At 71.2% G+C, this 182279-nt stretch carries 184 protein-coding genes, 1 tRNA gene, 1 rRNA gene, 2 pseudogenes and 1 riboswitch; of the genes and pseudogenes, 99 read left to right on the top strand and 89 right to left on the bottom strand.

The window, feature by feature from the left end; all coding sequences use genetic code 11:
• The first annotated feature begins 122 nt into the window (after positions 1 to 122).
• Positions 123 to 239: ribosomal RNA gene (gene rrf, locus ACZ63F_RS09790) — 5S ribosomal RNA — on the top strand.
• Positions 240 to 308: 69 nt separating this feature from the next.
• Here the strand turns inward: rrf and ACZ63F_RS09785 are convergent.
• Positions 309 to 857, bottom strand: coding sequence for a cysteine hydrolase family protein (locus ACZ63F_RS09785; RefSeq protein WP_469709940.1), 549 nt, complete (start codon positions 855 to 857; stop codon positions 309 to 311).
• Between the two features lie 95 nt (positions 858 to 952).
• On the opposite strand from ACZ63F_RS09785, the gene ACZ63F_RS09780 reads away from it, so the two are divergent.
• Complete coding sequence (locus ACZ63F_RS09780) at positions 953 to 1519, top strand: GNAT family N-acetyltransferase (RefSeq protein ID WP_469709939.1); 567 nt, start codon at positions 953 to 955, stop codon at positions 1517 to 1519.
• Here ACZ63F_RS09780 and ACZ63F_RS09775 read toward each other — a convergent pair.
• From ACZ63F_RS09775 to ACZ63F_RS09735, 9 genes are all read right to left on the bottom strand, one after another.
• A complete protein-coding gene (locus tag ACZ63F_RS09775) occupies positions 1516 to 3009 on the bottom strand; it encodes a P-loop NTPase family protein (protein WP_469709938.1) in 1494 nt (497 codons plus the stop codon). The two genes, ACZ63F_RS09780 and ACZ63F_RS09775, sit on opposite strands and share 4 nt — an antisense overlap.
• 11 nt (positions 3010 to 3020) lie before the next feature.
• Complete coding sequence (locus tag ACZ63F_RS09770; RefSeq protein ID WP_469709937.1) at positions 3021 to 4436, bottom strand: ATP-binding protein; 1416 nt, start codon at positions 4434 to 4436, stop codon at positions 3021 to 3023.
• A gap of 14 nt (positions 4437 to 4450) precedes the next feature.
• Positions 4451 to 6010: an SCO6880 family protein gene (locus tag ACZ63F_RS09765; protein ID WP_469709936.1), complete on the bottom strand. Its 1560-nt coding sequence runs from the start codon at positions 6008 to 6010 to the stop codon at positions 4451 to 4453.
• Positions 6007 to 7356 (bottom strand): hypothetical protein, encoded by a 1350-nt coding sequence (locus tag ACZ63F_RS09760; RefSeq protein WP_469709935.1) that lies wholly within the window; start codon positions 7354 to 7356, stop codon positions 6007 to 6009. Before ACZ63F_RS09760 ends, ACZ63F_RS09765 begins: the two co-directional genes overlap by 4 nt.
• The gene (locus tag ACZ63F_RS09755; protein WP_469709934.1) at positions 7346 to 8176 is read right to left on the bottom strand and encodes a DUF8175 domain-containg protein; all 831 of its coding nucleotides are present in this window, start codon (positions 8174 to 8176) and stop codon (positions 7346 to 7348) included. Before ACZ63F_RS09755 ends, ACZ63F_RS09760 begins: the two co-directional genes overlap by 11 nt.
• Before the next feature lie 140 nt (positions 8177 to 8316).
• A complete protein-coding gene (locus tag ACZ63F_RS09750; protein ID WP_089101683.1) occupies positions 8317 to 8625 on the bottom strand; it encodes a hypothetical protein in 309 nt (102 codons plus the stop codon).
• 342 nt (positions 8626 to 8967) lie between these two features.
• Positions 8968 to 10275 (bottom strand): S53 family peptidase, encoded by a 1308-nt coding sequence (locus tag ACZ63F_RS09745; protein WP_469709933.1) that lies wholly within the window; start codon positions 10273 to 10275, stop codon positions 8968 to 8970.
• A 426-nt stretch (positions 10276 to 10701) separates the two neighbouring features.
• Positions 10702 to 12075: a S53 family peptidase gene (locus tag ACZ63F_RS09740; protein WP_469709932.1), complete on the bottom strand. Its 1374-nt coding sequence runs from the start codon at positions 12073 to 12075 to the stop codon at positions 10702 to 10704.
• Between the two features lie 295 nt (positions 12076 to 12370).
• Complete coding sequence (locus ACZ63F_RS09735) at positions 12371 to 12973, bottom strand: TetR/AcrR family transcriptional regulator (protein ID WP_469709931.1); 603 nt, start codon at positions 12971 to 12973, stop codon at positions 12371 to 12373.
• 108 nt (positions 12974 to 13081) lie between these two features.
• On the opposite strand from ACZ63F_RS09735, the gene ACZ63F_RS09730 reads away from it, so the two are divergent.
• The 5 genes from ACZ63F_RS09730 (at position 13082) to ACZ63F_RS09710 (ending at position 17746) form a co-directional block, all read left to right on the top strand.
• Positions 13082 to 13990: an oxidoreductase gene (locus ACZ63F_RS09730; protein WP_469709930.1), complete on the top strand. Its 909-nt coding sequence runs from the start codon at positions 13082 to 13084 to the stop codon at positions 13988 to 13990.
• A 123-nt stretch (positions 13991 to 14113) separates the two neighbouring features.
• Entirely contained in the window at positions 14114 to 14881 is a 768-nt protein-coding gene (locus ACZ63F_RS09725; RefSeq protein ID WP_469709929.1) for an SDR family oxidoreductase, read from the top strand.
• A gap of 99 nt (positions 14882 to 14980) precedes the next feature.
• Positions 14981 to 15754 carry a trypsin-like serine peptidase gene (locus ACZ63F_RS09720; protein ID WP_469709928.1) on the top strand — a complete coding sequence of 258 codons (774 nt, stop codon included), beginning with the start codon at positions 14981 to 14983 and terminating at the stop codon, positions 15752 to 15754.
• An 86-nt stretch (positions 15755 to 15840) separates the two neighbouring features.
• Positions 15841 to 16860 (top strand): C40 family peptidase, encoded by a 1020-nt coding sequence (locus tag ACZ63F_RS09715; RefSeq protein WP_469709927.1) that lies wholly within the window; start codon positions 15841 to 15843, stop codon positions 16858 to 16860.
• A 193-nt stretch (positions 16861 to 17053) separates the two neighbouring features.
• Positions 17054 to 17746: a phosphatase PAP2 family protein gene (locus ACZ63F_RS09710; protein WP_469709926.1), complete on the top strand. Its 693-nt coding sequence runs from the start codon at positions 17054 to 17056 to the stop codon at positions 17744 to 17746.
• A gap of 171 nt (positions 17747 to 17917) precedes the next feature.
• Here ACZ63F_RS09710 and ACZ63F_RS09705 read toward each other — a convergent pair whose 3' ends face one another.
• Entirely contained in the window at positions 17918 to 19480 is a 1563-nt protein-coding gene (locus ACZ63F_RS09705; protein ID WP_469709925.1) for an FAD-binding oxidoreductase, read from the bottom strand.
• A 364-nt stretch (positions 19481 to 19844) separates the two neighbouring features.
• Here ACZ63F_RS09705 and pstS point away from each other — a divergent pair, with 364 nt between their 5' ends.
• The 4 genes from pstS to pstB all read left to right on the top strand — a co-directional run bounded on the left by pstS (position 19845) and on the right by pstB (position 24004).
• Positions 19845 to 20975, top strand: coding sequence for a phosphate ABC transporter substrate-binding protein PstS (gene pstS, locus ACZ63F_RS09700; RefSeq protein WP_469709924.1), 1131 nt, complete (start codon positions 19845 to 19847; stop codon positions 20973 to 20975).
• A gap of 145 nt (positions 20976 to 21120) precedes the next feature.
• Entirely contained in the window at positions 21121 to 22131 is a 1011-nt protein-coding gene (pstC, locus tag ACZ63F_RS09695) for a phosphate ABC transporter permease subunit PstC (protein ID WP_469709923.1), read from the top strand.
• Complete coding sequence (gene pstA / locus ACZ63F_RS09690) at positions 22128 to 23186, top strand: phosphate ABC transporter permease PstA (protein ID WP_352360939.1); 1059 nt, start codon at positions 22128 to 22130, stop codon at positions 23184 to 23186. The genes pstC and pstA overlap by 4 nt, the downstream gene beginning before the upstream one ends.
• Positions 23187 to 23227: 41 nt before the next feature.
• Positions 23228 to 24004 carry a phosphate ABC transporter ATP-binding protein PstB gene (gene pstB, locus ACZ63F_RS09685; RefSeq protein WP_390640496.1) on the top strand — a complete coding sequence of 259 codons (777 nt, stop codon included), beginning with the start codon at positions 23228 to 23230 and terminating at the stop codon, positions 24002 to 24004.
• A 300-nt stretch (positions 24005 to 24304) separates the two neighbouring features.
• Here pstB and ACZ63F_RS09680 read toward each other — a convergent pair whose 3' ends face one another.
• Together ACZ63F_RS09680 and ACZ63F_RS09675 are read right to left on the bottom strand one after the other, a co-directional pair.
• Complete coding sequence (locus tag ACZ63F_RS09680) at positions 24305 to 25303, bottom strand: inorganic phosphate transporter (RefSeq protein WP_469709922.1); 999 nt, start codon at positions 25301 to 25303, stop codon at positions 24305 to 24307.
• A gap of 7 nt (positions 25304 to 25310) precedes the next feature.
• The gene (locus ACZ63F_RS09675; protein ID WP_351961572.1) at positions 25311 to 25931 is read right to left on the bottom strand and encodes a DUF47 domain-containing protein; all 621 of its coding nucleotides are present in this window, start codon (positions 25929 to 25931) and stop codon (positions 25311 to 25313) included.
• A 197-nt stretch (positions 25932 to 26128) separates the two neighbouring features.
• Between ACZ63F_RS09675 and ACZ63F_RS09670 the strand changes: the two genes are divergently transcribed.
• Complete coding sequence (locus ACZ63F_RS09670) at positions 26129 to 26491, top strand: metal-sensitive transcriptional regulator (protein ID WP_469709921.1); 363 nt, start codon at positions 26129 to 26131, stop codon at positions 26489 to 26491.
• 37 nt (positions 26492 to 26528) lie between these two features.
• Here the strand turns inward: ACZ63F_RS09670 and ACZ63F_RS09665 are convergent, their stop codons facing one another.
• The 9 genes from ACZ63F_RS09665 to ACZ63F_RS09625 form a co-directional block, all read right to left on the bottom strand.
• Complete coding sequence (locus tag ACZ63F_RS09665; protein ID WP_352360932.1) at positions 26529 to 26696, bottom strand: hypothetical protein; 168 nt, start codon at positions 26694 to 26696, stop codon at positions 26529 to 26531.
• Between the two features lie 104 nt (positions 26697 to 26800).
• The gene (locus ACZ63F_RS09660; protein ID WP_469709920.1) at positions 26801 to 27655 is read right to left on the bottom strand and encodes an SCO4651 family lipoprotein; all 855 of its coding nucleotides are present in this window, start codon (positions 27653 to 27655) and stop codon (positions 26801 to 26803) included.
• Positions 27656 to 28113: 458 nt separating this feature from the next.
• Positions 28114 to 28530, bottom strand: coding sequence for an NUDIX hydrolase (locus tag ACZ63F_RS09655; RefSeq protein WP_469709919.1), 417 nt, complete (start codon positions 28528 to 28530; stop codon positions 28114 to 28116).
• Positions 28527 to 29549, bottom strand: coding sequence for a CHAD domain-containing protein (locus ACZ63F_RS09650; protein WP_469709918.1), 1023 nt, complete (start codon positions 29547 to 29549; stop codon positions 28527 to 28529). Before ACZ63F_RS09650 ends, ACZ63F_RS09655 begins: the two co-directional genes overlap by 4 nt.
• The gene (locus ACZ63F_RS09645; protein ID WP_469709917.1) at positions 29530 to 31818 is read right to left on the bottom strand and encodes an RNA degradosome polyphosphate kinase; all 2289 of its coding nucleotides are present in this window, start codon (positions 31816 to 31818) and stop codon (positions 29530 to 29532) included. The genes ACZ63F_RS09650 and ACZ63F_RS09645 overlap by 20 nt, the downstream gene beginning before the upstream one ends.
• 333 nt (positions 31819 to 32151) lie before the next feature.
• Positions 32152 to 32964 carry a hypothetical protein gene (locus tag ACZ63F_RS09640; RefSeq protein WP_469709916.1) on the bottom strand — a complete coding sequence of 271 codons (813 nt, stop codon included), beginning with the start codon at positions 32962 to 32964 and terminating at the stop codon, positions 32152 to 32154.
• Positions 32961 to 33866, bottom strand: coding sequence for an ABC transporter permease (locus tag ACZ63F_RS09635; RefSeq protein WP_469709915.1), 906 nt, complete (start codon positions 33864 to 33866; stop codon positions 32961 to 32963). The genes ACZ63F_RS09640 and ACZ63F_RS09635 overlap by 4 nt, the downstream gene beginning before the upstream one ends.
• Entirely contained in the window at positions 33863 to 34741 is an 879-nt protein-coding gene (locus ACZ63F_RS09630; protein WP_469709914.1) for an ATP-binding cassette domain-containing protein, read from the bottom strand. Before ACZ63F_RS09630 ends, ACZ63F_RS09635 begins: the two co-directional genes overlap by 4 nt.
• On the bottom strand, positions 34738 to 35139 hold the full coding sequence (locus ACZ63F_RS09625; protein ID WP_351961596.1) for a GntR family transcriptional regulator: 402 nt from the start codon (positions 35137 to 35139) through the stop codon (positions 34738 to 34740). The genes ACZ63F_RS09630 and ACZ63F_RS09625 overlap by 4 nt, the downstream gene beginning before the upstream one ends.
• A gap of 111 nt (positions 35140 to 35250) precedes the next feature.
• Here ACZ63F_RS09625 and ACZ63F_RS09620 point away from each other — a divergent pair, with 111 nt between their 5' ends.
• Genes ACZ63F_RS09620 through ACZ63F_RS09600 form a run of 5 tightly spaced genes read left to right on the top strand, consistent with a single transcriptional unit; the run spans position 35251 to position 39294 of the window.
• A complete protein-coding gene (locus ACZ63F_RS09620) occupies positions 35251 to 35793 on the top strand; it encodes an RNA polymerase sigma factor (RefSeq protein WP_351708875.1) in 543 nt (180 codons plus the stop codon).
• Entirely contained in the window at positions 35790 to 36599 is an 810-nt protein-coding gene (locus ACZ63F_RS09615) for a cupin domain-containing protein (protein ID WP_469709913.1), read from the top strand. The genes ACZ63F_RS09620 and ACZ63F_RS09615 overlap by 4 nt, the downstream gene beginning before the upstream one ends.
• A gap of 16 nt (positions 36600 to 36615) precedes the next feature.
• The gene (locus ACZ63F_RS09610) at positions 36616 to 37488 is read left to right on the top strand and encodes an ABC transporter ATP-binding protein (protein WP_469709912.1); all 873 of its coding nucleotides are present in this window, start codon (positions 36616 to 36618) and stop codon (positions 37486 to 37488) included.
• The gene (locus tag ACZ63F_RS09605) at positions 37485 to 39032 is read left to right on the top strand and encodes an ABC transporter permease (protein WP_469709911.1); all 1548 of its coding nucleotides are present in this window, start codon (positions 37485 to 37487) and stop codon (positions 39030 to 39032) included. Before ACZ63F_RS09610 ends, ACZ63F_RS09605 begins: the two co-directional genes overlap by 4 nt.
• A gap of 10 nt (positions 39033 to 39042) precedes the next feature.
• On the top strand, positions 39043 to 39294 hold the full coding sequence (locus ACZ63F_RS09600) for a hypothetical protein (RefSeq protein ID WP_469709910.1): 252 nt from the start codon (positions 39043 to 39045) through the stop codon (positions 39292 to 39294).
• 7 nt (positions 39295 to 39301) lie between these two features.
• On the opposite strand, the gene mshD is transcribed toward ACZ63F_RS09600, so the two are convergent.
• Complete coding sequence (gene mshD, locus ACZ63F_RS09595) at positions 39302 to 40231, bottom strand: mycothiol synthase (RefSeq protein WP_352360906.1); 930 nt, start codon at positions 40229 to 40231, stop codon at positions 39302 to 39304.
• Positions 40232 to 40410: 179 nt separating this feature from the next.
• Between mshD and ACZ63F_RS09590 the strand changes: the two genes are divergently transcribed.
• The 3 genes from ACZ63F_RS09590 to ACZ63F_RS09580 all read left to right on the top strand — a co-directional run bounded on the left by ACZ63F_RS09590 (position 40411) and on the right by ACZ63F_RS09580 (position 44823).
• Entirely contained in the window at positions 40411 to 42216 is a 1806-nt protein-coding gene (locus ACZ63F_RS09590; RefSeq protein ID WP_469709909.1) for a bifunctional metallophosphatase/5'-nucleotidase, read from the top strand.
• A gap of 196 nt (positions 42217 to 42412) precedes the next feature.
• Positions 42413 to 42562 (top strand): hypothetical protein, encoded by a 150-nt coding sequence (locus ACZ63F_RS09585; RefSeq protein WP_469709908.1) that lies wholly within the window; start codon positions 42413 to 42415, stop codon positions 42560 to 42562.
• A 470-nt stretch (positions 42563 to 43032) separates the two neighbouring features.
• Positions 43033 to 44823 (top strand): ABC transporter ATP-binding protein, encoded by a 1791-nt coding sequence (locus ACZ63F_RS09580; RefSeq protein WP_469709907.1) that lies wholly within the window; start codon positions 43033 to 43035, stop codon positions 44821 to 44823.
• Here ACZ63F_RS09580 and ACZ63F_RS09575 read toward each other — a convergent pair.
• Both ACZ63F_RS09575 and ACZ63F_RS09570 read right to left on the bottom strand, forming a co-directional pair.
• Positions 44813 to 45547: a response regulator transcription factor gene (locus ACZ63F_RS09575; protein ID WP_469709906.1), complete on the bottom strand. Its 735-nt coding sequence runs from the start codon at positions 45545 to 45547 to the stop codon at positions 44813 to 44815. The genes ACZ63F_RS09580 and ACZ63F_RS09575 overlap by 11 nt on opposite strands.
• A gap of 55 nt (positions 45548 to 45602) precedes the next feature.
• A complete protein-coding gene (locus ACZ63F_RS09570) occupies positions 45603 to 46337 on the bottom strand; it encodes a PH domain-containing protein (RefSeq protein ID WP_469709905.1) in 735 nt (244 codons plus the stop codon).
• 234 nt (positions 46338 to 46571) lie between these two features.
• Between ACZ63F_RS09570 and ACZ63F_RS09565 the strand changes: the two genes are divergently transcribed.
• The 3 genes from ACZ63F_RS09565 (at position 46572) to ACZ63F_RS09555 (ending at position 48002) form a co-directional block, all read left to right on the top strand.
• A complete protein-coding gene (locus ACZ63F_RS09565; RefSeq protein ID WP_469709904.1) occupies positions 46572 to 47219 on the top strand; it encodes a Uma2 family endonuclease in 648 nt (215 codons plus the stop codon).
• Positions 47220 to 47319: 100 nt separating this feature from the next.
• Positions 47320 to 47607, top strand: a complete 288-nt coding sequence (locus ACZ63F_RS09560; protein ID WP_469709903.1) for a hypothetical protein — start codon at positions 47320 to 47322, stop codon at positions 47605 to 47607.
• Positions 47604 to 48002, top strand: a complete 399-nt coding sequence (locus tag ACZ63F_RS09555) for a PIN domain-containing protein (protein WP_469709902.1) — start codon at positions 47604 to 47606, stop codon at positions 48000 to 48002. The genes ACZ63F_RS09560 and ACZ63F_RS09555 overlap by 4 nt, the downstream gene beginning before the upstream one ends.
• Before the next feature lie 15 nt (positions 48003 to 48017).
• Here the strand turns inward: ACZ63F_RS09555 and ACZ63F_RS09550 are convergent, their stop codons facing one another.
• The 6 genes from ACZ63F_RS09550 to ACZ63F_RS09525 form a co-directional block, all read right to left on the bottom strand.
• Complete coding sequence (locus ACZ63F_RS09550; RefSeq protein WP_469709901.1) at positions 48018 to 49442, bottom strand: HAMP domain-containing sensor histidine kinase; 1425 nt, start codon at positions 49440 to 49442, stop codon at positions 48018 to 48020.
• Entirely contained in the window at positions 49439 to 50173 is a 735-nt protein-coding gene (locus ACZ63F_RS09545) for a response regulator transcription factor (protein ID WP_351961546.1), read from the bottom strand. The genes ACZ63F_RS09550 and ACZ63F_RS09545 overlap by 4 nt, the downstream gene beginning before the upstream one ends.
• 102 nt (positions 50174 to 50275) lie before the next feature.
• The gene (locus tag ACZ63F_RS09540) at positions 50276 to 50560 is read right to left on the bottom strand and encodes a hypothetical protein (protein ID WP_469709900.1); all 285 of its coding nucleotides are present in this window, start codon (positions 50558 to 50560) and stop codon (positions 50276 to 50278) included.
• A 31-nt stretch (positions 50561 to 50591) separates the two neighbouring features.
• Positions 50592 to 51737 (bottom strand): S1C family serine protease, encoded by a 1146-nt coding sequence (locus ACZ63F_RS09535; RefSeq protein WP_469709899.1) that lies wholly within the window; start codon positions 51735 to 51737, stop codon positions 50592 to 50594.
• Positions 51738 to 52098: 361 nt separating this feature from the next.
• Positions 52099 to 53121 (bottom strand): LacI family DNA-binding transcriptional regulator, encoded by a 1023-nt coding sequence (locus tag ACZ63F_RS09530; protein ID WP_351961543.1) that lies wholly within the window; start codon positions 53119 to 53121, stop codon positions 52099 to 52101.
• 107 nt (positions 53122 to 53228) lie between these two features.
• Positions 53229 to 54017, bottom strand: a complete 789-nt coding sequence (locus ACZ63F_RS09525) for a response regulator transcription factor (protein WP_351703435.1) — start codon at positions 54015 to 54017, stop codon at positions 53229 to 53231.
• Between the two features lie 179 nt (positions 54018 to 54196).
• Here ACZ63F_RS09525 and ACZ63F_RS09520 point away from each other — a divergent pair, with 179 nt between their 5' ends.
• The 8 genes from ACZ63F_RS09520 to ACZ63F_RS09485 all read left to right on the top strand — a co-directional run bounded on the left by ACZ63F_RS09520 (position 54197) and on the right by ACZ63F_RS09485 (position 59608).
• Positions 54197 to 55033, top strand: coding sequence for an alpha/beta hydrolase (locus ACZ63F_RS09520; RefSeq protein WP_469709898.1), 837 nt, complete (start codon positions 54197 to 54199; stop codon positions 55031 to 55033).
• Positions 55034 to 55086: 53 nt separating this feature from the next.
• Positions 55087 to 55341 (top strand): MoaD/ThiS family protein, encoded by a 255-nt coding sequence (locus tag ACZ63F_RS09515; RefSeq protein WP_294005132.1) that lies wholly within the window; start codon positions 55087 to 55089, stop codon positions 55339 to 55341.
• Between the two features lie 9 nt (positions 55342 to 55350).
• Positions 55351 to 56499 carry a hypothetical protein gene (locus tag ACZ63F_RS09510; protein WP_469709897.1) on the top strand — a complete coding sequence of 383 codons (1149 nt, stop codon included), beginning with the start codon at positions 55351 to 55353 and terminating at the stop codon, positions 56497 to 56499.
• 420 nt (positions 56500 to 56919) lie between these two features.
• Positions 56920 to 57657, top strand: coding sequence for an LmeA family phospholipid-binding protein (locus ACZ63F_RS09505; protein WP_469709896.1), 738 nt, complete (start codon positions 56920 to 56922; stop codon positions 57655 to 57657).
• A 202-nt stretch (positions 57658 to 57859) separates the two neighbouring features.
• A complete protein-coding gene (locus tag ACZ63F_RS09500) occupies positions 57860 to 57940 on the top strand; it encodes an Ms5788A family Cys-rich leader peptide (RefSeq protein ID WP_350751515.1) in 81 nt (26 codons plus the stop codon).
• A gap of 122 nt (positions 57941 to 58062) precedes the next feature.
• The gene (locus ACZ63F_RS09495) at positions 58063 to 58902 is read left to right on the top strand and encodes a sulfurtransferase (RefSeq protein WP_469709895.1); all 840 of its coding nucleotides are present in this window, start codon (positions 58063 to 58065) and stop codon (positions 58900 to 58902) included.
• 50 nt (positions 58903 to 58952) lie between these two features.
• The gene (locus tag ACZ63F_RS09490) at positions 58953 to 59240 is read left to right on the top strand and encodes a DUF1416 domain-containing protein (protein ID WP_003991226.1); all 288 of its coding nucleotides are present in this window, start codon (positions 58953 to 58955) and stop codon (positions 59238 to 59240) included.
• A 104-nt stretch (positions 59241 to 59344) separates the two neighbouring features.
• The gene (locus tag ACZ63F_RS09485) at positions 59345 to 59608 is read left to right on the top strand and encodes a DUF3099 domain-containing protein (protein ID WP_093501299.1); all 264 of its coding nucleotides are present in this window, start codon (positions 59345 to 59347) and stop codon (positions 59606 to 59608) included.
• 22 nt (positions 59609 to 59630) lie between these two features.
• On the opposite strand, the gene ACZ63F_RS09480 is transcribed toward ACZ63F_RS09485, so the two are convergent.
• Together ACZ63F_RS09480 and ACZ63F_RS09475 are read right to left on the bottom strand one after the other, a co-directional pair.
• Positions 59631 to 59993, bottom strand: coding sequence for a DsrE family protein (locus ACZ63F_RS09480; protein WP_362324857.1), 363 nt, complete (start codon positions 59991 to 59993; stop codon positions 59631 to 59633).
• 22 nt (positions 59994 to 60015) lie between these two features.
• Positions 60016 to 60675: an LUD domain-containing protein gene (locus ACZ63F_RS09475; protein WP_469709894.1), complete on the bottom strand. Its 660-nt coding sequence runs from the start codon at positions 60673 to 60675 to the stop codon at positions 60016 to 60018.
• A 159-nt stretch (positions 60676 to 60834) separates the two neighbouring features.
• On the opposite strand from ACZ63F_RS09475, the gene sigJ reads away from it, so the two are divergent.
• Positions 60835 to 61821, top strand: coding sequence for an RNA polymerase sigma factor SigJ (gene sigJ / locus ACZ63F_RS09470; protein ID WP_469709893.1), 987 nt, complete (start codon positions 60835 to 60837; stop codon positions 61819 to 61821).
• Here sigJ and ACZ63F_RS09465 read toward each other — a convergent pair.
• The gene (locus ACZ63F_RS09465) at positions 61811 to 62599 is read right to left on the bottom strand and encodes a TIM barrel protein (protein ID WP_469709892.1); all 789 of its coding nucleotides are present in this window, start codon (positions 62597 to 62599) and stop codon (positions 61811 to 61813) included. The two genes, sigJ and ACZ63F_RS09465, sit on opposite strands and share 11 nt — an antisense overlap.
• A gap of 246 nt (positions 62600 to 62845) precedes the next feature.
• Between ACZ63F_RS09465 and ACZ63F_RS09460 the strand changes: the two genes are divergently transcribed.
• Positions 62846 to 63877, top strand: a complete 1032-nt coding sequence (locus ACZ63F_RS09460) for a LacI family DNA-binding transcriptional regulator (RefSeq protein WP_469709891.1) — start codon at positions 62846 to 62848, stop codon at positions 63875 to 63877.
• A gap of 21 nt (positions 63878 to 63898) precedes the next feature.
• Here the strand turns inward: ACZ63F_RS09460 and ACZ63F_RS09455 are convergent, their stop codons facing one another.
• On the bottom strand, positions 63899 to 64318 hold the full coding sequence (locus ACZ63F_RS09455) for a VOC family protein (RefSeq protein WP_469709890.1): 420 nt from the start codon (positions 64316 to 64318) through the stop codon (positions 63899 to 63901).
• Between the two features lie 94 nt (positions 64319 to 64412).
• On the opposite strand from ACZ63F_RS09455, the gene ACZ63F_RS09450 reads away from it, so the two are divergent.
• A complete protein-coding gene (locus ACZ63F_RS09450) occupies positions 64413 to 65012 on the top strand; it encodes a TetR/AcrR family transcriptional regulator (RefSeq protein ID WP_469709889.1) in 600 nt (199 codons plus the stop codon).
• Here ACZ63F_RS09450 and ACZ63F_RS09445 read toward each other — a convergent pair.
• Together ACZ63F_RS09445 and ACZ63F_RS09440 are read right to left on the bottom strand one after the other, a co-directional pair.
• Positions 64999 to 65232 (bottom strand): DUF7848 domain-containing protein, encoded by a 234-nt coding sequence (locus tag ACZ63F_RS09445; RefSeq protein WP_469709888.1) that lies wholly within the window; start codon positions 65230 to 65232, stop codon positions 64999 to 65001. The genes ACZ63F_RS09450 and ACZ63F_RS09445 overlap by 14 nt on opposite strands.
• The gene (locus ACZ63F_RS09440; protein ID WP_351961534.1) at positions 65229 to 65597 is read right to left on the bottom strand and encodes a hypothetical protein; all 369 of its coding nucleotides are present in this window, start codon (positions 65595 to 65597) and stop codon (positions 65229 to 65231) included. The genes ACZ63F_RS09445 and ACZ63F_RS09440 overlap by 4 nt, the downstream gene beginning before the upstream one ends.
• Positions 65598 to 65773: 176 nt before the next feature.
• On the opposite strand from ACZ63F_RS09440, the gene ACZ63F_RS09435 reads away from it, so the two are divergent.
• Together ACZ63F_RS09435 and ACZ63F_RS09430 are read left to right on the top strand one after the other, a co-directional pair.
• On the top strand, positions 65774 to 66616 hold the full coding sequence (locus tag ACZ63F_RS09435; RefSeq protein ID WP_469709887.1) for a helix-turn-helix domain-containing protein: 843 nt from the start codon (positions 65774 to 65776) through the stop codon (positions 66614 to 66616).
• Positions 66598 to 66870 (top strand): DUF397 domain-containing protein, encoded by a 273-nt coding sequence (locus ACZ63F_RS09430; RefSeq protein ID WP_469709886.1) that lies wholly within the window; start codon positions 66598 to 66600, stop codon positions 66868 to 66870. Before ACZ63F_RS09435 ends, ACZ63F_RS09430 begins: the two co-directional genes overlap by 19 nt.
• Here the strand turns inward: ACZ63F_RS09430 and ACZ63F_RS09425 are convergent.
• Positions 66860 to 67408: a TetR/AcrR family transcriptional regulator gene (locus tag ACZ63F_RS09425; RefSeq protein ID WP_469709885.1), complete on the bottom strand. Its 549-nt coding sequence runs from the start codon at positions 67406 to 67408 to the stop codon at positions 66860 to 66862. The two genes, ACZ63F_RS09430 and ACZ63F_RS09425, sit on opposite strands and share 11 nt — an antisense overlap.
• 127 nt (positions 67409 to 67535) lie before the next feature.
• Between ACZ63F_RS09425 and ACZ63F_RS09420 the strand changes: the two genes are divergently transcribed.
• Entirely contained in the window at positions 67536 to 68276 is a 741-nt protein-coding gene (locus ACZ63F_RS09420; protein WP_469709884.1) for an SDR family oxidoreductase, read from the top strand.
• Positions 68277 to 68388: 112 nt separating this feature from the next.
• Here the strand turns inward: ACZ63F_RS09420 and ACZ63F_RS09415 are convergent, their stop codons facing one another.
• Entirely contained in the window at positions 68389 to 69246 is an 858-nt protein-coding gene (locus ACZ63F_RS09415; RefSeq protein ID WP_469709960.1) for a LysR family transcriptional regulator, read from the bottom strand.
• 107 nt (positions 69247 to 69353) lie between these two features.
• Here ACZ63F_RS09415 and ACZ63F_RS09410 point away from each other — a divergent pair, with 107 nt between their 5' ends.
• The 8 genes from ACZ63F_RS09410 (at position 69354) to ygfZ (ending at position 75303) form a co-directional block, all read left to right on the top strand.
• Positions 69354 to 69842, top strand: coding sequence for a cupin domain-containing protein (locus ACZ63F_RS09410; RefSeq protein WP_469709883.1), 489 nt, complete (start codon positions 69354 to 69356; stop codon positions 69840 to 69842).
• The gene (locus ACZ63F_RS09405) at positions 69839 to 70198 is read left to right on the top strand and encodes a DoxX family protein (RefSeq protein WP_469709882.1); all 360 of its coding nucleotides are present in this window, start codon (positions 69839 to 69841) and stop codon (positions 70196 to 70198) included. The genes ACZ63F_RS09410 and ACZ63F_RS09405 overlap by 4 nt, the downstream gene beginning before the upstream one ends.
• A gap of 99 nt (positions 70199 to 70297) precedes the next feature.
• A complete protein-coding gene (locus ACZ63F_RS09400; protein ID WP_469709881.1) occupies positions 70298 to 71107 on the top strand; it encodes a hypothetical protein in 810 nt (269 codons plus the stop codon).
• Positions 71104 to 72030 (top strand): hypothetical protein, encoded by a 927-nt coding sequence (locus tag ACZ63F_RS09395; protein ID WP_469709880.1) that lies wholly within the window; start codon positions 71104 to 71106, stop codon positions 72028 to 72030. The genes ACZ63F_RS09400 and ACZ63F_RS09395 overlap by 4 nt, the downstream gene beginning before the upstream one ends.
• Positions 72027 to 73010, top strand: a complete 984-nt coding sequence (locus tag ACZ63F_RS09390; protein WP_469709879.1) for a hypothetical protein — start codon at positions 72027 to 72029, stop codon at positions 73008 to 73010. The genes ACZ63F_RS09395 and ACZ63F_RS09390 overlap by 4 nt, the downstream gene beginning before the upstream one ends.
• Positions 73011 to 73240: 230 nt before the next feature.
• Positions 73241 to 73816 (top strand): heme-binding beta-barrel domain-containing protein, encoded by a 576-nt coding sequence (locus ACZ63F_RS09385; RefSeq protein ID WP_351703368.1) that lies wholly within the window; start codon positions 73241 to 73243, stop codon positions 73814 to 73816.
• Positions 73817 to 73850: 34 nt separating this feature from the next.
• Positions 73851 to 74327 (top strand): Fur family transcriptional regulator, encoded by a 477-nt coding sequence (locus ACZ63F_RS09380; RefSeq protein ID WP_351703365.1) that lies wholly within the window; start codon positions 73851 to 73853, stop codon positions 74325 to 74327.
• 10 nt (positions 74328 to 74337) lie between these two features.
• Complete coding sequence (gene ygfZ / locus ACZ63F_RS09375) at positions 74338 to 75303, top strand: CAF17-like 4Fe-4S cluster assembly/insertion protein YgfZ (protein WP_469709878.1); 966 nt, start codon at positions 74338 to 74340, stop codon at positions 75301 to 75303.
• Positions 75304 to 75316: 13 nt separating this feature from the next.
• Here ygfZ and dtd read toward each other — a convergent pair whose 3' ends face one another.
• On the bottom strand, positions 75317 to 75742 hold the full coding sequence (dtd, locus tag ACZ63F_RS09370) for a D-aminoacyl-tRNA deacylase (protein ID WP_351961524.1): 426 nt from the start codon (positions 75740 to 75742) through the stop codon (positions 75317 to 75319).
• Between the two features lie 157 nt (positions 75743 to 75899).
• Here dtd and ACZ63F_RS09365 point away from each other — a divergent pair, with 157 nt between their 5' ends.
• The 3 genes from ACZ63F_RS09365 (at position 75900) to ACZ63F_RS09355 (ending at position 79207) form a co-directional block, all read left to right on the top strand.
• Positions 75900 to 76493, top strand: a complete 594-nt coding sequence (locus ACZ63F_RS09365) for an RsiG family protein (protein ID WP_352360860.1) — start codon at positions 75900 to 75902, stop codon at positions 76491 to 76493.
• A 181-nt stretch (positions 76494 to 76674) separates the two neighbouring features.
• Positions 76675 to 77919, top strand: coding sequence for a GNAT family N-acetyltransferase (locus ACZ63F_RS09360; protein WP_469709877.1), 1245 nt, complete (start codon positions 76675 to 76677; stop codon positions 77917 to 77919).
• Positions 77920 to 78286: 367 nt separating this feature from the next.
• Positions 78287 to 79207 (top strand): winged helix-turn-helix domain-containing protein, encoded by a 921-nt coding sequence (locus ACZ63F_RS09355; protein ID WP_469709876.1) that lies wholly within the window; start codon positions 78287 to 78289, stop codon positions 79205 to 79207.
• A gap of 14 nt (positions 79208 to 79221) precedes the next feature.
• Here ACZ63F_RS09355 and ACZ63F_RS09350 read toward each other — a convergent pair whose 3' ends face one another.
• Positions 79222 to 79413, bottom strand: a complete 192-nt coding sequence (locus ACZ63F_RS09350) for a hypothetical protein (RefSeq protein WP_294005205.1) — start codon at positions 79411 to 79413, stop codon at positions 79222 to 79224.
• 146 nt (positions 79414 to 79559) lie between these two features.
• Between ACZ63F_RS09350 and ACZ63F_RS09345 the strand changes: the two genes are divergently transcribed.
• The 6 genes from ACZ63F_RS09345 to ACZ63F_RS09320 all read left to right on the top strand — a co-directional run bounded on the left by ACZ63F_RS09345 (position 79560) and on the right by ACZ63F_RS09320 (position 87720).
• Complete coding sequence (locus tag ACZ63F_RS09345) at positions 79560 to 80432, top strand: FadR/GntR family transcriptional regulator (protein WP_469709875.1); 873 nt, start codon at positions 79560 to 79562, stop codon at positions 80430 to 80432.
• Positions 80433 to 80461: 29 nt separating this feature from the next.
• Complete coding sequence (locus tag ACZ63F_RS09340) at positions 80462 to 81175, top strand: HAD family hydrolase (protein WP_469709874.1); 714 nt, start codon at positions 80462 to 80464, stop codon at positions 81173 to 81175.
• A gap of 301 nt (positions 81176 to 81476) precedes the next feature.
• A complete protein-coding gene (locus tag ACZ63F_RS09335) occupies positions 81477 to 82349 on the top strand; it encodes a winged helix-turn-helix domain-containing protein (RefSeq protein ID WP_469709873.1) in 873 nt (290 codons plus the stop codon).
• A 257-nt stretch (positions 82350 to 82606) separates the two neighbouring features.
• Positions 82607 to 84826 (top strand): phosphotransferase family protein, encoded by a 2220-nt coding sequence (locus ACZ63F_RS09330; RefSeq protein ID WP_469709872.1) that lies wholly within the window; start codon positions 82607 to 82609, stop codon positions 84824 to 84826.
• 204 nt (positions 84827 to 85030) lie between these two features.
• Complete coding sequence (locus tag ACZ63F_RS09325; RefSeq protein WP_469709871.1) at positions 85031 to 85657, top strand: TetR/AcrR family transcriptional regulator; 627 nt, start codon at positions 85031 to 85033, stop codon at positions 85655 to 85657.
• Positions 85658 to 85698: 41 nt separating this feature from the next.
• Entirely contained in the window at positions 85699 to 87720 is a 2022-nt protein-coding gene (locus tag ACZ63F_RS09320) for a HelD family protein (RefSeq protein WP_469709870.1), read from the top strand.
• A 184-nt stretch (positions 87721 to 87904) separates the two neighbouring features.
• Here the strand turns inward: ACZ63F_RS09320 and ACZ63F_RS09315 are convergent, their stop codons facing one another.
• Entirely contained in the window at positions 87905 to 88813 is a 909-nt protein-coding gene (locus tag ACZ63F_RS09315; protein WP_469709869.1) for a LysR family transcriptional regulator, read from the bottom strand.
• Positions 88814 to 88990: 177 nt separating this feature from the next.
• Between ACZ63F_RS09315 and ACZ63F_RS09310 the strand changes: the two genes are divergently transcribed.
• Entirely contained in the window at positions 88991 to 89557 is a 567-nt protein-coding gene (locus ACZ63F_RS09310; RefSeq protein WP_469709868.1) for a DUF6817 domain-containing protein, read from the top strand.
• 88 nt (positions 89558 to 89645) lie between these two features.
• Here the strand turns inward: ACZ63F_RS09310 and ACZ63F_RS09305 are convergent, their stop codons facing one another.
• Positions 89646 to 90314, bottom strand: a complete 669-nt coding sequence (locus ACZ63F_RS09305) for a class I SAM-dependent methyltransferase (RefSeq protein WP_469709867.1) — start codon at positions 90312 to 90314, stop codon at positions 89646 to 89648.
• Between the two features lie 145 nt (positions 90315 to 90459).
• On the opposite strand from ACZ63F_RS09305, the gene ACZ63F_RS09300 reads away from it, so the two are divergent.
• The 3 genes from ACZ63F_RS09300 (at position 90460) to ACZ63F_RS09290 (ending at position 92115) form a co-directional block, all read left to right on the top strand.
• A complete protein-coding gene (locus ACZ63F_RS09300) occupies positions 90460 to 90948 on the top strand; it encodes a helix-turn-helix domain-containing protein (RefSeq protein ID WP_352360837.1) in 489 nt (162 codons plus the stop codon).
• Between the two features lie 77 nt (positions 90949 to 91025).
• On the top strand, positions 91026 to 91658 hold the full coding sequence (locus tag ACZ63F_RS09295) for a hypothetical protein (protein ID WP_469709866.1): 633 nt from the start codon (positions 91026 to 91028) through the stop codon (positions 91656 to 91658).
• Positions 91659 to 91767: 109 nt separating this feature from the next.
• Entirely contained in the window at positions 91768 to 92115 is a 348-nt protein-coding gene (locus ACZ63F_RS09290; RefSeq protein WP_469709865.1) for a DUF2516 family protein, read from the top strand.
• A 73-nt stretch (positions 92116 to 92188) separates the two neighbouring features.
• Here the strand turns inward: ACZ63F_RS09290 and ACZ63F_RS09285 are convergent, their stop codons facing one another.
• The 3 genes from ACZ63F_RS09285 to ACZ63F_RS09275 all read right to left on the bottom strand — a co-directional run bounded on the left by ACZ63F_RS09285 (position 92189) and on the right by ACZ63F_RS09275 (position 95914).
• Positions 92189 to 93517 (bottom strand): PP2C family protein-serine/threonine phosphatase, encoded by a 1329-nt coding sequence (locus ACZ63F_RS09285; RefSeq protein ID WP_469709864.1) that lies wholly within the window; start codon positions 93515 to 93517, stop codon positions 92189 to 92191.
• Positions 93518 to 93807: 290 nt separating this feature from the next.
• On the bottom strand, positions 93808 to 94932 hold the full coding sequence (locus tag ACZ63F_RS09280; RefSeq protein ID WP_469709863.1) for a C40 family peptidase: 1125 nt from the start codon (positions 94930 to 94932) through the stop codon (positions 93808 to 93810).
• 187 nt (positions 94933 to 95119) lie between these two features.
• Entirely contained in the window at positions 95120 to 95914 is a 795-nt protein-coding gene (locus ACZ63F_RS09275) for a class I SAM-dependent methyltransferase (RefSeq protein WP_469709862.1), read from the bottom strand.
• Between the two features lie 297 nt (positions 95915 to 96211).
• On the opposite strand from ACZ63F_RS09275, the gene mshA reads away from it, so the two are divergent.
• From mshA to ACZ63F_RS09260, 3 genes are all read left to right on the top strand, one after another.
• Positions 96212 to 97549, top strand: coding sequence for a D-inositol-3-phosphate glycosyltransferase (gene mshA, locus ACZ63F_RS09270; RefSeq protein WP_469709861.1), 1338 nt, complete (start codon positions 96212 to 96214; stop codon positions 97547 to 97549).
• Complete coding sequence (locus ACZ63F_RS09265; protein ID WP_469709860.1) at positions 97542 to 98051, top strand: type III secretion system chaperone family protein; 510 nt, start codon at positions 97542 to 97544, stop codon at positions 98049 to 98051. Before mshA ends, ACZ63F_RS09265 begins: the two co-directional genes overlap by 8 nt.
• A gap of 131 nt (positions 98052 to 98182) precedes the next feature.
• A complete protein-coding gene (locus ACZ63F_RS09260; RefSeq protein WP_469709859.1) occupies positions 98183 to 99850 on the top strand; it encodes a glycosyl hydrolase family 28-related protein in 1668 nt (555 codons plus the stop codon).
• On the opposite strand, the gene ACZ63F_RS09255 is transcribed toward ACZ63F_RS09260, so the two are convergent.
• Positions 99829 to 100635, bottom strand: coding sequence for a helix-turn-helix domain-containing protein (locus tag ACZ63F_RS09255; protein WP_469709858.1), 807 nt, complete (start codon positions 100633 to 100635; stop codon positions 99829 to 99831). The genes ACZ63F_RS09260 and ACZ63F_RS09255 overlap by 22 nt on opposite strands.
• On the opposite strand from ACZ63F_RS09255, the gene ACZ63F_RS09250 reads away from it, so the two are divergent.
• The gene (locus ACZ63F_RS09250) at positions 100634 to 101119 is read left to right on the top strand and encodes a DUF2000 family protein (RefSeq protein WP_469709857.1); all 486 of its coding nucleotides are present in this window, start codon (positions 100634 to 100636) and stop codon (positions 101117 to 101119) included. The genes ACZ63F_RS09255 and ACZ63F_RS09250 overlap by 2 nt on opposite strands.
• Positions 101120 to 101217: 98 nt before the next feature.
• A complete protein-coding gene (locus tag ACZ63F_RS09245; RefSeq protein WP_469709856.1) occupies positions 101218 to 102348 on the top strand; it encodes a right-handed parallel beta-helix repeat-containing protein in 1131 nt (376 codons plus the stop codon).
• Positions 102349 to 102418: 70 nt separating this feature from the next.
• On the opposite strand, the gene ACZ63F_RS09240 is transcribed toward ACZ63F_RS09245, so the two are convergent.
• Positions 102419 to 103690, bottom strand: a complete 1272-nt coding sequence (locus ACZ63F_RS09240; RefSeq protein WP_469709855.1) for an MDR family MFS transporter — start codon at positions 103688 to 103690, stop codon at positions 102419 to 102421.
• 189 nt (positions 103691 to 103879) lie between these two features.
• Between ACZ63F_RS09240 and ACZ63F_RS09235 the strand changes: the two genes are divergently transcribed.
• Positions 103880 to 104641, top strand: a complete 762-nt coding sequence (locus ACZ63F_RS09235; protein WP_469709854.1) for a phosphoglyceromutase — start codon at positions 103880 to 103882, stop codon at positions 104639 to 104641.
• Positions 104642 to 104741: 100 nt separating this feature from the next.
• Here the strand turns inward: ACZ63F_RS09235 and ACZ63F_RS09230 are convergent, their stop codons facing one another.
• Both ACZ63F_RS09230 and ACZ63F_RS09225 read right to left on the bottom strand, forming a co-directional pair.
• A complete protein-coding gene (locus tag ACZ63F_RS09230) occupies positions 104742 to 105131 on the bottom strand; it encodes a hypothetical protein (protein WP_469709853.1) in 390 nt (129 codons plus the stop codon).
• A 249-nt stretch (positions 105132 to 105380) separates the two neighbouring features.
• Positions 105381 to 105758: pseudogene (locus ACZ63F_RS09225) on the bottom strand (tyrosine-type recombinase/integrase); the annotation flags it as partial.
• Positions 105759 to 106081: 323 nt separating this feature from the next.
• Here ACZ63F_RS09225 and ACZ63F_RS09220 point away from each other — a divergent pair.
• Positions 106082 to 107842, top strand: a complete 1761-nt coding sequence (locus ACZ63F_RS09220) for a hypothetical protein (RefSeq protein WP_469709852.1) — start codon at positions 106082 to 106084, stop codon at positions 107840 to 107842.
• A 205-nt stretch (positions 107843 to 108047) separates the two neighbouring features.
• Entirely contained in the window at positions 108048 to 109208 is a 1161-nt protein-coding gene (locus ACZ63F_RS09215) for a CapA family protein (RefSeq protein ID WP_469709851.1), read from the top strand.
• A gap of 219 nt (positions 109209 to 109427) precedes the next feature.
• Here the strand turns inward: ACZ63F_RS09215 and snpA are convergent.
• Positions 109428 to 110078 (bottom strand): annotated as a pseudogene (snpA, locus tag ACZ63F_RS09210) (snapalysin); the annotation flags it as partial.
• A gap of 661 nt (positions 110079 to 110739) precedes the next feature.
• Between snpA and ACZ63F_RS09205 the strand changes: the two are divergent.
• The gene (locus tag ACZ63F_RS09205; RefSeq protein WP_469709850.1) at positions 110740 to 111711 is read left to right on the top strand and encodes an alpha/beta fold hydrolase; all 972 of its coding nucleotides are present in this window, start codon (positions 110740 to 110742) and stop codon (positions 111709 to 111711) included.
• Positions 111712 to 111841: 130 nt separating this feature from the next.
• Here ACZ63F_RS09205 and ACZ63F_RS09200 read toward each other — a convergent pair whose 3' ends face one another.
• The 3 genes from ACZ63F_RS09200 to phoU all read right to left on the bottom strand — a co-directional run bounded on the left by ACZ63F_RS09200 (position 111842) and on the right by phoU (position 113211).
• On the bottom strand, positions 111842 to 112090 hold the full coding sequence (locus ACZ63F_RS09200; protein WP_352360807.1) for an SCO4226 family nickel-binding protein: 249 nt from the start codon (positions 112088 to 112090) through the stop codon (positions 111842 to 111844).
• A 135-nt stretch (positions 112091 to 112225) separates the two neighbouring features.
• Positions 112226 to 112381 (bottom strand): hypothetical protein, encoded by a 156-nt coding sequence (locus ACZ63F_RS09195; protein ID WP_361300005.1) that lies wholly within the window; start codon positions 112379 to 112381, stop codon positions 112226 to 112228.
• Between the two features lie 140 nt (positions 112382 to 112521).
• Positions 112522 to 113211 carry a phosphate signaling complex protein PhoU gene (gene phoU / locus ACZ63F_RS09190; RefSeq protein WP_469709849.1) on the bottom strand — a complete coding sequence of 230 codons (690 nt, stop codon included), beginning with the start codon at positions 113209 to 113211 and terminating at the stop codon, positions 112522 to 112524.
• Positions 113212 to 113433: 222 nt separating this feature from the next.
• Here phoU and phoR point away from each other — a divergent pair, with 222 nt between their 5' ends.
• Both phoR and phoP read left to right on the top strand, forming a co-directional pair.
• Complete coding sequence (gene phoR / locus ACZ63F_RS09185; RefSeq protein WP_382720882.1) at positions 113434 to 114690, top strand: two-component system sensor histidine kinase PhoR; 1257 nt, start codon at positions 113434 to 113436, stop codon at positions 114688 to 114690.
• Positions 114691 to 114695: 5 nt separating this feature from the next.
• Positions 114696 to 115367, top strand: a complete 672-nt coding sequence (phoP, locus tag ACZ63F_RS09180) for a two-component system response regulator PhoP (RefSeq protein WP_018568744.1) — start codon at positions 114696 to 114698, stop codon at positions 115365 to 115367.
• Between the two features lie 347 nt (positions 115368 to 115714).
• Here the strand turns inward: phoP and ACZ63F_RS09175 are convergent, their stop codons facing one another.
• Positions 115715 to 116398 carry a copper chaperone PCu(A)C gene (locus ACZ63F_RS09175; RefSeq protein ID WP_469709848.1) on the bottom strand — a complete coding sequence of 228 codons (684 nt, stop codon included), beginning with the start codon at positions 116396 to 116398 and terminating at the stop codon, positions 115715 to 115717.
• A 638-nt stretch (positions 116399 to 117036) separates the two neighbouring features.
• Here ACZ63F_RS09175 and ACZ63F_RS09170 point away from each other — a divergent pair.
• From ACZ63F_RS09170 to ACZ63F_RS09145, 6 genes are all read left to right on the top strand, one after another.
• Positions 117037 to 117519: a CarD family transcriptional regulator gene (locus ACZ63F_RS09170; protein ID WP_003953493.1), complete on the top strand. Its 483-nt coding sequence runs from the start codon at positions 117037 to 117039 to the stop codon at positions 117517 to 117519.
• Between the two features lie 250 nt (positions 117520 to 117769).
• The gene (ispD, locus tag ACZ63F_RS09165) at positions 117770 to 118534 is read left to right on the top strand and encodes a 2-C-methyl-D-erythritol 4-phosphate cytidylyltransferase (protein ID WP_469709847.1); all 765 of its coding nucleotides are present in this window, start codon (positions 117770 to 117772) and stop codon (positions 118532 to 118534) included.
• Complete coding sequence (ispF, locus tag ACZ63F_RS09160) at positions 118524 to 119015, top strand: 2-C-methyl-D-erythritol 2,4-cyclodiphosphate synthase (RefSeq protein ID WP_469709846.1); 492 nt, start codon at positions 118524 to 118526, stop codon at positions 119013 to 119015. The genes ispD and ispF overlap by 11 nt, the downstream gene beginning before the upstream one ends.
• 89 nt (positions 119016 to 119104) lie before the next feature.
• Positions 119105 to 120502 carry a cysteine--tRNA ligase gene (gene cysS, locus ACZ63F_RS09155; protein WP_469709845.1) on the top strand — a complete coding sequence of 466 codons (1398 nt, stop codon included), beginning with the start codon at positions 119105 to 119107 and terminating at the stop codon, positions 120500 to 120502.
• A 99-nt stretch (positions 120503 to 120601) separates the two neighbouring features.
• A complete protein-coding gene (gene rlmB / locus ACZ63F_RS09150; RefSeq protein ID WP_469709844.1) occupies positions 120602 to 121543 on the top strand; it encodes a 23S rRNA (guanosine(2251)-2'-O)-methyltransferase RlmB in 942 nt (313 codons plus the stop codon).
• 117 nt (positions 121544 to 121660) lie between these two features.
• Positions 121661 to 123346, top strand: coding sequence for a DoxX family protein (locus tag ACZ63F_RS09145; RefSeq protein WP_469709843.1), 1686 nt, complete (start codon positions 121661 to 121663; stop codon positions 123344 to 123346).
• A gap of 311 nt (positions 123347 to 123657) precedes the next feature.
• Here the strand turns inward: ACZ63F_RS09145 and ACZ63F_RS09140 are convergent, their stop codons facing one another.
• The 3 genes from ACZ63F_RS09140 to ACZ63F_RS09130 form a co-directional block, all read right to left on the bottom strand.
• Positions 123658 to 124389, bottom strand: a complete 732-nt coding sequence (locus ACZ63F_RS09140) for a nucleotidyltransferase family protein (RefSeq protein ID WP_352360791.1) — start codon at positions 124387 to 124389, stop codon at positions 123658 to 123660.
• An 86-nt stretch (positions 124390 to 124475) separates the two neighbouring features.
• Positions 124476 to 124937 carry a hypothetical protein gene (locus ACZ63F_RS09135; RefSeq protein ID WP_469709842.1) on the bottom strand — a complete coding sequence of 154 codons (462 nt, stop codon included), beginning with the start codon at positions 124935 to 124937 and terminating at the stop codon, positions 124476 to 124478.
• A gap of 275 nt (positions 124938 to 125212) precedes the next feature.
• Positions 125213 to 126349 (bottom strand): ABC transporter ATP-binding protein, encoded by a 1137-nt coding sequence (locus tag ACZ63F_RS09130; RefSeq protein WP_352360787.1) that lies wholly within the window; start codon positions 126347 to 126349, stop codon positions 125213 to 125215.
• Positions 126350 to 126579: 230 nt separating this feature from the next.
• Between ACZ63F_RS09130 and ACZ63F_RS09125 the strand changes: the two genes are divergently transcribed.
• A tRNA-Thr gene (locus ACZ63F_RS09125) sits at positions 126580 to 126653 on the top strand.
• 21 nt (positions 126654 to 126674) lie between these two features.
• Here ACZ63F_RS09125 and ACZ63F_RS09120 read toward each other — a convergent pair.
• Both ACZ63F_RS09120 and ACZ63F_RS09115 read right to left on the bottom strand, forming a co-directional pair.
• Positions 126675 to 128081 (bottom strand): NAD(P)/FAD-dependent oxidoreductase, encoded by a 1407-nt coding sequence (locus tag ACZ63F_RS09120; RefSeq protein WP_469709841.1) that lies wholly within the window; start codon positions 128079 to 128081, stop codon positions 126675 to 126677.
• A gap of 10 nt (positions 128082 to 128091) precedes the next feature.
• A complete protein-coding gene (locus ACZ63F_RS09115; RefSeq protein WP_469709840.1) occupies positions 128092 to 128748 on the bottom strand; it encodes a rhomboid-like protein in 657 nt (218 codons plus the stop codon).
• 119 nt (positions 128749 to 128867) lie between these two features.
• Between ACZ63F_RS09115 and ACZ63F_RS09110 the strand changes: the two genes are divergently transcribed.
• Entirely contained in the window at positions 128868 to 129554 is a 687-nt protein-coding gene (locus tag ACZ63F_RS09110; RefSeq protein ID WP_469709839.1) for a pentapeptide repeat-containing protein, read from the top strand.
• A gap of 119 nt (positions 129555 to 129673) precedes the next feature.
• Here ACZ63F_RS09110 and ACZ63F_RS09105 read toward each other — a convergent pair whose 3' ends face one another.
• The 6 genes from ACZ63F_RS09105 to ACZ63F_RS09080 form a co-directional block, all read right to left on the bottom strand.
• Positions 129674 to 134896 (bottom strand): hypothetical protein, encoded by a 5223-nt coding sequence (locus tag ACZ63F_RS09105; protein WP_469709838.1) that lies wholly within the window; start codon positions 134894 to 134896, stop codon positions 129674 to 129676.
• A gap of 116 nt (positions 134897 to 135012) precedes the next feature.
• Entirely contained in the window at positions 135013 to 135513 is a 501-nt protein-coding gene (locus tag ACZ63F_RS09100; protein ID WP_469709837.1) for a hypothetical protein, read from the bottom strand.
• Between the two features lie 284 nt (positions 135514 to 135797).
• A complete protein-coding gene (locus ACZ63F_RS09095) occupies positions 135798 to 136322 on the bottom strand; it encodes a GNAT family N-acetyltransferase (RefSeq protein WP_469709836.1) in 525 nt (174 codons plus the stop codon).
• 19 nt (positions 136323 to 136341) lie between these two features.
• Positions 136342 to 136944: a Uma2 family endonuclease gene (locus tag ACZ63F_RS09090; protein ID WP_469709835.1), complete on the bottom strand. Its 603-nt coding sequence runs from the start codon at positions 136942 to 136944 to the stop codon at positions 136342 to 136344.
• A gap of 52 nt (positions 136945 to 136996) precedes the next feature.
• Positions 136997 to 137851 (bottom strand): helix-turn-helix domain-containing protein, encoded by an 855-nt coding sequence (locus ACZ63F_RS09085; RefSeq protein ID WP_469709834.1) that lies wholly within the window; start codon positions 137849 to 137851, stop codon positions 136997 to 136999.
• 658 nt (positions 137852 to 138509) lie between these two features.
• The gene (locus ACZ63F_RS09080) at positions 138510 to 139085 is read right to left on the bottom strand and encodes a TerD family protein (protein ID WP_093501429.1); all 576 of its coding nucleotides are present in this window, start codon (positions 139083 to 139085) and stop codon (positions 138510 to 138512) included.
• Between the two features lie 182 nt (positions 139086 to 139267).
• On the opposite strand from ACZ63F_RS09080, the gene arfB reads away from it, so the two are divergent.
• Complete coding sequence (arfB, locus tag ACZ63F_RS09075) at positions 139268 to 139696, top strand: alternative ribosome rescue aminoacyl-tRNA hydrolase ArfB (RefSeq protein WP_469709833.1); 429 nt, start codon at positions 139268 to 139270, stop codon at positions 139694 to 139696.
• 51 nt (positions 139697 to 139747) lie between these two features.
• On the opposite strand, the gene ACZ63F_RS09070 is transcribed toward arfB, so the two are convergent.
• Both ACZ63F_RS09070 and ACZ63F_RS09065 read right to left on the bottom strand, forming a co-directional pair.
• Positions 139748 to 140212, bottom strand: coding sequence for a GNAT family N-acetyltransferase (locus ACZ63F_RS09070; RefSeq protein WP_469709832.1), 465 nt, complete (start codon positions 140210 to 140212; stop codon positions 139748 to 139750).
• A gap of 65 nt (positions 140213 to 140277) precedes the next feature.
• Complete coding sequence (locus tag ACZ63F_RS09065; RefSeq protein WP_457695868.1) at positions 140278 to 140850, bottom strand: flavin reductase family protein; 573 nt, start codon at positions 140848 to 140850, stop codon at positions 140278 to 140280.
• Between the two features lie 327 nt (positions 140851 to 141177).
• Here ACZ63F_RS09065 and cdgB point away from each other — a divergent pair, with 327 nt between their 5' ends.
• Together cdgB and ACZ63F_RS09055 are read left to right on the top strand one after the other, a co-directional pair.
• Positions 141178 to 142833, top strand: a complete 1656-nt coding sequence (gene cdgB, locus ACZ63F_RS09060; RefSeq protein ID WP_469709831.1) for a diguanylate cyclase CdgB — start codon at positions 141178 to 141180, stop codon at positions 142831 to 142833.
• Positions 142834 to 142951: 118 nt separating this feature from the next.
• The gene (locus ACZ63F_RS09055; RefSeq protein ID WP_469709830.1) at positions 142952 to 143899 is read left to right on the top strand and encodes a carbohydrate-binding protein; all 948 of its coding nucleotides are present in this window, start codon (positions 142952 to 142954) and stop codon (positions 143897 to 143899) included.
• On the opposite strand, the gene ACZ63F_RS09050 is transcribed toward ACZ63F_RS09055, so the two are convergent.
• From ACZ63F_RS09050 to ACZ63F_RS09040, 3 genes are all read right to left on the bottom strand, one after another.
• Entirely contained in the window at positions 143896 to 144825 is a 930-nt protein-coding gene (locus ACZ63F_RS09050) for a 1-phosphofructokinase family hexose kinase (RefSeq protein WP_469709829.1), read from the bottom strand. The two genes, ACZ63F_RS09055 and ACZ63F_RS09050, sit on opposite strands and share 4 nt — an antisense overlap.
• Positions 144826 to 144928: 103 nt before the next feature.
• Positions 144929 to 146155, bottom strand: a complete 1227-nt coding sequence (gene nagA / locus ACZ63F_RS09045) for an N-acetylglucosamine-6-phosphate deacetylase (protein ID WP_469709828.1) — start codon at positions 146153 to 146155, stop codon at positions 144929 to 144931.
• Entirely contained in the window at positions 146155 to 147096 is a 942-nt protein-coding gene (locus ACZ63F_RS09040; RefSeq protein WP_469709827.1) for an ROK family protein, read from the bottom strand. The genes nagA and ACZ63F_RS09040 overlap by 1 nt, the downstream gene beginning before the upstream one ends.
• Positions 147097 to 147205: 109 nt before the next feature.
• Between ACZ63F_RS09040 and ACZ63F_RS09035 the strand changes: the two genes are divergently transcribed.
• The 3 genes from ACZ63F_RS09035 (at position 147206) to otsB (ending at position 149758) form a co-directional block, all read left to right on the top strand.
• Positions 147206 to 148495, top strand: coding sequence for an extracellular solute-binding protein (locus ACZ63F_RS09035; RefSeq protein ID WP_469709826.1), 1290 nt, complete (start codon positions 147206 to 147208; stop codon positions 148493 to 148495).
• 17 nt (positions 148496 to 148512) lie between these two features.
• Positions 148513 to 148746: a DUF3263 domain-containing protein gene (locus ACZ63F_RS09030; RefSeq protein ID WP_093501446.1), complete on the top strand. Its 234-nt coding sequence runs from the start codon at positions 148513 to 148515 to the stop codon at positions 148744 to 148746.
• Between the two features lie 160 nt (positions 148747 to 148906).
• On the top strand, positions 148907 to 149758 hold the full coding sequence (gene otsB, locus ACZ63F_RS09025; protein WP_469709825.1) for a trehalose-phosphatase: 852 nt from the start codon (positions 148907 to 148909) through the stop codon (positions 149756 to 149758).
• Positions 149759 to 149867: 109 nt separating this feature from the next.
• On the opposite strand, the gene ACZ63F_RS09020 is transcribed toward otsB, so the two are convergent.
• Both ACZ63F_RS09020 and ACZ63F_RS09015 read right to left on the bottom strand, forming a co-directional pair.
• Complete coding sequence (locus tag ACZ63F_RS09020) at positions 149868 to 151301, bottom strand: alpha,alpha-trehalose-phosphate synthase (UDP-forming) (protein ID WP_469709824.1); 1434 nt, start codon at positions 151299 to 151301, stop codon at positions 149868 to 149870.
• A gap of 160 nt (positions 151302 to 151461) precedes the next feature.
• A complete protein-coding gene (locus ACZ63F_RS09015) occupies positions 151462 to 152406 on the bottom strand; it encodes a glucosyl-3-phosphoglycerate synthase (RefSeq protein WP_352355926.1) in 945 nt (314 codons plus the stop codon).
• A gap of 157 nt (positions 152407 to 152563) precedes the next feature.
• Positions 152564 to 152717, top strand: a riboswitch (SAM riboswitch).
• A gap of 18 nt (positions 152718 to 152735) precedes the next feature.
• Between ACZ63F_RS09015 and thrC the strand changes: the two genes are divergently transcribed.
• From thrC to ACZ63F_RS08990, 5 genes are all read left to right on the top strand, one after another.
• The gene (gene thrC, locus ACZ63F_RS09010) at positions 152736 to 154019 is read left to right on the top strand and encodes a threonine synthase (RefSeq protein WP_469709823.1); all 1284 of its coding nucleotides are present in this window, start codon (positions 152736 to 152738) and stop codon (positions 154017 to 154019) included.
• 57 nt (positions 154020 to 154076) lie between these two features.
• Positions 154077 to 154352 carry a MoaD/ThiS family protein gene (locus tag ACZ63F_RS09005; protein ID WP_093501456.1) on the top strand — a complete coding sequence of 92 codons (276 nt, stop codon included), beginning with the start codon at positions 154077 to 154079 and terminating at the stop codon, positions 154350 to 154352.
• Positions 154353 to 154820: 468 nt separating this feature from the next.
• Positions 154821 to 155027 carry a cold-shock protein gene (locus ACZ63F_RS09000; protein ID WP_019057200.1) on the top strand — a complete coding sequence of 69 codons (207 nt, stop codon included), beginning with the start codon at positions 154821 to 154823 and terminating at the stop codon, positions 155025 to 155027.
• Between the two features lie 369 nt (positions 155028 to 155396).
• Positions 155397 to 157019: a chaperonin GroEL gene (gene groL, locus ACZ63F_RS08995; RefSeq protein ID WP_093501458.1), complete on the top strand. Its 1623-nt coding sequence runs from the start codon at positions 155397 to 155399 to the stop codon at positions 157017 to 157019.
• A gap of 266 nt (positions 157020 to 157285) precedes the next feature.
• Positions 157286 to 158413 (top strand): NADH:flavin oxidoreductase, encoded by a 1128-nt coding sequence (locus tag ACZ63F_RS08990; protein ID WP_469709822.1) that lies wholly within the window; start codon positions 157286 to 157288, stop codon positions 158411 to 158413.
• Between the two features lie 20 nt (positions 158414 to 158433).
• Here the strand turns inward: ACZ63F_RS08990 and ACZ63F_RS08985 are convergent, their stop codons facing one another.
• Together ACZ63F_RS08985 and ACZ63F_RS08980 are read right to left on the bottom strand one after the other, a co-directional pair.
• Positions 158434 to 158850 (bottom strand): hypothetical protein, encoded by a 417-nt coding sequence (locus ACZ63F_RS08985; protein WP_469709821.1) that lies wholly within the window; start codon positions 158848 to 158850, stop codon positions 158434 to 158436.
• Between the two features lie 14 nt (positions 158851 to 158864).
• Complete coding sequence (locus tag ACZ63F_RS08980) at positions 158865 to 159362, bottom strand: hypothetical protein (RefSeq protein WP_469709820.1); 498 nt, start codon at positions 159360 to 159362, stop codon at positions 158865 to 158867.
• A 441-nt stretch (positions 159363 to 159803) separates the two neighbouring features.
• Between ACZ63F_RS08980 and ACZ63F_RS08975 the strand changes: the two genes are divergently transcribed.
• Positions 159804 to 161366, top strand: coding sequence for a carboxylesterase/lipase family protein (locus ACZ63F_RS08975; RefSeq protein ID WP_469709819.1), 1563 nt, complete (start codon positions 159804 to 159806; stop codon positions 161364 to 161366).
• A 60-nt stretch (positions 161367 to 161426) separates the two neighbouring features.
• Here the strand turns inward: ACZ63F_RS08975 and ACZ63F_RS08970 are convergent, their stop codons facing one another.
• From ACZ63F_RS08970 to ACZ63F_RS08940, 7 genes are all read right to left on the bottom strand, one after another.
• Entirely contained in the window at positions 161427 to 162221 is a 795-nt protein-coding gene (locus tag ACZ63F_RS08970; protein WP_469709818.1) for an SDR family NAD(P)-dependent oxidoreductase, read from the bottom strand.
• 76 nt (positions 162222 to 162297) lie between these two features.
• Positions 162298 to 163218, bottom strand: a complete 921-nt coding sequence (locus tag ACZ63F_RS08965; RefSeq protein ID WP_469709817.1) for a bifunctional helix-turn-helix transcriptional regulator/GNAT family N-acetyltransferase — start codon at positions 163216 to 163218, stop codon at positions 162298 to 162300.
• A 123-nt stretch (positions 163219 to 163341) separates the two neighbouring features.
• Positions 163342 to 163917 (bottom strand): hypothetical protein, encoded by a 576-nt coding sequence (locus ACZ63F_RS08960; protein ID WP_469709816.1) that lies wholly within the window; start codon positions 163915 to 163917, stop codon positions 163342 to 163344.
• Between the two features lie 118 nt (positions 163918 to 164035).
• A complete protein-coding gene (locus ACZ63F_RS08955; RefSeq protein WP_469709815.1) occupies positions 164036 to 164923 on the bottom strand; it encodes a hypothetical protein in 888 nt (295 codons plus the stop codon).
• A gap of 223 nt (positions 164924 to 165146) precedes the next feature.
• Positions 165147 to 165275: a hypothetical protein gene (locus tag ACZ63F_RS08950; protein ID WP_469709814.1), complete on the bottom strand. Its 129-nt coding sequence runs from the start codon at positions 165273 to 165275 to the stop codon at positions 165147 to 165149.
• A 92-nt stretch (positions 165276 to 165367) separates the two neighbouring features.
• On the bottom strand, positions 165368 to 165577 hold the full coding sequence (locus tag ACZ63F_RS08945; protein ID WP_469709813.1) for a DUF397 domain-containing protein: 210 nt from the start codon (positions 165575 to 165577) through the stop codon (positions 165368 to 165370).
• Positions 165561 to 166403: a helix-turn-helix domain-containing protein gene (locus ACZ63F_RS08940; protein WP_469709812.1), complete on the bottom strand. Its 843-nt coding sequence runs from the start codon at positions 166401 to 166403 to the stop codon at positions 165561 to 165563. Before ACZ63F_RS08940 ends, ACZ63F_RS08945 begins: the two co-directional genes overlap by 17 nt.
• Positions 166404 to 166508: 105 nt before the next feature.
• Between ACZ63F_RS08940 and ACZ63F_RS08935 the strand changes: the two genes are divergently transcribed.
• Both ACZ63F_RS08935 and ACZ63F_RS08930 read left to right on the top strand, forming a co-directional pair.
• Complete coding sequence (locus tag ACZ63F_RS08935; RefSeq protein ID WP_469709959.1) at positions 166509 to 166901, top strand: hypothetical protein; 393 nt, start codon at positions 166509 to 166511, stop codon at positions 166899 to 166901.
• A gap of 48 nt (positions 166902 to 166949) precedes the next feature.
• Positions 166950 to 167891, top strand: coding sequence for an aminoglycoside phosphotransferase family protein (locus tag ACZ63F_RS08930; RefSeq protein ID WP_469709811.1), 942 nt, complete (start codon positions 166950 to 166952; stop codon positions 167889 to 167891).
• Here the strand turns inward: ACZ63F_RS08930 and ACZ63F_RS08925 are convergent.
• The 3 genes from ACZ63F_RS08925 to ACZ63F_RS08915 form a co-directional block, all read right to left on the bottom strand.
• A complete protein-coding gene (locus ACZ63F_RS08925; protein WP_469709810.1) occupies positions 167871 to 169481 on the bottom strand; it encodes a PTS transporter subunit EIIC in 1611 nt (536 codons plus the stop codon). The genes ACZ63F_RS08930 and ACZ63F_RS08925 overlap by 21 nt on opposite strands.
• Positions 169482 to 169497: 16 nt before the next feature.
• Complete coding sequence (gene murQ / locus ACZ63F_RS08920; protein WP_469709809.1) at positions 169498 to 170427, bottom strand: N-acetylmuramic acid 6-phosphate etherase; 930 nt, start codon at positions 170425 to 170427, stop codon at positions 169498 to 169500.
• A 136-nt stretch (positions 170428 to 170563) separates the two neighbouring features.
• On the bottom strand, positions 170564 to 171541 hold the full coding sequence (locus ACZ63F_RS08915) for a MurR/RpiR family transcriptional regulator (RefSeq protein ID WP_469709808.1): 978 nt from the start codon (positions 171539 to 171541) through the stop codon (positions 170564 to 170566).
• Positions 171542 to 171596: 55 nt separating this feature from the next.
• Between ACZ63F_RS08915 and ACZ63F_RS08910 the strand changes: the two genes are divergently transcribed.
• Positions 171597 to 171983 carry a hypothetical protein gene (locus tag ACZ63F_RS08910; RefSeq protein ID WP_352355968.1) on the top strand — a complete coding sequence of 129 codons (387 nt, stop codon included), beginning with the start codon at positions 171597 to 171599 and terminating at the stop codon, positions 171981 to 171983.
• 52 nt (positions 171984 to 172035) lie between these two features.
• Complete coding sequence (locus ACZ63F_RS08905; protein WP_294001256.1) at positions 172036 to 172308, top strand: DUF4031 domain-containing protein; 273 nt, start codon at positions 172036 to 172038, stop codon at positions 172306 to 172308.
• Between the two features lie 15 nt (positions 172309 to 172323).
• On the opposite strand, the gene ACZ63F_RS08900 is transcribed toward ACZ63F_RS08905, so the two are convergent.
• Both ACZ63F_RS08900 and ACZ63F_RS08895 read right to left on the bottom strand, forming a co-directional pair.
• Positions 172324 to 173394, bottom strand: coding sequence for a GNAT family N-acetyltransferase (locus ACZ63F_RS08900; RefSeq protein ID WP_469709807.1), 1071 nt, complete (start codon positions 173392 to 173394; stop codon positions 172324 to 172326).
• A 10-nt stretch (positions 173395 to 173404) separates the two neighbouring features.
• Positions 173405 to 174076, bottom strand: a complete 672-nt coding sequence (locus ACZ63F_RS08895; protein WP_469709806.1) for an HD domain-containing protein — start codon at positions 174074 to 174076, stop codon at positions 173405 to 173407.
• Positions 174077 to 174123: 47 nt separating this feature from the next.
• On the opposite strand from ACZ63F_RS08895, the gene ACZ63F_RS08890 reads away from it, so the two are divergent.
• From ACZ63F_RS08890 to ACZ63F_RS08880, 3 genes are all read left to right on the top strand, one after another.
• The gene (locus tag ACZ63F_RS08890) at positions 174124 to 174795 is read left to right on the top strand and encodes a maleylpyruvate isomerase family mycothiol-dependent enzyme (RefSeq protein WP_469709805.1); all 672 of its coding nucleotides are present in this window, start codon (positions 174124 to 174126) and stop codon (positions 174793 to 174795) included.
• A gap of 178 nt (positions 174796 to 174973) precedes the next feature.
• Positions 174974 to 175726 (top strand): copper homeostasis protein CutC, encoded by a 753-nt coding sequence (locus ACZ63F_RS08885; protein ID WP_469709804.1) that lies wholly within the window; start codon positions 174974 to 174976, stop codon positions 175724 to 175726.
• Entirely contained in the window at positions 175698 to 175937 is a 240-nt protein-coding gene (locus ACZ63F_RS08880; protein WP_469709803.1) for an ArsR/SmtB family transcription factor, read from the top strand. The genes ACZ63F_RS08885 and ACZ63F_RS08880 overlap by 29 nt, the downstream gene beginning before the upstream one ends.
• Before the next feature lie 34 nt (positions 175938 to 175971).
• On the opposite strand, the gene ACZ63F_RS08875 is transcribed toward ACZ63F_RS08880, so the two are convergent.
• Positions 175972 to 178047: a HelD family protein gene (locus tag ACZ63F_RS08875; protein WP_469709802.1), complete on the bottom strand. Its 2076-nt coding sequence runs from the start codon at positions 178045 to 178047 to the stop codon at positions 175972 to 175974.
• 333 nt (positions 178048 to 178380) lie between these two features.
• Between ACZ63F_RS08875 and ACZ63F_RS08870 the strand changes: the two genes are divergently transcribed.
• Together ACZ63F_RS08870 and ACZ63F_RS08865 are read left to right on the top strand one after the other, a co-directional pair.
• Complete coding sequence (locus tag ACZ63F_RS08870) at positions 178381 to 178566, top strand: hypothetical protein (RefSeq protein WP_351957006.1); 186 nt, start codon at positions 178381 to 178383, stop codon at positions 178564 to 178566.
• A gap of 18 nt (positions 178567 to 178584) precedes the next feature.
• A complete protein-coding gene (locus ACZ63F_RS08865; protein ID WP_469709801.1) occupies positions 178585 to 179832 on the top strand; it encodes a glycosyltransferase 87 family protein in 1248 nt (415 codons plus the stop codon).
• Here ACZ63F_RS08865 and ACZ63F_RS08860 read toward each other — a convergent pair.
• Positions 179790 to 181433, bottom strand: a complete 1644-nt coding sequence (locus ACZ63F_RS08860) for a DNA repair helicase XPB (RefSeq protein WP_352355984.1) — start codon at positions 181431 to 181433, stop codon at positions 179790 to 179792. The genes ACZ63F_RS08865 and ACZ63F_RS08860 overlap by 43 nt on opposite strands.
• A 196-nt stretch (positions 181434 to 181629) precedes the next feature.
• On the opposite strand from ACZ63F_RS08860, the gene ACZ63F_RS08855 reads away from it, so the two are divergent.
• A complete protein-coding gene (locus ACZ63F_RS08855) occupies positions 181630 to 182172 on the top strand; it encodes a hypothetical protein (RefSeq protein WP_469709800.1) in 543 nt (180 codons plus the stop codon).
• Positions 182173 to 182279: the final 107 nt, after the last annotated feature.

Genomic DNA, 182279 nt, shown 5'->3' with positions numbered 1-182279 from the left:
AGCCAGGTAACTGGTGGAGGTGACCGGTACTAATAGGCCGAGGGCTTGTCCTCAGTTGCTCGCGTCCACTGTGTTAGTTCTGAGGCAACGACCGTGTTTTTTCCGGTCTAACTTCATAGTGTTTCGGTGGTCATAGCGTGAGGGAAACGCCCGGTTACATTCCGAACCCGGAAGCTAAGCCTTACAGCGCCGATGGTACTGCAGGGGGGACCCTGTGGGAGAGTAGGACACCGCCGAACAAATATTGGGAAAGGCCCACGCCACTGGCGTGGGCCTTTCTGCGTTTACCAGGAAGTTCAGCAGGAGGTTCAGAAAGTGACGTCCGCGGTCTCGACCGTGCCGCCCTTTCGGCCCGGGGCCTCCTGCCAGCTCCAGTAGAGGTTCGTGTGCGAGATGACCTGCTCCGGGGCCGGCGCGCCGTACGCGGTCAGGTCCTCCGTGGTGTGGGCGTCGGCGACCAGCGTCGCGTCGTAGCCGCGGACCATCGCGCCGTGCAGGGTGGAGCGGATGCAGGCGTCGGTCTGGGCTCCGGTGACGACCAGGCGGCCAATTCCTCGCTCGGCGAGTACGGACTCCAGCTCGGTGTCCTCGAAGGAGTCTCCGTAGCGCTTGTGGACGAGGGGCTCCGACGCGTCGCGGACGAGTTCCGGGACGTACTGCCACGGGGCGCTGTCCGGCTTGAGTTCGTCGCTGGCGTGCTGGATCCAGACGACGGGGACCGCCTCGGAACGTGCCCTGGCCAGCAGGGCGTTGATGTTGGCGATGACCTCGTCGCGGTTGTGGGAGCTGTCCACCACCCCGTTCTGCACGTCCACGATCAGCAGGGCGGTGTTCGGACGGTTCGGGAGAGTCGTCATGGCGGCCACCGTAGCCCCCGGCACTGACAGGCGGGTTGGCAAGCCGACCGAGAAACCAGGTGAGTGCGGTGGGCGGTGGGCGTTAGCGTGGCCGTATGAGTCCTATGACCAGCGGTGATTACGTGATTCGCGCGATACGGGCCGACGAGTGGGAGGCCGTCAAGCGGCTGCGGCTCGTCGCGTTGCGGGATCCGGTTGCGGACGTCGCGTTTCTCGAGACCTATGACGACGCCCTGGGGCGGCCGGACTCCTTCTACCGGGAGCGGGCGGCGCGTTCGGCGGAGGAGGCGAGTGGCGCGCGGCAGTTCATCGCCGAGACGGCGGACGGGGAGTGGGCCGGGACCGTGACCGTACTGATCGAGGAGGCCGGGTCCACGGACTGGGCCGGGTTCCCGGTCGAGCGGCGGCAGGGGCATGTGGTGGGGGTGTTCGTCCGGCCCGAGCACCGGGGGAGCGGGCTGGTGAAGGCGTTGTTCGACGCCGGTGTGGCGTGGGCGAGGGAGCGTGGCGCCCAGCGGGTGCGGCTGCTGGTGCACGAGGACAACCCCCGGGCCCAAGGGGCCTACCGGAAGGCCGGGTTCGTGCCGAGCGGCGTGACCGTGCGGCTGGAGGCGGACGCGGGGAAGCGGGAGTTCGAGTTCGTGCTGGAGTGGCCGGCCTAGACCGGCAGTTCCCGGTGCGGCCAGCGGGAGCGGGCCTGTTCGTGGGAGCGGAGCAGGGCGAGGGACGGCAGGCCCTGGTCGGTGCCGGTGGCCAGCAGGTCGGGGAGCTGGGGCAGCGGGGCGACGGCCGCCACGTCGTCCAGGACCAGCGTCAGTGGTGGGTCGAGCCGACCGGAGGATGACCGTTCGGCCATGCGCCGGCCGTGCTCGACCACGCTGGAGACGAGGGCCGTCAGGAGGGGCATCGCGCCGGGGTTGGTCCTGGGGTCCTCGATGGATTCACCGACCACATAAAGCGTGCCCCCTTCGGCGACGAAGGAATCCAGGGCGAGGGCATCGGTTCGGTTGGGTGTGCACGCCTCGCGGATGTTGACCGTGAAGAGGGCCGCGAGTGCCCTGGCCGTCAACTCCTGGGCGATGTCCCGGCGCTCGGGATGGGACGTGAGGGCGGCCTCCAGCTCGCCCGCGGCGCCGGGGGCGGCCTTCGGGTGGGTGCGGAGGGTCCGTACGGCGTCCTGGACGCCGGTGCCCTGGGCCCAGCGGTGGACGTGCCGCACCGTGCGGTTCTCCAGGGCGGCGGCGTGGAGGTAGCTGCGCAGGAGGGTCTCGGCCGTGTCGGTGACGGTCTGGTCGATCTTCGCGGTGGGCCGGACCGGGGCGAGGAGGGCCTGTGCGCGCCGGGTCGCGGTGGGCTTGTCCTCGCAGTGGGCCGTGGGGGACCAGTGGAAGCGGGCGGGGGTGTCGCAGAGGTGGTTGGGGTCGTAGAGGAGGACGGGGCCGAGTTTGGCTCTGGCGTCCTTCGTCTCCGACCACAGGGCGGGGTTCGAGGTGACGACGAGGGCGGGGCCGAGCGCGTCCTGGATCGCCTGGGTCGCGGTCGTCTGCCGGCTCTCCCGCGGTGCGACGTGGATCCTGGTCCAGGTGCCCGGCCGGTCACTGTGGGCCGGGAGGGGGGCGGGAGGGATGTCCTCCAGGGGGCGTTCCGGCTCTGTGGTGGGTGCCGGGACCGCCGGCGTCAGGAGGGCCTCCTGGAAGGCCGGCTGATAGGTCTCCTGGGCTCTTTCCGGTTCGGTGCGGGGCTCCGGGACCGGGGTGGCGCGTCCGGTCTTCGCCGTCGCCGCCCGTCTTCTCCTGCCGGCCCGCCACCGGGCGATCGTCCCTAGTACGAACACGGTGAGGACGATCAGGACCATCAGCTGGCCGATGAACAGGCCCCAGAACAGTCCCCAGCCGGCCAGCCGGTCCGCCGGTGTGTCCGGCCAGGCGCCCGTGATGTCGTGCGGGGAACCGACGAGATGGCGCATCGCGAGCGGGGTGTGGGAGAGGTCGACGGTCGACGGCCAGCTGCCGTGGGCGAACCACGCCGCCAGTCCCGTCGCCGTCCACACCAGGATCGTGATGCCGAGCAGGAACCCGAGTATGCCGACCAGCAGGCCGTCGGGGATCCCGCCGCCCTGCTGGTCGCGTTCCTGCCGAGGGTCCGGTCTCACGAACGGCCTCCCTACGCCACCGTCGATTCGGAGTCGCCGAGGTGCTGCTCCACGAAGGCCGCCGCCCTCTGCTCCGCTTCCAGTTCGGCGGCGATGAGGGCGTCGTCCGGGTTCAGTACGTCACTGGAGGACTCGGTCATCGCGCGGTCCGTGAAGACGAGCGGGCGTTCCGTCTCGGTGACCAGGTGTTTGACCACCTGGACGTTGCCGTTGACGTCCCAGACGGCGATGCCTGGGGTCAGGGTCGGGATGATCTCGACCGCCCAGCGGGGGAGTCCGAGGACGCGGCCGGTCGCTCGTGCCTCGTCCGCCTTCTGGGCGTAGACCGTCCTTGTCGACGCCATCTTCAGGATCGCGGCCGCCTCCTTGGCCGCCGCGCCGTCCACGACGTCGGAGAGGTGGTGGACCACCGCGACGAAGGAGAGACCCAGGCGGCGGCCGAACTTCAGCAGCCGCTGGAACAGCTGGGCCACGAACGGGCTGGCGATGATGTGCCAGGCCTCCTCGACCAGGAAGATGCGCTTCTTGCGGTCGGGGCGGATCCAGGTGTGCTCCAGCCACACGCCGACGATCGCCATCAGGATGGGCATGGCGATGGAGTTGCGGTCGATGTGGGAGAGGTCGAAGACGATCAGCGGGGCGTCCAGGTCGATGCCGACCGTGGTCGGGCCGTCGAACATGCCGCGCAGGTCGCCGTCGACCAGGCGGTCCAGGACCAGAGCGACGTCAAGGCCCCAGGCCCGTACGTCGTCTATGGCGACGTTCATCGCCTCGGCCGACTCCGGCTCGGGGTGCCGTAGCTGCTCGACGATGTCCGTCAGGACGGGCTGGCGGTCGAGGATCGACTCGTTGACGTAGGAGTGGGCGACCTTGAGGGCGAAGCCGGAGCGTTCGTCGAGGCCGTGGCCCATCGCGACCTCGATGATGGTGCGCAGCAGCGCCAGCTGGCCGGTGGTGGTGATCGCCGGGTCCAGCGGGTTGAGGCGGATGCCGTGGTCGAGGGCGGCCATCGGGTCGAGCCGGATCGGCGTTATCCCCAGCTCTTCCGCGATGAGGTTCCACTCGCCGACGCCGTCCTCGCCCTGGGCGTCCAGGACGACGACCTGGCGGTCGCGGAAGCGGAGCTGGCGAAGGACGTAGGTCTTCTCCAGGGCCGACTTGCCGTTGCCGGACTCGCCGAGCACCAGCCAGTGCGGGGCGGGGAGTTGCTGGCCGTAGAGCTGGAAGGGGTCGTAGATGTAGCCCTTGCCGGAGTACACCTCGCGGCCGATGATCACGCCGGAGTCGCCGAGGCCGGGGGCGGCCGTGGGGAGGTAGACCGCCTGGGCCTGGCCGGTGGAGGTGCGGACCGGGGAGCGGGTCGTCTCGACCTTCCCGAACAGGAAGGACGTGAAGGCTTCGGTGAGGACGGACAGCGGGTCCCTCATCAGCGCATCAGCCTCTACCTTCGGATTCCGGTGGCGAAGGGCAGTGTGTTCACGAAGGCGCGGTGGTGCTCGCGGTCGCACCACTCCAGTTTCAGGTACGACTTTCCGGCGGACGCCCTTATCGTGCGCTTGTCGCGGTTGAGGGCTTCCGGGGAGCGGGAGGAGACGGTGATGTAGCCGACCAGGTTGACGCCGGCCGCACCGCTGGCCAGGTCCTCGCCGCGCTGGTCGAGGCGGTTGTGGGCGGCGATGTCGCGGGGGTCGACGGTCCGGTTCATCTTGGCGGCGCGGGACGCCTCCGCCTCGTCGTTGGTCTTCTCGGTGAGCATGCGCTCGATGGCGACCTCGGTGGGTTCGAGGTCCATGGTGACGGCGACCGTGCGGATGACGTCCGGGGTGTGGACCAGGAGCGGGGCCAGGAAGTTGACGCCGACCGGTGTCATCGGCCACTCCTTCACCCAGGCCGTGGCGTGGCACCAGGGCTCGCGGGTGCTGGACTCGCGGGTCTTGGCCTGCAGGAACGTGGGTTCCATGGCGTCCAGTTCGGCCGGCCAGGCGTTGCGCTGGGTCATGGCCTGGATGTGGTCGATGGGGTGGTCCGGGTCGTACATGGAGTGGATCAACGACGCCAGGCGGCCCTGGCCCAGGGGCTGGCGGACGCGGATGTCCGCCTCCTGGAGGCGCGAGCAGATGTCCGTCAGTTCGCGGGCCATGACGACCGCGAGACCGGCGTCGCGGTCCAGCTTGCGGCCCGACTGGGGGCGGGACGCGCGGGCCATCGCCTGGGCCTCGGCGGCCAGTTCGCGGGAGTAGTGCATGCAGGCGACGAGGTAGGCGCGGTGTTGCTCGCTGCTGGTGGAGACCATGGACTGGAGCTGGTCGTAGGAGCGGGACAGCCAGTCCGGGGCCTTGTCGTCGCCGCGCTGGGCGACGTCCTTGGCGTGCGCGTCGGGGTCGGCGGGGAGGGTGCGGGCGAGCATCTGGAGGCGGGTGACGAAGCCGTCGCCGTTCGCCACGTGCTTGAGAAGGGTGCCGAACCGGTCGACGAGGGCTTCCTGGTCCTCGGAGTCGCGCAGGCCGACGCCGGGGCCCTCGATCTCGATGGCGGCGGTGACCGTCTTGCGGTCCGCGTGCAGGAGGACGGCGATCTCGTCGGGGCCGAAGGGCGCGGCGAGCCAGGTGATGCGGCCGATGCCGGGCGGCGGGCCGATCTCGACCTCACGGCCGTCGAGGCGGGTGCCGGCCTCGGAGGCGGTGGAGCGGTAGACGGTGCCGTTGCGCAGCGTCCGCTTGAAACTGCGGTTGATCTCGAACCACTTGTAGAAGGTGCGGCGCTTGTACGGCACGTAGACCGCGGCCAGTGCGATCAGCGGGAACCCCATCAGGAGCACGATCCGCAGGGAGAGCACCGGGACGAGGAGCCCGCACATCATGCCGAGGAACGCGCCCGCGATGATGAGCACGATCTCGCCGGATTCACGGTTCCTGCCGATGATCGCGTTCGGCCGGGCGCGGCCGATGAGATACGTACGGCGGGGCGTGATCGGATGGGACAGGTGGGACTCTGTCGTCAACGCCCTTCACCTCCCGAGCTGTTGTTGCGGGTGTTGCTGGCGTGCGGGGTGTTCACCGGGCTGGGCGCCCGGGGTGCGGGTGCGGCGGAGGGGACAGTTCCGCCGCCACCACCGTTCGGGGTGCGCGTGCTGTGCGCGGCGACGCCGCCCGAGGCGGGGTTGGCCGGACGGGCTCCGGAGGCGCCGCCCCCGCCGCCGTTGTTGTCGGTGCGGGCGCTGTGGGTTCTGATGCCCTGGGCGACCAGGTTGGCGGGGCTGCTGATGACGGCGGCGGCCTTGCCCTCGGCGCCCTGCATGATGCGGTTGCTGCGGCCGTTCGCGATCTCGTCGCCGAAGCCGGGCACGAAGCGGTAGATCATCGCGCTGGCGAAGATGGCGAGCAGGATGATGGCGAGGCCGGAGACGACCGCGGAGAAGGAGTCCGGGCCGGCGTCGGAGGACAGGGCGCCGGCGAGGCCGAGCACTATCACGATGACCGGCTTGACGAGGATGACGGCGATCATGATGCCGGCCCAGCGGCGGACGTGACCCCAGAGGTTCTTGTCGACGAGGCCGGCGTAGACGACGGTGCCGAGGAGGGCGCCGACGTAGAGCAGGGCGGCCCTGATGACGAGCTCCAGCCAGAGGACGCCGGCGGCGAGGATGCTCACGAGGGAGACGACGATCAGCATGATCGGGCCGCCCCCTATGTCGGTGCCCTTGCTGAGGGCGCCGGAGAAGGTGCCGAAGAACGTGTCGGTCTGGTCGCCGGTGGTCTTGGCGAGGACGTCGGTGACGCCGTCGGTGGCCGAGACGACCGTGTAGAGGATCAGGGGGGTGAAGGCGGAGGCCAGGACGGTGAGCCAGAGGAAGCCGATGGCCTCGGAGATGGCGGTGGAGAGGGGGACGCCCCGTACCGCGCGCTTGGCCACGGCCAGCAGCCACAGGAGCAGGGTGAGGATCGTCGACGCGGCGAAGACGACGGCGTACTGCTGGAGGAACTTCTCGTTGGTGAAGTCGACGTTCGCGGTCTCCTTGACGGCGCCGCTGAGCTTGTCGATGGTCCAGGAGGCGGCCTTGGCGCAGCCCTGCCCGAGTGAGGTGAGGGGGTCGAGGGTGGAGGTGAGGGGGTCGGTGGTGGAGCCGCTGCTGCCGGACCCGCTGTCGCTCTCGCAGTACTGCTTGGCGGGGCCGATCAGCAGGTTGCAGGAGTTGCTGCTGGCAGATGCGCTGGGAGAAGGCGACGGAGAAAGAGAAGCGGACGGTGTGGGGTCTGCCACGGCACGTGTGGCCAGCAGTACGGCGCTGGTCTGTACGGCGGTCAACACGCCGGCGAACCTCAGGGCATGACGCGGGTTACCGGGCATAAGTGAACCCTCCGTACTGCTCGACGGCCTTGCTGATGGCATCGGAGGTGGCGGCCTGGTCGTCGCCGGGAACCGGCGCCGGTCCGTCCGTCTGTGAGTCTGTACTGATCTTCCAGTCGCTGCCGGACCACTGGAGGTCGAAGGTCCAGGTCTTCCAGGTGGTGGTCACGGGGTTGGTCGAGGAGGTGCCCGACATGCCGATGAGTCCCATGTACCAGACGGAGACCTTGGCGTCGGCGTCGCTGTACTGTTCGGCTTTGGTGCCAACAGGGACGGTGCGGGACACGAAGGTGCTGCCCTGTGGCGCGTTGCCGCTGGCGTCGAGGCCCAGTTTGCCGAGAAAGCTCGACGAGTAGGCGGTGTCCAGGGCGTTCTGCAGTTTGGCCGCCGCGGTCGATGTGTAGAGGCCGTCGACGATCCAGTGTCGGCTCTCCTTGTTGAACATGCCCGTCGAGCCCAGCAGAACCGCGTAGTTGGCCGCCGCGCTCTGCGCTCCTTGTGCGCTGTGCGCGTATCCCGTCGGGATTCCGTCGCTCTTCGTCTCCACCGGCTTGGTCCCGCTGGCCGCCGTCGAGGAGGTGGCCGGTCCCTTGCCGGCGTTGCCGGCGTTGCCGGTGGTGTCCGAGGAGCCGTCGTTGCCGCCTCTGTTCGCGAAGGCGATCGCCGCGATGAGGAGGACGACCACGCCGACGACCGTGACCAGGCTCCGGGAGGAGGACCGGCCGCCGCGCCGGGAGGCGCCGCCGTACGGGTCGCCCTCGGGCAGCCGGGTGCGGGTGTGGCCGGTCTCCGGGTAGCCGGGCTCGTCTCCGAGGCTCATACCGGGTACTCCCCCTCCACGTCGTACCGGAACGCGTAGCAGTACGACGGTAGCCGTGCTGGTTCCCGCGCGGGCGCGGTGTGGTGACTCGACATCAGGGAGACGCAACCTCGGAGCGGGGGATACGGAGGTCCAGGCAGCTAGACGGCCATGCCGTACACGATGGTGAACAGGGTGCCGAGGGAGCCGATGATGAAGACCCCGGTCAGTCCGGCGATGATGAGGCCCTTGCCCTGTTCGGCGCTGAAGGTGTCACGGAGGGCCGTGGCGCCGATGCGCTGTTTGGCGGCACCCCAGACGGCGATGCCGAGGCAGAGCAGGATGGCGACGGCCATGACCACCTGGATCATCGTCTTCGCTTCGTTGCCGAGGCTGCCGAAGGGGCCCCAGTCCGGAGCGATTCCGCCGATGATGGTGTTGATGTCACCCTTGTCGGCTGCAAGGAACATGTAAGTCACCGCCCCTGGTGGGTAGTTCTGTCCGCCCCTGCCCGGTGCAGAGGTCACGCATCATTCTCGCCGACAACGCCGCCGGAGTATGTCGACTTGACGTCATTGATTGGCGGGTTTCGTACGAAGGGACCGTACGGTCACTCTGTGTATCACGGCAGGTCACGCCGGGCAATGAGGCCTGGGCGGAACCTGTGGTGTAGTTCCGTCGTTGTGCCCTTTTACGACCTGGCGGGGTTTTTGACGGCCAGTCGGGTGAATGCCACCGTCCCGATGTTCTCATGACGAACGGGCCGCGGCTGGTTGCCGCGACCCGTCGGGGAGTAGCCGTTACTGGTCGGACTAGTTGGCGAAGGCGGTGATGCCCTCGGGGGTGCCCCAGCCGGTCGGGCCGTCGTAGCCGGTGGTGGCGGTGCAGTAGTACGAGACGGAGCAGGAGCCGTTGTTGCCGCTCGTCACGTCGTTGAGCGACGAGGTGCCCGCGTAGTCGTACGGGTACTGGGCGGGGTAGGTGCCGCTGGCCGGGGTGCCGGCGAGGGCGTAGACGCCGGCGATGATCGGCGCGGAGACGCTGGTGCCGCCGAAGGTGTACCAGCCGGCGGTGACGCCGTAGGAGTCGTAGACGGAGACGCCGGTCGCCGGGTCGGCCACCGCGGAGACGTCGGAGATCATGCGCTTGGTGCAGCTGGTGTCGGTCTGCCAGCTGGGCTTGGCGTCGTAGGAGGAGCAGCCGGAGCCGGTGCCCTCGGTGCTGGACGTCTTCCAGACGGTCTCGGTCCAGCCGCGGGTGGTGGAGGAGGTGGACAGCTTGGTGCCGCCGACCGAGGTGACGTAGCGGGAGGCGGCCGGGTACTCGGCGCCGTAGGCGCTGTCACCGGCGGAGACGGTGATGGCGACACCGGTGTGGTTGAAGTACGAGGAGTCGTACGAGGTGTCGGAGGAGGACTCGCTGCCGCCGTAGCTGTTGGACACGAACTTCGCGCCCAGGGTGACCGCCTCGTTCACGGCCTTGCCCAGGTTGGCCATGGTGGCGCTGGTGGCCTCGACGAGCAGGATGTTGCAGTTCGGGCAGATGGCGGAGGCCATGTCGAGGTCGAGGGAGATCTCCTCGGACCAGCCGGCGTCGGAGGAGGGCAGCGAGGTGGTGGAGCCGGTCTGGCTGACCTTCTTGAAGCAGCCGTTGGCCGTGGTGCAGGCGGAGAGGCCGTAGTACGAGCGGTAGGTCGCGAGGTCGGACTCGGCGTTCGGGTCGTTGTACGCGTCGACGATCGCGATGGTCTCGCCCGAGCCGTTGGAGGCCGCGGCGGAGGTGAGGCCGTAGGCCGACCGGAGGTTGGTCGGGCTGTAGCCGGAGGGGGTGGACGCGTCGGCGGCCTTGGGGGTGATGCCGGTCTTCGCGGCCTGCTGCTTCTGGTAGGCGGTGAGGCCGCCGGTGACACGGTAGGAGTTGCAGGCGAGTTCGCCCTTGTGCTTGGGGGTGGCGCAGGGGGTGGCGGTGTAGGTCACCTTGGACGACGCCGAGGGTGTCGCGTCGGCCTGGACGGCGGTGCCGAAGCCGGCGAACACCAGTGCGGCCGTGGCCGCTGCGGCGGCGCCGATCCGGCGCCAGCTACCGCGGGTGGACGGTCTGTCGGCGGGAGTGGAACGCATGCGTGCAGCCTCCTGAGTTCCGGTACTTGGGGGTTGGAACAGGGGCGGTGCGGGTGCGATCTGGTGCTTTCGCCGTCGGTATGGGGGTTCGGCGGCGAGGGCGGCGGCCCGCGAAGAGAATCCTTTGTTGAGTACGCGACAACAAGAGGCTGCTGGAATCCTGACTTCCGCATTGCCGAACGGGGCCTTCGCGTGACCCTTCGATGACGGACCGTTGGATCGCGGGTGACGGGTACTTGACGTAACTCACAGCAGATGCACGGGAGTTGCCAAGGGACAACAAACCGCAGCCGTCGGGCACGGGAAAGACGGGCCACGGCCGGATGCCGTGGCCCGTCTCTCTTTCCCTGCCGCCGAGGGGACCCCACGTCCCCCTCACGGTGGCGGCTCCCCGTGACCCGACGGGGAGGTCAATCGGTGACGGGCTCAGCCGGTGAAGGCGTCGAGCCCCTCGGGGGTGCCCCAGCCGGTCGGGCCGTCGTAGCCCGACTTGGCGGTGCAGAAGTACGAGGTGGAGCAGGTGCCGTTGTTGCCGCTCGTCACGTCGTTGAGGGCGGAGGTGCCGGCCGCGGCGTACGGGTACTCGGCCGGGTAGTCGCTGCTGCCCGGGGTGCCGGCCAGGGCGTAGACCGAGGCGATCAGCGGCGAGGAGGCGCTGGTGCCGCCGTAGGTGTTCCAGCCGGTGCCGTCGGAGCCGTAGGAGTCGTAGACCGAGACGCCGGTGGCCGGGTCGGCGACCGCGGAGACGTCGGCGATCATGCGCTTGGAGCAGCTGGCGTCCGTCTGCCAGGTGGGCTTGGCGTCGTAGGCGGAGCAGCCGGAACCGGTGCCCTCGGTGCTCGACGTCTTCCAGACCGACTCGGTCCAGCCGCGGCTGTTGGAGGAGGTCTTCAGGGCGGTGCCGCCCACGGCGGTCACGTAGCGGGAGGCGGCCGGGTACTCGGCGCCGTAGCCCTCGTCACCGGCGCTCGCGGTGATGGCCACGCCCGCGTGCTTGTAGTACGAGGTGTCGTACGACGTGTCCGAGGACGACTCGGAGCCGCCGTAGCTGTTGGACACGAACTTGGCGCCCAGCTTGACGGCCTCGTTCACCGCGGTGCCCAGGTTGGCGTCGGAGGCCGACTTCGCCTCGACGAGCAGGATGTTGCAGTTCGGGCAGGTCGCGCTGACCATGTCGAGGTCGAGCGACTCCTCGCCGGCCCAGCCGCTGTCGGCGGAGGGGAGCGAGGTGGTGGAGCCGGTCTGGGAGACCTTCTTGAAGCAGCCGTTGGCGGTCGTGCAGTCCGACAGGCCGTAGTACGAGCGGTAGGTCGCGAGGTCTGCCTCGGCGTTCGGGTCGTCGTACGCGTCGACGATGGCGACCGTCTCGCCCGAGCCGTTGGAGGCGGCGGCGTCCGTCAGGCCGTAGGCGGACTGGATGTCGCTCGGGCCGTATCCGGTGGGGGAGTCGGAGGCGGCGTTCGGCTTGACGGTCTTCGGCGTGACGCCCTCGAGGGCGGCCTGCTTCTCCATGAAGGCGGTGGTGCCGCCGGTGACCCTGAGGGCGTTGCAGGCGGCGTAGCCCGCCTTCGGGGTGGCGCCGCAGCCGGCCTTCGCGTACTGGACGTGGGCCTTGGCGACCTGGGCCGCGATGGCCTTGGCGCTGACCTTGTGGGTCGCGGTGGCGGTCGCGGCGGCCGCGTCGGCGTGCGCCGCGGTGCCGAAGCCGGCCACGAGGAGCGCGGCGGTGGCGGCGGCTGCCGAACCGAGCTGGCGCCATCTACCGCGTATGTGGGGGGAGTTGGGGGTGGGCGTACGCAACGTACAGCCTCCTGGGAGAGGTGGGGCAGAGGCCTGCGGGTGGGGGACCACCGGCGTGGTTGCCGGTGGGGGCGGCGGCCCGCGACGAACCATCCCCTTGTTGAGTACGCGACAACAAGGCGGGTTTCGGAATCCTGACTTCCGCGTTACTGAAGCGCGGGAAGGGCTTACTGATCATTGGGGCCCGGATGGCCGGAAGTTGGGGTTCGGTTGACCCGGAGCCCCTTCGGGGCGGGGCTCAATGCGCGTTGATCGGGGCGTACCGAGCCGTTGCGTGACCTGAACCGAGCCTGGATCAGCGGGGCTTGAGGCCGTGCAGGACGAGATGGACGTGCTGGTCCAGGCCGGCGAGGACCGCGTCCGGCGCGAGGGTGCCGTTGGTGGCGAGCGCGGCCAGGCCGTGGATGCAGGCCGCGGCCGTGAGGGTGACGGCCTCCGGGTCGCCCTGGACGATCTCGCCGCGCCGCTGGGCGTCGGCCACCAGCACGACGAAGGAGCCCAGGGAGAGCTCGGCGGCGGTGGCCAGGTCGGTGCCGACGTCCGGGGCGTGCTTGCGGGAGTACATCAACTCCAGCAGCTCGGGGTTGCCCACGGCGAAGCCGACGTAGGCGCGGGCGAGTGCGGTCAGGCGCGGTTCGAGGGCGGCGTCCGGGAGGTCCGCGGCGGCCAGGGCCTGGTTCAGCCGCTCGTACCCGCTGAGCGCGAGCGCGTCCAGGAGGGCCTGCTTGTCCCTGAAGTGCCGGCCGGGGGCGGCGTGGCTCACCCCGGTCTCGCGGGCCAGTTCGCGCAGGGACAGCGCTGCGGGGCCCTTCTCGCGCAGGGTGCGCTCGGCGCTCGTGAGCAGGGCGGCGCGCAGGTCTCCGTGGTGGTAGGGGCGGCTTTGCGGCATGGGGGCCATCGTAACCCGATGTAGTCGCTGCCAGCTTTGTAGGCGACGTCAGCTTTGTTGTCGCTGTCAGCTTTGTTGTCGTTGACAGCATTGTTGTCGACGCCTACATTGGCGGGTATGGCTGAGAAGAATCGCACATGGAACGCGTCCGACCTTCCCGCACTCGCCGGCCGTACGGCCGTGGTCACCGGTGCCAACAGCGGCCTCGGCTTCACGGCCGCGGACGCGCTGGCCCGGGCGGGTGCGCACGTGGTGCTGGCGGTACGGGACCCGGAGCGCGGGCGGGCGGCCGCGGCGCGGGTGAACGGCAGCACCGAGGTGCGCCGCCTGGACCTGGCCGACCTCTCCTCGGTACGCGAGTTCGCCGCGGGCTGGGACCGGCCGCTGGACCTCCTGGTCAACAACGCGGGCGTGATGATGCTCCCGGAGCTGCGCACCAAGGACGGCTTCGAGATGCAGTTCGGCACCAATCACCTGGGCCACTTCGCGCTGACGAACCTGCTGCTGCCGTACGTCACGGACCGCGTGGTCACCGTCTCCTCGGGTTTGCACCGGGGCGGCGACGGAGTGATCCGCTTCGAGAACGTGAACCTCGAGGGCGCCTACACCCCGACCCGCGCCTACGCCCAGTCCAAGCTGGCCAACCTGTTGTTCGTGCTGGAACTCCAGCGCCGGCTGACCGAGGCCGGCTCCCGGGTCCGCGCCCTCGCCGCCCACCCCGGCTACGCGGCCACCAACCTGCAGAGCCACACCGCCAACCCGCTGGCCCGCCTGGGCATGCGGCTCGGCAACCGCCTCTTCGCCCAGGACGACCGCGCGGGCACCCTTCCCACGCTGTACGCGGCGACCCAGGACCTGCCGGGCGCGAGCTATGTCGGCCCGGACGGCCTGGGCGAGATGCGGGGAGCGCCGGCCCTGGTCGCCCGCAGCGCGGCGGCGAGCGACCCGGCGGCGGCCCGCAGGCTGTGGACGCTGTCGGAGGAGCTGACGGGGGTGCGGTGGCCGCTGGGTGTCGAGGCCGCGTGAACGCCGGTCCGTCCCGGTGACCGCCCAGTTGCTGGACGCCCGGCCGGCCCGTCACGGCACCCGGATACGGTGAGCGGACACGACGGGTACGACGGGTACGACGGTTCTGCGGGAGGTGGCCGGATGAGCGGCGGCGCCGTGGACTTCTCGCTCGGCGGGCGGACGGCCCTGGTGACCGGCTCCGTGCGGGGGCTGGGCCTGGAGATGGCGCGGGGCCTGGCGGGCGCCGGTGCGCACGTGGTCCTCAACGGCCGGGACGCCGTGACGCTGGAGGAGGTGGCGGCGGGCCTGCGCGAGGACGACGGCCTGGACGTCACGGGCGTCGCCTTCGACGTCACCGACCGCGAGGCGGCCGAGGAGGCGGTGACCGCCCTCGGCGCGATCGACATCCTTGTCAACAACGTGGGCCACCGGGACCGCAGGGGCGTCGAGGAGATGGCGCCGGACGAGCTGTCCGCGCTGCTCGACGTCCACCTGACGTCGGCGTACGCGCTGAGCCAGACGGTCGCCCGTGGCCTGGCCGAGCGGGGCACCCCGGGCCGCATCATCAACGTCTCGTCCGTCGTCGGCCAGCTCGGCCGCATCGGCGACATCGCCTACGCCACGGCGAAGGCGGGCCTCGACGGCCTGACCCGGGCCCTCGCCGCCGACCTCGGCCCCAGCGGCACCACGGTCAACTCGGTGGCCCCGGGCACCTTCGCCACCGACGTCAACGCGGAGCTGGCCGAGGACCCGGAGTGGAACAGATGGCTCCGCACCCGCACCGCCCTCGGCCGCTGGGGCCGCCCGGCCGAGATCGCGGGCATCGTCGTCTTCCTGGCGAGCGACGCGGCGTCCTTCATCACGGGGCAGACGATCGCGGTGGACGGCGGGATGACGACGACGTTCTGAGCCGACCGGCGGGGTTGAACCGGCCGCAAGGGCGGTTCCCAGAAAAATCTCAGTGAAGTCGGGAACCGTTTCTCACCTTTGTGGGAGACAGTAGGCGCGATGAAGCGCACCTCACGCATCTCCGCCACCTTGCGACGCGTCGCCCTCTGTGCCGTCGTCGTGCTGGCCGCCACCTCGGCCTCCGTCGCGGCCGCCGACGAGGCGGCGGGGCCGTTCGGGGTGACCGCCGTGGTCGGGGCCTCGCCGGCGAGCGCGCGGGTCGGGGCGCTGTTCGGTGCCGACAAGGCCGGGGACCTGTCCGGCAACCACTTCTGCACCGCCTCCGTGGTGCACAGCCCGCAGCGCGACCTGATCGTCACCGCCGCGCACTGCCTCGACGGGGTGGGGGAGGCCACCGGCCTGGTGTTCGTGCCCGGGTACCGGGACGGGCAGGCGCCGTACGGGGTGTGGAGGCTCGGGAAGCGGTACCTGCCCGACGGGTGGGCCCACGGGCAGAGCGAGGACAGTGACGTCGCCTTCGCGGTCGTGGCGGAGCGGGACGGCAAGCGGGTCGAGGACGTGACCGGGAGCAACCGGTTCGCCGCGGGTGTGGCCACCGGCGCCACCGCCGTCACCGTCACCGGCTACCCCGACTCCCGTGAGGTGCCCGTCAGCTGCACCAACAAGCCCGTTCCGCGCAGCGCCACCCAACAGCGCATCGACTGCCCCGAGTTCACCGGCGGCACCAGCGGTAGCCCCTGGGTGAACGGGGACCACGAGGTGGTCGGGATCCTCGGCGGGCACGAGCAGGGCGGGACGACCCCCGACGTCTCCTACAGCGTGGTGCTCGGCCGGGAGGCCGCCGAGCTGTACAAGGACGCCAAGGGTGACTGAGCGGGTCGGCTGAGGGCGCGTCATGTGCGCCGTCTTCCTGTGAAATAGCGCCACTCTCGGCCGAAATGGCGTTGAACAGCCCTGACATGGGGGAGGGTTGGGGCGTGCGGAAAGTATGGGTGATCGGTGGCGCGGTGACGGCGCTCGGCGTGAGCTTCGTCATGCTGCTCGTCATCGGTGTGTACGTCGTCGCCGGGAACCTCCTCAACGGGGTCGGCGGCGCCGGCAAGACCCTGGCCAAGGGAGCGGTGCCTGCCGCGTACTCCACGCTCGTGCAGAGGTGGGGCAACCTCTGCTCCGCCATCAACCCCGCCCTGCTCGCCGCACAGCTCTACCAGGAGAGCGGGTTCAACCCGAAGGCGCAGAGCGCGGCGGCCGCGCAGGGGATAGCTCAGTTCATCCCGGGGACCTGGGCCACCCACGGCATCGACGGGAACGGCGACGGGGTCCGCGACGTCTGGGACCCGAACGACGCGATCCCGTCGGCCGCCTCCTACGACTGCGAGCTCGCCTCGTACGTCAAGGACGTGCCCGGCAACATCTCCGAGAACATGCTCGCCGCCTACAACGCGGGGGCGTACGCGGTCATCAAGTACAAGGGTGTGCCGCCGTACAAGGAGACCCAGAACTACGTCAGGACCATCACCACCCTGGAGGAGAGCTTCGCCGCGCCGGTCAGCCGGCTCTCCCCGACCAAGCAGGCCGCCGGGGCCATCAACTACGCCCAGGAGAAGCTCGGCACGCCCTACCTCTGGGGCGGCAACGGCACCGCGGCGGACAACGGCCGCTTCGACTGCTCCGGGCTGACCAAGGCGGCGTACGCCAGTGTCGGGATCACGCTGCCCCGGGTCGCCAACGACCAGTACAACGCGGGACCGCATCCCTCCCGGGGCGAGCTGCTCCCCGGCGACCTCGTCTTCTTCTCCACCGACCTCTCGAACTCCCGCGCCATCCACCACGTGGGGATCTACGTCGGCGGCGGATACATGATCGACGCGCCCTACACGGGGGCCGTGATCCGGTTCGACCCCATCGACTCGGCCGACTACTTCGGGGCCACCCGGGTCACCGAGGATGGCGCGAAAGCACTCCCCACCACGGTGTGAACGGAGCGTATAACCCACCCCCTGAGCTGGGGGTTCGTGTCTCTCTTCGATAACGTCTGCGTGATCATTCGGTGGAACCTGGAACGTAGTGGTGGGGGCCATGCGTTCCTGTTGACGTAGCCGACCACGGGGGTGGCAGCGAGCGACGCACACCAGGTGCGTCCCGGAACGACGACGAAGGGGCCGCAGCGCGATGGCTGTAATCGCCGAATCCGGGTCGAACCCCGACGTCGACCTGCTCTACGACATCAACGGCCTGGCCAAGGACGCGCCGCACTGGTTCGACCGGGCCATGGAGTTCGTCGGGGAGTACGGGCTGCTGGTCGCGATGGTGCTGCTGGTGGTGTGGTGCTGGTGGTCCGTGCGGCGCCGGGGGGCCGAGGACGCGCCGTCCGCCATGGCCGCGCTGGTGTGGGCACCGCTGGCCGCCGCGATCGCCGTCCTTGTGAACGTCCCCATCCGCGGCTTCGTCGAGCGGCCCCGGCCGTTCCTCACCCACCAGGGCATCGACGTCCTCGTCTCCGGCAAGACCGACTACTCCTTCGTGAGCGACCACGCCACGATCACCATGGCGCTGGGGGTCGGCCTGTTCGTCGCGAACCGGAGGTTCGGGGCGGCGGGGATAGGGCTGGCGCTGCTGGAGGGCTTCTGCCGGGTGTACATGGGGGTGCACTACCCGACGGACGTGGTCGGGGGGTTCGCCCTCGGCACGGCGGTCGTCCTGCTGCTGTCCCCGCTTGCCACCGCGCTGCTGACGCCGGTGATGAAGGCGGTGGAGGCGTCGGCGCGGGTGGGGTGGATCGTGCGGCGGCGGTCGACGGGGGTGGGACTGGTGCCGGGGGGCCGGACACCGGTCGAAGCCGAGGAGCGTGACCTGGCAGCTTAGGCGGGGGCCGGGGGGTGGGGACGCTTACCGGCGCTTGCAGGGTGCCCCCGCGCCCACCCGTGCCGCCCCAGCGGCACGACTGCCCGCGGCTGTGTCTTTTGAGGGGCGCGGGGAACTGCGCGATCAGCCCCCGCGCGCCCGCGGATGCACGATCCGCCGAGCCACCCCTCTCTACAGCCCCTGCGGCGAAGAGAAGAACCGATTCGGGTCGTACTGCTGCTTCACCTTGCCCAGCTTCGTCACGGCGTCGCCGAAGTACGCCTTCTTCCAGTCCGTGAGCGTCGGGTCCGTGTAGTTCTGGTAGGCCGCGCCGGAGGCGTACGGCTTCATGGCGGTGTGCGCCGCGTTCAGCCAGGACTGCCCGGTGCTGCCGGAGGCCCCGGCCCCCCAGGACACGATGTACTGCGCCAGCATCCGCGACCGGCGGTGCACGAACGCCGTCGCGGTCGGCGCGACCCTGTTCACCGCTCCGCCCAGCGCCGTGAACGCGATGCTGCCCGCGCCGCCCCGGACGGCGGCGATCTGCCGCAGGGCCGTCTGGATGCCGGCCGCGGACAGGGAGCGGTCGAAGAAGTCGGAGCGGGCCGTGTACGTCTCGCGGCCGAGCTTGCCCTGGGGGGAGCGGCCGGGGGTGGAGCCGGGCAGGTGGCACTGGGGCTCGGTGGCGAAGGAGGAGCAGCCGGCGTAGATCTCCATCACCTCCTCGTAGGCGTGGCGCCGCAGGGAGACGGAGGAGGCGTTGGCGCCGGCCTTGTGGGCGAGGGCGTCCACCGCGTTCTGGAGTTCGCCGTACGTGCCCATCGAGAAGCAGGCGACCGAGACGCGGGGCCCGCTGCCCGAGTTCTCCAGGTGGAGGGAGGACCAGATCTCGTCCGGCTGGGACGGACCCCACTCCTGCCAGGCCTTGAACACCTGCGCCGCCTTCGCCCACGGCCAGGTCAGGTACGCCGTCACCCCCTGCGGGGTCGGGTGGGTCCTGAACTGCAGCTCCGTGACGACGCCGAAGTTGCCGTTGCCGGCGCCGCGCAGCGCCCAGAAGAGGTCCTTGTTCGTCGAGGCGTTGGCCACCACCTGCGTGCCGTCCGCGGTGATCAGCGTCGCCTGGGTGAGGCTGTCGCAGGTCAGGCCGTACGCGCGGGACGCGACACCGTGGCCGCCGCCGAGCACCAGGCCGGAGACGCCGACCGTGGGGCAGGAGCCCGCCGGTATGGTCACGCCCTTGGCCGCGAAGGCCCGGTAGACGTCGATCAGCTTGGAACCGGCGCCGACGACCGCCGTACCGCCGCTGACGCGGATGCGGTTCAGCCTGGAGACGTCGAGGATCAGGCGGCCGTCGCCGGAGGAGTAGCCCGCGTAGGAGTGGCCGCCGTTGCGGATCGAGACCTTCAGCGCGTGGGCCCGGGCGTACGACAGGGTGGTGCGGATGTCGTCGGCGTGGGCCACGTAGGCGACCGCCGACGGCTTCAGGCCGTCGAAGCGGGTGTTGTAGAGCTGGTGGGCGGTGGTCCAGGTGGCGTCGCCGGGGCGGACCAGGGTGCCGTCCAGGGCGTGCGCGAGGGCCGTCCAGTTGGCCGCGGCCACTGCGCTGGTGGTCTTCAGTGCCGTACGAGAGGATGTGGTCGCAAGTGGCGCCCCGGTCGTGTGGGTCGCGGTGGCGCTGCCGGAGCTGCACCCCGTCAGTGCGGTCGCCGCGAGGGCGGCCGCCCCGCCCGATATGAAGGTACGCCGTTCCATGCCCGTGCCTTTCGCTTCGGCTGTCGTGGGACGAGACGGCGTCCGTCGCACATGGGTTCCCGTGCGGTGTAACGAACGCAGTGACGCCATAACGACTGCGATGGCGAACGGCGAAGAAATGTTCGCGTAACCCGCCCGTTGGAACCGGCGCGTGCCCTCACCGTAAGCGTTCCGTGACCTAACCGGGTCGACGGCAGGGGTTCACCCTCCGTTCACCTATGGCCATCAGCCGCTTCACCTGTTCTGCCTAATTTCGGCCGTACCGGGTGCGGTGAGCGGTCGTAAATGCCCAGTCAGGAGGCCCTCGCCCACCACCTACTTCGCACGCCGCCGAAGGTGGCGCCCCTGGAAGGAACTCCCGAAAGTGAAGCTTCAGCGCAAGAACCGGCTGCGCGCCCTGTCTCTCGGTGCTGTCGCCGTCACCGGTGCCCTGGCCCTGTCGGCGTGCGGCTCCGACGACAACGGTGGCGGCAGCGGTTCGAGCACGTCTTCGGCCTCCGCCAACGCCAGCTCCATCAAGTGCGACAACGCCAAGGGCCAGCTGCTCGCCGACGGCTCCTCCGCGCAGAAGAACGCGATCGACGCCTGGGTGAAGAACTTCTCGCAGGCCTGTGGTGTGCAGATCAACTACAAGGGCTCCGGCTCCGGTGCCGGTGTGACCGCCTTCACGCAGGGCCAGGTCGCCTTCGCCGGTTCCGACTCCGCGCTGAAGCCGGAAGAGGTCACCGCCTCCAAGAAGGTCTGCTCCGGCGGCCAGGGCATCGACCTCCCGATGGTCGGCGGCGCCATCGCGATCGGCTACAACGTCCCGGGTGTCGACAACCTGGTTCTGGACGCGCCGACCCTCGCCAAGATCTTCGACAGCAAGATCACCAACTGGAACGACGCGGCGATCAAGAAGCTGAACCCGACCGCGAAGCTCCCGAACCTGAAGATCCAGGCGTTCCACCGCTCGGACGAGTCGGGTACGACGGACAACCTGACCAAGTACCTGATCGCCACCACCCCGTCCAACTGGAAGTACTCCGGCGGCAAGGCCTGGCAGGCCAAGGGCGGCCAGTCCGCTCCGCAGTCCGCGGGTGTCGCCCAGCAGGTCAAGCAGACCGCCGGCGCCATCGGCTACTTCGAGCTCTCCTACGTCTCGGACGGCATCAAGGCCGCCAGCATCGACACGGGCGCCAGCAAGCCGGTCGCCCCGTCCACCGAGTCCGCCACCGCCGACATCGCGGCCGCCCAGGTCGTCGGCACCGGCAAGGACCTGTCGCTGAAGCTCGACTACAAGACCAAGGCCGAGGGCGCGTACCCGATCAGCCTGGTCACCTACGAGATCGCCTGCGACAAGGGCAACAAGGCCGACACCCTCGCGGCGACCAAGGCGTTCCTGCGCTACATCGCCTCCGAGGACGGCCAGAAGATCCTCTCCACGATCGACTACGCCCCGATCCCCGACGAGATCATCGCCAAGGTCCGCACCACCGTCGAGGGCCTGAGCTAAAGATCCGCGAGTGCGGCCGAGTTCCGGAAGGAGCCCGGCCGCACCGTCCGGTGCACCGCCGCCCGGAGCCGTACGATCCTTACGTGTGGGGTGTGCGGCTCCTCCGAGCCGCCCCACAGGGCGACTCCGCAGACCGGAGAACCCGATGGACATATCGACGCAGACAGCAGACGCATCTCCCCCGACGCCCCCACAGCCCTCCGCGGCCCAGCAGAAGCGCAACGCGCGCGGTGCCACCCGGATCGGTGACCGAGTCTTCCTCGGTTTCTCCCGCGGTTCCGGCATCCTGCTCCTGGTGATCATGGCCGCGATCGCGGTCTTCCTGACCTACCGGGCCGCCCTCGCGATCAACCGCGACCACAGCAACTTCCTCACCACCTTCGAGTGGAACACCAACCTCGTCCCGCCGAGCTTCGGCATCGCGGTCCTCGCCTTCGGCACGGTCGTCTCCTCGATCATCGCCATGGCCATCGCGGTCCCGATCGCGGTCGCGATCGCGCTGTTCATCACGCACTACGCGCCGCGCCGCCTGGCCGGCCCGGTCGCCTACGTGATCGACCTGCTCGCCGCCGTGCCGTCCATCGTGTACGGCCTGTGGGGCGGCCTGGTCCTCGTACCGCACATGACCGGCCTGTTCGGCTGGCTGAACGACTACTTCGGCTGGACCGGGATCTTCTCCTGGGACGGCGGCGCCCCGCGCTCGATCCTGACCGTCTCGATCCTGCTCGCGATCATGATCCTGCCGGTCATCACCAACGTGAGCCGCGAGGTCTTCCGCCAGGTCCCCCAGATGCACGAAGAGGCCGCCCTGGCCCTCGGCGCCACCCGCTGGGAGGTCATCCGCATGGCGGTGCTGCCCTTCGGCCGCTCCGGCGTGATCTCCGCCTCGATGCTCGGCCTCGGCCGCGCCCTCGGCGAGACGATGGCCGTCGCCACCGTGCTCTCCCCGGACTTCGACATCCACGCCAGCCTGCTCAACCCGGGCGGCGGAACCTTCGCCCAGAACATCGCCAGCAAGTTCGGCGAGGCGACCTCGGACGGCCGTGACGCGCTCATCGCCTCCGGTCTGGTCCTCTTCGTCATCACCCTGCTGGTCAACGGCGCGGCCCGCGTGATCATCGCCCGCCGCGCGGAGTACTCGGGGGCCAACGCATGAGCACCGCAGCAGTCGACAGGCGCGCCAGCACCCTGCGCGGTGCCAGCCTCCCGAAGTGGTCCCCCTATGCCATCGTCGGCGGATCCATCGTCCTCGGTGTGCTCATCGGTCTCGTGGCCGGCCTGGACAGCAAGGTCCAGTGGGGCCTGATCGCCGGCCTCCTCTACGTCCTCGGGACCTACGTCGTCGCCGCCCGCGTCGAGGGCCGCCGGCAGGCCAAGGACCGGGTCGCGACCTCGCTGGTCTGGGTCGCCTTCGTCATCGCCGTGGTCCCGCTGGTCTCCCTGCTCTGGGTGACCATCTCGCGCGGTGTGAAGGTCCTGGACCCCTACTTCCTCTCCCACTCCATGGGCGTCGTCGCCGACTCCCAGCCGGGCGGTGGCGCCTACGCGGCCATCATCGGCTCGCTGGAGCAGGTCGGCCTCGCCACCCTGATCGGCGCCCCGATCGGCATCCTCACCGCGATCTACCTCGTGGAGTACGGGCGCGGCCGCCTCGCGAAGGCCGTCACCTTCTTCGTGGACGTGATGACCGGTATCCCGTCGATCGTCGCGGGTCTGTTCATCCTCAGCCTCATGCTGATCTTCGACATGCAGCCCTTCGGCTTCGCCGGATCGCTGGCCCTGGCCATCCTGATGATGCCGGTGGTCGTGCGCTCCACCGAGGAGATGCTCAAGCTCGTCCCGAACGAGCTGCGCGAGGCGTCCCTGGCGCTCGGCGTGCCCAAGTGGCGCACCATCCTGAAGGTGGTCCTGCCGACCTCCATCGGCGGTATCACGACCGGCGTCATGCTGGCCATCGCCCGTATCGCGGGTGAGACGGCGCCGGTGCTGCTGCTGGTGTTCGGCAACCCGTTCATCAACAACAACCCCTTCGAGGGTGCGCAGTCGTCGCTGCCGCTGTTCATCTACCAGCAGTACGCGAACAGCGCCGGTGCCAACGCGGCCTACGACCGTGCCTGGGCGGCCTCGCTCACGCTGATCGCCTTCGTGATGATCCTGAACCTGGTGGCCCGCGGCATCGCCCGCTGGAAGGCCCCCAAGACCGGTCGCTGACGCGGCCTTACAGCGACCGACTGTCTGGAAGTGAAGAAGTAATGTCCAAGCGAATCGACGTAAGCGGGCTCACCGCCTACTACGGCTCCCACAAGGCCATCGAAGACATCTCGATGAACATCGAGCCGCGCACCGTCACGGCGTTCATCGGCCCCTCCGGCTGCGGCAAGTCGACGTTCCTGCGCACGCTGAACCGCATGCACGAGGTCACGCCCGGCGGCCGCGTCGAGGGCAAGGTCCTCCTCGACGACGAGAACCTCTACGCCGCCAACATCGACCCGGTGGCGGTGCGCCGCGAGGTCGGCATGGTGTTCCAGCGTCCGAACCCCTTCCCCACGATGTCGATCTTCGACAACGTGGCCGCGGGTCTGAGGCTGAACGGCAACTTCAAGAAGAGCGAGCTCGGCGACATCGTCGAGAAGTCGCTCAAGGGCGCGAACCTCTGGAACGAGGTCAAGGACCGCCTGAACAAGCCGGGCTCCGGGCTCTCCGGTGGTCAGCAGCAGCGTCTGTGCATCGCCCGCGCGATCGCGGTCGAGCCGAAGGTGCTGCTCATGGACGAGCCCTGCTCCGCCCTCGACCCGATCTCCACCCTCGCCATCGAGGACCTGATCGGCGAGCTGAAGGAGCGCTTCACGATCGTCATCGTGACGCACAACATGCAGCAGGCGGCGCGTGTCTCGGACCGTACGGCGTTCTTCAACCTGGCCGCCGTCGGCCAGCCGGGCAGGCTGATCGAGATCGACGACACGGAGCGGATCTTCTCCAACCCGTCGGTCCAGGCCACGGAGGACTACATCTCCGGCCGCTTCGGCTGAGCCGAGGATTTCACCGACCCCTCGCGGTGCTGCATGGCGGTGCCACCGCGAGGACGCAAAAGGGCCCGCCCCTGGCTCCCGGGGGCGGGCCCGCCTTTTTTGGGGGTTCCGGGTGGGTTTCGGCTGCGGGTCGGTGGGGGCTGGTCGCGCAGTTCCCCGCGCCCCTGAGGGGGCTTGTGGTTGCTGTTCCTAGGGAGGTGAGGGCGTGGCTGGGCGCGAGGGTTTCGGCTGCGGGTCGGTGGGGGCTGGTCGCGCAGTTCCCCGCGCCCCTGAGGGGGCTTGTGCTGGGCGGGGGCGTGGCTACAGGAGCGTCAGGTCCACGATGCCGAAGGCTGCTGCGGCTACGAGGGCTGCCGCGGGCATCGTGATGAACCAGCCCAGGACGATGTTCTTGGCGACGCCCCAGCGGACCGCGTTCACGCGCTTGGTCGCGCCGACGCCCATGATGGCCGAGGTGATGACGTGGGTCGTGGAGATGGGGGCCTTGAAGAGGAACGCGGTGGTGAACATGATCGACGCGCCGGTGGCCTCGGCGGCGAAACCCTGGGGCGGGTCGAGTTCGATGATCTTGCGGCCCAGGGTGCGCATGATGCGCCAGCCGCCCGCGTAGGTGCCCAGGGAGAGCATCGCGGCACAAACGATCTTGACCCAGACCGGGATCGGGTCGCCGTACGTCTCGTGGCCGGAGATCACCAGGGCCATGACGACGACGCCCATCGTCTTCTGGGCGTCCTGGAGGCCGTGGCCGAGGGCCATGCCGGCCGCGGAGACGGTCTGGGCGATGCGGAAGCCCCGCTTCGTCTTGTGCGGGTTGGAGCGCCGGAACAGCCACATGATGGCCGTCATGACCAGGTAGCCGAGGATCAGGCCGACGACGGGGGACAGGAACATCGGGATGATGATCTTGTCCACGACGCCGTTCCAGAGGACGGTCGTGCCGCCGGCCAGCGCCGCCCCCACCAGGCCGCCGAACAGGGCGTGGGAGGAGGACGAGGGCAGGCCGAAGTACCACGTCGCGAGGTTCCAGACGATCGCGCCGACCAGCGCCGCGAAGAGGATGCCCATGCCGGTGGCGCCCTTGGGGGTCTCGATCAGGCCCTCACTGACCGTCTTGGCGACCCCGGAGCCCAGGAACGCGCCCGCGAGGTTCATCACGGCCGCCATCGCGAGGGCCGCGCGCGGCGTCAGCGCGCGGGTGGAGACCGAGGTGGCGATGGCGTTCGCCGAGTCGTGGAAGCCGTTCGTGTACGTGAAGAAGAGCGCGACCAGGACGGTCACGACGAGCGCGAGGGTGTCCATCGACGGCTCAGGACTCCTTGACGGCGATGGTCTCCACCGTGTTCGCCACGTGCTCGAACGCGTCCGCCGCCTCTTCCAGGACGTCCACGATCTGCTTGAGCTTCAGCACCTCGATCGCCTCGTACTTGCCGTTGAAGAGGTGCGCGAGAAGCTTGCGGTGGATCTGGTCCGCCTGGTTCTCCAGGCGGTTCACCTCGATCCAGTACTCGGTGAGGTTGTCCAGCGTGCGCAGGTGCGGCATCGCCTCGGCCGTCAGGTCGGCGGCCCGCGCCAGCACCTCGATCTGCTGCTCGACGCCCTTGGGCAGTTCCTCCACGTTGTAGAGGACGACCAGGTCGACGGCCTCCTCCATGAAGTCCATGATGTCGTCGAGGGACGACGCGAGGTTGTAGATGTCCTCGCGGTCGAAGGGCGTGATGAACGAGGAGTTCAGCTGGTGGAAGATCGCGTGCGTGGCGTCGTCACCTGCGTGTTCCGCTGCCCGCATACGCTCTGCGATCTCGGCCCGGGCAGACGCGTCCGCCCCGAGCAGTTCCATCAGGAGTTTCGAGCCCGTGACGATGTTGTCCGCGGAGGCGGCGAACATGTCGTAGAAGCTCGTCTCCCTGGGGGTCAGACGAAAGCGCACTTGGGGTCCTCGGTAGGCATGGGTTTCGGTCAGGCTGATGCTAAGCGCATCATCCGGCCACGGCTAATGGGCCGCCCTCCAGTTTCGCCCATCGGGCTCGGTGATCATGAAGGGGGCGTCCCGAGGGCCCTATACCCAGCAAACTTCGTTACCATATACCCACCAGGGGTATACGAATCGACGACGCGGAGGACGCGATGACGACCACCGAGGCCGGCGCCACGACGCCCTCCGGAAGCGGAGCGCCGGCGACCACGCACGGCTACCACAAGCAGAAGGACGAGCACCTCAAACGGCTGCGCCGGATCGAGGGCCAGATCCGGGGCCTGCAGCGCATGGTCGACGAGGACACCTACTGCATCGACATACTCACCCAGGTCTCGGCCTCGACCAAGGCCCTCCAGTCGTTCGCCCTGCAACTGCTCGAGGAGCACCTGCGGCACTGCGTCGCCACGGCAGCCATTGAGAACTCCGCTCAGGGGGCCGTCAAGGGCGGGGCGGAGATCGACGCGAAGGTCGAGGAGGCCACCCAGGCCATCGCCCGCCTGCTGCGGACCTGAGCAGCGCCGGGCGGGCCCGACCGGCTGCTGGCCTGAATCAGTAGGTCTCGCGCTCCTCGGCGACGCGCAGCACCTCGTCGATGCTCTCCAGGCTGAGCCGGTCCTCGGCGGCCGACGCCGCGATGATCAGCTCTCCGCACAGCTCGATCTCGGCGAGGGCCACGTGGTCCTGAACTGCCGTACCGCCGACCGGAGCCACGTGCATCACCTCTTCTCTGCCGTCACCGACTCTCTAGAGTAGGCAGCGGTCTACACAACGCGCATGGCACGGACGGGCTAGTTCACAGGTTGTACGGAGCCGTTCCCTGACTAGTGCGTCGGCTGGTTTTCGGCGATCCGGCCCGCGTAGATGTCCTCGGAGCGTGGCAGTTTCACGTCGACCGGAGTGCCGAAACCGTACAGCAGAGTCGTCGAGGCGACCGCCACCGTGCCCTTGCCGCTGTCGTTGACGAAGCTGAACCGCTGCCGCAGTTTCCGGATCCGGCCCTGGTCGTCGAGGTACACGTCGAACGGGACCTCGGGGGTGGCGAACCCTTTCGCCGCGGCGGCCAGAGCGGCCCGGTCCCCGGCCGACGCCGAGCGCGCCGCGGCCGCGAGGTCGGCGGTGCCCCGGTAGTGCCGGACCTCGGTCCCGGCGAGCTCGGTCTCGCCCAGGTACGTCGCCGTCCGCGTGCCGCGCAGCAGCTCGGCCGCCGCGAACGGGTCCGTCGCGCCACCGGTGACCAGGTTGCCGTCGGAGAGGCCCGCGGTCTCCACGCGTACCCACTTGTCGGCCGGCACCCCGGCGCCCCTGTTCTTCATGAACAGCGCGCCCGGCGCGAGGAGTTCGGTGATCGGGCGGTGCTCGGACGTGCCGGCGGGGTCCTGTGGGAGGACGACCGTGAGCCTGCCGAGCTGCCGGTCGTAGTCGTAGACGCCCTTGCCGCGGATGGTGACCCGGGTGCCGCCGGTGGCCATCTCCATCGAGGTCGTGGCCTTGGAGGTGCGGGTGGCCCTCAGGGTGTCCGCCGTCCGCTTGAGGAGGGTGACCGGGTTGTCGCCGGGGGAGCCGCCGACCCCTTCCGCCCTGGCGCCGCCACAGCCGGCGGCGCAGGCGCCGAGGCCGACCACGAGCCCTACGGTGACGGCCGTCTTCCCAGCGCGCCAGTGCTGCCGCCGATCCATTGCCTGCCTACCCCCAGCCGGTACGTCCGTCACGGGTCCCGCGTCGTTCCGCTTAACGAGGGGTCGGTGGGGCCGTCACGCATACCGGTGCTTTACCGAGCGTGGGTAACGTTGTCGGCGTGGCGCAGGAGGACGGGTCCGGGCGGGCCTGGCAGGGACACGAACACCACACGAGCACGGTCGAACAGGGGCGGTTCTGTTTCGCCCGCTGCACCTGCGGGTGGCGGGGACCGGCACGACGGGCGAGAAGCCTCGCCCGCACGGACGGCGAGGGACACAGAGCCCAGGCGTGAGGCGCGGCAGCGCGCCGCAGCGGCGCGAGGAACTGCGCGACCAGCCACGACCGTGCCGCGGCCGACGGACGTCAGCGGCCGGCTCAGCTCTCCAACGCCAAAGCACCCGCCGCCGTTCAACTCCCCAGGGCCGGACCCCGGTCGGACTTTGGTTCGGTGGCGTCCCTAGGGGGTGTTGTGCAGCGAGGCCAGCAGTTCGTCCACCAGCTCGGCGTCGCGTGGCTGGGTCAGCCGCCGCCGGGCCTCCGCCGGGCGGAGCCACAGGATGCGGTCCACCTCGTGGTTCGGGGTGAAGTGGCCCTCGCCCGCCTCGGCGGCCCAGTAACGGACGTCCTTGGGACGGCCGTTGGCGTAGTAGTGGGCGGTGGAGAGTTCGCTGCCGAGGGCGGCCGCGTAGCCGGTCTCCTCCGCCACCTCGCGCAGCGCGCCCGTGACCGCGTCCTCGCCGCGCTTGAGCTTGCCCTTCGGGTGCGACCAGTCGTCGTACTTGGGGCGGTGGACGAGGCAGACCTCAAGGCCGCCGTCGACCGGCGAGCGGCGCCACAGGACGCAGCCCGCCGCCGGCACCGGGGACTCGGTCACACGACCTCCACCCGCTGCTTCTGCCACGCCTGCTGGAACTCGAACCTGGCCGCCTCCACCTCGTGCCGCTGGTCGGCGTGCAGGACACCGAGGGCGTACGCGGTCGCGGGCGCGATGCGCGGGGTGCGGGCCGCCGCCGCGGCCGCCGCGGCGGCTTCCGAGGCGTCCCGGTGCCGGTTCAGGGCCTGGCCGGCCGCGAGCAGCCGTACGTCCACGGGCGCGTCCCGGCCGGACAGCACCTCGCGGGCGTAGCGGTGCAGCCGCAGCAGGAGGCGGACCTGGTGCCAGGGGCCGTCCTGGGGATGCGGGGACGGGTCCGGGGACAGGCCGTGGACCAGGGCCTCCGCGTTGTAGGGGTGGCCCGCGGTGACCAGCGGGAGTGCCGCGATGGCGTCGGTGAGCCGCTCCTCGGCCGCCGCCGCCAGCGGGCGCAGGTCGGTCGCGGGCGCCGTGGCCGTCAGCGGGACCTCGCTGGCCAGCACCGCGACCTTGTCGGCGACCGCGTGGAAGCGGGAGGAGCCGAGCGCCTGGAGGGCCGTGGAGTGGGCCCGGGTGCGGGCGAGGGTGAGCTGGCGGTCGAGGAGGGCGCCCGCCTTGGCCGCGCCCACCGTGAGGTTGCCGCGCTCGGCCACCGCCTCCGCAGTGGCCTGGTTCGGCAGGCTCGTCGAGCCGGAGAGGCGGTGCAGCGCCAGCAACAGCCGCTCCAGCCGGGCCTCGTAGGCGTGCTCAAGGCCCAGCGTGCCCGACAGCCAGGCGAGTTCGGGGCGGATCTCCTCGGACCAGTTGGCCTCCAGGAGTGGTCGGAAGGTGTGCAGGCTGCCGCTGATGCGCCGGGCCGAGCGGCGCAGGGCGCGGGCCGCGTCGACGGACTCCTCCGTCGCGCTCGCCGTCCCGGTCTCCCGGTGCAGGCGCAGCGCGCGGAGGAACTCCGTGGCCTGGGCGCGCAGGTAGCCCGCGAGGGCGTCCCCGGTCGTCACCCGGGTCGTCGGGTCCGTCGGTTCAAGGTGTTGCTGTGCCACGCCGGCGCCTCCGGGCGTCTATGAGCATCTCCTGGATGTTGCGCAGGGGCTGGCCGTCCGCGTCGGTCGCGTGCCGGGTCCACTCGCCGTCCGGGCCCAGGTGCCAGGAGGAGGTGGAGTCGGACATGCCTGATTCGAGGAACCGGTTGAGCGCGGCCCGGTGAGCCGGGTCGGTGACCCGGACCAGCGCTTCTATCCGGCGGTCGAGGTTGCGGTGCATCATGTCGGCGCTGCCTATCCACACCTCGGGCTCGCCGCCGTTGCCGAAGGCGAAGACCCGGGAGTGCTCCAGGAAGCGGCCGAGGATCGAGCGGACCCGGACGGTCTCCGAGAGGCCTGCGACACCCGGGCGGATCGCGCAGATGCCGCGCACCCAGATGTCGACCGGCACCCCCGCCATGGACGCGCGGTACAGGGCGTCGATGATCGCCTCGTCCACCATCGAGTTGACCTTGATGCGGATGAACGCGGGGCGGCCGGCCCGGTGGTGCTGTATTTCCTTCTCGATGCGCGCGATCAGTCCGTCGCGCAGCGACTTGGGGGCCACCAGCAGGCGGCGGTAGGTCTCCCGGCGGGAGTAGCCGGAGAGCCGGTTGAACAGGTCGGACAGGTCCGCGCCGACCTGCGGGTCGGCGGTGAGCAGCCCGAGGTCCTCGTACAGCCTCGCCGTCTTGGGGTGGTAGTTGCCGGTGCCCACGTGGCTGTAGCGGCGGAGCGTCTCGCCCTCCTGGCGGACCACCAGGGACAGCTTGCAGTGGGTCTTCAGGCCGACCAGGCCGTAGACGACGTGGCAGCCGGCCTCCTCCAGCTTGCGCGCCCACTTGATGTTGGCGTGCTCGTCGAAGCGGGCCTTGATCTCGACCAGGACGAGGACCTGCTTGCCGGCCTCGGCGGCGTCGATGAGCGCGTTGACGATCGGGGAGTCGCCGGAGGTGCGGTACAGGGTCTGCTTGATCGCGAGGACGTCCGGGTCCTCGGCGGCCTGCTCGACGAAGGCCTGCACGGAGGTGGAGAAGCTGTCGTACGGGTGGTGCAGCAGCACGTCCCGCTCGCGCAGGGCCGCGAAGATGTCGGGGGCGGACGCCGACTCGACCTCGGCGAGGTCGCGGTGGGTGCCCGCGATGAACTTGCGGTACTTCAGCTCCGGACGGTCCAGGCTCGCGATGCGGAACAGGCCGGTGAGGTCGAGCGGTCCTGGCAGCGGGTAGACCTCGGCCTCGGAGATCTTCAGCTCGCGCACCAGCAGGTCGAGCACCTCGCGGTCGATGGACTCCTCGACCTCCAGGCGCACCGGCGGCCCGAAGCGGCGCCGCATGAGCTCCTTCTCCAGGGCCTGGAGCAGGTTCTCGGCGTCGTCCTCCTCGACCTCCAGGTCCTCGTTCCGCGTCAGCCGGAAGGCGTGGTGCTCCACGACCTCCATGCCCGGGAACAGCTCCTCCAGGTGGGCGCCGATGACGTCCTCGATCGGGACGTAGCGGCCCGGGGAGCTCTCCAGGAAGCGGGACAGCGACGGCGGCACCTTCACGCGGGCGAAGTGCTTGTGACCGCTGACCGGGTTGCGGACGACCACGGCCAGGTTCAGGGAGAGGCCCGAGATGTACGGGAACGGGTGCGCCGGGTCGACCGCCAGCGGGGTCAGGACCGGGAAGATCTGGTGCCGGAAGAGCGTGAAGAGCCGCGCCTGCTCCTTCTCGGTCAGCTCGGCCCAGCGGACCAGGTGGATGCCCTCCTCCGCGAGCGCGGGGGCGACGTCCTCGTGGTAGCAGGCGGAGTGCCGGGCCATCAGCTCGCGGGAGCGGGCCCAGATCATCTCCAGCACCTCGCGGGGCTGCAGCCCGGAGGCGGAGCGGGTGGCCACGCCGGTGGCGATCCGGCGCTTCAGGCCCGCCACCCGGACCATGAAGAACTCGTCCAGGTTGCTCGCGAAGATCGCCAGGAAGTTCGCCCGCTCCAGCAGGGGCGTGTCCGGGTCCTCGGCCAGTTCGAGGACCCGCTCGTTGAACGCGAGCCAGCTGCGCTCCCGGTCGAGGAAGCGCCCCTGGGGCAGCGGGACCCCGTCGACCTGCGACTCCTCGTACGTGTCGAGGTCGGCGTCGAGGTCGGGTTCCAGGTCCGAGACCACGGCGGCCACGGTGTGCGGGCGGTGTGCGGCTATGGAGCCCACCGAGGGCTGGGCGTTTGAGTTGCTTCCGCGACCCGCAGGGTCTCCGCCAAGGGTGGTGGTGGGCGACGGGTGGGCCTCGGCTGCCTGGGTGTTCTGCTGACTCATGACCCCATTCTTCCGCGCCCGGGCCGTGACGGGCGCGTCGGAACGCGCGGGTGGGAGCTGGACGACCCCGTTTCCCGCGAACCCCTCGGGGGGTGGCGAAGGCTCTGGCACGGCGGGCTTCATTGGCTGAGCGTCGCAAGTCCGTCTGAACCAATGGTTACGAAGACATGGCGTATGGGATAGCGGAGGGCGGCCCGCGGACGTCCGTGATCAGCCTCGGGAGGCCTCGGGGATCACGAAAGCGACGTTCCTGTACGACCTTCCCACCGGAGTTTCCCACCGGTCCCGTCCGCCCTGTCCGCCGTCCGGGGTACGCGTGGGACGGACGGTCCCTCAGCGGGCCCGGCGGCGCAAGAGGAGGAACGCGCCGGCCGTGGCCGCGGCGGTCAGGGCGAGCACCATCGCGGTGGCGCTGAGCTGCACCGCCCAGAAGCCGTGCAGCGGGCCGTGCAGCGGCAGCCAGGCTTTGCGCAGGTACAGCCTGGTCACCAGTGTCACCGCGGCGGCCGCGCCGAGCGCCGGGAGGGTGCGGCGCAGTGCGGTTGCGGCGAGGGCGCCGACGGCTAGGCCGAGCAGGAGCAGGGCCGGCAGCAGCGGGCCGCGCGGGACGAAGACGCGGTCGTAGGTCCAGTTGCTGACCAACTGCCCCTCGTCGGAGCTCCACACCCAGCCGAAGACCAGCGCGAGCAGCCCGCCCCCGGCGGCCAGCGGCAGGGCGGCCGCGGTCAGTGTGCCGGCCAGCCAGCGGGCCGGGGACACGGACTGGGTCCAGGCGAGCCTGGCGGTGCCGGACTCCAGCTCCCGGCCGATCAGCGCCCCGCCCGCCCAGGCGGCGACGGCGACGCAGGAGTAGGTGAGGACCTCACCGAGGAAGTTGAAGACGTTGTTGGCGTCCGTGAACGCCGAGTAGCCGCAGCTGGGGAGGTCGTCGCCCCGGACGGCGTAGTGGAAGCCCTGGCAGGCCCGCTCGGCGGGCACCTCGGCGAAGTGCACCCAGGCCAGCCAGCCGGTCACGAGCAGCGCGAACGCGGCCCAGACGAGCAGGGCGGGGCGGTGCAGCCGGCGCACGGAGCGGTGGGCGGACGCGGGGCCGGAGGCGGGAGCGGGGCCGGGCGCCGGAGCGGGGGTGGCGGGCAGGGCGGTCATCGGGCGGTCGTCTTTCCGGTCAGGCGGCGCAGCGCCAGGAAGCAGCCCAGGGTCAGCAGGGCCGTCACGGCGAGGAGCAGGGCGGTGCTGGTCAGCTGGAGCGGCCAGTTGTGCGAGGCGGGGTGGTAGTCGCCGGCGGGGACGGTGCCGCGCGGGCTCTCCCACACCGTCCAGGAGCTGTTGGGGAGGGCGTCGAAGGCCTCTCCGGTGCTGGTCCTCGTCGGCCACAGGCGGGGCAGGAGCAGCTGGAGGCCGGTCCAGACCGCGCCGGTGAGGACCAGGCCGAGACCCAGGGCGGGCAGGGCGCGGCGGGACAGCAGCCCGCTCAGCGCGCCCGCGGCCAGGCCGCACAGGGCCAGGGCGGCGAGGGTGGGGCCGTTGGTGTGGAAGGTCCAGACGTCGTACCACTGCTTGGCGGTGTCGATACGGCCGTTGCCCGCGGCCCAGGCCAGGTGGTGCAGCCAGACCAGCAGCGCGGTCCCGGCGGCGACGGCCGCGGCCGGCACCGCGAGCCGGAGGGCCAGCCAGCGCACGGGGGTGCTGGACTGGGTCCAGGCCAGCCGGGCGGTGCCGGACTCCAGTTCCCTGCCGAACACGCCACCGGCCCAGGCGGCCACCAGGAAGGGCACCGCGGCCGCGGCCAGGGTGGCGTAGTTGTACCAGTCCTTGTAGCGCACGATCGCGTTCTGGTCGTACCGGCACCGCTGCCAGTCCGTGCAGGCGTCGTACCGGCGCCAGGCGTCGGCCGCGGCGTCGGTCAGCGGGCCGTGCAGGACGAGGAGCAGGGCGGCGAGGGCCAGGACCAGGCCCGCCCAGACGTACAGCGCGGGGCGGTGCAGGCGCAGCAGCCAGCGGGTGAGGTGGACCCGAGGGGCCGGCGCGGGTGCGGTCAGGGTGGTCATACGGCGGCCTCCACCGCGGTCAGGGCCGGAGCCTCGGGGTTGCGGAGATGGGCGAGGACCAGCTCCTCAAGGGAGGGGGTGCCGGCGCGCCAGTGGGCGGGCAGCGGGCCCGCCGGGCGGACCAGGGCGCTGAGCTGCCGGCCGGTGGTCCGTGCGTCCACGACGGTGTGCGGCGCGAGGTCGGCACCGGCCTCGGCGGCGACCCGGGCGTGGGCGGCCAGCAGGTCGTCGATCTCACCGGCCAGCCGGACCCGGCCGCCGCCGATCAGCAACAGGTGGTCGCAGGAGTCCTCCAGTTCGGCGACCACGTGCGAGGACATCGCGATGGTGGTGCCGTGCTGGGCGGCCTGCACCATCAGCACGCCCATCAGCTCGTGCCGGGCGAGCGGGTCGAGGTCCGCCATCGGCTCGTCGAGGAGCAGCAGTTCGGGCCGCTTGCCGAGGGCGAGGGCGAGCGCGACCCGGGTGCGCTGCCCGCCGGAGAGGGAACGGACCCGGGACGTCGGGTCCAGGTCGCCGGCGGCCACGACCTCGTGGGCGGCGGCCGCGTCCCAGCGCCCGGGGTTGAGGTCGGCGCCCATCGCCAGCGTCTCGGCGATCGTCAGCTGCGGGTAGAGCGGCTTGTCCTGGGCGACGTAGCCGACCCGGGTGCGCGCCTGGTCCGGGGTGGTGCCGAGGACGGTCAGCCCTCCCTCGGTGGCGCCGAGCAGACCGGCGGCGAGGGCGAGGAGCGTGGACTTGCCCGCCCCGTTGGGGCCGACGACGGCGCAGACCCGCCCGGCGGGGAGCCGGAAGGTGCAGTCGCGCAGCGCCCAGCCCCCGCGCCGGCCGAACCGTTTGCCGAGCGCGGACGCCGCTATCGCGGTGTCGGTCATGAACTCTCTCCTTGGAGGTGCTTCTCGAAGTGGGTCTCGAGTACGGCGGTGAAGAGTGCGGCGACGTCGTCGCGGTCCAGGCCGGCCGCGCGGGCCCGATCCGCCCAGTCGGCCAGCTCCCCGTGCAGGGGGGACTCGGCGGCCGGGGCGGAACCGAGCGAGCGCTTCACGAAGGTGCCGAGACCGCGCCGGGCCTCGACCAGGCCCTCGCGCTCCAGCTCCCGGTAGGCCTTGAGGACGGTGTTGGGGTTGATGGCGGTGGCCTCGACCACCTCGCGGGCGGCGGGCAGCTTGTCTCCCGGCTGGAGGTGCCCGAGGCGCAGCGCCTGTTTGGTCTGCTGGACGATCTGGACGTAGGTGGCGACGCCGGAGCGCCGGTCGATGCGGTACTCGACCACCCGTACAACCACCCTTTCACTAATTGAGTAGTGAAAGGGTGGTGGAGGCACTGCCCGAAAGTCAACCCGGGATCGGTGAACCGATCGCGGGGGCTCGTGCGATGAGGAGACGTGAGCGGAACGAGAAGCGACGGTGAGCTGCTGCGGGCCATAGCCGCGGACTCGGACCGGCGTGCCTTCGAGGAGCTGTACCGGCGGTACGCGCCGTGGCTGACCGCGCGGCTGCGCGGCCGGTGCGCGGACCCGGCGGTCGTCGACGACGTGGTGCAGGAGACCTTCCTCGCGGTGTGGCGGGGGACCGCCCGCTACCACGAGGAAGGTGACGCCGCCGGGTGGCTGTGGCGGATCGGGTCGCGGCGGCTCGTCGACGCGCTGCGCGGCGACGGGGCCCGCGGCCGGCTGCGGCAGGCGCTGGCCCGGCTGCGCCACCGGGACGAGGCCTCGGCGGAGGAACGCGTGCTCGCGGGGGTGGAGCACGGGGACCTCGCCGGGGCCCTGGTCCGGCTCTCGCCCGAACTGCGGGCGGTGCTCCAGGCGACGGTGATCGACGGACTGACCACCCGGGAGGCCGCGGTCCTGCTCGGCATCCCGCCGGGGACGGTCAAGACCCGCGCGATGCGGGCGCGCAAGCAGCTGCGGGAGGAGCTGGCATGACCTGGCACGTGTCTGAAGAGGATCTACGGGCTTACGCGCACGGCGAGTTGGCGCCGCCGCTGCTGTGGTCGGCCGACACCCACGTCGGCTCCTGCGCCGCGTGCAGGGCGGTCCTGGCGTCCGTGTCGGACCCGGTCGCGCTGGACGCCGGCTGGGACCGCCTGGACGCCGAACTGGACGCGCCGAGCCCAGGGCCGGGCCGGCGGCTCCTGGTCCGCCTCGGCGTCGCCGACCACACCGCACAGCTGCTCACCGCGACCCCGGTGCTGCGCCGCTCCTGGCTGGCCTCGGTGGCGTTGGTGCTGGCGGCGACGGTGCTGGTGGTCGACGCGGTGGACGCCCCCGCGCTGTTCCTGGCCCTCGCCCCGCTGCTCCCGCTCGCCGCGGTGGCCCTGTCGTACGGGCCGGTCCTCGACCCGACGTACGAGATCGCCGCGGTCGCCCCGACACACGGGTTCCGGCTGCTGATGATCCGCACGGTGGCCGCGCTGACCGCCTCGCTCGGCCTCAACTGCCTGGCCGCGCTGGCCCTGCCCGGCTACGGCCTGCTCGCCTTCGGCTGGCTGCTGCCCGCCCTCGCGCTCACCGCGGCCGGCCTCGCCCTCTCCGCCCGGCTGGGTCCGCTGCTCGGGCCCGGACTGGTCGGCGGGGCGTGGACCGCCCTGATGGCGGTGGCCGCGACGCACCCGGCGCACACGTCGGTCGCCTTCACCACGGCCGGGCAGTCGGTGGCCGCCGCGCTCGCCGCACTGGCGACGCTCCTGCTCCACCAGGTGCGCGACCGCTTCGACGCCAAGCCCTACTGACCGCTGGAGTCCTGAGTTGAACACCACTGTCTTTGCCGCCGGCCTCACCGTGCGCTACGGCGGCACCCCCGCGCTCGACGGCGTCACCCTGTCCCTGACGGACGGTGTCACCGGCCTGCTCGGACCCAACGGCGCCGGGAAGACCACCCTGTTGAGGGTCCTCGCCACCGCCGTACCGCCCGACGGCGGCACCTTCACGGTGCACGGCGAGGACCCGGCCACACCGGCGGGCCGGCTGGCGGTCCGCCGCACGCTCGGCTACCTCCCGCAGACCCCCGGCTTCCACCCGGACTTCACGGCCTTCGAGTTCGTCGACTACGTCGCCATCCTCAAGGAGCTCACCGACCGCGGCGGACGTCACAGGGAGGTGCGGCGCGTCCTCGACCAGGTCGGCCTGGCCGACGTGCGCGGCAGGCGGATCAAGCGGCTCTCCGGCGGGATGCGGCAGCGGGTGGCGCTGGCCGCCGCGCTCGTCGGCGACCCCCGGTTCCTGGTCCTGGACGAGCCGACCGTCGGACTCGACCCCGAACAGCGCATGCGGTTCCGGGAGCTGATCGCGGAGGCCGGCGAGGGCCGCACGGTCCTGCTCTCCACCCACCAGACCGAGGACGTCGCGATGCTCTGCAACCGGGTGATCGTGCTGGCCGGCGGCCTGGTCCGGTTCGACGGCACACCGGCCGAACTGACCGCCCGCGCGGCCGGACGCGTGTGGCGCAGCACGGAACGCGCCCCGGGCGCCCGGGCGGGCTGGCGCACCGGCACCGGTGCCTTCCGCAACGTCGGCGACCCGCCCGCCGGCGCCGACCTGCTCGAACCGACCCTGGAGGACGGCTACCTGCTGGTCCTCGACGACGAGAACGCGGCGGGCCCGGAGGTGGCGGCGGCATGACGACCGTACTCGTGAAGGAGCCGGAGCCGGTGGCCGCCGGGAGCGAGCACCACGAGGAGGGCACCGCGTCCGCGTCCGTCTTCGCCCTGGCCGTGTTCGAGGCCCGCCAGCTCCTCCTCCAGATACCGCTGGTCTTCTTCGGCCTGCTGTACCTCGCCTACGTCGGGTACGGCCTGTTCGGCCGGGACGAGGGCATGGACGCGTATCCCGTCCTGCACGACGTGGACCGCGCCACCCAGGGCGGCCCCGAACTGTTCGCCGTGGCCCTGCTGGTGTGCGTGCACCGGGCGGCGCTGCTCAACCGGCGGCGCGGCCTGGACGAGCAGTTCGGGGTGCTGGCGATGGCACCCGCCCGCCGTACGCTCGCCCACGCCCTGTCCGTCGTGCCGTTCGCGGTCGGCGTGGCCGCGGTGGTCGACGTCCAGTTCGCCTGGGCGTCGCTGCGGCCGGGCGCGGTCGGCCACGGCTCGGTCTTCGAGCTGGCGGTGGCCCCGCTGACCGTCCTGCTCGCCGGGGCGCTCGGTGTGCTGCTGGCCAGGCTCCTGCCGCACCCGGCGGCCCCGCTGCTCTTCCTGCTCGTGATCGGGTTCGGCACCAGCATGCTGCCCGCCGGCTCGGGCACGCACGGCGTGGACTGGCTGTGGCCCGCGGTGCTGCAGAACGGCGGCACCCCGGTCCCGGGCGAACTGCTGGGCCGCCCGGCGGGCTGGCACGCGCTGTACCTGCTGGGCCTCACGGTGCTGTCGGTCTGCGCGGCGATGCTGGTGGCCGGCGGCCGGGCACGGCTGCTGAAGGCGGCGACGGCCGTGGCCCTGGCGGCGGCGGTGGCCGGCGTGGCCGGGCAGACGCCGGGGGACTCCTCGGGCCTGCAGGCCCAGCGGAAGGCGGAGGCGGACCACCCCGCGACGTTCCAGACGTGCGTCGAGCGGGCCGGCTCCCGGTACTGCGCGTACCCGGACTGGAAGGGCTGGACGGTCGACTGGGCCTCGGTCGTCCATCGCGTCCAGTCCGAGGCGGGCGGCGAGCAGGCCACGACCCGTCTCACCGTCCGCCAGCGCATCCAGGAGATCACCGACCTCACCACGGACGCCACCCTCCCGACCAGCTCCACCCCCGGCACCGTCACCGTCGGCACCCAGTGGGGCGGCAACCGGGTCCCCGAGTTCGCGGTCGGCGTCGCCCGGGTCCTGGTCGCGGGCAACGAGCAGGCGTCCGTCGAGATGTGCGACGCCCGCCCGGTCACCACGATGTGGCTGGCCCTGGCCGGCGACCCCACCCCCGAGGACACCTTCCGCCACCTCCGCATCGACGACAGCCTCACGGGCTCGGCCGCGGTCCTCACCCCGGACGGCGGCAGCATGACCGTCTCGGCCCAGCAGACCCAGGTGGTACGGGAACTGTTCCGCGAGCCGCACGACACGGTGGCGGCCCGGGTGAAGTCCCACTGGCAGCAGCTGGTCTCACCGCACACGACGACAGCCGAGGCGGCCCGCCTGCTCGGCGTACCGGTGCCCAAGGGGGCCGACGACTGCCGGACCGGCTGACGCGGGCATCATGGAGGCGGCACACGCGGCCGCACACGCGGCGGCGGGCGAGGAGGCGGGCGTGGACAATCCCTTCCGTGACGGGGGCCCGGCCGAGAGGGCGATGCCCTGGCTCTCGGCCGCAGTCGTCCTCGTCCTCGCCGCGGCCACCCTGGCCGGCGGTGCCGGGCCTCTCGTCAAGGCGCTCGCCGCGGCGGTCGCCGTGGCCGTGCTCGGCAGGTCCGCCTACCTGGTCAACCGCAGGCGGCCACCGAACCGGTGAAGGTGCCTCAGGTCTCCGTCCGGTACATCAGGTCCGTCTCGTGCGTCACGAAGCCCAGCCGTTCGTAGACCGCGACCGCCGCCGTGTTGTCGGCGTCGACGTACAGCATCGCCGTCGGCAGGCCGCGGTCGGCCAGGTGGCGCAGGCCGATCGTGGTGAGAGACTTGCCGAGGCCGCCGCCCTGGGCGGTGGGGGAGACGCCGAGGACGTAGACCTCGCCGAGGCGTTCCGCGTCGTGGACCTTCGTCCAGTGGAAGCCGAGGAGTTCGCCGCCGCGCTCCGCGAGGAAGAAGCCGGCCGGGTCGAACCAGGGCTGGGCCTTGCGGTCGTCGAGGTCGCGCTGGGTGAGCGAGCCCTGTTCCGGGTGGTGGGCGAAGGCGGCGGCGTTGACGGCGAGCCAGGCCGCGTCGTCCCGGCCGGGGACGAAGGCGCGGACGGTGACGCCCTCGGGCAGCTTCGGGTCCGGCAGGTCGAGGTCCGTCAACGAGCGGCGCATCTGGCGCAGTTCGCGGAACAGGGTGAGGCCGAGGACCTGCGCGAGGTGGCGGGCCGCCGAGTGGCCGCCGTGCGCCCAGACCCGCAGCCGCTTGCCGGACGCGGCCAGCAGGGCGGAGCCCAGTGCGCGGCCGTGGCCGTGGCCCCGGTGGGCCGGGTGGACGACCAGCTCCGCGGCCGGCGCCTCCACCGGGTCGGTGTCCTCCAGCTGGGCGTAGCCCACGAGTTCGTCGCCGACGGAGAGGAGCAGATGGGAGACGCCCTCCCGGGCGCCGCCGCTCAGCTGGAGGCGGCCCTGCTCGGACACCGGCTGCTGGCCGTCGGCCTGAGCGGCCGCCGCCAGCAGTTCCCGTACGGCCTCGGCCTGATCCGGGGCGAGCGCGGAGTAGGTGTCGATGGAGCGGGAGTACATGGGCGGCCGTGCGGTGTCGTCGCTGGTCATGCGTACGAGGGTACGGGGCCGGATCGGCAAAGTGGGGACACCGGGGAAAGGCGGGGAAAGGTAAAGGACAGGGCAACCGGCAACCAAGATGTAACCATGAACCCCCTGTTGCGCTACGCGCGTTGACCCTAGGCTGCGCCGGACCGGGCCACTTCTCAGCAGACCCACAGGGGGGTTCCATGCACGCGGAGTCCAGACCGACCGGACCGTCCCGACGCCGTACGTACGCGCTGCTCGCGTCGGCCGCCGGGCTCGCCACCGTCGCGGCCCTGGCGAGTGCGCTGCCCGCCGACGCGCACTCCGGCAAGGGGCACGGGCACCACGGCCCCGGCCGCTACCAGGACGTCCAGCTGCTCTCCTTCAACGATCTGCACGGCAACCTGGAGCCGCCGTCCGGCTCCTCGGGCCGGGTCACCGAGACCCAGGCCGACGGGACGACGAAGACGATCGACGCCGGTGGCGTCGAGTACCTCGCGACCCACCTGCGGCAGGCCCGCAGGGGCAAGGAGTACTCCGTCACCGCCGCGGGCGGCGACATGGTGGGCGCCTCCCCGCTCATCTCCGGCCTCTTCCACGACGAGCCGACCATCGAGGCGCTCAACAAGCTGGACCTGGACGTCACGACGGTCGGCAACCACGAGTTCGACGAGGGCGCGAAGGAACTGGCCCGCCTGCAGAACGGCGGCTGCCACCCCACCGACGGCTGCTACACCGGCAAGAAGTTCAAGGGCGCCGACTTCCCGTACCTGGCGGCCAACGTCCTCGACGAGAAGACGGACCAGCCGATCCTCAAGCCCTACTGGGTCTGGCAGAAGAAGGACGTCAGGATCGGCTTCATCGGCGTCACCCTGGAGGGCACGCCCGGCATCGTCTCCGCCGACGGCGTCAAGGGCCTGGCCTTCAAGGACGAGGTCGAGACCATCAACAAGTACGCCAAGGTGCTCCAGCACCAGGGCGTCCAGTCGATCGTGGCGCTCGTCCACGAGGGCGGCTTCCCGTCCTCGTCCAGCTACAACTACGACTGCGACTCGCCGGGCGCGGGCGACGGCATCTCCGGCCCGATCGTCGACATCGCGAAGAACGTGACCCCGGCCGTGGACGCGCTGGTCACCGGCCACACCCACACCGCGTACGTGTGCACGGTCGACGACCCGGCCGGCAACCCCCGCATGGTCACCTCGGCCGCCTCCTTCGGCCGCCTCTACACCGACACCACGCTGACCTACGACCGCCGTACCGGCGACATCGCGCGTACGGCCGTGCAGTCCGCGAACCACGTGGTCACCCGGGACGTCGCCAAGGCGCCCGACATGACCGAGCTGATCGGCAGGTGGAACACCCTCGCCGCCCCGATCGGCAACCGCGCCATCGGCTACATCTCCGCCGACGTCAACAGCACCGGCACCGAGTCCCCGATGGGCGACCTGATCGCCGACGCCCAGTTCGCGTACGGCAAGGAGCTTGACCCGGAGACCGACCTCGCGCTGATGAACCCGGGCGGGGTACGGGCCGGTCTGACGTACGCGGCCAAGGGGAGCGAGGGCGACGGCGTCGTGACGTACGCCGAGGGCTTCACGGTCCAGCCGTTCGCCAACACCGTGAACCTCCAAGACTTCACCGGCGCGCAGCTCGTCCAGGTGCTCAAGGAGCAGGTGAGCGGTGCGAACGCGGCCGCCCCGAAGATCCTCCAGCCGTCCGCGGGGCTCACCTACACCCTGGACCTGACGAAGACGGGCGCGGACCGTGTCGTCGCCGATTCCGTGAAGCTGAACGGCACGGCCGTCGACCCGGCAGCCACCTACCGCGTCGCCACCAACTCCTTCCTGGCGGGCGGCGGCGACGGCTTCACCACCCTCGGCCAGGGCACCGGCGACCTGGTGGGCACCGACGACCTCTCCGCCCTCGCGGAGTACCTGACGGCCCACTCCTCGGCCACGAGCCCGCTCGCGCCGCCGGCCGCGAACAGGATCACGATCGTGCAGTAGTCACCCGCCTCCGCCCCGCCCCGGGCCCGGTACGCACCCCGTGCGTACCGGGCCCTTTCTGCTGGATCCGCTGGATAAAACCTAGGTGAGACAGTGAACGGTTCCCGGTTGCTCCTGAAAATTCATCTCACTCGCAATTCATGGATGTCTAACTGAAAATGGCTTTCTCCCGCTCTCGGATCACGTAATGTTTTCCATGTCGAAAGCGAACGGCGCGGACGACGGAACGAAGGAGAAGGACATGAGCTTCCACAAGATTGTCCCGGTGAAGAAGACCGAGAAGCCCGCCCCGAAGAAGAAGGACTGCAAGAAGTCCCAGCCCAAGCGCCCCGTGGGCAACCGCTAACTCGCCGGCCCAGAGGAGGGAATCACCATGAGCTTCCACAAGATCACCCCCGTCAAGAAGCACCACAAGCCCGCTCCGGCCCCGAAGAAGCCCGCGCCCAAGAAGCCGGCTCCGAAGCGTCGCCCGGTCGGCGACGAGCGCTGACAAAGAATTTACAGAAGTAATTCAAATCAATTCACAGGTTACTGCGGCGGGGCCGTAGAGAAACTGTTGCAGAACCACGACAGAAGTCACCGCAGAAGTGACCGCAGAGAAGGAGAACACCATGAGCTTCCACAAGATCGTCCCCGTCAGGAAGCACCGCAAGCCGGCCCCGGCCCCGAAGAAGCCCGCGCCGAAGAAGCCGGAGCCGAAGCGCCCCGTCGGCGACAAGCACTGAGAAGCGCTGTGAGGCGGGGTCACCGGTTACGCGAGGTCGCACCGGTGGCCCCGCCTCGGCCATGTGCAGGTACAGAAGGGAGTTGCCGACCATGAGAGAAGCCCGTACGGCCTTCCGCCGTTTCTGGCCGCTGACCCGCGGTGACCGCAGGTGGCTGTGGATGATCATCGCGTGTGTCGTGGTGTCCGCACTCGCCGAGACCGCCGCGATCCTGCTCTTCGCCGACCTGACCGACAACGCCCTGCGGGCCGGTTCGCTCGCCGCCTTCTGGGGTCCGGCCGGCGCCTGGCTCGGCGTCGCCGCGCTCGGCGCGTTCGTCGGCTACCTCGGCAACTCCCTGGCCACCTGGACCGCCGAGAGATTCGTCCTGCGCCTGCGCGCGAAGGTCTTCCGGCACGTCCAGGACCTCCCGCCGCACTTCTTCCAGCGGCACCGCCAGGGCGACCTCGTGGAACGCCTCACCGGTGACGTCGAGGCCATCGAGCAGATGGTCGTGTCCGGTGTCGTCGGCACCGTCGCAGCCGCGTTCTCCGCCGTCTTCTACGCGGCCGCCGCCTTCTGGCTCCGCTGGGACCTGGCCCTGGCCACCTTCGTCCTCGCGCCCCTGTTCCTGCTCGCCGCCCGCCGCTTCTCCGGCCGGATCAGGACGGCCTCCCAGGCCGAGCGGGTCGCCGACGGCGCGATCACCTCGGTGGTAGAGGAGTCCCTCGGCAACGTCGTCCTCACCCAGGCGTACAACCGCCGCCGGGACGAGGAGAAGCGCCTGGACGCCGAGGCCCGCGCCTGGATGAAGGCCAGCGTGCGCGGCGCCCGCCTCAGCGAGATGTACGCGCAGTTCGTCGAGGTCGTGGAAACCGTGTGCGTCCTGGCCGTCATCGGTCTCGGCGTGTGGGAGATCTCGGCGGGCCGCATGACCCTCGGCCAGCTCCTCGCCTTCGCGGCCTTCCTCGGCTACCTCTATCCGCCGATCCGCAACCTGGGCCAGCTCGGCCTCACCCTCACCGCGGCCACCGCGGGCGCCGAACGCATCGGCGAGATCCTGGACGCCGAGCCCGCCGTCACCGACCCCGCCCGGCCCGTCGGCCCCTGGCCCGTCCGCGGCTGGGTCAGCTTCCACAACGTCTCCTTCCGCTACCCGGAGTCCCCCCGCGCCTCCCTCCGCGACGTCGGCCTCACCGCGGGCCCCGGCGAACTGGTCCTGGTCACCGGCAGGAGCGGCGCCGGCAAGTCCACCCTCGCCAAGCTCCTCACCCGCTTCTACGACCCCTCGGCCGGCGTGATCTGCCTGGACGGCGTCCCGCTCACCGACGTACCCCTGGAGTTCCTCCGCGAGAACGTCGCCCTGCTCCCGCAGCAGACGCTGATCCTCAACGGCACGGTCCGCGAGAACATCGGGTGCGGCCGCCCCGGCGCGAGTGACGAGGAGATCGAGCAGGCGGCCCGGGACGCCGCCGCCCACGACTTCATCGCCGCCCTCCCCGAGGGCTACGCCACCCACATCGCCCCCGGCACGGCCGCCCTCTCCGGCGGCCAGCTGCAGCGCATCGCCATCGCCCGCGCGATGCTCCGTGCCGCCCCGGTCCTCGTCCTGGACGAGCCGACGGCCGGCCTGGACGCCATCGCCGCCCGCCAGGTCGTCGGCCCCCTGCGCAGACTCATGGCAGGCCGTACCACCATCATGATCACGCACGACCTCACCCTCGCCCCCGACGCCGACCGCATCCTGGTCGTCGACCGCGGCCGCCTGGTGGAGGCGGGCACCCACGCCGAACTCCTCGCCCGCGACGGCGCCTACGCCGGCCTGGCCCACCCGCTCCCGGAGGCCGTCACGGCGGAACCGGCGGTGCCGGCCCCCGACGAGACGATGATCCTCAGGTGGTAGCACCGTTTTTGAGCGTGTACCCCAGTCCGCGCACGGTGTGGATGAGCCGCGGTTCGCCGCGGCTCTCCAGTTTCCGCCGCAGGTACATGATGTAGACGTCCAGCGTGTTGGAGGCGGGCGCGAACTCGAAGCCCCACACGTCCCGCAGGATCCGCTCCCGGCTGAGCACCCGCCCGGAATGACGCAGCAGGAACTCCAGCAGCGCGTACTCGGTCTTCGTCAGGTCCAGGACCCGGTCCGCGCGGTGCACGGTCCGGCTCCGCAGATCCATCGAGACGTCGCCGAACCCGAGGAACCGGTCCCCGCCGCCCGCCTCCGCCCCCGTCTCCCGCCGCGGACTGCGCCGCAGCAACGCCCGCACCCGGGCGAGGAGTTCCTCGGCCGCGAACGGCTTGGCCAGGTACGCGTCGGCGCCGTTGTCGAGGGCGACGATCCGGTCCCCCACGGCATTCCGCCCGGTGATCATGAGAATCGGCACGGTGTTCCCGGAGGCCCGGATCCGCCGCGTGGCCGCCAGGCCGTCCAGTCCCGGCATCTCCACGTCCATCAGCACCAGGTCCGGCTCGCTCTCCGGAGTCCCGACCAGATCGAGGGCCACTCTGCCGTCGCCGGCGAGCACCGTCTCGTACCCCTCGAACCTGAGCAGCCGCCCGATCCCGTCCCGTACGGCCGCGTCGTCGTCGGCCAGCAGGATCTTCCTCGCCATCTGAGCCATCTCAGCCATCCGACAAAAGTGTGACGAGCGGCTGTGGCGGGCCTGGGGGTGGGATGTGGATGGGCTACGGCTGCCGGGCCGGGGAACGCGGCGGCCGGGTGCTCCAGTACCGGTCGAGCACGGCGGCCAGGGCGACGCCCGAGGCCAGGGGCACGCACACCATGAGCAGGAACGGGTGGTCCGGGCGCCCCACGGCGACCCGCCAGATGTCGGTCACGAACATGAGGCAGAAGACCGCGATCGTGCCGTACGCCCCCCACGTCCACGCCCTGCGCCGCACGGCACCCCGCAGGATGCGCTCCTCGACGTCCGGGCGGCGCTCCCAGGTGAGGCTGCGCAGCGGCGCGGCGGCCAGGCACAGCTCGGCGACCTCGGCGTAGGGGTCGTCGACCTGCCAGTCGTCGAGGTGCGGGAGCAGGAAGCGGCGGCCCTGGAAGTCGTACAGGTAGGTGAGCCACTGCGGGGCCGCCCGCCCGGAACCGCGCGGCGCGTGCTCGACCCGGATGTCGTACACCTCCGACCAGGCCCAGCTCCGCGCCCGCACCGGCCCCTGCGCGGTGATCCCGGCGGCGGTGACCCGGGTGCGCGCCCGGAACTGCTCGAGCGCGATCCGCGTGATCGCCCCTACCATCAACAGCGCCATGATGGGCGGCCCCCACCGGACCCCGCCGGCCCGGTCGCCGGAGACCCGATCGGTCTGGACGAACGCGTTCATCAGCAGCAGCCCCAGCAGCAGAAGCTGCGTCCGCGGCTGCCTCCGCCGCTTCCGGTACTCCCGCCCGACCCCACCCACGTCCACGACCCGAACCCCTCCCCGTACGCACCGAACGGGTGCGCGACTGGAAGAGGATAAGCCGCCCGTCCAGAGCCTCGGGAGGCGGTTCGGACTGGGCGGAGGCGGACCGTTCCGTCCTCGCTCGAACGGGTGAGCTGGAGTCGATTCCCCCTGGTCACCGGCAGGGTCTCACCTAGCGTGATCGCGTTGCTTGTGCCGCAGGCACGGCCAGCCCACACTTGAGGAGGAGGTGCCACCTTGACCGCTCTCGCACATGAGAGGCCCGAGACCATGTCCGAGGCTTCGACTGACACCGTGAACGTACCCGACCTGGACGAGGTCCTGTGGCAGGCCTGGAAGGCCATGGAACTCCCCGAGGGCTACCGCGCGGAGATCATCGAGGGAGCCATCGAGGTGTCGCCCACCGGTCGTCTGTCCCACGCTCAAATCGTCAACCGCCTACGCGACGCACTGGTGCGGTTCCTGGGTGAGGGGGAGTACGCGGCGTTTCAGGACACCAACGTCATCCACCAGCGCAAGGGATGGATTCCTGACGTCCTCGTCGCCCCCGGAGACCTGGAGCCGCACGGAGACGAGGACGAGTCGGGGGTGGTGGCTTCCGCTGTCTCCCTCGTTGCCGAGGTCGTCTCGCCCGGCAAGCGCAACCAGGACCGCGACCGCATCCGCAAGCGCCGCGAGTATGCCCGCGCCGGCATCCCTGTCCACGTCATCATCGACGACTACGACAGCCACGGCACTGTCACCGTTCTCACCGAACCTGAACCCGACAAGGCCGACTGGGTGGGAGTCCACCGCGTCCCCTATGGCACTGAGGTCACCGTCCCAGAAGGTCCCGCCAAGGGCTTCGTCATCGGGGAGACGATCACGGGGCCGAAGCGCGGGTGAGGGTGTTTGCCACGGAGACCTAGCCGAGGAGGCGGAACACCACCGGGTGAGGCTGCTTGGTATCGAGTCGACGGTCCCGTGGCCGGACTATGGTGTTGGTATGGCAGACACCACGACCATCCAGGTGTCCCGGCAGGCCCGGGACCACCTTGCCCAGGTCGCCAAGGAGCGAGGCCTTACTTTGGGGCAGCTCGTCGAGGATCTCGCGGCCCAGCAGCTCACGGCGGCGCAGATCGCCGAACGGGTAGCAGTCACCCGCCAGGTTCTGCGCGAGCGGATGGGCTGCACCCTCACCGACGAGGAGTTCGACCAGGCGCCGGACGTACTTGCCAACATCTACGCGATGGCGGCCGAGAAGATGCACACGCAGCGGGGCAAGGCTGCGTGATCATCCTCGACACGACCGCGGTCCTCGCGATGACGCAAGGACACCGGGCCCTCCACCTGCTGGCCAACAACGTCGCCAACACGCCTGGAGACTGGCTGCACATCCCCGCGCTGTGCCTCATGCAGGCCGAGGCGAAGGAGAAGGGCGCCGCCAGCGATGTTCTCCGTCTCGCGGGCGTCATGGTCGACCCGCTCGGCCAGGCAGCGGCGGCCACGGTCGGTGCGATGTACCGCGAGGGGTGGGGCGGCCCTGACATCTGCCACGCGCTGTATGTCGCCGAACCACATCTGGAGACCGGTGGCATGTCGATCATCCTTACCGGCCAAGAGAGCGACTACCCACCCGGCATCCTCACGGCCGATATCGACTCTCCGGGAATGCTCGGCCTCTCTTGACCTGGGCCGAACCTCTTACACCGTCTCCGGCGGAGCCGTAGGTGCCCCCGGTAGGCGTACCGTCGCCAGGGTGCCGCCGCCGTTCGCGCGGGCCAGGGTGACGTCGCCGCCTGCCTGTTGCACTGTGCGGGCGACGATGGAGAGGCCGAGGCCCGAGCCGGGGAGGGACCGTGCGCTCGGGGAGCGCCAGAAGCGGTCGAAGACGTGGGGGAGTTCGTCCTCGGGGATGCCGGGGCCGTGGTCGCGGACGGTGAGGACGCCGCGGTCCAGGGCGACCTCGATCTTGCCGCCCTCGGGGCTGAACTTCACCGCGTTGTCGAGGATGTTGACGATGGCCCGCTCCAGGGCGGAGGGCTCCGCGCGGACGAACCACGGCTGGACGTCCGCCGTGATGGTCAGCTCCGGGCCGCGCAGGCGGGCGCGGCGCAGGGCGGCCTCGACCGTGTCCTGAAGGGCCACGATCTGCAGGCGCTCACCGCGCTGCCCCTCCGAGCGGGACAGCTCCTGGAGGTCGCCGATCAGCGACGCCAACTCCGTCATCTGCGCCTTCACCGAGGCCAGCAGCGCCTTGCGGTCCGTCGGCGGGATCGGGCGGCCGGTCTCCTCGCTGCGGGTGAGGAGTTCGATGTTCGTGCGGAGGGAGGTGAGGGGCGTGCGGAGCTCGTGGCCGGCGTCCGCGATGAGCTGCTGCTGGAGTTCCCGGGAGCTGGCCAGCGAGCTGGTCATGCTGTTGAAGGACCGGGACAGACGCGCGATCTCGTCGTCCGACTCCTCCTCCACGGGGATCCTGACACTCAGGTCCTCGGTACGGGCGACGTGCTCGACGGCCTCGGTGAGCTTGTCGACGGGGCGGAGACCGGCGCGGGCCACGGCGAGGCCTGCGGCGCCGGCGCCGACGACTCCGATGCCGGAGACGAGGAGGAGGATCAGGGCGAGGTCTTTGAGGGTGTTCTGGGTGTTCTTCAGGGGAACGGCGGTGACCAACCCGACGTAGGAGCCGCCCTGGGTGGGAAACACCTGGATCATCACGCGTAGCGCGTTGCCGTCCTTGTCGGTGCCGTTGCGGAAGTAGAGCGTGTTGGTCTTCCCAGCCCTGATGGTGTCCTCGTCGGCCTGAGTGACCTTGATCTCGCCGGTGGAGCCGGGCAGAAGACAGACCTTGCCGTCCAGCGTGACGCCCTGCCCATAGCTGTTCCGGTACGTGTTGTTGTCCTGGGGCGTTTCGGAGCAGTCGGCGAGGGCGCTGTTGAGGACCCCGACCACCGGACCGCGCTGCTCCTTCTGCAAGTCGTTCTGAAGCTGCTCGTACAGCTTCCCCTGCACGATGAACCAGCAGGTCACCGAAACCGCCGCCACCGCGAACGCGACCGCTGCCGCGACCAGCATGGACAGGCGGGCGCGGATCGGGAGGGTGCGGAAGCGGGCGGTGAGCCTGTTCACTCGGCGCCGCCCTGGCGCAGGACGTACCCGACGCCGCGCACGGTGTGGACGAGGCGGGGCTCGCCACCGGCCTCGGTCTTGCGGCGGAGGTACATGACGTAGACGTCCAGGGAGTTCGACGACGGCTCGAAGTCGAAGCCCCAGACGGCCTTCAGGATCTGCTCGCGGGTGAGGACCTGGCGCGGGTGCGCCATGAACATCTCCAGGAGGGTGAACTCCGTGCGGGTCAGCTCGACCTGGCGGCCGGACCGGGTGACCTCACGGGTCGCCAGGTCCATGCGCAGGTCGCCGAAGGTGAGCGCCTCGTCCTCCTGGACGCCGTCGGCGACCGTGGCCACGTACGAGCTGCGGCGCAGCAGGGCGCGGATGCGGGCGAAGAGTTCATCGAGCTCGAACGGCTTGACCAGGTAGTCGTCCGCCCCGGCGTCGAGCCCGGTGACGCGGTCGCCGACCGTGTCGCGGGCCGTCAGCATCAGGATCGGGGTGGTGTCGCCGGCCCCGCGGATGCGCCGGGCGGCCGTCATGCCGTCCATCCGCGGCATCTGGATGTCGAGGACGATCAGGTCCGGCTTGTAGGCGGTCGCCTTCTCCAGCGCGTCCGCGCCGTCGACCGCGACCTCGGTCTCGTACCCCTCGAAGGCGAGGCTGCGCTGGAGGGCTTCGCGTACGGCCGGCTCGTCGTCGACGATCAGGATGCGCTGGGGTTCACGGTCGCCATCGGCGGGGCTCATCGCTCGCGGTTCCTCGGGGTGTGGGGGTTCTTGGTCGGGACGCCTTTCAGCCTCGCATGTTTCCGGGCTGTCGGGTATGCACACCGGTGGGGCGGTACGCCCCTAGCCGCGTACCAGGGTCATGCGGCTCAGCGGCACCTTGCGCTGGTGCGGCCGGGCCGCCGAGGTGCGCAGGCCCATCAGCTGCGGGGCCGGCACGACCTCCGGGGCACGCGGGGCCGGGGCCGGGACCGGGGCCGGGGCCACCATGGCCTCCGGGGCGCGCGGGGCCGGGGTCGACCCGACCACGGCCTCCGTCGGCGCGTGGAGCTCGTACGCCACGGCAAGGGCCAGGCTGACACCGGCCGGGCTGTCGGCGGACATCGTGTGCGAAACCTGCTTGATCATGACGTGCTCCCTACGTGCTCTTGCCGGTGGTTCAGCTGGTGGAGCCCGACCGCAGCTTGGCCAGGTCGGACTTGACGGTGTTGATCGGGATGGCGAAACCCAGGCCGACGCTGCCCGCGTCCGAGGAGGACGAGGAGGAGTCGGAACTGGCCGAGTACATCGCGGAGTTGATGCCGACGATGTCGCCGCTGGCGTCGATCAGCGCGCCGCCGGAGTTGCCGGGGTTCAGGGACGCGTCGGTCTGGATCGCCTTGTAGGTCGTGGTGGACGAGCCGGTGTCGCCGTTGAACTGCTGGCCGCCGAAGGAGAACGGCCACCGGCCGTCGCCGCCGCCCTGCTGTTGCTGCTGGCCCTCGTCGGTGGAGACGGTGACGTCCCGGTTGAGCGCGGAGACGATGCCGCTGGTGACGGTGCCGGTCAGGCCCTCGGGCGAGCCGATCGCCACCACCGTGTCGCCGACCTGGACGCCGTCGGAGTTGCCGAGGGTGGCGGGCTTGAGACCGGAGGCGCCCTGGAGCTTGAGGAGGGCGAGGTCCTTGGAGCTGTCGGTGCCGACGACCTTGGCGGTGTACGACTTGCCGTCGCTGGTGGAGACCTTGACCGACTGGGCGCCGGAGATCACGTGGTTGTTGGTGATGATCTCGCCGTCGCTGGTGATGACGACGCCGGAGCCGGTGGAGGTGCCGTTGCTGAGGGTCGCGTTGACCTCGACGACGCTCGGGCTGACGGCGGCGGCGATCGTGGCGACGTCACCCTTCTTGCTGGAGGGCACCACGCTGGTGGTCGTGCTGCTGGAGACGACGTCGTTCTTGCCGGTCAGCTCCTGGAAGGCGTACGCGGTGCCGCCTCCGACGGCGGCCGCGACGATCGCGACCGCGGCGAGGAGGGCTATCGGCCCCCGGGTCCGCTTCTTGGGTGCCGAGTGCGTCCCGTACTCCGCAGGGTGCTCCGCCGGGTGCTCCGCGTCCGGGCCGACGGTGGGGAGTACGGCAGTACCCTCGCCGTAGCCGCCGCCCTGACCGCCGTCGACCGCCGGCTGGTGGGTGGGCGGGGGCGGCCACTCCGGGTTGACGGGGGAGGAGGCGTGCTGCTGCTGGGGGTACGCGCCCTGGTAGGCGTCACCCTGGGGACCCTGCGGGTTCTCGTACTCGCCGCTGCGGCGGAAGCTCTCGGTCATGACACATAGCTTGTCCCGCGACCATGAGAGCCTCCTGAGTGCCCGCTGAGAACGCCGCGAGAAGCGTGTTTGCCCGATATAAGGAACCTTCTCGCAGGTCGGGCGGGGTTCTCAGAAACCGTTCATGAAGGCTTTGCTGTGAGTCCGCGAGTTCCGTGGGCGCGGGCCGGTGGGGGCTGGTCGCGCAGTTCCCCGCGCCCCTGAAGTGGCGCTGCGGTGAACGCCCCTTCTTTCAGGGGCGCTGGGGGTACCCCCGGCCGAAGGCTGGGGGAGGAACTGCGCGAGCAACCACGACGCACTCGCAGTCAAAGAACCACGCGCACCACGGTCGGAGACCCACTGCGCACCCGCGGCCGAAGAACTACCCGCACCCACACGACCCCCGCACCACCAGCCGCGACGGAAACGTCTTCAGGCGCTCCCGTCGTGACCCCGCCACCCGCAGCCCGTCGTCGAGCACCAGGTCCACCGCGGCACGCGCCATCGCCGGGCGGTCCGAGGCGATCGTCGTCAGCGGGGGGTCCGCCAGCGCCGCCTCCTTGATGTCGTCGAAGCCGGCCACCGCCAGCTCCCCGGGCACGTCGATACGCAGTTCGCGGGCCGCCCGCAGCACGCCGAGGGCCTGGTCGTCGGTGGAGCAGAAGATCGCCGGGGGACGGTCGGGGCCGGCGAGGACGTCGAGGGCGACCCGGTACGCGTCGTACCGGTTGTACGGCGCCTCGAACAGCCGGCCCTCCGTCGGCAGGCCCGCCTCGTCCATCGCCCGCTTCCAGCCCTCGACGTGGTCGGAGACCGGGTCGCCGACGGCCGGGGTGTCGGCGGTGCCGCCCATACAGGCCACGTAGTCGTAGCCGTGCTCCAGCAGATGGCGGACGGCGAGCTGGGCGCCGCCGAGGTCGTCGGTCACCACCGCCACGTCGTCGATCGCCTCGGGCCGCTCGTGCAGCAGCACCACCCGGGCGTCCCAGGCCTCGATCTCGGCGGCGGCCAGGTCGTTCAGCGCGTGGGAGACGAGGATGAGGCCCGAGACCCGCATCCCGAGGAACGCGCGCAGGTAGTGCACCTCGCGCTCGCCGACGTAGTCGGTGTTGCCGACCAGCACCATCTTTCCGCGCTCGGACGCGGCCTGCTCGACCGCGTGCGCCATCTCGCCGAAGAACGGCTGGCGGGCGTCGGGAATGATGAGGCCTATGAGGTCGGTGCGCCGGGACGCCATCGCCTGGGCGACCCGGTCCGGGCGGTACCCCAGTTCCTTGATCGCGGCGAGTACACGCTCGCGCGTGGCCGGGGCGACCGGCCGGGGTCCGTTGTTGATGACATAACTGACAACGGCGGTGGAGGTCCCCGCCAGCCGCGCCACATCATCCCGAGTCACCTTGGCCACGCGCGGAGTCTACGCGGATGGACCCGCTCTGGGCAGGGCGAATCGGAGCTTCGCTTGCGTAAGCAATGCCCGGTCCGGGCGACGGTCATGCCGCGCCCGGACCGCGACTACGCCTCCGCCGGTACCTCGACCGCGTCCAGGGCCGCCGATGCGTCCGCATCCTCCGGCTTTGGCCGGTCGGCGTGCGCCTTGGCCGCGTCACCGGCGCGCTCGCCACGCTCGCCCTTCTCGGGCGTAACGAATCGATAACCGACGTTCCGGACGGTTCCGATCAAGGACTCGTGCTCCACGCCGAGCTTGGCGCGCAGCCGTCGTACGTGCACGTCGACGGTCCGGGTGCCGCCGAAGTAGTCGTAGCCCCAGACCTCCTGGAGCAGCTGTGCACGAGTGAACACCCGGCCGGGGTGCTGGGCGAGGTACTTCAGCAGCTCGAACTCCTTGAAGGTGAGGTCGAGGACCCGTCCCTTCAGCTTCGCGCTGTACGTCGCCTCGTCGACCGACAGGTCGCCGTTGCGGATCTCCATGGGGGAGTCGTCGGCGACGATCTGCTGCCGGCCCATGGCCAGCCGCAGCCGGGCCTCGACCTCGGCGGGACCCGCCGTGTCGAGGAGAACGTCGTCGATGCCCCAGTCGGCGGTGACGGCGGCGAGCCCGCCCTCCGTCACGACGAGGATGAGGGGACAGCCGGGGCCGGTGGAGCGGAGCAGCTGGCAGAGGCTGCGGACCTGCGGGAGGTCACGGCGTCCGTCGATCAGGATGACGTCGGCACCCGGGGTGTCGACGAGGGCGGGCCCTTCGGCCGGGGCGACCCGCACGTTGTGCAGGAGCAGGCCGAGAGCCGGCAGCACCTCCGTCGACGGCTGGAGGGCGTTGGTCAGGAGCAGCAGAGAACTCATATGTCTGGTTCCTCCTCGGTCCCTGCGAGGACTGTGTGCAACGACACTGCGCTGCGCTCCCGATGTTCCGTACACCGCGGGTCACCTGGAGTTTCCCACTTCGTATACAGCCCTTCCGAAAGCACAAAAGGACCCGGTGGCGGCGCTGCCCGAGTCCTCTGCCCAGCAGAATAGCCCACATGAGCATCGGTCCGGCAGGTCATGTGGCACGTTCCGCCGTTCGTCCGACATATGAGACGACCAGAAACGCCTCTATGCGGACGTTTCTGCGCACGGACGACGGGGTTTCCATCGATTCCGTATACGATCCCGCCTCCGCCGTATACGACGGCTCCCCGCCACCTTCCCGTGACCTGGTGTTCGTCATGGCCCACGGTTTCACGGGAGACGTGGACCGGCCACACGTACGACGGGTGGTGGCCGCCCTGACCGATTACGCCCCGGTGGTCAGCTTCTCCTTCCGCGGCCACGGCCGGTCCGCCGGCCGCACCACCGTCGGCGACCGCGAGGTCCTCGACCTGGCGGCGGCGGTGGCCTGGGCCCGGGACCTCGGCCACGCGCGCGTCGTCACCGTCGGCTTCTCGATGGGCGGCTCGGTGGTCCTGCGCCATGCCGCGCTGCACCCCGGTGTGGACGCGGTCGTCTCCGTGTCGTCCCCCGCCCGCTGGTACTACCGCGGCACCGCGCCCATGCGCCGCGTCCACTGGCTGGTCACCAGACCCGAGGGCCGGCTGGTCGGCCGCTACGGCTTCCGCACCCGGATCCACCACCGCGACTGGGACCCGGTACCGCTCTCCCCGGTGGAGGCGGTGCCGAAGATCGCGCCGACCCCGCTGCTGATCGTGCACGGCGACAGCGACGGCTACTTCCCGGTCGACCACCCCCGGATGCTGGCCGACGCCGCAGGTGGCGCCGCCGAACTCTGGCTGGAGCCCGGCATGGGCCACGCCGAACACGCGGCGAGCGACGGGCTGCTGGCCAGGATCGGCGACTGGGCGGCCGCGCGGGCGGGCTAGCCTGGCCCCGTACACAGCCGACTGATGAACTTCCGAGCCTCTTGAGGAACCGCATGCCCAAGGTCACGGTGCGCTACTGGGCCGCCGCGAAGGCCGCGGCAGGCATCGCCGAGGAGCCGTACGACGCGGACACCCTCGCCGAGGCGCTGGCCGCGGTGCGTACGCGACACCCCGGTGAACTGACGCGCGTCCTGCGGCGATGCTCCTTCCTCATCGACGGTGACCCCGTGGGCACGCGCGGACATGAGACGGTACGGCTGGCCGAGGGCGGCACGGTCGAGGTGCTCCCGCCGTTCGCAGGAGGGTGAGCGAGAGCGATGACCAACCAGCCGTACGAGCCGTACGAGGGCTACGACCCCTACCAGCAGCCACAGCAGCAGCCGCAACAGCCGCAGCCCCCTGCGCAGCCGCAGTGGGGGTACGACGAGCAGCAGTACGCCACCCAGCAGTGGCAGGGCCAGACCTGGGAGACGCAGACGCACACCCCGGTGCAGGCCGCGGCCGCTCCGTCGCCGATGCCGGCCGCCCCGGAGACGGCGTACCTCCCCCCGCAGTCGTACGAACGCCCGTACACCGCCGAACAGCCACAGCCACAGCCGCAGCCCCAGCAGCCGTCGCAGGCCTTCGGCACCCCTGCCCCCGCCCCCGCCCCCGGGCCTGCTCCCACCCCCGCCGAACCCGACACGGGCTACGGCCCCGCCACCCTCGCCGGCAACGCGCGTGTCACGGACGCCCAGCGGGCCCGCCTGGAGGGCCGCTCGCCGATCATCGAGCCCGGCATGCAGCCCGCCCTGCTCACGGCGCTGCTGGGCCTGCTGCTCGCGGTGGCGGCGCCGATCTCGCCGTACGCCCTCGTCGTCCCCCTGGTGATCCTCCAGGCCGTGACGGCGGCGGGCTGGTTCCGCCTGAACGGCATGTGGCCGGCCCGGCAGGGCATCGCGCTCGCCTTCCTGGGCGGGGTCACGGCGGACGTGGCGGTCCTGGTGGCGGGCCGCGACCAGGCCCCGGCGGCGATCCTCGGCCCCCTGGGCATCTGGGTCCTGCTCACCCTCGTCCTCCAGCTCCGTTCGCACGCGGACCCCGACACCCGGATGTACGGCCTGATGGCCACCGTCGCCTCCTCCGCGCTGGCGATCATCGCGACGGGCTACCTGGGTGCGGACCCCGACGCGGCGTCGGTCGGCGCGGCCGCGGTCGCGGTGGCCGTCCTCGCCCGGGCGCTGCCCCTGCCGACCGCTGCCTCGGTGGTCGTGTCCCTGCTGGCCGCGGCCGGGGCGGGCATCGCGGTGGGCGGCATGACGGGCCTGGGCGCGAAGGGCGCCCTGATCGGAGCGGCGGCCGCGGTCTGCGCCCTCATCGGCCACCGCGCCGCGAGCTACGACTACCCGTCGAGGTTCGTCCACTTCACCGCAGGCGTCGCCCTCCCCCTGACGGCAGCGGCCCCGATGGTCTGGATCCTCCACTGACCTTGCCCACGTCGAGGAGGGCAAGCTGGACTCCCTCATGAGGCGGGGCGCTCCAGACCCCGCGCAGGGCAGTTGACCCAAGGGGCGCGGGGAACCGCGCGCTCAGCCCCCACGGCCCCGCACTCGGACGCGGACCTGTACGCCCCCGCTGCGGCCGGCCCCGCAAGGCGCGCCGCCCTTTGGGACGCCGGCTGGACAGCGCCCCGCAAGGGGCGCGGGGAACTGCGCGCTCAGCCCCCGCCGGACCGCACCGGACAGGGAGCGGTTCACCCCTTGTTGCGGGGGTCTGGGGGCGGCAGCCCCCGGCACCACCAGCGCCCCTACTGTCACAGCTGCTCGACAATCTCGCGTCGGCCCGCTCCCGCAGGGTTAGCGTGGCGGCACCGATGCCATCAGCCGACCCCCGGGGAAACCGACCACATGCGTGCACTGCGAATTCTTCTGATCACCGTCGTAGTCCTCGGCGTCCTCTTCGTGATCGTCGACCGCGTCGCCGTGCACTTCGCCCAGGGCGAGGTCGCCGGCAAGCTGAAGACGAAGGAGAACCTCGCGAGCACCCCCGCCGTCTCCATCAAGGGCTTCCCGTTCCTCACCCAGGTCGCGAGCGGCTCCCTCGACGACGTGCACGTCGGCATCAAGGAATACGACGCCACCACCGGCACCACCGGCAAGACCATCCGCATCGACGACCTGAACGCCGACATGAAGGACGTCACCTTCACCGGCGACTACAGCTCCGCCACCGCGCAGACCGCCACCGGTACCGCGCACATCTCCTACGCGGATCTGCTGAAGGACGCCCAGACGGAGCCCACCGACCTCGGCCTCGGCTTCACCGGCCAGGTCGTCGGGCTCGCCTACGGCGGCAACGGCAAGATCAAGGTCACCGTCGACGTCACCGTCCCCGGCATCAGCGCCCACCAGAAGGCGACCGTCCTGAGCACGGTCGCCGTCAAGGACAACACCGTCCAGGTGCACGCCGACAACCTCCCCAAGCTCGCCGGCATCGGCCTCGCCGAGGACCGCTTCCGGCAGGCCTCCGACTTCCAGCAGGCCATCGACCAGCTCCCCGGCGGCATCAAGCTGGACAAGGTGGAGGCCGCGGCGGACGGTGTGGAGATCGCGGTGAAGGGTTCGAACGTCAGGCTGGCCGGGTAGGAGGAGCGGCACGACGGGGCCGGCGCCGGTCCAGCACGCGAGACGGCTGCGTCCGTACAGTAGATGCGGTGACCGACACAGGCGCCCGCCCGCCCCGGAACCACGCCTCGGGCTCCCCTCCCGTCTCACAGTTCGGACGATCGCGTCTCACCATACGACATGCCGGTGACATGCCCGGTTATCCGTCCCTACGATCGAGCCCATGAAGCGTCAGGCGGATCTCACGAAGCGGCGGGCAGTCGACCTGTGCCGCGTCGCCGCCATGCTCTGTCGCCCCTTCTGACGGCGGAGGCCGCGTCGCCTCCGCATCCCCCCTGCCCTCCCTGCCGAGGGCATCCGTGCGCTCTGACGCGCACCCCCCCGCACTCGCACGCCCCGCCGCACCTGCCCCGGAGGAGAAAGAGCATGAGCCGCAGCGACGTCCTGGTCGACGCCGACTGGGTCCAGGACAACCTGGACAACCCCGAGATCGCGATCGTCGAGGTGGACGAGGACACCTCCGCGTACGAGAAGAACCACATCCGAGGCGCGATCCGCATCGACTGGACCAAGGACCTGCAGGACCCGGTCCGCCGCGACTTCATCGACCAGGAGGGCTTCGAGAAGCTCCTGTCGGCGAAGGGCATCGCCAACGACACGCTGGTGATCCTCTACGGCGGCAACAACAACTGGTTCGCGTCCTACGCCTACTGGTACTTCAAGCTCTACGGCCACGAGAACGTCAAGCTCCTCGACGGCGGCCGCAAGAAGTGGGAGCTGGACGCCCGCGAGCTGGTCGAGGAGGTCCCGGAGCGCACCGAGACCACCTACAAGGCCAAGCCGCAGAACACCGCCATCCGCGCCTTCCGTGACGACGTCGTGGCGGCCATCGGCACGCAGAACCTCGTCGACGTCCGTTCCCCCGACGAGTTCTCCGGCAAGCTGCTCGCCCCGGCCCACCTGCCGCAGGAGCAGTCCCAGCGCCCCGGCCACGTCCCGACCGCCCGCAACATCCCGTGGTCGAAGAACGCCAACGACGACGGCACCTTCAAGTCGGACGACGAGCTCAAGGAGCTCTACGCCGAGGAGCAGGTCGACCTCGCCAAGGACACCATCGCCTACTGCCGTATCGGCGAGCGCTCGGCCCTGACCTGGTTCGTCCTGCACGAGCTGCTCGGTGTCGAGAACGTCAAGAACTACGACGGCTCCTGGACCGAGTACGGCAGCCTCGTCGGCGTCCCGATCGAGCTCGGCGCCAACAAGTAAGACCCCGGCAAGACCTCAGACCGACCGTTCAAGACCTCTGGAGTATCAGCATGTGTGGAGCGAAGGCCGGCGGCCCGGACGCCTCGACGATCAAGCCCGGTGAGACCACGATCCAGGGTCAGGTGACGAAGGACGGCGAGCCCGTGGTCGGCTACGTCCGCCTCCTGGACTCGACCGGTGAGTTCACCGCGGAGGTCCCCACCTCCGCCACCGGACAGTTCCGCTTCTACGCGGCGGAGGGCACCTGGACCGTCCGCGCCCTCGTTCCCGGCGCCACCGCCGACCGCACGGTCGTCGCCCAGCAGGGCGGCCTGGCCGAGGTCGCCATCGCGGTCTGAGCACATCCGAAGGGCCGCACCTTCCGGACCACACTCCGGAAGGTGCGGCCCTTCGCCGCGGTCGGCCCCGCGCTCATCGCCCGCGGCCGACCTACCCTGGATGCATGCTGGCTCGTCGCCGTCGCGTGTACTTCGCCATGATGGGGACCTGTATCGGGCTCTTCGTCCTGGCGTGGGGAGTCGTGCGCATCTGGTCCGTCCCCGCGGCCGTGGGGATGTGCGTGGTGGCCATGGTCATCCCTCCGGTCGCCGCGATGGTCGCGAACCGCCGCGGCCCCGACGACCGCTGGTGGGACGACCCCTCCGGCGATCCACAGTCCGACGAGTGGTGGGACGAACTGGACGGCAAGAAGCCACCGAGGTCCTGACGCCCCGAAGGGGCGCTGGGGCCTAGTACACGAGCGCCTGCGCCCCGTCCGCCATCGCCTCCTGCACGAAGACCTGCGCGCCCGCGATCCGTACGCCCTCGATGACGTCCTTCTCCGTGATGTCCCGGCGGGCCGCGCACTGGGTGCAGAGCGTGAGCGTGCCGCCGGCCAGGATCGAGTCGACCAGGTCGGGGAGCGGGGCCGCGTGCGGGAGTTCGAACTCGGCGGCCCGGCCCGGCAGGGCGAACCACGAGGACTCGCCGGTCAGCCACATCGACACCTCGACGCCGCTCGCCACGGCCACCGCCGCCACCGTGAACGCCTGCGAGCACCGCTCAGGGGCGTCCGCCCCCGCCGTCACCTTGATCACCAGCTTCTTCGCCATGCCGGAAGCGTAACGACCGCTGTCAGTATCCGACGGCCTCCCTGAGCAGCAGCACGGTGCCGCGTCCGGGGCGGGGCTCCGCGTTGAGGACGAGCAGCCGGTTGACGGCGCTGGGTGATCCGTACACCTCCCGGGCACGGGCGTCCTCCAGCGGCAGGGCGTGTTCCTCGACCCGGCGCAGCGCCGTGCCCAGGTCGGGCACCACCTTCTGTGCGCCGACGACCCAGACCGCGTGGCCGGCCCCGCCCGCGTTGGCGGGGAGCTGGCTGCCGCTGCCCGAGGCCAGGACGAGCGAGCCGGTCTCGGTGACCGCGGCGACACTGTTGACGACGTAGTCGGGACTGGCGAGCAGCCTGCGGATCTCGTCGGCGCCGGTGGCCCGGTCGATGGCCAGGACACGCGGCCTGACGGCGTCGTACCGGCCGCCCGTGTTGATGTCCTCGTCGATGCCGGACAGCCGGAGCGTCTCGCTGGCCCCGGTGAACACGGTGGCCCCCTCGGGGAGCAGCTCCCGTACGCGGGCGCGCGCGGCCGCGGCGCCGTCCAGGATCTCGGCGGCGAACCCGTTGGCACGCAGCGCGGCGACCGTCCGCTCCAGCCGCTCGGCCGGTGCCGGGTCGGCGAACTCCCCGCGCGGCGCCCCGATTTCGGTACGGTCCGCGATGGCCTGAAAGTCGTTCATCAAAGTCCCCTCACCGTCGACGTGTTGTCGTCGTCCTCACCGGTACGACAACGCAGCCCCGCCGAATGTGAGGCGGCCCGTCGGCCTGACATTCCGGTGCGCTGTTCTGTCGTACGGGTAGGGCACAGCCACACGGGCGAGCGAGGGAGACGGGCGGCCATGACCACGGGAGCCGGGCAGGGTGAGTCTGCGGAGCAGAACGACCAGGACGGGCAGGGTGATCCGGGTCTCGGCGCGGTCATGAGTGAGCGGCGTCAGCTGATCAACCTCGCCTACCGGCTCCTCGGGTCCCTCGCCGACGCCGAGGACGTCGTGCAGGAGACCTACGCCCGCTGGTACGCCCTGTCCGCCCCCGACCGGCAGGCCGTCGAGTCGCCCGGCGCCTGGCTGACGACGGTCGCCAGCCGCATCTGCCTGAACCTGCTCGGCTCGGCGCGGGCCCGGCGGGAGACGTACGTGGGCGACTGGATCCCGGAACCGCTGCCCGAGCCCACGGAGTGGATCACCGCGCGCTCCGGCGGGGCCGACCCGGCCGACCGGATCACCCTCGACGAGTCGGTGACCATGGCCTTCCTGGTCGTCCTCGACGCGATGACCCCGGCCGAGCGGGTCGCGTTCGTGCTGCACGACGTCTTCCGCTACCCGTTCGGCGAGGTCGCCGAGATCGTCGGCCGTACCCCGGCGGCCTGCCGTCAGCTGGCCTCCTCCGCCCGCCGCCGCATCCGCACCGCGCAGGCCCCCGCGGGCCCCAGCGCCGGGCAGGCCGGCATCGTCAGGCGGTTCCGGACGGCGTGGGAGGCCAAGGACATCGACGCCCTGATCGGCCTGCTCGACCCCGGCGCCACCGCGACCGCCGACGGCGGCGGGCTGGCCGTCACCCACCTGGACCCGATCGTGGGCGGTGCACAGATCGCCCGTGCCTACGCCGAGATCGCGCGCGTGGCGGGCCACCGTACGACGTTCCTGGAGTGCACGGTCAACGGCCTGCCCGGTCTGGTCGCGCAGCAGGACGGCGCGGTCGCGACCGTCTTCGCCTTCGAGATCGCGCACGACCGGATCAGGCACATCTGGGCGGTACGGAACCCGGAGAAGCTCCGGCCCTGGCGGATCGCACTGCCGCAGGGGCGGACCCGGGTCACGGAGTGAACGCGGTGCGGAACCGGCGGAGCGCGCTCTCGCTGTCCTCGCTCGCCCAGGCCTCCATCGCGACCGAGCCGTCGTAGCCGAGGCCGGTGAGGGCGCGCGCGACCGCCGGGTAGTTGATCTCGCCGGTGCCGGGTTCGCGGCGGCCGGGCACGTCGGCCACCTGGATCTCGCCGATCAGACCCGCGCCGTGCGCCGTGCGGACCAGCTCGATCAGGTTCCCCTCGCCGATCTGGGCGTGGTAGAGGTCCAGGTTCATCCGCAGGCCCGGCCGGTCCACGGCGGCGACCAGGGCCAGGGTGTCGGCGGCCTTCGCGAACGGCACGCCGGGGTGGTCGACGGCCGTGTTGAGGTTCTCCAGCGTGAAGACGACCCCGGCCCGCTCGCCCAGTTCGGCGACCCGCGTGAGCGTGTCCCGGGCGGCGGCCCACATCTCCTGCGTCGGCTCGCCCTTGACCGGGTCCACGGGCAGTCCGTCCCCGTCCAGCCCGGTGCCGTGCAGGTTGAGGCGCGGGCAGCCGAGCCGGTCGGCCGCGTCGATCGACTCCCGTGCGGTGCGCAGCAGTTCCGCCACGCCGTCCGGGTCGGTGAGGTTGCCCCGCACATACCCGGTCATCGAGCCGAACTCGGCCGGGGTGCGGGCCAGCGCGTCGAGATCGTGCCGGGTCCAGTCCCAGATCTCGACCTGGAACCCCGCGTCGTGCAGCCGCCGCGCCCGCTCGTCGACGGGCAGGTCCCGGAAGACCATCTCGGCACAGACCGCCAGCGTGAACATGGTCATCAGCCCCTTCGGGGTTCTCGGGTCGTCGGCCTAGAACGTTCTAGAGACACAAGAGACACAAGAGACACAAGAGACAGAGCTAGAACGTTCTAGAAATCTGCCGTCAGTACGCCAGCCCGTGGTGACTATGTCAAGACATGGGAGCGTCGCGAGCCTAGAACGTTGCAGTTGCCCCGACCTGAGGCTTCCCTCCCTCCTCTACGATCGCGTGATCCGCTGTCCACGCCCACGACCAGGGAGACTGCCGTGCCGCCGACCCCCGCGGTTCCCGACGGCCGCCGGCCGACCCTCGCCGACGTCGCCGCCCGCGCCGGTGTCTCCACGGCGCTGGTGTCGATCGTGATGCGCGGCGCGAAGGGCGCGAGCACCGCCACCCGCGAGCGCGTCATGGCGGCCGCCCAGGAGATCGGCTACCGCCCCGACTCCCGCGCCCGCCTGCTCCGCAGCAACCGCACCCGGCTCATCGGCGTGCAGTTCGAGATCCAGGAACCCTTCCACGCCGACCTGGTGGAGCGCCTCTACTCCGCGGCCGGGGCCGTCGGCTACCAACTGGCCCTCAGCGCGGTCGCGGCCAGCCGCAGCGAGCGCCAGGCCGTCGAGTCGCTGCTGGGCGACCGCTGCGAGGCGCTGATCCTGCTGGGCCCGAAGGCGCCGCCCGGCCGCCTGGCCGAACTCGCCGCCCTGCTGCCGGCAGCCTCCGTGGCCCGCCGCCTGCGCCCGGCCGTCCCCGGCGTCCACGTGGTCCGCACCGCCGACGACGAGGGCGCCCGCCAGGCCGTCGACCACCTCGTGGCCCTCGGCCACCGCGACATCCTGCACATCGACGGCGGCCGGGCGCCGGGCGCGGCCGAGCGCCGCCGTGGCTACCGCACCGCGATGACCGGCCACGGCCTGGGCGACCGGGTCCGCATCCTGCCCGGCGGCCTCACCGAACAGGACGGCGCGGCGGCCGCCCGCGCCATCGTGGACGCCACCCCCTGGCCCACCGCCGTCCTCGCCTTCAACGACGCCTGCGCCACCGGCCTGCTCAGCGCGCTCTTCCGCGCGGGCGTCCCGGTCCCCGGGGAGATCTCCGTGGTCGGCTTCGACGACAGCCGCGTGGCCCGCCTGCCCCACATCGACCTCACGACGGTGGCCCAGGACACCGCGCGGATCGCCGAACTCGCCGTCGCGGCGGTGACGGCCCGCCTGGAGGACGGTGTGCCTCCTGTCCGCGAGGACGTGGTCGCGCCGCGACTGGTGGTCCGGGGCAGCACGGCGCTCCGTCGGAACCCCTGAGGAGTCGCCCGGGGACGGGTGTCAGGCGGTCGAGGTCTCGATCAGTTCGAGCAGGTTGCCCTCCGGGTCGGCGACGTAGGCGTACCGCATGCCGGCGCTGACCCCGGGCGCGGGCGGCGACACCGGGGCCGCCTCGCACTCGCCGGTCAACCGGGCGAACGTGCCGTCGAGGTCCGGGACCTGGAGGGCGAGGTGGGTGAACGTCTGCACGGCGGTGGCCGCGAAGGGGTCGGCGGGCGCGGCCGGGCTCGACCCGGGCCGTTCGACGAACTCCACGCGCAGACCGTCCCCGTCGCTGAGGACGACGGTGCGGACGCCCGCCTCGGGCAGCTCCAGTCGTTCGTCCACGTGGGTGAGTCCGAAGGCGCTGCCGTACCAGGCCTCCTGGGCGGCGAGGTCGGCGACGGAGAGGCTGATGTGGTGGAAACGGGCGGAGGGCATGGCGACTCCCATGGTCGGCAGCGCCGGGTGACGGCACTGGGCAACGGCCTTGGTTAATGCCGTTTACCTGGTAAGTGGTGTTAACCTTAGCGCCATGAGCTCTCCCGTCAAACGGCGCTCCACCGGCCACCACCACGGGGACCTGCGCAACGCCCTGCTGCGCGCGGCCCTCGAACTGGTCGGCGAAAAGGGCCCGCACGGCTTCACCCTGGCCGAGGCGAGCCGCCGGGCGGGGGTGAGCGTCGCGGCGCCCTACAAGCACTTCGCCGACCGCGAGACCCTGCTGGCCGAACTCGCCACGAGGGGATACCGCGAGCAGTACGACCGCTTCGGCCGCGCGCTGGCCGGCAGTGCGGACCCCGTGGAGCAGCTCGCGGCCTTCGCCGCCGCCTACGTCCGGTTCGCCGCCGAGGAACCGGCCCTGTTCGACATCACCTTCCACGCCGGCCTCGACAAGTCCCGGTTCGCCGAACTGGCCTCGGCCGGTGACGAGCTGACCGGCCTCCTGCTGCCCGTCGTCCGCCGGCTGGCCCCGGACCCGGACGACGCCTACGACCTGCTGCTCCGCGTCGCCGGCGCGGCACACGGCCTCGCCGTGTTCCTCCGCCAGGGTCTGTTCGGCGTGGGCGGCGAAGCCCTCACGGACACGGAGGCCAGGGCCGCCCGCACGGCCCGGGCGATCACGCGGGGGTGAGCACCGCGTAGTCCGCGAAGACCCGCCGGTACCGCACGTGCCGCGTCTCCTGCGTGTGCCTGCGCTGCCACTCCTCCACCTGAGCCGGATGCCCGCACACCCCCGACCCGGCCCCGCAGTCCTCCTCGTCCCCCGACACGCACCGCGCCTCGTACTCGGGGGCGGCGCCCGCGTCCTGCGCGATCACGTACGGCACGTACCGGAAGACCCGGCGGGTCACGGGTGCTCCGCCCGCTGGTGCTGGCGCAGCAGTACGTTGGCGTCGGTGGCCGCGCTGTGGTCGTGCGCGGCGCGCGCGGTCTCCCGCCGGTCGTCGAGGTGCGTGCACTCGGCGCAGCCGGGCACCGGCCACGGCGGCCGGCTGAGGTCCTCGGGGTCCGGCGGCACGGCCCACGTACGGTCGTTCGCCGCCCGTACGCCCGCGCTGAGCCGCTCTCTGTCGGTGGCGGGCCGCAGCGTCGACGGATGGGCCTGCCACTCTCTCCCTCCCCCCACGGGACGCAGCATCGCGTACGGCCCCGACTGGTCCCGGTACTCGCCGACCTGGTCGGTGGCGGTGTCGTAGAGCAGGGTTCCGGGCTCCATGGCATTCGCTCCTTTTGTCCAACATCTATACGAAATGCGAGAGTTGGACTACTCTGCGTGTCGAGGCTGCTACGAGGATGGCCGGGAGGTGGGGTCGGCGCGCCGAGAAGGACCGGTTCTTCCCCGTCTGGCGGCGCTCATTCCACATATTCCACGGGGAGTCAGGGAGGGGTGCGGTGCCGCAGAGGCGGGTGGTGACGGGACGCAGCCAGGAGCCGAGGCAACGGTTCGCGGAGGAGCTGCGGTTGCTGCGGGCGGACCGGGGGGTGAGCTTGAAGGGGCTGGCCGAGGAACTGGGCTGGGACGCGTCCAACTTCGGGAAGATGGAGAGCGGGCGGACCCTGGGGAGCCCGGAGGTCGTGGAGGCGCTGGACCAGTTCTATGGGACGCCTGGGTTGTTGCTGGCCTTGTGGGAGCTGGCGGTTGGGGATCCGTCGCAGTTCAAGGAGCAGTACCGGCGGTACATGGTGCTGGAGGCGGAGGCGGTGAGTCTGTGGCATTACGCTGTGAGTTCTCCGCCGGGTTTGCTCCAGACGGCTGGATACGCCCGTGAGGCGCTGGCGGTGGGTTGGATCGAGGGCGCAGAACTGGAGCAGCAGGTAGAAGCACGGGTGGGGCGTCGCCAACTGCTTGAAGGCGACGATGCGCCGATGTTCCGCGTCATCCTGTCTGAGGCGGTGCTGCACACGTCGCTAGGTGACTTGAGGGCGTGGCGGGAGCAATTGCAGCACCTGGCAGAAGCCGCCGAGCGCCCGAACATCACGCTTCAGGTACTGCCGTTCAGCGCTGGACCGCACGGCCTGATGAATACCTCCGTGAAGTTCCTGCGGTTGCGGGATGGCCGTACGGTCGCCTACACGGAGAACGACTTGCGTGGTGAACTGGTGGAAGAAAACGCCTCAGTTGAGCTGCTCCTGCGTAGGTACGATGCGATGCGCGACCTGGCGCTTTCACCGGCGGAGTCACGCAAGTTCATCCTGCGGATGTTGGAGGAAGTGCCGTGCGAGTTGTCGACCTGAGTGGTGTCACATGGCGCAAGAGCAGCTACAGCAACACGAGTGGCGGCGATTGCGTCGAGGTGTCCGACGATCTCCTGGCCTCCGCCTCCTGGCACAAGAGCAGCTACAGCAACTCCGACGGCGGCAACTGCCTCGAAGTAGCCGCCAATCTCCCCTCCCTCGTCCCCGTCCGTGACAGCAAGGCCCCCTCTCGCGGAACCCTCCTCTTCGACGCCTCCGCCTGGGCGGCCTTCGTCGACGGAGTCAGGCGCTGACCCTGAGCCCGTCCAGGGTGAGGTCGAGCAGGCGCTCGGCCCGTGCCCGCTGTTCGGGCTTCGCCGAGGTGACGGCGATGCCCTCAAGGGCGGTGGCCAGGTCGACGGGGCTGATGTCGGTCCGGATCGCGCCGGCGGCCACGCATGCGTCCATCAGGGCGCTGATGGCGGCCTGGACCATGTCCCTGCTCTGGCCGTAAGGGCTGCTTCCCGTCGCGGCGATGGCACGCAGGGCGTCGATCATGCCGTATTTCGTGGTGACGTAGTCCAGGAAGAGACGGGTCCAGGCGTGCAGGGCCTCGAAGGGCGGCTTCGTCGCGAGCAGGCCGGGGACGGCGTCACAGAGCTGGGCCACCTCGTTGCGGTAGACGGCCTCGATCAGGGCCTCCCGGGTGGGGAAGTTGCGGTAGAGGGTCGCGCTGCCCACGCCCGCCTCTTTGGCGATGCGCTCCAGGTGCACGTCCAGCCCCTCCTCGGCGAACATCCGCACCGCGGCCGTGAGGATCTTGTCTCTGTTGCGCTGGGCGTCAGCTCGCAAGGGTTCTCCTTCGACTTGCTAAGTGGGGGTGCCTCCACTTAGTGTCCCGGGATAAGTGGTGGCGCCTCCACTTTCATCGTAGGCCATGGCTTGGCCTGCGCATATCCCCCTTGAAAGGGCGTTGATCATGTCATCAGGGATCGAGGGCAAGGTCGTGGCGATCACGGGTGCCAGCAGTGGCATCGGCGCGGAGACGGCGGCCTACCTCGCGGCGAAAGGGGCGCGGCTCGTCCTCGGGGCGCGGCGGGAGGGCCGGCTGAACGAGGTCGTGGAACAGATCACGGCAAAGGAAGGCTCCGCCGTCGGGGTCGTGGTCGACGTGACGCGCCGTGCCGACCTCACGCTCCTGACGGACACGGCGGTCGACCGGTTCGGGCGGCTCGACGTCCTGGTCTCCAACGCCGGCACGATGGCGGTGTCGCCGTTCGACGAACTGCGCCAGGACGACTGGGACGCGATGGTCGCGACGCATGTCACCGGGCTGCTGAACGGCATCGGGGCGGCACTCCCGGTCTTCCGGCGGCAGCGCTCCGGCCACTTCGTCAACGTCGCCTCCACCGCGGCCCATGTCGTGAAATCCCCGCAGGGCGTCTACGCGGCCACCAAGACGGCGGTGAAGGTGCTGACCGAGGGGCTGCGGCAGGAGTCGGGACCCGACCTGCGGGTCACTCTGGTCTCACCCGGGTTCACCGACACCGAGGGGGTCGGCAGGGGCGGCAGCCCCGAGGCGGCGGCAGCGCTGGCCCGGCAGCGCGACGAGATCGCCATGCCGCCCTCCGCCGTCGCGTCCGCGATCGGTTTCGCGATCGAGCAGCCCGCCGGCATCGACATCAGCGAGATCGTGGTCCGGCCGACCGTGCAGGCCTGACGCCGGACGGCGTCTGCGCTCCGGCCGGGCACGGTCACCCGTTGATCACATGCCTCCAGCCATGCCGCCGCACGGGGAAACAACAGTCGAAAGGGCGTAGGGAACCCCGCCGTCAGTCGTGGTGGCGATAGGCCGCGGCCGCCACCCGCACGAACGACCGCAGCAACGGATTCCCGTCCCCCGCCGCCCACGCCACCACCACCCGGCTCGGCGGCATGTCGGCGACCGGTACGACCGTGAGCCCGGCCCCAGGGTCGTGGCCGGCCAGGGTCATGCCCACCGTGCCGTTCCAGAGCACCGCCTGTCGGCACTCCTGGACGGCCCGCACGACCGGGCCCTCCCGCGCCTCCTCGCCGTTCCAGTACGACTGCCAGAGCGGGTCCGTGCCCTCCGGGAACCGGAACCAGCGGCGGTCGGCGAGATCGGCCAGCTCCAGGCTCTCCCGGCCCGCCAGCGGATCGTCGGCACGGAGCAGCGCCCCGACCGGATCGGTGCGCAACTCCCGCACCATCAGCCCTGTTTCGTCGAACGGCGCGCGGGTGAGGGCGACGTCGACGGTTCCCGCGTGCAACCCGCACGTGGGGTCCGTCAGGTCGGTCTCGCGGATGCGGATCTCGACGCCCGGGTGGCGTTCGCGGTACGCACGGGCCAGGCGCCGTACGCCGGGATCAGTGCTGTCGCCGAGGAGGCCGACGGTGAGCACCCCGGCCCCGGCCGCCGCGGCGACCCGTACGCGCAGCCGGTCGGCCCGGTCGAGGAGCGCGCGGGCCTCGTCGAGGAGGACGGCGCCGACGGGGGTCAGGGCGACCCCGGCCGGCGACCGCTCGAAGAGCCGCGCGCCGATCTCGGTCTCCAGCGCCTTGATCGCCCGGCTCAGCGGGGGCTGGCTCATGTGGAGCCGCGCGGCGGCCCGGCCGAAGTGGAGTTCCTCGGCGACGGCCACGAAATAGCGCAGGGTGCGCAGTTCGATGCGCTCCCTTCGCCCCATCCACTCCATGCAGCAACGATACCGACCGGGTATCGGGCCTGCGGAACAGGTCTTGGACAGCCGGACCGCCCCGGCCGTCGAATCGGAGCATGACGACTCACGACAACCACGACAACAAGGACCACCCCGCGGTATCCGTCGTAGGACCCGGCGACGGTGAGGTGCTGATGCTCGGCACCACCCGCATGCGCGTCCTGGAGGACGGCCGTACCACCGGCCACCGCCTCGGCCTCGCCGAGTCCGTCCTCGCGCCGCACACCCCCGGCCCGCCGCAGCACCGGCACGCGCAGCACGACGAGGGGTTCTACGTCATCTCCGGCTCGGTGCGCTTCACCGTCGGGGACGAGGAGTACGACGCCACGGCCGGAACCCTCGTCATGGTGCCGCCCGGCGCCCCGCACACCTTCGCCAACGTCACCGGCGAACCGGCCGTCATGCTCAGCACGTTCACGCCCGACCTGTACGTGCAGTACTTCCGGGACCTGCGGGACCTGTTCGCCACCGGCACGGCGCCGGACCCGCGGGCGAGCGCCGAGATCATGAGCCGTTACGCCACCGAGCCGGCCGGCGCCTCGTGACCGTCGCGTACTGGACCGTGGCCGGTCTGCTCGCCCTCTTCTACCTCTACGGGGGCGGGCTGAAGGTCGTGGCGAGCAAGGAGCGGCTGCTGCCGATGATGGCGTGGGTGGACAGCATGCCGATGCCGGCCGTGCGGGCGATCGGGAGCGTCGAGATCCTCGGCGCGGCCGGCCTCGTCCTCCCGCGCCTGACCGGCGTCGTGCCCTGGCTGGGGCTGGCCGCCGCCGTCGGGTTCGTCGTGCTCCAAGTCGGGGCGGTCCGGGTCCACCTGCGGCGGGGGGACCGCCAAGTGGCCCTCAATCTCACGCTCTTGGCGGCGGCGGGGGCGACCGTCTGGCTCGATGCGGTGTCCTGATCGTAATTAATATTTGTACAACTCATTGAGCGGACCATGAGTCTCCTGTGGCGCGCGGATCACGGAATCCGTGTTTCCGTTACGAGCAGGGGGGACGAAATGGACGTACCCGAACCAGAGAAACCACCGGAAATCGTTCCGGAGGCCGTTCCGGAGGCCGCTCCGGACGCCCTTCAGGAAGCCTCGCCCGTACGTGGGCGCAGGGCGCGCCGCACCGCCGCGCTGATCGCCGGTGCCGCCGTTCTCGGTGTCGTGGCCGGCACCTGCGTCGGCTACCTCGTCCAGGCCGACCGGTCGCCCACCGCGCTGCCGTCCCTCTCCCAGGCGTCGGTCGCGCAGGCGAAGGGCCCCGGTCCGGAGCCGCTGTCGGCCGCCGAGGACCGGAAGGTCAAGGTCGACGGCGACCTGCGCAAGCTGCTGCTGAAGAAGCCGAGCGGGGCGCGCAAGGGGCTGTACACGGTCGGGACCGACGGCTGGATGGGCCTGACCGAGTACGCGGAGACGTTCGACAAGCCGGCCGGGGCCTTCCGCGACCTGATCGCGCAGGACGACTTCCGGCGGGCGGCCGCCACCACCTGGCGGGAGGGCAGCACCTACAACGTCGAGATCAGGCTCATCCAGTACCGCCAGGAGCAGACCAGCACGACGGCCGCGGACGCGGCGGCGGACGCGTACTACTGGGCCGACTCCGGGGCCCGGGACACCGAGAGCTGGCCGATCCCCGGCACCGGCGACGGCATGGCGTACGTCCACCACAAGCCCGACAGCGGGTACGGCGTGAACGTGTACTCGGCCGAGGCGCACGCGTGGCGCGGGGACATCGCCATGGAGATCTGGATCAGCGACACGAAGCCGATCTCCAGGACGAAGGTGCTGGATCTGGCGAAGCGGCAGATGGAGCGGTTGTGAGCGAGGAATCCGTGCACCCCGAACCGGCGGCGACGCCGGAGCCGACGGTCTCCGAGCCGACGGCGCCCGTTCCCGAGGCCGTGTCGGAGGCCGTACCCGAGGCCGTTCCCGAGGCCGCATCCGAGGCCGTGTCCGAGGCCGCATCCGACCCCGACCCCGGCCCCCATCCCGACCCCGCCGCCCCGCCACCGCGCCCCCCGCGCCGTCTCGGCGTCCTCGTCACCGCCGGTGTCCTCGCCGCGGCCGTCGTCGCGGGTGTCGTCGGCACGGTCGTGACCGTGCGTGCCGCGGACCGCGACCCCGGTGCTCCCCACTGGAGCCTGCCCAAGGAGTCCAAGGGGACGGCGGCGGCGAAGCAGACCGGCCTCCAGGGGATGCTGCTGCCCTACGACGACGAGCACTACGGGCGCGGCCCGGACCTGGCCGGGTTCGGCTCGGACGTGCGGCTGACCGGCGCCCAGGCCACGGCGCTGCGCAAGGAGTCGATCCAGGACCTGCCGCGGTCGCAGCGTCAGCAACTGGACCGGCAGATCGACAGGAACCCGGTCAAGGGCATGGTGATGCGCAGCTATGTGTACACCGCCGGGTTCGAGGACGACGAGTACACGATGGACATCCAGCTGGCCCAGATGGAGAACAGGGCCACGGTCCGTACCATCGCCAACGCCGAGCGGGAGCTCTTCGACGCGCTGGACGTCTTCCGGAAGGGCCCGCAGATCGCGGGGTACAAGGACTCGACCTCGTGCTTCCTGCCGCAGGCCGACTCGGGCGAGAAGCTCGACTCGATGCTCTGCTACGGCTACGTGGGGGACGTCCTGGTCACCGCCACGGCCACCGCGGCCAAGCCGCTGGACACGAAGAGCGCGGCGGACATGCTGCACGCCCAGCTCGAACGGATCAAGGACCCGGGGGCGGCCGTATGACCACCGAGACGAACACGAACGCGGACCCCAACCCGGAGCCGCAGCCAGAGCCGAACACGGACCCGGTCGCGGACCCGTCCCCCGTCCCGAACGCGGACCCGAACCCGGTCCCCGAGGTCGCGCAGCCCGTGGAACTCATGGAACCCGTGGAACCCGCGGAACCCGCGGAACCCGTGCCGCCCCTGGAGCCCGTGCCGCCCGTGCCTGTGAAGAAGGACCGGCGGCTGCTGCGGGCCACGCTCCGCTGGGTCGCCGCCGTCGCCGTCTTCGGCGTCGTCGGGACCGGCACGGCGTACGGCATCACGCGGCTCGACCGCACCGACGTACCCGGTCTCGCCACGCACTCCGACGGCCGCTGGACGTACCCCGTCCTCGTGAAGCCCCCGCTGCCCTCCGGCAGCCCCGGCCCGAACGACGACGCCCGCAACCTGGCCGGCACCCACTACGCCGACCTGCGCAAACTGGTCCTCCCGGCGCCGGAGGGAGCCACCGCCGACACCTCGCTCAAGGGCACGGACGGCTGGCTGCCGACGAAGGGCTTCCTCGCCGAGTTCGCCTCCGCGGACGACCGGAAGGAGCTGGGCCAGACGCTCCTCGACAACGGCCTGCGGCACATCACCGCCCGCGGCTGGACCACCCCTGACGGCACGCACACCCGGATCTACCTGCTCCAGTTCGACACCGCCGCCGTCGCGGAGGCGATCCTCAACGGGAAGCTCATGAGCCAGGCGGCGCCTGCCTATGCGCTGCGCGACGGGGACCAGTTCGAACTCGACGGGAAGTTCCCGGACCCGGCCAGGATCGAGCACGTCCTGCTGGCGCCCTACACGGAGCTCAAGCCGTACGGCGCCCGGCAGGCCCGCCAGGCCTACCTGGCCTCCGGCGACACCGTCGGCGTGATCATCCAGTCCCGCAAGGGCGGCATGCCCACCGTCCCCTTCGAGCAGACGGTGACCCTGCAGAGCGAGCTGCTGGACTGACCCCGCGGGGTGTACCTCGCCAAGAGCGCCGGGCCCGGGCCGCGTAAGCTTGGGCCCGGCTCTTGTACGTACGCCCGACCTCGCTCAAGGAGCACCCGTGGAAGCCTTCTTCGAAACCCTGCTGGTCCTGGTCTGCGTCGGCGTCGTCGCCTTCGCCTGGCTGACCGTGAAGAAGCTGTACCAGGGCCAGCGCTGAACGAGTCCGAGCCCGAGTCTAGGAACCACCACTCATGATCGAGATTCCGTCCGACCTGCACAAGGACCTCGTCCCGCTCGCCTTCCTGCTCGGCAGCTGGGCCGGCGCGGGTGTCCACGACTTCCCGGGCTCGGAGAAGTGCAACTTCGGCCAGGAGGTCACCTTCAGCCACGACGGACGGGACTTCCTGGAGTACCACTCCCACACCTGGGTGCTGGACCACGACGGGAACAAGGTCCGCCCGCTGGAGTCGGAGTCCGGCTTCTGGCGCATCGACGCCCACCGCAAGGTCGAGGTCACGATGGTCCGCGACGACGGCGTGATCGAGATCTGGTACGGCGAGATGGCCGACCAGAAGCCCCAGATCGACCTGGTCACCGACGCCGTCGCCCGAACCGCCGCCTCCGCCCCCTACAGCGGCGGCAAGCGCCTCTACGGCTACGTCAAGAGCGACCTGATGTGGGTCGGCGAGAAGCAGACCCCCGAGGTCGAGCTGCGCCCCTACATGTCGGCGCACCTGAAGAAGGTCGTCACCCCGGAGGACGTCGAGCGCTGGGCCAAGGCCCTCCCCGACGACATGCCGGACGACGGCATCGCGTTCTTCAAGTAGTTCTGGAATTCGGAAGTAGTTCTAGACTTTCGGTGTGGTGAGCACCGACTGGAAGAGCGACCTCAGGCAGCGCGGCTACCGGCTGACGCCGCAGCGGCAACTCGTGCTCGAAGCCGTGGACACCCTTGAGCACGCGACCCCCGACGACATCCTCGGTGAGGTGAGGAAGACCGCGTCGGGGGTCAACATCTCGACGGTCTACCGGACCCTGGAGCTCCTGGAGGAGCTGGGGCTGGTCAGCCATGCCCACCTCGGGCACGGTGCGCCGACGTACCACCTCGCCGACCGTCACCACCACATCCACCTGGTCTGCCGCGACTGCGAGAACGTGATCGAGGCGGACGTGGCGGTGGCCGCGGAGTTCACCGCCAAGCTGCGGCGCGACTTCGGCTTCGAGACGGACATGAAACACTTCGCGATCTTCGGGCGCTGCAAGGACTGCACGCTGAAGAGAGCCAAGGCGGCATCCGCCGCGTCCGCGTCCGTCCAGAGTTCAATTACCGAGTCGTAGGCTTACGCATATGAAGAGCCCCCTGCTGTCCCTGCCCGGCGCCGTCCCCGGTGAGGGCGTGGACGAAGGCGTCGCCGCGCACTACGGCGACCTGTTCCGCGAGCAGCGCGCCCTCGCCGACGGCGCCGGTTTCGTCGACCTCTCCCACCGGGGGGTCGTCGCCGTCACCGGCGAGGACCGCCTCAGCTGGCTGCACCTGCTCCTCACGCAGCACGTCAGCGAGCTGCCGGCCGGCGAGGCCACCGAGGCGCTGATCCTCTCCGCGCACGGCCACATCGAGCACGCGCTGTACCTGGTCGACGACGGTACGACCGTCTGGGCCCACGTCGAGCCTGGCACCCAGGAGGCGCTGATCGCCTACCTGGAGTCGATGAAGTTCTTCTACCGGGTGGAGGTCGCCGACCGCACCGCCGACTTCGCGGTCGTCCACCTGCCCGCCGGTTCGATCGCCGAGGCCCCGGAGGGGGCCGTCGTCCGCGAGACGGCGTACGGCCGTGATCTCTTCCTGCCCCGGGCCGACCTGGAGGCGTACGCCGAGAAGGCGGGCCCGGCCGCCGGGCTGCTCGCCTACGAGGCGCTGCGCGTCGAGCACCACCGGCCCCGGCTCGGCTTCGAGACCGACCACCGGACCATCCCGCACGAGCTGGGCTGGATCGGCACCGCGGTCCACCTCCAGAAGGGCTGCTACCGCGGCCAGGAGACGGTGGCCCGGGTGCAGAACCTCGGCAAGCCGCCGCGCCGCCTGGTCTTCCTCCACCTGGACGGCAGCGAGGTGCACCTGCCGCCGCACGGCACCGAGATCCGGGTGGCCGACGAGGGCGAGGACGGCCGGAAGATCGGCGTCGTGACGACGTCGGTGCGCCACTACGAACTGGGCCCGGTGGCCCTGGCGTTGGTCAAGCGCAACGTCCCGGCGGACGCCCGCCTGGTGGCGGGGGAGACGGCCGCGGCACAGGAAGTGATCGTCGAGCCGTAGCCGCGCCCCGGCATCACATCTCGAGGAGGACGGTGAACGGGCCGTCGTTCGTCAGCGACACCCGCATCTGCGCCCCGAACCGCCCGGTCGCCACGGTCGCCCCCAGCGACCGCAACTGCGCGACCACCTCGTCCACCAGCGGCTCCGCCACCGCGCCCGGCGCGGCCGCGTTCCAGGTCGGCCGGCGCCCCTTGCGGGCGTCGCCGTACAGCGTGAACTGACTGATCACGAGCAGCGGCGCGTCGACGTCGCTGCACGACCGCTCGTCCGCCAGCATGCGGATCGACCAGAGCTTCCTGGCGAGTTGGGCCGCCTTCTCCTTGGTGTCGTCATGGGTCACCCCGACGAGCACGCACAGGCCCTCGCCCTCGATCGCGCCCACCGTCTCGCCGTCCACGACGACGCTCGCGCCGTCCACCCGCTGTACCACCGCTCGCATGCGCACCATCATGCCCGGTGCCCACATGCCCCCCACAGGGGCCCATTATTGATCCGTAACGTCCCAACTAGGGCCGTTCGGGGGCACTCGGTCACATTGCGGCCACTTGGGGTGGCACCATGCTTCCACACGCCGGTCGAGGGGACGGTTGAGACGTATGAGCACACCGAGCACCGGGCGACTGAAGACGCAGGGCACGCAGAGCGTGCAGAGCCTGCCCAGGCCGCCCGCACAGCGTGGCGAGGACATCCCGCTGCCGGCGGAGCCGCCGGAGCACGACCTGGCCCGCCTGAGCCTGCCAGAACTGCGTGTCCTGCGCCGGGACGCGCAGCGCGACGAGGCCGACCTCAGTTACGTCCGACGGCTGCTCCAGGGCCGTATCGACATCCTGCGCGCGGAACTGGCCCGCCGGTCCCCGGCGGGCGCAGCCGCCGTCGTGGACCGGCTCCCGGAGATCCTCACGGACGCCCCGGCCCGCCACCGCTCCTCGGCCCGCCACGTCACGCTGGGCACGCCGCACAACGAGGAGTACGGCAGGCTGGCGGCCGACATGCTGGCCGAGGTCGAACTCTCCGACCTGGAGGCCCGCACGGACACCGAACTGAACACGGCGATGGGCCGCCTGGTCCGCTACGAGCAGGAGGTGTCCCGACGAAGGCAGCGGCTGCAGCGGACGGCCGACGATTCGAGCGGCGAGATCACCCGCAGGTACCGGGAGGGCGAAGCCCAGGTCGACGACCTGCTGACCTGAGGCGAAGCACCCCTGGTCGTCGGTCCTTTCTTCGCTCTTTTCTCCGGTCTTTTCCCCGGTCTTTCAGGGGCGCGGGGCTGTATCTCATATGCGGCTCCGCCGCGTGGGCGCGATCAACCCCCACCGGTCCGCAGCCGAAATTCGATCGGCACCACCCCCACCCAGCACCTACCGTGCTGTCATGACTGACGCCGTCGAAGTCCGCCCCATCACCGAACCCGAGCTCGCCGACTGGCACCGCGCCCTGTCCACCGGCTTCCTCCAGAGCCCCACCATCCCGGCGGAGCAACTCGAGGCCCGGCGCAGGCAGTTCGTGCCGGGCAGGCTCCTGGGCGCCTTCGACGGCCCCCGCTGCGTCGCGACGTTCCGCTCCTTCGAGCAGGAGCTGACCGCGGTCGGCGGCGCCGTCCTGCCCGCCGACGCCATCTCCAACGTCACGGTCACCGCCACGCACCGCCGCCGCGGCCTGCTCACCCGCATGATGAGCCAGGACCTGGCCGCGGCGAAGGAGCGCGGAGACGTGGTGGCGACCCTGATCGCCGCCGAGTACCGGATCTACGGCCGCTACGGCTTCGGCCCGGCGACCACGCTGACGGAGTGGACGGTCGAGGTCCCGCGGGCCGGCCTTGACCCGCGCTGGTCGCGCCCCGAGGACGGCGGCCGGATCGACCTCGTCGACGGCGAGGACATCCGCAAGCTCGGCCCCGACCTGCACGAACGGGTCCGCCGCAGCACCCCGGGCGCGGTCAGCCGCAGCGAGTTGTGGTGGCAGTTGCGCACCGGCGCCGTCCGCTTCGAGAGCGACTGGAAGGAGCCGTACTTCGCGGTGTACCGCTCGGCGGCCGGCGAGGTGGAGGGCATCGCGGCGTACGCGTCGGACGACAACTGGCAGGGCAAGCAGCCGTACAACACCGCCGACGTGCACTGGCTGCTCGGCGCGACTCCGGCGGCGGAGCGGGCGCTGTGGCACTACCTGTGCTCGATCGACTGGATCACGCGGGTGAAGAGCGGCTGGCGGTCGCCCGACGACCTGCTGCCGCACTACCTGCCCGACCCGCGGGCCGCGCGGGTCACCAACCAGGCGGACTGGCTGTGGGTGCGGATCCTGGACGTCGTACGGGCCCTGGAGGCGCGGACGTACGACAGGGCGGGGACGCTGGTCCTGGAGGTGGCGGACCGGCAGGGGCTGGCCGGTGGCCGGTTCCGGCTGGACGCCTCCCCCGATGGGGCGTCCTGCACCCCGACCACCGACACCCCCGACCTCGCCCTCGACATCGCCGAACTGGCGAGCGTCTGGCTCGGTGACCAGTCCGTGGCGCGGTTGCACGCCCTCGGACGGGTCCAGGAAGAGCGAGTGGGCGCCGCCCGGGAGGCCGACGCCCTGTTGCGCACGTCCGGGCGTCCTTGGTGCCCGGACATCTTCTGAGGCGCTCCTTCCTCCCGGGGACGGTGCCTGAATCACCTGTGTGCACGCGTCTTCACTTGTGGCTGTGCTGCTGTGCTGCTCATCCGTAGCGAGCTGTGAAGTTGTGGCTGTGCGGGTCTGCCTGTGTTCGGTTGTCGGTGTTCAGTTGTGACTGAGCTGCTCGTGCTGGCCGCGCGCCCCGACGGCCGGCCCAGGTGGACCGGGCTCCCGGCTCCCCTCCGGAAGGGAACCCGGATGGCCAACCGCCGAGGAAGAATGACCATGTTGCTTGAGTTGGTGACCAACTCAAGAGTAGTTATCTCCACTTGGATGCGACTCATAACCACCTTCCCGTGAACTGCCGAAAGATGGCGGGAAGTTGTACTGTTTGTCCGTGGAGCCGGAACACGCCTCCGTCAATGGACGGAAGAGGCCACAGCCGCCTCAGGCGTCACACCACAAGGTGGCCGACGAGCTGCGCACCCGGATCAGGTCCGGGGTGCTGCGGCCGGGCCAGCGCATGCCCACGCAGGCCAAACTGGCCGACGAGTTCGGCGTCGAGCGCGGGGCCGTGCGGCAGGCGCTGCGCATTCTGCAGTCGGAGCACCTGCTCACCAACGTGTCGAAGGGCGCTCCTGCGACGGTGGCCCCGGGTCCGGGCCCGGTACGGTTCGCCGCGGGCGCGGAGGCGCCGCCGCAGCCGACCATGGTGGCCCTCACCCCGCGCATAGAGGCGGCCTTCGCGGCCTCCCACGTGAGGATCGACGCGCTCTGCCTGACCTCGGTCTCGCTCAACCTCGCGCTCGGCGGGCCGCTGCGGCTCATCCACGCGGGGCGGCTGGAACCGGCCAAGATCGAGGTCCGGGTGCTGCTGCCGAGCCGGGACATCGACCTCGCGTTCCCGACGGCGGTGGCGGCCGACCCCTCGGCCGAGGGCGCGGTGCACGACCGCTGGCTGGCCCAGCGCAACGCACAGGGCCAGGTGCTGCGGCACAACCTGCTGGCGCTGCGCGCCACGCACGGCATCGACGTGCACGTCACCTTCCGGGCGCTGCCCTTCACCCCGCCGGTCAAGCTGTACCTGCTCAACGGGACGGAGGCGCTGTTCGCGTACTACACGCTGGGGCGCCACGAGCGGGAGATCGACCACGAGCACCTGCAGACGTACGACGCCGAGGGCACGCGGTCGATGCTCTTCGCCTTCGAACAGGGCGCGGGGCTGCGGGACACCGCGTTCGTGGACCAGTCCACACGGTGGTTCGACGCCCTGTGGGAGACGATCAGTTCGGAGCTGCACCTGACTGCTTAGGACCGCCCCGGTTCCTAGAGGGCGGGGCCGGCGAGCACCAGGGCGAGCAGGACGGCACCGGCGGAGCTGAACGCCGGGCTCTTGGCCTTGATGCCCACGGTGAGCAACAGCAGGCCGATAATGCCAGTGGCACCGTACTTCGACTGGACGATCTGCTCGAAGCCGACGACGAAGGCGGCGGAGAGGAGAGCGAGGGCGGCAGGCATGGTGGGTCCCCCCAATCAGTCGGGAAGCAAGGCTTCCGCCAACTCAACCAAGTTGGTGACCAACTCTGATTAAGTTGTCCCCAGTTGGTCACTACTTATAAACAACCTTCAAACAACTCCCGGTAGATGGATCAAAGTTGTAGCGTTTGGTCGTGACTCAGGAGAACGTGGCAGTGAACGCCGGCAGCACACCTCAGGAGATCGCCGACACCCTGCGGCAGCGCATCCGCTCGGGCGACCTCAAGGCCGGCGACCGCCTGCCCACCCAGGCCGAACTGGCCGAGGCCTTCGGCGTGGAGCGGGGGACCGTGCGCCAGGCCGTGCGGGCACTGCAGAACGACGGTTACCTCGTCGACGTCGGCAAGGGCAGCCCGCCGCGCATCGCCGAGCAGCGGCCCGTCGCGCTGGACGAGCCCCAGCCGACGATGGTCGGCCTCGGCCCCCGCATGACGGAGGCGTTCGCCGCCCCGCACGTCCGCATCGACGCGGTCTGTCTCACCGCGCAGAGTCTCATCCCGGCCCTGGGTGAACCCCTGCGTCAGATCCACGAAGGCCGTATCCGCCCCCAGCGCATCGACGTCCGCATCCTCCTGCCCGGCCGCGACATCAACCTCGCCTTTCCGGTCCCGGTCGAAGGCGACGACGACACTGTGCACCGCCGCTGGCTCGACATGCGCAACGCCCAGGGCCAGGTGCTCCGCTACAACCTCCAGTCCCTGCGCTCCACCCACGACATCGACGTCAACGTCACCTTCCGGGCGCTGCCGTTCACCCCACCGGCCAAGCTCTACCTGCTCAACGACACCGAGGCGTTGTTCGGGTACTACATGGTCACGCGCCGAGAGGAACTCTCGGACAGCGGAACGATGCTGGAGATGTACGACGCCGTCGGTTCCGAGTCGCTGCTCTTCTCCTTCGAGAAGCGAACCGGCCAACGGGACGCCGCGTTCGTGGAGCAATCGCAGAAGTGGTTCAACGCCCTCTGGGAAACCATCACGACGGACCTGACACTCTCCTAGTGACTTCTGATACGACGCAGACTGAACCGGTGGCAGCCAAGAGCAGGAACACGACCGAAGAGATCGCGGAACTGGTCGAAAGCGCCAGTGTCGTCCTCTGGGACTTCGACGGGCCGATCTGCCGCCTGTTCGCGGGACACTCGGCGGCGGGCGTGGCCGGTGAACTGGTCGACTGGCTGGCGGTGCGGGGCCTGCACGGCCTGGTCACGGAGGCGGAGCGGGACTCCCTCGACCCGCACCTCGTCCTGCGCGCCGTGGACCGCCGGCACCCCGGCAGCGACCTGGTCGCGGAGCTGGAGGAACGTCTCACCAAGGAGGAACTGCGGGCCACGTCGACGGCGATGCCCACGGCGTTCGCGGACATCCTCATCCAGACGTGGCGGGCGCGCGGCGCGCGTATGGCGGTCACCACCAACAACTCCCCCCGGGTGGTCCGTGCCTACCTCGAGGACCGCGCCCTGACCTCCTGCTTCGCCCCGCACATCTACGGCCGCACCCAGGACCTGCACCGCCTCAAGCCGGACCCGTACTGCCTCAACCGCGCCCTCAGCGCGATGGGCGCCGCCCCCGGCGCGGCCCTGATGATCGGCGACTCGCCCACGGACTTCCAGGCGGCCCGCACCGCCGGGGTCCCGTTTGTGGGCTACGCGCGTAACGAACGGAAAGCCAAGCTTTTGACCGAGGCCGGCGCGGGCTCTGTCGTGCAGTCCTTGGAACTGCTTCTGGAGATACTCCGGAACTAGGCCCCTGTCGGCGCTTGCGAGCCCAGGCTGTCAGGGACACCAGTAAACCCGTGGCCCAGAAGCCCAGTTGACTGAGATTGTCGATCTGTATGCTGATCCCGAGCACGTGGACAGTCATGGCTTTCCACCCCCCTCGCATCACGGATTCCAGTCAACCTCTCAAGTCGACTAGTTGACTGAAGAGTTGACTGCTTATGGCCGGGATGCCCAGTCAACTAGATCCAGTAACCCGGCGTGCTGGTTGGCTGGTTGCCTGACTGGAAGTTGTTTGCCGAGGGCCGCCGAGAGGTACGTACGGTGTGTGGCCAAGCAGACGAACGAGGGTGGCGGCGCGGTCCGGCGGGTCTCTGACGAACTCCGGGTCAGGCTCTTCGACGGTGCCTATCCGCTGGACTCCTTCCTGCCGTCGCAGGAGGCGATCGCGAAGGAGTTCCAGGTGTCCCGCGACACCGTGCAGCGGGCGCTTCGGGTCCTGCGTACAGAGGGCTGGATCGAGTCCCGGCAGGGCAAGGGGTCCCGGGTCGTGCGGAGCCAGCGCATACAGTCCTCCACGCCCCGGGCCACTCGCTCCCGCCATCCGATGACCCTGGGGCCGCTCATCGCCGAGGCCTTCGAGCGCGACGAGGTCGCCCTGGACATCGCCACCCTCACCTCGGAGAGCCTGGACGCGCACATCCGGGTCCAGTCGGAGCGGATCCGAGCCCGCATCATCACACCCAGGAAGATCACCCTGCGGGTGATTCTCCCGGCCGAGACGCTCGCCATGCCCTATCCCCGGAACAAGGACGACCCGGACGACCCGCGCCTGCCGCAGCGATTGCATGCCATCACCCGGTCCCACACCGGCTCCCTGCGCAATGTCCTGAACCAGCTCCGCACCGAGAAGCTGGTGCCGTCGGTGGATCTGGAGATCCGCCACACCGAACTCGCCCCCACCTTCAAGCTGTACGTCATCAACCACGTCGAGGTCCTGCACGGCTTCTACGAGCCGATCCCGCGCACGGTGATCCTGGAGGACGGCACCGAGGTGGAGGCCGTGGACGTGCTGGGCCTGGGGGCGACTCTCACCCACCACGTCCGGGACGCGGATCCGGACTCGGCGGGCTCGGCTTTCGTCGACAACGCGACCAGATGGTTCGAGTCGGTCTGGAACCTGCTCGCCTCCCAGCCGTAGCCGCCAGGTGATCTGCAGGGGCCTCCGTTGCGCTAGAGTGCCGAGCCATCTGAGCAACCACTCGGTCGCATGCGTATGAGGGATGGCTAAAAGAGCCAGTCTCGGATGACGGCGCCGATGGGCGATCGCACAACTGAGTGATCCTTCACCCGCCAGGGTCACTCCAGCGCCCCTCGACTCGTGTCGTGCGTCACCTGGCAATACCGTTTCCCTGCCCGATCCACGCGATATCGCGCGTACCACCCCCGGAGCGACCAGTGGGTGCACTGCCTCTTCCCCCTGTCGCCACCGGGAGTGACACCGGCAGGCCTCTGCTCGACGACGAGTACGAGGCGTTCCTCGGGCATGCGGCGCAATGGGGGCTGGCGAGCAGCGGCTTCCACAACCAGAACTACGTCCTCCCGCTGACGGAGCAGATGGCCCGGCGGCTGGGCCGGGAACCCGGTACCGCCGTGACCGTGCGGGTGCGCAGGACCGATGTCCTCTCCGTGGTGATCCGGACCTGGGACGACGAGGCGCGGATCCTGGAGGCGATCCAGGGCGTGCTGCCCAACGTGCCCGAGTGCCTCTTCGAGGGGAATCGCTTCACCATCCACAGCTTTGTGGACGGGGTCCCGCTCTCCAGCGTCTGCGAGAACGACAAGCCGGTCGACGCCGTCCTGCTGACGGAGCTGGCCGGGCTGTTCGCCCGGATGTCCCATGTGCGCGGCGCGGTGCTGCCGGCTCTCCCGTCGATGTGGCCGCGGAACCACACGGACAGTCAGGGGTTCCTGCAGACGCTCGCCCGGATGGCGGACCTCCAGATCCGCCAGGCCAACGGGTCCGCATACGGCTGGCTGTTCGCCGCCCTGGGCATTCCCGAGGATGCCCTGCTCCGGTTCGCCGACCGGGTGCCCTGGATGACGCGGCGCCCGTACAGCCTCCTCCACGCGGACCTGCACCGCGACAACCTGATCGTGTCGCCGGACGGCAGCACGCCCCTCACCTGTGTCGACTGGGAGCTGGCCACCTTCGGCGATCCCCTGCACGACCTCGCGACCCATCTGGTCCGGATGCGCTATCCGGACCACCAGCGGGACGAGGTCATCGAGGCGTGGGTGGACGCCATGCGGGCGGTGCGGCCCGCCGCCACCCACGGCGTGCAGAAGGATCTGCGGCACTACCTGGACTTCGAATGGGCCCAGTCCGTCTATCCGGACGTGATGCGGGCCGCGAAATCCCTGGAGGAGTCCTTCGACGAGGAGAACCTGCAGAGGGCGACGGCGGCCGTGCGCCGCGCGTTGGAGACGGGCGCCGAACCGCTGCGGCTGCGTACCGTGCCGGGTGACCGGGAGATCGAGCAGGTCCTGCTCCGCTGGGCCGCCTCCGCACCGGTCGACGAGGCCGGCCGACGTGGCCGGATCGCCGAGGTGCTCGAATGGCGGCAGGACCGGCGAGTACCCGAACACCCCGACTTCCCGCACGCCGCGGTACGCGCCGCCCTGTTCCTGGAGGCCACCGCACCCGCCCACCGGGTGTTCAAGGGCACCGCGCACCTCAACTCGGTGATCCGGGTGCCGGGCATCGGCTTTCCCGTGGTGATCCGCCGCAAGGTGCCGCACGCACGGCGTCGTGAGCGCAGCTACCTCAGTGAGCACGCGGTGCTGAGGGCGATCGAGCGCTCCGGTGCGGCGGTGGCGGCGCCCCGCGTCCTGGCCCTGGGCGAGAGCTGCTCCCGCTATCTCTTCGCCTATTCCCGGGACCGCTTCGCCATCCACACCTACGAGGGGCCGGCCGACACCGACCGCAAGCCCGACCACCCCGTGCACGGTCTCCGCCCGCAGGAGGCCGACGGACTCGTCGACCAGCTGGCCGCACTGACCGGGGTCGACCACATGCTGCTCGACCCCGCCTCCGGCGAGCCGGACTTCTACTACTGGCTGAGCGAGCAACTCGTCACCCTGGTCGCCGGCCTTCCGAGGGAGTCCCAGCAACTGGCCCGCTTCCTGGGCCTCCCCGACGCCGCCCGGTTGCGGGAGATCCTTCTGCGGCACCGTGTCAGTCATCGCGTCCCCGCCTTGCTGCACGGCGACCTCAACCCATGGAACCTGGTTCGCCGCGACGATCGGCTCGCGCTGACCATCATCGACTGGGAGATGGCACTGGTCGGCGACCCGCTGTACGACCTGGTCCGGCATATGCACCTGACCCCGACCCGCCCGGAGATCCGGGACCGGATGTTCCGCCGCTGGGAGCGTGTGCTGGACGACCGGTTCACTCGCGACTGGCAGCGGGACTGGCGGGTGTACCGCTGGATCGAGATCGTCCGCTCGGCCTACGTCGATCTGGACCGGCTGGTCACGGGAGCGAGCCTGGACGCCCCCAACGTCCGCCGTGCCCTGGACTCGTATGCCATGACGCTGGCAGCGGCCAAGGGTTCTCTGGGCCTGCCCGCCCGGGTGACTGCGGACCCCCGTCTTGCTCGTGCCCTGACCTAGGGAGAGCATGGCGGAACCGATTGCCCGGCTGCTCATGGGCCTTGGCGCCGACCGGGCAGAACGGCGCGGAGGGGGGAGTGCATGCCCGAGGGGAAGGGACGTGCGGCGAGTGAGACCAGGGCATTCCGGCTGAGGCGCTTCGTCACCGGCCTCACGGCCCGACAGGTCCCGTCCGCCTGACCCCCGCTGCGTAGGCTCGGTCCCATGGGTGACATGGGCCTGCGTGAGCGCAAGAAGCGGCGGATGTACGAGGACGTGTCGGACATCGCCGTGCGGCTGTTCCTGGCGAAGGGGTTCGACGCGGTGTCGGTCGCCGAGGTGGCCGCCGCGGCCGGGATCTCCAAGCCGACGCTGTTCCGGTACTTCCCGGCCAAGGAGGACCTGGTCCTGCACCGGATCGCGGACCACGAGACGGAGGCGGCGCGGCTGGTCGCGGGGGCCGGGTCGCCGGTCGGCGTGCTGCGGGCGCACTTCCTCGACGGGCTGGGGCGCAACGACCCGATCACCGGGCTCAACGACCACCCCCAGGTGCTCGCCTTCCACACCCTGCTCAACAGCACCCCCACCCTGGTGGCCCGGCAGTACGCCTACCTGGAGCGGTCGGAGGCGGCGCTCGCCGAGGCCCTCGGCGGCACCCTGGAGGCCAGGCTCGCCGCCGGCCAGATCGTCGCCGTACAGCGGATCCTCGCGCAGGACAACTGGCGGCGGATCGCGGCGGGGGAGCGGGTCGAGGACGTGCGGGCGGACGCGGTGCGGGCGGCGGAGCGGGCGTTCGGGCGGCTGGAGCGGGCCCTGGCGGACGACGGCCGGGGCGCGACTGAGGTCCGGTAAAAAATGTAACCCGGTAACGGTTTCTCGTTTACGCTGTCCCCATGCAGCAGGAACTCGACCGCGAGCGCGCCTACCACGACACCTGCCGCGCCGCCCTCGCCCGCATGGTCGAAGGCGCCGTCGAGCACGTCGTCACCGGCGAGGACGTCTCCGCGTCCGGTGCCGACGCCGAAGTGCTCGGGTACCGGCTGCGCAGCCGGGCCAAGGAGATGCGCGAGCTGCCCGAGGGCCCGCTGTTCTTCGGCAAGCTGGACTTCGGGGCGGGGGAGCACGCCGGGCAGAGCTACCGCATCGGCCGGCTGCGGATCAGCGAGGAGCCGACCACCCCACCCCTCGTCGTCGACTGGCGCGCCCCCGTCTCCCGGGCCTTCTACCAGGCCGGCCCCGACGACCCGCAGGGCGTGGCCGTACGGCGGCGGTTCGGCTGGGCGCCCGGCAGCCGCGGCGACTCCGCCGACCTCACCGGCCTGGAGGACGAGCACCTGAGCAGCGGCGAGCCCGGTGACCGGGGCGGGAGCAGCGGGAGCGCCATCCTCACCCGCGAGATCGAACGGCCCCGCGTCGGCCCGATGCGCGACATCGCCGCCACCATCCAGCCCGACCAGGACGACCTGGTCCGGGCCGGCCTCGCCGACTCCGTCTGCGTCCAGGGCGCCCCGGGCACCGGCAAGACCGCCGTCGGCCTGCACCGCGCCGCCTACCTCCTCTACACCCACCCGCAGCGCATCCGCCGTTCCGGCCTCCTGATCCTCGGCCCCAACCGCACCTTCCTCTCCTACATCTCCGAGGTCCTCCCGGCCCTGGGTGAGACCGGCGTACGGCAGCGGACCCTGCAGGAGGAGATCGGCCGCCACCCGGTCACCGGCACCGATCCCCACCGCACCGCCGCGCTCAAGCACGACCCGCGGATGGCCGAGGTCCTCCGTCGCGCGCTGTACGCCCACGTCCGCACCGACGCCGTCACCCCGCTCTCGCTCTCCGACGGCACGTACACCTGGCGGGTCTCCGCGGCCGTGCTGACGAGGATCGTCGAGGGCGTACGGGAGGAGGAACCGCCGTACGCCGTCGGACGGGAACGCGTCCGCGGCCGGGCGATGCGGGCCGTACAGCTCCAGGCCGAACGGCGGGCGGGCCCGCAGCCCGGCGTCTGGACGCGGCGGCTCGAACGCTCCCGGGCGATGAGCGCCTGCCTCGACACCGTCTGGCCGAAGGTGCGCCCGGAGGAGGTGCTGGCCGGACTCCTCACGGACGGCGAGGCCCTGGCGACGGCCGCCGAGGGGCTCCTCACCTCGGGTGAACAGCGGGACCTGCTCTGGACCCGGCCGCCGCGCTCGTACAAGTCCGCCCGCTGGTCGGCCGCCGACCTGGTCCTCCTCGACGAGCTCGCGGGGCTCGTCGAACACCCCGAGGGCTACGGCCACATCGTCGTCGACGAGGCCCAGGACCTGTCTCCCATGGAGTGCAGGGCGATCGCCCGGCGGGCTGTCTTCGGCTCCCTCACCGTCCTCGGCGACCTGGCCCAGGCCACCACCCCCTGGGCGGCGCGGAGCTGGGACTCCGTCCTGGGCCACCTGGGCAAGCCGGAGGCGGCCGTGGTCCCGCTCACCACCGGCTTCCGGGTTCCGGCAGCGGTCGTGGACCTGACCAACCGGCTGCTGCGGCACCTCGGCACGGACGTACCCCCGGCCAGGTCCTACCGTGGCGACGGCGAGGTGACGATCCGTCCGACCCGGGACGTGCCCGCGACGACGGTCACCGCGGTGCGGGAGGCCCTGTCCCACGCCGGGTCGGTGGGGGTCGTGGCGGCGGACGCGCAGGTGAGTGCCGTACGCGGGGCGCTGACCGCCGCCGGCATCGACCCTGCGGGCCCGGACGAGCTGGGCGCGCGGGTGGCCGTGGTCCCGGCGAGCGTCGTCAAGGGCCTGGAGTACGACCACGTGGTGGCCGTGGAACCGGCGGCGGTGGCGGAGGCGGAGGAACGCGGCCTGCACCGGCTGTACGTGGTGCTGACCAGGGCGGTGTCCCGACTGGACGTGGTGCACGCGAGGCCGTTGCCGTTCTAGGGAACAGCCGGGGCGGCGCCCTGCTTCCAGGGGGCGCTGGGGGTCCCCCGGCCGAAGGCTGGGGGAGGAACTGCGCGACCAGCCCCCGACGCACCCGCGGCCGCCCCACGACCCTTCCCGGCACTGTCTGCGAGGGCGGACTTCGCGGCGCTGGAGGGCTGGCCGGCGAGCCGGCGCTGACGTCTCACCCCCGGCTCGGCGCGGACCTGGCGACGCATTCCGCGACGGTGTCGGCGAAGACCCGGGCGAGTGGCGGGAGCGCGTCCCAGCGGCGCACCGCCCAGCCGACGGGGAGGGGAGGCAGGCCGGGGACGGGGACGAGCCGGAGGGGGCCGTCGTCGCCGGGGGGCCGGTGGCCGGGCAGTGCGGGTACGACGGCGTGGCCGAGGCCGAGTTCCGCCAGCAGGAGGGCGGTGTCCCAGTCGGCGACACCGGTGTCGGAACTGCTCCGCACCCCCAGTTCGGCGAACGCGGCGTCGAGGTGGGCACCCGAGGCGGAGTTCTGGGGCAGCCGGATGAGACGGATGCCGGCGAGATCCGCCACCTCGACACGGGCCCGGCGCGCGAGCGGGTCGTCGGCGCGGACGGCCAGTACCCAGGGCAGGTCCACGACCGGGCGCTGCTCGATGCCGCGGACCGGGCCGCCGAGGGTGACCCAGGCGAGGTCGAGGTGACCGGCGGCGAGGGCGTCGAAGCAGCTGCGGCTGGAGGTCTCCGTCCGGAACTCCAGGTTCACCTTCGGGTGGCGCTGCCGGAAGGCGACGACTGCCTCGGCCATGAAGTGCCGTACGGTCGTCCCGCCCGTGGTGACGCGTACCGTGCCGCCGCCGCCGTTGACGAGGTCGCCCAGGCGCCGCAGGGCCGAGTCCAGACCGGCGATGCCGTCGGCGGCCGCGTCGCACAGGACCCGTCCGGCGTGGGTGGGTACGACGCCTCGCGGCCGGCGCTCCAGGAGGCTCACGCCGGTCTCCCGCTCCAGCCGCTTCACGTGCTGGCTGACCGCGGACTGGGTGCAGTCCAGCTCCCGCGCGACGGCACTGAGGCTGCCCGCCCGGCACACGGCCACGAAGACCCGCAGGTCGTCCAGAGTCATGCACCCAAGCTACAGCTTGGGTGTAGGAAGAAATCCATAGGATTGACTGGGGTGCCGGGTTCTCGCGATGATCGACGCAGGGCCCTGGGCGGCAACCCGTCCGGCGCCTTCGCGGGGTCCGGACCCTGCCGAAGGCCCGGACGGGTGCCGACCCGAGCGACGGAAGGAACCCGCCTCGTGTCCGCTTCCCCGGCGCCATCCCCTCTCCCGGCCGCCTTCGACCGGGCCGTCGCGCACCTGCGCGCCCTCGGTGCCGCCGAGATCGCCCATCCCGGCGGCACGCTCCTTTCGCACCTCCAACGCGTGGAGGAGCAACTCGCCGCCTGGGGCGCCCGCCCCGCCCTCCGGCTCGCGGGCCTGTGCCATGCCTGCTACGGCACCGACGGCTTTCCCGCCGCCTTGCTGCCCCCCGACCGCCGCACCGCACTCGCGGCGGTGATCGGCACGGAGGCCGAGGCGATCGTGTACCTCTACGGCTCCTGCGACCGCAAGGCCACCTACCCGACGCTCGCCGACCCCGACGGGGCCGTCCACGACCGCTTCACCGGAGCCGCCGGTGTGCCCGGACCTCGGCCGCGCCGGGACCTCGCCGAGCTGACGGCCGCCAACGAACTCGACCTGGCCCGCGTCGACCCGTCCTTCCGCGAGCAGTGGGGCCCCGGACTCCTCACCCTGCTCACCCGCCTCCGCCCCCTGCTGAGCGGGCCGGCCCGGGCCGCCTGCCACACCGTCCTCGCGCCGTAGACCTGCGCTCCCACGGCTTTCTGCCGCCTGCGGGCGCCAGGTCATGAGTCCCGGCGCGAGCTCCTGTGCCGTCTCCGGCGCCTCGTCCTCAGGCGGGGCGCTCGGCCATGACGACCAGGCCCGGGCCGCTGAACTCGTCTGCCGGAAGGCGGAGTTCGGCGACGGGGCGTAGTCCGGCCCGCTCGATCAGGGCCACGAACTGCTCCGGCCGCCATTTGTGCGTCGTCCAGCGGACGGGCACACCCCCGTAGGCCTCCGTGCGCACCACGTCCTCGTCGCCGACGTGCGTTCCGGTGATGAAGTGTCCGCCCGGCTTCAGTGCGCGCGAGAACAGGGCGAGGACCTGCGGGAGGACGGCGCGGGGGAGGTTGAAGAGCGACCACCACCCGAGCACGCCGCCGAGGGACGCCTCCTCGAGGCTGAGGTCGGTGGCGGAGGAGACGCTGAAGCGGCAGTGCGGATAGAGGCGGCGGGCGTTCTCGATCATGCCGGGCGAGAGGTCGACGCCGGACACGTCGAGTCCGCGTTCGGCGAGGTAGGCGGTCACCGTTCCGGGCCCGCAGCCGACGTCGAGGACCGGTCCGAGTTCGCGCACGGTGTCGGCGAAGGCGTCGATCGACGCCTTGAGCCAGGGATGGCGGCGGATGTCGCCCATTCCCGTCGTCGCCACCATCTCGGCGTAGTTGTCGGCCACCCGGTCGTAGGACTCCCGGACCACGTCGAGATCGGCCGGCCGGTCGATTTGATCTGCACCCATCGGCACACCATAGGGCGGCGAGATCACCGGGGCAGGAGGTTGAACAAACCGGCCGGGCGGGCAGAGCGCCCATCCGGGTATGACGCGACACACTTTTGCAAGCAGGTGCTTGCAATTGTTAGCGAGGGTGGGGCAGGGTGGAGGTATGGCATCGCTGAACGTCGGCAATCTCGGTGAGTATCTGCGTGAACAGCGGCGCAACGCGCAGCTGTCGCTCAGGCAGCTCGCCGACGCCGCCGGGGTGTCCAATCCGTACCTGAGCCAGATCGAGCGCGGGCTGCGCAAGCCGAGCGCGGAGGTGCTCCAACAGGTCGCCAAGGCCCTGCGGATCTCCGCCGAGACGCTGTACGTCCGCGCCGGAATCCTCGACGCCGAGCGGGATCTGAACGAGGTGGAGACCCGTGCGGTCATCCTCGCCGACCCCACCCTCGACGAGCGGCAGAAGCAGGTGCTGCTGCAGATCTACGAGTCGTTCAGGAAAGAGAACGGCTTCGTGTCGGGCGAGGAGCGGACGGGCGACACGGGCACCCTGGCGGTCGCCGAGGACGACGACGCCGACAGCGACGTCGGCAGCGACACCGACGACAGCGACACCGAAGACAGAGAGACCGGTCCGCGGCGGACGGCCGGATGAGCCGGCCAAGCGCGCCGGCCGCCAAGCCGCGGACCACACAACCCTCAGCCGAACTTTAATACGGGAGGACCATCACCATGGCCATCACCGACGACCTGCGCAAGACCCTCAGCGACCCGACCCCGCTCTACTTCGCCGCCGGCACCGCGGACCTGGCCCTCCAGCAGGCCAAGAAGGTCCCCGCCCTGGTCGAGCAGCTGCGCGCCGAGGCCCCGGCCCGCATCGAGGCGGTTCGCAAGGCCGACCCGAAGGCTGTCCAGGAGAAGGCCGCCGCCCGCGCCAAGGAGGCCGGCGTCAGGGCCAAGGAGGCGCAGGTCAGCCTCCAGTCCAAGGTCAACGACTTCATCGTCTCCCTCGACGGCGACCTCAAGAAGCTCGGCGAGTCCGCCCAGGACTTCGCGCTGCGCCAGGTCGGCGTGGCCGCCGAGTACGCCGTCAAGGCCCGTGAGACCTACGAGAAGGTCGCCGAGCACGGCGAGCAGGCCGTGAAGACCTGGCGCGGCGAGGCCGCCGAGGAGATCGAGGACCTGGCCATCGCCGTCGAGGGCAAGCCCGAGACGGGCACGGTCAAGGAGGGCGAGAAGAAGGCGGACGAGCCGAAGACCGCCGAGGCCAAGCAGGCCGCGGCGAAGAAGGCCCCGGCCGCCAAGAAGACCCCCGCCCCGCGCAAGGCCACGCCGGTCAGGAAGAGCACCCCGCCGGCCAAGTGACCGGCGCACGCGTCAGCGGAACGTACGGACCGGGCACCTTGAGGGTGCCCGGTCCGTTCTACGGGTACGGTGGCCGCGTAGGGATCGGGAGAGAGCGGGTGGTGACGGCATGCTGATGCTGGGGTTCGCGGGGTTCCTGGGACTGCTGAAGATCGTCCTGATGGCCCTGGCCGCGTTCGGGCTGGTCGATGCCGTGTTCCGGCGCGAGGACGCCTTCCGCGCGGCCGACAAGCAGAACAAGATGTTCTGGCTGATCATCCTGGCCATCGCCCTGGTCGTCAGCTACCTCTTCTCGATCCTCTCCATCCTGCCGATCGCGGGCGTGGTGGCGAGCATCGTCTACCTCGTCGACGTCCGCCCCGCGGTCAAGCAGGTCTCCGGCGGTGGCGGCGGCTGGCGGGGCCGCGGCGGCAGCAGCAGCGACGGCCCGTACGGCCCGTACAACGGCGGCCGCTAGGCGCCCCGTAGGGGGCGCGGGGAACTGCGCGACCAGCCACGAATCACCCGCACCCGGCTGACGGCAGAAGCCCCTACGGCGAGCAGCCGCTCTCAAACCCCCGGTCCAGCAGGACAACGGCCACGTCATCCGTCAGCTCACCCCCGTTGAGCTGCCGCACCTCGTTCACCGCCGCCCGCAGCAACGCCTCGCCGGTCAGGCCCGAGGCCAGCTGCCGGCGGACCATCTCGACCATCCCCTCCTGCCCCAGCCGCTCCCCGCCCGAGCCCACCCGGCCCTCGATCAGGCCGTCGGTGTAGAGCATCAGGCTCCACTCGGCGCCCAGCTCCACCTGCATCCGCGGCCACCGCGCACCCTTGAGCAGCCCCAGCGCCGGGCCGTTGTTCTCGTACGGCAGCAGCTCGGCCGGCCGGCCCGGCCGGGCGACCAGCGGCGCCGGATGCCCGGCCAGGCACAGCCCGGCCCGGCGCCCGTCCGGCGCTATGTCGACGGTGCAGAGCGTCGCGAAGATCTCCTCGTCGGAGCGCTCGTGCTCCAGGACCTCCTGCAGCGTGGACAGCAGCTCGTCACCGCACAGCCCCGCCAGGGTCAGCGCCCGCCAGGCGATCCGCAGCTCGACGCCGAGCGCGGCCTCGTCCGGGCCGTGCCCGCACACGTCACCGATCATCGCGTGCACGGTCCCGTCGGGCGTGCGCACGGTGTCGTAGAAGTCGCCGCCGAGCAGCGCCCGGGAGCGGCCGGGCCGGTAGCGGGCGGCGAAGCGCAGCGAGGAGCCCTCCAGCAGCGGCGTGGGCAGCAGGCCCCGCTCGAGCCGGCGGTTCTCCTGCGCCCGCAGCCGCCCCTCGGCCAGCTTGCGCTCGGTCGTGAGGGAACGCTTGCGCTCGACGGCGTACCGGATGGCGCGGCTCAGCAGCCGTCCGTCCAGTTCGTCCCGGAAGAGGTAGTCCTGCGCGCCGACGCGTACGGCCTCGGTGCCGCGCTCGGCGTCGCCGGAGGCGGTGAGGGCCAGCACGGCGTGCCGGGGCGCGAGCTCCAGGACGTGCTTGAGCACGGCGAGCTCGCCCTCCGTCTCCTTGCCGCCCGGCGCCGGCAGCGCCAGGTCCAGCAGGATGCAGTGGACGTCGTCGGTCAGCAGCCGCTCGGCCTCGGTGAGGTTGCGGGCGGTGCGGACGCGGATCGAGGTGCCGGACGCGTCCTGCAACTCGGGCAGGACCGGTGAACCGGCCGGATCGTCCTCGATCAGCAGCAGGGTGAGAGTGGTGCCGCCGGTGTTCGGGGTGGCGGCTTCCGTGCGGTTGGCCTCTTCCTTGAGGGGGCCGCCGCCCTGTGCGGGCGCGGCGGCCGGCGCCTGACCACTCTCCACGGCCGGGATCGCTCTCTGCCGCGGTACGGGTACGGGCATCGTGTTGGGTTCCTTCCCTCCCCCCGAGGGCATGGCGGGGCGAGGGACCTCGACCCACCCGACGGGGACCATAGCGGTACTGGCCGCCGCAACGGAATGGTGTGAGCCGCGTCGCTCTGTCTCAGGCCAGCGTCATATGCCGCGTGCCGTACCGCAGTTGGACAAGAGGGCCGCCGGGCAGGGATGACGAAGGTCACGTGCCGCCTGAGTTTGAGCGGATGTTGCGGTGCGGCGCGTCACATGGCGCAGCTCACGAAAGGGACATCACGCCTGAACCGCCGGGCTGGTGCTCAGGCGTCCGGTCGTACCACCCCGAGGATCGGCATCGACCCCGCGCCGCCGATCGACACCGTCCGCCCCGGGCGCGGGGCCTGGATGATCGCGCCGTCCCCGATGTACATCGCGACATGGCTGGCGTCGTCGAAGTAGATGATCAGGTCGCCGGGGCGCATGTCCTTCACGTCGACGTGCCTGAGTTGCTTCCACTGCTCCTCGGAGGTGCGCGGGATCGGTTTCCCGGCGCTCGCCCAGGCCTGTGAGGTCAACCCGGAGCAGTCGTAGGAGTCCGGGCCCTCGGCGCCCCACACGTAGGGCTTGCCGAGCTGGGCGGTGGCGAACGCGACCGCCTTCCTGCCCGCCGCGGACGCCCTGCTGTGGATCTCGTCGAGTATGCCGGTGTCCAGCCAGGCCGTCTGCGCCTTGTACGCGGACTCCCGCTCCAGTTCGGCGAGACGCTCCTTCTGCTTCTTCTCCAGCATCGACTCGAGCTTCTCGGCGGCGGCGATCCGCTGCGTGATCTTCTTCTTGGCGGCGGCCTTCTCCTTGCGGCCGGCCTCCAGTCTGTTCCACTGGTCGGCCGCGTCCGCCGCGTACTGCTTCAAGTCCTGCTGGGTCTGGGTCACTTCCCTGATCAGGGCCTTGGTGGCCCGCTCGCCCTGGAGCACCCGCCCGGCCCCGTCCAGGAACTCGGAGGGGTTGTCGCTCAGGATCAGCTTGTCGGAGTCCGGCAGTCCGCCGGTGCGGTACTGGGCGGCGGCCGCCCGGCCCGCCCGCTCCTTCAGCTCGTCGAGCTTCTGCTGCCCCTTGACGATCTTCTTGGCCAGGCCGACGATCTCGGCGGACTGCTTGTGGGCCGCCTCCTCGGCGGCGTTGTACGCGTCGGTGGCGACGGCCGCGTCGTGGTAGAGCTTGTCGAGCTTCGCCTGGACGGCCTCGAGGTCCTTGTCCGCCGGGACGGTCACGGAGGCGGAGGTGGAGCCGCCGGCGGAGGCCGAGGCGCCGGGGGAGGGTGTCGGTCCGGGTGCCGCGAACGCCGTGCCGGGTCCCGCGAGCACCGTCACCGCGCAGACCACCGTCACGGCCGTCGCCAGGATCCCGCGCCCGCCCGGCCGGACGGTGTGCTTGTCCGGTTCCATGGCCCGACCCCCCTCCAGAAAAACTGATTAACCGTCAGTAACTTATGGCACGTGGAGGATCGTGCCACGGCGTGCCGCAAAGCGACAGAGGTAACGGCGGGTGGTTCCTCCCCGGTTTCCCCCCGAGCATGACGATCTTCCCGCCTTTGTGACGAACGACTCACCGAGATCGTTCCCGGCTCGCTCATCAGGCCCTTGGTGCCAACGCCTCCCACGTCAGGGTCACTTCGCCCTGCCGCCAGCGCGCCGCCGAGTCCGTCACCGGCCAGTCGGCCGTCAGGTCCCGCACCGCCCGGATCCACCGCTGCCGGGCGCCGTACGAGGCGTAGGGCGCGGCCGCGGCCCACGCGCGGTCGAAGTCCCGCAGGAACGCGTGCACCGGCTCGCCCGGCACGTTGCGGTGGATGAGCGCCTTCGGCAGCCGTTCGGCGAGGTCGGACGGGCGCTCCAGGGAGCCGAGCCGGGTCGCGAAGGTCACCGTCCGCGGCCCCTCCGCCCCGAGCGCGACCCACACGTGCCGCCGCCCGATCTCGTCACAGGTTCCCTCGACCAGCAGCCCGTCCGGCGCCAGCCGCCCGCGCAGCCGCCGCCACACCTCGGCGACCTCGCCCTCGTCGTACTGCCGCAGCACGTTGGCCGCGCGGATGAGCAACGGCCGCGCGGCGACCGGGATCTCGAACCCGCCGTGCCGGAAGGCGAGCCCCTCGCGCTCGTACGGCCGGGCCGCGGCGACCCGCGCGGGCTCGATCTCGACCCCGACGACACGCGCGCGCGGCGCGACGGTACGCAGCCGCCCGAGCAGTTCGACGGCGGTCCAGGGCGCGGCACCGTAACCGAGGTCGACGGCAACCGGGTCGGCCGCACGGCGCAGCACGCCACCGTGCGTGGCGGCGATCCACCGGTCCATGCGGCGCAGCCGGTTGGGGTTCGTGGTCCCGCGCGTCACGTTCCCCACGGGTCGGGAGGCGGCGCGGGCTGTCATGTCTCAAAGGGTAAACAGTGCAGCGCCCCGAGCTGAGGCGCCCCGTAAGGGGCGCTGGGGGTACCCCCGGCCGAAGGCTGGGGGAGGAACTGCGCGCCCAGCCCCCACCCACCCGCACCCGACCTCCCGCCCGCAGCACCCCTACGCATCCCACCCTCGAACGGTTGAGCGACCGCAAGCAATGTGTCGGCAAAATCAACCACCTCCGGAATGGGAATCCTCCCCTCCGTGTTGCACCCCGTTGGAGGGGCACCCGATGCCTCCCACCGGCATGCCCGCCCGAGAGAGGACCGCCACGTGAGCCAGTACGTCAGCAGGCTCGGGCGCCGCTCCCCGTCGGCTGCCTCCCGGCTCCGCCGGGCCCGCCGGCCGCGCCGCGTCGCCATGCTCTCCGTGCACACCTCACCGCTCCACCAGCCCGGCACCGGAGACGCCGGCGGCATGAACGTCTACATCGTCGAGCTCGCGCGGCGCCTCGCCGCGATCGACATCGACGTCGAGATCTTCACCCGCGCCACCTCCGGCGGCCTCCCGCCCACCGTCGAACTCGCCCCCGGTGTCCTCGTCCGGCACATCGACGCCGGCCCCTACGAGGGCCTCGCCAAGGAGGACCTCCCGGCCCAGTTGTGCGCCTTCACGCACGGCGTCATGCAGGCCTGGGCGGGCCACCGCCCCGGCCACTACGACCTCGTCCACTCGCACTACTGGCTCTCCGGGCACGTCGGCTGGCTCGCCGCCCAGCGCTGGGGCGTCCCCCTGGTGCACGCGATGCACACCATGGCCAAGGTCAAGAACGCCAACCTGGCCGACGGCGACACCCCCGAGCCCGCCGCCCGCGTCATCGGCGAGACCCAGATCGTGGCCGCGGCGGACCGCCTCATCGCGAACACCTCCGAAGAGGCCGACGAACTCGTACGCCACTACAGCGCCGACCCCGGCAAGGTCGCCGTCGTCCACCCCGGCGTGAACCTCGACCGCTTCTGTCCCGGCGACGGCCGCGCGGCGGCCCGCGCCCGCCTGGGGCTCCCGCAGGACGCCCTGGTCCCCCTCTTCGCGGGCCGCATCCAGCCCCTCAAGGCCCCCGACGTGCTGCTCCGTGCCGTCGCCGTGCTCCTCGACGAGCGCCCCGAGCTCCGCTCCCGGATCGTCGTACCGATCGTCGGCGGCCCCAGCGGCAGCGGCCTGGCCAAGCCGGAGGGGCTGCAGAAGCTGGCCGCGCGGCTCGGCATCGCGGACGTCGTCAGGTTCCGCCCGCCGGTGGACCAGGAGCAGCTCGCGGACTGGTTCCGGGCGGCCTCCGTCCTGGTCATGCCGTCCTACAGCGAGTCCTTCGGCCTGGTGGCGATAGAGGCCCAGGCGGCCGGCACCCCCGTCCTCGCCGCCTCGGTCGGCGGCCTGCCGGTGGCCGTGCGGGACGGCGAGACCGGCTTCCTGGTGCGCGGTCACGATCCCGCCGACTACGCGCGCGTGCTGCGCCGTTTCGCCGACGAGGCCACTCTGGCGGACCGTTTCGGCAGCGCCGCCGCCCGGCACGCCCAGTCCTTCGGCTGGGACACCGCGGCCGCCGCCACCGCCGAGGTCTACCTGGGCGCGACCCAGTCCCACCGCCGTCGCGTACGCTCGGCCCATGGGTGATGGCGCACAGGAACGGCAGGCCGGGCAGGTCATCGAGGGTGTCCTGAAGGACACCGAACTGGACTGGGAGAGCCCCGAGTCCGGCACCTACGTCGTGCAGCTCCCCGGCACCCGCAAGCTGAGGACGACCGTCTCCCTCATCGTCGGCCGCCACTCCCTCTCCCTGAACGCCTTCGTCATCCGGCACCCGGACGAGAACGAACCGGCCGTCCACCGCTGGCTCCTGGAGCGCAACCTCAAGCTGTACGGCGTGAGTTACGCCGTCGACCGCCTCGGCGACGTCTACGTCACCGCCCGCCTCCCGCTCTCCTCCGTCACCGCCGCCGACCTGGACCGGCTCCTCGGCCAGGTCCTGGAAGCCGCGGACGGCGCCTTCAACACCCTCCTGGAGCTGGGCTTCGCCTCCGCCATCCGCAAGGAGTACGCGTGGCGGGTGTCCCGGGGCGAGTCCACGCGCAACCTCGACGCGTTCACACACCTGATCGAACGCCCCGCTGACTGACCTCAGGTCCCTACCTGATTGAGGTCTGCACGACTCTTTCGAGGCACGGGACCGTCGTGGCATGCTCACCGCCGACGCGCATATGAACGTCGTTCACAACCATGAAAGCCACCATGGGAAGGACGTACGGCATGAGCACCACGCACCACGACGTGAGCGCCGGTATGACCAGACGGACCCTGCTGCTCGCCGGCGCCACGGCGGTGGCCGCGACCGCCGTGGCGGGCGGCACGGCCCACGCCTTGGACGGCCAGGTGCCCTCCCTCTGGCGGGAGTTCCGGCGCACCCCCTTCACCCACCCGCAGATCCCCTACGTCGGCCGGGCCGGAGCGGCCCGCATCCGGCGCCTCCCGGTCGTCGCCGACGTCCGCGCGTACGGCGCCGTCGCCGACGGCGTCACCGACTGCGCCCCCGCGATCAACCGTGCCATCGCCGCTGCCGCCAGGGCCGGCGGTGGCACGGTCACCATCCCGCCCGGCACCTTCCGCATCGACGGCCTGATCCACATCGGTCACGACAACGTGGTGCTGCGCGGCGCCGGCAGCGGCCGTACGACCCTGTACGCGACGAAGAACCTCACCGAGCTGATCGGCCCGTACGGCTCGCGCTACGGCGGCACGAAGTCGGCGTGGTCCTGGGCGGGCGGGCTCATCTGGCTGGCGCCGAAGCCCCGTTGGGACTCCCTGGTCGCCGCGATCGAGGCGCAGGCCTGGCCCTTCGAGGGCTGGACCGGCAACAAGCGCGACGAGTGGGAGCAGTTGACCCCCGTCGAACCGGCCCGCCAGGGCGACGTGACGGTCACCGTCACCGACCCCTCCGGCCTGCGCCCCGGCCGCCTGGTCCTGCTCCGGATCGCCGACGACACCGCCCACACCCTCCTCCAGCACATGTCCGGCGGCGGCCCGGGACCGGCGTCGTACTACTGGGAGGACAAGACCAAGCTGCTGTCGTACGTCCCCTACGAGTGGCCCGTCCGGGTCACGGCGGTGCGCGGCCGCCGGGTGACACTGGAACGCCCGCTGCCGCTGGACCTCCGCCCGGAGTGGAACCCCCAGTTCACCACCCACGTCCGGGAGCTGACCGGTTCCGGCGTCGAGGGCCTCACCCTCGACGTCATGGAGACCCCGCAGTCCCCGCACCTCCTCGACAAGGGCTACAACGGGGTCGTCCTGCAGTGCGCGTACGACTGCTGGGTGGACGACGTCACCGTCCGCAACGTCGACAACGGCTTCGGCCTGGTCGCCGCCTCCGCCTGCACCCTGCGCCGCACCCGGGTCGGCGGCCGGGGCGAGCACCACCCCTACTTCTGCCGCGAGGGCTCGCACGACAACCTGATCGAGGACTTCACCATCGAGGAACGCACGGTCCCGGCCCCCGCCGACACCCAACTCCACGGCATCAACGTCGAAGGGCTCTCCTCCCACAACGTCTGGTCGCGCGGCGAGATGCAGATGGGCACCTTCGACTCCCACCGCGGCCTGCCGTTCGCCAACGTCCGCACCGACATCACCGTGGACAACAACGGCCGGCACGGCGGCGACGCCAACGCGGGACCGCTGTTCGGCGCCCGCTTCACCCACTGGAACGTTCGAGTGACCAACGGCCGCGCGGGCCTGATGCGCCTGGACGGGCTGGCCCCGTACTCCGCGACCGTCGGCCTCAACACGGTCACCGACTTCGACCAGATCGACGTACCGGACTTCACCGGCGACCTGCACTCCCGCCTGGAGCTGTACGGCACCTGGGACGCGGTACGGCCGCGGAACCTGTACGAGGCTCAGCGCGCGCTGCTCCGGTAGCGCCCGGGCGTCACCCCGACCAGCCGCTTGAAGTGCCGGGTGAGATGCGCCTGGTCGTAGAAGCCGGCGGCGGTGGCCGTCTCGCCGGGCGGTACGCCGTCGAGCAGCAGCCGGCGGGCCCGGCCGACCCGGCGGGACATCAGGTACTGGTGCGGGGCGATGCCGTACGCCCCGCTGAACGCCCGTACCAGGTGGGCGGGGTGGGCGTGCAGCAGCCGGGCCGCCTCCGCCAGGCCGAGCCCGTCGGCGACCCGCGCGTCGAGGAGTTCGCGCAGGGTGCGGGCGAGGACCGGGTCAGGGAGGCCGGGGGTCACGGGCCGGGGGCGGAGCAGGTCCCGCAGCCGCTCGCCGATGAGGGTGAGCCGGCTCTCGGCCTCCAGCTCGTCGCCGGGGCGGACGAGAACGGAGTGCAGCTGGCCGACCCGCCGCCGCAGCAGGGGGTCGCGCAGGTCGGGCCCGTCGACGGCCGGCCCGATCAGGCCCTCCCCGAGGATGCTCTCGTCCAGGTAGACCACACGCTTGCGGAAGCCGTCCGCGGTGGCGGGGGAGCCGTTGTGCGGGACGTGCGGCGGCAGCAGGGTCACGGTGTCGGCCGGGGTGCCGTGCTCGTGGCGTTCGAGGTCGTACCGCACGGCGCCGTCGTCCACGATGAGCAGCGTCCAGGCGTCGTGGACGTGCATCGGGTACGCGTACTCGGTGAAACGGGCGTGGAAGACCTCGGTGACGCCCGGGACACCGGGGCGCCAGGCGGTGACTTCCTGTGTGTCGGACTGCCGGGCGGCCATGCAAAGAACGTACAAGACGGGGCCGTACGACGCCCGGCAGTCTCGGGGCATGAGCACTCCCCCTACGGACGCCGTCCGTTTCGACACGAAGATCGCCGTGCTGCTGCGGGACGACCTGGAGCCCTGGCAGCGGCTGAACGTGACCGCATTCCTGGTCAGCGGCCTGGGTGCGACGCTCCCCGAGGTGGTGGGGGAGCCGTACGAGGACGCCGACGGCGTCGGCTACCTGTCGATGTTCCGGCAGCCCGTGCTGGTCTTCGAGGGCGCGAAGGAGACCCTGAAGGCCGCGCACGAGCGGGCACTGGGCCGCGCCCTGCCCCGGGCCGTCTTCACCGCGGACCTGTTCGCGACCGGTAACGACCGCGACAACCGGGCGGCGGTCCGTGCCGTGCCCACGGCGGAGCTGGACCTGGTGGGGCTCTCGGTGTACGGGCCGCGGAACGCGGTGGACAAGGTGCTGAAGGGGGCGCGGATGCATCCGTGAGCCGCTTCTTCGCCCGGCAGGAGGAATTTCGTCTGGTGTCCGGGTGATCTGATGATCGTAATTGTTGCTGCGGGGGCCGTACGTCGCATGTGACTGTCATGCGATACATCAGATTCTGCAGTGTGGCCGCGGCTGCGGCAGCGATCGTCACGGGGCTGACGAGCGCAGGGGCGGCCGCCGCGGATCCGGACCGGGTGCCGTGCAGCGGGACGGCGCTGAGCCTTGCCATCGCCACCGCGCGGAACGGCGAGACCATTGATCTGCGCCGCGACTGTACCTACCTCCTGAGCTCCGCTCTGCCGGTCATCGTCAAGGACCTCACGATCCGGGGCAATGGTGCGACGATCCTCCGCGACGGGACGAGTCCCTCTGCGTTCCGCATCTTCGACATCGCCTCGAACGGCAACCTGCGTCTGCAGGACCTCACTGTCCGCGGCGGCTATCTCACCTCCGGGGACGGCGCCGGCATCCGCGTCGACGGCGGCGCGCTCAGGCTGTCGAAGGTCGATGTGGTCGACAACACCGCCGGGCAGAGCACCGCCGTCGGGGGCGGTGGCGGCATCGCGGTGGAGCCGGGCGGGTCGGCGGAGATCAGAAGCAGCTATGTGGCGTTCAACAACGCCAACAACGGCGGCGGCCTTTACACCAGGGGGACCGTGACCGTCGAGAACTCCGAGTTCGCCCGCAACCACGCCCGGTACTCCGGCGGCGGGATCTATCAGTCCGGGGACAGCATCTTCGTCGGCTCGAGTGTGATCCGGCGCAACACCGCGGCCGGGCCCTTGAGCGGCGGCGGCATCTTCGTCGCCAGCAGCAACGTGACGGAGATCGTCGACAGCAAGATCACGAACAACACCGACACGGGCACCAGAGGCGGCGGGATCTACAACAACGGGAACCTGAGGCTGGCGAAGTCCGAGGTCAGTGGCAACGTCGTCGGCGGCGTGGAGGGCCTGGGCGGCGGCATCTACAACATGGCTGGGCTCCGTCTCAAAGACACCGACGTCTTCCGCAACAGCGCGAACGGCCCCGGCGCATCCGCGGGCGGCGGCATCTACAACAACGGCGGAATGGTCACCCTCGACCACAGCACCGTCCGCAACAACGCCTCCACCACGGCACCCGGTGGGGTGTTCAGCACCAACCAGGTTGCGGTGACGGACTCGAAGGTCGTCGGCAACATCCCGACCAACTGCACCCCGAACCGGGTACCGGGCTGCACGGACTGACACCATCCGTCCGCGGCCGCGGAAAGGGCCCCGGCCCTCCGTCGTAGGAGGACCGGGGCCCGCGCCGCGCTCAGGCCGCCCGCACCCCCGTGTCCGCACCCGCGCCCGCTGCGGCCGACGCCACCGGCCGCTCCACCGGCAGCCGCCGCATCAGCAGCCCGTACCCGAGGGCCGCCGCCGTCCCCACGACCGCGCACACCCCCCACAGCCACTTCGCCCCGAACCGGTCGATGACGACCCCGGACAGCAGCGGCGCGATGAGCGCGGCGGCCGACCAGGACAGCGTGTACATCCCCTGGTACCTGCCCCTTCCGTGCACCGGGGAGAGCCGCACGACGAGCCCGGTCTGGGTCGGCGCGTTGACGATCTCGGCGAGCGTCCACACGCACACGGTGAGCGCGAACACCCCGACCGACCCGGCGAAGGCGGTGAGCCCGAACCCGTACCCGGCGAGGAGGGACGAGACGACGAGCAGGGACCGCGGATCCCGGTGCTGGATGACCCGGGTCACCGGAATCTGCAGCACCACGATGAGGACGCCGTTCACGGCGATGGCCATGCCGTAGTCGGCGGGCGTGAACCCGGCCTCGCCCATCGCCACCGGCAGCCCGACCGACCCCTGCTGGAAGATCAGGGCGACCAGGAACGACAGCCCGACGACGCCCATGTACCGCCCGTCGCGCACCACGGTCAGCAGGCTGACCTCGCCGTCCTCGCCGTCCTCGGTGACTTCGGCGGCGGCTCGCCGGGGCCGTGACTCGGGCAGCCGCAGGAAGACGAGGACGGCGCAGACGGCGGTCATCCCGGCCTCGATCAGGAACCCGGCGCGGTAGCTCACCTCGGCGATGAACCCGGCCCCCATGGACGACACGGCGAAGCCCAGGTTGATCGCCCAGTAGTTGAGCGAGAAGGCCCGCACCCGGTCCTCGGGCCGCACGATGTCGGCCATCATCGCCTGCACGGCCGGCCGGGAGGCGTTGGAGGCCACGCCGACGAGGAAGGCGACGGCGGCGATGGCGACGGGGTCCTGCACGAATCCGAGGAGCGCGACGGCCGCGGCGGTGGACCCCTGCGCGACGAGCAGGGTCGGCCGCCGTCCCAGCCGGTCGGCCATCACCCCGCCGCCCAGCGACGAGACCACCCCGCCCAGCCCGTGCAGGGAGGCGACGAGCCCGGCGTACGACGCGCTGTACCCCCGGTCGAGGGTCAGGTACAGGGCCATGAAGGTGGCCACGAAGGCGCCCAGCCGGTTGACGAGGGTGCTGGTCCACAGCCACCAGAACTCCCGCGGCAGACCGGAGACGGTCTCCCGGGCGGCGCGGCGCAGGGCGGCGGACGGCATGGTTTCCCCCAGGGCAGGCGTAGGCGTTGCGGATGCGGATTCTGTAAGCGCCACAGACCGCTACTGGAACTTACTTACCGACCGCTCGGCTGAGCCAGTCAATTAACAAATGCAGTCAACTGTCCGCCCCCTGGGACGTCCCCCGGCCGCCCGCCCGCCGCCCCGAATACGTGGATTACGCTCTGTCCCATGGCCGACGCACCGTACAAGCTGATCCTCCTCCGCCACGGCGAGAGCGAGTGGAACGCGAAGAACCTGTTCACCGGCTGGGTGGACGTCAACCTCAACGAGAAGGGCGAGAAGGAGGCAGTCCGCGGCGGTGAACTCCTCAAGGACGCCGACCTGCTCCCCGACGTGGTCCACACGTCCCTCCAGAAGCGGGCGATCCGCACCGCCCAGCTCGCGCTGGAGGCCGCCGACCGCCACTGGATCCCGGTCCACCGCAGCTGGCGCCTGAACGAGCGCCACTACGGCGCCCTCCAGGGCAAGGACAAGGCGGCGACGCTGGCCGAGTTCGGCGAGGAGCAGTTCATGCTCTGGCGCCGCTCGTACGACACCCCGCCCCCGCCGCTCCCGGACGACTCGGAGTTCTCCCAGGCCTCCGACCCGCGCTACGCCTCCATCCCCCCGGAGCTGCGCCCCCGCACGGAGTGCCTCAAGGACGTCGTCGTCCGCATGCTGCCCTACTGGTACGACGGCATCGTCCCCGACCTCCTGGCAGGCCGCACGGTCCTCGTCGCCGCCCACGGCAACAGCCTGCGCGCCCTGGTCAAGCACCTCGACGGCATCTCCGACGCCGACATCGCCGGCCTCAACATCCCCACGGGCATCCCCCTCGCCTACGAACTCGACGCCGACTTCAAGCCCGTGACCCCAGGCGGCCACTACCTCGACCCGGACGCGGCAGCAGCGGCCATCGAGGCGGTCAAGAACCAGGGCAAGAAGAAGTAAGCCTGCACGAACAAGCCCCTCACCTGCTGCTTCTCTGCGGGTGAGGGGCTTTTTGGTGGCCTGGGGCCGTCTGTGGGCCGTCAGGCGCTTGATCGGGCCGTCAGGTGCGTCGACGCCAGTGTTGGATGCGGACGTCGAGGACGATCAGCGCGGCCGTGGGGATGGCGATCCCGGCGGGAACGTTGGCCCAGAGGGCAAGTGTCCCGCCCGCCGTGCCGATGAGCGCGATCGGTCGATCACGAAGGTGGATGTCGACGGTTACGCCGACGCGTGGGACCATGAAGCCCTCCAGCTGTGCTCGGTTCACTTCGCAAGGTGTTTTCTGGGGCGCGGCAAGGGAGACGAATGCCGCCCGCCCAAGGGCGGCATTCGCATGCCGCGGAAACTTTCCCATAGTCATCACGCGCCAGACAAACGCACAGCTAAGAGCCGCCTTGTTCGTGTGCGTCGTGGACGGCTGGAGGGTTCCAATATTCTTGGAATCTTTCAAAGACTCTCCAGTCTTTCCAGGAGTAGCCTCGTGTCGCCCTGTGCCGCCTCGGTGTGCGGTGCCGTCCTGCGTAACCTCGGCCGTCTAAGCCTCCAGGCCGCGGATGTTGTTGCACGCCAACTAAGGACCCCTGCTTCTCGTAAGGGAGAGGAGTCCGATTAGTTGTTAGGCCTTACCGGCTAGCTTTACTGGATCAGCTTTACGGCATTACCGGTTCGGCGTTATCGGTTCGACATTACCGGTTTGGTATTACGGGTTGGATGTTACGCTAACGGCTTTACGGCTTCCCTGTTTACTTTGCGGGCTGGCGATCGCCTTCCGGGTCCGTTCCTGGCTTGACGGCATGAGGTGCGCGTACACGCGAAGAGTCAGGCCGGGGTCCGAGTGGCCTAGGTACTCGGCGAGGGCCTTGATGTTCTCTCCGGCGTCCAGGAGGACCGAGGCGTAGAAGTGGCGGAGGGCGTGCATGCCGTTCTCGCGTGACTCGGCGTACGAGTGGCCCGGCGTCCGCTCGGGGATCACGCCGGCCGAGGCCAGCGCCCGCTTCCACACCTCCTCGTTGAGCGACGTACGCCAGACGTGCCCGCCACGTGGCCCGGTGAGGATCAGCTGCTTGGTCACCGGAGGGGCGGAAGTCTGACCCGGACGCCCTGACGCCATGTGTCGTACACAGCTGAAGGTCGTGGCCGGAGATCGATCTCCTCGCGGCCGTCGCTGTGGACTGACGAGAGCAAAAAGTTGATCAAGGAGAATCGGGGCCGTCCCAGGCGGCGCTAAGCTCGGCGCGCTCTGCGGCTCCATGCCGCAGCATCGGGGGAAGGTGGCCGGGCGCGCCGGTCGGACGCATGCCGTTCTGGAATACGCCGCGCGCACTTCTGGATGCACGCGCTGACCCCGTGGCAAGCACAAGCACTCCACGCGGACGGGCCCGCCCCGGAAAGAAGACACCTGTGAATCGAACCGCGCACAGACGCGGCTGGCTCCCGTTGCTCCTGGCCGGCGCGTTCGCGGCAGCGCTCCCGGCGGCAGCGGTCGCCGACGGGACCCCCATCGACCCGGCACTGCCGACTCCCACCGTGCCAACAGGCACGGACTGCGGCAGCGAGGGCAGCCCGGCCTGGCGTGGCCCATCCGCCCGCACCTCCGAGGGCATGACCGTCTCCATAGGCATACCGCGGTCCACGGTCAACGGGGTGACCAATCAGGGAGTCGTCCACGCGTGGGACGTGGACGGTTCACAGGCGGCGGACGGGTCAGCCGACGGGACGCCGGCGAGCTACCAATCCGTCTACGTCCCCCTGCCGTTGGCGGACGGGCACACCTACGCCTGGGACGCGTCGACGTACAACGGGACTGCGTACTCGGAGGCGACCGAGCCCTGCTACTTCAGGATGGATGCAAGCCCGCCCGTCACGCCGGTCGTCACCAACCCGGACTTCCCCCCGGTAGGCGGCCCGGGGACGCCCACCAAGGCTGCCGGGCAGCCCTCCACCTTCAGCTTCAGCTCCAGCGGCGACCCCCTGCCCGCCGGATGCACGCAGGCGGGAGCTCCGGACTGCCAGTCCAGCGGCTTGGATCACTTCGAGTACGCGTGGGACCAGGAGCCCGGCACAGAAGCCGCCAGGGTTCCGGCGGACGCACAGGGCAAGGGCAGCGTGACGGCCGCCCTGCCCTGGGGAATTCACACCCTCTACGTCGTCGGCGTTGATGCGGCCGGGAACGCGTCTCAGTCGCCGGCGGCGTACACGTTCACCGTTCCGTGGCAGCTCCCGCCGCCGAACCCCACCTCAATCGACCTCACCGCCCCGGCGACAGCGGCCCGGGCGGTCCAACTGACCGTGTCCGGCCAGCTGTCGGCAGCTCCGTACCCCTCTGGTGAGGCAGTCCACGTGGTCAAGAGCGACCTGGCCCACCCCGCGGGCGTGGCACTTCCAGATGCGCTGCTCGCCGCCGACGGCACCTTCCGCATCACCGATGTCCCGCAGACCGGGGGAGCCAACACCTACACCGTGACCTACCCGGGTGACTCCACCCACCAGACCGTCGCCGCATCTACGACCGTCCAGGTCTCCCGCAGGGCCACTGCGGTGTCCATGACCACCAACGCCACGTCGTACTCGTACGGCGCGACCGCCAAGGTCACCGCCCACCTCGGCACGACCTACAACGGCCGGACCCTCGCGATCTACGCCCAGCCCTACGGTGGCAAGAAGACGCTGCTCAAGACCGGCACGGTGGACAGCCACGGCAACCTTGCCACGAGCTACAAGATCACCCGTAAGACCACGTTCACCGCAGCATTCGCCGGAGACGACCGCTATGCCCCGGCCGCGGCCGCCAGGACCGCGTCCAGCTACGCGCGGGTGTCCGAGTCACTGAGCGGCTACTACGGGAGCACCCACTACGGCAGTGTTCTGTACCGGGTCTACCACCACACCGCCAAGGCCACATTGAACGCCACGGTCGCCCCCGACAAGGCAGGCCAGTGCGTGCAGTTCCAAACTCAGCGGTACTACGGCGGCACCTGGCACACGCAAAGCACTTCCTCATGCCGCACGCTCAACACCAAAAGCACGGCCAACGCGACACTGAGCCTGACCATGACGGTCAACAGCAAGTTCCGGGTACGGGCCGAGTATGTCCACAGCAACAAGGACACCGGCAACCTCAGCACATGGGGGACTTGGCAGTACTTCACCGTCAGGCAGTGAGAGCGTCCGCCTGGGCTGAGCAGGGAAACTGAGGTCATCAAGATCCCCGAGAGGACCCAGGGCAAGAAGAGGAAAGCCGACGCCGACGAGCCCCCGACCTGCTGCTCTCCGGCAAGTGGGGGGCTTCTTGGTGGGCTGGGCCGGGGGAACACGCCAGGTGGTGACCCTCCGTGGAGGAATGGTGTGCGGTTCGTAATATGAGCGAATGATCAGGTTCGTTGGGCGGCGCTCCGGGCGGCGGCGTGCGTGGCGGTTGTTCCTCGTCGGGCTGGTCGGGAGCGGTGTGGTGGCCGGTGCGGCGTTCGCGTTCCGCGCCGGGGGCGCGGGCGCGGACTCCGGCGGCGGTGACCGGATCTCCCTGCGGGCGACCAGGGCGGCGGCGCCGGCCGGGGCAGCGGCACCGCCGCGTCCGGTCGGGAACGTGCGGATCTCCGCCGTGGGAGACATCGTCATGGGCTCGCTGCCGGACGACCTGCCGCCGGACGACGGCGCCTCGTTCTTCGACCCCGTCGACGACCTGCTCACCGGCGATGTGGTGCTCGGGAACCTGGAGGGGACGCTCACCACCGGCGGTGACAGCAAGTGCGACCACATCGAAGGACCGAACTGCTTCGCGTTCCACGCCCCGCCGTCCTACGGCGGCCTGCTCAAGGAGGCCGGGTTCACGGTCCTGAACACGGCGAACAACCACATCGACGACTTCGGGGCGGAGGGGCGGCGCCAGACGTTCGCCGCGCTGCGCTCCGCGAACCTGCCGTTCACCGGCCGTCTGGGCCAGATCACCGTGCAGCGGGTACGGGGCATCAGGGTCGCGGTGCTCGGGTTCGCTCCCGACCGGGGGGCGAACGACCTCACGGACATCCCCGCGGCACGCCAACTCACCGCCCGCGCCGCGGCGATGGCGGACATCGTGATCGTCGTCATGCACGCCGGCGCGGAGGGCTCGGACCGCACCCACGTGGAACCCGGCACCGAGTACTTCCTCGGCGAGGACCGCGGTGACAGCTACCGCTTCAGCCGCGCGGTGATCGACGCCGGCGCCGACCTCGTGGTGGGCAGCGGCCCGCACGTGATGCGGGGAATGGAGTTCTACAGGGGGCGCCTGATCGCCTACAGCCTGGGCAACTTCTCCGGCTACAAGGTGCTCGGCCTCGGCGGCACCCTCTCGACCAGCGGAGTGCTGCAGGTCACCCTCGGCGCCGACGGCACCTACCTGTCCGGGCGGCTGCGCCCGACCCTGATCGTGGCGCCCGGTACGCCGGAACCGGGCGGCGATGCGATCGACCTCGTCTCCACCATGTCGGAGGAGGACTTCGGCCCGCACGCCGCCCGGATCTCGGCGGACGGCACGATCCGGCGCCCGTAGCCGGCCGGCTACGCGCACCGGAGAACGCGGTCAGCCCCAGAGGATGCCCATGAGCGGGCCTCCCCGGACCTGGCCCGGTATCTGCGGTATCTGCGGCATCTGAGGCATCTGAGGTGACTGGGGTGTCTGCGGCATCTGGGGTGTCTGGGGCATCTGGGGTGTGACGTTCACCGAGGTGCCGGGCTGGTTCGCCGTGCCGCCCGTGGCCTGCTGCCCGCCTCCGCCGGCCCACAGCTGCTCGACACGCGAGCGCTCGGTGGCGTTCGGGTAGCGGTTGGTGCAGGACGGGCCGGGGCCGCCGCCCGACATCAGCTCACTGCACGGCCCGCTGTAGTCGTCCTGCAGACCCAGCACGTGCCCCGTCTCGTGGGCGACGACACGGACCGAGTCGTACTGCCGGGCCTGGGAGTAGTCGATGAAGATGTAGCCGCTTCCGTGGCCGTTGGTCGAGGCGTAGGACCCGCGCGAGTCGTTGCCCTCGCGGTAGGAGAAGTCGGCGCCGCTCGAAGAAGACTCCTGGAGCTTGACGTCCGACTCGGAGCTGTTCCAGATCGCGGCCGCGCTCGCTATCTGCGAACGGAAGCTCGGTGCCTGGGAGTCGTTGTAGTAGATGGTCACCGCCTTCGCGCCGGACTGTGCCGCCCGCTTCGCGGCGACCGACTTGACCACGGCCTCGAAGAACGCCTTGTTGCCGGCGGCCTCCTCGCCCGTCCCGTCGTACCGCGCCACGGAGGAACCGGTGGCGGCGGAGCGGGAGGCGGACGGGGCGGCGGACGCTTGCGCACTCGCCGGCACCGCCGTGCCCAGCGCGCCGGAGGCCAGGCCCAGGCCGAGGGCGAGGAGTCTCGCGGACGTTCGGGACGACTTCATGTGGGGGGCTCCTACTCACTCGGTGACGCCGAGCGTCCGGTGCGAGGTCGACGTTGCGTGAACACCGGTTCCGAACTGCGGCGACGTCCTGTGGGTCGAATTCTTAGAACGGCCTGACAGGGAGCGCAAAGGGCCCCCACAACTACGTCGCCTCGTAGGTCCTGGGACCCCGCCGGGGCGGCTCACGGAGCTCCGGTCGGCATGCGGCTGCGGAGGGGCAAGCTGTCACGACGTCAGAAAGCCTGCGGCACAAGGGAATGGGCGCGACTGTCGGCCGGGCGGAATTCCGGGAAAATCGTCGGGGTCCACATACGTCCCAAGACGGACAAATACTCAGATGTCCGCCACGTCGGATCTACTAAGCATGCCGGTAGGTCGGCGGACGGCTGTGATGGACGTCATAGAACGTGAGCTTCCGTCCCTTTCGCTCCCCGTCGCCCCCTTGGTGGCACCGGGAGCGGACGCCGGGTCGCGATTTGCCGAACCGGCAAACGGGCTCGGCCCTCCGGCATGAGGTTTCGCATGATCGGCGGAGGGTCGGCGGTCGATCGGCAACGGTCCCGAAGGGCAAGCAGGGCAAGAAGGGCAAGCAGGACAAACAACGCGAGCAGCGCAAGTGGGGCGCACGGCAAGCAAAGCAGGCAAGTCGAGGAGGGCATATATGGCAGCGCGGCATCGGTCGGTCGTCGCGGACGGACGGCGGATCCATCTCGTCGAGCAGGGGGAGGGCCCCCTCGTACTGCTCGTGCACGGTTTCCTCGAGTGCTGGTACTCCTGGCGGCATCAGCTGCCGGCGCTCGCCGCGGCCGGGTACCGGGCGGTCGCCGTCGACGTGCGCGGGTACGGGCGTTCGTCCGGGCCGGTCGCGCCGGACGCGTACCGGATGACCGAACTCGTGGCGGACAACGCCGAGGTCGTGCGGTCCCTCGGCGAGGAGTCGGCGGTGGTCGTGGGGCACGACTGGGGCGCTGCCGTCGCCGCGAACTCCGCGCTGCTGAGGCCCGAGGTGTTCCGGGCCGTGGCGCTGCTGAGCGTCCCGTACACCCCGCGCGGCGGGCCGCGGCCCAGTGACGTCTTCGCGGGGATGAGTGGCGGGGACGAGGAGTTCTACGTCTCGTACTTCCAGGAGCCCGGGCGCGCCGAGGCCGAGATCGAACCCGATGTACGGGGCTGGCTCGCGGGCTTCTACGGTGCCCTGTCCGGCGACACCATGCCCGGACCCGGCGCCCCCGACCCGCACTTCGTCGGCAAAGGGGGCACGCTCCGGGAGCGGTTCCCCGCCGGACGGCTGCCCGGGTGGCTGGGTGAGCGGGATCTCGACGTCTACGCCGGGGAGTTCGAGCGCACCGGACTGACCGGGGCGCTCAACCGGTACCGGAACATGGACCGCGACTGGGAGGACCTCGCCGCCTACGACGGCGCCCCGATCACCCAGCCGTCCCTGTTCGTCGGCGGCGGCCTCGACGCCTCCACGACCTGGCTGGCCGACGCCATCGAGGCGTACCCGGTGACCCTCCCCGGCCTGGTCTCCGCCCACATCCTCGACGGCTGCGGGCACTGGATCCAGCAGGAGCGGCCCGACGAGGTCAACCGGCTGCTCGTCGACTGGCTCGCCGCGCTGCCCTCCGTCTGAAAGGCCTCATCGGCCTGAAGAGCTCGTCAGCCTGAAGGGCTTCCTCAGCCTGGAGAGCTTCGTCAGCTGGTGGGCTTCATGGCCTGAAGGGCTTCGTCAGCTGGTGGGCTTCACGGCCTGAAGGGCTTCGTCAGAGTGACAGCGGCACCGGGTGGATCTCGTCCGCCGGATGGCCCGTGCGTTCGTGGACGCGCTTGACCGCCTCGGCCGAGGGCGCCTCGGAGAGGCAGTAGACCTTGCCGGAGGCGGGGTCGGCCCAGGCGCGCTCGAAGTGCACGCCCTCCTCCTTCTCGACGGCGAGGTCGGCCTCGTGGGCCTCCTTCAGCTGGTCGGCGGTGATGCCCTTCATCCCGTGGTGGACGTCCATGTAGTGCGGCATGGCTGCCGCCTCCTTCGCCTTGTCCGTCCCCCGTCTCACCACCATGCTGCGCCCGTCACCGCGGCGTGGCATGCGAAGGGCCCCGGACCGGAGTCCGGGGCCCTTCGCTGTACTGACGTGTGCTGACGGGTCCGCTCAGCCGCACTGGCAGGGGCTGCCCGACTGGCAGCCGCAGCCGCAGCCCGAGCCGCACCCGCAGGCGCCGATGACCAGGAGGTTCTTGATCTCGACGGGCTGGTCGGTCTCGTGCTGCTGCGTGGGGTCGGGCGTGGTGCTGGGGGATTCGGCCATGGATCCCTCCTAGAGGTCCCTAGATGCCCTAGAGGTAGGGCCTTGCCCATTCCATGCCCATTTCACTGGGCGCATCAACGGCGCACAGTGGCGCCCGTACGCCTGAGCCGCACCCCGCGAGCCCCTGCACGCCCGGCGGGTCACGCCCCCTCGGCGCCCGTCACCGGGTGGATGTCGGGCTGCAGCTCGTCCGCGTGCTCGCCGGTGACCAGGAAGACGACGCGCTTGGCGACGGCGACCGCGTGGTCGGCGTACCGCTCGTAGTAGCGGCCGAGGAGCGTCACGTCGACGGCGGTCTCGATGCCGTGCTTCCAGCGGTCGTCCAGCAGGTGCTGGAAGATCGTGCGGTGCAGCAGGTCCATCTCGTCGTCGTCCTGCTCCAGCTGGAGGGCCAGGTCGACGTCCTTGGTGATGATCACCTCGGCGGCCTTGGCCATCAGGCGCTGCGCGAGCTGGCCCATCTCGAGGATGGTGGCGTGCAGGTCGTGAGGGATGGCGTTCGCCGGGTAGCGCAGCCGGGCCAGCTTCGCGACGTGCTGGGCGAGGTCGCCGGAGCGCTCCAGGTCGGCGGACATGCGGAGCGAGGTGACGACTATCCGAAGGTCCGTCGCCACCGGCTGCTGGCGGGCGAGCAGGGCTATCGCGCGCGCCTCCAGGTCGTGGTGGAGCTCGTCCACCTTCTGGTCGGCCTCGATGACGCTCTCGGCGAGCTTGAGGTCGCCGTCGAGGATCGCCGTCGTGGCGCGTCCGATCGCCGACCCGACCAGGCGGGCCATGTCGACCAGGCTGTCGCCGATCGAATCGAGTTCCTCGTGGTACGCGTCCCGCATCAGGGTTACCTCTCGTATGCGTGGTCCAGGGGTTTCGGGGGCCGGGGCCCGTGGCCGAAACCAGCTGCGAACCCCACGCTCCCACGTTCCGGTCCCTACGCGTCCGTTTCTGCCACCCCAAATGAACCAATACTGGCTCCAAGGTGAACTCTGGGCGACGAGTGTTCGAGCTGACACCTCGCGGGCTGTGGGGATGTCGTACCCCCTGCTTAACCTGTTTGCATGGACGTGAACGCGGCGGTCGCCGCAGCGGCAGCGATCGCCGGGGTGCTCACCGGTGTCATCGCCATGCTGGCGTTCCGCTGGAGCGAACGCGACCAGAAGCGGCCGACCAGGACTTCTCTGCACACCGACCCCGTACTGCCCCCGGGCGTGGACACCGTACTGAGCGTGCTGCGCTCGTCCGCGGTCGTCCTCGACGAGGCCGACACGGTTGTCAAGGCGAGCTCGGCGGCGTACGCCCTCGGACTCGTGCGCGGTGGCAAACTCGCCATCGAGCCCATGCTCGGCATGGCCCGCGACACCCGGCGGGACGGCGAGATACGACAGGTCGAGCTGGATCTCCCCAGGCGGGGGACCGGACGGGGCGAGGCCCTGGCCGTCTCCGCGCGGGTGGCACCCCTCGGCTCCCGGCTCGTGCTGCTCCTCGTCGAGGACCTCACCGAGGCCCGCCGCATCGAGGCGGTACGGCGGGACTTCGTGGCGAACGTCAGCCACGAGCTGAAGACCCCGGTCGGCGCGCTCTCCCTGCTCTCCGAGGCCGTCATGGACGCCTCGGACGACCCGGAGGCCGTGCAGCGCTTCGCCGGTCGCATGCAGATCGAGGCCACGCGCCTGACCAACCTGGTCCAGGAGCTCATCGACCTGTCGAGAGTGCAGAACGACGACCCGCTGGAGGACGCCGAGCCCGTCCGGGTCGACGAGCTGGTCGCCGAGGCGATCGACCGGTGCCGGCACCAGGCCGGCACCAAGCAGATCACCATGGCCGCCGGCGGCACCGCCGACCTGCACGTCTGGGGCAACCGCGGCCAGCTCGCCGCGGCCCTCGGCAACCTGGTCGAGAACGCCGTGAACTACTCGCCGGCCCGCACCCGGGTCGGGATAGCCGCCCGCCGGATCAACGCGACCGGCGGCGACATGATCGAGCTTGCCGTGACCGACCAGGGCATCGGCATCACCGACAAGGACAAGGAGCGCATCTTCGAGCGCTTCTACCGCGTCGACCCGGCCCGCTCACGGGCCACCGGTGGCACCGGCCTCGGCCTCGCCATCGTCAAGCACGTGGTCGCCTCGCACGGCGGGGAGGTCACGGTGTGGAGCGCCGAAGGCCAGGGCTCCACTTTCACCCTCAGGCTGCCGGAGGCGGGCGTGGCCCGCGATCGCGCATCGCAGCACCCCGACCCCGACCTCGAGGACGAGGCCGGTACCACCGAGTCATCCCCGTACGAACCGCTTCCCGCCCCGGAGGTCCTTCCGTGACCCGAGTGCTCGTCGTCGAGGACGAGGAGTCCTTCTCCGACGCCCTGTCGTACATGCTCCGCAAGGAGGGCTTCGAGGTCGCTGTGGCGGCCACGGGCCCCGACGGACTCGACGAGTTCGAGCGCAACGGCGCCGACCTCGTCCTCCTCGACCTGATGCTGCCCGGCCTGCCGGGCACCGAGGTCTGCCGCCAGCTGCGCGGCCGCTCCAACGTCCCCGTCATCATGGTGACGGCCAAGGACAGCGAGATCGACAAGGTCGTCGGTCTCGAAATAGGAGCCGATGACTACGTCACCAAGCCCTTCTCCTCCCGCGAGCTGGTCGCCCGTATCCGGGCCGTCCTGCGCCGCCGCGGCGAGCCGGAGGAGGTCACCCCGGCCGCCCTGGAGGCGGGCCCGGTCCGCATGGACGTCGACCGCCACGTCGTGACGGTCTCCGGCTCCAAGGTCGACCTCCCCCTCAAGGAGTTCGACCTCCTGGAGATGCTCCTGCGCAACGCCGGCCGCGTCCTCACCCGCATGCAGCTCATCGACCGCGTCTGGGGCGCCGACTACGTCGGTGACACCAAGACCCTCGACGTCCACGTCAAGCGCCTTCGCGCCAAGATCGAGCCGGACCCGGGCGCCCCGCGCTACCTGGTGACGGTGCGTGGTCTCGGCTACAAGTTCGAGCCGTAAAAACCGGCCTCGCGCCGGGGCGACGTTCGAGCCGAACCCGTCGCCCACCCCACCCGTCCCATTTGCAGAGCCGGATCTGCGGGCCGGTGGGGGCGGGCCGCGCAGTTCCCCGCGCCCCTTGCGGGGCGTACTCCGGCCGCGGAGCGTTTTCGTCAGCGGCGATGCGCGCTGGGTCCGTGGCTCGCTGCCCGTCCCATCCGTGGTGCCGGATCTGCGGGCCGGTGGGGGCGGGCCGCGCAGTTCCCCGCGCCCCTTACGGGGCGTACCCGGGCTGCGGAGCGTTCTCGTCGGCGTTGAAGGGCGGCATCCTTTGGGGTGCCGCCCTTTTTTGGTTTTGGGGTGGCGGCTCAGCCCGCGTTCGTCGACGCCGAGGCCGAGTCGCTCGGGGTGGCGCTCGCGGACTCCTTGTTCTTCTTGCCCGCCTTGGCGCTCTCGCTCGCCGCCGAGCCCGCGGCCGGGGAGCCGGAGCCGGAGGCCGAGGCCGACGAGGAGGCGGACGCCGAGGCGGAGGCGGACGGCACCGCGCTCGGGCCCCAGCCGGTGAAGAAGCTCTCGGCCGGCACGACGAAGGCGCGCAGGCTCACGTCACCCGTCTTGCTGAAGGTGAAGGTGATCTTCTGGGCGTTGCCGTCCTGGACCGCCTCGCGGCTGCTGCCCAGCACCGCGGAGGCGTTGTCCTTGCCGCCCAGGATCAGCCGGCCACCGACCGGGATGGTCAGCGGCTGGGTCTTGGTGGCGTGCAGCTCGGCGGTCTTGCCGGTGCCGGCGACGATGATCGACTGCAGCGTCTCCGGCTCGGTGCCGGTGTTGAAGATGGTCGCGGAGACCACGGCCGGCCCGGTCGACGTGAGGTCGGGCTGGGTGATCACGGTCGCGTTCTGGACCTTGATGTCGCCGACACTCGTGGCCGCGTTGTCCGGCTTGATCTCCAGCGTCTGGGAGTTGTTGCCCGCGCCGCAGGCGGAGAGCGCGGCGACGGAGAAGGCGATGGCGGAGGCGGCGAGGGCGCCGCGTCGAAGGCTGCTGCTCACGGCGGCGGCAACTCCTTGAACGCACGGGCGGCCCCCTATAAAGCCGCCCTAAGTGTCTGTCAGCGGCCTTAGGTTACCGAGCCGTTCCCGTGAGGCCGCACCCGACCCTCCCCAAGCCCCTCGCTTCCCTCGGGCAGGGGGTACGCGCGGGCATCCGCACGTGCCCCTCCGGTCACTTTGGAGCGACCCTCGTCCGGCATTCACATAACCCGTCCGCAACACCACGCGCAAAATTTCCGTGAAGGAATGCGCGACCACCGGGAGAATTGATCACCTACTGCTTCAGGTGCGGCTTCACGTACCGTTCAGTCGGGCGTTCGGCCGTACCCGTGATCAATTCCGGAAACGTCCGGGATCCGGCGCCGACAACCGAACGGAGTAGCGGAAGTCGCACGCTTGGAACCGGACATATGTGGATGTTCCGCCACTCGGGAAGGTGTCCCCACGTGTGTAACGTGGGCGTTTCTCCCCGCCCGGAGAGCCGCTCCCACCTGCGAATACCTGCTTCCGGACAGCCTGCGCAGCACGTTCCTGTTGCTGTTGTCAAGCCCCGAGATATGCCCTGACCTGCGAAAACGCCATTCAGAACCGCCGGTTTCCGTGTTACCCTGGATAGCCACGGAAGGGGTACCTGTCACATGACGTTCAAGGTTGGCGACACCGTGGTCTATCCCCATCACGGGGCCGCGCTGATCGAGGCCATCGAAACTCGCCAGATCAAAGGCGTGGACAAGACCTACTTGGTGCTGAAGGTCGCCCAGGGTGACCTGACGGTACGTGTGCCAGCGGACAATGCGGAGTTCGTCGGCGTGCGTGATGTGGTCGGTCAGGACGGGCTGGACCGGGTCTTCGAGGTGCTGCGCGCGCCGTACGCCGAGGAGCCCACGAACTGGTCCCGTCGATACAAGGCAAACCTGGAGAAGCTCGCCTCCGGCGATGTCATCAAGGTCGCGGAAGTCGTGCGTGACCTGTGGCGTCGTGAGCGCGAGCGCGGACTCTCCGCCGGTGAGAAGCGCATGCTCGCCAAGGCTCGCCAGATCCTGGTGAGCGAGCTCGCCCTCGCGGAGAACACGAACGAGGACAAGGCCGAGGCCCTGCTCGACGAGGTCCTCGCGTCCTGACGCAGACGCTGTCCGGCTCGACACGCTGAAGCTCCGCACACCCGATATGCCGCGGTGCCCGATGACACTTTGCTGTCGCCGGGCGCTGCGGCATGTTTGCGTACGCCCTCGGGGAACCCCCGATACTAGGCGTGCCGGGCCCGGGCTGCTGGCTCGACCAGTGTCACGGAAGGGTCCGGTCAAGGCGTCGCGCCCGGCACTTCCCAGGCCATACCCACGCCAGGCCCGCACACAAACCTGACAGGAACCGATGTCTGACGATTCGCGTCCTTCGCGTACGGAACCGCGTACCGCACTGCGCACGGCAGCCGTGATTCCCGCCGCCGGCCGAGGCGTACGGCTCGGTCCGGGCGCCCCCAAGGCGCTGCGCGCGCTGAACGGCACGCCCATGCTCATCCACGCCGTACGCGCCCTCGCCGCCTCCCGCGCCGTCTCCCTGGTCGTCGTCGTGGCCCCGCCCGACGGCGCGCCCGAGGCCAAGTCCCTCCTCGACGCCCACGCGCTGCCCGACCGCACCGACTTCCTCGTCGTGCCAGGCGGCGAGTCCCGCCAGGAGTCGGTCCGGCTCGGCCTGGACGCGCTGCCCCCGGACTACGACATCGTCCTGGTCCACGACGCCGCCCGCCCCCTCGTCCCCGTCGACACGGTCGACGCCGTGATCCAGGCGGTCCGCGACGGCGCCCCCGCGGTCGTCCCCGCGCTCCCGCTCGCCGACACGGTCAAGGAGGTCGAGCCGGCCGCCGTCCCGGGGGACCCCGAGCCGGTGCTCGCCACCCCCGAGCGGGCCCGCCTGCGCGCCGTCCAGACCCCCCAGGGCTTCGACCGCCGGACCCTGGTCCGCGCCCACGAGACGGTCACCGAGAACGTCACCGACGACGCCGGCATGGTCGAGCGGCTCGGCGAACGGGTCGTGGTCGTCCCCGGCCACGAGGAGGCCTTCAAGGTCACCCGCCCCCTCGACCTGGTCCTCGCGGAGGCGGTCCTGGCCCGCAGGAGGCTCAACGATGGCTTCTGAGGTGATCCTCCCCCGGGTGGGCATCGGCACCGACATCCACGCCTTCGAGGAGGGCCGCGACCTGTGGTGCGCCGGCCTGAAGTGGGAGGGCGAGGGCCCCGGCCTGGCCGGCCACTCCGACGCGGACGTCGTCGCCCACGCGGCGTGCAACGCGCTGTTCTCCGCCGCGGGCCTCGGCGATCTGGGGCAGCACTTCGGCACCGGGCGCCCCCAGTGGTCGGGCGCGTCCGGGGTGACGCTGTTGACGGAGGCGGCCCGCATCGTCAGGGCCGCCGGTTTCACCATCGGGAACGTCGCCGTACAGGTCGTAGGACCACGCCCGAAGATCGGCAGGCGGAGGGACGAGGCCGAGAAGATCCTTTCGGAGGCGGCGGGCGCCCCGGTCGCGGTCTCGGGGGCCACGACGGACGGTCTCGGGTTCCCGGGCAGGGGAGAGGGCCTGATGGCCGTCGCGACGGCGCTGGTCGTCAAACAGGGGTGACCGGCGGTCCCGCCCGAGGGGCGCACACCACCGCGGCGCCTCCACATACCGGTGCCATCCACTACCCTCGGCCCACTACCCTAGGTCCCGTGACTATTCGCCTGTACGACACCAACGCCCGGCAGATCCGTGACTTCACCCCGCTCACCGCGGGCTGTGTCTCGATCTACCTCTGTGGTGCCACCGTGCAGGCGGCGCCCCACATCGGGCACATCCGCTCCGGCCTGAACTTCGACATCATGCGCCGCTGGTTCGCATACCGCGGCTACGACGTGACGTTCATCAGGAACGTCACGGACATCGACGACAAGATCATCGCCAAGTCCGCCGACCAGGGCCGCCCCTGGTGGGCGATCGGCTACGAGAACGAGCGCGCGTTCAACGACGGCTACACCGCGCTCGGTTGCCTCCCGCCGACGTACGAGCCCCGCGCGACCGGGCACGTGCCGGAGATGATCGAGATGATGCGCGGGCTGATCGAGCGGGGTCACGCCTACGAGGCCGACGGCAACGTCTACTTCGACGTGCGCTCCTACCCGGACTACCTGCAGCTCTCCAACCAGGAGCTGGACAACCTCCGCCAGCCCGAGGGCGAGGGCGAGACCGGCAAGCGGGACCAGCGTGACTTCGCCCTGTGGAAGGCCGTCAAGCCGGGCGAGCCCAGCTGGGAGACGCCGTGGGGGCGCGGCCGGCCCGGCTGGCACCTGGAGTGCTCGGCGATGGCCCACAAGTATCTCGGCGCGGCCTTCGACATCCACGGCGGCGGCCTCGACCTGATCTTCCCGCACCACGAGAACGAGATCGCCCAGGCCAAGGCCTACGGCGACGACTTCGCGCGCTACTGGGTGCACAACGCCTGGGTCACCATGAGCGGCGAGAAGATGTCGAAGTCCCTCGGGAACTCGGTGCTCGTCTCGGAGATGGTCAAGCACTGGCGCCCGATCGTGCTGCGCTACTACCTCGGCACCCCACACTACCGCTCGATGATCGAGTACAGCGAGGAGTCGCTGCGCGAGGCCGAGTCGGCGTTCGCGCGGATCGAGGGGTTCATGCAGCGCGTGGTGGAGCTGGCCGGGGGAGCCGTCGAGCCCTCGGCCGAGGTGCCGCCGGCGTTCGCCGAGGCGATGGACGACGACCTGGGCGTCCCGCAGGCCCTCGCGGTCGTGCACACCACCGTCCGGCAGGGCAACTCCGCCCTCGCCGCCGACGACAAGGAGGCGGCCGTCGCCCGCCTCGCCGAGGTCCGCGCCATGCTCGGCGTCCTCGGTCTCGACCCGCTGGATGCGCACTGGTCCGGCGGTGCCGAGCAGGGCGAGGACCTGCACGGGGTCGTCGACGCGCTCGTCCGGCTCGTCCTCGACCAGCGCGAGTCCGCCCGCGGCCGCAAGGACTGGGCGACCGCCGACGCCATCCGCGACCAGCTGAACCAGTCCGGCCTCGCGATCGAGGACAGCCCGTCCGGCCCGCGCTGGACCCTCAAGTCCTAGCCGCCCCGGATCTGAAGATCAACTGTGCCGCCCGGCCCCCCGGGCGGCACACTGCATAAGACGTACGTACGACACGAAGCTCACGGAGACGGGTAACTCATGGCAGCCAACAACCGCCGCATGTCCGGCAAGAAGGGCGCGCAGATCGGCAGTGGCGGCCAGCGGCGCCGGGGCCTGGAGGGCAAGGGACCGACCCCGCCCGCCGAGATGCGCAAGGGACACAAGAAGAACCGCATCGCCACGGCCAAGGCCAAGCAGGCCCAGCGCCGTCCGGTGGCGCGCGGCCGGGGCGGCAGGGGCACGTCCGAGATGGTCGTCGGCCGCAACCCGGTGGTCGAGGCGCTGCGCGAGGGCGTCCCGGCCTCCACCCTCTACGTCCAGCAGTTCATCGACAACGACGAGCGGGTCCGCGAGGCCCTGCAGCTCGCGGCCGAGCGCGGCGGCATCAACCTCATGGAGGCACCGCGCCCCGAGCTGGACCGCATGACCAACGGCCTCAACCACCAGGGCCTGGTCCTCCAGGTCCCGCCGTACGAGTACGCGCACCCCGAGGACCTGGCCGAGGCGGCCTACGACGAGGGCGAGGACCCGCTGATCGTCGCCCTGGACGGGGTCACCGACCCGCGCAACCTGGGTGCCGTCGTCCGCTCGGTCTCCGCCTTCGGCGGCCACGGCGTGGTCGTCCCCGAGCGCCGCGCGGCCGGCATGACCGCCGGTGCCTGGAAGACGTCGGCCGGTACGGCGGCCCGGACGCCCGTCGCCCGCGCCACCAACCTGACCCGGGCCCTGGAGTCGTACAAGAAGGCCGGCATCGTGGTCGTCGGCCTCGCCGCGGACGGCGAGCACGAGATCGGCGACCTGGAGGCCCTCGGCGGGCCGGTCGTCATCGTCGTCGGCAGCGAGGGCAAGGGCCTGTCCCGACTGGTCGGCGAAACCTGCGACTTCCGGGTCCGGATCCCGATGCCGGGCGGCGCCGAGTCGCTCAACGCGGGCGTGGCGGCGGGGATCGTGCTGTACGAGGCGGCGCGCCGACGCGGGTGAACAAACGTCCGTAACCTCACCTGTGCGGGTTAATTCCGGCGTCCAGGACATCCTTGACGGGGTCCGGACACATCCGGCCGGTCAAAGCAGTGTCCTAACTCCACGTCACTCGGTTAGATGAGTGTGGACACCAGAACACCCCGCACGCCCACGGGGGACCGCTCGTCGGGATTCCGCTCCGGATTCGATTCCGGGCTCGACGACGCTCCCGCGCTGAGCATGGTGAAGGTGCCGAGCGATCCGGCGCAGGTCATCGTCAACCACGCGAGTTTCCGCGTGCAGCTGGGCGTATCGACACGGCGTACCCAATCCCCCCGGGTCGCACGGCACCTGAGCGCCACCGAGGACACCGCGCGCATCCCGGTCGTGGGCACGGCGGGCAGAGCGGGGGCGGCGCCCGGCCGGCGCCGCCCGGTCGTCTGGAGCGGCAGGTCCGCGCCCGACGACACCGGCGCCCACCGGCTGCTCCAGGCCGTCCGGGGCGGCAGCGTCCGGCACGGTGAGGAACCCGCCGAACCGGCGGGCGCGACCCGGGTCATCCCGCGCGTCGACGACGACTACGACGCGCTGGACCAGACCGTCGAGACCCCGCTGGTCGGTCATCCGCGCTCCCCCGCGTCCGGCGAGAGGCGGCTGCTCCCGGACCTGCCGGCGGTGGGCAGCGCCTACGACGAACCGGCCTACGGCGACCCTGCCTACGACGAACAGTCCTACGGCGAAGAGCCCTACGGCGACGACGAGTTCGAGGACTTCGACGAACCGCGGTCGGCCCGGCGGGCCGGCGAAGGCGACCCGGCCCGGCACGCCTACTACCCCGGCCGCCGGATGAACCTGGGCGTGGTCCTCCTCCCCCTGCGCATCTTCCTCGGCTTCATCTCCATCTACGCCGGCATGGGCAAGCTCTGCGACCCCGTCTACTTCGACGGCGGCAAACGCGGCTCCATGGTCACCTGGCTCAACACGCTGCACCCGTGGGAGGTCGCCGAGCCGCTGCGCCAGTTCGCCCTCCAGCACCCGGTCGGCTCCGGCCTCGTCATCGCCTTCTTCCAGGTGATCGTCGGCGTCCTGACCGTCCTGGGCTGCTGGCAGCGGGTCGCCGCGGTCGTCGGCGCGCTGCTCTCCGCCGCGCTCATCGTCACCGTCAGCTGGAAGACCGTCCCGGCCTACGACGCCCCCGACATCATCTACCTCGCCGCCTGGTCCCCGCTGATCATCGCGGGCGCCCCCGTCTACTCCGTGGACGGCCGCCTCGCGGGCAGTGCCTGGCGGCGGCTCGGCCCGCACTCCGACATCTGGGATCTGCGCGCCTACGTACTGCGCCGCGGCGCCCTGATCACGGCCATCACCATCGGCCTCACCCTCCTCGTCGGCTCGCTCCTGGGCGGTGCGGTCCGCGACTCCAGCCGCGTGGTCGTCCCCGGCCCCGGCGAGGCGCCGCGCAACAACCTCCCCGGCTCCCCGCTCCCCGGTGAGTCGGTCAAGCCCCACCGGAAGACTCCGTCGGCCTCCACGGCCCCCTCCGGGGGCGCCACGGCGAGCCCTTCGCAGGCGGCCACCACACCGGGCGCCGACCGCACCACGAGCGGCGCCACCACCACGACGCCCAGCGAGACCCAGGGCACGACGGGCCAGGCCCCGCCCCGGCACACCGCGCCCGCGCCGACCACCGCGGGGCCCACCTCGGGCGGCACCGCGACCGGCGGCGCCTCCACCAGCGGCGGCGGCACCGGCACCGGCTCCGGAACCTCCGGCGGCGCCTCCTCCTCCGGCCAGCCCGGCCTGGTGGGCGGCCTCCTCGGCTGACATCCGCTCACACTGACGCAGCCCCGCGCTCCAGAGGCGCGGGGCTGCGGCGTACCGACGGAGCGCCGAGGGGGGTGCCGTCCGCCGTCTGCCGTCCGCACCACCGCCGTGGCCGACCGCGCAGTTCCCCGCGCCCCTAAGGACCGCTTCGGCAGCGCCCCTTGAGGGGCGCAGGGAACAGCGCGAAGAGCCCCCGCGCACGGGCAGTCGACGAACTGCCGGTCGTACCCCCTTGGAGGGGCGCGGGGAACTGTGCGAAGGGCCCCGCGGAGTCGCGGTCGACGAATCGTCGGCCGTACCCCCCTCTTCGGCTACCGCCCCAGCGAGGCCAGTTCCTTTGCGGCCTCCGTCAGGTCCTTCGCCGTGTCGATCGCCCGCCAGTACGCCCCCTGCGGAATCGGGAACCCGGCCAGCTGCCGGCTCCGTGCCAGGTGCGGGAACGTGGTGCGTTCGTGGTCCCCCCGCTCCGGCAGCATCGCGGCGAACTCGGGAGAGAAGACGTAGACACCGGCGTTGATCTCGAACGTCGACGGCGGTGCCTCGATGAAGTCCGTGATGTGACCGAAGCCGTCGGTCTTCACGGCGCCCCACGGAATCCGCGGGCGGGCCAGCGCCAGTGTCGCCACCGCGTCCCGCTCCGTGTGGAAGTCGGCCATGTCGCGCAGCGAGAACCGCGTCCAGATGTCGCCGTTCGTGGCGTACCAGGGCCGGTCGGGGTGAGGAAGGTGCGCGGCCGCGTACCTGAGGCCGCCGCCCCGGCCCAGCGGCTCGGTCTCCACCACCGTGGTGACCGAGAGCGGCAGGTCCGCCGACGCCAGCCACTTCTGGAGGACCTCGGCGAGATGGCCGCAGGAGACCACCACGTCGGTGACGCCCTCCTCGGCGAGCCAGGCCAGCTGGTGGCCGATGATCGGCGTGCCCGTACCCGGGATCTCGACCATCGGCTTGGGCCGGTCGTCGGTGTACGGACGAAGCCGGGAGCCCTGGCCACCGGCCAGGACCACGGCTTGGGTGGGGCGCAACGCGGCGTTCGGATGGGTCATGCCCGAACTGTACGACGCGCCCCGGGGGCGGCTGCACGCGGCAGGCACCCCCCTTAAGGAGCCGTTACCTGCTTCCGAACCGGCGTTCAGCTGTGCGCGGCCAGTACGCCCGACGCGAAGGACGTGTCGCAGACCGGGCGGGCGTACGACTGGGCGCGCGAGGCGCCGTACATCCGCACCGCGGCCCGGCCCAGCGCGCGGGCGATGGACGTGCAGTGCTTCGCCAGCGACGGGTGGCCGTTGACCGCCTGCTGGAGGTGCGTGAGGACCTGGCCCGGGTTCTTGTCCTGGAGCTCGGTCATCAGCTGCTCGCGCAGCGCGTCCTGCGGGGCCTGGGTGACGGCCTTGGAGGAGACGTGCGCGTCGGTCACGTCGGTCGCGGTGAGCACCGAGCTCCGCGGGGACCCGGTCCAGTTGACGCGGGTGACCGCGAGGGTCCCGGAGAGCACCAGGACGACGGGCAGGACAAGGGCGAGGGTGCGGCCGATCCGGCGGGCAGGGCCGCCCCGGTGGCCGCGTCGCGTCTGAAGGATGGTGGAGTGCTTCACGCGTGTGAGGGTAGCGTGCGGTAATGATTTGGCGACATTTAGTCACCGGTTCGGGGGACGGAGAAGGACCGTGTTTCGGGTACGGGGTTGACGCACGCTGCTCGAAAACCACCCGCTTGCGGGGGTAGATCGGGGCAACGGAAAGGGCCCCGCAGCAGGTCGCGGGGCCCTTTCCGTCAACCTGGGTGAATTCACCCTGGTCAGAGGTTTCTCTGCTTGATCGACCGGCCGGATCGCTCGATCGAGTCGCTCGATCGGCTCGCTCGCTCGATCGGTCAGTCGGAGAGACGCTCACCCGTGGACGTCGAGAACACGTGGGTCTCGCCCGGCCGCGGCACGACGTGCAGCGTGGCGCCCTTCTCCGGGACCGCGCGGCCGCTGACGCGGACGACCAGGTCCTTGAGGTCGTCGCCGACCTTGGCGCTGCCGTAGACGTAGCCGTCGGCGCCGAGCTCCTCGACGACGTTCACGGAGACCGCGAGACCGGCCGGGGCGTCCTCGGTGTCCTTGGACAGGGCGGAGGCGGCCTCGCCGTTGTGCTCGACGACGTCGAAGTGCTCGGGGCGGACGCCGACGGTGACGGTGCGGTCACCCTTGTCGGCGGCGGCCTTGAGCGCCTCGCGGTTGACCGGGACGACGCTGTTGCCGAACTTCACGCCGCCGTCGGTGATCGGGACCTCGACCAGGTTCATGGCGGGGGAGCCGATGAAGCCGGCGACGAAGAGGTTGGCCGGGCGGTCGTACATGTTGCGCGGCGAGTCGACCTGCTGGAGCAGACCGTCCTTGAGGACCGCGACCCGGTCGCCCATCGTCATGGCCTCGACCTGGTCGTGGGTGACGTAGACGGTGGTGATGCCGAGGCGGCGCTGGAGCGACGCGATCTGGGTACGGGTCGAGACGCGGAGCTTGGCGTCCAGGTTGGACAGCGGCTCGTCCATGAGGAAGACCTGCGGCTCACGCACGATCGCGCGGCCCATCGCGACACGCTGGCGCTGACCACCGGAGAGGGCCTTCGGCTTGCGGTCCAGGTACTCGGTGAGGTCGAGGATCTTCGCGGCCTCCTCGACCTTCTGCCGGATCTCCGCCTTGTTGACGCCGGCGATCTTGAGCGCGAAGCCCATGTTGTCGGCGACCGTCATGTGCGGGTAGAGCGCGTAGTTCTGGAACACCATGGCGATGTCCCGGTCCTTGGGCGGCAGGTGCGTGACGTCCCGGTCACCGATGCGGATGGAACCGCCGTTGACGTCCTCCAGGCCCGCGAGCATCCGCAGGGAGGTGGACTTGCCGCAACCCGACGGGCCGACCAGGACGAGGAACTCTCCGTCCTCGATCGCGATGTCGAGGCCGTCGACGGCGGGCTTGGTGGAGCCCGGGTAGATCCGGGTCGCCTTGTCGAACGTGACAGTGGCCATGGCTCAGAGGCCCCCTTCTACCGGCAGGAACGTGCCGGACGATCCGTTGTAGGAAGGTGGTTGGTGTAGTCCACTCGGGTAGTCCACGCGAGTGAACCGGATCAGGACGGTACCTGGCGTTCACCCTGTATGTCAGTACCTGGAGCCCTGTGAACTTCGCGGAAATTTTCGACAGGCCCCGCCCGGGACCTGGGTACACTGCACTGGCACGCACCCCCGGGTGCGCGCACGCCTCCTTAGCTCAGCTGGTCAGAGCGCCGCTCTTGTAAAGCGAAGGTCGTCGGTTCGAATCCGACAGGGGGCTCCGTTCCCTCCCGCGGTGGCCTCAGTGCCGTCCCGCCACTCGGTCCGCGACCCGGGCCAGCCGTGACGACTCCGTGCTGGGGTGGAGGCGTTCGCGCTGGTCGGCGGCGCGGTAGGTGGCGTACATGCCCTGGACGCCGAGCCAGCGGAAGGGCTCCGGCTCCCACTTGCGGACCTTGTGGTCCACCCACGGCAGCTCGGTCAGGGCGGTGCGGCCGGCCTGGCCGGAGTCGAGCTGGACGAGGTCGCGGAGGGTGCGGGCGGCCAGGTTGGTGGTGGCGACCCCGGAGCCGACGTAGCCACCCGCCCAGCCGAGCCCCGTCGAGCGGTCCAGGGTGACGGTCGCGCACCAGTCCCGCGGCACCCCGAGCACCCCGGACCAGGCGTGCTCGACCGCGACCCCGGCCAGGGACGGGAAGAACCGCACGAGGATCTCGCGCAGCGCCTCGACCGTCGCCTCCTGCGTGCGGCCGTCGTTGTCCGTCCGCGAGCCGAAGCGGTACGGCACCCCGCGCCCGCCGAGCGCGATCCGACCGTCGGCCGTGCGCTGCGCGTACATGTAGGCGTGCGCCATGTCGCCCAGGGTCTCCCGGCCCTCCCAGCCCACCGACGCCCACTGCTCCGCCGTCAGCGGCTCGGTGGCGATCATCGAGGAGTTCATGGGCAGCCAGGTGCGCTTCTGGCCCTTGAGGTTCGCGGTGAAGCCCTCGGTGCAGCGCAGGACGTAGGAGGCGCGGACCGTGCCGTAGGGCGTGACGGCGTGCTGGGGGCGGATCTCGGTGACCGGGGTGGACTCGTAGATGTCGACGCCGAGTGCTGCCACGGCCGCCGCCAGGCCCTTCACCAGCTTCACCGGGTGGAGGCGGGCGCCGTGCGGGGTCCAGGTGCCGCCCACCGCGTCGGCGACGCGGATCCGCTCCCGGGTCTCCCCGGCGCCGTACAGCTCGCGGTCCTTCTCGCCGTACGACAGCTCGTGCTCGTGGAAGGCCTTCAGGCGGGCCAGCTGGGCCGGGGTGGTGGCGACCTCCAGCACCCCGCCCTTGTGCAGGTCGGCGTCGATGCCCTCGGCGGCGGCGACCGCCACCACCTCGTCGACGGTCTCGTTCATGGCCTTCTGCAGGCGTACGGCGGCCTCGTGGCCGTGCAGCGCGGCGTACCGGTCGCGGCCGGCGATGCCGTTGTAGAGCCAGCCGCCGTTGCGGCCGGAGGCGCCGTAGCCGCAGAACTTCTGCTCCAGGACGGTGACCCGGAGGAAGGGCGCGGCCTTCTTCAGGTAGTACGCGGTCCACAGACCGGTGTACCCGCCGCCCACGATCACGACGTCCGCCGAGGCGTCACCGGCGAGCGGCTCCCGCACCGCCGGGAGGCCGTCGTCCGCGTACCAGAAGGAGATGCCGCCGTTGACGACACCGCTCGCCGATCTGCTCATGACCTGGACGCTAACCCTTCAGGGCATCCAGTGTCTCCTTCGGATTCCATGCTTTTCCGCGCCCTGCGACCAGCGGCCGGCAGCCGAGACCGATCAGCGCGGCGACGAAATGTCCCAGGTCGGTGAAGGTGGGCGACTCGGTCAGCGGCAGCCCGTAGACGAGGAGGACGGCCGCGACGTACGCGTACCGCCAGGGGGCAGCGATCCGGTACGCCAGCACCGCGATCACCCCGGCCAGTGCGTAACTCACCCCGATGTCCAGGGTGTTGACCGCGGAGTGCGGGACGATGCCGTCGTGGATGCCCTTCAGCAGCGCGCCCTCGCTGATCAGGGTGGCCAGCACGTGCGCGAGCACGCACACCGCGAGCCAGCGGACCGTCCCCAGCCAGCGCTCCACCGGCGCGTGGAAGACGGTGTAGAGGAAGGCGTACGGCACCCAGTGCCCGCCCTCGATCCACATCGCACTGGCGACCAGCACCCGTACCGGGTTGTCCGACAGCTCCCGGATGTTGGTGGACCGCTGCCGCAGGAACTGCTGCTCGAACTCCGGTGACATGTGGTGCAGCGCCACGGTCGTCACGAAGAGAATCGCCAGCCAGACATACGTACCGGGGGCGCTGCGGACGTACGCCCACACCGTGCCGCCGAGTCCCCGGAGAAATCCCATGAGGCGATTCATGCACGACGGCAACGCCGGGTGTGTGATTGACATTCCGGATGAGCTGATCGCGCCAGGGGAAGGCGTGCGCAGCGGTGATTGTCAGTGGCGGCCTGCACTATGGGGGCATGGCGAGGACAGCGGCCGGTGGGGCCGGCGGAGGCAGGGTGAAGGGCGCGCGGCGGCCGGAGGTGCGGCTGCCCGAGCTGGAGCCCTGGGGCGGGGGCGGTCTGGAGCCGGACGGGGACTACGACGGGCAGGCGTTCCGGGCGGCGGACTTCGCGGGGCAGGACGGGTCGGGCGCCCGCTTCATGGACTGCGCGCTGACCGACTGCGCCTTCGACGAGACGGGGCTGCGGCACGCGCGCGTGCTCGACACGGTCCTCACCGGCATAAGAGGCGTCGGCACCGATCTGGCCGAGGCGACCCTGCGCGACGTCGAGCTGGTCGACGCCCGGCTGGGCGGCACCCAGTTGCATGGTTCCGTCCTGGAGCGCGTGGTGATCCGCGGCGGCAAGATCGACTACCTCAACCTGCGCACCGCGAAGCTCAGGGACGTGGTCTTCGAGGGCTGCGTCCTGGTGGAACCGGACTTCGGCAGCGCCGTCCTCGAGCGCGTGGAGTTCACCGGCTGCACGGTGAAGGGGGCCGACTTCCGGGGGGTGACGATGAAGGACGTCGACCTGCGGGGCGCCGCGGAGCTGGGCATCGCGAGTGGCGTGGAGCGCCTGTCCGGGGCGGTGATCAGCATGTCCCAGCTCCTCGACCTGGCCCCGGTACTGGCGGCACAGCTCGGCATCCGCGTGGAGGGATGAGGGACCCGTGAACAGCGCCCCGTAAGGGGGCGCTGGGGGTCCGCCCCCGGCCGAAGGCTGGGGGAGGAACTGCGCGACCGGCCCCCACCCACCCGCAGCAGGCGACCCGCCGAAAGCACTCAGCTCGCCGGAGGCACCGGCGCCGCCTTCTTCCGCAGGCCCAGATGGTCGTCCGGATCCTGGAGCTGGTCAGGCTGCGCGGCAAGCATGCGGCGGACCGCCGGTTCCGGCATGCGGATCACCACCGGCCGGGGCAGGGTCAGCTCCCGCACGGCGGTGCCGGTGCGGCCGGAGCGGACGCGGTTGGTCACCCTCGCCACCACGCGCACGTCCAGAGTGAACTGCACCAGGACCGCGGCGGACTTGGGCTTGTGCAGCGGCATCGACCCGGACGCGTTCACCGCCGCGTCGGCCGCGCCGCCCGCGCCACCGGCGTTGCCCATCAGCTGGTTGAGGCGGAACTCGTCGGCGTTGAGCAGCCCCGCGCCCGCGAGACCGCGTGCCGAGCGGCCGTGGTCGGCGGAGCTCAGGCCGTCCGTCTGGGTGGGCCGGGGCGCGTCCAGGTGGCTCTGCCCCACCGTCTCGAAGGTCATCTTGTCGCCGACGCCCAGTACCCGGCCGTCCCGCAGCCGCGCGTGCACCGACGCCCGCAGGTCCTGGCCCTCCACCCCGGTGGCGTGCACCGGCGGCAGCTCCGCCCCGGCCGAGGTCAGCAGTGGCAGCGCCGCGATCAGCCACTCGGTGGAGACGGCCTCGTGGAGGGTGTAGGCGGCGGCCTGGCCCGTGGACCGGAAGCGGTCGCCGCCGCCCGCCTCCCGGACCGCGGAGCCGACCAGCTCCCGCACCTGTGGCGCCCCCTGGAAGCCGTTCACCTGCGCCTCCATCGGCAGCCGCACGCCGCCGGAGCGCCAGCTGCCGAGGGCGGCCGCCCGGCCGTCTTCGGGGCCTGGCGCCGGGGCCACCGGCTGCCGCCGGGGCGCGGTCAGCCGGCCGAGGGCGGCGACGTCCTTGTCCAGGACGCGGTGGGTCACCGACTGGCGGCCCAGCGACGCCAGCGCCAGCCGGCGGTCGCCGCGGTGCAGTTCGAGGGTGGCCTCGACCGGTACCCGCATCTTCGACGACTTCGCGGTCTTCGCCTCGGCGACCGTCTTCATGCCGAGCTGGCCGCGGCTCGCCGAGCCGGAGCGCCGCGAGCCGCCCGTGCCGACGCCGAGGCCCGCCGCGCCCCCGGTGCTCTTCAGCTGCCCGGCTCCGCCGTCCGGTTTGCCGGAGCCGGCGAAGATCCCCTCCAGGCCGTACGACATGCCCTCGTCGTGGGTGGCGGCCTGCTGGGCGACGGCCGCGGTGATGTACTCCATGTCCCGGCCGTCGTCCGCGGCGCCGTCGTAGGTGCCGTCGGCGAGCCGGTTGACCTTGAACACCGCCCAGTACGGGGTCTTGCGGCCGTCGAACAGCTCGACGGTGACCCCGCCGTCCATCGCGCCGGACAGCAGCCCCGCGCTGCCGTCGCGGTCCAGAACGCGCAGCAGCCGCTGCACGTTGTCGTTGCGGTCCGCCAGTTGCCGGCGGGGCAGCAGGTCGTCGGCGAGGCTCTGCTGTCCGCTCTCCGCGAGGCGGGTGCGCAGCCGGGCCAGCAGCGGCACGAAGTTCGGCAGGTCCTCGACCATGCCGAAGCCGAGGGGGAGCCCGCGGGCGAAGGACGGTTTGGTGCGCGGCGGCGCGGAGGTCGAGGACCCGGCGGTGTCCGTGGCGCGCGCCTCATCCCGTCCCTCGCGCTCGGCGCCCGGCCGGGAGCTCTCGCCCGGCCGGGAGTTCTCCGCTGCCCGGGAGTTCTCGGCCGGCCGGGAGTTCTCGGCCGCCCGGGAGTTCTCCGCCGGGCTTCGCCCCGGCTGCCGGGGCGGCGTCATCAGGGCCGGTTCGGGGTCCAGCTTCAGCTGCCTGCGGATCGCTGCCGGCAGCTGCGCCTCCGTCAGCCACACCGCCGCCTCGGCCGGCAGGGTGCGGGCGGCCGTCGCCACGTAGGGGCCGCCGCCGGTGACCTTGACCTCGGCGACCATGGTGACGAGCAGGTCGCACTGGACCAGGTAGAGCGGCGCCTTCTTCGGGGTGTGGGCGTTGCGCTCGACCGTGCCGGACAGCGCCGCGGACCGGGCGTCGCCCCGGCTCGTGGTGCGGTTCCCGGACAGACCCTGGCCCAGCCGCCACTCGACGTCGTTCTCCGAGCCGGTCGCGCCGAACTGCCAGGTGCTGGTGGTGCCGTGCCCCTCCTGGCCGGCCGCCTGGTGGCCGCCGAGCACGAAGGTCTCCGTGCCGGGCCCCGCGCCCTGGTGCAGGAACTTCGGGTTGGTCAGCGTGAGCCGGGTGCCGACAGCCCCGTTCAGCGCGGCGAGCCGGCGCGGATAGCGCAGGTTCTTCACCACCCACCCCGAGGACGCGGCCTGCCGCAGCGACGCCGTGATGGCCTGCGGCCCGAACCGCTCCTCGATCGCCAGCCGCGGTGCGAGCCCCTCCGTCCGCAGCGCGGGATCCTCGCGGACGCCCTTGTTGCGGGCGGCGGCCCTGGACAGCAGCTCGAAGGCGAGGTCCCGGACGGCCTGGCCGTCGCCGACCGTCTCCACCAGCTGCCAGTCCCGCAGCGGCTGCCCGACGGACGGCCGGGGCACGAGGCCGGCCAGGTCGCCGATGCCCTCGGCGGTGACGGCGTACTCGGGGCGCGGGTCCTGCTCCCGGCGCCGGTCGCCCACCGCGCCCTGGCGCCGCTTGCCCTCCTCGTCGAGGGTGAACTCGGCCGGCGTGACCAGCCGTACGTCCTGCTCGTCCAGGTGCAGGTCGGCCAGCTGCCGGGCCTCGGGCGCCTGCTGTCCCGGGGAGCCGGGGGTGAGGGCGCGGCCCAGCTTGCGCTGCCGGGAGGTCATGGTGACGTCGACGTCGAGGCGCAGGGCCGCCCCGAAGGTGGCAGCCTTGTCGGAGCCGTTGGTGAGGACGTCGGTGCGGGTGGTGGGGCCGGCCTGGTTGCGGCGGGTGCCGGTGCTGTGTCTCTCGTAGCGGGCCGAGCCGGTCAGGACGCCGGGGACGATCCTGGCCTGCCCGAGCACCAGACCGCCGATGGAGCGCGCACTGCCGCGTCCGCTCTGCGTGTTGCCGGTGACGCCGGAGTGGCTGCGGACCAGCCAGTCGTCGGTGTCGCCGAGGTAGCCGGTCTCGCGGAGCTGCCCGCGGACGCGGATCTGTACGTCGTGGGAGTGCAGGGTGGTCTTGCGGCGCAGCCGCACCCGGATGCCGGTGGTGGTCAGCTGGTCCTTGTTGACCCGCAGGTTGGTCTCGGACAGGGCGGCCATCAGCTCGCGGTGGTTGCGCCGCTGGAGCGCGGCCTCCTCCTTCGACGACGGGGTGGGGCGCTCGTCCGTGCCGAAGGAGGGCAGGTAGCCGGCCAGTTGGGGGTCGGTCGCGAACAGCTCCTGCACGGCCCGGAGCATGGGCCGGGTGTCGAGCCGGCTGAGGGTGACGCTGGAGCCCATGGCGCCGAACGGGAGGTGCCGTTCGACGTCGACCTCGTTGCCGTCCGCGTCGGCCCGCTTCGGCTTCTTGACGAACTCCCCGGCCTTGGTGCCGGGCGGCAGCGGCAGCCCGAGCGACTGCGCCTCGTCGGCCCGCAGGCTCATCCACACCCGCATCGAGTGCCGGGCGACCCGGGTCCCCGGGCGCAGGACCATCTCGGCCGAACGCGGTCCCGTGCCCTCCGCGGTGAACAGGACGGTCGTGAGGTAGAGCACCTTGTCGCCGCGCACCTCCGCGCCCTGGCGGCTGGAGACGGTCTGCTCGGCCACGGTGAACCGCGCCTTGCGGGCCGCCGCGACCGGCATGGCCGTGCCCCGCAGGACGGCGGCGTTGCCGGCCGCGCCGACGCCGATGGCCGGGCCCAGGCCGCCGGTGAGGGCGCGTCCCTTGCCGGCGCTCTCGGTGACCGTGTGCTGAGTCTGCTGGTGGGTGCGCAGCTGGGTCCCGCCGGTGCCCCAGGCCGGGGACATGCCGGTGATCTCGGCGTGCAGGCGGTAGCTGCCCACGCTGTTGCCGTCCTTGGAGGCGAGGTCCTCGCCGGTGACGCCGTCGCGCAGCAGGCGGGGCAGGTCCTCCAGGAGGGTCGCGGTGGAGGTGGCCTCGTAGAGGCGGGAGCGGCCGGGGGCGCCGGGGGCGGTGAGCGAGGGGTGCAGGACGGTGGCGACCGCGTCGAAGAGCCCGCCGCCGCCCTGGTGCGGGGCGGCGGTGTCGGTGACGGCGACCGGGGCCATGGAGTCGGCGAGCGAGACGCGGCGGGCGGTGTCCGTGCCGACGCCCTCCGGAGCGGCGGGGGCCTCGGTACCGGCCGGGACCAGGTGTTCGGTGGGCACGCGCTGGGTGAGGGTGCCCGAGCCGTGGAAGGTCTGCGCGTGCGGGGCGCCCTGCTTCTTGATCCGTACGCCGTACCGCACCTTGCGCGGTGCCTCGACCGAGCCCTTCTCGCTGCGCAGCACCCGGGGTTCGGCCACGTTGCGCTGGCTGCGCGACTCCCGCGAGGACTGCCAGGGCTGCGCGTTGACCAGGCCGGCGCCGCCCAGCCAGAGCCCCGGCGCGACGGGCGCGAGCCCGAAGGCCATGCCGCCGGCGCCCTTGCTGGAACTGCCGCTCGCGGTGGTCGCGACAGTGGTGGCGGTGTTGTGCTGGACGTCGACCTTGGTGTCCTTGCCCTCGGCGTCGTCCACCGCGGCGAGCGGCGCCCCGTCCGGGTCCGGCGCGGTGGTCGCGAGCAGGTCCTCCGGATGGAAGACGGGCGGCCGGTCGTCGGGGGCGCGGGTGACGGTGACGGTGACGTCGTACCACTCCTTGCCGGTCCTGCCCTTTACGGCGAAGGCGCGGCCCTGCCCGTAGAACGACTCGGGGCGGCCGGCGAGTTCGGCGCCGATCTCGGCGACCGTGCCGTCGCCGTGCCCGACGACGGCGGCCACCGCGTTCCGGACGAACTCGTGCCCGGTCAGTCCGTAGGCGGTGGACAGCCCGGCGGCCTGGAAGTCCATCAGGTACGGGGGCAGTACGAGGCCGGGTGCGGTGTTCTCCTCCGCGACGGTCGCCAGGGGTGCCACCGGCCGGCCGCGTACCGCGGGGGGCCGTGCGACGCCCTTGCCCTTCGCGTCCCGCAGGGCGAGTGTGGCGGCCGTGTTCCCCACCTTCCCCTGGAGGGCGCGCATCGCGTGCTCCGGGGGTCCGACCGGCACCGGGGAGTCGACGGGCGCGGCGGTGGCCGGGGCCCGGGAGGCCTTGGAAGAGGCGTCTTTTCCGTTGTCGCCGGCCTTTTGCTGCGTCCGCACGGAGTCAACGTAGGCGCGGCCGGGGCGGCGGTGAGGCCTTCCGCACCACTTGTCACCCCCGCCTCGGCAGGTGGTCAACCTCCGTACACCGTACGGTCGTTCAACCGCCGGAACGGTTACGGCACCCTCGGGAAGCGGGCCTGGAGCGTCCAGATCGCCGGGTTGTCCGCCAGGCCCTCGTGCAGGTCGGTGAGGTCGGCGAGCAGGTCGTGCAGGAAGTCCCTTGCCTCGCGGCGCAGTTCGGTGTGGGAGAAGGTCAGGGGCGGCTCCTCGGCGGGCATCCAGTCCGCCTCGATGTCCACCCAGCCGAAGCGGCGCTCGAAGAGCATGCGGTCGGTGGACTCGGTGAAGTCGAGTTCCGCGTGCTGGGGCCGGGCGGCCCGGGACCCCGCCGGGTCCCTGTCCAGCCGCTCCACGATGTCGCACAGCGCCCACGCGAAGTCCAGCACCGGCACCCATCCCCAGGCTGTGGACAGTTCCCGGTCCGCCTTGGTGTCGGCGAGGTAGACGTCCCCGCAGAACAGGTCGTGGCGCAGTGCGTGGACGTCCACGCGGCGGTAGTCCGTCTGTGGCGGGTCGGGAAAGCGGTTGGAAAGGGCATAGCCGATGTCGAGCACGTGCCGATGGTGTCACGACGCCAGGCCTTCCGCCGCGGCGGTCCGGTTCGGCGGTGCCGGGCTGCCGGTGCCCGTCGTTGGTCCGGCGGTCGGGTGCGGGGTGCGGCGCCGTGGGGGCTGGTCGCGCAGTTCCCCGCGCCCCTTCGGGGGCGCTGCCCTCCCTCTTTTCCGCCGCGATGGTGCGGTCCGGCGGTCGGGTGCGGGGTGCGGCGCCGTGGGGGCTGGTCGCGCAGTTCCCCGCGCCCCTTCGGGGCGCGTCTACGGGGCGCGTCTACGGGGTGCGTCTACTGGGGGCTGCTCAGTCGCTTGCGGAGTACGGCGCACGGGCGGCCCCGTTCGCGGTCCGGGCGGTGGGCGGTCACCTCGTAGCCGAGGGCGGTCCAGAAGGCGAGCGCCTTCGGGTTGTTCTCCAGTACGGCGAGGCGCACGGCGTCCCGGCCCGCCGCCCGGAACCGTTCCTCGACGCGTTCCGCGATCCGCCGCCCGTATCCCGCCCCCTGCGCCTCCGCGGCCACCATCAGCAGCCCGATCCACGGGTCCGGGTCGGCCGGGTCGGGGTGCCGGTCCAGCGTGACGACCACTCCGATCAGCCGCCCCTCCGCCCGCGCGAGCAGCACCTCCGCGTCCGGGTTCGCCAGCTCGTCGGCCAGCGCGGCGGCCACCTGCTCGGGCCGGATGCCGTCCGGGTCCGGGAAGTCACCGCTGAGCGCGTGGAACTCCCGGTGGGAGGCGTACAGGGCGGTGAGCTCGGTGAGCACCGGGCCTGGGATGTCGTGGTCGGGGGTGAGGGAGACGGGGGCGAGGATCATGCGGGCAACCTGTCCGGCCCTACTCACCCGGAGGCGGGTAGCGGGGCAGGCCGTCCGTCGCGATGGTCCAGTCGCCGATGGTCACGTCCTCGCCGTAGACGAAGTCCTTGCGGGTCGCGTAGCGCGGTCCGTCGGGGGTGGGGTGGATGTCGGTGAGGACGGCGCCGGTGCCGGTGCGGGGGTCGAAGACCGCGTAGACCGGGATGCCGATCAGGGGGTAGTCGCGCATCTTGGCGACCCAGTCGCTCTCAGGGTTGGAGCGGGAGACGACCTCGATGGCGGCGATGAGGGTGTGCGGGTCGATGGAGCCCTCGACATTCAGGTCGTCCCACGCGATCACCATCACATCGGGGTGACGCATGATCCCTTCTGGCGCGTCCTCCACGTCCGGTGTGCCGTTGTGTGCCAGCAGTTCGTCCGGCATGATCCGCTCCAGACGGCGGCTGATGTGCGCTGCCGTGACCTCGTGGGGTCCCCCCGGAGACATCATGTCGTGGACGATTCCTTCCTTGGTGATCTCGAATTTGCCGGGCAATGTGTCGTCCATGGACTGAACGAGTTCTCGCATGGCTCGGTAGACGTGGGAGGCGCCCTGTCGAGCGTCGTCCGGTGCGATGGTCATGGCGCTCGCTCCTCGTCGTCTGTGCCCAGGGGCAAGGATCGTCGCCTTCATGCTAGGTCTCCTCCGGAAGATCGGTTCGGCAGTCGCGGCAGAGGCTGGGTGTCGGGGCGCGGAAGCCCCGGTCGCAGCTGTCGCAGTTGTGGATCCGGGTGGGCACGGCCGGTGGCGGAGCCGGTGCGCGGAAGGGCGGCGGCGCGGGCAACCGGTCCGCCAGGCGGTGGGCCAGAAGGGCGGCGGGTCTGTGGAGCGGCTCGGCCGGCAGGTCTGCGGTCAGGGCGTGCCGTACGGCGCTGGGGGCGATGTCGCGCTCCAGCCAGGCGGCGACGCCCGGGGCCAGATGGTCGGCTTCGGCGGCCGACAGCAGCAGTCGGGAGTCGTGGCGGCGGAGGTCCGCGAGCAGGTCCAGGGCCTTCTGGAGGAGCGCGGGGGAGGGGCAGGCCGGACGCGGCACGGGCGGGAGGGCCTTGCGGGCGGGCTTCTGGGGTGCCTTCGGCCGAGCCGGCGTTTCGGGCTGACGGGCGCGGCTGCGGTGGCCGGGCTGGTTGCAGGAGACCGTGCGGGTGATGATCCGGCCGTCGGGGACCCGCTCCCGCGAGCGCCGCAGATAGCCCTCGGCCTCCAGTTCCCGCAGGGCCGCGCCGATACGGTCCCTGCCCTCCGGGAACCGGACCGCCAGGCTCTTGATGTCGACCCGGGCGCCGTTGGGGAGCGACTGGATGTGCACGCCGAGGCCGATGGCCAGCGCCGAGAGGGTGGGGTGCTGGGCGAGGTGGTTGCCGATCACCACGAAGTGGGAGGTGTGGCGGACGTTGTCGTGCATGAGGCCGCCGGACCCCCGGTTCGGGTGCTTCCTGGCGACAACACGGGACTCGGCGCACGAGGGCGCGCTAGGGTTTTTCGTATCCATCGGGAAGGTACTGCTTCCTTGGTGGTCAGGCCCTCGCACTGGGATTGCCGTCCCGGCGGGGGCCGAAGTCTTTCTGCGGTTGTCGCGCTGAGCGTAGGGCACGCAAACCGTCCCAAATCCAGCCCACTTGGGCATATTCACTCGCGGGAGTGACGCTGCGCGACGGGCGGGAGGGGTGGGGCTTGGTGGGGTTCCTTCTCCCCGTTTCGTTCCTTTGGCGGTGACGTCCCCCGCGGCCGTGGCCCGCGCTCCCGGGCTACGGCGACACACCGATCTCCGCCCACACCGTCTTGCGCGGCGACAGCCCCGGTGCCACCCACACTTGCCGGCGAGCGTCGCCACGAGGACCGGGCCCCGGCCCGACTCGGCGTCCGGCGCGAGGGGTTGGGTGCGCGGCAGCCGGTCACCGCGGGTGTCCGTGACCTCGATCCGCAGCGTGTTCCCCACGACGTAGAGGAAGAGGCCGACGTCGCGCCCCGACACCCGCCCGTGCGTCGCCGCGTACGCCGCCAGCTCCGCCACGATCTGCCTCGCCGGATCCAGCGGCAGCCCTCACGCACGCAGCCGCTCGGCGGGAAGCAGGTGCGCCAGTCGGCGAAAGCCAAGAGCCCCCGGCCGCAACCACACGACCGGGGGCTCCCGTACAGCGCAGCGTCCGTCAGACGTTGACGCCGAAGTCCTGGGCGATGCCGACGAGGCCGGACGCGTAGCCCTGGCCGACCGCGCGGAACTTCCACTCCGCGCCGTTGCGGTACAGCTCGCCGAAGACCATGGCCGTCTCCGTCGCCGCGTCCTCGGAGAGGTCGTAGCGGGCGATCTCGGCGCCGCCGGCCTGGTTGACGATGCGGATGTAGGCGTTGCGGACCTGGCCGAAGTTCTGCGAGCGGGTCTCCGCGTCGTAGATGGAGACCGGGAAGACGATCTTGTCGATGTCGGCGGGGAGGGCGGCCAGGTTGACGTTGATCGCCTCGTCGTCGCCGGCGCCCTCGCCCGTGCGGTTGTCGCCGGTGTGGACGATCGTGTTGTCCGGGGTCTGCTTGTTGTTGAAGAAGACGAAGTGGGCGTCGGAGTACACCTTGCCCTGCGCGTTGACCGCGATGGCGGAGGCGTCCAGGTCGAAGTCCGTGCCGGTGGTGGTGCGGACGTCCCAGCCGAGGCCCACGGTGACGGCGGTCAGGCCCGGAGCCTCCTTGGTGAGTGAGACGTTGCCACCCTTGGAGAGGCTTACAGCCATGGTCGGGAGTCCTTTCCCTCGTTTCGCGTACGGCCGTGCGGCGCGTACGGGCTTGAAGCTACAGCTACCCGTATGAACGCCACGAGGGGTACCGAAGGTTCCACCTCGCTTTACTTTCTTTACCGAACGGGAGGACCGATATTCGCGTGACGTGCGCCGGTCAGGCGCGCGACCATGGGGACATGTCCGGTCCTTACGTCATCCGCGGCTCCGTCTCGCTCCCCGAGGCCGAGCTCAACTGGCGTTTCTCGCGGTCCTCCGGGCCGGGCGGCCAGCACGTCAACACCAGCGACTCGCAGGTGGAGCTCCGCTTCGACCTCGCCAGCACCGAGGCACTGCCGCCGGTGTGGAAGGAGCGGGCGCTGGAGCGGCTGGCGGGGCGGCTCGTCGACGGGGTGATCGTCGTACGGGCGTCCGAGCACCGGTCGCAGTGGCGCAACCGCGAGACCGCCGCCGTCCGCCTCGCCGCACTCCTCGCGGAGGCCACCGCGCCGCCGCCCAAGCCGCGCAGGCCGACCCGGATCCCGCGCGGGATCAACGAGCGCCGGCTGCGGGAGAAGAAGCAGCGCTCGGAGACCAAGCGGGGGCGGACCGGCCGCGACTGGTCCTGACGGTGCCCTGCCGTTGCGCAGCCCGTGGCCCTGTCCCTGCCCGCGGCACCTCTAGAGCTCCAGCAGCCCCACCGGCTGGTCCCCGCTGACCTCGCCGGTCCTCCGGAAGCCCAGCCGCAGGTAGAACTCCTCGGGGCCGTCAGGACCTGCGTGCCAGGTGGTGTACATCTCCTTGCCGCCCCGGCGGCGGATCTCCGCGGCCACCGCCTCGACCGCGAACCGGCCGTAGCCCCTGCCCTGTTCCGCCGCGTCGACGGTGAGGCGCCACAGGCCGGAGCGGAAGAGGCTGCCGTCGGCGCGCCAGTCGATGTCGAGGAAGGCCATCAGGAAGCCGACCGTACGGCCTCCGTCGACGATCAGGCGCGGCCAGGCGACCCCCGCCGGATGGACGTACGCCTCGGCGAGGGACTCGGCGACCGGTTCCACGTTCTGTTCCTGGCCGGGCCGGACGCGAATACGCAGTGCCGCCGTCAGATTTGCGGGCGTCACTTCTTCGAGGCGGGGTGCGGAGGACATCCGCGCACTCTAGAAGGGGCTTTCGGTAACCGCCCACCGAATTCACGAAAACGGACCGCGCGGTTTCATCCCAGCTGCCGGTACCGCCCCCGGAAATACATCAGGGGTCCGCCTTCCGCGCTCGGCAGTTCGGCGGTCAGGACGCGGCCGATGACGAGGGTGTGGTCGCCGGCCGCGACGCGCTGTTCGGTGCGGCACTCCAGGGTCGCGAGGGCGCCCCCGACCAGTGGGGCGCCGCTGGCCCGGCCGCGGACGTACGGGATGTCCTCGAAGAGCAGCCGGTCGCTGATGCGGCCCTTCATCGCGAAGCGGCCGGCGATGTGGCGCTGGCTCTCGGTGAGCACCGAGACCGCCCAGTGCGGCTGCTCGTCCAGGAGGTCGTCCATCCGGGAGCCCTCGCGCAGGCTGACCAGCACCAACGGCGGATCGAGCGACACCGACATGAACGCGGTGGCGGTCATGCCGACGTCCTCGCCGGCCGGCGCCAGCGGGTCGTCCGGGTCCAGCGGCGGCTCCTGCGCGGTCACCAGGACCACGCCGGCGGCGAGCCGGGAGAGGGCGGCCTTGAACGCTTCGTTGCTCACCCCCACAGCATGCCCGGTGGCTTCTGCGGCGGTGGGGGAGGGAGTCTTCAGCACGCCGGAAACGCTAGTGTCGGACCCGGCACGGCCGCATCGGCCATCGGCCCGAGCCGGGTCCTAGGACCAAGGGCGGGGTGCGGTGCGGTGAAAACCCGTAACGTGCATCATGTGCGCACACCCGCAAAGGCTGTGTTCAGTAAGCACACAGGGAAAACGCGGAAACTCCACGCAATTGTTCACGTTCTCCTGTGACTTGAGTCACAAGGGCCGTTAATTGTTGACCCTGTGTACCGGGTGGGCAGCGCGCTGTGATTCAGTGGCGGGGAAAAGTAGGCGCCGAAGCAGACCCTTGATTCGCTGCGAGGTCTCGGGGGGAGGGCGAGCATGGAGACCGAGTCGGAGCCGTACGTCCGTCTTGCGTCCCTGCGACAGCTGCACCAGGTCATGGCCGACATGAACACGGCCCGCAGCCTGGCGGACACACTGCAGACCGTCGCCGACGGCGTGATCACCGCTCTCAACTACGAGATGGCGTGCGTCAACCTCGTACGCCCCGACGGCGACCTCGTGGTCGCCGCCTTCTCCGGCAACTCCGCCGCCGAGTCCCTGATCACAGGCCGGGTCGGCTCCCGCGAGTCCTGGGAGCGGCGGCTGAACATGGGCGAGAACTGGGGCGACCTCGTCTTCATACCGCACACCGAGGGCTGGGTCCTCGACGACGACGACGTCCCGCAGTGGTACACCGACGGCCCCGCGCCGCGCTTCGAGGACGAGTGGCACCCCTCCGACCGGCTCTTCGCCCCGATGTACACGCCCGGCATATCGGGCAGCTCCTGCGGCGAACTGCTCGGCGTGATCTCCGTCGACCGCCCGCGCAACGGCCGCCACCCGGGCGCCTGGGGCCGCGAGGCCCTGCAGATGTACGCCTTCCAGGCCGCGATCGCGATCAGCAACGCCCGGCTGCGGGCCAACATGCAGCGTGCCCTGGTCCGCCTGGAGCGCGAGCAGCAGGCACTGCGGGCCAGCGAGGAGAGCTTCCGGCAGGCATTCGAGTACGCCCCCTCCGGCATGGCGATCGCCGAGATGGGCGGCGACCAGCACGGCCGCATACTGCGCAGCAACGACGCCCTGTGCCGCCTGCTGGGCCGCCCCGCCTCCGCGATGCGCCGCTACTCCTTCTCCGACCTGGTCCACCCCGAGGACATCGGCACCCTGCTCCGCACGTCCGCCGAGGGCGGCCGCGCCGAGCTCCGCCTGGGCCGCCGTGACGGCAGCTACGTGTGGGTCTCGCTCCGCAACTCCGTCGTCGCCGACGCGGCCGACGGCCCCCGCTTCCTCCTCACCCACGTCGAGGACATAGAGGAACGCAAGCGCCGCGAGCTCCAGCTCGCCCACCGCGCCTCCCACGACTCCCTCACCGGCCTCCCGAACTCCGCGGAGCTGCGCTCCCGGCTCTCCTCCCGGCTCTGCCGGCGCGCCGGTCACGCCGGGGAGCTGGAGTCCCTGGACGCGGCCTACGGCCACCCCGCCTACGACGCCAACGGCCACGGCTTCGACTTCGCCGGCACAGTGCAGTCGTACGACGGCGGCTACGACCACCACGTGCACACCGTGGCCCCCGAGGAGGGCCGCGACGACGGTGCCAAGGGGCTCGCGGTGCTCTTCTGCGACCTCGACGGCTTCAAGTCGATCAACGACCGGTTCGGCCACAACGCGGGCGACGCGGTCCTCATCGAGGTCGCCCGCAGGCTCACCCGGGGCGTCCGGGACGGCGACACCGTGGCCCGCCTCGGCGGCGACGAGTTCGTGATCCTCGCCGACGGGCTGGGCAAGGCCGACGCCCAGGACCTGGCCGTACGCCTGCGCAACGAGATCATCCAGCCGATCCGCGCCGAGGGCCGGGCCGTGCGGGTGGGGGCCAGTTTCGGCATCGGATGGGCGCACTGCGGCATGACGGCGGACGAAGTCCTGAAATCCGCCGACGAGCGGATGTACGTAGAGAAACGATCTCGTCCCAAAGCACATCGCCGTGCCGGATGATCCGCAGGTCATCGTGCTGATGCGATTCGAGTCACCCGTTTGGCTCAGTCGGACCGGGTAGGCTCGACTCTCAATACCTGTACCGCATCCGCCCGCACCTGTTGAGGAGTACCAAGGGATGACGCCCGGCGACAACGGCGCGAGCACGCCCGAGGACGACGACCCGTTCGGCTACCTGTACGCCGATGGTCAGGCCAGAGGAGCCCAGCCGCCGTCCGGTGGCGGTGGCTACGGCTACCCGCATCAGGTCAGCAGGGTGCGCTCGGTCGGCGAGCGTACGTACGGCGGCCAGCAGCAGGCACCGCAGTACGGCGGCCAGACCATCCCCCAGCAGCCCGGCGCCGGCTACGGCCAGCAGCCGGCCGCCGCCTACCAGGCCCCGGAGACCTTCCCGGGCGGAGCCCCGACCACCCGTACGCCGATGCCGCCCGCGAGCCGCGGCCGCGGCCCCAACACCAAGGGTCTCCTCATCGGCGCCGTCGCGGTCGTCGCCGCCGTCGTCATAGGCATCAGCGTCGCGATGATGAACGGCAACGGCGACGACAACAAGGCCGGCAGCGGAGCCTCCACCACCCCGACCCAGTCCGAGAGCGCTTCGCCTTCACCGTCGAGCACGAGCTCGGCGTCATCGACGGGCGACATCCCGCCGATCGACGCGAAGGCCCTCCGTCTGGACGGCGGCGCCTCGCTCGCCTCGGACGTCAAGGGCGCGAAGGCCGCGGGCGGCATCTACGTGACGAACTTCAACCAGACCGGTGCGGGCGTCACCTGGACGGTCAACGGCATCCCGGCGGACGGCCTCTACACCGTCTTCGCGCACTACAGCGCGACACAGGACGAGAGCATGACGCTCACCATCAACGGCAAGGAGTTCGGCAGCAAGTTCCCGCTGAACAACTACACGGGCCAGAGCGACCCGGCCAACGCCTGGACGACCAGCTACACGTACCCCACCCTCACCAAGGGCACCAACACGATCTCCCTGTCCTGCCAGAGCGGGGACAGCTGCGACATCCTGCTGGACCAGCTGTGGGTGGAGCAGGGCAAGCACACGAACAAGGGCTAGGCGGCCGTCGTCCCACCGGTCACCGTGACCTGGCCGAGCAGCTTCTCGTAGGCCCTCGGGTCGAACTCGCCCGCCGCCGCTGACCGCACCGTCGCCGCCGACAGGGCGACCGCGCGGGTCAGGCGGTCCGGCCAGGGGAGTTGTTCGACGAGGCCGGAGAGCAGGCCGGCGACCACCGAGTCGCCGGCGCCGGTCGGGTTGCCGTGTTCGCGGGTGGGCGGGGTGGCGCGCCAGCGGCCCTCCGGGGTGAGGGCCAGCAGGCCCTGTGCGCCCAGGGAGGCGACCACCGTCCGGGCGCCCCGGCGACGCGCGTCCTGGGTGGCGCGGGCCGGGTCGTGGGAGCCGGTGAGTTCGGCGAGTTCGTCGGTGTTCGGCTTGACCAGGTCGGGGCGGGCCGCGACCCCGCGCCGCAGCGGCTCACCGCTGGTGTCCAGGAGGACGGGGACGCCGACGGAGCGGGCCGCCTTGATCAGGCCGGCGTACGCGCCCACCGGGACCCCGGGCGGCAGGCTGCCGCACAGTGCCACGGCTGAGGCGTCGGTGAGCAGTTCCTCGTAGCGGTCGAGGAACACGCCCCATTCGGCGGGCGCTATCTGCGGGCCGGGTTCGTTCAACTGGGTCGTGTCACCCGTCAGTTCGTCCACGACGGCGATGGTGCGGCGGGTCGGGCCGGTGACCGTCAGCAGTGCGTCCCGTATGCCCGGGGTGTCCGCGAGTCGGTCCCGTACCGCCCGGCCGGTGGCCCCGCCCGCGAAGCCGGTCACCGTCGTCTCGTGGCCGAGCGCGGCCAGCACCCGGGCCACGTTGACCCCCTTGCCGCCCGGCCGTTCCGCCACGTCCGAGACGCGGTGCGAGGCGTGCGGGCGCAGGGCGCCGACCCGGTAGGTGATGTCGAGAGCGGTGTTCAGGGTGACGGTGAGAATCACCGGGCGACCTCCCTCGTGCATGCCCGTGCCATCGGTGGGGGCACGATCATGCCAAAGAGACGGCGACCGGCCTAGGTCGCCGTCTCCCAAGAGAGGGCCGCAGTCAGGCCAGTTCGGGTGCGACCACCCACGTACCCTGCCGCATCACGCCCTTCAGCGTGAAGTCCGCGTCCAGGACGAGCAGGTCGGCGTCCTTGCCGGGCTCCAGCGAGCCGACCCGGTCGTAGAGGCCCAGCAGCCGCGCCGGGTTGGCGGACAGGGCGGCGACGGCGTGCTCGACGGGCAGCCTGTCGACGGTCACCGCCCGTCGCAGCGCGCGGTCCAGCGTCAGCGTGGAGCCGGCGATGGCACCGCCGTCCACCAGGCGGGCCACCCCGTCGGTGACGTCGACCTCCAGGGGGCCGAGGAGGAAGCGGCCGTCACCGCTGCCGGCCGCGTCCATCGCGTCCGTGATGAACGCGACCCGGTCCGGCCCCGCGTGGTGGAAGGCCAGCTGGAGCGCGGCGGGGTGCAGGTGGGTGCCGTCGTTGATCAGCTCCACCGTCACCCGCTCGTCCTCCAGGAGGGCGGCGATCGGACCGGGCGCGCGGTGGCCGATCTGCGGCATCGCGTTGTACAGGTGGGTGGCGACCGTGGCGCCCGCGTCGATCGCCGCCACCGTCTGCTCGTACGTCGCGTCCGTGTGGCCGACGGCGGCGATCACGCCGTGCTCCGTGAGCAGCCGTACCGACTCGATGCCGCCGGGGAGTTCGGTGGCGAGCGTGACCATCTTCGCGTGCCCGCGCGCCGCGTCGAGCAGCTTGCGGACCTCCGCCGGGTCCGGGTGCCGCAGCAGCGCCTCGGAGTGGGCGCCCTTGCGGCACGGGGAGATGAAGGGGCCCTCGAAGTGGATGCCGGCGATGTCGCCCTGCTCGGCGAGCTCGGAGAGGAGACCGGCCTGGCGGGCCAGGACGTCCATGTCGTCGGTGACGGTGGAGACCACGAGCGTGGTGGTGCCGTGCGCGCGGTGCGTGCGGACGCCGGTGAGGACCTGCTCGGCGGTGCCAGAGCTGAAGGAGGCTCCGCCGCCGCCGTGGTTGTGGATGTCGACGAAGCCGGGCAGGAGCCAGTGGCCGGTGAGGTCGATGACGTGGGCGTTCTCGGAAGGGGTGGCGCTGATCCGGGTGCCCTCGACCGCGAGTCGGGCATCTTCGACTACTCCGGTGGGGAGGACTGCCCGGGCGCCGGAGAGGACCAGTCCGTGGTCTGCGGGCTGCGGGTCCGTGGGGGCTGGTCGCGCAGTTCCCCGCGCCCCTGCAGGGGCGCTGTAGTGCGGCTCTTTCGCAGCCATCAGGGGGTTACCTCCGCAGTAGTCGTCGTCTTCAACAAGTCCTGGGCCAGCAGGCCCGCGCCCAGGCAGCCGGCCGTGTCCCCGAGCTCGGCCGGGACGATCGTCGGCAGTTTCTGGAACGTCACCCGGCGCTCCACCGCCTCCCGCAGCGGGTCGAACAGGACGCTCCCCGCCTCCGCCAGGCCACCGCCGACGATGAGGACCCGGGGGTCGAGGAGGGTGAGGGCCGTGACCAGGCCGTCGGCCAGGGCGGCCACCGCGTCGCCCCACACCCGGACGGCGTTCGGGTCGCCGGACGTGACCGCCTTGGCGCAGTCCGCCGCGTCCGCGTCCGGGGCCCCGGTGGCCTTCGCCCACGCCTCGCTCACCGCGGCCGCCGACGCGTACCGCTCCAGGCAGCCGCGCTGCCCGCACGGACACGGGGCACCCTGCGGCCGTACGACGACATGGCCGATCTCGCCCGCGAAGCCGTGCGCGCCCGGCTCCACCCGGCCGTCCAGGCCGAAGCCCCCGGCGATCCCGGTGCCGAGGGCCACGAAGAAGTAGCGGTCCGCGCCCCGGCCCGCGCCGAGCCTGCCCTCGGCCAGGCCGCCGGTGCGCACGTCGTGGCCGAGGGCGACCGGGATGCCGAGGCGGTCGGCGAGGAGGGTGCGCAGCGGCACGTCGCGCCACCCGAGGTTGGCCGAGTAGACCGCGACTCCGGCCTGCTCGTCCACGATTCCGGGGACCGCGAGGCCGGCCGCGGACGCCGGCTCGCCGAGGTGCTGCGCGCCGTACGCCTGCAGCTCGGCGGCGAAGTCGAGGATGGCGGTGACGACGGCGTCGGGGCCGCGGTCCCGGCCGGTCGCCCGGCGGTCCCGGTGGAGCAGCTCGCCGTCCGGGCCGACCAGCGCGGCCTTCATTCCGGTGCCGCCCACGTCCAGGGCGATGACATGTCTCACGGGAACAGTGTGGCCCGTCGACCCGCAAGAGGTCTAGTCCACTTACGTGGTGTAGACCTTATAGGTCAGACATGTTGAACGACGAGACAGTTGGACAGGGGCAGTAGACGTGCGGCGGCGTAGGGCAGGAATGATCGCGGTGGTGTCCGCAACGGGCATGACGGCGGTCCTCGGTGGGTGCGGGACGACGGGATCCTCGGACGTCACCCTCAGACTCGTCGCCGCCGACTACGGGGACTCCGCCGCCAACAGCTCCCAGAAGTACTGGGACAAGCTGGCCAGGGCGTACGAGGCCCAGCACTCCGGCGTGAAGGTCGACGTCACCGTCTACTCGTGGAACGACGTCGACCGCAAGGTCAAGGACATGGTCGACGCCGGCAACGCCCCCGACCTGGCGCAGATCGGCGCGTACGCCGACTACGCGGCCGCCGGCAAGCTGTACGAGGCCGGCGACCTGCTCTCCATCCCAGTCCAGGCCGACTTCCCCTCCCAGCTCGCCGAGGCGGGCCAGTGGAACCACGCGCAGTACGGCATACCCTTCGCCGCCTCCACGCGCGTCCTCTTCTACAACAAGACCCTCTTCTCCCAGGCCGGCATCACCACCCCGCCCACCACCTGGGACGAGCTCGAAGCCGACGCGAAGGCGCTCAAGGCGGACGGCGTGAAGTACCCGTACGCGCTGCCGCTCGGCCCCGAGGAGGCGCAGGCGGAGACCATGCAGTGGCTGCTCAGCGGCGGCAGCGGCTACACCGACGACACCGGCACGTACACGATCGACTCCTCGCAGAACATCGACACCCTCACCTGGCTCAAGGACGACCTCGTCGGAAAGGGCCTGACGGGTCCGGTCGCCCCCGGCAAGCTGAACCGCGCGACCGCGTTCGCCGCCTTCGCCGACGGCCAGGTCGGCATGCTCAACGGCCACCCCACGCTGATCAAGCAGGCCGAGAAGAAGGGCGTCAAGTTCGGCACGGTCCCGATGCCGGCCCGCGCCGGGCAGAGCACCAGCACCGCGTCCCTGGGCGTCGCCGACTGGATGGCGGCGTTCAAGCAGAACGGCCACGCCGAGCAGGTCGGCGACTTCCTGAACTACGTCTACAGCGAGAAGAACGTCCTCGCCTTCTCCCGCGAGTACGGCCTGCTGCCCGTCACCACGTCAGCCTCCCAGGCGATGACCGACTCCACCCGGCCCGAGGACAAGCAGCTGCGCCCCTTCCTGGAGCAGCTGCCCACCTCGCAGCTCTACCCGGCGGGCAAGACCTCCTGGGCCGCGATCAGCGCCGACATAAAGAAGCAGATCGGTGCGGCGGTGAGCCCGACCGGCGACCCCACCGGGGTCCTCACGCGTATCCAGGCCGAGGCGGCGACGGCCGACAGCCGTACGCTCGGGACCCGCTGAGCGTTACGGTTCTCGCCATGGACCGGCACGAACTGGGCGCGCGCGAGCAGGCCATCCTCGCCCTCGAACGCCGGGGCTTTCCCAGCCCCGGCGCGAAGGAACGCGCGATACGCGAGGAACTGGACCTGGCTCCGGTGCGCTACTACCAGCTCCTGAACGCCCTGCTCGACGACGAGGGGGCCCTGGCCCACGACCCGGTGACGGTGAATCGGCTGCGGAGGGTACGGGACGCGCGCCGCTCGGAGCGCTGAGCCGGGAATTCGCGCCCCCGCCGCCCCCACCCGTCCCGTCCTCCAGGGGGCTGCGCCCCCTTCGGCCCCCGTTCGGTGGAGACGGATGTGCGGGCCGGTGGGGGCTGGTCGCGCAGTTCCCCGCGCCCCTCACGGGACGTTGCTCGGATAGTGTCGGCCCATGGGAACCCACATCACGGAACCCCTCCCGACGCCGCGCACCGCCGCCGGGCGTGACGGCCTCGCCGCGCTCCTCGCGCGGCCCGGCTCCGCCCTCGTCGGTCTCGACTTCGACGGGACACTCGCGCCGATCGTCGCCGACCCCGAGCAGGCGCGGGCCCACCCGGACGCCGTGCCGGTGCTGGCCGCGCTCGCCCCGAAGGTGGCCGCCGTCGCCGTCGTCACCGGCCGCCCGGCCGAGGTGGCCGTCCGCTACGGCGGCTTCGCGGACGTACCCGGCCTGGAACACCTCGTCGTCCTCGGCCACTACGGCGCCGAACGCTGGGACGCGGCGACCGGCGAGCTCACCGCCCCGCCCCCGCACCCCGGCATCGCCGCCGTCCGTGCCGAACTCCCCGCCCTCCTCGACCGCGCCGGCGCCTCGCACGGCACCTGGATCGAGGAGAAGGGCCGGGCGATCGCGGTCCACACCCGCCGCGCACCCGACCCCCAGGCCACCTTCGAAACCCTCCGGGCCCCCCTCACCGACCTCGCCACCCAGCACGGCCTGATCGTCGAACCGGGCCGCCTCGTCCTGGAACTCCGTCCCCCGGGCATGGACAAGGGCGTCGCCCTGCGCGAGTACGCACGGCACATCAACGCCGGCGCGATCCTCTACGCCGGCGACGACCTGGGCGACATCCCGGCCTTCGCCGCCGTCGAGAAACTCCGCGAGGAGGGCGTCCCCGGCCTCCTGGTGTGCAGCGGCAGCACCGAGGTGACAGAGCTGGCGGACAGGGCGGACGTGGTGGTGGACGGTCCGGAGGGAGTCGTACGACTGCTGAGAAGCCTGGCCGCGCTGAGCGCTTCATGACGGGTAACGCCCCTACTAGAGCGCCCCGTGAGGGGCGCTGGGGGTCCCCCCGGCCGAAGGCTGGGGGAGGAACTGCGCGACCAGCCCCCACCGGCGCGCAGATCCGTCGCTACCGAACCGACCCGCCCAACGCCTCAAGCTGCTCCAGGAACCAGGCCGCCGGCGGCAGCGCCGTAGCCGCCGCGGCCAGCTTCTTGCAGCGCTCCGCCCGCTCCTCCACCGGCATGGCCAGCGCCAGCGCCAACGCGTCGGCCGTCCCCCCGATGTCGTACGGGTTCACGACCACCGCGTCCTCACCCAGCTCCTCGTACGCCCCGGCCTCCCGCGACAGCACGAGCACGCACCCCTCGTCCGACACCACCGGGATCTCCTTCGCCACCAGGTTCATGCCGTCCCGGATCGGGTTCACCAGCGCCACGTCGGCGAGCCGGTACGCCGCAAGCGACCGTGCGAAGTCGTCCTTGACGTGCAGCACCACCGGCGTCCAACCCGCCGTCCCGTAGGCGGAGTTGATCTCGTCAGCGACCCGCTGGACCTCCGCCGTGTAGTCGCGGTACACGGACAGGTCCTGCCGCGACGGATACGCGAACGCGACGTGCACCACCCGCTCCCGCCACTCGGGATGGTCGTCGAGCAGCTGCCGGTACGCGAGCAGCCCCCGCACGATGTTCTTCGACAGCTCCGTCCGGTCGACCCGGACGATCGTCCTGCGCCCCTCGCCGCCGATCTCCTCCCGCAGCGCCCGCATCCGCTCGTCCACGTCCGGCTCGTGCGACCGCTTCCGCAGGAAGTCCGCGTCGGCACCCAGCCCGTGCACCCCGATCCTGGTGTCCGATGAGGGAATGCCCGGCCCCAGCACCGCATGACAGCAGTCCACGAACGCGTCCGCCCACCGCCGCGTGAGGAACGCCGCGTGGTCGGCGCCCAGGATCCCGCTGAGCAGCTCCGCCGCGATGTCGTCGGGGAGAAGCCGGAAGTAGTCCGGCGGCGCCCAGGGGGTGTGGGAGAAGTGGCCGATGCGCAGGTCCGGCCGGAGCTGCCGCAGCATCCGGGGCGCGAGCGCCAGGTGGTAGTCCTGGATGACCACCACCGCTCCCTGGCCGGCCTCCTCGGCCAGCGCCTGCGCGAAGGCGCGGTTGTAGGCCTGGTAGGACGCCCACTGCCGGCGGAACTCCGCGTCGAAGACCGGTTCCAGCGGGGTCTGGTACAGCATGTGGTGGACGAACCAGAGGACCGAGTTCGCGACGCCGTTGTACGCGTCGGAGAACACGTCGGCGGCGATGTCGAGCATCCGGACCTGCTGCCCGCCGGTGTCCCCGGCCGGCAGCCGGCCGCCCTCGGCCCGCCGTACCGCCTCCCGGTCGCCGTCGCCGAGCGCTGCGCACACCCACACCGCGTTCGCGTCCGGGCCGATCGCCGACAGACCCGAGACCAGCCCGCCGCCGCCTCGTTTGGCGTACAGGGAACCGTCTTCACGTCGTGCGTACGAGACCGGGCCGCGGTTCGAGGCGACCAGCACCTCGGCACCGCCGGTGGAAGCCATGGGGGAAGCCATACGCCACAACCTAGCCCGGCCCGTAAACGCTCAAACGTACGGACGTGCCCGACGCGCCGCCGTATACGGCCGTACGACGAAGTCACGCCACGACGTCACCGACGTCACCGGCGTCACCGGCGTCACGCCACGACGTCACGCCACGACGTCACGCCACCTTGCGCTCCGCGTACTCCGTGATCTCCACCATCGGCGGCCGTTCCTCCGTGTCCACGGAGTACGTCCGCGGCTCGAAGCCGTCCTCGCCCCGCTCGAACTGGGTGAGGGAGGGCCGGATCAGGTGGCCGCGGGCCAGCCGGAGCTGGGCCGTGCGGTAGATCGCGGCGGACATCCGGCCGAGGGCCTGGCCGTCCTGGTGGCGGTGCTTGCGGACGCCGACGTCGACCTGGGCGAGGGCGTCGAGGCCCACCAGGTGCAGGGCGTCGACCAGCATGCCCAGCTCCACGCCGTAGCCGACCGGGAAGGGCAGCTGTTCGAGGAGCGAACGGCGGGCCGCGTACTCGCCGCCGAGCGGCTGGACGAAGCCGGCCAGCTGCGGCCAGTGCATGTTCAGCAGCGGGCGGGCCATCAGCTCGGTGACCCGGCCGCCCTGCCCGGCGGCGCCGCCGAGCGGGCGGTCGTACATCGCCTTGACGAGGTCCACGCCCGGGTCGGTGAGGAGCGGGCCGACGATGCCGGTGACGAAGTCGGAGGAGAACTCCCGCAGGTCGGCGTCGACGAAGCAGACGATGTCCCCGGTGGTGACCAGGAGGGAGCGCCACAGGACCTCGCCCTTGCCGGGGACGGCGGGGATGCGGGGCAGGATCGCGTCGCGGTGCACGACGCGGGCGCCGGCCGCCGCGGCGACGGCCGCCGTGCGGTCGGTGGAGCCGGAGTCGACGACCACGATCTCGTCGACGAGCGGCACCTGCTGCATCAGGTCGTGGCGGATGATCGCGACGATGTCGCCGACGGTCTCCTCCTCGTTGAGCGCGGGCAGCACGACGCTGACCGTCTGCCCGGAGGACCGTTTGGCGGCCATCACCTTGTGCAGCGGACGGTCGGTTACGGACCAGGAGCGGGTGGCCAGCCAGCGCTCGACTTCTTCCAGCACGGTCAGCGGCTCCTCACTGTCACGGTCACACGACGACGTGTGATCCATCTCGCGGTTCGGACGACTCCCTCAACTGTCCTGGCCTTCGGTTACAGTCTTGAACAACGCCGATGACCATCGCATGTCCTGGGGTCACCCGACGTTGACAACCGCATACCGCTCATCCAGAGGGGCAGAGGGAAACGGCCCGTTGAAGCCCCGGCAACCCTCCAGTCGGTACTCGTAGATCACTGTCGATCACCGCGAGGCTCCCGGCTAGGGAAGGTGCCAAATCCGTCTCACGACGAGATGCGTCGTGAGGAAGATGAGGAGAAAGGGCCTCGCCTCACATGGCTGTGCAGACTGTTGCAAGCACCACGGATTCCACCGTAGACCTCGGTCCCGCCGCCGCCCTGAGCTGCCGCGAGTGCGGTCACCGGGTGCCGCTCGGCCCGGTGTTCGCCTGCGAGGAGTGTTTCGGCCCGCTGGAGATCGCCTACGACTTCTCGGCCTACGACACCGAGGAACTCCGCAAGCGGATCGAAGCGGGTCCCGCGAACATCTGGCGCTACGCGCCGCTGCTGCCCGTCCCCGCGGACGTGGCGACCAAGCCGAACATCAACCCCGGCTGGACCAAGCTCGTCAAGGCCGAGAACCTGGCCCGCGAGCTCGGGGTCACCGGCGGCCTGTACGTGAAGGACGACTCCGGCAACCCGACGCACTCCTTCAAGGACCGCGTCGTCGCCCAGGCCGTCGAGGCCGCCCGCGCCTTCGGCTACACCACCCTCTCCTGCTCCTCCACCGGCAACCTGGCCGGCGCGGTCGGTGCCGCGGCCGCCCGGGCCGGCTTCCGCTCCTGCGTGTTCATCCCGCACGACCTGGAGCAGGGCAAGGTCGTCATGGCCGCGATCTACGGCGGCGAGCTCGTCGGCATCGAGGGCAACTACGACGACGTGAACCGCTTCTGCTCCGAGCTGATCGGCGACCCGGCCGGCGAGGGCTGGGGCTTCGTCAACGTCAACCTCCGGCCGTACTACGCGGAGGGCTCCAAGACCCTCGCGTACGAGATCTGCGAGCAGCTCGGCTGGCAGATCCCGGACCAGCTGGTCGTCCCGATCGCCTCGGGCTCGCAGCTCACGAAGATCGACAAGGGGCTGCAGGAGCTGATCAAGCTCGGTCTCGTCGAGGACAAGCCGTACAAGATCTTCGGCGCCCAGGCCGAGGGCTGCTCGCCGGTGTCGGTGGCGTACAAGGAGGGCCACGACGTGGTCCGCCCGCAGAAGCCGAACACCATCGCCAAGTCCCTCGCCATCGGCAACCCGGCCGACGGGCCGTACGTCCTCGACATCGCGCGGCGCACGGGCGGAGCGGTGGAGGACGTCACCGACGAGCAGGTCGTCGACGCCATCAAGCTGCTCGCGCGGACCGAGGGAATCTTCGCGGAAACCGCCGGCGGAGTGACGGTTGGAGTCACCAAAAAGCTCATCGAGAATGGGTTGATTGATCCGGCGAAGTCGGTCGTTGTACTCAACACCGGTGATGGACTGAAGACGCTGGACGCGGTGGCGGGGACCGGGCTCACCGCGACCATTCGCCCGAATCTGGAGTCTTTCCGCGAGGCCGGGCTCGCCTGAGTCCCCCCGAGAAATAGGGCGCCGCCCAGAGGTGCCGCCCGGACCGGAGGTAAAAACGTGAGCGTCACCGTTCGCATCCCCACCATCCTGCGCACCTACACCGGGGGCCAGGCCGAAGTCGCCGCCGAAGGGACCACCCTCGGCGAGGTCATCTCGGACCTGGAGAAGAACCACACCGGTATCTCCGCGCGGGTTCTGGACGACCAGGGCAAGCTGCGCCGGTTCGTCAACGTGTACGTCAACGACGACGACGTGCGCTTCGAGCAGGGCCTGGAGACGGCCACCCCGGACGGCGCCGGCGTCTCCATCATCCCGGCCGTCGCCGGCGGCTGACCTGCGGCCCCGCTTGACAGGCTGATCGAATGACCGAACATTACCTTCGGTAACGCCGATCACCGACTGTTCATCCGATTGCCCCCTCCGTGAGAGAAGCGGAGGGGGCAATTCTGTGTGGTTGAGCGCGGTACAGTTGGGGAACACGGTCCCGATCTCCAGGTCGGGGGCCCCGTATTCGATACCGCGAGCCCGACAAGAAGCAGCCAAAGTGCCCGGGTTATATGCGGCTTTTGTGGTCTTTATGGGGCCCGACTTGCCCTGAATTCGGCCGAATTCTTACCACATTCCGGACCCCTTCCCTCGAGAATTCTCGTCCGATTGACCTGTTGCAGACGGCAGTTGGACAGATACATTCAGCCGCGGTCGACGCGTTCCGGCGCACGCCCCCAACCAATGGGGGGTGAGGTCTGACCCGGATCCGCGAAGTGTGGATCTGTGCAAGGGCCAGTAATAGGGGAGTTAGGCATGGCTCAGGGCACCGTCAAGTGGTTCAACGCGGAGAAGGGGTACGGCTTCATCGCGGTCGACGGTGGTGCGGATGTTTTCGTCCACTACAGCGCGATTCAGATGGACGGCTACCGCACCCTCGAGGAAGGTCAGCGGGTCGATTTCGAGATCTCGCAGGGCCAGAAGGGGCCGCAGGCGGACATGGTCCGGCTGGCGACCAGCTGAAGCACGCGCCGACTGATCAGCGACGTTCTTCTGTACTTGTTCGAAGGGCTCGTGCCTCCCGGGGCACGAGCCCTTCGGCATGTCCCGGCCATGTTCCCGGGCCCCGGTCCTCGAGAGCCGGCTGCGCCCGCCCGTCGCCCGGCCGCCACCCCCCAACGGGCACTCGCTTCGCGAGCGCGCCTTGCACTCTCCTGGGTCGAGTGCTAATCATTGGCGTTAGCACTCTGAAGGTGAGAGTGACAAAGAAGGACCGGGTCGGTGAGGCCCGCGGACCGGGTGGGGCAAGGAACCCACGGGTCGGCGAGCCGTCCGTCGCGGGCGCGGGCGCGGTCCGAAGACTCACCCCCAGTCCTGGAGGGACCACTTCACATGGCCAAGATCATCGCGTTCGACGAGGAGGCGCGGCGCGGCCTTGAGCGCGGTATGAACCAGCTCGCCGACGCCGTCAAGGTCACCCTCGGCCCCAAGGGCCGCAACGTCGTCCTTGAGAAGAAGTGGGGCGCCCCCACGATCACCAACGATGGTGTGTCCATCGCCAAGGAGATCGAGCTGGAGGACCCGTACGAGAAGATCGGCGCCGAGCTGGTCAAGGAAGTCGCCAAGAAGACGGACGACGTCGCCGGCGACGGTACGACCACCGCGACCGTGCTCGCCCAGGCCCTGGTCCGCGAGGGCCTGCGCAACGTGGCCGCCGGTGCCAACCCGATGGCCCTGAAGCGCGGTATCGAGAAGGCCGTCGAGGCCGTCTCCGGTGCCCTGCTGGAGCAGGCGAAGGACGTCGAGACCAAGGAGCAGATCGCCTCCACGGCCTCCATCTCCGCCGCCGACACCCAGATCGGCGAGCTCATCGCCGAGGCCATGGACAAGGTCGGCAAGGAAGGCGTCATCACCGTCGAGGAGTCCCAGACCTTCGGTCTGGAGCTGGAGCTCACCGAGGGTATGCGCTTCGACAAGGGCTACATCTCGGCGTACTTCGCCACCGACATGGAGCGTATGGAGGCCGTCCTCGACGACCCGTACATCCTGATCGCCAACTCCAAGATCTCCTCGGTCAAGGACCTGCTCCCGCTGCTGGAGAAGGTCATGCAGTCGGGCAAGCCGCTGCTGATCATCGCCGAGGACGTCGAGGGCGAGGCCCTGTCGACCCTGGTCGTCAACAAGATCCGCGGCACCTTCAAGTCCGTCGCGGTCAAGGCCCCGGGCTTCGGCGACCGCCGCAAGGCGATGCTGAACGACATCGCCATCCTCACCGGTGGCGAGGTCATCTCCGAGGAGGTCGGTCTCAAGCTCGAGAACACGACCCTCGACCTGCTGGGCCGCGCCCGCAAGGTGGTCATCACCAAGGACGAGACCACCATCGTCGACGGCGCCGGCTCCACCGAGCAGGTCCAGGGCCGGGTCAACCAGATCCGCGCCGAGATCGAGCAGTCCGACTCGGACTACGACCGCGAGAAGCTCCAGGAGCGCCTGGCGAAGCTCGCCGGTGGCGTCGCCGTCATCAAGGCCGGTGCCGCGACCGAGGTCGAGCTCAAGGAGCGCAAGCACCGCATCGAGGACGCCGTGCGCAACGCCAAGGCGGCCGTCGAGGAGGGCATCGTCGCCGGTGGTGGCGTGGCCCTGCTCCAGGCCTCCCAGGTCTTCGAGAAGCTGGAGCTGGAGGGTGACGAGGCGACCGGCGCGCAGGCCGTGAAGCTCGCCCTGGAGGCCCCGCTCAAGCAGATCGCCGTCAACGCCGGCCTCGAGGGTGGCGTCGTGGTGGAGAAGGTCCGCAACCTCACCCCGGGTCACGGCCTGAACGCCGCGACCGGTGAGTACGTCGACCTGGTCGCCGAGGGCATCATCGACCCGGCGAAGGTGACCCGCTCTGCCCTGCAGAACGCCGCCTCCATCGCCGCGCTGTTCCTCACCACCGAGGCCGTCATCGCCGACAAGCCGGAGAAGGCCGCCGCGGCCGCTCCGGGCGGCATGCCGGGCGGTGACATGGACTTCTGAGCCTGACGGCTCGGCAGTTCCGACGCAGCACCGAGGGCGGCACTCCCTGTTCGACAGGGGGTGCCGCCCTTCGGCGTTTCCGCAGCCGGAGAGGGCAGCGCCCCTGACGGGGCGTGCTTTCGGCCCGAATCTGTGTCCTGGGTCACACGACCGTCCGCGCGGGGGCGGGAATGCGTACGACCGGGCAGGCCGTTGTGAACAGACGTGCACTCAATGCGCGTGCACATACCATCCGGTATACGTCCTATTCACGAGGAGCCCCCCACGTGACCGTCACCACGCCCCCCGCCTCCCGCGCGGCCGAGATCCTCTCCCGCCCTGTCGCCCTGAACGGGCTCACGGTCCCCAACCGGATCGTGATGGCGCCGATGACCCGCCAGTTCAGCCCCGGCGGCGTCCCCGGCGAGGACGTGGTCTCGTACTACTCGCGCCGGGCCGCCGCCGGTGTCGGTCTGATCGTCACCGAGGGGACGTACGTCGGTCACGACTCGGCCGGAGGCAGCAGCCGCGTCCCGCGCTTCCACGGTGAGGAGCAGCTGGCGGGCTGGGCCAAGGTCGCCGAGGGGGTGCACGCGGCGGGCGGCACGATCGTCCCGCAGCTGTGGCACATCGGCATGGTCCGCAAGCAGGGCCAGGCACCGGTCGCGGACGCCCCCGCCGTCGGTCCCTCCGGCATCCGCCTGGACGGCACCGAGGGCGAGGGCAAGGCCATGACCTCGCAGGACCTCGACGACGTCATCCGCGCGTTCGCCGAGGCCGCGGCCGCCGCCGAGCGCATCGGCTTCGACGGCGTCGAGCTGCACGGCGCCCACGGCTACCTGCTCGACCAGTTCCTGTGGGCGGGCACCAACCGCCGCACCGACGCCTACGGCGGCGACCCGGTCGCCCGTACGAAGTTCGCCGCGGAGGTCGTGGCCGCCGTACGCGACTCGGTCTCCCCGGAGTTCCCGGTCATCTTCCGCTACTCGCAGTGGAAGTCCGACAACTACGACGCCCGCCTCGCCGAGACCCCCGAGGAGCTGGAGGCGATCCTCACCCCGCTGGCCGCCGCCGGTGTCGACGTCTTCCACGCGTCCACCCGCCGCTACTGGGTCCCCGAGTTCGACGGCTCCGACCTCAACCTGGCCGGCTGGACCAAGAAGCTCACCGGCAGGCCCACCATCACCGTCGGCTCGGTCGGCCTCGACGGCGAGTTCCTGAGGGCCTTCGCGGGCGAGGGCTCCGGGACCAGGGGCATCGACGACCTCCTCGACAGCCTGGAGCGCGAGGAGTACGACATGGTCGCCGTCGGCCGCGCCCTCCTCCAGGACCCCGAGTGGGCGGCCAAGATCCTGACCGGCCGCACGGACGAACTCGCGTCGTACGACGCGGCGTCGCTGAAGACCCTGAGCTGACCCGGCGGTTCGCCCTCGGGTCAGCCGGCGGCCAGCCAGAAGAACCCGAGGGCGAACGCGTAGGGCGCGACGAGCAGGAGGGCGGGCCGCGGCCCGCGGGGGGCGGGTCCGGATCCGGACCCGGCTGGACGCGCGAAGGCGTCGTACGTATAGACGACGGCGCCGGCGCAGCACCCGGCCGCGAACATCGTCCACAGCACTCCGGAGATCCCGCCCCAGTCGCCGACCACGGTGGTCGCGGCCAGCGCCTGTCCGGCGAGGGCCGCACCCGCGCAGGTCCAGAAGACCGGATCGTCCCCCGGCCGCCAGGGCGGTCGCCCCTTGCGCCCCCGCCCGGTGAGCCGGGTGACGAGCGCGTATCCCACCGCGGGCAGCCCCGCGAGCGTCAGCAGGACGGCCCACATGGCGCCGGTGTCCTCGGACATGGACATGGACATGCACATGGACATGGTCACCTCAGGATCGCCATGACCAGGGCGACCACGCCCTGCACCGGCAGGGACGCCACACCGAAGATCAGGGCGCCGTACGAACCGGCGTCCGCATCCGTGCCTCTGTGCCTCGCGAAGACCCAGCCCCCGACGATGGCCAGGAGGGGTATGAGGGCCAGTACGACGTAACCCGCCGCGAACAGCGGGACCACGTCGAGCGCCAGCAGCACCCCCACCGCGGCCCGGACACCCCGCACGTCGCGTGTCTCGGGGCGTCCGAAGCGCATCGCGCCGTAGATCACGGAGTGGACGAGGGCGACGAGGGCGCAGACGAGGAGCGCGCCCGAGGCCTTGTCGGCCAGGGTCGCGAGGAAGTGCCCTCCCATCAGCCCCGCCAGGAGGTCCCCCGGCGCGATCCAGACCGAGATCCCGAGGGTGATCAGGAGCGAGACGCGCAACTGCTTGAGCAGGCCGGTCCTCGGCGCTGGTCCCGGCGCGGGGGTCGGGGGGTTCGTCACGGCTCGGCTCTCCGGTCGGCGGCTGGCTGGTGAGGTGTGGGACGTCAGGATGCTGTGCGGACGCCTCCGGGGAAGGGGCGCAGAGCGCGACGCTGAGCTGCGGGAACGCCTCAAGTGGGGTGCTGTCCGGGCCACTTGTCGCACGTACTTCGTTATCGGCTTGTGACGGCCGCCGGCGTCAGCGGTGCCGTTCGGCCGGGCGGACACGTGTTCCCTGCGCGGGATCCGCGGGCCCGTGAGACGGTGTACGAGATCGACGAGGCGGAGGCCAGGGCGTTCATGGGCCGGCCCGGCTGACCTGGACTGTCTGGATTCACTCCAACGGGTGAGGGGTGTTCGGCACTCGTGCGAGCGGCCGGACGTTTCATCGGTGACCGGCCGTGAAACCGGGGCGGTCAGTCGTCGGAAGTGGCAGCACCCAGCCCCCGAAAGCGAGCCATCATGATCACGAACGAGTCCTCCGAGCCCCGCGAGCCGGCCTCCGCTGCCGAGGGCCCCGTCGTGCGCACCGCCGCCGGTGCCGTGCGCGGGGTGCGGGAGGACGGCCTGGCGGTCTTCCGGGGGATCCCGTTCGCCGAACCCCCGGTGGGAGCGGCCAGGTTCGCGGCGCCGCGCCCGGCGCGGCCGTGGGAGGGCACGCGTGAGGCGTACGCCTTCGGCCCGCCGCCCCCGCAGGACCTCGGCATCCAGGGCCGCACGGGTGTCCTGGAGGCTCCCGAGGGCGACGACTGGCTGACGGTGAACGTGTGGACACCCGATCCGGACCCGGCCGCCCGCCGCCCGGTGATGGTGTGGATCTACGGCGGCGCCTACAAGCTGGGCCACTCCGGCAGCCCCGGGTACGACGCCCAGCACATCGCCCGTGACGGCGACGTGGTCGTGGTCTCCCTCAACTACCGCGTCGGCATGGAGGGTTTCGCCCAGATCAAGGGGGCACCCGCCAACCGGGGCCTGCTGGACCAGGTGGCGGCGCTGGAGTGGGTGCGGGAGAACATCACGGCGTTCGGCGGCGACCCGGACCAGGTCACCGTCTTCGGCGAGTCGGCGGGCGGCGGGTCGGTGGCGTCCCTGCTGGCGATGGACAGGGCGCGTGGGCTGTTCCGGCGGGCGATCGCCCAGAGCGTCCCCGGCACGTTCTTCTCCCTCGACCTGGCCGAGGACATCGGCAGGGCCCTCGCCGCCGAGGCCGGCCTGCGCCCCACGGCGGCCGACCTGGCGACGACCGATCCGCGCCGGCTGACCGAGGCCGGGCAGGCGCTCGGCGCCAAGATGCCCCAGTACGTGGACCGCTGGGGCCAGATCGCGCCGACGGTCACCCCGTTCTCCCCGGTGGTCGACGGCGAGGTGCTCCCCACCACCCCCTGGCAGGCACTGGCCGCCGGCTCCGCCCGCGACGTGGACCTCCTCGTCGGCCACAACCGCGACGAGTTCCGCCTGTTCCTCGTCATGAGCGGGATGTACGGCAAGATCACGGAGGAGCAGGCGACCGGCGCCCTGCGCCTGTTCGCACCGGGCGGCGCGGCGGGCGACCACGCCTACCGCGCCGCCCACCCCGACGCCTCGCCGAGCGAGCTGTACGAACGGGTCCAGACCGACTGGCTGTTCGCCATACCGTCCCTGCGCCTGGCGGAGGCACAGACCGCGGGCGGCGGCCGGGCCCACCTCTACGAGCTGACCTGGGGCGCCCCGGGCAACGGCGGCCTCCTCGGCGCCTGCCACGGCCTGGACATCCCGCTCCTGTTCGGCACGTTCGAGGCGGACCTGGCCAACCTGCTCTGGGCCGACGCCGGCGTCACCCCCGAGGCAAGGGCCCTCTCCGCCCGCTTCCGCGCCGCGTGGACGTCCTTCGCGGCGACGGGCGACCCGGGCTGGCCGGCGTTCGACACCGAGGCCCGCACCACCCAGGTCCTGGACACCGCACCGACCGTGACGGCGTACCCGGAGGAGACGAGCAGGCGGCTGTGGGAGGGGTACGAGTTCGGCCCGTCACCGCTGCTCGGCTGACCGCGGCGGGGCCAGGCCCGGCCGGCCAGGCCTGGCTGGTAAGCCGCGCGGCCCGGCCGGTCACGGCAGGATGGCGTCGACGTAGCCGCCGTCCACCCGCAGGGCGCCACCGGTGGTGGCCGAGGCCTGCTCGGAGCTGAGGTAGACGACCATGTGGGCGATCTCCTCCGGCTCGATCAGGCGCTGCAGCAGTGACTGCGGCCGGTGCTCGCGCATGAAGACGCGCTGGGCCTCGTCCCAGGGCAAGTCGCGGTCGACGAGCTCGTAGACGAAGTCCTCGACGCCCCTGGTGTGGGTGGGGCCGGCGATCACGGAGTTCACCGTGACGCCGGTACCGGCGGCCTGCTTGGCGAAGCCGCGGCCCACGGCGAGCAGCGCGGTCTTCGACATGCCGTAGTGGATCATCTCCGCGGGGATGACGACCGCCGAGTCGCTGGCGATGTACTGGACGCGCCCCCAGCCGCGTTCGGTCATGCCCGGCAGGAAGAGGCGGGTCAGCCGCACCGCGGCCAGGACGTTCACCTCGAAGTAGCGCCGCCACTCGTCGTCGGTGATCCGCAGCGGGTCCTCGGCGCCGAAGATCCCCAGGTTGTTGACGAGGATGTCCACCTGGGGCAGCGCCTCCGCCACCCGCCGGGCTCCCTCCTCGCCGGTCACGTCCGCGGCGACCGGTACGAGGTCGGCCCCCGGCGCCTGCTCCGCCAGCCGGGCCACGCTCTCCTCGACGCGCTTCGCGTCCCGGCCGTTCACCCCCACCCGCGCCCCGGCCCGCGCAAGGCCGACGGCGATCGCCGCGCCGATGCCCTGCGTGGAGCCGGTGACCAGTGCCGTGCGCCCCGTCAGATCGATCCTCATTGCGCCGAACCCCTTCCGTGTGCGTGTCCCCGCACAGGTACCCGGGCGGCCGCCCCGGCACAAAGGATTCGGGCGTTCAGTGCCTGGATGGCGGCACCGACGGCGCCGCGGTGATCCGCTTCTCGAACCAGTGGTGGGCGTACGGCTCGTCGTTGAAGGCGGGCACCTCCTGGAAGCCGTAGGAGTGGTACAGGTTGATCGCGGAGCTGAGCGTCTTGTTGGTGTCCAGGCGCAGGGTGTCGTAGCCGTGCCCGGCGGCCTGTGCCTCCAGCTCGGTCAGGAACCGGCGGGCGAGGCCGAGCCGGCGGGCCTGGGGCGCGACCCACATGCGCTTGATCTCCGCCGGAGCCCCGGACGGCAGCTTCACCCCGGCACAGCCGACGGGTTCGCCGTGCAGCCGGGCGACCAGGAACAGGCCGCGCGGCGGCCGGAGTTCGCCCGCGTCGGGCAGCAGGCTGCGCGCGGGATCGAAGCCGGTGTCGAAGCGCTCCTGCAACTCGGCGAAGTAGGCCAGCAGGCAGTGCCGCGCGTCGGGATGGTCGGGGTCGATGACGTCCAGGGTGACCGTCCCGGCGGTCAGCAGCCGGTCGACCTCGGCCATGGCCGCGACCAGCCGGGCACGCTGTCGGGCGTTGAGCGGCTGGAGCATCGAACCGGCCAGTTCGTCGCTTCGTTCGTCGAGCAGGGCGCGCTCCGCCCGGCCCTTCTCGGTCAGCCGCACAGTGCGCACCCGCCTGTCCTGGGGCTGCGGCTCCACCGCCACCAGGCCGTCCGCCTCCAGGGACCGCAGCAGCCGGCTCACGTACCCGGAGTCGAGCCCGAGCCGCTCCCGCAGCCGCCGCACGTCCTGCCCCTGCCCGCCGATCTCCCAGAGCAGCCGGGCCTCGCCGATCGGCCGGTCGCGGCCCAGGTAGCGGTCGTGGAGCACTCCCACGCGTTCGGTGACGGTCCGGTTGAACCGCCGTACCTGGTCGATCTGCGCCTGCGCCTCAGTCATTCTCTGACTTTAGTCAGAGAATCGGGGATGGTGCCAGTGGCTGCATTGCCTCTCGGCTGCGGGGGCGTCGTGGCTGTCGCGCGGTTCGCCCCGCCCCTGACGAGGCGCTGTCGCGGGGCCTGCTCAGAGGTTGCCGAGTGGTTCGATGTCGACGTGCACGGGAGTGCCCCAGACCCGGAGCACCTCGTAGTCGGTGAACTCGTGGACCAGGCGGTAGGCCATGGCCGGCCGGGAGCCGCGCCGCTGGGCGGCGAGATACAGCTCGGCCTCCCGCCGGTCGCGCCGGGGGGTGCCGCACAGCTCCCACTCCCGGCCGTTCCACGCCTCGGGCAGCCAGCGCTGCTGCGGCTGCGGCCGGTCGGCGCGCACGCCGTACCGGGACATGGCGGGCCCGGCGGCCTCCTCCGGCACGGGCCGGGGCCCACCCGCGAACTCCGACCGCCGTGCGGCCCGCCGCCGCGTCTCGCACAGCAGGCACAGATCGGGGGCGCTCTCGTCCACGGGCCCCTGCGGATGCTCGGCACACCGGGTGGTGGGCGCGGCACTGCTGACGCTCTCCTCCAGCAGGTCCAGAGCGCGCCGGAGGTCGTCCTTCACCTCGTGCAGCTTGGCGTCGGTGGTCTCGCCGGTCAGGCCCTCCCCGTGCTCACCGAGCAGACGAAGGGCCCGGCCCAGGGTGGTGAGCTGGGAGTGGTTCATGGGGTCCAGGGTTGCACAGGGGGCTGACAACACCTCCGGAGCGGCCGGAACGCTGTCAGGTGGTGCGGCCGACTTTGAGCACCACCTGCGGGTGCGTGCAGTGTGTGTGGAGCAGCCGTCATGCGGGTGTCCTCTCTCGTCGCTCGTTCATCGCGCCACGGATCTCCGCGACGCGGGACCGGACCTCGGAAGGTGACAGGGGCGTGTGGGGGCTGTTGGGGGCGCGTTCGCCACGGCACGCGCCGCAGATACCGCCCGGCAGGACCTCTGGGCGACCCGGTGTCCCGCACTTCGCGCACTCCAGGATGCGGAGGGGCGGGTGAGTGGGTGGCCGCACCAACTCGGGCGGGAGCTTGTCGGTGAGGCGTTTGCGGAGCAGGGCGGCCGGGTGGTGGACGGGGGAGGGGAGGCCGCTGGTCAGGGCCAGGAGTGCGTACTCGTCGGTGGCGCCGCGGGCGAACCACTCCGTGAGCAGCGGGGCGAGGGCGGCGCAGTCGGCCTGGGAGAGGGAGAGGGCGGGTGCCGTACGGCCGAGGGCGGCGAGGAGGATGTGGGCGCGGCTGCGGGTGGGGCGGTCGCGGGGCGTGTCCGGTGGCTGTTCCGGCTCCGGTGCGGCGCCTCGCGTGAACGCCGCCCACCAGTCATCGTCGCGTGCGGTACGGGACCACCACGATCGGGTGATCCAGCGACAGCTCCCCGAGTCGGCCAGATGTTCCCGGCCCCGCCGCAAGTGCCCTGCCTGCTGGAGCTTGTTGAGGGCGGTGCGGAGCGCGCACTGACCGTACGGGAGTTGCTTGGCCAGCGTCTTCACGGAGATGTCGGCGCCGTCGGGAAGCCGGTCGACGTACGCGGCGATGGCGGCTTCACGGGGTGGGAGGTGAACGAAGTCGTTGTTGGAGCGCCGGTGTTGGCCGGGCGTGGAGCGCTTTCCGTACCCGGGGTTGGCCATGGGGTGCGGGGTGGCGTGCACGGGCGAGGGGGCAGCACTAAGCTGGGTGTCAGCCATGGGGATCGCTTGTTCCGATCTCGTTGGTCAAGCCCCCGCAGGTGTTGGTAGCGCCTGACGGGGGCTGTTCTGTTCGTTATGCGGGCACGCTAGACGATCGTGACTGTGTGTGGCAAACCGAACGCGTGCCGTCAACTCGCAGGGTGGGAGGGTGGGTTGAGGCCCTCCACCCATTCCGCGAAAAGAGGGCTCGGAGCTGGGCGCTTGAGCCTCGGGACCTCTCTCACATCGCCCAGTAGTCGCGCTCGGGCAGCTCGACCCAGTGGTCCGGGGGGCCGATGACCGCTCGGGCGTCGGCGGGGCGGAGGCGCGTCCACCGCCGCGCGGTGCAGGGGCCGTGAGCCGCCGACACCCCACCTCCCCGGGTCGGCCCCGGCATCGAGCCGCCGCGTCCCCTCCGGCCTGTCGATCTCCGTAACGCCACCATCGCAGACGTCACTGACATCAGCGGGCTGTCCCCTTCACGTCCTCCACGAAGGCCGACCAGGCCGCCGCCCGGAACACGAGCTTCGGACCGAGGGGATTCTTGGAGTCGCGGACGGGGATGAGGGTGAAATCGCCAAGGGCTGCTTCGAGGCAGTTGTCATCGCCGCCGCTGTACGTTGACTTGTGCCACACGGCCGCGCTCAGGTCGTAGTCAGGGAAGTTCCTCATGGGCGTAATCCTCCGCCAACGCCTTGATCAGAGCCAGGGACCTTTCCTGCGAAAGCGCGGAGGCAACGAGGAGGTCAAACACGAACCTCAGTTGAGCGACGGTCGCCGGGTCGTCTTCCAGCCGTCCGTGACGCACGCCCTCGGAGTAGGCGAGCGTGGGTGAGTCGGCGAACTCCAAAAGTTTCAGGGCACCCTGCATCGCCGCATGCGCGCCTGCGTCGAACGGCAGCACCTGCACGATGACTCGGCCCCGGTAGGCCAGACCGGCCACGTGAGACAGCGCCTCCGACATGATGGCTCGGCTGCCGCACACCCGGCGCAACGATGCTTCCTCAAGCACCGCCCACAACACCGGCTTTGTTGGATGCTCTAGGAGACGGGCTCGAGCCAACCGGCCGTCCACCCACTCCCTGATGGTCTCCTCCGGCGTGGTCGGGTCCCAAGCGCGGTCGACGGCCCGTCCGTATGCGGGCGTCTGGAGCAGTCCAGGAATCAGCAGCGGCGCGTACTGCCTGATCGTCGTCGCCTGAGCCTCGGCTTCCGCCACCACCTCGAAGTGCTCCTGATATTTCAGGGTGGTGGCAGCCGCCTTGCAGTTCCGCGAGAAGAAGCCCTCAGTTTCGAGGACCTCGTCCAGCATGCGTGCGATGTCCGGCAACATCCGACGCGTCCCCGCCTCCAACTGTCCGATGAACGACCCGCTCACGAACAGCATTCGGCCCAACTCCGCCTGACTCAGCCCCTTCCGCTCCCGCGCATGGCGCAACTCCGCTCCCAGCAGCGCGCGCGGCGACGACGACGGGTCGAGGTCCTTCGGTGCCGCCATGGGCAACCCCCATGTTTGTTGGGATGTGGCATCTAGCCAGGTTAGAGCCGTGTCCGCCACGCTGTGTCGCGAACCGGAAACTCAGCGTGGAGGTAGGGAATGGTGCTGCGGACCACCGAAGAAGTCGTGGAGACGTTGCGGTCGGCCCTGCGGGGTGTCGGTGTCGTGTTGCCGTCGTTGTGCGTCGACCCGGTGACCGGGGCCGGCGACGAGCCGTTCGCCCTGGTGGAGCTGGGGCGGTGCAACGTGCGGGTCGCGGAGCGGCTGGCGTCGGTGGTCCGGGGGGAACGGCCGCCGCTCGGGACGTATGTGACGGACGTACGGGACGGGCGGATCGGTGAGGTCAAAGGGCACGTCGGCGGAAGGGTGCAGCTGCGGCCCGTGGCGGGTGGGCGGGAGTGGGACTGCCCGCCCGGATCGCTGCAGCCGGCGTCACCGCAGGACGTGCTTCGGGCGCAGGTGCGGCGGGCGAACACGACCGCGCGGCTGCCGGGTTGAGGAAAATGTCGTTGGCTCCGGGCGCCGCCCGGAAGCGAGACTGTCGGCGTGAGTCTTCATGAGGACGAGGTGCCGGTCGACGAGACGCTGATTCGGGACCTGTTGGCGGCGCAGCGCCCGGAGTGGGCCGCTCTGCCTCTGTCGCGTGTCGGAGCGGGTACGGAGAACACCATGTACCGGCTGGGCGACGACCTGCTGGTGCGTCTGCCCCGGACCGTGGAGAAGGGCCGGGCTCTGCGGAAGGAGCAGGAGTGGCTGCCGCGCCTGGCGCCCTCCCTTTCGTGCCCCGTTCCCGAGCCCGTCCACGGCGGGATGCCCACAGGCGCCTACCCGGCCCACTGGTCCGTCTACCGGTGGATCGACGGTGACGAGGCCGGTCCGGACACCGTCCGGGACTGGGCCGCCTTCGGTGCCGACCTGGCGGCCGTCGTGCGGGAGCTGCACGGCATCGGCCTCATGGGGGCGGCGCGCGCGGACGACCTGAGCTGGTATCGCGGCGGCAGCCTGCGGGATTGTGCCAGCTGGGTCGGTACGTCTGTCGAGGAATGCCGTGAGGTCGCCGGGGACGAACTCGATGTCGAGACCCTGGAGCGGCTGTGGCGGGCGGCGCTCGCGCTGCCCGAGCCCCGGGGGCCGCAGGTGTGGCTGCACGGCGACCTCAAGCCCACCAACCTCCTGGTCCGGCAGGGCAGGCTGCACACGGTCATCGACTTCGGGTCTCTCTCGGTCGGCCATCCGGACGCCGAGCACTCCGTGCTCTGGGACCTGCCGCAGGACGCCCGGCAGGCCTACTGGGACGCCATGGGCATCGACGATCCGACCTGGACACGGGCCCGTGCCTGGGCGATCGCCGTCGGGGTCGCCGGAGTCGCCTACTACTGGCGGACCTTCCCCGCCTTCGTCGCCGAATGTATGGCACGGCTCCGGGCGATCCTCGCGGACGCCGCCACTCGGGCGCCGGTGACTTCGTCACCCGGATCGCCGCGGTGACGGGTCACCCGGACGCGGGTTGCCTGTACCGCTGAAGGCGAGGTACGTCGCCAGGAAGCCCACGGCGTAGCCGGTCAGCAGGCCGCCCGCGTAGATCGCCGCCGCCAGGGCCGGGCCCCTGTTCCCCGTGAGGAGGGGGAACAGGGCCCAGCCCGAGGGGCCGATGGCGGTGGCGCCCACCCGGTCGCCGAGGACCGCGAAGAACCCGACGAAGGCGCCGCCCGCCGCCCCGCCCGCGCAGGCGGTGAGGAAGGGGCGGCCGAGGGGGAGCGAGACGCCGTAGATGAGGGGCTCGCCTACGCCCAGCAGGCCGGCCGGGAGCGCCGACCTGATCGTCGTACGGAGCTGCGTGTCGTGGCGGAGGCGGGCGTAGACGGCGAGGGCCGCGCCCACCTGGCCGGCGCCCGCCATGGCGAGGAGCGGGAGCAGGACGGTGTAGCCCTGCTGCTGGATGAGGGTGGTGTGGATGGGGATCAGGGCCTGGTGCAGGCCCAGCATGACGAGGGGGAGGAAGAGACCGCCGAGGACCAGGCCCGCGAGCGGTCCGGTGGTGGCGAGCAGCCAGTTGGCCGCGGTGCCGATGGCGGAGGAGACGAGACCGGCCGCGTACATGAGGCCGTAGAGGGTGGCGAGGCCCGCGACGAGGACGGTGACCGTGGGGGTGAGGAGCACGTCGAGGGCGTCCGGGACGCGCCCCCGGCACCACCTCTCGACACCGACCGCGAGCAGCGCCGCCGCCAGGGCCCCGAGGACCCCGCCCTGGCCGGGCGCGAGCGCCACCCCGAAGGCCGTCACCTTCGCGACGCCCGGATAGACGACGACCGCCGCGACCGCGCCCCCGAGCACGGGCGTCCCGCCGAACACCTTCGCCGTGTTGTAGCCGACGAAGACGCTGATCAGCGCCATGAAGCCGGAGGCGACGGCGGCGAGGGCGGGGGTCAGCCAGGGCAGCCAGCCCGCGTTCACGAGCAGCCCGCCCAGGCCGGCGAGGACTCCGCAGCCGATCAGGGCGGGGATGAGCGGCACGAAGACGTCGGCGATGCGGCGCAGGGCCGTTTTGACGGGCGTCGCGTTGCGCCGGGCGCGGGCGGCTTTCAGTTCGGCGCCACGGGCGGCGAGGTCCGACGCGAGGTCCGATGGGAGGTCCGACGCGAGGGCCGCGGCGTCGTGATCGGGCCGACGGCCTCGGGTGCGGGTGCGTCGTGGGTGCTCGCGCAGTTCCCCGCGCCCCTTCGGGGCGCCGAGGCCGTCCGGAGCCGGGCCGCCCGGCAGGGGGCCGCCCGAGCCGAAGTCGCCCGGCCGGTCGTCGTCCGGCGCGCGATGGGCCGTCGCGGCGGCGTCGAGCAGCCTTTCGAACTCGGCGGTCACCGCCACCACCGCACCCGGGCCGATCACCACCTGGAGGGTGTCCCCGTCGGTCACCACCCCCAGCACCCCGGGCACCGCCCGCACCGCCTCCGCGTCGACCCGCTCCCGGGCGGCGATGCCCAGCCGCAGCCGGGTCATGCAGTGGGCGACGGAGGTGACGTTCCCGGGGCCGCCGACCAGGGGCAGCAGCGCGGCGGCGGTGTCGTACGACGATCTCTGCACCCCCCGAGGGTGCGCGTCAGCCGCCCGTCGCGGTGAGCGCCGCGCGCAGATGGCCGCCGGACTCCTCCAGAAGGCGGGCGGCGGTGGGCCCGTCGACCCCGGCCAGGATCACCAGGACGGCGGGCTTGACCTCGCCCGCGGTGGCGGTGAGGGCCGCCTCGATCTCGGCGTCCGGCGCACCCGTGGCGAGCGCCACGATCCGCCGCGAACGGGCCCTCAGCTTCTCGTTCGAGGCGCGGACGTCGACCATCAGGTTCCCGTAGGTCTTGCCGAGCCGGATCATCGTGATCGTCGACAGCATGTTGAGGACGAGCTTCTGGGCGGTGCCGGCCTTGAGCCGGGTGGAGCCGGTGAGCAGTTCGGGGCCGACGACGACCTCGATCCCGTGCTCGGCGGCGGCCGCGAGCGCGCTGCCCGCGTTGCAGGAGAGGCCGACGGTCAGGGCGCCGAGGGCGCGGGCATGCTCGACGGCGCCGACGGCGTAGGGCGTGCGGCCGGAGGCGGAGACGCCGACGACGGAGTCGGCGGGGCCGATGCCGAGCGCGTCGAGGTCCGTGCGGGCCAGCTCCGCCGAGTCCTCGGCCCCTTCCACGGACGTCACCATGGCCGCCGGCCCGCCCGCGATGACCCCGACCACCTGACCGGGCCGGGTGTTGAAGGTCGGCGGACACTCCGAGGCGTCCAGGATCCCGAGCCGCCCGGCGGTCCCGGCCCCGGCGTAGACCAGCCGTCCGCCCTGGGCCATCCGGGCGGCGATGCCGTCGATGGCCGCCGAGATCTGCGGCAGCCGCAGAGCCACGGCGGCGGGCACCCCGGCGTCCTCGCCGTTCATGAGCCGCGCGATGTCGAGGGTGGGCAGCGTGTCGATCTCGGCGAGCTCCGGCCGGAAGGCCTCGGTGGTGAGCGTTTCCAGCTCGCTGCGAAGGGAGCGGTGTTCGGTGGTCATTCGATACGGCTCTTTCTCAACGCGGACGAGTGCACCAACTCAGGGGCGCGGGGCTGTGTCGATGTGCGGCTCCGCCGCGCGGGCGCGACAGGCCACGACGAACCGGCACGCTCCCACAATGACCAAGCCCTACGGTCTATCGAGGCACATTCCGATGCCGGTGGGCCAGCGCCTCGTACGACGCCGCCAACGCCGGCGCCGCCGCCTCGTACGTCCGCTGCGCCACCCCCACGAACAGACAGTCCACCACCAGCAACTGCCCGGTCCGCGACGACATCGCCGCCGGCCGCAGCTCGCTCTCCCGCGCCGTCGACGTGGTCAGCACATGGTCGGCGTACTGCGTCACCGACGACCCCGGCCGCCCGGTGATCGCGACGGTCGTCGCCCCCCGTTCGAACGCCACCCGCAACGGCTCTATGACATCGCCGGTCGCCCCGGAGTGCGTGATCGCTATCGCCACGTCCCCGGCCCGCAACTGCACCGCGTTGGTGACCGCCAGATGCGGATCGCTGTGGGCGTGCGCTATCAGCCCTATCCGCAGCAGCTTCTGCGTGAGGTCCTGGGCGACCAGCCCCGACGCCCCGATGCCGTACACATCGGTCCGCCGCGCCCCGGCGAGCGCGCTGACGGCGGCCCCCAGCTGCACCGTGTCGAGGCCGGCCGCCGTGTCCGCGAGGGTCTGCTGCTCGTCGTAGGCGAGTTTCGCGACGACGTCGGCGATCGGGTCGTCGACGGCGATGTCGGTGGTGATGGCGGGCGCCCGCCCCGACTGCTGCTGGGCGGCGAGCCCGGCGAGGGCGAGCCGAAGGTCGCGATAGCCGGGGTAACCGAGCAGCCGGGCGGTGCGGACGACGGTCGCCTCGCTGGTGCCGGTCAGCTCCGCGAGCCCGGTGACCGTGAGGGCGGCGCAGCCGGCGGGGTCGCTCGCGACGGCCTCGGCGACGCGCTGCATGGAGCGGGTCATGGAGGGCGCAAGGGTCCGCACCTTGGCCGCCAGCGCGGCGGGAGCCGGGGGCGTACCGCCGCCGCCATGGCTGTTTCCACGGCCGCCTCTGGGGCCGCCCCCGGGGCCGTTTCCGTGGCCTCCGAAAATTTCCTTCACGTTCTCGGTCACGCTTGAAAGATATTTTCGGTTCGGGTACTCGGTCAAGACCGCGCACAATAGGACCATGGACCCCGTAAGCCCCTTGGAACAGGCGCTGCACGCAGCCCGCGCCCTCGTGCTCGCCGACCTGGTCGCGGGCGAGGTCGCCGAGGCGGACGTGGTCTCGCTGGTCGAGGACTCCGTCGTACAGCGCCGCTGGTGGGTGGAGCAGTGGCCGGAGGGTGTGGCGTACGTGGCGGGGCTGGTGGCCCAGGACGTACAGGACGCGCTGCTGGAGCGGTACGGCCGCTGGCCGCTGTGCCCGGTGTGCGGCTCAGGCGACCCGCACGCGCTGGACGTCGAACCCGAACTCGGCCCGAACCCGCACTGGGTGTGCCACAAGGCAGGCGTGAAGGTCGCCTCGGTCGGCTCACTGGGCGGTTCCCTGGGCGGCGGGATGCCCTCCTCGTGACGGAGTTCTCATGACGGAGTTCTCATGACGGAGTTCTCATGACGGAGTTCTCATGACGGTGTACATCGATCCGCCCAACTGGCCGGGCCACGGCCGGATGTGGTCCCACCTGGTCAGCGACGTCTCGTATGCCGAACTGCACGCCTTCGCCGAGGACATGGGCGTGCTGCGGCGCGCCTTCGAGCGCGACCACTACGACATCCCCTCGCACCGCTACCCGGACGCGGTCCGGGCCGGCGCCGTGGAGGTCAGCAGCCGCGAGGTGGTACGGCTGCTGCACGGGGCGGGGCTGCGCCGGCGCAAGAGCGACGTGCCCCGCCGGTAACCGCCCCTTCGGCCCCTACTGCGCCCGCAGCGCGAAGGCCAGCCGCTCCTCGTCCTCGCTCACCTTGACGAACCCGGCGCGCGTGACGACCGCCTGGGAAGGGGTGTTGGCCGACTCGATGGCGGCGAACAGGGAGCGCACGTCGTCGCGGGCCAGGGCCCAGCCGGCCAGGGCGCGGAGCGCCTCCGTCGCGTAGCCGTTGCCGCGGGCGGCCTCGGTCAGGTCGTAGCCGATCTCCACCCGGCCGTCCTCGTCCGGGGCGGAGTGGAAGCCCATGCCGCCGATCGCCCGGCCGTCCGCACGGCGGACCAGGACGAAGACGCCGAACTCCGGCCGGTGGACGCCCCCTTCGTACGCCTTGAGGAGGAAGCCGGCGGCTTCCCGGGTGCCCTCGTAGGGGCCGCCCTCGACCCACTCGAAGCCGCCGTCGCCGCCGAGGCGCAGGTCACGGGCTTCGGCAGGGCGGATGCCGACGAGGTCCAGGCGCTCGGCCGGGATGACCAGATTGTTGCGCCAGCGCCATTCGGTGACCGGGGCCCGGCCGGGCAGCTCGCCGCGGCCGGTGGCCCACAGGAGGGTCGGCCAGGCGGCGGGGCCCGGCTGGACATGCGGGAACAGCCAGGCCAGGACGGACTCGGCGAGCTCTTCGGAGGGCCGGTAGGGGAGCCCGAGGCCCAGTGCGATGTCGTGGGTGTGGAGCAGGACTTCGGCGACGCCCATAGCGGCGAAGCCCGCGCGGTCCGCGCTGCGGAACGGGTAGGGGTGGAAGGCGCGGACATCGCGGGGGGTCGTGCGGACGGTGGCGGCGAGCAGGGCGCCGGTCGTCTCGATCACGTGCAGCAGGCCGGAGTTGTCGGTCCCGTCGTCGAGCCTGAGCTCGAAGGGAACGTACGCGTCCTGGGCGCGCCCGGCCAGGTTCGCGGCGTACGCGACGAGGTCGTCGGCGACATGGACCGCCGTCTCGTGGCAGTTCCAGTCCAGCCTGCCGGCCGTCACCTCCGTCCAGTCCCTCGTCACCGCGGGCCGCAGTGCGGCCACACAGCCGGCGACGGCCTCTTCCACCTGATCCCCGCCCATTGCACGCATGGGCCGCACCCTAGGACGCCGGATCCTCCGCGGTCGACAGCATTTCCAGCTCCGCGGCGAGGTTGTAGCGGGCGGTCGGCTCCCACTCGGTGCGGCCGTACGGCGTTCTGAACAGCTGGGGCAGGTCGAGGAGTTGGCGCAGGATCGCGGAACGGCCCGCGCGGAAGGCGTCGTTCGGGACGAAGTGGTACTCCTCGCGCACCTCGGCGGTGTAGGCGGCGTACGCGGAGGGCGGGGCGGCGAGGATCGCGAGGTCGGCGTCGCACAGCACCTCGCCGTTGCGGTCGCCGGGGGCCGGGTCGTGGGTGACGGTGAGCCGGACCAGGCGGGCGACCTCGGCGGTCTGTCTCGCCGGGAGCCCGGCCTCGGGGAGGGCGCGTTCGGCGAGGCGTGCCGAGCGCTCCTCGTTCGTCGACCGGTCCGGCAGGTACACGGCGTCGTGGAACCAGGCGGCGAGCCTGACCAGGTCCGGATCGTCCGCGTACTCCTCCAGTACGTCGATGCGGTCGAGGACCGCGACGAGGTGGGCGACCGTGTGGTACCGACGCTGGGGCTCCTGCCAGCGGCGGAGCAGTTCGTCGGCGTACCGGTACGGGGAGGGCGCACAGGAGTCGTCGTCCCGCGCCCTGAGGAAGGCGCTGAGCCAGCGGGAGCGCAGATCCCTTTCCTGGAGATCGTCCATGCGCCCATTCTCCCGCCCGCCACCGACATCCCCCTAGCGTGGGAGTCATGACTGCTGCTGACGACACACGCGACCCCCTCCTCCCCGGCCGCCTCCTCACCGTCGAGCGCGACGCGCTCATCCCGCTCCTGCGCTCCCGGCCGGACGCGGACTTCGCGCTGCCGACCGCCGCCTGTCCGGGGTGGACGGTCCGGGACGTGCTCGCCCACTGTTCGGCCGCGCTGATCCGGGTGGTCGAGGGCCGCTTCGAGCCCGGGGTGTTCTCGCCCGAGTCGAACGACCGGGACATCGCCGAGCGCGCCGACTGGACGAACTCCCGGGTCCTCGACGAGCTGGAGCGCGGGATGACCGAGGCCGGCGACGTCATCGCGGGGCGGGCGGACGGGCGCCTCGACCCGGTCGCCTTCGGCGAGTGGGTGCACGCCGGTGACGTCCGCGACACGCTCGGCGAACCCGGCGCCTACACGGGCGCGGGCCTGCCCCACGCGCTCTCGCTGCTGACCCGGGTGACCCGGGTGCGCGGGCACCTGCGGCTCCAGGCCGACCTGGACGACGTGGACGACCCGCTGCACCTGGGCGAGACCAGCGGGACCCGGACCCCGGCCCGCTTCATGGGGGACGCGGCGACGCTCGTACGGCTGTACACCGGGCGGTCGCCGGACGGGGCGTCGTACGAGCTGATGGGAGCGGAGGAGGCAGAGCTGAACCTCTACGGCTGAACCTCTACGGCTGAACGTCTACGGCTGAACCTCTACGGCTGAATACGGACCCTGTGTGACGGGGGCGGTCTCGCGGCCACCGGTGTTCCCCGCGTACCCTGGATTGGACTAGACCTCCGGACTAGACCTCTCGGGAGAGGTACCCGGAGTGCACGGGGAACACCACGGAAGGGGCCCTATGAGCACGCGTGCAGTCCTGGAGGTGATCGCCCTCGACGCCGAGGACGCGGTCGCCGCCCAGGCCGGAGGCGCGGACCGCCTCGAACTGGTCACCGACATGGCGGCCGACGGGCTCACCCCGTCGCCCCGGACCTTCGCCGCGATCCGGGCCGCCGTCGACATCGACCTGCGCGTGATGCTGCGGCTGGCGGACGGGTTCGCCGCCGGCGACGCCGACCGTCTGGTGGGGGTGGCCGGAGAGCTGCGGGCGGCCGGGGCCGACCAGTTCGTGTTCGGGTTCCTGGACCCGGAGGGCGGGGTGGACCTGGACACGGTGGAGCGGGTGGTGGCCGGGCTGGACGGCTGCCGCTGGACCTTCCACCGGGCCATCGACCGGGCCGCGGACCGGGACGCCCTGCGCAAGCAGCTCGCCGACCTGCCGGGCCTCGACACCTACCTCACGGCGGGAGCCGCGGAGGGCGTGGACGAGGGGCTGCCCCGACTGCTCGCCGAGGCGGGACGGCGCGGCGAGCCGGGGTACGAGCAGACGCTCCTGGTCGGCGGCGGCCTGCGGCTCGACCACGTGCCCGAGCTCCTGGCGGCGGACATCGACGCTTTCCACATCGGCGGCGCGGCCCGGCCGGCGGGCTGGGACGGGGCGGTGTCGGAGGCGGCGGTGCGGTCCTGGCGCCGGGTGCTGGACGGGGCGGGTGTTGCACGCGCTCGGCGACCCGGTGCGGCTGATGCTGCTGAAGAAGTACGCGGGTGGTGAGCAGTTCAGCTGTGCGCCCGACGCGCTGGGCGTCGGGCATCTGCACAAGTCGACCGTCTCGCACCACATGAAGATCATGCGCGAGGCCGGGATCACCTCGACCCGCGCGGTCGGCCGCAACCGGTACGTCCAGTTGCGCCGCGCCGACCTGGACGCCCGCTTCCCCGGGCTGCTGGACGCCGTGCTGAAGGCGCTGCCGGAGGCGCTCTAGCCGCCGCCGGGGAAGGGGTGGGAGGCCGGTCGGCTCAGGTCAGCTGCGGCGGCAGGGGGGCCGCATGCGTCACGATCAGGCCCGACACCGCCCGGGTCAGGGCCACGTACAGGCGGCGCAGACCGGTGCGTTCGTCCGGTTCGCCGTCGACCACGGCCTGGGGCTCGTCGAGGACCACGTAGTCGTACTCCAGGCCCTTGGCCAGGGACGCCGGGACCAGGGTGAGGCGGGTCTCGGCCGTGGTCTCCTCGCCGGGGGCGAGATGGCCGATGCCGGCCGCCGTCAGCGCCGCCGCGAGCTCGGGCACGCGCGCGTCCGCCGCGATCAGGCCCGTCGAACCTTCGTTGCCCAGCAACTCCTCGCAGGCGGCGACCACGTCGGTGGTGCCCTGCGTTGCGCGGACCTGGAAGAACCCGGGGTTCTCACGGACCGATGCCACGGGGGTGAGGCCCGGCGCGATGTGCGGGAGGAGCCGGGAGGCGTAGGTGATGACGTCGGTCGGGACGCGGAAACCCGCCGTCAGTTCCTCGACGACCCCGTCGGCCTTGCCGAGGTGGGCCAGCGCCTCGGCCCAGCTCCGCGTCGCCCACGGCGTGGTGCCCTGCGCGAGGTCGCCGAGGACGGTCGCCGAGCCGGTGGTGCACCGGCGGCCGACCGCGCGGTACTGCATGGGGGAGAGGTCCTGTGCCTCGTCCAGGACGACATGGCCGAGCGAGTGCGTACGCTGCACGAGGTCCGTCGTCTCGTCGATCAGCACCGCGTCCGCGGCCGACCACTTGGCCGCCCTGACGCTGCGCACCGGCTTCGCCCACAGGATCGTCTTCTGTTCGTCCTCGTCGAGGATCCCGGCGGCGTGCTCCGCGAGGAAGTCCGCGTCCGTGAGCAGGCGCAGCACGAGCTTCGCCGGATCGACCGGTGGCCAGATCTGCTTGACGGCCGCCTTCACGGCCGCGTTGCGGGCCACCGAGTCCTGCACGCGGTCGTCGGGCGCCTCTCCCGAGCGTTCCATCTGGACCAGCACGGCGTGCGCGATGCGCTGCGGCAGGGCCTCGCGCGCGGCGCCGTACCGGATGTCCCGGTCCAGCAACTCCTGGACGATGTCCGCCAGCTCGTACGCCGGGACCCGCCAGCGCCGGGAGCCGCGCACCACCACGACCGGTTCGGTGGGCGGCGTGACGTGCGCGTACACGGCCCTGCGCAGGACCTCCGCCATCCGGGCGTCGCCCTTGATGATCGCGGCGGGGGCGTCGTCGGTCCCCTTCAGCTCGACGTGGGCCACCAGGTCGTCCACCGTCGCCTGCCGCACGGTCAGCTCGCCCAGCGCGGGCAGCACCTGCTCGATGTAGTGCAGGAAGGAGCGGTTCGGCCCGATGACCAGGGTGCCGGTGCGGGCGAGCCGCTCCCGGTGGGCGTAGAGGAGGTACGCGACCCGGTGCAGGCCGACGGCCGTCTTCCCGGTTCCCGGGCCACCCTGCACACACACCGTTCCACCGAGCCCGCTGCGCACGATCTCGTCCTGCTCGGGCTGGATGGTCGCCACGATGTCGCGCATCGGGCCGACGCGCGGGCGCTCGATCTCCTGCTGGAGCAGCTTGCTGGTGCGGGCGGCCTCGGCCGGGTCGGAGAGGTGCTCGTCCTCGTACGCCGTGATGTCGCCGCGGGTGTACCCGAAGCGGCGGCGCAGCGCGACGTCCATCGGGTCCTTCTTGGAGGCCCGGTAGAACGGCTGCGAGACCGGCGCCCGCCAGTCGATCACCATCGGGTCGCCGTCGTGGTCGTGCACGTGCCGGCGCCCGATGTAAAAGCGCTCGCCGTACGCGCCTTCCGCCTGGTCGGCGCCGGGGGCGTGCAGGTAGTCGAGGCGGCCGAAGAAGAGCGGAGTGTCGCTGAGGTCGGCGAGCGCCTTGATGCGCTCCTCCATCTGGCGGGCGAGGACCTCGGCGTTGACCCAGTTCGCGGTGACGTCGCTGATGTCCAGCGACTCGACGTCCTCGCGCATGGCGCGCAGGGCGGCGCGCGACTCGGCGAGGTGCGACCGTTCGCGGGAGAGGGGGTCGGGGTGGGGGTCGGAGAGAGCGTCCGCTAGCGGGTCGTGGGCGGGCGTGGACAAGGGGGTGCCTCCGAAGGCCTGCGAGTCGATGGCGCTCAGGTGTGGGTGGCGCACAGGTGGCGATCAGCCGACCGGTTTCCGTCCGGGCGGCGGCACTCCGGGAGGAGGCGGGCAAGAGCGGAGATTGTAGTGAGGTGGGGGCGGGGGAGGCCAATGGATTATCCGGGGCGGGCCGTCTTCGGGCTGTCCGTGCGCCGTCCCCTAGGGGGAGCGTCACCCGGAGGGTGGGGCCGGGGTCGGGGGTGGGGTCCGTCGGGGGGTGGACCGGAGGGTGCCGGAAATTGGACCCGTGGACCGATGCCGTTCCGAGGCCCGAAGTTCCACCATGGAGACATGAGCGCAGCAACCATCCACCCAGCCCCCAGCCGCCCCCCGGGCGCCACAGCCCTCGACGGAGTTCCCCAGCCACACCACCGCCTGGGCGACGCCCTGCGAGCCGTCAAGGTCTTCGTCAGCGCGGCGTTCAGCGTCGCGATACTCGGTGAATACGGCGAGGAAGCAGGCATACGCCGCAAGTGACGGCATAGGGTCGCCCCCGTGCCGAACCGGACGGTGACGTCACCCCCTGCCCCGCCCGCCTCCCTCCCCCTCCTCCTGTCCCTCTCCTTACTGACGGTCTCCGTCTGCTCCTTCGCCGCCCTCTGCATCCTGCTCCGCGCTCCGATGGCCGACCTGCTGGTCTACCGGGCCGAGGGCGAAGCCGTGGTCCACGGCGGTGACCTGTACGGCTTCACCGTCACCGAGTGGCGGCTGCCGGCGACGTATCCGCCCTTCGCGGCGGTCCTGTTCGCCCCGGCGGCCTGGATCCCCGTCCCGGCCCTGAAGGCCCTGTTCCTCGCGGGCAACGCGCTCCTGCTCGCCTGGCTCATCGCCCTCTCCGCCCGCCTGGCCGGCCGCACCGCACCCCTTCCGCTGCTGTGCGCGGCGACCGCACTGGCGCTCTGGCTGGAGCCGGTCTTCCAGACACTGCTCTTCGGGCAGGTCAACCTGGCGATCACCTGCCTGGTCCTCTGGGACCTCAGCCGCCCGCCCGGCGCCCGCGGCAAGGGCCTGGCCCTGGGCATCGCGGCGGGCGTCAAACTCACCCCGGCGATCTTCATCGCCTACCTGTTCCTAACCGCACGCAGAAAGGAGGCAGCCACCGCGACGGCGTCCTTCGCTGGTACGGCCCTGCTCGGCGCCCTTCTCCTGCCCGCGGCCACCGTGGACTTCTGGACACGACGCCTGTTCGAGACCGGCCGGGTCGGCAAGGCCTGGATCGTCGACAACCAGTCGCTCCAGGGCCTGGTGGCCAGGGCGACGGGCTCGGCGGCACCGGGCCTGGCCTGGATGCTTCCGGCGGCGACGATGGCGGCGACGGGCCTGTTCCTGGCGGCCCGCGCCCGCCGCGTCCACGGCTGCGACCGCTGGGGAATCCTGCTCACCGCGTTCACGGCCCTGCTGGTCTGCCCGATCAGCTGGTCCCACCACTGGGTGTGGTGCGTCCCGTTGCTGGCGGTCCTGCTGGCCGAGGGCCGCACACTCCTCGCGGCCACGGCGGCACTGCTGTTCACGTCCCGCGCGATGTGGCTGGTGCCCCACCAGGGCGACCTGGACCTGCACCTGCCGTGGTGGCAGCAGGCGTGCGCGGCGCCCTACCCCCTCCTGGGGCTGGCGCTGCTGGCGGGGGCCGCACTCGCTCTACGGCGGCGGAGCGGCAGCCTGGCGGACAGGCGGCCCGGCGGCGCCCTGCCGGACGGCTCTCAGCTCTCCGCCAGCAGCTCGTCCGCGTCCATGATCCGGTAGGCGTACCCCTGCTCCGCCAGGAACCGCTGCCGGTGGGCGGCGAAGTCCTGGTCGATCGTGTCGCGGGCGACGACGGAGTAGAAGTGGGCCTGGTGGCCGTCGGCCTTGGGACGCAGCACCCGTCCCAGCCGCTGGGCCTCCTCCTGCCTCGACCCGAAGGTGCCCGACACCTGGATGGCGACCGTCGCCTCCGGCAGGTCGATGGAGAAGTTGGCGACCTTCGAGACGACCAGCACGCTGATCTCGCCCTCGCGGAAGGCGTCGAAGAGCTTCTCGCGCTGGGCGTTGGAGGTCTCGCCCTTGATGACCGGGGCGTTCAGGTGCTCGCCCAGTTCGTCGAGCTGGTCGATGTACTGGCCGATGACGAGGATCTGCTGCCCGGCGAAGCGCTTCACGATCGCCTCCGTGACCTTCCGCTTGGTCGCGGTGGTCGCACAGAAGCGGTACTTCTCCTCGGTCTCGGCGGTGGCGTACGCCAGCCGCTCCGAGTCCGTCAGGTTCACCCGCACCTCCACGCAGTCGGCGGGTGCGATGTAGCCCTGCGCCTCGATCTCCTTCCACGGAGCGTCGAACCGCTTGGGCCCGATGAGGGAGAACACGTCCGATTCCCGGCCGTCCTCGCGCACGAGGGTGGCCGTCAGCCCCAGCCGCCGGCGCGCCTGCAGATCGGCGGTGAACTTGAAGACAGGAGCCGGCAGCAGATGGACCTCGTCGTAGACGATCAGACCCCAGTCACGGGAGTCGAAGAGTTCCAGGTGCGGGTAGACGCCCTTCCGCCTGGTCGTGAGGACCTGGTAGGTGGCGATCGTGACGGGCCGGATCTCCTTCCGGGTCCCGCTGTACTCGCCGATCTCGTCCTCGGTGAGGCTCGTCCGCTTCACCAGCTCGTGCTTCCACTGCCGGGCGGAGACGGTGTTCGTCACCAGGATCAGCGTGGTCGACTTCGCCTGCGCCATGGACCCGGCCCCGACCAGGGTCTTCCCGGCCCCGCAGGGGAGGACGACGACACCGCTCCCGCCGTGCCAGAAGTTCTCCACGGCCTGCTTCTGGTAGGGCCGCAGCGCCCAGCCGTCCTCGGCGAGCTCGATGGGGTGCGCCTCCCCGTCCACGTATCCGGCGAGGTCCTCGGCGGGCCAGCCCAGCTTCAGCAGGGTCTGCTTGATCTGCCCGCGCTCGGAGGGGTGCACGGCGACGGTGTCGGGGTCGATCCGGGCGCCGACCAGCGGGGTGATCCGCTTGGAGCGCAGGATCTCCTCCAGGACCGGCCGGTCGGTGGTGGTGAGCACCAGTCCGTGCGCCGGGTGCTTGCTCAGCGTCAGCCGCCCGTACCGGTCCATCGTCTCGGCGATGTCGACCAGCAGCGCGTGCGGCACCGGATAGCGGCTGTACTCGACGAGCGCGTCCACGACCTGCTCGGCGTCGTGCCCGGCCGCCCGCGCGTTCCACAGGCCCAGCGGGGTCACCCGGTAGGTGTGGATGTGCTCCGGCGCCCGCTCCAGCTCGGCGAAGGGCGCGATCGCCCGGCGGCAGTCGTCGGCCCGCTCGTGGTCGACCTCCAGGAGCAGGGTCTTGTCCGACTGGACGATCAACGGACCGTTCACGCGCTGCACCCTTTCGTCATGGACCAAAGTTCCAGTGTGCCTCATGGACGAGCGATCACCGTCGCCGTTCGACAGAACCTGCACCGCCCGCGATCGGCTTCAGCAGGCGTCTGATCGTCCGGCGCAACCTTGGGTCCGTTTCGGGTGTCATGTCCGAGGGAGCCACGGATGGGCGCGGCTCGGTGGGGAGGCTGGGGTGACGTCCGTACGCATCTGGGGTACCGGCGCGGGGGCCGTGGTGGTGCTGGTGGCGGCCGGGGTGTGGGCGCGCGGGTCGAGCGCGGTCGACGCCGGCCTGTGGGCGCAGGTGCGTCCCGCGATCGAGGCGCGGCTCGTGACGCAGTCCGCCGGGACCGGGGCGGGGGAGAGCGAGCCCGCTCTCAGATCGCGGTGGTTCTGCCGGGCGGAGGCGCTGGACCTGGAGGCGAGCGGGGGCCGGGTACGGGCCGGCATCAACACGCTGTGCGAGGAGTACGGGGAGCGCGCGGGTGCGCTGGTGCTGTGCGGCGGTGCGGAGACACCGGAGGTGGTGCGGCTGGAGAGGGACCCGGCCAACGGTGGCTATCGCGTCGTCTCCGAGGAACGGGCGCCGGAGGACGACAGCGCCGAGTGGTTGGAACACCACTTCAGCCACCACGCCGCCGCTCGGCTCGAGCAAGGGATGACGTCCGCCGCCCTGCGAGCTGCGGCCCGCACCCACTTCGCCCTGCCGACCGGGGCCCCGGTACGGGACTGCTAGCGGGGGCGCAACGCCCCGAAAGGGGCGCTGGGGGTACCCCCGGCCGAAGGCTGGGGGAGGAACTGCGCGACCGGCCCCCACGGCGCCGCAGCCGAACGACGGCCCGT

It is taken from the genome of Streptomyces sp. NPDC104761 (assembly GCF_055583445.1).
This window is presented reverse-complemented; position numbering and strand designations above follow the sequence as displayed.

What these genes read in the sequence shown, in the direction of transcription:
- ACZ63F_RS09720 (WP_469709928.1), top strand. Translation starts at nt 14,981, where the DNA reads ATGAAGCGCACCTCACGCATCTCCGCCACCTTGCGACGCGTCGCCCTC.
- ACZ63F_RS09305 (WP_469709867.1), bottom strand. Translation starts at nt 90,314, where the DNA reads ATGGGTGCAGATCAAATCGACCGGCCGGCCGATCTCGACGTGGTCCGG.
- groL (WP_093501458.1), top strand. Translation starts at nt 155,397, where the DNA reads ATGGCCAAGATCATCGCGTTCGACGAGGAGGCGCGGCGCGGCCTTGAG.
- mshD (WP_352360906.1), bottom strand. Translation starts at nt 40,231, where the DNA reads ATGACCAGCGACGACACCGCACGGCCGCCCATGTACTCCCGCTCCATC.
- ACZ63F_RS08890 (WP_469709805.1), top strand. Translation starts at nt 174,124, where the DNA reads ATGACTGCTGCTGACGACACACGCGACCCCCTCCTCCCCGGCCGCCTC.
- phoR (WP_382720882.1), top strand. Translation starts at nt 113,434, where the DNA reads ATGGACGTGAACGCGGCGGTCGCCGCAGCGGCAGCGATCGCCGGGGTG.
- ACZ63F_RS09645 (WP_469709917.1), bottom strand. Translation starts at nt 31,818, where the DNA reads ATGAGTCAGCAGAACACCCAGGCAGCCGAGGCCCACCCGTCGCCCACC.
- ACZ63F_RS09265 (WP_469709860.1), top strand. Translation starts at nt 97,542, where the DNA reads ATGGGTGATGGCGCACAGGAACGGCAGGCCGGGCAGGTCATCGAGGGT.
- ACZ63F_RS09465 (WP_469709892.1), bottom strand. Translation starts at nt 62,599, where the DNA reads ATGACCATGTTCACGCTGGCGGTCTGTGCCGAGATGGTCTTCCGGGAC.
- rlmB (WP_469709844.1), top strand. Translation starts at nt 120,602, where the DNA reads ATGGCAGCCAACAACCGCCGCATGTCCGGCAAGAAGGGCGCGCAGATC.
- ACZ63F_RS09520 (WP_469709898.1), top strand. Translation starts at nt 54,197, where the DNA reads ATGAGCATCGGTCCGGCAGGTCATGTGGCACGTTCCGCCGTTCGTCCG.
- phoU (WP_469709849.1), bottom strand. Translation starts at nt 113,211, where the DNA reads ATGCGGGACGCGTACCACGAGGAACTCGATTCGATCGGCGACAGCCTG.
- ACZ63F_RS09440 (WP_351961534.1), bottom strand. Translation starts at nt 65,597, where the DNA reads ATGGAGCCCGGAACCCTGCTCTACGACACCGCCACCGACCAGGTCGGC.
- ACZ63F_RS09450 (WP_469709889.1), top strand. Translation starts at nt 64,413, where the DNA reads ATGAGCTCTCCCGTCAAACGGCGCTCCACCGGCCACCACCACGGGGAC.
- ACZ63F_RS09215 (WP_469709851.1), top strand. Translation starts at nt 108,048, where the DNA reads ATGATCAGGTTCGTTGGGCGGCGCTCCGGGCGGCGGCGTGCGTGGCGG.
- ACZ63F_RS08985 (WP_469709821.1), bottom strand. Translation starts at nt 158,850, where the DNA reads ATGTCCATGTCCATGTCCGAGGACACCGGCGCCATGTGGGCCGTCCTG.
- ACZ63F_RS09205 (WP_469709850.1), top strand. Translation starts at nt 110,740, where the DNA reads ATGGCAGCGCGGCATCGGTCGGTCGTCGCGGACGGACGGCGGATCCAT.
- ACZ63F_RS08910 (WP_352355968.1), top strand. Translation starts at nt 171,597, where the DNA reads ATGGACCCCGTAAGCCCCTTGGAACAGGCGCTGCACGCAGCCCGCGCC.
- ACZ63F_RS09755 (WP_469709934.1), bottom strand. Translation starts at nt 8,176, where the DNA reads ATGAGCCTCGGAGACGAGCCCGGCTACCCGGAGACCGGCCACACCCGC.
- ACZ63F_RS08880 (WP_469709803.1), top strand. Translation starts at nt 175,698, where the DNA reads ATGCTGCTGAAGAAGTACGCGGGTGGTGAGCAGTTCAGCTGTGCGCCC.
- ACZ63F_RS09715 (WP_469709927.1), top strand. Translation starts at nt 15,841, where the DNA reads ATGGGGGAGGGTTGGGGCGTGCGGAAAGTATGGGTGATCGGTGGCGCG.
- ACZ63F_RS08905 (WP_294001256.1), top strand. Translation starts at nt 172,036, where the DNA reads ATGACGGTGTACATCGATCCGCCCAACTGGCCGGGCCACGGCCGGATG.
- ACZ63F_RS08965 (WP_469709817.1), bottom strand. Translation starts at nt 163,218, where the DNA reads ATGACTGAGGCGCAGGCGCAGATCGACCAGGTACGGCGGTTCAACCGG.
- ACZ63F_RS09390 (WP_469709879.1), top strand. Translation starts at nt 72,027, where the DNA reads ATGACCACCGAGACGAACACGAACGCGGACCCCAACCCGGAGCCGCAG.
- ACZ63F_RS08960 (WP_469709816.1), bottom strand. Translation starts at nt 163,917, where the DNA reads ATGAACCACTCCCAGCTCACCACCCTGGGCCGGGCCCTTCGTCTGCTC.
- ACZ63F_RS09495 (WP_469709895.1), top strand. Translation starts at nt 58,063, where the DNA reads ATGAGCCGCAGCGACGTCCTGGTCGACGCCGACTGGGTCCAGGACAAC.
- ACZ63F_RS09245 (WP_469709856.1), top strand. Translation starts at nt 101,218, where the DNA reads ATGCGATACATCAGATTCTGCAGTGTGGCCGCGGCTGCGGCAGCGATC.
- ACZ63F_RS09320 (WP_469709870.1), top strand. Translation starts at nt 85,699, where the DNA reads ATGCAGCAGGAACTCGACCGCGAGCGCGCCTACCACGACACCTGCCGC.
- ACZ63F_RS08975 (WP_469709819.1), top strand. Translation starts at nt 159,804, where the DNA reads ATGATCACGAACGAGTCCTCCGAGCCCCGCGAGCCGGCCTCCGCTGCC.
- ACZ63F_RS09525 (WP_351703435.1), bottom strand. Translation starts at nt 54,017, where the DNA reads ATGAGTTCTCTGCTGCTCCTGACCAACGCCCTCCAGCCGTCGACGGAG.
- ACZ63F_RS09055 (WP_469709830.1), top strand. Translation starts at nt 142,952, where the DNA reads ATGACGCCCGGCGACAACGGCGCGAGCACGCCCGAGGACGACGACCCG.
- ACZ63F_RS09235 (WP_469709854.1), top strand. Translation starts at nt 103,880, where the DNA reads ATGGCCGACGCACCGTACAAGCTGATCCTCCTCCGCCACGGCGAGAGC.
- ACZ63F_RS09020 (WP_469709824.1), bottom strand. Translation starts at nt 151,301, where the DNA reads ATGGCTTCCACCGGCGGTGCCGAGGTGCTGGTCGCCTCGAACCGCGGC.
- ACZ63F_RS08970 (WP_469709818.1), bottom strand. Translation starts at nt 162,221, where the DNA reads ATGAGGATCGATCTGACGGGGCGCACGGCACTGGTCACCGGCTCCACG.
- ACZ63F_RS09540 (WP_469709900.1), bottom strand. Translation starts at nt 50,560, where the DNA reads ATGATCAAGCAGGTTTCGCACACGATGTCCGCCGACAGCCCGGCCGGT.
- ACZ63F_RS09070 (WP_469709832.1), bottom strand. Translation starts at nt 140,212, where the DNA reads ATGTCCTCCGCACCCCGCCTCGAAGAAGTGACGCCCGCAAATCTGACG.
- ACZ63F_RS09480 (WP_362324857.1), bottom strand. Translation starts at nt 59,993, where the DNA reads ATGGCGAAGAAGCTGGTGATCAAGGTGACGGCGGGGGCGGACGCCCCT.
- ACZ63F_RS08900 (WP_469709807.1), bottom strand. Translation starts at nt 173,394, where the DNA reads ATGCGTGCAATGGGCGGGGATCAGGTGGAAGAGGCCGTCGCCGGCTGT.
- ACZ63F_RS09455 (WP_469709890.1), bottom strand. Translation starts at nt 64,318, where the DNA reads ATGCCCTCCGCCCGTTTCCACCACATCAGCCTCTCCGTCGCCGACCTC.
- ACZ63F_RS09630 (WP_469709914.1), bottom strand. Translation starts at nt 34,741, where the DNA reads ATGACCGACACCGCGATAGCGGCGTCCGCGCTCGGCAAACGGTTCGGC.
- ACZ63F_RS09760 (WP_469709935.1), bottom strand. Translation starts at nt 7,356, where the DNA reads ATGCCCGGTAACCCGCGTCATGCCCTGAGGTTCGCCGGCGTGTTGACC.
- ACZ63F_RS09170 (WP_003953493.1), top strand. Translation starts at nt 117,037, where the DNA reads ATGACGTTCAAGGTTGGCGACACCGTGGTCTATCCCCATCACGGGGCC.
- ACZ63F_RS08885 (WP_469709804.1), top strand. Translation starts at nt 174,974, where the DNA reads ATGAGCACGCGTGCAGTCCTGGAGGTGATCGCCCTCGACGCCGAGGAC.
- ACZ63F_RS09080 (WP_093501429.1), bottom strand. Translation starts at nt 139,085, where the DNA reads ATGGCTGTAAGCCTCTCCAAGGGTGGCAACGTCTCACTCACCAAGGAG.
- ACZ63F_RS09745 (WP_469709933.1), bottom strand. Translation starts at nt 10,275, where the DNA reads ATGCGTTCCACTCCCGCCGACAGACCGTCCACCCGCGGTAGCTGGCGC.
- ispD (WP_469709847.1), top strand. Translation starts at nt 117,770, where the DNA reads ATGTCTGACGATTCGCGTCCTTCGCGTACGGAACCGCGTACCGCACTG.
- ACZ63F_RS09665 (WP_352360932.1), bottom strand. Translation starts at nt 26,696, where the DNA reads ATGCACGTGGCTCCGGTCGGCGGTACGGCAGTTCAGGACCACGTGGCC.
- ACZ63F_RS09315 (WP_469709869.1), bottom strand. Translation starts at nt 88,813, where the DNA reads ATGACTCTGGACGACCTGCGGGTCTTCGTGGCCGTGTGCCGGGCGGGC.
- ACZ63F_RS09640 (WP_469709916.1), bottom strand. Translation starts at nt 32,964, where the DNA reads ATGACCGCCCTGCCCGCCACCCCCGCTCCGGCGCCCGGCCCCGCTCCC.
- ACZ63F_RS09290 (WP_469709865.1), top strand. Translation starts at nt 91,768, where the DNA reads ATGCTGATGCTGGGGTTCGCGGGGTTCCTGGGACTGCTGAAGATCGTC.
- ACZ63F_RS09545 (WP_351961546.1), bottom strand. Translation starts at nt 50,173, where the DNA reads ATGAGCCCCGCCGATGGCGACCGTGAACCCCAGCGCATCCTGATCGTC.
- ACZ63F_RS09485 (WP_093501299.1), top strand. Translation starts at nt 59,345, where the DNA reads ATGCTGGCTCGTCGCCGTCGCGTGTACTTCGCCATGATGGGGACCTGT.
- nagA (WP_469709828.1), bottom strand. Translation starts at nt 146,155, where the DNA reads ATGGCTGCGAAAGAGCCGCACTACAGCGCCCCTGCAGGGGCGCGGGGA.
- ACZ63F_RS09515 (WP_294005132.1), top strand. Translation starts at nt 55,087, where the DNA reads ATGCCCAAGGTCACGGTGCGCTACTGGGCCGCCGCGAAGGCCGCGGCA.
- ygfZ (WP_469709878.1), top strand. Translation starts at nt 74,338, where the DNA reads ATGAAGAGCCCCCTGCTGTCCCTGCCCGGCGCCGTCCCCGGTGAGGGC.
- ACZ63F_RS09730 (WP_469709930.1), top strand. Translation starts at nt 13,082, where the DNA reads ATGGCTGAGAAGAATCGCACATGGAACGCGTCCGACCTTCCCGCACTC.
- ACZ63F_RS09275 (WP_469709862.1), bottom strand. Translation starts at nt 95,914, where the DNA reads ATGACAGCCCGCGCCGCCTCCCGACCCGTGGGGAACGTGACGCGCGGG.
- ACZ63F_RS08955 (WP_469709815.1), bottom strand. Translation starts at nt 164,923, where the DNA reads ATGGCTGACACCCAGCTTAGTGCTGCCCCCTCGCCCGTGCACGCCACC.
- ACZ63F_RS09725 (WP_469709929.1), top strand. Translation starts at nt 14,114, where the DNA reads ATGAGCGGCGGCGCCGTGGACTTCTCGCTCGGCGGGCGGACGGCCCTG.
- ACZ63F_RS09505 (WP_469709896.1), top strand. Translation starts at nt 56,920, where the DNA reads ATGCGTGCACTGCGAATTCTTCTGATCACCGTCGTAGTCCTCGGCGTC.
- ACZ63F_RS08870 (WP_351957006.1), top strand. Translation starts at nt 178,381, where the DNA reads ATGAGCGCAGCAACCATCCACCCAGCCCCCAGCCGCCCCCCGGGCGCC.
- ACZ63F_RS09420 (WP_469709884.1), top strand. Translation starts at nt 67,536, where the DNA reads ATGTCATCAGGGATCGAGGGCAAGGTCGTGGCGATCACGGGTGCCAGC.
- ACZ63F_RS09140 (WP_352360791.1), bottom strand. Translation starts at nt 124,389, where the DNA reads ATGACCCATCCGAACGCCGCGTTGCGCCCCACCCAAGCCGTGGTCCTG.
- ACZ63F_RS09145 (WP_469709843.1), top strand. Translation starts at nt 121,661, where the DNA reads ATGAGTGTGGACACCAGAACACCCCGCACGCCCACGGGGGACCGCTCG.
- ACZ63F_RS09250 (WP_469709857.1), top strand. Translation starts at nt 100,634, where the DNA reads ATGCAAAGAACGTACAAGACGGGGCCGTACGACGCCCGGCAGTCTCGG.
- ACZ63F_RS08945 (WP_469709813.1), bottom strand. Translation starts at nt 165,577, where the DNA reads ATGAGGAACTTCCCTGACTACGACCTGAGCGCGGCCGTGTGGCACAAG.
- ACZ63F_RS09285 (WP_469709864.1), bottom strand. Translation starts at nt 93,517, where the DNA reads ATGCCCGTACCCGTACCGCGGCAGAGAGCGATCCCGGCCGTGGAGAGT.
- sigJ (WP_469709893.1), top strand. Translation starts at nt 60,835, where the DNA reads ATGACCACGGGAGCCGGGCAGGGTGAGTCTGCGGAGCAGAACGACCAG.
- pstC (WP_469709923.1), top strand. Translation starts at nt 21,121, where the DNA reads ATGGACATATCGACGCAGACAGCAGACGCATCTCCCCCGACGCCCCCA.
- ACZ63F_RS09500 (WP_350751515.1), top strand. Translation starts at nt 57,860, where the DNA reads ATGAAGCGTCAGGCGGATCTCACGAAGCGGCGGGCAGTCGACCTGTGC.
- ispF (WP_469709846.1), top strand. Translation starts at nt 118,524, where the DNA reads ATGGCTTCTGAGGTGATCCTCCCCCGGGTGGGCATCGGCACCGACATC.
- ACZ63F_RS09635 (WP_469709915.1), bottom strand. Translation starts at nt 33,866, where the DNA reads ATGACCACCCTGACCGCACCCGCGCCGGCCCCTCGGGTCCACCTCACC.
- ACZ63F_RS09120 (WP_469709841.1), bottom strand. Translation starts at nt 128,081, where the DNA reads ATGAGCAGATCGGCGAGCGGTGTCGTCAACGGCGGCATCTCCTTCTGG.
- thrC (WP_469709823.1), top strand. Translation starts at nt 152,736, where the DNA reads ATGGCTGTGCAGACTGTTGCAAGCACCACGGATTCCACCGTAGACCTC.
- ACZ63F_RS09735 (WP_469709931.1), bottom strand. Translation starts at nt 12,973, where the DNA reads ATGGCCCCCATGCCGCAAAGCCGCCCCTACCACCACGGAGACCTGCGC.
- ACZ63F_RS08940 (WP_469709812.1), bottom strand. Translation starts at nt 166,403, where the DNA reads ATGGCGGCACCGAAGGACCTCGACCCGTCGTCGTCGCCGCGCGCGCTG.
- ACZ63F_RS09670 (WP_469709921.1), top strand. Translation starts at nt 26,129, where the DNA reads ATGACGACCACCGAGGCCGGCGCCACGACGCCCTCCGGAAGCGGAGCG.
- ACZ63F_RS09400 (WP_469709881.1), top strand. Translation starts at nt 70,298, where the DNA reads ATGGACGTACCCGAACCAGAGAAACCACCGGAAATCGTTCCGGAGGCC.
- ACZ63F_RS09475 (WP_469709894.1), bottom strand. Translation starts at nt 60,675, where the DNA reads ATGAACGACTTTCAGGCCATCGCGGACCGTACCGAAATCGGGGCGCCG.
- ACZ63F_RS09360 (WP_469709877.1), top strand. Translation starts at nt 76,675, where the DNA reads ATGACTGACGCCGTCGAAGTCCGCCCCATCACCGAACCCGAGCTCGCC.
- ACZ63F_RS09710 (WP_469709926.1), top strand. Translation starts at nt 17,054, where the DNA reads ATGGCTGTAATCGCCGAATCCGGGTCGAACCCCGACGTCGACCTGCTC.
- ACZ63F_RS09365 (WP_352360860.1), top strand. Translation starts at nt 75,900, where the DNA reads ATGAGCACACCGAGCACCGGGCGACTGAAGACGCAGGGCACGCAGAGC.
- ACZ63F_RS09130 (WP_352360787.1), bottom strand. Translation starts at nt 126,349, where the DNA reads ATGGCCACTGTCACGTTCGACAAGGCGACCCGGATCTACCCGGGCTCC.
- ACZ63F_RS09705 (WP_469709925.1), bottom strand. Translation starts at nt 19,480, where the DNA reads ATGGAACGGCGTACCTTCATATCGGGCGGGGCGGCCGCCCTCGCGGCG.
- ACZ63F_RS09750 (WP_089101683.1), bottom strand. Translation starts at nt 8,625, where the DNA reads ATGTTCCTTGCAGCCGACAAGGGTGACATCAACACCATCATCGGCGGA.
- ACZ63F_RS09085 (WP_469709834.1), bottom strand. Translation starts at nt 137,851, where the DNA reads ATGGATACGAAAAACCCTAGCGCGCCCTCGTGCGCCGAGTCCCGTGTT.
- ACZ63F_RS09115 (WP_469709840.1), bottom strand. Translation starts at nt 128,748, where the DNA reads ATGGGATTTCTCCGGGGACTCGGCGGCACGGTGTGGGCGTACGTCCGC.
- ACZ63F_RS09260 (WP_469709859.1), top strand. Translation starts at nt 98,183, where the DNA reads ATGAGCACCACGCACCACGACGTGAGCGCCGGTATGACCAGACGGACC.
- ACZ63F_RS09350 (WP_294005205.1), bottom strand. Translation starts at nt 79,413, where the DNA reads ATGCCTGCCGCCCTCGCTCTCCTCTCCGCCGCCTTCGTCGTCGGCTTC.
- pstB (WP_390640496.1), top strand. Translation starts at nt 23,228, where the DNA reads ATGTCCAAGCGAATCGACGTAAGCGGGCTCACCGCCTACTACGGCTCC.
- ACZ63F_RS09770 (WP_469709937.1), bottom strand. Translation starts at nt 4,436, where the DNA reads ATGAGGGACCCGCTGTCCGTCCTCACCGAAGCCTTCACGTCCTTCCTG.
- ACZ63F_RS09195 (WP_361300005.1), bottom strand. Translation starts at nt 112,381, where the DNA reads ATGGCCGAATCCCCCAGCACCACGCCCGACCCCACGCAGCAGCACGAG.
- ACZ63F_RS09575 (WP_469709906.1), bottom strand. Translation starts at nt 45,547, where the DNA reads ATGGCTGAGATGGCTCAGATGGCGAGGAAGATCCTGCTGGCCGACGAC.
- ACZ63F_RS08895 (WP_469709806.1), bottom strand. Translation starts at nt 174,076, where the DNA reads ATGGACGATCTCCAGGAAAGGGATCTGCGCTCCCGCTGGCTCAGCGCC.
- ACZ63F_RS09780 (WP_469709939.1), top strand. Translation starts at nt 953, where the DNA reads ATGAGTCCTATGACCAGCGGTGATTACGTGATTCGCGCGATACGGGCC.
- otsB (WP_469709825.1), top strand. Translation starts at nt 148,907, where the DNA reads ATGGGAACCCACATCACGGAACCCCTCCCGACGCCGCGCACCGCCGCC.
- ACZ63F_RS09110 (WP_469709839.1), top strand. Translation starts at nt 128,868, where the DNA reads ATGGCGAGGACAGCGGCCGGTGGGGCCGGCGGAGGCAGGGTGAAGGGC.
- ACZ63F_RS09385 (WP_351703368.1), top strand. Translation starts at nt 73,241, where the DNA reads ATGATCGAGATTCCGTCCGACCTGCACAAGGACCTCGTCCCGCTCGCC.
- murQ (WP_469709809.1), bottom strand. Translation starts at nt 170,427, where the DNA reads ATGACCACCGAACACCGCTCCCTTCGCAGCGAGCTGGAAACGCTCACC.
- pstA (WP_352360939.1), top strand. Translation starts at nt 22,128, where the DNA reads ATGAGCACCGCAGCAGTCGACAGGCGCGCCAGCACCCTGCGCGGTGCC.
- ACZ63F_RS09240 (WP_469709855.1), bottom strand. Translation starts at nt 103,690, where the DNA reads ATGCCGTCCGCCGCCCTGCGCCGCGCCGCCCGGGAGACCGTCTCCGGT.
- ACZ63F_RS09000 (WP_019057200.1), top strand. Translation starts at nt 154,821, where the DNA reads ATGGCTCAGGGCACCGTCAAGTGGTTCAACGCGGAGAAGGGGTACGGC.
- ACZ63F_RS09095 (WP_469709836.1), bottom strand. Translation starts at nt 136,322, where the DNA reads ATGATCCTCGCCCCCGTCTCCCTCACCCCCGACCACGACATCCCAGGC.
- dtd (WP_351961524.1), bottom strand. Translation starts at nt 75,742, where the DNA reads ATGCGAGCGGTGGTACAGCGGGTGGACGGCGCGAGCGTCGTCGTGGAC.
- ACZ63F_RS09600 (WP_469709910.1), top strand. Translation starts at nt 39,043, where the DNA reads ATGGAGGCGGCACACGCGGCCGCACACGCGGCGGCGGGCGAGGAGGCG.
- ACZ63F_RS09510 (WP_469709897.1), top strand. Translation starts at nt 55,351, where the DNA reads ATGACCAACCAGCCGTACGAGCCGTACGAGGGCTACGACCCCTACCAG.
- ACZ63F_RS09090 (WP_469709835.1), bottom strand. Translation starts at nt 136,944, where the DNA reads ATGACCATCGCACCGGACGACGCTCGACAGGGCGCCTCCCACGTCTAC.
- ACZ63F_RS09560 (WP_469709903.1), top strand. Translation starts at nt 47,320, where the DNA reads ATGGCAGACACCACGACCATCCAGGTGTCCCGGCAGGCCCGGGACCAC.
- ACZ63F_RS09490 (WP_003991226.1), top strand. Translation starts at nt 58,953, where the DNA reads ATGTGTGGAGCGAAGGCCGGCGGCCCGGACGCCTCGACGATCAAGCCC.
- ACZ63F_RS09785 (WP_469709940.1), bottom strand. Translation starts at nt 857, where the DNA reads ATGACGACTCTCCCGAACCGTCCGAACACCGCCCTGCTGATCGTGGAC.
- ACZ63F_RS09605 (WP_469709911.1), top strand. Translation starts at nt 37,485, where the DNA reads ATGACGACCGTACTCGTGAAGGAGCCGGAGCCGGTGGCCGCCGGGAGC.
- ACZ63F_RS09615 (WP_469709913.1), top strand. Translation starts at nt 35,790, where the DNA reads ATGACCTGGCACGTGTCTGAAGAGGATCTACGGGCTTACGCGCACGGC.
- ACZ63F_RS09255 (WP_469709858.1), bottom strand. Translation starts at nt 100,635, where the DNA reads ATGGCCGCCCGGCAGTCCGACACACAGGAAGTCACCGCCTGGCGCCCC.
- ACZ63F_RS09410 (WP_469709883.1), top strand. Translation starts at nt 69,354, where the DNA reads ATGACGACTCACGACAACCACGACAACAAGGACCACCCCGCGGTATCC.
- ACZ63F_RS09590 (WP_469709909.1), top strand. Translation starts at nt 40,411, where the DNA reads ATGCACGCGGAGTCCAGACCGACCGGACCGTCCCGACGCCGTACGTAC.
- ACZ63F_RS09030 (WP_093501446.1), top strand. Translation starts at nt 148,513, where the DNA reads ATGGACCGGCACGAACTGGGCGCGCGCGAGCAGGCCATCCTCGCCCTC.
- ACZ63F_RS09660 (WP_469709920.1), bottom strand. Translation starts at nt 27,655, where the DNA reads ATGGATCGGCGGCAGCACTGGCGCGCTGGGAAGACGGCCGTCACCGTA.
- ACZ63F_RS09680 (WP_469709922.1), bottom strand. Translation starts at nt 25,303, where the DNA reads ATGGACACCCTCGCGCTCGTCGTGACCGTCCTGGTCGCGCTCTTCTTC.
- arfB (WP_469709833.1), top strand. Translation starts at nt 139,268, where the DNA reads ATGTCCGGTCCTTACGTCATCCGCGGCTCCGTCTCGCTCCCCGAGGCC.
- ACZ63F_RS09200 (WP_352360807.1), bottom strand. Translation starts at nt 112,090, where the DNA reads ATGCCGCACTACATGGACGTCCACCACGGGATGAAGGGCATCACCGCC.
- cdgB (WP_469709831.1), top strand. Translation starts at nt 141,178, where the DNA reads ATGGAGACCGAGTCGGAGCCGTACGTCCGTCTTGCGTCCCTGCGACAG.
- ACZ63F_RS09300 (WP_352360837.1), top strand. Translation starts at nt 90,460, where the DNA reads ATGGCATCGCTGAACGTCGGCAATCTCGGTGAGTATCTGCGTGAACAG.
- ACZ63F_RS09535 (WP_469709899.1), bottom strand. Translation starts at nt 51,737, where the DNA reads ATGACCGAGAGCTTCCGCCGCAGCGGCGAGTACGAGAACCCGCAGGGT.
- ACZ63F_RS09295 (WP_469709866.1), top strand. Translation starts at nt 91,026, where the DNA reads ATGGCCATCACCGACGACCTGCGCAAGACCCTCAGCGACCCGACCCCG.
- ACZ63F_RS09280 (WP_469709863.1), bottom strand. Translation starts at nt 94,932, where the DNA reads ATGGAACCGGACAAGCACACCGTCCGGCCGGGCGGGCGCGGGATCCTG.
- ACZ63F_RS09580 (WP_469709907.1), top strand. Translation starts at nt 43,033, where the DNA reads ATGAGAGAAGCCCGTACGGCCTTCCGCCGTTTCTGGCCGCTGACCCGC.
- ACZ63F_RS09585 (WP_469709908.1), top strand. Translation starts at nt 42,413, where the DNA reads ATGTCGAAAGCGAACGGCGCGGACGACGGAACGAAGGAGAAGGACATG.
- ACZ63F_RS09325 (WP_469709871.1), top strand. Translation starts at nt 85,031, where the DNA reads ATGGGTGACATGGGCCTGCGTGAGCGCAAGAAGCGGCGGATGTACGAG.